Below are 230,686 nucleotides of genomic sequence, written 5' to 3'. Positions count from 1 at the left end.
ATCGGTACTGCAAGCCTTGATCAAGATACCATTTACACAGTCTTTATTGATATTCACCACCACAATAAGGGAATTGGTAGAGTTCTGATTGATTTTATTGAACGAATAGCTCTTGATTCCGGGACTACATCACTTAAGCTTCCTAGTAGCATTACGGCACAAGGATTTTATGAGAAGCTTGGATACCATGCATTAGAAATAATAGAGTCTGAAGATTTTGGTAGAGATATAATAATGACAAAGAATTTAATCAAGGAATAAGGTCTCGAAGAACGATTTTAAGAGATATCAAATAAGGATAGTGTTTTGATTTTAGGATTTTGAAAGTAAATTCGGTGAATTAAGTGACTTTGTATAACAACGTATTCCCGCTGTGAATGACTACGCCGAACCTTGGTCTGCCCGAGGTTTTCCAGTGAAGTGGAGTCAGGCAGACAACTCTGCGAGGCTAAGTGGCGGAGCCACCCGGTCCTGACGGACCTTAAGCCTCTCGGGTTCAGGAATACAACAACGTTATACGACAGAATCCAAATGAAAAAGAGCCAGAAGGCTCTCAATTTAAAGATATATGTAATTCGTTATGCAGGTGAAGAGCGTCCTTAAAACCTTGCAAATAAATTTCACGTTCTAAAATAGCTTGAACAGAAAGCTCAGCATCATCTAAAGAAATAGGGTCTTCTGTATATTCTCCGGTACTCCTTCATGTAACTGCTTGAAGTAGAGATTCCGTTCGGATGAGAACTGGTTATAGCTGGGATTGTTTTTGATAAGCTTGCCATATAAAGATTCAATTCGAGTCTGAATCAGTGAATCAAGTAAGACTTCTAAAGAATTATGCATTTTGAACACCATCCAATGTATTTGATTTTATGAATAAAAGTTCAACTTATTAAATATAATTTTATCATGTCAAATAATTAAGTCAATACATGTTGAAGATGTTTTTGATAAAGAAAATATACTTTCATATAATTAAAGAAAAATTCACTTGATGTATGAAAGGAATATCAGATGATTAGTTATAAGCCTTTTCAAAAATTATTGATCGACAGGGAGATTAAGAAGCAGGATTTATTGAAAATGACGGGTATTTCGTCTGCTACAATGGCGAAACTCAATACAAACGAATATGTATCGTTAGAAGTGATTGATAAATTATGTGCGGCTTTAGGTTGTCAGCCAGGAGATTTATTGGAACATATAGCAGAACAATGACAGATTAGAATCAAGAATGAATGTTGGTTAATCGTAGAAGTGATTCCATCGTATAACATAATATTCAAGCAGCGGCTCCTTTGGAGCCTTGGTCTGCGGGAAGGATTTCGGAGAGGCATTTCAGCAGACAACCCCTACGGGGTTCATGAATACAGAAACGTTATGTGAAATCAGCTTAAATAAGAGAGAAAGAGTGAGATAGATGATTCAAAGCAGATATTTATTTGTATCTCGTGCAGGCAAAGTTATAAAGATCGCCCGACCTAAAGATCATAAGCATAAATCTGTTCCTCAATTAGCAGGTGAGGAAGTACTTGAAGTGATCTTATATTACAGGAATAAAGACAGGAAGCCGCATAAACTACTTATGGTGGAATTTGATAGATTCCATTTAGATTCAGACGGAAATTATAAACAGACAGAAGAAGATAGAAAAAGAGCTATTCATAATTTTCTTTCTTTTGGGATGGCTGATTTGCATGAAGGAATAGAAGTAGAAGATAAGCCACTACCTATACCTGTTGCGCCGATAATTCCGACGACTGCTGAGAAAAAATCATTATACGATTACATAAATGAGAAACTACCCAGTTTTTCAGATGATGCTCCTTATGTAGTGGAAAGTAAAATTAAAGCTGCTAAAGAGAAATATGAAGAGTTTAAAAGCATGGCAAAGAAATCAAACAAGCTGTCTAAGTAGTTCGAAGAAGAAGCAGACATCACATAACATAATATTCACGCTGCGGACATTCGTCCTTGGCCCGGCATGCGCCGGACACCCAGCATATGCTGGGTCGTGAATACAGAAACGTTAGGCGAAACTCTTGAAAAACTATAAAAATGAGAAGATGGCTGGTATAAAAGCTGTGAGATTTGTTAGATAGATTTTAGAAGACCAAAACGTTATATAAGGAGACAGGTAAATGAAAGAAGAACTTACATATATACAAAGTGGGAAATTCAATTATTTGGATAGAACTAATATCACCAATATGGTTTATTTGTGCTCATGTTCTGCACTTTCATTTCATAAAAGTCTTATTGGTTTATCAGAATTAAGGGCACTTGAATCAGTTAAAGATGTAGAGAGTGCTGGGGGATTAAGAATTAGTAGGGCAGTTTTGACTTACTACTCGGTGTATCATTTATTTATTTCGTTAATGTTATTAGATGAGCGTTTTAACTTAAAAGTTCCCAAAAGGTTATGCTCGAACGGTATTGTAAATCTTGGAGTCAATTTTAATGATTTATCAGATCCCTCCGAATTACCAAATGTATGGAATGAGTTTAAATTACTTGAACAAGACCTTTCAACACTGATAACACATACTGACGTTAAAGAATATTGTGATTGTTTAAGAGAAGAAAGTGAAAAATTGGATGAGGTATTTAGAATACTTTATAACAACTTTATATTTGCTGATGAAAATAAACCAAATGAAAGTATTAAAGGGCTTTATGAAAAGCTTTGTTATGTAAGAGACAGAGCTATATACCGACCTTCTAATGTAATTGATGTAGAGGGTGGATATATTCAAACTTCGAAGTATGTCAGAAAAGAAATAGATGAGTTACCTGATTCGGCATATATATTCGACGCAATCAGGAAAATTTACAGAGAAATATTAATAAAATCCAATATCAAAGGGAGGAGTATGTATAAATCGTTCTATTCCCTGCTTTGGGTTAGTCATGTTTTCGAAACGGTAGAAGAAGTCAAAAAACTCGGTATTACTGATAGCGAAATAGATAAATTGAGATTTATGAAGTCCTTCAATGCAGATGAACTGAGCTTTAGTAGTTATATTTCACAATTGATTGAATTAGTAAACACAAACCGTCTATTTAGTGATTTGGAAGATTTTTGGAATGAATTAATTAGAATGTCCATGGAACATTATGGGACGTCAGAATGGCATTATTAGTACCGCACTCGCTCGAGTCCGTGTTGTTAAAGAGCGTTAGGAGAAATTGTTGAAGGTTTTTATAGAAACGATCAAAAAACAAATAAAAGGCTATTCTCCGCAAGCTAACTGAAATTATCATCGGATTTGAATCAAGGTACTTGTGAATTTTGTCAAAGAAAGAATAAAAAGACTTACGAAGAACTGGTAAATTTATTCGAAGATGCCGTTAGCATCGCCTAACATAGTATTCAAGCAGCGGCTCCTTTGGAGCCTTGGTTTGCGAGAAAGGATTTCAGGGAAGCATTTCAGCAGACAACCCTTCGGGGTTCATGAATACAGGAATGTTAGGCGAAACTCTCAAAAATATTAACTGAAAGAGTGAATTACATGGAAGTTATTGATAACTATCTACAGAATGTATTGTTCCCACGATTTGAACAATATGAAATGAATAAAGACATCATTGAAAGAGTAGGACTTGATATAAAGACCCGGCTCTTGTCTTTATTTAATAACTGGAATAATTGTGATAATAGAAGAGCGTTGTTAGTTACGAGTGTTGAGGAAGCACATTATTATCAGCCTCCTGAAGACATAGAAATTCGATGTCTTGTTGTATTGACTATTAGAAATAGTCTAATAGAGGATCTTGCGAGCACTAATGAAGCCGCAAAGTTAATGGGGCTGCAGAAGACAATTATTGCTGAACGAGATATCAGAAAGTTTACCTCTGATGCAATAAAGTATTTCTGTTGTATTGATATTAGTACAGTCTCAAAAAGTGTTATTACTGATAATGATGTTTACGGTAAGCTAATGTCTTCATATCCACTAGCATGGGGCATTATAAAAGAATTAGGAAAAATCGTTTTTCAAAATAAGAAATATTCGATTATTGATGACAAGACTAACAAAAGCATAGTTAAGAATTCGAAACAGAAATCTGATAATTTATTAAGAATTGACCAATATTTTAAGGAGAATACAGTAGTCTTGAGTGGTATGGATCCTAATATTGACCCTTATTTGTCAAATGTGCTTAAAGCAATAAGCGAAGGTTATCCAATCTTCTTTACTGATTCTTTTAAAACAATAACAAGGAATCCTGAAAAATTGTTAAAGATAATTGATTATGTTCTAGCGAATAATGCAAGTATTGTAACATGTAATTTTTATATTAGTGGAGACTATGTGAGCGCTAGAAGTGAGCTTCAAAGACCGATGCATAGTGAGAGTGAGACAATTGAAAAACTAAAGAACAAAAACGGTTTATCAAAAACACATTTGAAGGCACTGAATTATATAATTAACAATATAAATTGAAGGTATTTTGAAGAAGTCGAGAGCATCGCCTAACATCGCATTCAACGCTGCGGGCCGAGACAAGCTCGACCCATGGTCCGGAAGGGGCATTTCAGGGAGGTCAATTCACCGGACATATTCAACCAGCTAAGTGGCAGAGCCACCCGGACCTACGGTCCTTAAGCTGCTTGAACGTCGTGAATGCGGGAACGTTAATTGAAATTCCGGCAAGTTCATGATTGAAGGAAATATCAAAGGAGGAATTAATTTGCCTTGGCCTATGGTACACTTTGCAATCTCAGAAAACCTTTCTATTAATGACCCCTCACCCAATTTTTTATTAGGCAGTATTGCTCCGGATGCGATTCATATGAGAGGGAAGGTATCCAGGGAAGAAAAAGGTGTGACTCATCTCGTACATAACGATAAATTACCAGCCAAGGAATTGATCATGGAGAAGTGCAAGGAATATTTACTGAAGCAAGCGGGGCCAGAATGGAAGGACTTTGTTATAGGTTACTTTTCACATATTTATACAGATTTAAGGTGGACAGATACCGTCTATTTCGATTTTGAGAAAAACTACAAAGGCGAAAAGAATGATATTAGAAAGACATATAACCTTGAAGTTAGCCAAGTAGAATTTGATCTCTTAAGATCAATGGAAAGTACTGAAAAACTGTTTACAAAACTCTTAAAAGCCAAGGGCTATACAATAAATCCTTACATTACGCAGCTTGAAGTCAATCAGTATAGGGATAGTAAGGTGAGATGGCTGCAAGATCTAAAGAATGAACCTCATATAGCACCTATCTATTTTAAAGCAGAAATTATTAAGATCTTTATTAGTGAAACATCAAGGGAATTGAAAGAACTATTTAAAGACCAGAGTATTGATTATTTCGAAGGAGGCCGCAACATCAGTTAACATCGTATATACGCTGCGGCCTGACGGCCTTGGTCTGCAAGAGGGATTTCGAGGAAGCCTATTCACCAGACAACCCTGCACCACCTAACCGCATCGCGGCCGGACCTACGGTCCTTAAGGTGGTGAGGGTTCGTAGATACACAAACGTTATCTGAAAGATCGGCCCCAAAAACTTTGAAAGTAATTCGTTTGCAACGTCCTGTTGCCTGATGTACAAAATTATTTAGAGGATTTTCTTTTTGTACAACTCAAACATGTTTTGTAGAAAAATAGGAACAAGGAATTCAAATTTAAATGAATAGGGGTTAATAAATGATAAAGATTCGAAATATGTCAGAAAAGGAATTTGAACAATTTAAAGAGTGGTCTGTTAATGACTATGCAAAAGATTTAATCAAATCTAAAATGAGTAGCGATAAAGATGCTTATAAATGTGCTGAAAAAGAATTCAATGAACTACTTCCGATGGGTTTATCAACAAAAAATAATTTCTTATATGTAATGATAAATCATAGTTTAGAAAAAATTGGTTTTATTTGGTGTGAAAAAGAGAATACATCAGGATTCATTTGTGATTTTTTGGTTATGCAAAATTACAGAAATAAGGGATATGGATTTAAAACTATGAAATTGATTGAGAAGAATGCCAAAGATAAAGGAATTAGAAAACTCAGACTTAGTGTATTTAAATTCAATGAACCAGCCTACAATCTATATAATAAACTAAAATATAAAGTAGTTGAGGACAATGATGGAAATGTGATAATGGAAAAAATACTTGAGAACTAATATATGGGAAAATTCAAACCACCCTTGTGTACTGAATCAGTAAATGATCGGTGGGTAAATCGGAAATTAGATAAATATCATGTGGGCCGAGGTCCTGTCTCTATTTGAAGAAGTGGGACCGGTCAATCAGATAACAAAGTATTCACGCTGTGGGTCGGCTGCGCCGCCCCTTGGTTGCCCGAAGTCATTGAAGCAATTTCACTATGTAGATAATTCAGTGGCAAAGAAGTGAATCTATGCGACAACCCAGCACTACCTTAAGGCAGTGCTGGGTTCGTGAATACAGGAACGTTATACGCAACCCTTGCTAGAGTAAATAAAAGGAAAGAGGTACAAAATGAAGCGATCCCATGATGCCTCAGGAATTATCATTATTGATGAGCATAATAGAGTGCTATTGGTTCATCAAACATATGGAAAGAAACAATGGTCTGTACCAGGCGGAGTAGTAGAAGAAGGGGAATCAGTATGGGATGGTGCAAGAAGAGAACTGAAGGAAGAAGTCAATATTGAAGCCAATGAAATGGATTTATCAGGTATCTATTTTATGTCTCATCGGAATGGATACATTTATACTTTTAAGTCAGATGGATATGTTGGTCGCATAGAAGTTGATAATAAAGAAATAGATGAATATGGATTTTTTGATATTGATAATTTACCAAGACCGATTTCAAATTTTACAGTAGAAAGATTGATAGATGCAGTAACGAACAATAAAACCGTATTTAAAGATCAACACATTGATAATTACCTCGTAATAGAATGAATAAAGAACAATATGATAGTCACTTAAGAGGGCAAGGGCAGCGTATAACACCATATTCAAGCTTCGGTCCATCCGGCCCTCGGTCCGGCAGAAGTACGATGTTATTCGCAGAGGCATCTCAGTAGCGGGAAGCATATTCGGCCCGACACATCCGGACCACCTAACCGCATCGCGGCCGCCCTTCGGGCTTAAGGTGGTGGGACGTCGTGAATACAAGAACGTTACGCGTAATTACTACAATTCTAAAGAAGAAAGGAGAAATGCAATGGATCAAATCAAATATCCGATTGGTCAATTTCAACCCAAAAACAATCTTTCAAATGATGAAATAATAAATCTTATTAAACAAATTCCTGAACTAATTAAGCGATTAAATACATTGCTGAGTGGTCTCGAACAATACCAATTGGAGACTCCGTATCGGCCGAATGGTTGGACAGTAAGGCAGGTCATACATCACTTAGCTGATAATGATATGAATGCGTACCTAAGATTTAAAAGAGGATTAACTGAAAATAATCCATTAGCAAATACATATAGAGAAGATCTGTGGGGAGAATTAATTGATTACAAGAAGTTGCCCGTAGAGAATTCGCTATCACTTATTGAAGTATTGCATCATCGCTTTTGGTGTTGCTGAATGAACTTAGTATAGAAGACTATAAACGGACTATACAGACTGAAGTATTAGGAATAATTACATTAGAGACAGCTATACAAAGATTTATTTGGCACAACAAACACCATGCATCCCAAATCGAAAACCTAATAAGAAGAGAGAAATAGAAAGACATATAAGAAAGAGGGTAATTGTAAGGAGTTCAAAGATGGCAGTAACAACGCATAACATAATATTCAAGCTGCGGCTCCTTTGGAGCCTGGGTCTGTGAGAAGGGTTTCGGAGAGGAATTTCAGCAGACAACCCCTTTAGGGTTCATGAATACAGAAACGTTATAAGAAAATGGCGCAAAACGTTAAAAAACCAAAGGAGAGATGACACATTGAAGAAACACTTTAAAGATGAAAAACTTCAAGAAACTCTTCGTATTTTCATTCAGGATATACGAGCTATATTCGGGGATAAATTAACTAGTGTTTACATATATGGTTCATCGTTACATAACGATTTGAGTCCTGGTTATGGAGATTTGGATTTTTTAGTTTTGCTTTCTGAGAATATTACTATGGAAGAGATCACGAGATTGAATGAACAGAGGGTCATATATAGAAATGTATTGGTAGATCTATATACCGATATGTTGGAAGGTGCATTTTTACCATATAAGTTGATTTTCGGCGAACAGGGACGAGCATTGTGGTGGGGAACGAGAGGAGAACGGATGTGGGAGAAGAATCAACTCGATACATTCACAATGTATTCAATTAAGAAACAAGGACTTTTAATATACGGGGATTTACAGGAACATATTTTTCCTGAGATCACAAAGGAAGAAATAAAAGGATTTCTTATAGAATTTTCTCTATGTATGAAGGAACATGGCAAGGGTGGAAGTTTACATTCAATAGATTGGTTGCTATTAGCTGCAAAATTCATAGGTTGGTTACGTGAGGAAATAATATTTTCAAAAAGCCAAGCTGCTGATTGGGGACTAAGACATATTACCTCTGATTGGAAGGAACATTATTGAAATGTAAGGAATTGAGAAAGGAACCTATGGAAGCAGACTCTCAAGAATACACCGAGTGGTTGAATAAATTAGACTCAGTAATAATTGAAGCATCAAAGGATCTAGATAGAGAAATCGAAGAAGGCGCCAACATCTTATAACATTGCATTCAACGCAGCGGGTCGAGACAAGCTCGACCCTTGGTCCGGGAGAGGGATTTCGGAGTCACCGGACACATTTACCGGCTAAGTGGCAGAGCCACCCGGCACTACGTGCCTTAAGCCGCTTGAACGTCGTGAATGCGAGAACGTTATCTGCAATTTCTCAAATACATTTAGGGAGGGAGAAGTAATGAAAAATCATGATGATGAAAAATCTGCCTTAGAAGAAGCTGCCATTAGCAACTTTGTAGATTTATATAATTTAAATCGCGAAGATCACTTAGAAGTAATAGAGAGACGTGAGCGTCCAGATTATATCTTAAAGAGCATAAAAGATGGATTAGTAGGTCTAGAAGTAACTCACCTATTCTACGATGCCGCCGAAGCTAAAATGTTATTTGGAAGATCGGCTGAGGAAATGCATGGATTAGAAAATTCAGCAAGCTATATGCAGGTTCTTAATGAACTACTGAAACAGAAGGAAAAAAAGATAGAGAAGTATGATGCTGCATATCCAATAGCGCTTTTAATTAGGAACGCTTCTCCTATATTCGGAATGAGTGATTTTCTTAGAAATAAAAATGCAATATACAAGCCAGAAAAATACACTCATATTTGGTTTGTTTCAAAAGACGGAAATGATAATGAATGGTCGTTAAAAGACTTGCTTACTGTTTAGTCAAAGAAGAGAGAAACAGCAGATAACATAATATTCATGCATCGGACATTCGTCCTCGGTCCGGCAGTCGCCGGACATCCAGCATGCGCTGGGTCATGAATACAAGAACGTTATCTGAAATCAGCTAAATCATAGACACTTAAGTAATGAGGTGAACACCTTTGGATGGACACCAGATAATGTTACAACTAATTTTATTCTTTCATTTATTGCTGCTTACTTTATTTCAGATAAATTAACTAAACCTAATAAATGACTAATAGGTAAACACCTGAGCAGCGAACAAAATTTATATTAGAGGAGGTCACAGGATGAACAAGCATAGTGTTTATGAAACAAACAGCTTCTATTGGGATACAAAAGGAAATGACTTTTTAGGAGCAATCGTACTTCCTTTTTATGGAGCATTTGTCTCAGAAGAAAAATGCCAACTTTTTGGCGATGTCTCAGGAAAAAAGATGTTAGAGATAGGCTGTGGAAATGGTCAATCCTTGCAATATCAGGGGGATCGAAAAGCATCTGAACTATGGGGGATGGATATATCAGAAAAACAAATTGAGAAGGCAAAACAACATTTGACGGCGTGTGGTCTTTCGGCAAAATTGATCTGTTCTCCCATGGAAGAAGAATGTGACATACCTGTAGATTATTTTGACTTTGTTTATTCGATTTACACCATAGGCTGGACAACCGACCTAGAAGGCACTTTTTGTCGAATTGCTTCTTATTTAAAAAAAGACTGCGTTTTTATTTTCAGTTGGTCTCATCCTATACACAAATGTGTTGTTGAAGAAAATAATAGATTTGCTTTTAACAAGTGTTATTTCGATGAATCTTGGTATTCGGTATCTCCTGATTTTTGTCAAGGCGCGCTAACCTTATCTGACCGTAAACTATCAACCTATATAAATGCGTTGGCGAAAGCAGGGTTTGTTATTGAACAAATGATTGAAGAAACCGAGAATGAAATCATACAATTGCACGATAAAAATAATGATTTCGTAAAAAGAGCGAAGATGTTTCCTGTAACCTTTGTTATCAAAGCAAGAAAACTTTAAAATTACTGAAGAAGCCCAAAATAAGTGAGTTAGTGGCTCTAAGGAGGGCTGACATCAGATAACATTATATTCACGCATCGGGCATACGCCCTCGGTCCGGCAGGAGGATTTCGGGGAAGCGGGGACAGCCGGACACACCCAGCATTCGCTGGGCGTCGTGAATACGGGAACGTTAAACGACAGAATCAAACAACAGAAAAGAGGATCATATGATCCTCTCAGGCTGTCGAGAAAGTCTCGACAGCTTTTTTTATGTTCATTTTATTTAAGACGACACCGCGTTAATGTTATATAATATAGGTAACTATTGTAGAACGGACGGTGTTGATATGCTGCGACCTCATCAAGACAAACAACAATCTTTTGAATTGGTTTCTCTGGAAGAACTGGTACCACAAGATCATCTGCTTCGTAAAGTGGATACATATATAGACTTCTCCTTTATTCATGAGAAGGTAAGCCCGCTGTATTGTGCGGACAACGGGCGTCCTGCCATTGATCCTACCGTGTTGTTTAAAATGATCTTTCTCGGTTATTTCTATGGCATTCGCTCAGAACGGCAACTCGAGCGTGAAATTCAGACGAACCTGGCTTATCGCTGGTTCCTGGGGCTGGGTTTAACGGATAAAGTTCCAGACCATACGACGATTAGCTGGAATCGTCGCACTCGCTTTAAAGACACCACGATCTTTCAAGATATCTTCGATGAAATTGTGCTGCAGGCGATCTCTCACCGAATGGTGGGTGGGCGTGTTCTCGTTACCGATTCCACACACGTCAAAGCCAATGCTAACAGGCACCAGTACACCAAAGAACAAGTGTTGCAGAATACCAAAGACTATATGGACGAGCTTAACGAAGCAGTGAAGGAGGACCGGAAAAACCACGAAAAAAAGCCTTGAAATCCCGAGAGGAAGTGAACGAAGAAAAAGAAATTAAAGTGAGCAAAACAGACCCGGACAGCGGCTATATGATCCGTGATGGCAAGCCTGAAGGCTTCTTCTATCTGGACCACCGCACAGTGGATATGAAGTACAATCTGATTACGGATGTGCATGTGACGCCGGGGAATGTACATGATTCTGTCCCCTATTTGTCCCGTTTGGATCGACAAAGAGAACGCTTTGGTTTTCAAGTAGAAGCTGTTGCGCTAGATTCAGGTTATTTAACGACGCCGATTTGCCGAGGTTTGCAAAACCGAAAGATTTTTGCCGTGATTGCTCACCGAAGATTCCATCCCAGACAAGGGCTGTTTCCGAAATGGAAGTTTGAATACGATGCCAAACGCAATGTGTATAGATGCCCAGCCCAACAGGAACTGCCCTACCGAACGACGGACCGTAAGGGATACCGGCAGTATGCCTCTGACCCAGCTCAGTGCCAGCATTGCCCACTGCTAGACCAGTGTACCCAGTCTCGAAACCACCGCAAAGTGGTGACTCGGCATGTCTGGGAAGACAGCAAAGAGTGGGTACGGAGCAACCGGCTAAGCCCATCCGGGAAACGGCTGTACCGCAAACGAAAAGAGACGATTGAGCGAAGCTTCGCGGATGCCAAAGAGCTCCATGGGTTTCGCTATTGCCGTTTGCGCGGTCTACCAAACGTCAGGGAACAAGCCCTTATGACGGCAGCCGTGCAGAACATGAAGAAGATGGCGATCCACCTGGATCGCCTGGAGAAACAGGGGTAACCCCCTATTTCTCCAGAGACCAGAGCCTTATGATGTAAAGAAAAAGAAACCCACGTCTCAAAAGACGGGGTTTCTCGACAATCTGAGAGGATCATATGATCCTCTAGATGTTAGAATTTTTCAATTCGCTAAAGAGTTGTAGAGCGTCTTTGAAACCTTGTATGTAGATGCTTCTTTCTAAGATGGATTGGAGAGAAATTTGAGCATCTTCGTACAGAAAAACCGTATGTTGAAGTTGATCGGGTAACGCTTCACTAAGTGTTCTAAAGTATCGATCTGTCTCCGAAGAAAGCTGATTGTACTCCGTATGGTACTCCAGAAGCTCAGCAAAGAGTAATTCTAAACGTATTCTTATAAGTGGCTCTGTCAATGATTCTAATGTATTAATCATATGTTTTTCCTCCTTTAATTAATTTCATAGAGTTATTACATAACCTTATAGAGTTAATTACAAGGTGAATATTTGACTTTGTAGAGTTAAATCTTTGCTTTTCGTTGATGATTACTGATATGGGAGATAAGATAGAATTATGGAGGGGAAAAGATGACCGTAATCAAGTGCAATATAAGGGAACTCATGGCAGAACATCGAATAGATGATATAACAGAACTGATGGCGAAATCGGGATTGAGTCGGAATTCAATCAATAAGCTATATAGGGAAATAAATATAGAAACAACAAAGCTGGAAACTTTATTCAAGCTTTGCGATACATTTAACTGTAAATTATCTGATTTGATTGAATATCTACCTGGAGACCATCAATAGTGAGGGCAGACTCAAGAAGTGAATCCGTCGTATAACGTCAAATTCTAGCAGTGGCTCCTAACGGAGCCTTGGTCTGTTGGAGGATCTCAAAGGGGCGTGAAGATATTGAATTACATAAGAGAATTAAGAGAGTTAGTAGGTACCCGACCTATAATTATGGCAGGAGCATGTGTGATTCTCATAGATGATGAGGGACGATTATTATTGCAACAGAGAACTGACAATGGTCTATGGGGATTACCAGGAGGTTCAATGGAGCCTGGTGAGAATATGAAGGAGGTTGCAAGCCGGGAACTTTTTGAAGAGGTAGGCTTAGAAGCTGAAGAGTTAGAATTACTTGATATATTTTCAGGCCCGGAACTTTACTATCGATATCCTCATGGAGATGAAGTATATAACGTAGTTGCAGCTTATATATGTAAAGAATACAGTGGAATAATGAAAGGTGATGAAGCTGAAGTACAAGATATACGATTTTTTGATTTAAACAAGATACCTAATCAAATAAGTCCTCCCGACCTACCGATAATAACAAGATTTTTAAATGAAGTAAGATCATGAAAACATTTTTTTAGTAAATCGAGGATGTCCCTGACATCACCTAACAAAGGGCTGTTTGAACTTCGGGAATTCCCTACATTATGTGAAATCAACGTAATTATTTAAGAGGTAAACATGGGTGTGACCGCTTGGCGCTTTTTCTTACTTCACGAGCAAGTTACAATAAAATGAACATGAAGTAGACGGAGCTGAGTGTCTACTTCATGTTCGCTTAAACTTTTGAAAATTGAATCACAGGTGGATCAATGAATCTTTGGAGGTTCAGAGTTCATCGTATCGTTAAGCTGGGTCACAAAAACACCTTCGTTCGGGCCAGGGTTATTTCGAAACATTTTCGCTTCTTCCACCAGAACTTCGTCTGTATCCGTGCCAAGTATCTTTATTGTTGCATCAATGAATGAAGTAAGTGGCATCGCACGTGGTTCATCGTTGTTGCTTTGAACCCATGGGGGCACAATTTCTATTACTTTGACCGATGTGTCTTTAAGCATGTACCTTTGGGACAGCGTATAGGTATGAAGTGCTGCCTTCGTCGCGGAGTATACAGCAGTTGTCGCTAACGGTACAAATCCAAGTATTGAAGTCGTGTTGATGACAACCGCTTCCTCTTTGGACTTCAAATGCTCGATGAATGCAGAAGTCAACCGAATGGGACCTAGCAAGTTTGTAGTGACAGTCGAAATCAAAACATCCTCATCGATCACGCCCGCCGCGTCATCGGACTGTATGATGCCGGCGTTGTTAACCAAGACATTAACATCCGGGTATTCTTCGATTAACCGCTTGGCGGCCGCCTCTATGCTGGCAGGATCTTGTACATTCAATTCCACTGCGGACATGCCGGGATTCGCTTTGATCGTCTCCTCCAGACGCTCTTTACGTCGACCGGAGATAATAACTTTATTTCCAAGATTGTGGAGAGCTTCTGCTAACGCACGTCCAATTCCCGAACCGCCGCCTGTAATAAAAATCGTGTTTCCTGTAAGTTTCAATTTTTAAACCCTCCTAATTCATGTGAATTAAATTATCCAAAGATTGTAAAGCAATAGCTTTCATGAGTATGGCTCCTCTAAAATTGAACATATGTTGAATCATCAACATAAATTTTATAAAGTGAATGTATCAGAGCGGTATATGGGGTTCAATGGTTAAAACAAGCGTGGTTGTTGATTTTTCAACAGAGGACTTCGAAGTGTTCATTTTTTTGGATAGTACAAAGGGGAGAAGGATATGGACAGGCGTATTCAAAAATCGAGGCAAGCCATTATTGATGCTTTTATGAGGCTGATGTCAGAAAAGGAATTCGAGAGAATTACGATCAATCAAATTGCGGAGGAAGCGAATGTTAATCGTGGAACGGTTTATTTGCATTTCGCTGACAAGTACGATCTGCGCGATCAATGCATGGAAGCTCAAATTAACGAGTTACTACGCAATTGTATGTCTGAAGATAATTTCTTTCATGTCCCTTCCAAAACCGCACTACTGCGCACGTTTGAATATTTGGAGCAGCATGCTTCATTCTACTCTAGAATGCTAACGAACAAGGGAAGTACGGTTTTTCGGAACCAAATGGAGACAATGTTTCAGCAAAGTCTGAGCGAGCATCTGGATTCGATCAACCTCGATCAGGAAATGAACAGGGACATTACGGTGCAATTTTTAATTTCAGCAGCGGTGGGGGTAGTGGAATGGTGGATTACCCGTTCGATGCCATATCCGGCATCGGTTATGGTTGAACAATTTTGGAATTTGCTGAACTGTGGTGTCGAGGGACACGAACGAACATCGTCCATATGAGCCTCTAATTTAGAGGCTTTATACACAAACGTTATCAGAAATTCTTGAATTACTAAAACATAATAATAAGATCTCAAAAGTACTAAAAACTATAGTATAAAGAACGCAAAAGATCTGGAGGTCATTTTATGGATATACTCTTTGCCAAGTATGGGATTAATATAATCCGAAGAGATGGGGGAATATTCATTAGTTTTGATGCTGGTGGAATAGTGGTTCAAATGATAGAAATAGAAATAACAGAAGAAGAGTCACTAAAAGCTCAGAAAAGTGAAAGAGATGCATATGAACTAATAATCAAATTACAAAATGAAAAAAGACCATATAAGAAAATTCGCTGATAAAAAAATTTGCAGATTAATTTTGAATGCATAGTGAAGAAGTTCGGTAACTTCTGATAACATAATATTCAAGCATCGAATCCTCACGGAGCTTTGGCCTGCTGGGATGGAATTCGGGGAGGCATTTTACCAAACAACCCCTTTGGGGTTCATGAATACGGGAAGGTTAGACGAAACCTGTCCGTGGAAAAAATTCAAAAAAAGACAATGGAGGTATGTTTGGTGCTGACATTAGAAAAAGCTAGAAAAAATGATGCACAAAAACTTGCTGAAATACAAAAGGCCAGTTTTGAGGATGAATCAAAGCATTTTAAGAATAACGAAACCGTTGGGCCAATAGGATATGACTCCATAAGCTGGCAAGAAGAGATGATGCAAAATTGCGAATATTTCAAGGTACTCTTTAATGGAGAAATAATTGGGGGAGCTATGATATTTGTAGAATGTAATCAAGTGCATAATCTAGGAAGAGTCTTTATTGATCCAAATTTTAAAAATCAAGGAATCGGAACGAAGGTGATGGAGAAAATTGAAAGTGAATTTCCAGACAGCACTGAATGGTGGCTGAATACTCCTAGCTGGAGTGTCAAGAATCATCACTTCTATTCAAAGTGTGGGTTTACCAAAGTTAGAGAAGAAGGTGACTTATACATTTTTAAAAAGACTTTATAAACTTATGTAATGTACAAACGTTATGAGACATCAGTGCTAAGTGTTACCAAGAAGATATTCAATGAGAAGAGTGAAAGGGAGGATTTACAATGAAGATTGATTTTGCGATTGAATCAGATTATGAGTATATCTCGTTAAGAGACAAGCACATACATAAGACACTGATAAGACCAAAAATAAAAGAAAATGAAATTCTAATAATTAGAGAATCCAATCAAGAAATAGGTTGGATGAGATATGGATTTTTTTGGGACAACACACCATTTATGAATATGATATGGATAGATGAGGAGTATAGAGGAACAGGTATTGGTAAAAAAGTTGTCCACTATTGGGAGGAATTAATGAAACAAAAAGGATTTGAAATGGTTATGACCTCAACACTTTCAAATGAAGAAGCTCAACATTTTTATAGGAAGCTTGGATATAGAGATGCTGGATGTTTAATGTTTGAGAATGAACCTCTGGAAATAATACTGACAAAGGTTTTAAACAAAAATTGACGTTGAGGAAATCAAGGCAGGTACTGACATCTGACAACATAATATTCAAGCTCCGTCCACAATGGAGCCTAGGTCTGGGAGTTGAATTTCGAAGAGGGTTTTTGCAGACAATCCCTTTGGGTTCAGGAATACAGAAACGTTATGTGCAATAATTACAAAAGAAAAGGGGAGAATACTTTTGAATATTCAATCAATAATAGAATATTTAAATGATAGCAATACACAATGGAGCAGTAGGAGTAATGCGTCTGTGGAATTACCGTTTGAAGTCACGCCTTCTGAGTACCTTTCCTTTGCGGAGAAAGATTTGGAATTAAATGATGTGCGTGGTCATATAAACGCATTATCTAACACCAAAAGAGCATTAGATTGTCAAATAGACTCAATATTATTCACATTTGGTTTATATGGTTTGGCAAAAAGGAAAAATTTAAACATACCTAGGAAATTCAATTTGATTAAAGAACTTGGAATAATTGCTCCAAGGATTCTATCCAAAATTAATAGTGTTAGAAACTTGGTAGAACATGAGTATGTCAGACCAAGCCAAGAACAAGTTGAGGATTTTTATGATATAATACAACTCTTCTTACTAAGTACAGAGAAATATATCCTATATTATCCTGATTTTTGTCAAATCGAGAACGATAAAAAAAATGAGTGGTTGGACTTTAATTATGACAGGGAAGCCGGGTACATTGAATTTGTTATTCATCAAGGTGGTTCGGAAGAAATCCAAACTATTAAAGTAGAGTCTTTTGATGAAAATTATATTGGTGTGTACGCATCTTATATAAAAGTTGCGTTAAGTTATGATTAGCATATTTAGGAAGGTCATTAAGGTATATAACACAGCATTCACGCATTTTAACAAGAGAGTTATTCTCGAAGGAGTGGAACTGTAGTTAATCGCCACCGGCTAAGCTAAGGGTTATTTAAGCTGGTGGCGGTTTGTGAATGCCAAAACGTTAAGCGAAATCATTGTTGGCTATAGGGAGGGAAAAGCATACATATCAAAGGAGTAATTCTTGAGGGATTTTCTAATGCTGGTAAGACATCGGTATTGAGGGCTATTAAGCAGTACCAATCACAAGATGAATCGGCAGAGAGAAGTGTAGTTATTCTTGGTGAACATTACACACAAATATTGAATAACAAGCATGGGAAGTTTTTAAGATTATCTCAAGAAGAGCATTTAACCTTACTGAAGGAAAGAACAGAAATGATAACAAAGCTCAATGAATGGGCTGTACAGTTAGGGCCTGCATCAAGAAGGGCCAGAGGACTATTTTACGTTTTAGAAAGATTCCACCTTAATCACAGGGTAGCTTTCTCCAACTCAGACCACATTGAAGTCATGACAATTGAAGAAAAACTCGTATCTCTAGGTGTAGAGTGCATATTGCTAACAATTTCTCCTGAAATGGCTGAAGAAAGAATTATAAGCAGAAATCCAAGTGAATGGATAAACAAGCCTGAAGCAGTAAAAATGTGTCAGTAAACGAATTATTGGAAACACAAAATATGTTAAGAGAACAAGCCAAACAATCGAAAGTGCCTACAAGAGAAATCAATACAGATGATAAAGACTGGAACAGATGTGTCAGAATAATCATGGAAGGCAATGACATTGCTTAACATCATATTCAAGCAGCAGCTACTGACGGAGCCTTGGTCTGATAGGTCGATTTCGAAGAGGAATTTCAGCAGACACCCCCTTTGGGGTTCATGAATACAGGAACGTTATGCGAAATCTCAGTAAATTAAATACGGTATGGAAGTGAATTGATGGAGGGACCAATCATAACTTGTATAAGTATAGGCGTTTATGCTCATGCACTTACACGAGGCAATAAATACATCGTAAAAAAAGAAGATAGGGAAAAGTATAGAATTATTGGAAACCATGGAAAAGCAGTTTGGATATCAAAAGCTCATTTTATTGAAGGAAATATAGAAGTGCCTTATTTAGAAAGATGGAAGTTTGATGATGATCCAAAGGAATTTGATTTGGTGGAGGTGACCCTTACTTTTTCGGATGGAAGTGAACGATGGAGTTTGGTGACAACCCCTCAAAAATTAGTAAATTACTTTAAAAAAGAAATGGAACCACCAGGATTTAATATTAAACATCTTATTATAACGAAAACAATGGACCACGATGATATTGAAAAAATATTAAAATATTTAGAGGCCAATGATGAATTAACAGAAGCAAGCCAAGCTTTGGAATGTTGATTTGGAGAGGATGGAGGAATTGCATAACATAATATTCAAGCTACGGCTCTTATGGAAAATATAGAAACGTTAGGGAAACCTTTGAGAATCTAGAAATGAGGTAACTTCAATGATGCAATACAGAATCCGACCAATAATAGAAGATGATGTGTTTTTTTTATGGGAGATGTTATATGAATCATTATTTGTCCCAGAAGGTCAAGAGCCATTCGATAAAGCGATAATAAAAGATCCTTATATATCAAAGTATATTGAAGGTTGGGGAAGGGATGGTGATTTTGGATTTATAGCAATGAACCATGAGGGTGAACCCGTCGGATCAATAACAGTTAGATATTTTAACGAGGATAATAAGGGATTTGGATTTATTGATAATGATGTACCCGAACTAGGAATGGCTTTGTTAAAAGAATACAGGGGAAGAAAAATCGGAATGGCCTTAATGGATGAATTATTTAAAGAAGCTAGGAAGAGGAATATAAAAAAAATATCCCTCAGTGTTGATCCGAGCAATGCAGCGGCAATGAAACTCTACGAGAGATTCGGATTTAAAGAAGTTGGGAAAGTTGATTCATCAATCACGATGGTTGTTGATTTGAGAAGTTAAAATACAGTAGTAATAGGGATTATTTTAAGGAACTCAAAAGAGATCAAGGGTATCGCCTAACATCATATTCAAGCAGCGGCTCCTTACGGAGTCTGGGTCTGCGAGGTGGATTTCGGAGAGGAATTTCAGCAGACACCCCCTTAGGGGTTCATGAATACAAGAACGTTAGCTGAAATATGACTAAAAAACAAAAAGGGGCCAAAACAATGAGTGAATTGACTTCAGGAAGCTTATCACTATTGAAATATAAAGAAGCAATTCTTGAGCATGATCCTATATACGCGGAGGATTTAAATGACAAATGGTTTGTTTTCGTAACCAAAGATACAGAAGAAAGTGAAGAAATTCCAGAAAGTCTATTTCAAATTTCAGAAAAAATCCCAGTGTTATATTTTTATAATTTTGAAGATCACTGTTGGGGATACCGTGTGGTTTACAATTCACAAGAGATAGCAAGTCTTCATATATCATATGTGTTATTAGATACTTCAATTATTAAGCTTGCAGAAGAAAGATATCCAGAGGAAGATCACATTGAATTTTTATATGTCGACCCTAGAGGGGACAAAATCAGAATTGAATTAATTGAAGAAGTTCTGAGATCTAATGAATACAATGAGAAAATAGCAAAACAGTTTACAAATTGCAATCTAAAAACATTTAGATTTTTTGAACTAGATAATGAGCGAATAAAACAATTAGACGATATTTTGAATAATAATTACTATACACAACTGGAATCTGAGCATCAGTTAGTAGAAGAGTTTAAAGAATTATTAAACATTGAGGAAATGAGCTGGATACGAGCAGATAGAATGAATGAAGAAGGGTTTAAATGATCGGTAAAAGTAATTCAAGCAAAGGCTAAATAAACGTATCAGAGGTGATAATTATTAAGAGAAAACAATAAAATGATAGGACACATTTACTTTAATCAAAACGTATCCTTTGAGTTTTTAACATGGGAAATAGGATACATATTCAACCCAAGATACTATGGAAATGGATATGCTACGGAGGCAAGTAGAAGAGTATTGCAATATGGATTTGAAGAGTTAAAGGCTCATCGAATTATTGCGATGTGTAATCCAGAAAACGCTTCATCGTTTGGAGCGCTTGTTGATGCGAAAAGAAGGTCACCATATCAAGAAAGCATTTTTCTATAAAACGGAAGAAGGACAACCCATTTGGCATAATGCATATCAATATGCGATTTTGGCAGATGAATGGCAAAGGAACAATGAATAATTTGAAAAAAGGAGCGTGATACCATGAATGAGAAGTCGAGGTTACTAGAGGAGTTCAAGGAATGGATCGTTTTGTTTCTGAGATTCGTGAAATGGATTGGCAAATAACGATTGCTGAAGGTAAATGGTCAGTTCAGAATATCGTAAGTCATATACTGCTGTGGGATAAATACTTTTTTGAAGCAGCAATAAGTCCGATATTAAACAATAAACCTCTGACATTAATACATATGGATTTTGAACAATTTAATCAAGATGCTATTGAATATGGAAAAACAAAAACGAAAGAAGAATTAATTAAAATGACTATTCAGTATCGTAACATGATATTGGAGAGTATAGAGAGTTTTGAAGACGATAAGTTTACTAAAGAATATGCTGACGGGAACTTTACTGTAATATCATATTAAAGAGATTTTATCTGGCATGATCAACATCATATCAGACAGATTGATGAGCTTAAAAGAAGAGCTATGTGAGTATATAGGTGGGGGATTATTGGAACAAAAGATTTACTGAAGAAGGAATGATTTTGAATATATTAGAAACGGGTTCCATAAGAGAGACTCTGATATATGCAGAAAAACAACAGAAAAAATATGAATTAAGATATATATTTATTCAAAAGATTTGATAGCTATTCTAAGAAGCAAACGATTTCAGCTAGCATTTGGTCCTTAAAGCGCTGGGACATCGTGAATACAGAAACGTTATACGATATTGGGACTGAAGGGAATAAAGAGAAATGAGAATGCAAGATAAACCGATAGTAAGTATTATAGGTTTGGGATTATTTAGTCTGACATTAGTAGTGCACATTTGTTTTAAAACGATAAGAACAATGGATGTAGGGATGGGTATATTATTGTCTCTAGTAAATGCCGTATTTTTAGTTTTTACATTGCTATGGGGAGTATTAGGTGCAGTAGAATTCTCAAGATTAATGAGTTGGAACGAGAAAATAAAGAAAAGAGAAGTGAACGAAGAAGTAGATTTACATAAATACAAGAAAAAAATTAAAATATATCTATGTATAAACGTAATTTATTTATTACTAGTTATATGTCAATTGGGTTATGTTATTTATAGATGGGATGAGGTGAACGTATAGTACATAGAAAAATGTGATGCTATTCGAAGGCGATATAAGTTACAGTTAATCTATTCCTTTCCTCTTTGCTGATTAATGGTAATTAGAGAAACATTTTGCGAGTGTTTCCAGTCAAGTGTAGATAGATTTTAGGCATATACTTAAGTGTACGCAGGCAAATTAGAATCAAATACAATGATGTCATTTTTGCACAATAATCGTCTATTCACGTATTTGAAGTAAAACACAGGGATATGTAACTGTTTTACCCTTCTCTTGTTGACTCTTTTTTGACTTTGACACTTATTAGCCAGTGTACAGATCATACAGGCCATACTTACAGAAAAGTCTGCAACAGTCAAAAAGCCCGCGTTCTTCGCGGGCCCAGGCTGTCGAGAAAGTCTCGATAGCTTTTTTTATGTTCATTTTATTTAAGACGACACCGCGTTAATGTTGTATAATATAGGTAACTATTGTAGAACGGACGGTGTTGATATGCTGCGACCTCATCGAGACAAACAGCAATCTTTTGAATTGGTTTCTCTGGAAGAACTGGTACCGCAAGATCATCTGCTTCGTAAAGTGGATACATATATAGACTTCTCCTTTATTCATGAGAAGGTAAGCCCGCTGTATTGTGCGGACAACGGGCGTCCTGCCATTGATCCTACCGTGTTGTTTAAAATGATCTTTCTCGGTTATTTCTATGGCATTCGCTCAGAACGGCAACTCGAGCGTGAAATTCAGACGAACCTGGCTTATCGCTGGTTCCTGGGGCTGGGCTTAACGGATAAGGTTCCAGACCATACGACGATTAGCTGGAATCGTCGCACTCGCTTTAAAGACACCACGATCTTTCAAGATATCTTCGATGAAATTGTGCTGCAGGCGATCTCTCACCGAATGGTGGGTGGGCGTGTTCTCGTCACCGATTCCACACACGTCAAAGCCAATGCTAACAGGCACCAGTACACCAAAGAACAAGTGTTGCAGAATACCAAAAACTATATGGACGAGCTTAACGAAGCGGTGAAGGAGGACCGGAAAAACCACGGAAAAAAGCCTTAAAATCCCGAGAGGAAGTGAACGAAGAAAAAGAAATTAAAGTGAGCAAAACCGACCCGGACAGCGGCTATATGATCCGTGATGGCAAGCCCGAAGGCTTCTTCTATCTGGACCACCGCACAGTGGATATGAAGTACAATTTGATTACGGATGTGCATGTGACGCCGGGGAATGTACATGATTCTGTCCCCTATTTGTCCCGTTTGGATCGACAAAGAGAACGCTTTGGTTTTCAAGTAGAAGCTGTTGCGCTAGATTCAGGTTATTTAACGACGCCGATTTGCCGAGGTTTGCAAAACCGAAAGATTTTTGCCGTGATTGCTCACCGAAGATTCCATCCCAGACAAGGGCTGTTTCCGAAATGGAAGTTTGAATACGATGCCAAACGCAATGTGTATAGATGCCCAGCCCAACAGGAACTGCCCTACCGAACGACGGACCGTAAGGGATACCGGCAGTATACCTCTGACCCAGCTCAGTGCCAGCATTGCCCACTGCTAGACCAGTGTACCCAGTCTCGAAACCACCGCAAAGTGGTGACTCGGCATGTCTGGGAAGACAGCAAAGAGTGGGTACGGAGCAACCGGCTAAGCCCATCTGGGAAACGGCTGTACCGCAAACGAAAAGAGACGATTGAGCGAAGCTTCGCGGATGCCAAAGAGCTCCATGGGTTTCGCTATTGCCGTTTGCGCGGTCTGCCAAACGTCAGGGAACAAGCCCTTATGACGGCAGCCGTGCAGAACATGAAGAAGATGGCGATCCACCTGGATCGCCTGAAGAAACAGGGGTAACCCCCTGTTTCTCCAGAGACCAGAGCCTTATGATGTAAAGAAAAAGAAACCCACGTCTCAAAAGACGGGGTTTCTCGACAATCTGAGCCCGCGTTCTTCGCGGGCCTTTGCTTTTTCTAGGGCAGTCTATTCCTCTCCGGTCGCCACCGGATTCTCCTCATAACTGATCCAGTCGCTCCAGCTTCCCGGATATAAACGGACCTTGCTAAATCCAGCTTCATTCAGGGCGAGTACATTGGGACAGGCGGATACGCCAGAACCGCAATACACGATAATTTCTGCGTTTGGATCAAGGTCGGCAAAGTGCTGCTGCAATTGTTCCGCATTTTTAAAGCTACCTTGTTCGTCCAATACTTCTTTCCAAAAGAAATTCACCGCACCTGGGATATGCCCCGCTGCTTGATCTATGGGCTCCTCCAGCCCCAGGTAGCGAGGCCGCTCTCTCGAATCAATCAATATGGAAGAGCCATGAGGAAGCGAACCTTCGGATACACGTTGCACCTCTTGCATACTTGTGAGCATTTGCGGCTGTACATTCGGTGTGAATGTACTTGGAATGCGAATTGGCTGGTCTGACGTAACGGGGAACTTCGCTTCTTTCCAAGCGCTGTAGCCTTCTTCCAGCACATATACCTGCTCATGCCCGAGATAGCGCAGGAGCCACCAGAAGCGGGAAGCCATCATACCGCCTTGGTCATCATAAGCGACGATGCGTGAAGATGCGTTGATCCCGGCACGACTTAGACGTGCGGCAAGTGTATTCACATCAGGTAAGGGATGGCGACCACCATGCTCACCAAGAGGAGCGGTAAGGTCTTCTTCCAAATCGAAGTGGATCGCCCCTGGAATATGGTCTTCATTAAATTGAGTCCGTCCAGCCCCGGCTTGTCCGAGCAGGGAACGGCAGTCGGCAATGATCATGTCCGGCTCATACAATCGGGCCAGCAGCCAGCGTTTGGATACGATGGATTTCATAGAGGATTCCGCCTTCCTTTATTTAACAGTAAATTTAATTCATTGAGTATGGTTTATGAAAATGGGGTAAATAAGTTAAGAGCTGGCCTTCAAGGGGTGCTCAGTGTCGGGCAACTCACTTTGATGGATGACTTTCTTTTTAAAATCCGCTCCGTATCGGATAAAAATCCATACCCCGAATAGGATAAAAAAGCCTGCACCAAATTGTAAGGCAGACAGCCTTTCACCGAGCAGCACCCAAGCTAGCAGGGAAGAAATAACAGGTTCGCCGAGAACCGCCATCGATACCGCAGTGGCGTTAATGTATTTGAGCAGCCAGTTAAACAGGTAATGTCCGAACAGCGTAGGCACAATGGCAAGCAGCAGGAACAGTCCCCATTCCCGTGGAGCGTATCCGGTAAAAGGAATGGCATTGACCATATTATACAGCGCAAGTGATGTGGCTGCGATGGCGAAAACCCAAAAATTATACACAAACGCGCTCAAATGCTCGCGTAGATGCTTACCCATCAGCATATGGATGGACACGGCTACCATACCCAAGAAGGACAGTGCGTCCCCGAGCAGGGCTTGTCCCGAGACATGAAAGTCTCCAGCTCCGATGGCCAGTGAGCCGATAAAAGCCATACCCATTCCGATGAGCATAGCGCGATTCGTGCCCGTCCGGAAAAACAAAAAAGAACCGAGCATGACAAGGATCGGCTCCAATGTCATAATAACGGTAGAGCTTGCAACGGTGGTCAGTCGCAGTGAGCCCATCCAGAGCAAGAAATGCAGCCCCAGCGCTATACCGGACCAGAGGATCAGCATCCACTGCTTGCGGGTCAGGCTAAACAGCTCGGTGCGGTATTTCCAGACCAAAGGCAGCATGATCAGATTGGTTAGGTACAAACGGTACATAGCGATGACGGACACCTCGGCTTCAGACCATCTTACGAAGATCGAGGAGAACGAAATAGCGATAATACCTATGATGTACAATAATTCAAAGGAAAACGACGGTTTATGTGCTTGATTCATGTGGCAGCTCCATCCGTATGGAGGAAAATAAATACGTTTATGTTCCTTCCAAGCGGTATCTCGAAAATTGGGTTTAATACAGCCCATTATACCGTACCTGACATTCCCGTGGTATTAGGATTTTGCAAAATCCTGAGAATATAATAAACGGGAGCAGGAGGTAGGGTTTTAAGTGAGATGCTGCGTAGAACTTTTGCTGCACAAGCTCGTCTATCATAGTGGAGGTGGATTTTATGAAAAAACAAAACACATTTTCAATCATACTACTGACTGTAGTGGCAGTGCTGGCTCTGTCAGCCTGTGGAACGAAACCGCAAACCAATAACACCGCACCTCAAGGGTCAGACCAACCGCAAACGCAACAGCAGCCGCAAGTTAAACCGGAGCCAATCGCTGAGCCGGAGGTTAAAAAAGGCACAGGTGTATACAATGGAGCTGCTGACCCGCATACGGTAGAGATTGAAACCAATGGCGAAGCCCAATCCTTCCAATTGGGGGAGGGACTGGACACGGTAATAGCTGGACTTAAAGAAGGCGATACAGTAGCGTTTGAATACAACGAAAAAGCAGTAGAGGGCGACGCGACGGCGAAGCAACTGACTTTAACGAAAATACAAAAAACAGAAGCTGCAACAGATGGCAATCAAAACGGAAGTTCTGGTCAAGCAGTAGGCGGAGAACGCTCGAAAACTCAAGCTTTTGAGCTTACCCTTGAAGGAAAAAAGGAAAAGCAGACAGCAACATTGGCAAAAGGAGAGGGATATTCACTGTATGTGTTTGATCCGATGTCCCTGTTTCCCGATCAAAACCGTGTTGCCTTGGCTGTAGATGATAACTATTATGCTGAAATTACGAAGCTGCCCTCCGACTTTAATCTGGATGAGCTTCAAAAAGAAGGCGAAAAGGATCTAGCTTCCATCGGCAAGGTTCAAAAGCTGGACAAAGCAGCCATACCTGAAGCGTTGTCCAGTAGCCGTCTGTTCTTACAAGCGAGCGGTTCGAAGATGACACAGCAATATATTGTTGTAGAAAATAAAACAGGCGGTTTCATCGTGAAAGTGAACATTCCACAAGGTGAACCTGCTGAAGGATTCGAATCCTTCATTTATACATCGCTGGAGAGCCTGCAAGCTAATAAATAACCCTACTTTGATGTGGGATGGTCGGCGGCTTACAATCATGAATTTAAGGCAGTTATGCCGCTGGAAATTGTTATTTTAAGGGTTAGGTTAGAGCTATAAGGGTCTAATCTATAATTGCGAGACCTGCACTTTTGTGCTATAAAGGATGAGAGAATAAGATCATTCCGGCTTGCGAAGTCGTATGAAGCGATGAAGGAGTTGTTAGATTTACTATGTCCATCGAAATGAATACACAAGAAGTCATCAACGTGATTAAAAACAGCAAGAAAAAGACGCCTGTTAAAGTATATGTAAAAGGAGCTTTGGCTTCCGCATCTTTTGGCGAGAATGTTCAAGCTTTTATTTCTGGAGACAGTGGTGTTGTATTTGGGGATTGGGCTGATATCAAGCCTGTACTGGATAGCGCAAACGCTAAAGAAGAAGACTATGTGGTGGAAAATGACCGCCGTAACTCTGCTGTTCCTATGCTCGATCTGAAAGGCATCAATGCCCGCATTGAGCCAGGCGCATATATTCGTGATATGGTTGGCATCGGTAACAACGCAGTCATCATGATGGGTGCAGTGATTAACATCGGCGTTACGATTGGTGAAGGCACGATGATTGATATGAATGCTGTGCTGGGCGGTCGTGTTAAAGTAGGTAACATGTGTCACATCGGTGCAGGCGTTGTCCTGGCGGGTGTCATTGAACCACCATCTGCACAGCCAGTTGTAGTAGAAGACGATGTATTGATCGGTGCAAACTCGGTTGTATTGGAAGGCGTGCGAATTGGTAAAGGTGCAGTTGTTGCAGCCGGAGCTGTCGTAACTGAAGATGTGCCTGAATACTCCGTAGTGGCGGGTACACCTGCACGTGTGATCAAACAGGTTGACGATAAGACCAAATCTAAAACTGAGATTTTGAAAGAACTGCGCGTTCTGTAAGAAGGCAAAAGTTTTTTAATGTACCAAAGGTGAACGATTCCTTGTCAGAAGCATGATGCACTGACAGCATAACTTAGGGACGAAGCACAACGGACAAGGCTCGGCGGCTGCGCCGGGCTTTTGTCCTTTTGTTCTTTTGCCCGATAAGAGCTGATGAGCTATAAAGAGGAGGCGTAGTAGCAATGAGTACGGTCGACTATCGTTCTTTTGTCCAAATACGAAGGGATTTACACCAAATTCCCGAACCGGGTTTTGAGGAATACAAAACACAACAATATTTGCTGGATTATTTGGAAACGCTCCCTCAGGAGCGGTTGGACATTCGTACATGGCGTACGGGCGTGTTAGTGTTCATTCATGGAACAGCTCCTGAACGCCGCTATGGATATCGTTGTGATATGGATGGTTTGCCGATTGAAGAAGAGACAGGGTACGATTTTCGTTCGACCCATCCCGGCTATATGCATGCTTGTGGACACGATTTACATATGACGATTGGATTGGGAATTGTTACTCACTTTGCAAGCCATCCGATTAAGGATGACCTGGTTGTGCTGTTTCAACCTGCTGAGGAAGGGCCGGGCGGAGCCTTGCCTATGCGGGACAGTACGGAGCTGGCAGACTGGATACCCGATGAAATTGTCGCACTGCATGTTGCGCCCGAATATCCTGTTGGCACAATTGCGACTCGCCCGGGCATCCTATTTGCCAATACGTCGGAGCTTTTCATCGACCTGAAGGGTATGGGTGGGCATGCTGCGTATCCACACAAGGCGAATGATATGGTAGTGGCTGCTTGTCAGCTGGTGGGACAATTACAGACGGTTGTAGCCCGTAATGTGAATCCACTCGATGCAGCGGTCATTACCGTGGGTAAGGTTAGCGGAGGCACGAAGCAAAATATTATCGCGGAAACCGCCCGTTTGGAGGGTACGATCCGAACGTTGTCAGCCGATACGATGAAGCTGGTTAAATCACGGATTGAAGCACTAGTGCGCGGTGTGGAGGCTGGATTTGAATGTCATGCCGAGATTCATTATGGCTCCAATTATTTGCAAGTGTACAATGAAGCTCAGGTAACCCAGGAATTCATGAACTGGGTCCGTAATCGGCAAGATGTGCAGCTTATTGAATGCGGAGAAGCGATGACCGGAGAAGACTTCGGGTATTTTCTGGAGCGAATTCCCGGTCTGATGTTCTGGCTTGGTGTTGATACGCCTTATGGTTTGCATCATGCCAAGCTGGAGCCTGCGGAGGAAGCGATTGGTGTAGCCATTCGTGTGCTGACAGACTATTTTACCTGGAAGTCTCAAGGGTAAATGATACGCCCTGAATAAATAGGTTTAATGAAAAGAATGAAATGGAATGAAGTCGAATTTTTTGAAGGAGGGTGTTATGGGAGAGCAAACCATCATCCGATTTGAACGGGTGACCAAGCAATATGACAACGATCCCCCAGTGCTGGCGGACGTCAGCTTTGAGATTGAGCGTGGTAAATTTTATACACTGCTGGGGCCTTCCGGCTGTGGTAAAACGACGATTCTGCGTATGATTGCAGGTTTTGCGGAGCCGACAGAAGGCTCTATTTATTTAAATGGAAAACTCATTAATCGTGTTCCAGCCAATGAGCGGCAGGTCAATACGGTTTTTCAAGATTATGCGCTATTTCCGCATCTGAATGTGTTTGAAAATGTAGCTTTCGGCCTGCGAATCAAAAAGATGAACAAAAAGGACATTCAGGAGAAGGTGACACAGGCGTTGTCCTTTGTCAATCTGGAAGGTTACGGTGAGCGGGAAATTTCTGAGATGTCCGGTGGACAGCGTCAGCGTGTAGCCATCGCACGGGCTATCGTCAATGAACCTGATGTTCTCTTGTTGGATGAACCATTGTCTGCACTGGATTTAAAGCTGCGTACAGAAATGCAGTACATTTTGCGCGAAATGCAGCAGCGCCTTGGAATTACTTTTATTTTCGTTACGCATGATCAGGAGGAAGCACTGGCCATGTCGGACGAAATTTTTGTTATGAACAAAGGTAAGATTGAGCAGAGTGGTACGCCTAATGATATTTATGATGAGCCGATCAATCGGTTTGTTGCTGATTTCATCGGCGAATCCAACATTGTCCCAGGACGGATGATTGCAGATTATCAAGTGGAATTTAACGGTCGACAGTTTGAATGTGTCGACGGAGGATTACGTCCGAACGAACCCATTGAAATTGTGATCCGGCCAGAGGACTTGGAGATTACGAATGTTGCTGAAGGCAAGCTGCGTGTGAAGGTAGATACCCAATTGTTCCGTGGTGTTCACTATGAAATAAGCTGCTATGATGATTCGGGTCAGGAGTGGCTTGTGCATTCTACCAAAAAGGCGGAGCTGGGCAGTGAAATCGGTCTGCGATTTGACCCGGAAGCGATCCATGTGATGCGGTTTGGGGAAACAGAAGAAGAATTTGATCGGCGTCTGGAAGCCTATGAAGAGGTGGATCAGCATGTCCGGTAATACAAGAGCAGCGTATCTGCTGCCTTACTATTTATGGATTGTGCTGTTCGTGGCAGCTCCGGTTGTACTTGTGTTTTACTATTCACTATTTGATGTGGATGGTCATCTCACATTCAACAACTATGCTCAGTTTCTGACACCCGTTTATTTGAGCATGACGCTCAGCTCGTTTTGGTATGCATTTCTGATCACTGTATTTTCACTGTTAGTTGCTTACCCGGCAGCATATTTGCTTACACGTACCAAACATAAGCAACTGTGGCTGCTGCTCATTATTTTGCCGACCTGGATTAACTTGCTGCTCAAAACGTATGCTTTTATCGGGATATTTGGTACCTATGGCCCGGTGAATGCGGTGTTAGGTATGGTTGGGTTGGGAGGTCAGCAATTATTGTTTACCAGCTCCAGCTTTGTGTTTGTATCGGTTTATATTTTTGTGCCTTTTATGATTTTGCCCATCTATAACGCGCTGGAAGGGTTAAACCCTTCATTGCTGGACGCTGCCCGAGATTTGGGAGCCTCCAAGTGGACCGCGTTTCGTAGGGTTATTTTCCCGTTAACGCTTGCGGGTGTGCGATCCGGTTGCATGGCTGTGTTTATTCCAGCGTTGTCGCTGTTTATGATTACCCGCCTGATTGCAGGTAACCGTGTGATTACACTGGGGACGGCGATAGAGCAGCATTTTCTGGTTACTCAGGATTGGGGGATGGGCTCTACGGTTGCCGTGTTCCTGATTTTGGCGATGGGGATCATTATGCTGCTCACCTCGGGAACGAAACGGAGGGTGCGGCATGGTAAATAAAAACCGATTCGGGAATATTTATTTGGTGATTGTTTTTCTCGTGTTATACGCACCTATTTTGTATTTGATGTACTATTCCTTCAACAGTGGCGGGACGATGCATGAGTTTGAAGGTTTTACACTCCAATATTACAAAGAGGTGTTTGCAGACACTCGCTTGATCATTATTGTCATTAACACCTTGGTGGTTGCTCTGCTGTCGTCTGCGTTGGCTACGATTATTGGCATCATGGGAGCGCTGGCTATTCATCAGATGCAGAACCGTCGAGTCAAAAATACGCTGCTATCGCTCAATAATGTATTGATCGTGAACCCGGACGTCATTATTGGCGCTTCCTTCCTCATTTTGTTCACGATGGTCGGGATTAAGCTGGGTTTCTACTCCGTTTTATTATCCCACATTGCATTTAGTGTGCCGATTGCAGTCATTATGATTTTGCCGCGGTTGCAGGAAATGAGTCCATCTCTGGTCGATGCCGCGCGTGATTTGGGTGCCAGCCGAATGGATGTGCTGACCAAGGTAATTCTACCCTTTATCAAGCCAGGGATTTATGCGGGCTTCTTTATGGCGTTAACGTACTCGCTGGATGATTTTGCGGTGACCTTTTTTGTGACAGGCAGTGGCTATTCGACCTTATCGGTGGAAATATACTCACGTGCCCGGCAAGGGGTTTCCCTGTCCATCAATGCGCTATCCACGCTCATTTTCCTATTTACTGTGCTGCTGGTGGTGGGTTACTACTTTATTATGCGCAAGGCGAATCGTAATGGTAAAAAAGAGCCTGCGGCAGAAATGGGGGTGCCTAGATGAAGTCACTTGTGCGCGTGTTTCTGTCGATTTTCATCATCTCGTTTGGGCTGATGGGGGTGGCCGCATGGTTGAATTCCAGTCAAGGCTACTCCGGTGGTAACACACTGACGGTGTACAACTGGGGAGACTACATTGACCCTGAGCTGCTGGAACGGTTTCAGAAGGAGACGGGGATTACTGTCATTTATCAGACATTTGATTCCAATGAGGCGATGCTGACGAAAATCGAGCAGGGAGGAACTTCGTTTGATGTAGCTGTTCCCTCGGAATATGCTTTGGCTAAAATGAAGCAGGAGCACTTGTTGCTCCCGTTGGACCACAGCAAGCTGCCGAATTTGAAGCATGTGGATTCTCATTTTCTAAACCTTTCGTTCGACCCGAATAATGAATACTCGGTGCCGTATTTTTGGGGTACAGTCGGGATTGTGTTTAACCCGGAGCTGACGAAAGGCATTGATTTTCATAGCTGGAACGGTCTGTGGAATCCAAAGCTGCGTAATAATCTACTGTTGGTTGATGGTGCGAGGGAAGTCGTAGGGATGTCACTGAACAGCCTTCACTATTCCTTGAACGATACGAATGAGGCACATTTGCAGCAGGCTTTGACGAAGTTGGAGATATTAGCGCCCAATGTCAAAGCGGTTGTCGGTGACGAGATTAAAATGCTGCTGGCAAACGAGGAAGCCGCTGCCGGGGTGGTATGGTCCGGTGATGCGTCTGAAATCATGGATGAGAACGAGAAGCTCGATTACATCGTGCCAGATGAAGGCTCCAACTTGTGGTTTGATAATATGGTTATTCCAAAAACCGCTACCCATGTGGATGCGGCCCATAAGTTCATCAATTTCATGATGCAGCCCGATGTAGCCGCTCAAAATGCCGAATTTGTAGGATACTCCACACCTAATGAGGATGGAAAGAAGTTGTTGCCTGAAGATATCTCTGGTGACGAGCGTTTTTACCCTCCGTCCGAAATTACAGACAAGCTGGAAGTATACAACAATCTAGGCAAGCGCATGCTCGCTCATTACAATGAATTGTTCCTGCAATTCAAAATGCATTTAAAGTAGGGGAGTGGCGTTGGGATTAGGGGTTGGTGCTTTAAAGGTCGCTGCGGTGGCGGAATGGTGCTTACCATCGCTGTTAAATTCCGATTTTTATGATTTGAAGTATAAAGGTTAAAATTGGAATTTAAAGGCGACCGCTTCGCTTGTCCAGCACCATTCCGCCCCCTCCGCTGCGCCGTGCTTAAAGCTAGTCACCCATGAATCCCACACCCAGGTGAGGGAGTAGAGGAAGAACGAACAGGCCCTTGAACCACCCGTGTAGGTGGTTCAAGGGCCTGTTTTGTTTATTCACCGTGTAAAGCAGTGAGTATTGTACTTCTTTTCCCCATACTACACACATGTTAGAGAATTGTGGGACTTTAAGGCGGGCAGTGAGCGAAGCGGGCCATTTGAATCTGGAGAAGCGGTAGCGTTCGCCTTTGCTGAGGGATTCTTACCTATAAATGTTTTATCCAATCCAAGAATCCCCCAGCAACAGCGATCGGAAGATCAAATGGACTGTGTAGCGCCTCTCCCACCTTAACTCCTCACAATTCCCCTAACAAACCTCTCTATTTTATCCAACCCTTGCTCCAGCACATCCTGTCCGTAAGCATAGGACAAGCGAATGTATCCTTCGCCATAGGAAGAAAAGGCATCTCCAGGTACGACAGCCACTCCATGCTCTTCCAGCAGCTTCAAGGTAAAATCCATCGAGCTTAATCCAAAATGGGCGATGGAAGGGAAAAGGTAAAAGGCTCCCTCGGGTTTCTCCAGCGGGATACCCATGTCTGTCAGCCTACCATGTACATAATCACGACGCTTGCGGTATTCCTCACGCATTGGGAGTGCATCATCGACACCAACAGTCAAGGCTTCCAGGGCAGCATATTGGCTAATCGAGCTAGCACAGGTTACGTTGTACTGATGGACTTTGACCATGTGCTGTGTAATTTCAGCGGGTGCAAGTGTAAAACCAATGCGCCATCCCGTCATGGAATGTGATTTGGACAGACCGTTAATGACGATGGTGCGCTCCCGCATACCTGGTAGAGCTGCAATGGACACGTGGGGTGTTTCGTAAATAAGTTCACTGTATATTTCATCCGAAATGATAAACAGATCGCGCTCCTTCAGTAAATCTGCGACCGCTTCCAGTTCTTCGCGGCTCATCACTCGTCCGGTTGGATTCGAAGGATATCCGAGAATGACTGCTTTTGTCCGTTCGGTCAGATAAGGCTCCAGCACCTCGGCCGTGAGCTTGAAGCCGCTGTTGCGGGTGTCAGCAAACACTGGAATGCCGCCTGACAAGCGGATCAATGGCTCGTACCCTGGGTAGATCGGCACTGGCAGAATGACTTCATCGCCGGGTGACATAATCGTGCGTAAGGTAATATCCAGCGCTTCACTGGCTCCGTTTGTTACGATCACCTCATCCTGTCCACGGTAATTCAGGCCGTATTTACGAGCTACAAACGCCGCTGCGGCTTCTCGTAATTCCGGCAGTCCCGGATTAGGTGTATAGGAGGTGCGTCCTTCGTTAATCGCCCGATGGGCAGCTTCCATAATATGCGCAGGGGTAGGGAAATCCGGTTGTCCGATCGTTAATGACAGGGTTCCGGGTAATGCGGCAACTTTGTTGGCGATTTTGCGGATGCCGCTGATTTGAATGTTTTTAACCTGATCGTTAAGCAAATGCTCCATAGCGTATGTGCCACCTTTTTCTGTATTAGAACAAGTTTACAATAATTTGATCTGAATATGCTACGGCAAGAAGAATTCATTTTACATAATTCAGGTACTAACTTGACTAATTTATGGTATCTTAAAAGATGAATATATTTGTAAGCGTAATCATAGTAAAAATGGGGAGGGGAGTATCTTTTGATGAAACAAGAATACATAGAAAAAATATTACCTACGAAATTAAAAAGGTTCGGGATCACATGGCTCAGTGCTATACTGCTGCTTTCAGCTGGAGGGCCGGCAGGGTTGTCCAGTGGAAAAGCTTCGGCAGAGCCTGCATCTTTTGCAGGAAAAGAGGTGCAACCTTCACCCGTAACTGTAGGGGCAAGTGTATATGCAGATGTCTATTTTCCTAAAAAGCTTTGCATCCACGATGTACAGGGGGCAGCACACCGTTCTCCATATGAAGGACAAAAAGTAGCGGATATTGAAGGCGTTGTCACGATGGTGAAGGGGAGCAGTTTCTATATCCAAGAGTTGGATGCTCAAGTGGATCAGGATGAAAAAACATCCGAGGCCATTTTAGTGTACAAGCCTAGTCACGGTGCACAGGTAGGGGATGAGGTAAGGGTTAGCGGTTCGGTAAAGGAATACACGGAAAGAACATATGCAAGCAAGCCAATCGACTTGACGACCACAGAAATTGTGGCTTCTTCGGTTAAGGTAATTGCCAATGACCGTCCATTGCCAGCTCCAATTTTGCTAGGTGAACAGGGACGTGTGATGCCGACATCTGTTGTGGATCATGACGGAATGACGGTGTTTGATCCACAGGAGGATGGCTTGGACTTTTTCGAAAGCCTGGAAGGCATGCGTGTAGAGTTGAAGGATGCCACTGTGATTGGTCCCTATGGCTATGAAATTCCAGTCCGAATTGTTAACGGTCCAAACACAGGTGAGGTTGTAACGGAGGCAGGCGGACTCATGCTGACAGAAAGAAGTCTGAACCCGCAACGGATTCTGATTGATGCGAAGCCTTCGACACCGTTGAAAACAGGCGATCGTTTTGCGGGTTCTATCACAGGTGTGGTGAGCTATAGCTTTAGCAATTATAAGCTGCTGCCAGAGCGTATGCCGGATGTTGTACCTGGCGGCCTCCAGCCAGCCAATACGCGTTTGATAGGGGATGATCGTAAGCTGACAGTAGCTTCTTTTAATGTGGAAAACTTCGATCCCGGTGATGGAAAACGGATAGATCAGCTGGGGCAGGCTATCGCTGTAAATTTGAATCATCCGGATATCATAGGATTGCTGGAAGTACAGGATAATAACGGTGAGAAAGATGATGGCACCACAGACGCTTCCGAAAGCTTCCGTGTGCTCATAGAGGCGATTCGTGCTCATGGAGGCCCGGAATACAATTTTACAGATATTGGCCCTGAAAATAATAAGGATGGCGGTGCCCCCGGTGGCAACATCCGTGTTGGCTTCTTGTACAATCCGCAACGTGTTACGCTGACCGACAAGCCCAAGGGGGATTCAGTTACGTCTGTCACTTATGGAGTGCAGGGACTTTCCCTCAACCCGGGTCGGATTGATCCCCTGAATGCGTCATTTGAAGACTCGCGCAAGCCGTTGGCGGCTGAATTTGAGTTTGAAGGCCAGCAGGTGATTGTGGTCGCTAACCATTTTAATTCCAAAGGGGGCGATCAAGCGCCATTTGGAGGAATCCAGCCACCTGTGCGAAGCAGCGAAATACAGCGTGTGAAGATTGCAACGATTGTGAATGGCTTTGTAAAGTCGGTACTGCAAGTAAACCCTAAGGCCAATATGGTGGTGCTCGGTGACCTGAATGATTTTCAATTTTCGGAAACGCTGGCTTTGCTACGGGGGCAGGAATTGACTAATCTGATTGACCATTTGGATGAAAAGGAACGGTACTCTTATATTTATGAAGGTAACTCGCAAACATTGGATCATATGCTGGTCAGCCCGTCACTGAGCAAAACATCCGTGCTGGATATCGTTCATATGAATGCAGACTTTAGTGCGGCGGACGGGCGGGTCAGTGATCATGATCCGTTGGTTGCGCAAATAGATTTGTCGCGCAAAACGGAAGAACCACCGACAGAGGGTGGGAGTGGCCGAAATGACGATGATGATGAGGATCAGCAGGATAACGAGGGAAACGCCAACGCTGGAAATGGCAGTAGCGGTAACGCGAATGGAACGATAAATGGGCAGGGTCAGACCGCCAGTGGTGAACCCAATGGAAGCAGCCTGTCTGGTACAAATGTGGTGCAAGTCAGGTCTGTAGTGACCGGAGTGGAGCAAAATGGCTTGAAAAAGGCAGTCGCTCAAGTAACGACTGCTGAAATACAAAAGGCCATTCAAAATGGTGCGAAGGGTACGCTTGTGATTCGTGCAGGGGAGCAAGTAGAAGCGGGGACGTACGAGGTTCATTTAAACGGGGAAGCTTTGGGAGCCGTCTTGAACGACCGTATTCGTACCCTTCGAGTGGAAACGCCACAGGGTGGATATGAGGTAGCAACAAGTCGTTTGTCTCTTCAGAAACTGGCTGATACCTGGCAGGTGCCTGTAAAACAAATTTCCTTGAATTTTTCCATCGCTTCGAACGAAGAACTGGCTAAACGCTTGGATGTTCCGGCAGGGCGCAAACTGTTACAGCTTTTGGATATCGCCGCTGAGCTGAGAAGCGAGGATGGACGGAAACAGCTTTTGGCAGGTAACGGAGACTCTGGTAGAGGGTACGAACGTTATCTGTTACGTGTTCCTGCAATGGTCGATACAGACCAGCTTGCTGTAGTGAAGGTATCATCGACCAACCAAGTCGGACAGCTGTCCTATCAACCCGTTCCTTTTCACACTTCGAGTGAGGAAATAACCGTGTATGGACGTTCGGGAGGGACTTACGCTGTGCTTGATGGCGGGTCTTCTGGTGAAGTCAGATCGTTCATGGATATATCCTGCCATTGGGCGCAGCAGGACATTACACGGCTGGCGACTCGCCTGCTTGTGACGGGGACCCATTCAACAGCGTCTACAGCTAGTACGACTCGTGAAAGGGACTTAGCGAACGTGCATTTTGAGCCTGAAGGCCAGGTACGACGCTCTGAACTGGCAGCGATGCTGGTTCGTGTGCTTGGACTGGAGCGTACTGATCGCACGCTGACGAGCTTTGACGACGTTCAACCCGAATCGTGGTATGCGGATTCCGTACGTACCGCAGCAGCAGCTGGGCTGATCAACGGCTATACTGACGGAAGCTTCCGTCCTGATACCCCGGTATCGAGGGAGGAACTGGCTGTGATCATAGAGAGAGCCTTGCGCTTCGCTGGGAACACAGAAGAAAATACAAGAGAAGTGAGTAAAAGTATATCCGTATCATTGTCGGATGCGCAGGAGATTTCTACATGGGCAGCTCCGGCTGTGAAGATTTTGTCTGGACTGGGTATTCTGAGGGGAGACGAGAAAGGCCGTTTTGGCCCGGCTACATCCGTGACGAGGGCAGAAGCTGCGGCTGTATTATCTCGCACGCTGGATAAGCTACATTGGGAATAGGAGATTTCCCTATACGAATGTCAGATTGATTGACTTTATACGATAGTTAAGTTATCTTTTGTGGAGAGGTAGTATGATAAAGTAGAATGAATGACAAATGAAGAGGTGAAATGTCGTGGGAGTAAAAGCTAAACAAATTTTTGTGAATTTGCCAGTTAAAAATCTGCAACAGTCCATTGATTTTTTCACTACCATCGGATTTGAATTCAGTGCTCAGTTCACTGATGAACATGCAACCTGTATGGTTGTTAGTGAGCATATTTTTGTCATGTTATTGGTTGAAGAACGTTTTAAAGCGTTCACGACAAAGGAAATTTCAGATGCCACAAAAAGCACAGAAGCAATTGTTGCCTTATCGGTGGAGAGTCGAGAAAAGGTAGACGAGATCGTCCACAAGGCTTTGGAAGCGGGCGGCAAGCCCTCAAACGAACCTCAAGATCATGGTTTTATGTATGGATGGAGCTTTCAGGATTTGGATGGTCATCTGTGGGAGTTCTTTTATATGGCAGAGCAGTAATGGAAATGAGAATGATGAAGTAAGCGAAGTATTATGGAAAGTAAACTATCCTAAAAAGATAGTTTGCTTTCTTTATTGTATATTATCGAACTCATCGGGAGGAATCACAATGTCTAACGAAATGAGAGTCTACCCTGTTCAGGCTTTGGATGAAGCCCTGGTAGATTCGCTAAGTCGACTGCTAATCGACGTGGTTGCAGACGGTGCATCTATAGGTTTCTTACCCCCATTAGGTTATCAGGAAGCAGCAACTTATTGGAACAATGTACTTGAGGACGGCGTAGTTCTGTGGATTGCCGAGAAGGACGGAGTACCTGTAGGGACGGTCCAGCTTCATTTGGCTCAAAAAGCTAACGCTATTCATCGTGCGGAAATTGCAAAGCTTATGGTACATCCGTCCGGTCGCAGACTGGGGATCGCACGACAGTTAATGAAGGCAGCGGAAGAAGAGGCACTAAGTCAGGATAGAACGTTACTGGTGCTAGATACGCGGGTGGGTGATCCCTCCAATGGACTATACGAGTCGATCGGGTTTGTAGAAGCTGGTGTTATTCCGGGTTATGCTCAATCAGCCGATGGTCAGCTTCATGCCACTCGATATTATTATAAGTCATTAAATCCGTATTCAAGTCATAGCTGAGCATTTACCGAATAAGTGTGGTATATACGGGTAATCATAACTTGTCATAGGATTACATAGCTTTTTCCGCGTTTATTCAACTGGAAAAGCACGGGAATAGAAACGTATAATGAAGAGGGGGATCAGTGAAGGTCTTTTTATGTCAATTTGGCTGTACTGAACTGAAGAAACGTAGCAAACACAGCGGAGGAATCAGAGAATATGAGGTTGGAACATGATTTTTTAGGTACCAAGGAAGTGCCATCAGATGCCTATTATGGTGTACAAACGCTGAGGGCAAAAGAAAATTTTCCAATTACAGGCCAAAGACTGCACCCTGAGTTGATTAAAGCCATGGCGATCGTGAAAAAGGGAGCAGCGACGGTAAATATGGAACTAACCCGTTTACACCGCCCCAAAGCAGAGGCCATTATTCAGGCTGCTGATGAGATTATACAAGGACAGTTGCATGATCATTTCATCGTCGATCCGATTCAGGGCGGCGCAGGCACGTCCATTAATATGAATACAAATGAAGTGATTGCGAACCGCGCGTTGGAGCTGATTGGCAAGCAACGCGGAGATTATCAGGAGATCAGTCCTAATAATCATGTTAATATGGCGCAATCGACGAACGATGCTTTTCCTACAGCCGTACACTTGGCTGTATTAAGTATGATCGATAAGCTGTTAGCTACCATGAGTGAGCTTCAAGAAGCATTTTCCCGCAAGGCAAATGAGTTTGATAGTGTGATTAAAATGGGCCGGACTCACTTGCAGGATGCAGTCCCGATCCGATTAGGACAGGAGTTTCAGGCTTATGCGCGTGTGCTGGGTCGTGATATCGGACGCGTCCGTGCGACCAAGCAGCACCTGCTAACGATTAATATGGGTGCAACTGCGGTGGGTACTGGCCTGAACGCAGACCGTCGTTATATTCAGCGTGTCGCAGAGGTACTGGCAGACGTCAGTGGCTTTCCTGTGGAAGCTGACGAAAATCTTGTAGATGCTACACAAAATACGGATGCTTATACTGAAGTGTCTGCCGCCTTGAAAATTTGTATGATGAATATGTCTAAGGTGGCAAATGACATCCGTTTGATGGCTTCCGGACCACGTGCGGGTCTCGGGGAACTGAGTCTGCCTGCCCGCCAGCCAGGGTCATCCATTATGCCGGGCAAGGTAAATCCGGTGATGTGTGAGGTCATTAACCAAATTGCTTTTCAGGTCATTGGTAATGATCATACAATCTGCTTGGCTTCAGAGGCTGGTCAGCTCGAGCTGAATGTAATGGAGCCCGTACTGGTGTACAACCTACTGCAATCGCTGGAAATTATGAAGCAGGGCTTCCACGTCTTCCGCATTCATTGTGTGGAAGGAATTGAAGCAAATGTGGAGCGGTGTCGTGAATATGTGGAGAACAGTGTAGGCATTATTACAGCGCTTAATCCGCACCTTGGATATGAGGTGGTATCACGCATTGCTCGCGAAGCAATTACGACTGGGAAATCGGTGCGCGAGCTGTGCTTGCTGTACAATGTACTGACCGAGGAGGAGCTGGACATTATATTGGACCCGTACCAAATGACTCAGCCTGGTATTGCCGGAGAATCTTTGCTGAATCGCGAATAATGATGCGGAGTATGGAGCTTAGACAGCTTTGAGGCAAGACGAGATAGCCCCGTCGAATCTGGCGGGGCTATTGTTATGTGATAAAGAGAGATGTAATACGGGAGCCAGCCTGCATAGGGGAGTTCCCTGTTAAAGATGATACGGCTATGCTTACGGTAGAAGAGGGAGAGTTGGATGTTGCTAGAAAAGTTATTGGCATACAAGGAATTAGGAATAGGACTCATTGTACTTTTAGTGTTGTTTGCGCTCATCATCAGAGGACTGATACGTGGTCGCAGAAATCGGATTTTACGTGATCTGGACCCACGCAAAATTGGAATTCAGGATATAGATCGTATGGAGGATGGCTCGGAATTTGAGCTTTATTTGCAGCGGTTATTATCCGCGCTTGGCTATAAGGACATCTATAAAACAACCAGTAGCCGGGATTTTGGAGCGGATCTGGTTTTTACAGACCGTGAAGGCGTCAGAGTTGTCATACAGGCCAAACGTTATGGGGTACAACATCCGGTAGGTTTGGGAGCAGTGCAGGAGATCTATACCTCTATGCGTTATTATGCAGCTGACAAGTCCCTCGTCATCACCTCCGGCCGTTATACGGAATCCTGTAAAACACTTGCTGCTGTCAACGGGGTTAAATTATTAGACCGCAACGACTTGATCGACATGATTAATTTATTCAAGACGAAACGCCGCGAGGAAGTCATGGATCTCATAGAAAGTAAAACCGAAGTGATTGCTTCCAAATGGAGTGAAAGTAAATAAGATTGGGGACTGATTGTTAGGCGATGTTATTCAAGCCTGGTGGTCAGTCCCTTCTATTTTTTCATAATAAATATAGAAGAACTGAGCTTACAGAAATTATTATGAAAAAATATGCTTTTATAACCGATATAAAGATGTTGGGGATTTCCAAATTATGCTGAGGTGATATGTCATGAAGAAGCGAGCTGTATTATTAAATTTTAGGTGGATTCCCATTGTCACAATCCTTGCATTATTGCTAAGTGCATGTGGGCAATCGGCAGCACAAACCAAGGCTCAGCCCATTAAGGTGGGAATCGTACTGTCAGATATTGGTCTGGGTGACCAATCTTACAGCGACGCTGCTTTCCGAGGTTTGGTCCAAGCACGGGATGAGGGGAAAATTGTTTTTGAATACCGAGAAATAACGGAGACCAAGACGTATGATGCGGCTTTTGAACAGCTTGCTCAGGAAAAGGCTGATTTAATCATTGGGCTGGGTTACATGGTGAAGGACAGTTTGGAATCCATTGCTAAAAAATATCCAGACCGTAAATTTTTAATCGTGGATGAGAAATCAGATTTACCGAATGTGGCCTCTATTAGCTTCAAAGCAGAAGAGGGCAGTTTTATGGCTGGAGTCGTTGCGGGTTTGACGAGTCGCACCGAACAGGTGGGTTTTCTCGGAGGTGCGGAATCTCCTCTGTTGAAAAAATTTGAAATTGGGTATCGCGCAGGGGTGCAATCAGTCAAGCCTAATGCCAAAGTTACTGCAACGTATGCAGGAGATTTTGGAAAGCCGGAACTGGGTACGGAAATTGCAGATGACATGATTAATCAGGATCAGATTGATGTCATCTTTGCAGCCGCAGGTCTTACGGGTGTGGGTGCGCTGCAAGAAGCGCAAAAGCAGCATAAATTCGCCATCGGGGTCGATAGCGACCAGTTTTTTATTGCTGAAAAAGCGGTAGTGACCTCGATGTTTAAAAATGTAGACATTGCAATTTATACAGCAGTCAAAGGATTTGCAGATCATCAAAGAAAATTTACGGAGAAGGATATGGTGTTTGGTCTTGCGGAAGATGGTGTAGGTTTGGCGCCTATTCGTGTCGTGACACTGAGTCCGGATCAGCAAAAGTTGTTGGATGATTTAAAGGAAAAAATCAAATCCGGCACACTGACTGTTCCCACCCAATAAATTTTCGCAAACGGAGGATGAAAGCTGATGAAACTGCAAGGTAAACTGGTGCTGAACGCGATGATTTCCTTGATTGCTTGCCTAGCTTTAGTGGCTTATATCATTTTTGAATTAATTCGTATTAACTCGCAAAGTAGTAATCTGGTTCCGGCTATGTTGAATGTACAGCAGCTCAATGCCTATTTGATTCAGTCAGGGCAGGCACTGCAAAATTATTCAGCTTCCATGACGGAGAGCAACAAAGCCGATGTGCAAAATCAACTGACTCAGTCTGAAAAGACGATTGCATTGCTTTCACAGGGCATGATGCAAACCGAAGCGCAGCAAAAGCGACTGAATACGATTAAAACAAAATTCAGCCAATTGAAAGTAGCAACGGAGAAAGCCATGAGTACCCAAAACAGCCCGGAGTCCAAGCGGGAGGCCATGCGTGCCCAAGGGATTCAGAACGATGTATTTATGCTGGATCTGCTGACCAAGGCACGTTATGACCAATACACAGAAGATTTGACCAAGAGCATTCGTTTTACATGGCAATTGGCCTTGGCAGGTGCAGTTATACTTCTGGTGGCAGTTGGGCTATATAATACATACACATCCAGGCAGCTTGCCCTTAGAACACGCAAATTAACGGATGCCGCAAAGCAAATTGCTGAGGGGAATCTGACAGTGCAGCTTGCCCAAACCAAGGGACGCGATGAGCTAGACGAGCTCAATGAATCTTTCCGGGTGATGATCGGGAACTTGCGCAGCATTGTACTCTCCATTGATCAGGCGGGTAATCGTGTCGATCTGATGGCTCGGGATATTGATCAGCATAATGAGGCCATGAAGGAAATTGTGACACAAGTCAGCACGTCAACAGAGGAACTGGCAATAGGCAGTCAGAAAATTGCTGAGGATCTGTCGTCGACAGTTGGCGTTGTGGACGAGATGCAGCAGAAGTTTGAATCGAATCTACTGGAGACCACACAATCGACCGCGTATAGTGAGGATGCTTTGCGTGTCATTGAGCAGGGTACGCGGGTCATGAGTGATCAACTGCGTATTGTTGCAGAAAATCGTTCAGCCATGTCCGAAGTGGAGCAGACGGTCAAGGAGCTGGAGGCTAATGCAGCCGAGATTACAACCATGACTGGATACGTATCCGAAATTGCCAGCCAAACATCGCTGTTGTCTTTGAATGCTTCTATTGAGGCTGCACGTGCAGGTGAAGCAGGAAAAGGTTTTGCTGTTGTTGCCAATGAAGTGAAAAAGCTGGCGAATCAATCAGAGTCTGCTGTAAAGAAAATTTATACTGCTGTTGACAGTATCACGCAGGCTATGGATAAGGTGAAGACTTCTGTGGCGCAAAGTCAGGAGCTGTTCCGTGAGCAGGAGAAGGCAACCTCCTCGACTGGAGAATCGTTTACAGAGATTAGTGGTAAAGTGCAGCAAATTGCCAGCCAAGTCAGCAAGTTATCAACGGACATGAATGTATCGCGAGAACTGAGCGTACAGGTGCAGCAAGCTATTGAAAATATCAGCGCAATCACTCAGCAGTCCGCCGCAGGCAGTGAAGAGATTACGGCTTCCACGGTGGAGCAGAAGCGTTCATTTGAGGAATCGGCTGAGAAGGTAAAAGAGCTTCGTCAGATTCGCGAAGAGATGCAGCGGGAGCTGGATCGTTTTCAGGTGGAATAGACAAGCTAAAACCTGTGCAGCGAGTATCTGTTTTTGCTGAATAATGATACAAGCAGTGTCAAAGAAGGAGTTCTACCTTGTACAGTACAGGGAGGCTTCTTCTTTTTTATATGAATCCTTATATTAAGTTTGATATACATAGGCAGGGAATTCCAACTCTTACGTCAAATAGATTTAGGGAGAATATGTCACCACGTATATTGGCAAGAGGAAGATGGACAACGAAGTCCGGAAGGATGAAGTTACGGGAATGTTGCGACTTAAGCTTCGATTGATACTGAAAAATAAACAGACAAGATTGATTCTACTGCTCACTTTGTGCGTGTCGCTTGTAATTAGCGTGATCGGCTTGCTATCGTATTCACGATACCGTGAAGGTTTGGATACCGAGCTGAACACACCCAATATAGAATTGTTGCAAATCAATCTGGATGTGACCAATCGGGCTTTTCGTGAGTCTGATAACAAGGCGCTGGACGCAGCATATCATCCAGACGTAGAGGCCTTTGTACGTGTCCAAACGGATGGGGAATCGCTGTCAGACAAGGCCTCCGTCATAGATCGGCTTCACAAATACTTGAAAACCCTTTCTTCGCACGAAGAAATTTACTCGGTTGAAGTTATTTCTTTGGACAATCATGCTCTCGTATCCAGCAATTATGGTTACAGGCCTGATTGGAAGCAGGCACCGGATACCACATGGGTTCCCTGGATTCAGGATATTGAAAAAAAGCCGCTGTTGATTAAGCGGCGATGGTACGGCACCGATCGTGAGCAGGGGGCGGTAGAGCTGCTTTCGCTGGCCAGGCCCATAGTAGAGAATGGTCAGGTCATGGGTGCGGTGCTAATCAATCTGGATTATGACCGTTTTTTCTCCAAACTCTATATTCATTTATCCAACTCGCAATACGTGTATGATCTGGAGGGCGAGTTGATCTATCCCAAGCTGAGATCGTCCTTACCCTTAAATGATATGGGCAGGATTTTAAAAGAACTGGATGTGAGTCCCTATGCTTATGTGGAGATAGGGGACATGGAATATATGGCGAACCAAACCTTTTCTGATGTAACGGGCTGGCGTCTAGTATCGCTCGTTCCGATGGACAAGCTGCTGAAAAATGTAAAACTGGCGCGCAATATGATGCTGTGGCTGGCCTTTATCTCCATACTGGCTGGGTGCTCAGCAGTTTACTATTATAATTATGCAGCTTTTCGTCCCATGAAAAAAATTAATAGCCTATTGAATTCGAGCAATAAGGGAACGCGCCAAGGAGGATTGTATGACCTGGAACCTGTGATTAGCAAACTGGTTGGAGAGTTTCGCCGCAAATCATTGGTGGTAGAGCGAAGCCTGCCGGAGCTGCGTTCCAAATATATGGAAGATGTCATCCAGCGTAGAATGGGCATACAGGAAATGCGTATGAAATGGGAACAGTATTTTTCCGATTGGGACGGCCATTCTTTGTTTGTCATGATCGTGTCCATTGACCGGTATTCTGCGTGGGCCGCAAGCTTTCCAGAAGAAGATAAAATGCTGCTCAAGTATGCGCTGAACAATATTTTGCTAGAGATGCTCGAACCTCACTGGAAAGCAGTATGCTCGCCGGAGGAGGAAAGTGGTTTTATTGTGCTGTTACAGTTCAGCGAGAGTTCGAATGAAGTTGGTACAGAGACTGACCTCCAAGAGAGCATTTTGCTTCAAAAAAGCGTGGATAGGCTGATTCAGGTTGTCGGTGAGTATCTTCCTTTGACTATTTCTATAGGGATTGGTCATATGGTCACGGATATTCGAGAGGCACGGGCGTCTTTTATAAAAGGAAAAGAGGCCCTTAATTTGCGTTTGTATGAGGGGTATGGACGTTCATATACGAATATAGACAGCAGTATAAGTGTGAAAAAGGATAATACGGTGGATGAACACTCAAAGGAGCAGATTCAGGATTCAACATTGCTGGACAATCGGCGTGTGGAAATGATTCGTGCCCTGGAGTCACAGGAACCTGGTGCAAGTGTAAAGCTAATCAGCCACTGGGTAGAAGAACTTCGACTCCACAGAACATCCCCAGCTCAGGTCTACTTGTTTGTTCATGAATTGCTGGAAGATTTGCTAAAATGGTGTGCCACTCAGAGTGTGACGCCGCCGGATCAGCTTGCTGATTACCACTGGAATCAGATTCTGACGCTAGACCTTCAAGACATGGAGGTATTGCTGGTCATTATGTTGACTGATATTGAAGAAAAATGGAATGGACGCATACAGTCCAAAGATTTTGTGCGTGTACAAGAGATGATCGAGTATATGGAACATCATTTACATTTGAACATCGGGCTTCAGGAAATTGCGGATCATGTTCACATGAGCGTTTCCTCAGTGAGCAGCATGTTCAAGGAAGAAACGGGGACCACTGTTTACGATTATTTGACTGGATTACGCGTAAAAAAGGCATGCACATTACTAAGTGAAACCCATTTGAAAATCGGTGAAATTGCAGAACAGGTCGGATACCGAAATGAGAACAGCTTTATCCGGGTATTCCGCAAGCACAAACAAGTGACCCCAGGGAAATTCAGACAAATCAGCAAATCTTCCAATGAATATGCAGATCGGTCAAAAGGTCGATACTTTGGCGAAATAGAAGATAAATACGAAGATTAAGCGATAGCTGTAGCCCTCCACGTTGCGGTACATTGACTTCATGTAAACGCAAACAACAAGACCGAAAACGTTGGAGGTGAAAACGGGCGCATGACGGGCCCAGTTCATTTTTGGAGAAGAGGAAACGTAATGAAGAAAAAGCCATGGCAAAAATATGTGCTGGTTGCGGCGGGAGTAGCTATGCTTTCTGCCTTGAGTATCAGTGAATATGTGGATCACCACACCTTGCAGGATCACAGCCGTATATTTCCTACGAAGCCAATAACACTCGTCGTTCCTTATGCAGCCGGAGGCGGTACAGATATTACCGCGAGAGCGTTGGCGAAAGCCGCCGAAAAGCATCTCGGTCAGCCGATTATCGTCGTTAATCGAACGGGAGGAGGCGGTTCTGTCGGGCTGATGGAAGGGGCTGAGGCGCAGGCGGACGGTTATACCGTAACGTATCTGGTCGCTGAGCTGACTACGTTGCCTCATTTGGGACTGCTACCGCTCACCTATGAGCGATTTAAGCCGCTGCTTCAAACCAATATGGACCCTTCCGCCATTACGGTCCGGGCGGATGCACCATGGAAGACAGCGGAGGCATTTCTGGAGGATGCTGGGGCCCATCCCGGTAAGCTCAAAATGGGGAATGCAGGCACAGGGAGCATATGGCACCTTGCTGCCGCGATGCTGGAGCAGAAAAGCGGAGTTCGCTTTACCCATATCCCTTATGAGGGAGCAGGCCCAGCCGTCTCCGCTTTAATGAGCGGATTTGTGGATGCTGTACCCGTCAGTCCCGCAGAAGTGAAGAAATACGTGGACGAAGGGAAACTTCGCATACTGGCGATCCAGGCAGACACTATTTCGGAAGCGTTTCCAAAAGTGCCGACACTACAGCAATCCACTGGGCTGTGTGTACATTTTATCGGCACTTGGAGAGGGCTGGCTGTACCCAAGGATACACCGGATGAAGTTGCTCAAACGCTGACGGATGCACTGATCAAGGGGACGAAAGACGAGGAATTCAGGGAGGAAATGCGTAAGCATGGGTTGGGATTGCGTGTACAGGATGCAGAGGCATTCGCGCGGCAACTGAAAGAGAGTCACGATACCTTCGCGAGACTGATTCCCGAGCTCGGCTTGAGCCGCAAGTAACACGGCCTTGTTTTTGCATTGGCAAAAACGAAAGGGTTGAACGAAGTTATGAAAATCAAACAAAACATTGATAAAATTCCAGGGGGCATTATGCTGGTGCCGCTGTTTATTGGCGCGCTTTTTCATACATTTACTCCATGGGCAGGCGACTATTTTGGATCTTTTACCAAGGGGCTGATGACAGGTACGGTACCCATCTTGGCAGTGTGGTTTTTTTGTATGGGTGCTTCTATAGATGTGCGAGCGACGGGTACTGTATTGCGTAAATCAGGAACGCTCGTATTGACTAAAATCGCGGTCGCGTGGGTAGTGGCGATCATTGCATCCAGATTGCTGCCTGTTGGTGGTATAGAAAGTGGGCTATTTGCAGGTTTGTCGGTGCTGGCGTTGATCTCGGCTATGGATATGACGAACGGCGGGTTATACGCCTCTATTATGCAGCAGTATGGCTCCAAGGAAGAGGCAGGAGCATTTGTACTGATGTCACTGGAATCGGGTCCGTTGGTGACCATGATTATTTTGGGTAGCACCGGGCTGGCCGTTTTTGAACCGCAGACCTTTGTGGGGGCGGTATTACCATTTTTGGTCGGATTTATGTTGGGCAATCTGGATCATGATTTCCGAAAATATTTTGGGAACGCAACGCAAGCTTTGATTCCATTTTTCGGTTTTGCACTTGGTTGTTCCATTGACCTGAGTGTCATTGTCCAGACAGGTATGCTTGGTATTTTATTAGGTATTTTTGTCATTATCGTTACAGGTATTCCGCTGATTTTGGCTGATAAATATATCGGTGGTGGCAACGGTACAGCAGGGATTGCAGCCTCCAGTACAGCAGGTGCAGCAGTAGCCAATCCAGTCATTGTGGCCAACATCAAGCCTGAGTTTCTGCCTGTAGCGCAATCTGCAACGGCCTTAGTTGCTGCTTCGGTCATTGTGACCTCGATTTTAGTACCTATTCTGACGGCATACTGGGCCAATTATATGAAACGTAAGGGGAAATCCCAAGGAACAGGGCCTGTAAATCCAGGGGCGAATGTACCTAAATAAAGTTTGGATGATGATGGCTCAACTTATGGACCTTTCCATTACCCGGGAAATGCTTTTACAGCTATACCTTCAATCCTAACATCACAAAACTTGTCCTAAAATGCTTCTGCAAACATACATATGTAAGCAGAGGAGCGTGATGGGATTGGAAAACAAGGTGCGTCGCTACTACCAGTTAAAGCAAAAGCAAAAAGAAATTGAAGGTGAACTGACTGATTTGCGTAATGACATTACCGCACATTGTGCACAGCAGGAAGTATCAGATTGTGAAATTGGCAACTACCGAGTCAAGATTATACAGCAGCACCGCAAGGAATACGATCATACAAAGCTGTATGATTCACTGCCTGATCCGCAGCTATGGCGCTTGTTTTCCAAGCCGGATACGTCGAAGATTGCCAGTTTGCTTAAGCTCAAGGTCATCGCAGAGGAGCAAATAAAAGATGCCGTTTCTCTTAAAACGGTGACGCTATTGCAGGTGGATAAAAAATAAATAAAAAGAGCTGTCCCCGTTTTCGGAGCCAGCTCTTTTTATTGTCTGTTGTTACTAGTCTTCCACCTTCACGCTCAATGAGCTATTTATCAGACAAACTTTTCCCCACTCCTTTGAGAAAATGAATGCCAAATCCCATTGCCCGGTTTACATCTGGATCATTCATCGCCTTCATAAGATCGCGCAGACGAGTCTTTTTATTCTGCTTTAGATGTTCTTCGGCTTCGTTCAGGCCATTAGTAACGCTGTTTGCCAGCTTTTTCATCAGCTCGGGGTCTACCTCAGACAGCATCCCTGCTGCTCCCATGAGATTATTGATGATGTTCGTCACAGGCTTACGCGTCGCTTGTCCTACAGCGATTTTGGCGATGCTTTCTTTAGCCTTTAGCATAGACTGAGCTGCTTCGAGAAGACCACTATCGTGCAGCTCACGTACGATTTCAAGTGTCTTCTGCAATGCCGCCCCATTGTCCGCCAGATCAGCAGTAAGCTGATCCAGCGATTGTTTTTGCCGTTCTTCTTCTGTCAAAATGCGTTTTCTCACAATTAAAATAGGCTTAGCCACGGCTTGACCTCCTTATTTTTGATCCACTAAATCGACGTAACCGGGACGATTCCACTTACGGTCCACTTCAACCCCATTTTGCGGATGACGCTTTTTGTAACGCGGATTGATACGTGGTAGTGGATTTTGACCGTCTACCTCCAAAATTTGCATCCGTACTTTGGCTTGTTTATAGGCCGGTGTACGGGTGACCACATCGAACGCTCCACCAGTTAACAGATTGACCGCACCATCATGGCTGGTAGAGTGCATCGGCACATAAATTTCAGTTCCCTGCACCCGGTCTGTAACCAGAACGCGTAGCTTGACCGCACCATAAGGGGATTCCAATCGAACCAGCGATCCATTATGGATTCCGCGCTCTTCAGCCAATTCAGGGGACACTTCTACAAATACTTTTGGAAGTTTCAGCTGAATGCCTGCCGATTTGGTCGTCATATTTCCTTCATGAAACTGTTCGAGCAGTCGACCATTATTTAAGGTCAGATCGAATTCAACGGGGTACTCTTTAGGTGGCACATATTCGAAAAGTCCCAAACGCGCTTTTTTATCCGGAAAGTTAAAGCCGTTGGTGTGCAGTAGCGGTGTATTGCTACCATCCGGCGATCCCCAGTGGAAGCTGTTCCAGCCTTCCAATACGTCATAATTACATTGGGAGAAAAATGGAGTGAGCGACGCCATTTCCTCAAAAATTTCACTTGGATGGCTGTAATCCCAATCAAATCCCATGTGCTTGGCAAATTGGCTGAAAATCCACCAATCCGGTTTACTGTCTCCCATAGGGCGGAGTGCTTCATATAAACGCTGGACACGACGTTCGGTGTTCGTAAAGGTTCCGTCTTTTTCAAGTGAAGGTACGGCTGGCAAAATAACGTCAGCGAATTCAGCTGTTTTGCTCAGAAATACATCCTGAACGACAAGGAAATCCAAGTTCGCCAGCATTTCTTGGGTATGGTTGGAGTCGGCATCCACCCATGCCATCTCTTCTCCAGCGATATACATCGCTTTGAGCTTACCTGTTTCAATGGCTTCCAGCATCTGAATGTTGTCTAGTCCGCGTTGACCTGGAATTTGTACGCCGTAGGCCGCTTCGAACTTGGCACGAACGACATCGTTCGTCACGGGCTGATAGCCCGGGAAAATATCCGGCATTGTACCCATATCGGCAGCACCCTGAACATTGTTATGTCCGCGAAGCGGATATGCGCCTGCACCCGGACGCATAAAGTTTCCAGTCACCAGCAGTAGGTTGGCAATTGCAATCGAAGTGTAAGAGCCTGCGATGTTTTGCGTCACACCCATGCCCCAGCAAATGGCAGTGCCGTCGGCTTCGTGAATCATAGTCGCTACCTGAATCAGTGTCTTTTTGGAAATACCAGTTTCCTGTTCGGCAAATTCCAGGGTGAAACGATCTAGCAACTTCAAATATTCAGGATAGAAGTTTACATGCTCTTCAATGAATTTTGCATCATGCCAGTTTTGCTCAATGATGTATTTGGCTACAGCGGATAACCATACATAATCCGTACCTTGCTTCGGACGAATGAACAGATCTGCGCGTTCTGCCATTTCATGCTTGCGCAGGTCGACCGAGATCAACTTTTGACCGTGTAGCTTATGCGCACGTTTGATACGAGTAGCCAGCACGGGATGTCCTTCTCCCGGCGCGCAACCGACCAGCATGACCAAACCTGCTTTGGCAATGTCTTTAATCGTACCGCTGTCCCCACCGATGCCTCCGGTGTATTGCAGCCCCCATGACGCAGGAGATTGGCAATACCGTGAGCAATTATCGACGTTATTCGTTTGGAAGACCTGACGAGCCAACTTTTGCATCAAATAGTTTTCTTCATTGGTAAATTTGGACGAAGAAATAAAGCCGAGTGCCTCACCGCCGTAAGTTTCTTGAATAGCTCCCATTTTGCTGGCCATCAGGCTCAAGGCTTCTTCCCAGGTAGCTTCCACAAATTCGTCACCTTGACGAATTAAAGGGGAGGTCAAACGCTGATCGCTGTTCACAAAATCCCAGCCAAATTTCCCTTTTACGCATGTTGAGATACCGTTAACAGGTCCCTCAGAGGTAGGTTGTACCTTCAAAATTTTGCGGCCTTTGGTCCAAACCTCAAAGCTGCAACCTACACCGCAAAACGTACAGACGGTTTTCGTTTTTTTCGTACGGGTTTCACGCATTGCTGCTTCGACTTCGGAAATAGCAAAAATCCCACTATAGCCCGGCTCCACTTCCTTTATTAAATCCACCATCGGATTTAATAAATCCTTGTTCATGCCACTCATGAAGCCTGCTTCTCCCAGCATAGATTTCTCCATCAAGGCATTGCATGGGCAGACGGTTACACACTGACCGCAGCTGACGCAGGAGGAATCGTTAATTGCAACCCTGTCATCCCATATGACGCGAGGGCGTTCAGCTTCCCAGTCGAGGGACAGCGTTTCATTGACCTGAAGGTTTTGGCATACCTCTACGCATTGGCCGCATGCAATACATTGATTGGGGTCATATCGATAGAAGGGATGAGACATATCTACTTCTGTCGGGTCAACTTTCGGTTGATACGGATATTTTTGATGTTCAATCTCCATAAGCTCTGCTGTATTATGCAAAGTACAATTACCGTTGTTGTTATCGCACACTGTGCAGTAGAGGAGATGATTTTCTAGCAATCGGTCCATAGCCTCGGTTTGAGCTGCTTTCGCGCGATCCGAGTGTAAATGAATATTCATTCCATCCGAAGCCAGTGTTGAGCAGGAACGCATAAGTTTTCCGTCCACTTCCACGATACATGTGTCACAGGTGCGGATCGGATCGACTTCGGGAACGTAACACAGCTGGGGATGGGCGATGTTGTTTTCGTTAATCACTTCAAGAATCGTTGCGCTGTTCTTCGTTTTCAGTTCCTGTCCGTTTAGTGTAATTTTGATCGTACTATCAGTCACGGTTCAGGCTCCTTTCAGATTTTAAATTTAAAAATTAGGAATAAAAAAACTCCACCATAAACACAAGTGCTGGAACACGAGCACTTGTGTTTATGGTGGAGTAGTGACCAAGCTCTAGGTCCTGGAGGCCAATCCGCCATTTGAATATGTATTAATAACAAACAGTACGCACCGTCTGTATATCAATAACTTCTGAATAACTTAGATATGTCATTTTCTGCATGTCATCTCGTGTAACTATAACGTAAAATTTAAGATAGTTCAACGGTACATTATTAATTTTTTAATTGATAATGATTATCGTTTGAGAAATCGAAAAATCATTGACAAACGTTCCAGGATTGCTAACAATAGGAATGTAATCTATTTCAGAGCAATCGTAAATGGAGTGTGCGTGGGAACCGCGTATATTTTATTTGTCGCAGCGCTTGTTAGTTTGATTTTTCTATATCACATGAAGTGGGATTCGTAAAATCCTGATGTAGATAAATTAACCGGCATTTAGCAGATTCTTCGATATTCATAAGCGAAGAAGTTGTTGTGATGCCGGTTTTTTGGTTCAGTATAAAATGAATGGAAATGCCGTTCCAATTTAGAGTGTAAAGAGTTTTATTAGAGTTTTATTAATGAAGACGGATTGAGGTGAACAGGATGGCGAACCGGAGCGACGATCAATGGAATCGTCCGTTACGGGACTTAAGAATATCCGTCATAGACCGATGTAATTTTCGGTGCCGATATTGTATGCCGGAAGAAATATTTGGCCATGACTATCCGTTTTTGCCAAAAGAAAAAATATTGACCTTTGAGGAAATTACGCGCCTTTCCCGTATTTTTGTCTCGCTGGGCGTTACGAAGTTGCGTATTACTGGTGGTGAGCCGTTGCTGAGGAAAAATTTGTCCTTGCTTATTCATTCGTTAACTCAACTCGATGGCGTTGAAGATATTGCAATGACGACAAACGGCGTATTTTTGCCTAAATATGCTGTAGCACTGCGAGAGGCGGGACTGAAAAGAGTGACGGTTAGTCTGGATTCGCTCGATGATGATCGGTTCCGCCAAATGAACGGGGGCAGAAGCAGTGTAAAGGCGGTGCTGGATGGTATTGAGGCTGCCGCTCAAGCAGGGATGCAGGTGAAAATAAATATGGTTGTGCAAAAGGGCTTTAACGATCAGGATATTGTTCCCATGGCTGACTATTTCCAAAAGAAAAAGCATATTTTACGTTTTGTTGAGTTTATGGATGTAGGCAACACCAATGGCTGGAAATTGGATCAGGTCGTTTCCAAGCAGCAGATCATCGAAGCCATTCATGAGCATATGCCGTTAGAGCCTGTTCCACCCCAGTACAAAGGTGAGGTGGCGACGCGCTACAGGTATCAGGACAGAGAAGGGGAAATCGGCATTATTTCGTCTGTTACGGACGCCTTCTGCTCCACATGTACACGAGCGAGAATTTCTGCTGAAGGCTCCTTGTACACGTGCCTGTTTGCCTCTCAAGGGTACAAGCTTCGCGCGATGCTGCGTTCCGAACAGTCTGATGACGAGATTAGGGCTTACATTGAGCGTGTTTGGAGAGAACGTACCGACCGCTATTCAGAGGAACGGCTGAATCATACACAGCAAGCAACGTCTAAAATTGAAATGTCACACATCGGCGGGTGAGCCGAAGAGCCCGCCTGTCAGAAACAAGGGAGTGGAGCACATGGAAAAGCCAGCTGAGGTAAAACGTGAGATTCTACGTTATCGTGACGGTCAGATCAAGCGTTTTGAAGACACTGTGGTGACGGAGCATCCGGTGACCATCAAAATCAATCAGCAGGAATTTGCTACCATGGTTTGTACACCAGAGTATGTGGAGGATATGGCAGTAGGTTTTTTGGCCTCTGAAGGCGTCATTCAACGGTACGATGATATTGAAGATATTTGGGTTCAGGAAAAAGAAGGTTTTGTTCATATTAAAACCCGTCGAATGAATGAGTTTTATCAAAACTTTCATTCCAAACGGTACATTACCTCCTGCTGCGGAAAAAGCAGACAGGGCTTTTATTTTATGAATGATGCCAAAGTGGCAAAAAGAATGAATGACACCCATGTTACGCTGTCTTTTGATGATTGTTTCCGCTTGATGAATTTAATGCAAAGCTCGGCACTTACGTTCCAAGAGACCGGTGGTGTTCATAATGCAGCGTTGTGCGATAAAGACGGGATGATTCTGTCCAGAATAGATATCGGCCGACACAATGCGCTGGATAAAATCTATGGGCATTGCCTAAAACATGATATTGTATTACAAGACAAAATCATAGTTTTCAGCGGGCGCATTTCGTCTGAAATTTTGTTGAAGGTTGCAAAGATTGGCTGTGAAGTTGTGTTGTCCAAGTCAGCTCCCACAGAGCTTGCACTTGAGTTGGCTGAGGATCTGGGAATTACAACCGTCGGCTTTATACGCAGTCATTCTCTGAATGTATATACGCATACCGAGCGGATTGATGAACTGGTTGAATCTAAAATATAATATACAAATCCTCATTGTACACCGTCATAGTTAACCAGCATGGAAAAAACCTTTCGGGGTATTCATTCATGTTGGTTTTTCTTGGTACATATGTGGTGGACAGTCACTGTACTGAAAAGGAGGGGATGTTAAATGAACTATCATATTCAAGTATTTGCCGGACTTGCGGAACAGATGGGAGGGCCTATAATCACGGTGCCTACTGATCAAGAAACGATGAGCGTTGCCGCGTTAAAAGACTTGCTATCCGAGTGTTTCCCTGAAGCAGCAGCCCAGTTGCAGGGTTCTTTTGTTGCCAGAAATCAAGCCTACGCCGCTCCTGAGGACCTCGTAAGTATCCATGATGAGATTGCGATTATTCCTCCGGTTTCAGGAGGGTAAATTCTATTAATAGAATAAATGAATTCGATAGAATAGGTGCAAGGGGGCAGATCATATGCAATACCGTATTCAGCTATTCGCAGGTATGGCGGAGCAACTTGGTGATGTGATCACGGTAGAACTTTCACAGGAAGCGGTGACCATTGCAGACATTCGAAAAAGGCTGAATGAGCTGTACCCGGAAGTGACTTTACAACTGCCAGGTTCTTTTTTTACCCATCATAAAAAGTTGGCTTCTCCAGATGAACTTGTGCTTCCGTCAGATGCAATTGCTCTTCATCAGTCAGCACCCGGGATGGAGACGGTCGTTTCAAAATGTGGCTTATTTGCCATTACGTACGACCTGATTGATGCCGATGAAGTAACCTCAAAGGTGCTCGACCCTTCTCATGGCGCCTCGCTGACCTTCAATGGTACGACTCGGGAATTTACGCAAGGTCAGCGAACGGTGCTGCTTGAATATGAGGCGTATGTCCCGATGGCCATGAACACGATGAAGCAGATTGGTGACGAAATTGCAGAGCGTTGGCCTTCTACACGTACTGCGATTACACATCGGCTTGGTACGGTAAGAATTGGAGAGACGAGTGTGGTGATTGCTGTCTCTGCTGCACACCGCGATACTTGCTACGAAGCCAGCCGCCATGCCATTGAACGGTTAAAGCAAATCGTACCGATTTGGAAAAAGGAAGTGTGGGAGGACGGCTCAGAATGGAAGGGGCATCAGCTGGGTGGCTGGAACCCTCAAAATACTCCAAAGCTTTCGCATAAGGGCGAGGACATTTGAACTTTTAGCTTGTCTGATCAACTTGTAGCTATCAATGGATAAGTATGGAGGCGTAAATCAACGATGTCAGAAATGGACAACAATCAGAAAAAAGAAGTTGATGCACAAGCAAATGCGCATACGTCTCATGCCCGTTATTCTAGACAGGAATTATTCTCGAAAATTGGACCGACAGGCCAGCAAAATATCCGTAGTAAGCATGTGCTGATGGTGGGGGCTGGCGCACTGGGCACTGCCAATGCTGACATGCTGGTGCGAGCGGGCATCGGACGGCTGACGTTGGTAGACCGTGATTATGTAGATTGGAGCAATTTGCAGCGCCAACAGCTCTATGACGAAGCGGATGCCCGTGATCAGATCCCCAAGGCAGTGGCCGCGCAGAAGCGATTGCAGCAAATCAATTCGGACGTGGACATTCGTGCGCTAGTCCGGGACGTCTCGCTGGAGGAAATCGACGATATCGCAGCAGGGGTGGATCTTATCGTAGATGCCACCGATAATTTCGATACACGTCTGCTTATGAACGATTATGCGGTCAAGCACCGAATTCCTTGGATTTACGGGGCATGTGTGGGCAGCTATGGGACAACCTTTACCATCGTGCCAGGGCAGACACCGTGCTTGCATTGCCTACTCGGGACCGTACCGCTTGGCGGTGCAACCTGTGATACGGTCGGTGTGATTAGCCCGGCTGTACAGATGGTGGCCGCTTATCAAAGCGCCGAAGCATTGAAGCTGCTCACCGGGGACGATTCGGCTTTGCAAAATAAGCTGATTTCTTTCGATCTGTGGAACAATCAGCATCAGGCGATTCAAATCAGCGCCATGAAGAAAGCCGATTGCCCAACGTGTGGTGAGCACCCAGTGTATCCTTTTTTACAATCGGAGCATCAGGCTAAAACGGCTGTCTTGTGCGGACGAGATACGGTTCAAATCCGCCCTGCCCCGGGTACTGTACGTGATCTGAATGAAGCGGCACGTTTGTTATCCCGTCAGGGGGGCAAGGTGGAGCATAATCCATACCTGGTATCCGTTGTTATCGGAACGCATCGAATCGTTCTTTTTCAGGATGGACGCGTCTTAATTCATGGCACGAAGGACATCGCCGAGGCGAGATCGATTTATCACAAATATTTGGGTTGACCCAAAAGATTCGACCGGTTATGAGATGTACAATGTTTCCTTATTTTCGCTATCACATTTCGTCATCTCATTTTGGAATTTATAGGATAGGGGAAAAACAAGTTGAAAAAGAAATTTGGGTACATATTTACGTTCGTTGGATTGTTGGCATGGGTTCTGGCGGGCTGCTCGTCTCCGGCTGCTGTACAATCGGCAAAGTCCGCACCCAAGACAGAACTAGTTGTATCTGCCGCTGCAAGTCTTCAAGATAGTCTGAATACGCTCAAAGTCCAGTATGAGAAACAGCACCCAGATATCAAACTTACCTTTAACTACGCTTCATCTGGTACATTACAAAAACAGATTGAGCAAGGCGCACCCGCTGACGTATTTATTTCGGCAGGCATGAAGCAAATGAAGGCATTAACCGATGCTTCATTGGTGGAAAAGGATAACGTGCTGCTTCAAAATAAACTGGTTGTGGTTATTCCGCAAGATAAGGCGAAAAGCACAGATAACAAAAGCATTACGCTCAATGACTTGATGGGTCCTTCTTTCCTGAAAGTGGCTGTTGGGGAGCCTACTACCGTTCCCGCTGGACAGTATTCCAAAGAATCGTTAACGAAGGCTGGACTATGGGACAAGCTGGAACATAAGATGGTATTCGCCAAGGACGTAAGACAGGTATTAAATTATGTTGAAACAGGCAACGCCGATGCAGGACTCGTCTATTTAACGGATGCCAAATCATCCGATAAAACGGTCATAGCACTGGAAGTGCCCGAGGAATTGCATGCACCCATCCTGTATCCTGAAGGCATTGTAAAAGCAACCAAACATAGCCAGGAAGCAGGCGAGTTTCTTGATTTTCTACGGACAGAGGAAGCTATGAGTGTGTTCAGTAAAGATGGATTTTCAGCCCCCACAGAAATGACGGGAAAATAGAATTCACAGATAAAGGAGGGGGTCCCGTTGGATTGGTCAGCTTTTCTTCCTCCGGTTATCGTATCTGTTAAAGTCGCTGTCGTCGCCAGCATCATCGTCTTTTTATTAGCTACTGTGGTAGCGCGAATGATGGCGAACTGCACGCCGCGGAGGGGAACCAGCGTGATCGAGACTGTCCTACTTCTTCCGCTCGTCTTGCCTCCCACTGTTGTCGGCTTTATTTTGCTCATCTTGCTGGGAAGGAAAAGCTGGATTGGCACTGCCTTCGAAAACCTGTTCCAGCAGACGATTGTATTTACGTGGGGAGCTGCAGTGGTGGCGGCCGTAGTTGTTGCTTTTCCACTGGCTTACCGTACGATTAAAGCAGGATTTGAAGCTGTAGACTCGGAGGTAGAGCAGGCTGCACGTGCGCAAGGTGCCAACGAATGGCAAGTGTTTCGCCACATTACGATGCCCCTTGCCTATCGACCGCTCATTTCAGGATACATTCTCGGATTTGCCCGAGGCTTAGGGGAATTTGGCGCTACGCTGATGCTTGCAGGTAATATTCCTGAACAGACCCAAACTCTGCCTACAGCAATTTACACTGCGTCCGAGGTCGGAAATATGACACTCTCCTGGAGCTGGGTAGCCGTCATCATTTTATTCTCTTTTATCATGTTGATGCTTTCTAATCGACTGGTAAAGGATTAGTCCGTCTGGAGTAAGAACATGCGCAGTCTGACGATAGGGCAGCTGCGGCAACGTTATAGAGCAGCTTAGATCACCAAGAAACCCTGCGATTACTAAAACGCAGGGTTTCTTGTTCCTTTCGACAGCGATTACGGTGACCTCCCGTTCCTTGGTATCGCGCATTAGGTTGCACTAATGGCTGATGCCATAGAACAGATTTAGTAGAATTATGGTACAATTTACAAGAAAAACAAAGGGGGATGAGGAACATGAAGAAATTCGGGCAAATGTTTCTGGTAGGTTTAGCCATGGCTTTCGGACTTGGTCTGGTGGCCGGAAATGTGCAACCTCCCGCCGCTTCCGCGGCCGGTACAGAATATTATGTGGCCACGAGCGGCAGCGATTCTAATGCCGGAACGAACGATGCGCCGTGGAAGACGTTGCAGCACGCGGCCGACGTGGCTCCTGCGGGCAGCACGGTTTACGTCCGAGGCGGCGTGTACAAGCAGAAATTAAAGATTACCCGCTCTGGCTCCGCTTCCCAGGGTCCCATTGTGTTCACCAACTATGGGACAGAGACCGTCATTATTGATGGCAGCGGACTTTCGGTTAGCGGGAACGAAGGGCTGATCGAACTGGCCGATGTCAATTACGTTACTGTTCAGGGGTTTGAAATCCGCAATTTTACCACTGCTTCCAAGAACGTGGTGCCTATAGGTATTTATGTCCACGGTTCGGGCGGCTTCATTAATCTGTCCAACAACAAAATCCATGACATCAAAAACACGGTCACCCCGACCGACAAAGATCGGCTGGGTCGGGATGCTCACGGTATCGCTGTTTACGGCACGAAAGCTCCAGCTTCGATTCACGACCTTACGATCAGCGGCAATGAGCTGTACAATCTCGTGCTGGGCTCCAGCGAATCGCTCGTTTTAAACGGCAACGTGGATGGCTTTGTGGTGACCAACAACCTCATTCACGATAATGACAATATCGGGATTGATTTGATCGGCTTTGAGGGAACTGCGCCGAATACCGCTTACGATCAGGCGCGGAACGGGTTGGTGAAGGGCAATCGGGTGTATAATAATTCAGTTCAAAATAACCCATCTTACAAGAGCGATGACAACTCGGCCGGCGGCATTTATGTAGATGGAGGCAAGGACAGCATTATTGAGCAGAACTACAGCTACAACAACGATATCGGCGTCGAAATTGCCTCCGAGCACGCCGGTAAAGCAACCAGTAATATTACGGTCCGCAGCAACGCGATATATAACAACCGACTGACCGGCATTGCCATGGGCGGTTACAATGAGGAGCGTGGCTCCACGGTAAACTGCAAGATCGTGAACAATACACTATACAAGAACGATACGTTTGACGATGGAAGCGGTCAGCTTTTGGTTCAATATGATACGCGAAACAACGTGATCAAAAACAATATTTTCGTGGCCAGCTCTACGGATATGCTGATCTCCAATGGATACACCAAAAATTCAGGCAATGTTGTGGATTATAATTTATATTTTGCTCCAGGCGGCAGCTCAGAGGCCAATTGGACTTGGAAAAATAAAGAGTATACGGGATTCTCCGCATATAAATCAGGAACCGGCAACGATACGCATTCTCTATTTGCCGATCCTAAATTCGTGAATGCCGCGAACAGCGACTTCCATTTGCAGTCTTCGTCACCTGCGATCGATGCCGGGAACACGGACCGTGCCATCATTGGAACACTGGATATCGACGGGAAGCCAAGAGTACAGGGAGCCGCTGTGAACATCGGTGCCTACGAGTAAGTCCTATATTTTATGACAAACAGTGCATGGTGAAACTATTTGGGGCCACTGTTTGTACATTTTTACAATGTTCCTTGTAATTAAAACACCTTCAAAGTGAAACACCATGTCGTAAGATATGGAGATAACCTTGAAGGTGTTTTTGCGTTGGCAACAAGATTAAGCTATCCTCGGAAAGTAAAAATGGAAGTCATACAAATGAGATTAGAAAGTTGTTCCTGTTCGATAGGCTCCGATTAACATAGTTGTTGCACACCTTTTAACCATACAGATTTGATCGACAAAGTATCCGAGATGTTGGTTGTCGGATCACCGTTTACTAGTATAAGGTCAGCGAGCAAACCTTCGGCAATACAGCCGCGATCGTTAAGCCCAAAGCAACGGGCCGGTTTCGCGGTAGCCGACTGAAGCGCTTCTATGGGAGTAAATCCGGCCTCAACCAGCAATTGCATTTCATGATGAACGCTGGCTCCATGAGCAAGGCCGCCAAGATTGGGAACAGGAACGGGGGCGACATCCGTCCCGACCAGAATATCCACACCGGCACGGTGAAGATCCATCACATTTTTAAAGCTATTCTCCAAATTGCCTTGCGGGAAAGTATGGAAGCTTGAGTTCAAAATATCGATCCATTCCGGACTTATTTTGGAATAAACACGTGAATCATTCGCCAATTCTGATGCCGGATTCCCCAGAATGGATGAGTTCAATACCAAGCACGGTATAACAAATGCGTCTGAATCCGCTATGGATTTCACCAACTCAGATGTGAATTCGGGCCTGTCGAGAAATAAGTGACCCAATCCGTCGACTCCCATATCGATGGCGGTTTGCGAAGAATGAGCCGTCAAGACGTGAGCTATGACTATTTTATCGAATTTATGGGCTTCTGCCACGGCTGCTTTTAAAATCTCGTCGCTTAAAATAGGCAGTCCAGGGGCACCCAAGACCGTCCCTTCTTCAATCATGATTTTAATATAGTCGGCGCCACTCTCCACCTGGGTATGCACATGTTTGATCGCTTCTTCCACTGTCGTCACTTGGGGCACTTTTTCGTGATCGTGAGCGTAGGCGGCTAGCATAGCTTCCCGGTCTTCGTTGGGTAACTTCTCCAATTCCTTTAATACGAACTCAGGAATTTCATCCTCATCCTGCAATAATTCATCCGGATGACCACCTGGAGCAGTGATCGCTGTGCCGGCGGAACGGACTTCAGCGGCGTCATTCACGTTTTTCAACTGGATCTTGCGCCCTCTTTCTGTAAAACTGCCGTTCATTTCGAGTTCTGTCGTGACGCCGAATTTTAAAGCATCTCGTAACCCACCGATTGAAGTGTGGACATGCGCATCAATCAGGCCAGGCAATAATGTCGCATTTTCCCCATCGATGATCGTTGCATGCGTCGGAAGGTCTCCGCCTACCGAAATAATGGTTTCCCCATGGATGACAACATTTCTGGGCTCAATAACTTTTTCTCCATCGAAAATACGTACATTCGTAATCGCTGTAACTTTTTCTACTGTAGAGCTGCTTTGAGTTACATTCTTCATGTCGTTCCTCCTTAGTGTTCAGTTTTAAACACTTAGAATTCTAACTATTAGTTTTATAACTGTCAATAAACTAATTTTCGTTTGACAAACAGTTTAGAGATTTATATAGTTTATTTACTGACAATTAGACTTCTAATAATTTGAGGAGGTACGATTATGAAAACCCAAAAGGATACGGTTTATCTGGATTTGTTTCAGATTATTGGTCTTAAGTTAAAGAAAAGAGCGGACGAGAGCATAAAAGAGTTGGGATTAAATGCTCAACAAGGAAAAATGATTAGATATATCTACGAGAATCAAGAAAATAATTTAATTCAGAAGGATCTGGCCGATCGGTTTCATCTGCGCGGAGCCAGCATTACAAGCATACTTCAAGGTCTTGAGCAAAAAGGATTCATCGAGCGCAAAATCCCGGCCAATAATGAACGGCAAAAAAATATTTATGTTTTACCAAAAGCCATTGAATTGATTGAAGCTTTTAGTGACTCTTTTCAAAAGGTGGAGGACGAAATTGTTCAAGCCCTGACCGAAGAGGAGAAGCAAATCTTAGAGGAAATGTTAAATAAAATTAATGAACGTTTATAATTTTAGATAAAATCATGTTCCAAAAATCACTTTCGCTAGTCTCTGTTTTATAGGAGAGGAATCGGTTATGATGGATATAGTAATAGGGATATTAGTAGATTTTAGGAGAGCGGTGCGATATGAGAAGGGAAACGGGTTTTAACGAAATTATTCGAAAAGTACGTAAAGAGCTGTTTGGGAAAGGCCCGGAGCGCATACATACAACCTTTGTAGATAATATGGCCATCACGATGCTGTATGGAAATTTAACCCCATCTGAAAAGTTTCTGGCACAAGAAGAATCTGGGAAAGAGATGGTGCATGCAGCTCGAACCAAAATGGTTCAAAAAATATATCCTACACACTTCAATAAAGAACTGGAGGATTACATGGATTCCCGGCTGCTGCACCTCTTTTCAGATATTAAAGTGGAGGAAGATATAGCCATCTCCGTTTTTGTATTTGAAGATAATATTACCGCAAAATAAAAAGAAGGCGGAACCGATATAGCATCCATATTGTTGGAGAGTTCGGCTACACCCTCGATTTAATTAACGATGTCCTAATTGAAATGAATGAATAGAGAGTTTTTTCTGTTTACACGTTTTTTCTTCTTCGATATTGATATTGGGACCATTGGTAGAGAACAAAACATCCTATGCAAAAACCAAGGATAGCCACCAAGGCCGCCACCAGGACCATGGCCGAAAATACATAAGCGACAATACTCCACTGGAGCATAAATCCTACCCAAGCGACCAGCAGAAAAAAGACGGCAAGAAGCTGATTAAACCTTTGCTGTTCTCGGTCCTCTTGCACATATGAGGAGGGGCTTTTCTTCAAGAAAAGCTTGGCTATCCGCATTACTGGATTGAAGTTAAAAAGGACGCCGAGCAACCCCGCGATAAGAGGAATAACTAGCACCCCATATCCCCCTGTAATCCAAGTAAAAACTACAGATAAAACAATTACCCATTGATTAGCCCTGACTAACGGGCGCGGAATGGATGGATTTTGGCTCAAATATATCATCCTTTTCATATCGGAATAAATTCAAAGATGGAAATATTATAGCCTAACATTTGGGGAATAGATACCAAAAAACCAAAGACTCTGCAAGCCCATCTGCTAAGGTTTTTTGTCTTGCTTAATTCCTAGCAATGCATAATCCAATTTGTTACAATTCTTATATACGCCTATTGGGGAAGATAGACATTGTTGTACTCTATGCGCAAATCACGGATCAGGAAAGGGACCTACATAGTTTATGAAAAAAAATGATTTTGGAAATAGGATGAAGGAATATGAAAATGCCTATAGATTAAGCCTACCACGCCGTTTACCCGTAATTATCAGAATTGATGGTGCGCATTTTCATACCTTTACACGTGGGATGACGAAACCTTTTGATGAGAAACTAATTTTTGCATTATGGGAGACGTGTAAATATTTGGCCTATAACATTATGGGGTGTAAATTGGTGTATCATCAGAGCGATGAAATCTCACTGCTTCTTACGAATTATGATAAATTAACGACGCAATCCTGGTTTGAAAATAATCTTCAAAAGATGGTGTCCATATCTGCTTCTCTGGCTACAGCCAAATTTAATGAGGAAATCCAAAAGGCTTACCCAGGTCAGCCTTTAGCCACTTTTGATGCGAGAGCATGGGTCTTGCCCCAGGATGAGGTTACAAACTACTTTCTATGGAGACAACAAGATGCTACTAAAAATAGTATTTCTATGGTAGCTCAAGCCCATTTCAGGCATTCAGAATTAGAAGGATTGAACGGAAATCAGCTCCAAGACAAGCTTTTTGTGGAAAAAGAGCTAAACTGGAACGATCTTCCGGTCTGGCAAAAGCGGGGAATTTGCATTACCAAACAACAGTACAACAAAGGCGAAGCCGTCAGAAGCAAGTGGGATGTTGATCATGAGACACCGATTTTTTCACAGAATAGAGATTATATTAACCAATATGTATACTTGGACAAGGATGTGTAGATTTGGAGTGTGTCATTTTTATAGGAATTCAGGCTTCGGGCAAGTCGACATTTTATAAAGAACATTTCTTCAAAACACATATGCGAATAAACCTTGATATGCTTAAAACACGGAATAGGGAAAATATTTATCTACAAGCTTCCATCGAAACGATGCAGCGCTTTGTTGTAGACAATACAAATGCTACCGTTATAGAACGGAAGAAATATATAGATGCTTGTAAAAATAAGGGATTTAAAATTATTGGCTACTATTTTGAGCCCGATTTTGCAGAATCTATTAAGCGTAATGAGCAGCGTACAGGAAAAGAGTATATTCCTGAGATCGGTATTAAAAGTGTAATGAGTAAACTAGAGGTTCCAAGCTACGAAGAAGGATTTGATGAACTCTACAGCGTGATTTCCATTGAAGGAACGTTTCAGATCAGAAGACTGCCGGAAAACCATACAATATAGGGGGACTACCATGAACATACCTGAGAGATTCATCAAACGTTTTCCAGCATACGAAGATGTATTTGCCAGCGATCTTGAACATCATCGCAAGCACTTTCTGCCGATTTGCTCGATTAATCTTCAGTTTTTATTCCCGGAGCAGGACGAGTGGCTGCATTTTGTTTCCGTAAAAGAAATCTACGAAGGCTGTGTGGGTGAAAATACTCAGCAATTTCATACCTCATATACCAAGGAAGATATGCTGGGGTTCGATGTAATTGACGGCAAATACAAATTCGAAGCAGACTGGAATTATTTTAGTCTCCATCAGAAAGAGCAATTGGAAGCTACCTATGAAGCGCTGAAATCTACCGGGGATAAAGCGTACCTACGTATGAAAAGAGAAGTCATGGCGTTGGACGGACTGGAACAGGTGTACATGGCTAATGAACAAGACTACCAAGCTCGCAAAGCATTTTTCCTGGAGAACAATAAAATTTATCCATATTCCTCCTTTGGAGAGGCCAAAAAGTCTGTGGAAGAACTCATCCGTGATTTTGAGGAAAAGCAATCCAGCGGTTGGGGGCTGAGTTTCCCTGAAGTTAACGGTATTTTAGAGGATATCGCATTTCAGTCTGACAAGGCTCAAAGTTTTATCAAGGAATATGACGAATCTCTGGAAGAGATGCTCCAGTTCGAGCAAACCAATCTGCTTCATGTGCCTAAGCGTCCCAATGGTGAGACTTTTACCTATATCGGTTCCATTACCGGATATTATTTTCAAGCATGCGGGGCGGATACCGTCTATTTATTTTACGATAGAGAATTGAGTAAAGCGGTAATTTGCTTCGAATATTCATAAGTATATAAAAAAACTCCCATCAAGGGAGTTTTAATATTTATTTCTTATTCATCTCCACATCATGCTCTTTGGCAAGTGTGTTGACCTGTTCACCAAAATCTCTGAATAGCTTTCTACCTTCGCTGAGCTTAGTGTTACTTTCATTGATTAAGTTCAGATCCTGTTTATCCAATGCATCGAGCATCTTAATGAAGGCTTCCTTTTGAGTACTAGCGGCCTTGATGTAGGTTTCGTGGACGGCTCTTACCTCAGGAGTTTCCGTCTTTACAGCTTCTAACTTATCAACAAATTTAGTGTATCCCGGGATGATATCATCTTTTAAAGCATTATATAGTGTTACATCATCTGTAAAGTTATCTCCAGTCACAGCTTCATACTTTTCAGTAACTGCTTTTTCATCTTGTGCCAAAGGAAGCATTCCATCATTGACATACGTAATTAAATCTTTTTTAACCGGATCGGTAGAGCAAGCTGCCAAAATAGAGAAGCAACAAAATACTAACATAAACACGCTAAGTTTTTTCATCTGTATTCCCCTTTTTTATGTGTGTTATGGGTAATTCGATTCATTCAATAGTCTGAAAGAACTATCCATATTATTTAATTATATCGTATAAATAAGAGAATGGTAGGATTTTTATGGTAAAATAGTGTCAAAATTAAGTTGATTAACCTAAACCTATTCATTCGTATTACAAATAAGAATATTTTAAGAAGTATATTCCATTTGAACCAATAATGTATTATGATAGAGCCATACAGCCTAGAAATCGCCCTGGTTTATCCGGGGATAGCGGGAATTCCTTAAACCATTTGAGAGGGGATTTCAGTATGAAGAGGTTCAAAAAGGCTATTGCAGTAATGTTAAGCATGATGCTCCTGTTTGCTTTCGGAATGACTGCGAATGCGAGTGAAAACACGGAGGCTGCATCGGATCAAGCGATTAAAGCGGAATCTGAGATTCAGCTAACAACTGTCAATGAAGACGTAATTAAGCGTTTAACACGGGCAGACAAGCCAGACAGCGTTACGTCTTCGGTTTATGTCATGCAAGAAAATCTCAACTTCAAGACACCAGAGACAACCTCATTGAAAAGGGAATCCATTTCTTCGCTGAAAGCAAGTCCAATGGCTGCTTTAGCCACAGCTTCTTCTGCTACGTATTCCGGTACGATTACGCAGGAGGGAGGCACACAATTTTTATATCCGATTTATTTGCAGCCTGGTGAATTGTTGCAGTCCCAGTTGGATGGTCCATTTTCAGCCCAGCTTGACTATGACTTATACTTATATGAGTTTGATATGACGACAGGTGACATTAATTCTAATGCCATTGACGCATCCACCTATGGTACTTATTTTAACAATTATGAACAGGGTGCTGCCTCACTTCCTGAAAACGTAGGAACCCGTAACACTGCCGGATATGAAAAGGCATATGCGATTGCTGTCCATGCCAAAAAGGGTTCCAGCATCAATGATCCTTTCTATCTAACGGTCGATACAAGTTCCAGCTACGATGCATATGAACCAGATGAGAGTGCTTTCCATGCCTATAATTTTACCTTTAGTACGGGGGGGTCGTCGCTTAATTCACGCTCCATTCATTCAGGCATTGATAACGACTGGTACCAAGTTACGATCCCTGCCAGCCGCAATTATGATGCTTTGAACGTAAAGCTTGACAGTGTATCGGACGGCTACGGCTACAAAGCGGAAGTCTACGGAGCCCTTACCGGAAACCAAATGGTACTTTTGCCACAAACGAATCACAATGTTAGCCTAAATACAGGAACCTACTATGTGCGAGTGTACACAACAAATCAGTTTTCAGCTGACCATTCATATGCACTCACACTTAAACCGGTGCTTCGGGCTGGGAAAGTTGTAATTACCGGTTATGATTCTTCTAAAAATGGGCCTAATGACTACCCAACCTATTCTTATGGGCGCCATTATCGAGTTAATGGAAGTAGTAGTTTTACTGTGAAGGGTGTGGTTACTACAACTGACAATTATCCAGTTGCAAATGCTCCTGTTGACGTAACATGGTTGAATCAAAACTGGAGCGAAAGCAGCGGAAATCGCACTCGCACAGGTACTGCATATACGGATCAGAATGGAGTTTTTAGTGTTACTGTTTCCCTGCCACCTTCAACTGGAAGTATTGCAGAATATCTGTCTGGAGCTATCAGTTTCACACACTATTTTGATCTTTCAGGGGTAGCTGCTCAGGTGAGAGGTACTTCGAATATAGCCACAGATGTTGTATATCACTTTGCTTACAGTATTTATGGAGGGTGATAGATGGGGTTATAAAGCAATCACTTAAGGTGAATTGTTGCTTGAATGAAATAAAAGTAGTTTGTTTCAATATTTGTTCATTATTGGGACAAAGCGTATATTCATTCCATATATGCTTTGTCCGATATATATAGAAACAGGGTCACATTACACTATACATACGCCTTAGATTGCCTGTTACAAACATGACAGGAGGAAATAGGATGAATTTTGGACCTCTTAGAGCACAGCAAGCGATTCTTAATGCAAGTAGTTTACGGATCAATCCGACAAGCAAGCAAGCTCCACCACCCCAGCTTCATGAAGAACAGGTCTCCAGAGTGGTAGTTCAAGACTCCGTGGAGATCAGTGAAGCTGGTAGACAGTTGGCCGAAGGGGCTATTGTATCACAGGCTGCCAAGTATTTCGGTACAACACAGATTAATGATTCATTAAACCGGGTTTTGGAAGGTCAGCCAGAAGAAGTGTCTAATGCAGTGTACAGTATGATTCAATCTAATTTTATCGTCGACGGAACAGTAACGGATGAGAGTCAGCGAGCTGTGCTGCTGGAGATGGGAGTTACTCAATCCAAGTATATTGCTGATCATTACATGGAAGGCGACAAGGCCAAAGAATTTCTCGAAACCATGAACCAGATCGCTGGTATTGCTTTAACACGATCCACTGATCCAGAGACCGGAGATATTAGCTACACGACTCCAATAGATCGTCCGTCAGGTGCTCCTGAGGATTATGTCAAGCTATCAGAAGTGATGAAGCAGGTCGATCCTCAAAAATATACGGCGTACATGAATGATATTAAAGGTGGAGGAAATGGGCTGAGCCAACTGTTAAATTTTGCGCAAAAGGTTCCTCAACATCCCGATTGGATTGAGAAATACAAGGAACGCACGGGACAGAACGCAGAGTTGCTAAATAACACACCGTTAAACAATCGGTTTGACAAAGCTGATACGACATCAGCTTCTGCTTTTATGAACAGTATGCAAAATCTTCTTAAGGAATCTTCCGCTACTCAGGATTCTTACATGCAAAATATACGAGATTTTTTTCGGAACTTGGGCGTTCAGATTCATTAATATCCTCAAATAATTTGTCAGTTCTGTTTACATCCTGCTAGGAACGAAGTATAATAGCTTCAAAACATACTCGTGATATAGAGGAAGCACCTCAAACCTAGGCATTAACGCCTTCGTTTGAGGTGCTTTTTCTATTTTACCCGAAGCGAGTTTGTAAAACTCTTTGAAAATAAAATAAAGTAAGGAGAAGTGTATGTATCGAAAAAATAAGCGAAAGGTAAGGAAGTATAGGAAATGGGTGTATGGATTTTTGGCTGTATTCCTACTATTAACGATGATTCCCATATTTCCGGAAAGGGTATCAGCTGCTGCTCAGGAGATCATGGGGGGCCCTTTTTGCCAAAACAATTTGCCGGGTGGAGGCGATAGTTGGGGTTCTTGGTCAGGAAATGGGATAGGAGCAACGGAAGTATATACTGGCATGGGTTCGGCTAGGTATAAATGTGATGGTACTACGCAGCCGACAAATCGTTTTATTGATATTGGAAGATCCATTAAGACTTCGGATTACAGGATTTTTGTTTACATTGAAGGGTCTTATCATACTGATATATATGCATCTAATAATGCAGCAGGCGACAGTTGGAGGCCTAATGGAACGAACTTATATACATGGACTAATGTAACGAAATTCTATGCGGATAGATATTATCAGGGAAAATGGTTAGATATCACCGACTCTATTACATTAAGAGATGTTCGATATTTCAGAGCGGTGGGAGATAGCCAACAGACAAGTGCTGAAATATCCAAGTTTGGAATCCGTGTTATTCCCAAATCGGACCTAATGCCTAAACCACCTCAGATCCATGCAGGTACAGAGGGACAAGCGATCACAGGATGGACCAAAGAACCTGTAACCGTGTGGATAAATGGGGACGTGGCTCCTGAAGGACTAAAATACTATGAATATAGCCTGAATGGAGGAGCATTTCAGCAATACACCGGGCCTTTCACTGTCTATGAACATGGTGTAAATACAATTTATGCCCGGACGGTGGACGTAAATAATCAGTATAGTGGTCTTTCTTCTGGGAATGTCCGAATAGACAAGATGCCTCCAACTCCACCCACCCTAAGCGCAACGGGAAATAGTAATGACTACACCATTTCATTACAGCCGGGAACAGACGATTATTCTGGACTAGCCCATACTCAATTTCGTTTGACAGGCGTTGTGAATCAAGATTGGCAGGGCTATGTTGGAGTGTTTCATGTGAATAAAGATGGCAAAAGCACGGTTTATGCACGCTCCATTGACAGCGTCGGTAATGTGAGCCAAGAAGTAAGCAAAGAAATCACGATTGATAAAAAGGGACCGACTGCTCCTGTCATCCGGGCTAGTGAAACAGGTCCAACGAACCGTGATGTGAATGTTACCATTGATTCAGGAAGTGACTCTACAAATGGAATTAAGATGACACAGTATCGCTTGGGTCCATTAGGGGAGTGGCGGACATACAATGGCACTTTTACATTAAACGCAGAAGGGACTTACGAATTAGCAGCACGGACGATCAATAATCTCGACGTGTCTAGTCCAATCGTGACTCAATCGGTTATGATTGATCGAACCCAGCCAACGCCTCCAAAAGTTACGTTTTCCGAGGTGACGACACCTACTCGATATACCAATAAGCCAGTGGAGTTTGCTCTATCGGGTGCGACGGATACTACAGCAGTACATTATGAATATCAATTGGGTTCTGGCACCTATGTGCCTGGTTCGTTGGGAATATTAAAGGATTCGGGGATCATACAAGTGACTGCACAAGCTGTGGATGCTGCTGGAAATCGAAGCGATCCGGTGTCCGCAATGTCTTATATTGATTTGGAACCACCGACGATCCAACTGACGCCGGATTCGCGTGAATGGAAAGATACCCCTATTCATGTGAGGATACGATATGCCGATCAGCATTCGGGGGTTGAGTTATCCACAATGCAGTATAAAATCACGAACAGCCCTGATTCACCCGAAAACTGGGATACTGCAGCCGATACAACAATCCAGATGGATCTTTCAGATGAAGGTGAATGGTATGTTCATGCCAAGGTCAAAGACAGGGTGGGTAACATTTATGAAACGGTCAGCAGTGCACTTCGCATTCAAAAGCAGCCCCAGTCGGTTGTGCTCTCTGCGACATCCGTACGAAATACAGAAGCTGATTTGCAGTGGACTCTCCCGTCTGGTCTTGATGAGGGTTACGTTTATACAGTCCGAAATCTAACAACTAATGAGGTTTGGGATGTTACGCATCCAACAAATTCTTTTACAGTTAGGGGGCTACAAGGAGGACGGCAATACGAATATGAAGTGCGTTCCAGTAACCATGTAGGAGGCAATGCATATTCCAATCGAGTCCATGTATTAACGTTACCTGATGCTCCTGATCATATCCAGTTACGACCTGTTTCTCGTCATTCTACAGAAATCTTGGCTGATTTTACGCCAGTTTTCTCAGCTAACAAATATAATATTACAGCAGCAGACGTAAGTACGGGAGAAACCATATTTAGGAATACCGTTACACAGGATGTGTATAATCCAATTACGGGAATAAAGCCTGGTCAATATTACGATGTTTCTGTATCAGCTATTAATGACACTGGAGAGGGTACAGCAAAGCATGTATCTTTTCTAAGCCTACCAGACAGCCCGAACGGATTCCGGAATGTAACTGTAAGAGAAGATGGAATCGATTTGAAGTGGAATTCTGTAATCACTGCCACCTACTACGCCCTAGAACGTGACGAAGTCTCGGTTTATAACGATGTGTATACAGAATTTACCGATAGTGATCTTCAGGCAGGAACAGAGTATAGTTATAACGTTTCCGCTGAAAATGCAACAGGATTCGGAGACTATGCCCATCTAGGAGTCATCACTTTACCTGATCGAGTAACTACAATATCGAGTGTGACGAAGGATGTGTATGCTATCGGTGTTGCGTGGCAGGATGTGCAGGGGGCTGAAGGATACATCTTGAATGTTAACGATGAACCGAAGGTGCGGGTTGCGCGTGGTATCCATTCTTATACTTTTGAGGGCTTGCCTGCAGGTAGATCTGCCAATATTAAAATACGAGCCTACAATCGAAGTGGTACAGGTAAAGATACATCTATCAACGCATTAACACTACCTGATTCGGCTGTGCAACTTGCAGCTGAAGATGTTCGTGAGCACGATGCCACATTGATATGGGCCCCGGTTGATGGGGCAACTCAATATAAGGTAACGATCGACGGTCAAGATTATTATAGTACGGAACCACATGTAGTTGTATCTGGTTTAACAGGTGGGAGAAACTATGATTTTCAAGTGAGCAGTGGGAACAGTAGTGGTTTCAGCCAGCCAGCGTTGGGTAAGCTGCTGACACTTCCTCCTCAAGTACAAAATGTTAATGTTACAGAACTTGAGGATGGACAGATTTTACTGAGCTGGGATGAAATCAAGAGCGCTTATCAATATACTGTATTCCGCAGAGATACGGGGGAAGTTTTTGACACCAGAGATGCCCATATTAAGCTTTCAAATATCCAGCCTGGTATGATTTACTCGTTTGGTATACAGGCCGTGAATACAAAGGGGGTAGGTAATATAACTCCCTTTACGCATCGCGCTTTGCCAGGTCAAATACCAGACAATAGATTGACTGTGAAAGAAGTAACAGATACCGATTTGGTTGTTATGTGGAAAGAAGCTCCGGGTGCAGATGCCTACAATGTCTACCAAAACGGGGGGCTTATCGGTCATACGACCTCCCATGAATTTAAAGTAGATGGATTGGATAGTTCTACATTGTATCGTATTACCGTCAAGCCATTGAACACAGGTGGTGAAGGTAAGCAGACAGAAGGTCAGGTCGAGACGCTGCCGTCTCCAGCGTTTGCGTTTTCGAAGACAGAAACAACAAATAGTGAGTTTATCATCCATTGGGAATCAGGCCATGAGAATGATATTTTCGTCCTCGCCAGTGAAGGAGTAGAACTATATCGTGGTAAGGAACGAAGCTATATCTGGAGACAACTTAAAGAGAAGCAATTGTATAAAGTTCAACTATGGGCAGAAAATAGTCAAGGAAAACGCACAGAGGTAAAACAAGCGAACGGAAAAACAACGGGTAATACTGTGGTCGCAGGGGGTGGAGTAGGAGGGGCGGAGAGTGTAAAACCGATTCAACCTGTTGTAAAGGAGCCGATAGAAACAGAGCACATTCAAGATTCAACCGTTAAGACGAAGGCAAATCATTTTAGTGACATTGAACGGGTATTTAATAAAGAAAAAATAAATGTGCTTGCCGATTTGGGTGTAGTAAAGGGAACAACTCACATGCTATTTGAGCCGAACAGACCTGTGACGCGTATGGAGTTCACTTCTATGCTGGTCCGTTCCTTGAAATTACCGCTCGAAACGGATGTGACTTTAGGCTTCGAGGATATCAATCCATCGGCGTGGTACGTTGATCTGCTCAAAACGGCGATTAAAGATCAGGTCGCTCGTGGGTTTAGTAGTAGAGAATTTGGCCCAGATCGGGTCATTAACCGTGAGCAGGCGGCTAAAATGGTGAATAACATTATTAAGGCTACACCACAGCAAGAAAGCAGTGCATACTCAGATTCCTCTCAAATTGTAGAGTGGGCCAGAAAGGATGTACTTGGTCTAACCGAGATTAATTTAGTACAAGGATATCCAGATGGTAGCTTCCGTGCCAAACAGGAGGTCACACGGGCGGAAGCGGCTGAGATGATTTATAACATGCTACAAATGAAATAGAATGAATCAAGGGGCGGCGTTGGCCAGCCCCTTTTTTATGTGTAGTAACTTATTCCGCAATAGCGGGGTTTATATTGGATGCTCTGTAGGCAGGAACGCCATTAATGAGTGCGGTTCTTAGCTGAATATATCGTATACCATAATAGGAGGTTGTACTACTCATCCCGGAGGAAAGTACAGTTATTTTATAATATGAAAAAGGAATCTCATTACTAAATTGATAAGTTGTTTTTGCAGTGGTTGGCAAAGTTTCGACTTCACCTAACCTAAACCAATTTTCTCCGTCATTAGAGCCGTGAAAAGAAAATGAAAGTATAAAAGCTCGAGAAGATGGCTGAGCTAAAAGAATATCATTGATCGTCTTGCCTGTATCTAATTTGAAGATGATTTCTCCACCTTTACCGCTTAAACTGCTCTCCCAATAGAGATTATTATCGACTAAAACATTTTTCGGAAAAGTATTTTTAGAATCCCCGTTGGTTGAAACATTTTCCTCTACTATAACAACAGAATTTACGGAAAAAGTATAGTTATCTGGATTTTGACTGAATTTTGCCATGTTGAAATTCCTCCTTAAGTTTAATTTTTGAATGTGGTGAAAAGGTTGATTTATATCATTTATATGGAACTCTCTATGAATATATTCCTTGATGATAGAATGCATACTAGTGTTTAAGCGGTCCAACATCATAATAGCAAGCTCATTTGCGGGCGGGGAGTTGCATGTTTAGAATATAAATAACTAATTGAGGTGCGAGAATGGAAATGGATAGAATATGAAAATATACACTTATTATTTGGGAGATGGCTATATGGAGTGCGTTGATTTGTGTCGAAGAGATCTCTACGTTTCGAATTTAGTATCGGAGGTTGCTCCAGAAAGGTATCTGGCAAATTGTTACGGAGCAGTTTTCGGAGTACAGGCACGGATGGGCACCTGCCTACATACAATAAACAGACCGCAAGCCCGGTAAGTAACAAAGGCCGGTAAGTTCGCAACTACCTCAGGAGGTGTCATCCGTGCCCGGACTATTTAGCGCTATCGCTCTGTTCATCAAGGAATTGACGCTGCTCGTTTCCTACGTGAAAAACAACGCCTTTCCGCAGCCATTGACTGAGAAAGAGGAAGCTCGACACCTAAAGCTGTTTGCCGAAGGCAACGCACACTCCCGTAACACACTCATTGAACATAACCTACGGCTGGTGGCCCATATTGTGAAAAAATTCGATAACACCGGCGAAGATTTGGAGGATCTTATATCCATCGGTACCATCGGACTGATCAAGGCCATTGAAAGCTTTCAGACTGGGAAAGGCACCAAGCTGGCAACATTTGCAGCCCGTTGTATAGAAAATGAAATTCTTATGCATTTACGATCCCTAAAAAAAACACGCAAAGACGTATCTCTCCACGATCCTATAGGGACTGATAAGGAAGGCAACGAGATTACTTTGATTGATATCCTCGGCACCGAGGCGGATGATATTGTAGATAAAGTACAGCTCAAAATTGAGAAAAGTAAAATCTATCGCAACCTGGATATTTTAGATGAGCGTGAAAAAGAAGTGGTGATTGGCCGCTTCGGCCTGGAAGCCGGAGGAGAAGAACGAACACAGCGGGAAATTGCACGAGAGCTGGGAATTTCGCGCTCGTACGTGTCACGAATCGAAAAGCGCGCGCTGATGAAATTGTACCATGAGTTTTACAAGCAGAAGGGGTAATGGATAAGGAGATATATGAAGCCGCTTGAGGCCCTTAACAGGGCCTTTTTAGGCCTTTTCCATAATTCAATTACTTGCTTCTTTTCAGAGACGTGTTTAAATTGCATCCCCCTCTACCCATCTAATATTCTTATCTAAGGCTATCTTATAAAAACAACTGCTCCTTTTCGCTTAAATAATAACTATTTTGCTATGTGTTTTCATTTAAAACGCAAATAAAAGCCTGTAGTGGTTTTCTACACTACAGGCTAAAAATGCTTGATATTATTGGGTGTTTATACTTCGTCAGGACAAGCTCCTTCGCTAGTTGGCTCTCTTGAATTGAATTTATTTTCCTACATACTCATCCAAAAAGCGATCTACTCTTTTGAAATACTCAGTGGGGTAATGGTTGATGGCATCGATGTGCTCCGTATTTTGCGGGTACCATACTTCTGCTTTTGGGTTATCTTTTAAGGACTCGTAAATAATTTCTGTATTTTTATAACTAATTTGCTGATCTCCAGTACCATGAATGAGCATAACTGGCTTGTCTTGCATCTTTTTTACCGCATCCATAGGAGATATGGAATCAAGATCAACCTTAAAGGCCCAATTTGCCATCCATGTCGATGTATAACTAAATGGAAACGCAGGTAAACCTGAAAAGAAGGGCAAACCCTCTCTCAGAAATAGACCAGCATTACGAAAAGGACTATCCGCAATTACGGCTTTGATGTCATCACTTTCACTTGCGGCTAGCAAAGAAGTAGCAGCACCCATCGAAAAGCCGATAACTCCAATCTTATCACCCGTATGGTCTCTGGATTTTAAATAGCTTACAGCTCCTAGCAAATCGTATTTTTCATTGAAGCCCAGTGTAATCAAATCACCATCGGATTTACCTTGTGAGCTGAGGTCAAATGCCAATACATTGTAGCCTTTCGGAACGAAATGCTCTACTAACTTTTCGGTCCGCCCTTTGACTAAACGATTGCTCGTATATCCATGGACGACAATAATTGTCTTATTACTTGCTTTACCAGAAAGACCACTTGCAGGAAAGAAGGAACCTCTAATCGTATTATCATTTTTCAAACTCTTGAACTCGACCTCTTCGTAGGGAGTTTTATCGATATTCAATCCGTAGCTGACATTAGTATCTCTAGGATGGTGCAACAAGGTGTCTACTACTTTATAAGATATAAAAAATACAAGAGCCATTACAAGCAAAAGCACGATCCCTAGGCTCCATAAAATTTTCTTTCGTTTTTTCACACGAACGTTAAATGTCAGCTCGGGTTGTAATGATGCCTGACTCATTCAGACTCCTCCAGTTTTTCTTTAGGTTGTATGGGGGCGAACAAATAAAAGGCATGCCCCTTCAGATTTTCCCACTCGGGATGATGAATAATACTTTCTCCAAGGGTTAAGCCCACTCCATTTAAGAAAGAGATATAGGCACGAGAGATCATTGCTGGAGAAAAGCTTTTGTTGAATTCTCCCATTAACTGTCCCTTGGCATAGACGCATTCGATCGCATCTGTCATTACCTTTATACTTTCAAGGACCTTCTGTGTAAGTTCAGGGAATCTTATTCGTTGTCCTAAGACAGATTGAACAAGCCGCAATTCATTTATATAGAAGTAGATATGGTTGAATTGTTCTGCCACCATGTTCTTAATCAATACGCCCGGCGTCCCCTCTTGTTGTAGACAAGCAAGCGATTTCACCTGAATATCAGCAAGCGGCTCAAGGACAGCGGCGTAGTATAAAGCTTCTTTGCTGGGGAAATATTGAAAAATGGTTCCAGGAGTCACTCCCACACTCTGCGCAATGATAGCCGTTGTGGTATTAGAATATCCACTTTCTGCGAACAGGACAACAGCTTCTTCTAGGATACGTTTACGCCGCTCCAGTCTTTTTTCTTCATTGATGGGTCTTGCCAAATGTATTCCCCTCTCTTTAAACTAAACTTTTATTAATTAAATGATTGATTATTTAATTAATAATATATCTTAAATTATGACTTATAGCAAGAGTGAATTTATCTTACTACGAGCAGGATGAACCTTAACAAATAAAAAACCAATATGCGCCTCCGGCTTGTTTTTATCAGGTTATTTTGGATGAATACATTGAAAGCTTTCGGACCGGGAAAGGCACCAAGCTGGCAACATTTGCAGCCCGTTGTATAGAAAATGAGATCCTGATGCATTTACGTTCCCTGAAAAAAACACGCAAAGACGTATCTCTCCGCGATCCTATAGGGACTGATAAGGAAGTCACGAATTGAAAAGCGCGATCATGATTACGATTATGTCATCAGCTGGAAGAATATCCTTACGGAATGCGGACGTAGTGGTGAGTCAAAATTTTCGTACGATGACTCTATTAGAAAATTTGTTTATACTTTAACTACTTAATAGTGAATGCAATGGATATGAGGTGGAACTAATGATTCTGGTAAGTTCGTGTTTAGCGGGCATGAAGGTACGATATAACGGGACGGATAGCCTGGATGTACATATTCAGAAGTTGGTAGAGGAAAAGAAAGCTGTGACGATCTGTCCTGAGCTTTTGGGGGGCTTTGTGACTCCGAGAGAGCCTGCTGAGATTGTTGGAGGGACAGGCGAGGATGTGCTGAACAGCACAGCCAAGGTGGTCGAGTTCTCAGGCAACGATGTTAGCGATATGTACATTAAAGGTGCGTACGAAGCCTTGAATATAGCCAGAGAGGTTAACGCAACACTTGTTGTTTTAAAAGAAAACAGCCCGTCCTGCGGATCAGCAGCAATATATAATGGGTCATTCGAAAATCGTAAAATAGCAGGTAACGGGGTAACTTCGGCTTTGTTAAAAAAGGAAGGCTTTAAGGTCATATCGGAAGAACAAATATCAGATATTTTCTTGGATTAGAATATGTAAGGGTAGATCAAGCGCCTTGCTAGCTTACAGGCTTATACCTGCGAGCGCAAGACGCTTGTTTGTGCTATGTGCCGCTATACGATTAGACATCACATTATTTAAGCTTTAATGCAAGAATTCCTAGGTATTCCTTGAGGGCTGTTCCGGTTGTAGACATGGCCCCAGCAGACGGCGAGAGCTTGCCAGCATACAGTGACAGCTTTTCACTTGCTAGATAGTCGGTAGGATAAGCTATGATCTGCATGCCTGCACGCTGAAATTCCAGTGCAGCACGTGGCATATGGAAAGCGGAGGTCACCAGAACAGGTCTAGTGAGTTGATGTTTTCCCAAAATTTGCGATGTATATACGGCATTTTGCTGTGTGTTCAAAGAACGGTTTTCGATCAGGATATCCTTTGCCGGAATACCGAGTCCTAGCAGCTGCCTTTGCGCAATATTCGCTTCATTTCCACTGTCTCCAAACACTTGCCCGCCGGAGAAAAGAATGGGTAAGCCTGTTGCTTCGTGCAATCTGGCCGCAGTGAGCAGTCGATTGGCTGCAGATCCTAGCAGATTGCCTTGTCCATTGATGTCGGGGGTTCCCTGTGTGGCCCCGCCCCCAAGCACGACAATGACATCGCCTTGAACGGTACGGGGTTGTGGGTACTGTTTTTCCAGGCTACTGATTAACAAATCTCCAGCCAGATTGGTCGAGGAAACATACAGAAGCAATGTGACAAGAAGCAGCACGACCGCAGGTATACGTGCCCTTTTCCATAGCCAGATCACGAGCCCTGCCATCACGAGGATGAACAAACCGGGAGGGAGCACAAAGCTGTACAAAAATTTGATGATATAAATCAAGTGCAGACAACCTCCTATCCTTATAAGCTTTATAAGTCTTTTTGGTATATTGTAACATAGGCAAATGACTGGATTCCTCTGTCCGAAGACATACCTCAATGAACAAGCGGGCATGAAAGGTGGAGCTTTCCAATACATATTTTTTGTTTGATAAAGTTGTTCTGCAGGCGTAGTATATAAAGTCTAGTGATTTTTTTCATAGAGGAGCGATAGCGTCATGGGAGAGTTAACGACAGCCAAGCGGATGATGATGATCGCGCTACTGGTTGTGTTGTGGGGCATTTCTTGGCCCATTTATAAAGTGGCATTGGAATTCACACCTCCATTGTTGTTTGCAGGGCTACGTACACTGCTAGGCGGTCTGCTATTGGGAGCAATTTTAGTACCGAGATGGAATCGCATTCGTTGGAAAGAGAATTGGCGAGTGTATGCTATTTCAGGTATTTTTAACGTGGTACTGTTTTATGGTCTGCAAACAGTGGGACTGATGTACGTCCCCTCCGGCTTGTTTTCTGTGCTGGTATATCTCCAGCCTGTGCTGGTCGGTATTTTTGCATGGATGTGGCTGGGAGAAGCGATGTCCAGACTCAAGGTGATTGGATTGATCATCGGATTTTTGGGCGTTGCAGCTGTCAGTGTGGGCGGATTTTCAGGGCATGTGGCTGTGGCAGGTGTAATCATCGCCATTATTACTGCCGTGAGCTGGGCATTGGGAACGGTATATGTGAAAAAGGTAAACCAGCGTGTCGATTCGCTGTGGCTGGTTGCATTTCAATGTACACTGGGAGGCATCGTGCTGACGGGAGCTGGAACGGTGACGGAAAGCTGGTCAGATATCGTATGGAATGTCCCGTATGTGTCAGGGCTGATTTTCGGCACGGTGCTGGGAATTTCACTTTCCTGGTTGCTGTATTTCACACTTGTTAATTCAGGGGATGCGAGTAAGGTTGCGTCCTATACGTTTTTGGTGCCTGTGATCTCGGTGTTTGTCAGCTCGTTGGTGCTGGGCGAAGCGATTACGGCTTTCCTGCTTATCGGGTTAATCTTAATCGGGCTTAGCATTTATTTGGTTAATCGCAGAGCGAGAGTAGTACGACAAGCTTGAGCGTAGTAGTTGAAACAAAGAAATTGAAAGATAGAACTTGAAACAAAGTAACAACAAGGGACTCTTGCACAGTAGCAGGGTCCCTTTTTATATGCCGACAAGAGACACAGCTGAGTGGGATATTACCTGCTGAATTCGAGAGTGTAAGGGGTTTCCTTCCTGGGGAGTTGGTTAAGATTATGATATGGATGACAGCATACAACCAAGCAAAGAAGGGAAATGCGGACGATGGCACGAAAATTATTGATTACAGGTGCGGCGGGTACAATTGGGAAAGTATTATATGAAGGGCTAAAAGCAGAAGGTAAATATGAAATAACCGCCACTGATGTGAAGAGGGATGATGAGGCAGGGATTGTGGAATTGGATATACATGATACTGCAAGACTGGCTGAGCTGACGCGCGGAGTGGATACGGTACTGCATTTTGCATGGATCAAGGATGAAGGGGATTTCCTCGGCAAAGTGCTGTCTGGCAATGTTAGCGGAGCCTACAAGCTGTATGAAGATGCGGTGAAAAATGGAGTAAAGCGCATTATTTTTGCCAGTTCCAATCATGCCACAGGGTTTTATAAAGTAGGCGAAACCATAGATGTAGAAGATCCCTACCGACCAGACAGTTTTTATGGATTGAGTAAGTGCTACATTGAACTGTTGGGACGGCTGTATGCCGATCAGGGCAAAATATCTTCAATGAATATCCGGATCGGAAATTTTCCTGGGGATGATCGGCCCCATTCGGAGCGCGCCGCTCATATTTGGATCTCTGAGCGCGATATGATCCATCTGACCATCTGCTGTATCGAGGCCCCTTCGGAGATGAGTTATCTTAATTTGTACGGTACGTCAGCCAATACGGATAATTATTATGACATTGGCTACTTGGAAGAACTAATCGGATATAAGCCGCAGGATAACGCTGCCGAGCTGCTGGAGCAGGCAAAGAAAATCGGATTTCGGGTAAAACAGGATGAAACCACATTCCAGGGTGGGCAAAAGGAATAGAGTAGATTTTGTGAATAGGCTCAAGGCGTCGATTAGACGCCTCTATTACATAAAACTTCACAAATATCCGAATAGTTCACTCCTCCGGACACTCCTTTGTTCATGAAGCATGAGAGGCTTCACTTTTTATTTTGAATGCGCTTACATAAAATACAGTTATACGGCGGCGGTGCTACAAACCTTGCTGTCGGCAACGTATACAGAGGGGAGTGACTCACATTGAATCAGCCTATGCCCAAAAATTCTGCAATGCTTGCAACGGATTCCCGCCTGAACGGTAAGAGGCTGGGAACGGGTAGAAAACACGGTTTTTTCTATGAACTGTTCCGCAATCGGGTATTATTTCTGATGTTGTTGCCCACTTTAATTTTTTTCTTCATTAATTCCTACATTCCTATGGTGGGTATTTATTATGCATTTACCCAGTTCGACTTTAATACCAGCCTGTTTGATGCCAAGTTCGTCGGACTCCAAAATTTTCGCTTTTTATGGCAATCCGGCACACTGACAAAACTGACATTGAATACGGTCGGATACAACGCAGCGTTTATTTTACTCGGCAACGTATTAGCGATTGTTCTCGCTATTTTGCTGAATGAGCTGCGAGGCCGCTACTTTAAAAAGATCGCTCAATCCGTGATGTTCCTGCCTTATTTTGTTTCTTTCGTTATTCTAAGTGTCATCGTGTATAACATATTTAATTATGATAATGGTTTTCTGAATACGCTGTTGCTGCAATTTGGTGGTGAACGCGTGGATGTATACAACAAACCGTGGGTATGGATTTTCCTGATTATCCTGTTCTATTTATGGAAAAATCTCGGCTACAGTATGGTGATCTATCTGGCAGCAATTACAGGGATCAGTGACGAATATTATGAGGCAGCTAAAATGGATGGAGCCAACATTTTTCAACGAATCTGGTACATTACCGTTCCGATGCTTAAATCGACATTCGTTGTGCTGCTGTTGTTTGCGCTTGGTAGTATTATGAAAGGACAATTTGATCTTTTCTATCAATTAATCGGCAACAATGGGGTGCTGTACAATACGACGGATATTTTAGACACTTATGTGTACCGTTCCTTGAAAGTGACTTTTGATGTGGGTATGGCTTCGGCAGCAGGCGTGTACCAATCCTTGTTCGGTTTTGTACTGATCATGACCGTGAACTACATCATCCGCAAGTTGAACGACGAATATGCCTTATTCTAGAAAGGAGGACCCAAACGGATGGCGATCAAAGAGGATGTATACACTCGAATTTTTAAAATCATCTCTTATGTGATTATCATTATTGCTTCCATTGCTTGTTTACTCCCGTTCCTACTTATTATTTCGGCTTCACTGACCAGTAATGAATCGATTATCAGGGATGGATATCACTTTATACCACAGCAATTCTCACTGGAAGGTTACCGGACGGTGTTCACCTTTCCTGAAGAGGTGTTAAGGGCGTACGGGGTGACGATTTTTACCACGCTTGTAGGCACGACGTTGGGCCTGTTCCTGATGACGATGGCAGGATATGTGCTGGCACGCAAAGATTTTAAATACCGCAATGCGTTTTCATTCTATATTTACTTTACGACGTTGTTCGGAGGCGGGTTGGTACCTTGGTACATTATGCTGACGAAGTATTTAGGATTGCTTGATACGTATACAGTGCTTATTTTCCCGGGATTGATGACTCCGTTTCTGATCATTTTGATGAAAAACTTCATTCGTTCTTCCATGCCGGAAGAACTGTTCGAGTCCGCTAAAATTGACGGTGCGGGTGATTTTAAAATTTACTATCGAATTGTGCTGCCTTTATCTACACCGGGTATTGCCACTGTGGGGCTGTTTCTGGCCTTGGCTTACTGGAATGACTGGTTCTCCTCCTCACTCTTTATTAACGATCCGCATAAATACCAGTTGCAATATTATTTGTATAATGTAATTAACTCCATGCAATTTATCGCTCAAATGGGTGCAGGTACTGGTGTGTCTCTTTCCAATGATATGCCGACAGAATCGACCAAAATGGCAATGGCGATCGTGGTTACTGGACCCATTTTGCTGCTGTACCCGTTCATTCAGCGTTACTTTGTCAAGGGACTGACCATAGGCGCGGTAAAAGGCTGAAGCGGCACTAAAGGGCTTTGATGGCATAACGTGCTGACGGTATGCCATCAAAGCAGTACTTTTTGTAAGCGTTTTAATAAACAGACTACCATTTCAAAGGGAGGATTCACATGACATTCACAAAGAAAAGAAAACAACGCATGTCCATCCTGATTGCAGTAATGGTCATCATGGCGCTATTAGCCGGATGTGGAGGCGGTAGCGGAAACAGCGCACAAAAAGCAAATGGAGAGGATGATAAATCCCTAAAAGTTCAGCTGCAATTTTATATGCTGGGGGATGCTCCTAAGGATCTGTCTACCATTGAGGCAGAGATTAATAAATTGGCGGAAAAGGATCTGAATGCCACCGTCAAATTTAACTATACGACGTGGACAGACTGGGATCAAAAATATAAGCTGTTATTGTCTTCGGGTCAGCCTATCGACCTGATATTCACTGCAGATTGGACGCAGTATCAGGCCTATGCTAAGAAGGGCGCATTCCTACCGCTAGACGATCTGCTGCCTAAGGCTGCACCTGCTTTGCAAAAATTTGTACCTCAGGACATGTGGGATGGAGTTAAAATCGGAGGCAAAATTTATACCGTGCCTGGCACGTATAAAGAGTATGTCACTAACGGTTTTGTATGGCGTGAGGATTTACGAGAGAAGTACAATTTGCCTAAACCGACAGATATCAAAAGTTACGAGGCTTATATGGATGGGATACGTCAGCATGAGCCAAATATGAAAACCGTATCTCTGAACAGCGATATCAAGGGAAATCTGCATGACCGATATACCGAATTAGTAACGAAGAGTGTAGGTGCCTTGCCTTATGGCATTGGCATTAAATATGAAAAACCAACAGAGGTTTATAAATATTGGGGCTCGGATGAACAAAAGGAAGAGCTGAACACTTACAAACGCTGGGCCGATAAAGGATTCATTCCCAAAAACGTATTAAACGTAAAAGATACGCTTCAGGATCAAGTGACTTCTGGCAAAGCAGCGAGTATTTTCGGTGACAATCCAACCCGGTTTAATGATATGGTCATTAAGCTCAAAGCATCTCACCCGGACTGGAAGCTCGAGTATTACCCATTCCCTTTGACGACAGGTTATGCAACTCCAGTGCATCCGATTCATAACGGCTTTGCAATTCCAAAAAGCAGCCCAAATCCGGCGCGCGCATTAGCTTTTTATGAAAAGCTTGTGACGGACAAACGCTATAACTTGCTCACGCAATATGGTATTGAAGGCAAAAACTATGAAGTCAAAGATGGTTACTATCATATGATTGGTAGCGGCAGTTCTAATGGATTTTCACGCGAAGGTATGAACAGTTGGGCTTGGCGTAACCCGGAATATATGCTGTTTGATTCAGGCTTTGACCGTGTGAAGAAGATATTTGCTGAGCTGGATAAAATCCAGAAGCCTGACCTGTTTACCGGTTTTGCAGAGGACTACACAACCTACCAAGCTGAAAAAGCGGCTCTAGAACAGGTGGAGAAGCAATATCTGTATCCGCTCCAAGCTGGGCTGATCGACAATGTAGATCAAGGCTTGCAGACCTTCTTGCAAAAGGCAAATCAAGCTGGTTTGGAGAAAATCCAAACTGAATATACAAAACAATGGGAAGCTTACGTAAAGGAGAAGGGTATTAAATAAAACATAAAGATTTATGATAAAGAAGAAAAGCAAGTCTCCAGAAAGTTGGAGGCTTGCTTTATTAATGTCAGTTTATGTTTTTGGGAGCAATGTTCCGTTCTCGGAGCGGTCGTGTAGAGCAGTCTACTTATTGCGCATTTGCTTTAGAACGACGAAAATCTGTCGGTGTTACGCCCAAGCTACGCTTGAACATGCGATGGAAATAAGAGCTACTCGCAAATCCGGTTTGTTCTGCTACGTCAGCTACAGACCAGTCGGTCTGTTCCAGCAGCTCACAGGCCTTGCGAATACGGAGTTGTTGGATGACGTCCACGATGGTAGACATGGTCTGCTGCTTATATAGCCTGCTGACATAGATCGGCGACATATCCAGCTCTTCCGCAATCTGATTGAGACAAAAATTGGGATTCGTATAGGCTTGCTCTATTCGTTCATTAATTTGCCGCACCAATCGTTCCTGCTTCGTGTTTCGTTTTTCCGATAGACTGGAGCGAATATGTTCAAAGACCAATTGATAATGATCAATAAGATCCCCAGCGGTCTCTAACCGATCTGCGGATGGTAATTCAGGTTTAGTTTCTATAGCAAATCCATTGAGCTCACTGATATGCCGAACAGCATTATTCACACTCATGATGAGCCGGGATATTGCCACTTGAACGGAGGAAAATGGATATTTTTCCATATGCATCAACAATTCTTTGAACATACTGTGTGCATCCTCCGTATGACCAGACAGCAACGTATCCAGCATTTTTTTCTCTTTATCGGCTGGATATACGTAAGTATTTTGGATATCCTCGTCTGTAGTGTTTTGCGCATTAATAATGCAGCCATGCCCCTGAAAAAATCGGTGCATAGATGCGTCTTGTACCTGGCGGTACAGCAAATGCAGCCGTTCTGGTTGACTCGTGATGGCACTGTAAGTCAGTGAAACGCTCAGCTTCAAATATTCAAAGCAAGCTTCACGTATTTGGCGTAATAAGGTTTCTAGCAGTACAGTGTCTGTATGCTCTGCGGGATCGAGAATGTTAAGCATCAGCAGTACACTGTCCTCATCCATATCAACGGTCTCCACCCGGTACGTTTGTCCGCATATTTCAGAAGCAATGTTCATGATTGCAAACTTATAGGGTAGCAGATCAGGTCCACGTTCGCTTTGCCATCGGGTATATTCATCTATGCGCAGCAGCACAAGGCGGTAGTCTTTGTCGAACTGGAACGTAATCCCAAGCTCGCGTAATCGTTCCGGTTCTTCACCAGCAGGAAGATTTCGGATTCCTCGGATCACATTTCGTAAAATGTTTTGCCGGATCGTGTACATGCTGTTTCGTTTCTCCGATTCCAGTGAATTCATATGCACAACAATTTGGCCAATAGGCGTATACAGCATTTTGGATAGCAGCCACGAAGCCACGAATCCTGCCAATGCAATGATGGCGGCTATCAGTAACATCGCATTACGAATAACACTCGCCATTTTGATAACGCTTTCATATGGTGTGACACTAATATACTGCCAACCTAGTCCGTCCGGGGAGGTGTAGGAAATGAGTGATCTTTTACCATGAAAGTCTTCTACAAAATAGCCTGTTTCTTGTTTTTTGACTCTCGTGTGCAACCATAGCTGCTCTTTTTCGTTCAAAGTTTCGTCTGTCAATGTTGTACCAGACAACAGTCTGCTCTGATCGTCTAAAATATAAGCGGTCCCGCCTGAGATTGGATTCGCCGCCATTTCCTTGTTCATCCAGGCCGCCGACACATTCACAATCACAGCCGAATTTATCGCTTCGTTCGAGTTAATTGCGTCATAACATAAATACGTATAGGCTGCGATATCTGGGCTTGCTTGCTCTACTCCAGCTCCAGAGTCTGAGGCCGACAGCAGCGGATACGTGCGTGGAATAGGCGTAAAGGGTTTATAGTCCTGATAATGATCCAGCACGCGAATGATATCTGTATCAGCAAGTTCATGTTTGCTGAACAACCCGTTTTGACCTTGTGATGACGCAATGTAGAAGGTGCCGCTTTTAGGGTTAAACACGTAGATGGATTCGATATACGGCATGGAGTTAAGATAATTGTTCAATTCGGTCATGGCAGCGGTTACATCATATACATTAGGTTTTGGATAATACAACAACTTGGACAGGGTACTGCTGCGATACATTTGAAATGCCAAAGATTGAGCAATAGATGTCATGTTAATAACTTCTTTGCTTCTCAACGTCAAGCTGTTGTGATTGGCCTCGAATGCCTGCTCCTTTTCCACGCGAATATAGTAAAAATAATACACAGTGGTGGATACCAGCAACGTTAGCGTAATACATAACGTAATGCTGACCAGCAATTTGCTGTGAAGCTTGTGATGCTTTTTGAAATTGCTCATATGAACAGGCCTCCTGTCTGTGTGCACGTAGCTGTAAAGTACACCCTATTTATGTATTCATTATACGTGTGATCTTGTGAACAGGACAGTGAACAAACCGATTCTTTGTGAAAAATAATGATTTTTTCGTAAAAAGGCCAGGAACACTTATACGCATTGGATTGCGTCGGTTCCCGGCCGGGTTTGTGTATTCAAATAAAAGAAGGAAAGATGACGGTACTGCAACTAGTCAGGAAATTGAACGTTACCATTAACGATATAGGCTCCGCCTGTACCATTTTCCGCTAGAGCTGGGATTGTATCGTTTAGCACGACACCACGAATGTCCGTAATCCGTATTTTCAGAGGTTGTTTTCCTAAGTTAGTACCTAGAAAGTGGTTGTAATCCTGTTTTTCGAGATTGAGCCATTGTCCGTTTTGTTGGACTTCCATCTTCAAGACCGGATATTTATGATTGCGTACTTGAATGGCTGCCCACCATTGGCTGCTGCCTTCTTTAATGCGGTAGGAGACATTGCCGTTAACCGGAGCTTTGACAACTTTCCACGAAATATTAATTTTTCCGTCTATTTGATTGCCAATCAGGTTGAAAGCGTTTGGGGACAGATCGAGCGCGCCACTTGGACCTTCAGGGTAAAGATCAGTTACATATACGGTTGTTTTCCCTTTGGGACCTTGAACTTCCAAATAGGCTCCAGCTAATGCAGCTTTGATTCCGTTATAATTCAGTTGTGTGCGATTAAGCGCTGTAATTTTGGCATCCGAAGGGATGGGATCAAGCAGTAATGCCCCTCCAGAGTAACCTGATCCTGTATATGTGGCGTACCCCGTGTATGTATCATTCCAAGCAGCTGAAGCGGGAAGGGCGAATAATACAAGACTTAGCAACGATGTTAATGTTAGACCGATGGTTTTGAACTTTCGGAACGTCGATATTTTTTGCATAACATTTCCTCCTTATTCATTTAATAGATTCATATAGTAAATATAAACACTATATTACCTAATATTTCAAATTGTACAATAGGACTTTGAGGCAAAAAGAAATTATTGAAGATGTTTGTCAACATACTCATAGGCCATATGGCGTGTTTTTTAAGAAATGGTTGTACAGATAAAGAATAAGGGGAGGATTAAGTAATGAGGACGAAACTAGGACTTTTGGATGAAGTCTTTTAAATAGAATAAGCGAACTATTGTTCTCCTTTTGTTTGTCGTATACAATCGAATCATGCTGATTCAAATGGAGTGATGTTGAACTCTGTTGTATGCTGCAACGAAAGGATGTTTTGCACCATGATGGGAAGAGCCCATTTGATTATTGGAACCGGGGTCTCCCTGTCGGTATTAGCTTTAAGTGGATACGAAGTGACCCCGGCTGCCGTGGCAGCTGCTGTGGTCGGTTCACTGTTGCCGGATATTGACGAGCCTAACTCCATGCTCGTGAGCCGTGCGCTGCCAACCAAAATGCTTAGGCTTATACAGCTTCTAATGATTGGGGCTGCTGGTTGGGTATTTTTCACCCGTTTGGCTCCACCGCCATGGAATCTTGTTTTGGCTTTGCTGATGATCAGTGCTTCTTTTATGCCTTCACGATCCATGCGCAAGGTTATTATCTTTCTAATTGGTATCGGCCTAGCCTGGTATGGAGAATCATATGCACCGTGGAATTATATCGCCGGGTGTCTGATGATCATTTGTACGTTAGTCCCACACCGGGGGTTGACACATACGGTATACGGGACAGTCGCATGGACTGCGCTGCTTTATGGTACGACACGTTTGCACGGTGACAGCATATGGCTGGCTGGAGGTATGGCATATTTGCTGCATTTACTGGCAGATTCCTTGACGAATAATGGAATCAAACCTTTGCCACCGTTCAAATGGAAGCTGCGATTTAAATTGATGAGTACCGGAACCCGGAAGGGAGCTAAGATAGAAAACGTCTGTATTGCTTTAACTACTGTACTTGTAGTGATTGCTTTGCTTCGTTATAAGCATTTGATTTGATATATTCTATCTTTTGTTTCTATTAAATTAAAAAACAGTCAATCCACGTTGTACGTGTCTTGACTGTTTTTTTATAGATTGCGATTCTCTGTTACAACTTAGGCTCGTTCAATAATGGTATTCAACGTTGTACGATCCAGATTTTGAACTAGCTTGATGATCAGCTCTTTGGCTGCATCATAATCATCAGTGTGAATAATGGACGAGGAAGTATGGATGTATCGTCCACAGATGCCTATGACAGTGGATGGCACGCCAATTCCGCTCAAGTGCACTTGACCTGCATCGGTTCCCCCTGTGGAGATGAAATATTGATACTTGATTTTGTGAGTTTCCGCCATGTCTTGCACGTACTCCACAATCCCGCGATGTGTAATCATACCTGGATCAAATACCCGCAGCAGTGCGCCTTTACCGAGGTGCCCGTAAGCATTCGGGTCGCCGCCCATATCGTTGGCTGCACTGCAATCCAGTGCAAAGAATATATCCGGCTGAATCAGATTGGCCGCTGTGCGTGCACCACGCAGTCCCACTTCTTCTTGAACAGTGGCCCCTGCATACAATGTATTGGGAAGCTTGTCTTTTTCTTTATGTAATGCTTCAAGCAGTTCAATAGCCAAGCCTACACCGTAGCGGTTATCCCATGCTTTAGCCATGATTTTTTTAGGATTTGCCAGTGGAGTGAAATCACAGATCGGCGCAATGGCCGTTCCTGGTACGATCCCCAGATCTTGCGCTTCTTGTCTGCTGTCTACGCCGATATCCAGATACATATGCTTGATGTCCATAGGTTTGCTGCGTTGCGATTCATCCAGCAAATGAGGCGAGACAGAGCCAACTACACCAATAACTGGGCCTTTTGGGGTCAATACTTGAAGACGTTGTGACATAATGGCTTGGCTCCACCAGCCTCCAACCGGCTGAAAACGAATCATTCCAGTTTCCGTAATACCATTCACGATAAAACCGACTTCATCCAGATGGCCTGCCACCATTACACGTGGTCCACTCTCTTGACCGCGTAGCACCCCAAAAAGACTGCCCAGTCGATCTTGCACGATTTCATCGGTATAGCCGGATATCCGTTCTTTCACCCATGCCCGCAACTCACGCTCATGTCCAGGAATGGAAGGAAACTCCGTTAAGGTTTTAAACAATTCCAATGTTTTTGATTCCATGATGTATACCTCACTCCTTATTAATTAACCAGTGGTCGTCATGTATTCAGTATGAATGGATTTGTATCGAATGTCCACGATATCATTTTCCTGACATAACATTTCTCCAAAAAGCTCATAATGAAAAAGACCCAAGCAATTCGAACCGCCAAGCGCGAAAACTTACAGATAAGGGGTGGTGAATGATGCCAGCTAAATCCGGGCAGCGCGGTTTTCGTACCAATACGTCGCCGCTGTCCATAAATGAGAAGGACTATCAGAATATTTCACAAAAGCATGAACCCTCGAGAAAAGTATTTGCCAATTGTGTGCGCGCTTTTCTGGTTGGAGGCGGGATATGTGTGATTGGACAGGCGATTCAAGAGGCTTTTATGGCAGGAATGCACATATCAGCCAAGGAGGCCGCCCCGCCGACCTCATCGATGATGATCTTGCTGGCGGTCATATTAACCTGTATCGGGGTTTACGATAAGGTTGCTCAATGGGCAGGAGCAGGAACCGCTGTGCCCATTACAGGCTTTGCTAACTCGATGTGTTCGGCTGCATTGGAATATCGTTCTGAGGGACTGGTGCTCGGAGTAGGCGCCAATATGTTCAAACTTGCAGGCTCGGTTGTCGTATTCGGGGTGGTGGCTGCATTTATCGTAGGCGTTATATATGCCATCCTTGGTGTGGGAGGCAATCACTTATGAGAAGACAGGGCGGACAAACCTGGAAGTTTGAATCGAGACCGCGCATTATTGGAAGTGCCACTGTTGTGGGCCCGGATGAAGGAGAAGGGCCGTTGTCCACAGATTTTGATTATATTTATGACAATATAGAAATCAACGAGAAAACGTGGGAAAAAGCAGAACGTAGATTGATTGAGCATTCTACAGAGCTGGCGCTAATTAATGCCAATTTGAACAAAGAAGAAGTGCAGTTTTTTATTAGTGGTGATCTGATGAATCAGATTATCAGTAGCTCCTTTTCGGCTAGCAAGCTGGCTATTCCCTATTTGGGTGTTTTTGGAGCCTGTTCAACATCAATGGAAAGCTTAGCCTTAGCCGCACTTATTGTGGACTCAGAGGCCGGTGACTACGTGATGGCGGGTACGACCAGTCATAACTGTACTGTAGAAAAACAATTCCGCTATCCTAATGAATACGGATCACAGAAGCCCCCTACGGCTCAGTATACTGTTACCGGTTCCGGCGCCGCAATTGTAGGACATGCCAAGTCAGGGACGGTGGTGGATTGTGCTACCATTGGACGTGTAATGGACATGGGCATTAAAGACCCTTTTAATATGGGTGGAGCCATGGCTCCCGCGGCTGCGGATACGCTGTTGTCTCATTTTAGAGACACTGGCCGTGACCCTGGTTACTATGATCTCATTGTAACGGGCGATTTAGCCTCAGTGGGGCTACCGATTGCCAAGGAGTTGCTCAAAAAAGATGGGTTCGATATGAATCAGACGGAATTTAATGATTGCGGTTTGCTGATTTACGACATCAATAAGCAAAAGAAAGTCATTGCAGGAGGCAGTGGTTGTGGCTGCTCGGCTGTTGTAACCTATGGGCATTTGTTGAAGAGGATTGAAAAAGGAGAGCTGCAAAAGGTACTGGTCGTGGCGACCGGAGCGTTATTATCTCCTTTGACTACACAGCAGGGTGAAAGCATTCCTTGTGTTGCACATGCTGTAGCTTTTGAAGCGGGAGGAACAGTATGATATTTCTATGGGCTTTTTTAGTGGGTGGTGCCATTTGTGTCGTGGGCCAGTTGATGATGGATGTGTTCAAAATGACGCCGGCACATACGATGAGTACGTTGGTGGTTGCAGGTGCAATTGCTGATGCTGTTGGGGTATACGATCCGCTTATTAAATTTGCAGGAGCGGGTGCGACCATTCCAATTACCAGTTTTGGTAACTCACTTGTACACGGCGCATTAACCGAATTGGAGAAGGACGGATGGCTGGGTGTCATTACAGGGATCTTTAGTCTGACAAGTGCAGGAATTTCCTCTGCGATTATTTTCTCTTTTCTGGCATGCTTGTTTGTTCGTCCAAAAGGAAGCATATAAAAGCAGCGTACTTTAGATTTGACATAAAAATAAATGATTATATATATGTGCCCTTCGGATCTAATGACCGAAGGGTTTTTAATTGTTCTGCACATGAAAGATCGAAAGAAGGATGGAGTTTGAATAATACGGGCAGGGGGTTAAGTGTACTCTGTGCCCACCTTCATGTACAATAATAGGAAACATGTTGCTATCTAGGAGGTTTACAGAGCTATGCCCGTACGTCAAGAATCTGTGCAGATTGTATCTGCAATCCGTTCTAATCTGGAATCATGTATATTAGGTAAATCCTTTGAAATAAAATTACTGCTTACGGCTATGCTGGCGGGTGGACACATTCTGATCGAGGACGTTCCGGGTACGGGAAAAACGCAAATGATCAAGGCTCTTGCCAAATCCATGCGCGGTGATTACCGCCGTGTTCAATGTAATCCTGATATTCTCCCGAGTGATATTACAGGGGTATCCATATTTCATCCACGGGACGAGCGTTTTTATTTCCGTCCGGGTCCTGTGATGACTAATATTTTGCTGGCGGACGAAATTAACCGAGCGACGACGAAAACCCAGTCGGCTCTGCTGGAGGTTATGGAGGAACGCAGTGTGACAGTGGATGGGGACACTCATATGTTGCCTCATCCTTTTATGCTGTGTGCGACACAAAATCCGATTGATTTTGAAGGCACTTATATGCTGCCGGAAGCACAGTTAGATCGTTTTATGCTCAAAATCAGCTTGGGTTATCCTGACATGGAGACGGAGCGAAACATGCTGCTTCATCATCAGGCAGGCCAGCCAGCAGACCGCCTGGAGGCTGTAGCTCATATGGAGCAGATTGCTGACATCCAGCAGGAAATTAGAGGGATTTATATGGACGAAGCAGTGACGTCCTATTTACTTGATATCGTTCGTGCGACAAGAGAACATCCATCCGTGCTGCTGGGAGCTAGCCCTCGGGCGGCGCTTGCTTTTGTAATGGCTGCGAAGGCATACGCTTTTCTGGACAACCGTGACTATGTGCTGCCTGATGATGTGAAGGCGCTGGCACCTTATGTGCTAACGCATCGTTTGTTGCTGCGTCCCGAGGCGCGTCTGGACATTTCCAGTGCCCAGTCCGTGCTGCAGGCTGTCCTTCGGCAGGTTCATGTACCCGTACGAATGGAGCGTCCTTAGGGAATGAATATGGTCAAAAGGAAGCGCAGGCTTCCACGGCTGTCAGGCCGCATCTGGCTTCTGGTGGTCATATGGGTGGTGTGCCTGCTTTATTTGTTGTTTCAGGGCGGCAAGACGTCGGTCATGCTATTGTCTATGGTTACGCTGTTAATCGTTTATTTATGGATCGTTGGTCTGAGCGGAGTTCGCCGTGTGCAAGGCTCCCGGCAGCTTTCGCAAGGCTCGCAGTTTGGAGAACTGCTGCATGCGGGAGATCAGGTGCATGTAAAGCTGAGCCTCAGTATACCTGGTTTTCTTCCGTTACCCTATGTCATTGTCCGTGAGGTCCTCAAGCGACATACAGGTGAATCCTGGTCGTTTGAGGACAGTGTCATTCCCAGTCTAAAAGGGGGCGGTCAGCTTACATTTCAGACTCCTGCTTTAGAGCGAGGAAGCTATCACTTTGAGGATACGGAATGTGTGAGTGAGGACATCTTCGGCCTGTTGGAGCACAAAGGCAGCTTGAACGCACGCGGTGAATTTCGAGTGCTGCCCCGAACGGTATTCATTCCGTATTGGCAGATGAATGACCGTCGCTCAAGGATGTCTGGACCGCAGACCGTTCAAACTCGAACGCGGCGTGAAACGACACAAATTAACGGTGTACGGGATTATGTATATGGAGATCGGTTTTCGCGCATCCACTGGAATGCGACGGCGCGTACAGGTAGCTGGAAATCCAAGGAATTTGAGCATGAGACCGTTCCTAAAACGATGCTTGTGCTGGACGTACACATGAAGCATTATGTAAACGCCGAACAGTTTGAGCTAGCTGTATCCTCTACCGCTTCATTGCTGGAATATGGTGGACGAGAGCGAATGGGGGTTGGATTGTGCACAGCTGGAGAGAAAGGTATCGTCTTTCAGCCAAGTGAGCAGACAATGGAACGACAACGAATGATGCATCACTTGGTAGACATACACACAACTTCACAAGGTAGCTTGAAATCCGCTGTAGAAAGCAGTGTACGCCAGTTTCCGCAAGGCTGTTATTTTATACTGATTAGTCCGCTGAAGGATTATCAGGCGATGGAGCTTCTTCGCTGGGCCGATACCCGGGGGATGACTCCGTGCCACGTCTATATCGGAGAAGGTTCTGCTGAGGGAGAAGCTGAAGAATGGATGAGCATGCTTCGTGCAAGAGGAATCAAGGGCTACGATGTTGAGAGCCTTGAGGAACTCCCGGCTGTAATGGGGGGAGGGACACTATGAAGAGCTGGTTACAATCGTTAAAGGGTTCCTGGGCCCCCGCTTTTACATTTTTATGGATTATTATTATTGCCATGCAATGGGTTTCTTTTGCTTCCGAATTATGGCTGGAAGAGACAAGAGCACTTGTACTGATGACCATTACGATGCTGGCTCTGGTGAAGATTGTATTACCATTTCGTCCTTGGATTGAATTTATTGTTAAGGCGGCGGCGCTGTTTTTTATTTTGTATCGGACATTGGTGTCTTACTCCATCATTATCCCCTTCGGAGGGGTAGCCAATCGCCTGGACCAATTTATATCCAATATGTCTCCTTATATTTGGTTTTCCCTTATCGCTTGGCTAGTTATTGAAATGGTGCCGCTCATCGTTACAACGAAGCAACGGATTCTTGTTTTTGTGGGTATTAATATTGCCGCGCTGGCAGTGCTTGATTCCTTCACGCCAACTGTGCTGTGGGAGGAGGTTGCTTGGATCGTCTTTGCTGGTATGGGTTGGCTGGTGACACAGCATCTGCAGTTTTTTCGGCAGCATTATCCTCAAGGGTGGAAGCATATTCGGCGCTATCCATATAAAATAGCAGCCAATATTGCGGTCATTTTTGCGCTCATTATTATGGCTGGTGTCAATATGCCCGAGGTACAGCCAGCTTTGACGGATCCCTATACAGCGTGGACCCAGAGAGATAGCTCAACCACCGCTGGGATCAGCAATGGATCTGGGGCACTGAATCAGCGGATGAACACCGCATCGGGTTATAGTCGCCAGGATAATCGGTTGGGTGGAGGTTTTAATTTTGATTATTCTCCTGTCATGACCATCACGACCACTCAGCGAAGCTATTGGCGGGGGGAAACGAAACGAACCTATTCTGGTAAAGGCTGGAGTGACGGGGGCAACGATGATCAAACGCTAAATGATGTGCCAATGACCGCAGAGCTTGAAAACACACAAGAAACGCGGCATTCGACTGAGCAGGTCGTTCAGACCATTACCATGCAAAACGACCAGAGCTATCCTGTTCTGTTTGGCGCCTATTCGGTGCAACGTGTTCAATCGGTGGACAGAGATTCGCGGGCAGATGGGTTACGTTGGAACCCGGAACAGGCGGAGCTGCTTTGGAATCCATCCTCCCGAAGAACTGCTTATCCTAAAACGTATACTCTGGTATCGCATGTCCCTGTGATCCCTGAGAAAGAGCTACGCACAAAAACTTTTAATGAGTTGTACGGAAAAAACAAACAGGAAGCCTATCTACAAATTCCAAATGAGTTGCCACAGCGGGTTCGTGATTTGGCTCAGAACGTAACGTCAACGGCGAAAACGCCGTATGAAAAAGTCGGATTACTACAGCAGTATTTGCAGCAAAATTATGCATATACGAACAATCCGGACCTCTCACGGAAAAGAAGCAGAGATTTTGTGGATGCCTTTCTGTTTGAGATTCGGGAGGGCTATTGCGATTATTATTCCACCTCATTAGTCATGATGGCTCGCTCTGTTGGGGTTCCAGCCCGCTGGGTTAAAGGGTATGCACCTGGTCAGCAGACGTTTTCAGATGATGCAACAACGGGCGAAAGTGACGAAAATATGTCCTCTTACTCCGTGACAAATGCGGATGCTCATTCCTGGGCGGAAGTATATTTAGGTGAATACGGTTGGGTCCCTGTAGAAGCTACGCCTGGCTTTGATATGCCGCTGCTTACGGAACAGGAGGATTCAAAGACTCCAGAAGTCCCTGAGGTTAAAGATCAGCCTGAACCAGAACAGCCTGAACAAACCCCGCAGACTAATCCAGAAGTAGGTTCAAAGATTCATCCTGTAATCATAGGTTCTGCTGCTGCAATTCTGCTGCTGTGGGCTGCTTATATCGTCTGGCGTAATCGCGCAGACATTCACTTTTACCTGCTGCGGTTACGCAGAGGTAAGCCGCTGACTCCGGATGAAAAGGTGGTCGTCGAAACTGAGCACTGGTTAAGGTACATGCGAAGAAAGGGATTTGTCCGCGCCAGTCACGAGACGCTGAGGGAATCAGTTAATAGATGGTCGCTAGAAGTACCGGAACACGCTTCAATTTTACATCAGCTGCTTGGCCGATTTGAACAAGCGCGTTATAGTCCCTCATCTGTAACCGCAGAAGATTGGCATATGGTTCGCCAGCAGGCATCTCTGTTACACAAAGAAGGATGGATAAAACGATGGGCTGGACGAAAAGCTGCGACGGATCAGAAGGATCAAGACTAGTCTATTTTTGATTAGGTCCAAACGCCGTCTAATTTAATCTTAAGCTATATATTTAGTGAAAAAGCTGTCCGTTTGTTGCGGATAGCTTTTTACTAAGCCATAGTAATATGGTATAGTTTGTCGTATGAAACTGAGGTGACCGACGTTGTTTGAAATGCTGATGCCCAAATTACGGGTGAATACCGTCTTTGATATTGATCTTGAAGGCTTGTATGCTCAAGGATATCGCGGCATTATTACGGATCTAGATAACACGCTGGTCGGTGCAAAAGCGCCGAATGCGACTCCCGAGCTGGTGGCCTGGTTTGAGAAGGTCAAACAGGCGGGTTTTAAGCTTGTCATCGTGTCTAACAACAATATGGACCGTGTATCCGTGTTTGCTACGCCTTTGGACATTGAATTTATACATGCCGCACGGAAACCCTCCAACTCGTCTTTTCGTAGAGCCATCCGTATGATGGGGCTGACTCCGGAAGAGACTATTATGGTCGGGGACCAAATGTTGACGGACGTATTGGGAGGCAACCGACTGGGATTGCATACGGTGTTGGTGCTACCGATATCCATTCATGATGAAGGAGTCATGACCCGATTTAATCGGCGGTTGGAGCGAATCGCGCTCACAAGGTTACGTAAGAAAGGCTTATGGCTTGAGGAGGAAAAGAAGAATGACTGAAAGACCTGACGGCGGCACTGCCGTCAAATGTAGTGGTTGCGGTATCACCGTGCAGACCACTAGCCCGGAGCTTCCGGGATATATTCCTGAAAAATTGCTTACTCGCGAACCTGTCATCTGTCAGCGTTGCTTCCGGATCAAAAACTATAATGAGACGTCTTCAGTTACGGTGGATCAAGATGAGTTCTTGAAGCTGCTCAGCCAGATTGGCGACAAGGATGCGCTCGTCATCCACATTGTAGATATTTTTGATTTTGAAGGTAGCTTGATTTCCGGTTTGCAACGCTTTGTAGGCTCCAATCCAGTTATACTGGCTGTGAACAAGACCGATTTGCTGCCTAAGGTAACGAATTGGAACAAGGTACGTAACTGGGTACAAAAGCAAGCGAAGGAGCAAGGACTTCGCACGGAAGAAATCGTACTGTGCTCAGCTAAAAAAAATCAGGGCTTTGACCGTCTGTTGGATGTGGTATCTGAGCTTCGTGGTAACCGCGATGTATATGTAGTCGGAGCGACAAATGTGGGTAAATCCACGCTTATTAATCGCTTGATTCGTGATTATAGCGATATGGAGCAGGAACTCACAACGTCCCGTTACCCGGGAACTACACTCGATATGGTGAATATTCCGCTCGACGACGGCAAGCACATTATTGATACTCCGGGTATTGTATACCCTTGGCGATTCAGTGAAATCGTCTCCCGCCAGGACTTGAGCGCTATTATGCCAGACAAGCCGCTGAAGCCTGCTGCATATCAGCTTGATGCTGGACAAACATTGTTTTTCGGCGGTATGGCCCGATTTGATTTTGTGGAGGGTCAGCACCAATCATTTACCTGCTACATTAACGGTGGTCTTAAGATACATCGCACGAAGCTGGAGCGAGCTGATCAGTTGTTCGCTGATCATGCCGGGGAATTGTTATCTCCGCCAACACGCGATCAATTGGCAGAGATGCCGGAATGGACAAGACATGAGTTCCGCGTTCCACGCAAATCTCCATCGGACATCTACATTTCCGGTTTGGGATGGATCAGGGTAAATAGCGAGAACGGAGCTCTGATTGCGGTTCATGCTCCTCGGGGAGTCCGTGTGCTTTTGCGGCCTGCGTTGATATAACGTTGCTGTAACCATGTTATAGGGCGGCAAGGAACAGGTACTGGTTCCTGCCGCCATTCATGTATTTGTGCGGCCTAATATTTTGCAATATGGGGGAGAGCAACGATGAACAGCGGGGAGTCTGAAGCGACCGAACAAGGTCTTGTACTATTGGGCGTATTGGGTGATCCGATCAAGCACTCCAAATCGCCTCTTATGCATAAAATAGCTTTACAGGCAGCGGGGATTGAAGGAGATTTTGTACCTCTTCAAGTCAAACCGGATCAGCTGGAAGATGCCATGAAGGGGATTCGCGCTTTGCATTTCCGCGGAGTCAATGTGACGATTCCCCATAAAGTTGAGGTTATGAAATATCTGGATGAGATTGATGAAGGGGCCAGACTCATTGGCGCTGTCAATACGATAGTGAATGACAATGGACGTCTTAAGGGCTATAACACGGACGGAATTGGCTACGTACGTTCCCTCAAAGAAGAGACTTCTGTCGAGTTGAAGGGCGCAAGAATTGCTGTTCTTGGAGCCGGAGGGGCTGCTCGTGGTGTGATTCATGCTCTGTTAAAGGAGCAACCGGAATCGGTTATTATTTTGAACCGAACACGTGACAAAGCTGAGCAACTGGCATTAGAGTGGACGACGGAAGCGATCCCAGTGAGGGGTTATTCCAACGAAGATGCCAAGAGCGTGCTCGCCACAGTGAATGTGTTGATTAACACAACCTCGGTGGGAATGTCTCCTTTATCGGATGAGCTTCCACTGGAAACGAGCTTGATTCCGGAGGGAATCATTGTGAGTGATTTGATCTACAACCCGCTGGAAACGAGACTTTTACAGGAAAGCCGTGAACAGCGCGGCTGCACTGTACATGGGGGTTTGGGCATGTTCGTGTACCAGGGGGCTGTGGCTTTTGAGTATTTTACAGGGGTTGTCCCTGCTGTAGAGCAAATGAGAGCGGCTGTGCTGAGTAGCCTGTCGTAAGTAAGATTGTACATTAAAATTATGGAAATGCTGCATTGTATATGTGGCGACGAAGGGGTTAAATATACATGTTAACAGGTAAACAAAAAAGATATTTGCGTTCAATGGCGCATCATTTGGACCCGGTTTTTCAAGTAGGTAAAAACGGTACGAATGAGCATCTTATGCGTCACATCAACGATGCGATTGAAAAGCGTGAGTTGATGAAAGTGCAAATTTTGAACAACTGTTTGGACGACAAGCATGAAATTGCGGAAGAACTGGCCGCGGAGACAGGTTCTGAGCTTGTTCAGATCATCGGGAGCACTATTATTTTGTACAAAGAATCCCGTGATCATAAGGAAATTGAGTTGCCTAGAGGATAACACGCGGGGAGAAAATTATGAAAATCGGTATTATGGGTGGTACATTTGACCCGATTCATATTGGACATCTGCTGGCTGGAGAAGCGGCAAGAGATGCCTATGGGCTGGATCAAGTATGGTTTATGCCTTCTCATATTCCTCCGCACAAGCATCAGGCGGGGGCGAGCGGTAAGGAGCGTCTGGAGATGACGAGTGAAGCGGTAGCGGGTCATCCTGCTTTTGAAGTGCTGGATATTGAAGTGCTTCGCGGGGGAGTATCCTATACCATTGACACGATCAAGGAGCTTCAAGAGTTGCACTCTGCTGTGGATTTTTATTTTATTATTGGTGCGGATATGGTGAACTACTTGCCTCATTGGCAGGGAATTGAGGAGCTGGCGCAGCGAATTTGTTTTATTGGTGTTCGGCGCCCAGGGTTCCAGCTTGCGTTGGATGAGTTGCCGCATTATTTGAAGGACAAGGTACTGCTGGCGGATATGCCGGTGGTGGATATTTCGTCGACGGATATTCGAGAGCGTGCTGCGGAAGGGCGCACTATCCGTTATCTTGTGCCAGATCGTGTGCATGACTATATTACAAGGGGCTGTTTGTATGAAGTACAGCCGTGAGCAATTAATGGAAGCCGTATCTGGTCAAATGCCTGAAAAGCGCTGGAAGCACACACTAGGTGTTATGCATACCTCAGTGGAGCTTGCGAAGCGCTATGGAGCAGATCCGGATAAGGCAGAACTGGCGGCTATTTTGCATGATGTAGCAAAATATTGGCCTGTTCAGCAGATGGAAGAGGTGATTCGCAGTCATCCCGAATGTGATCAGGAGCTTTTGGAACATGACAAGCAGCTCTGGCATTCAGAGGTAGGATACTGCGTTGCAGCAAGAGATTACGGAGTGGATGATCCGGAAATAAGGAATGCGATTCGCTGGCATACGTCAGGACGCGTAGGTATGAGCCTGCTGGATAAAGTCGTGTGTCTCGCTGATTACATCGAACCGGGACGGGATTTTCCGGGGGTTGAGCATATCCGTAAACAGGCAAAGAAAAGCTTGGAGCAGGGCCTTATCGCTGGATTCGACTCCACGATTTCATTGTTGCTGGAAAAGAAAAAGGTTATTTTTCCACTAACAGTCTTGTCGCGTAATGACTTGATTCAACAACTAAAACAGAGAAAAACGGAGGTTCATGAATGACCCTAACTAATGAGCAATTAATGCAAACAGCGGTTGATGCTGCAAATGATAAAAAGGCAATGAATGTTGTCGCACTGGATTTGCGGGGAGTATCACTAGTAGCTGATTATTTTGTCATCTGCCACGGTAATTCGGATACACAGGTACAGGCGATTGCAACAGAAATTCGCAAACGCGCTCATGATGAAGGTGTAACCATCAAAGGAATCGAAGGAATGGATTCCGCCCGTTGGGTTCTAATGGATTTGGGGGATGTCGTAGTGCATGTCTTCCATCGCGACGAGCGCGAATACTATAACATTGAACGACTCTGGTCGGATGCTAAGGTTGTGGAAAAGGTATGAGTTTGATCGCTGGTACTTATGTCACCATTATGGTGGATCGTGAGGTATCTCCTTTCGGCTACTTTCTCACTGTTGGTGAGCAGGATGTGCTGCTGCATTATACGGAGCTGACACGTGAAATTGAAGTTGGTGAACGGTTGGAGGTATTTATTTTTCACGATACAGAGGACCGCTTGGCCGCAACTATGAAAAAGCCGTTCTTGTCGTTGGGCGAAATGGCAAAGCTTGAGGTGGCCGATGTGCATCCGCGTTTGGGTTGTTTCCTAGAGATGGGATTGGGTCGTCAGCTTTTGCTGCCGATTCGTGAGTTGCCAGAAAACCGAGATTTACATCCGCAGGTGGGCGACTACGTATATGCCATTATGGAGCATGACAAGCAAGGTAGACTGCGGGCTAAGCTGGCAGGGGAACAGGAGCTTGCTCCGTTGTGCTTTCACGCCCCTGATTCGTGGCTGAATACGTGGGTGCAGGCGACGGTGTACAAGCCGCTTCAAATGGGCACGTTCGTTCTGGTGGACGGAGGTGTGCTTGGTTTTGGTGCGATTGGGATGATTCACTCCTCGGAACGCAACCGGATGCTTCGCTTGGGCGAAGAGGTCAAGGTACGGGTCACACTTGTTCGCGAAGACGGTCGGGTCAATCTGGCGATGTCGCCACGCAAGGAAGTAGGCCGTGATGAGGATGCAGATCGATTGATTGCTTTTCTGAAAGAGCGTCCGGGTGGCGGCATGCCTTACTCCGACGCAACGCCGCCGGATATTATCAAGCAACGGTTTGGTATTAGTAAATCCGCCTTCAAGCGTGCGATGGGCAAGCTGATGAAGGAAGGAATGGTTACACAAAAGGAAAACTGGACCTACCTGGTGGAGAAAATGCCGAAACCGAAGGACGGGAATGGGGAATAAAAATGGCTTCTTACCGGAAGTTTGCCTATGTGTATGATGAGCTGATGCAGGACATGCCGTACCCGGACTGGTTACGCTTTGCACGGCAGGCTTGGGATCAGTACGGTATGCCGCATACGGTGGCTGAGCTGGGCTGTGGAACGGGTTCGATTACGATTCCCCTAGTTAACTCGGGCTTCGAAGTGTCTGGAATCGACTTATCCTCTGACATGCTGGCAGTAGCCCGTCGCAAAATGGAAACCACTCCCCAGGGACAGCGATTGTTTCGTGAGGGAAGCGTTCGCTGGATACAGCAAGATATGAGAGAATGGGTTTTACCCGAGCCTGTGGATTCTGTAATTTCTTTTTGCGATTGTCTGAATTACTTGTTGGAGGAAGAAGATATAATTTCTACTTTTCGTAGAACTCATGCTGGTCTGAAGCCTGGCGGAACCTTCTTGTTCGATGTACATCATCCGCAGACGTTTTTACGTTATGATGAAGAGCAGCCATTCGTACTGGATGATCGCTCTATCTCATATATCTGGACATGTGCGTTGGACACTCCACGTTGTGAAATTGAGCATCATCTTAGTATCTTTGCAAAAGCAGAACATGAAGGACGCGATCTGTATCAGCGTTTCGAGGAAATTCATGTACAGCGTGCCTATGATCCAGATTGGATGAAGGCAGAATTGTCCAAAGCAGGTTTTCGTGATGTGAAGGTATATGCGGATTTTGAATGGGTAGAAGCAGAAGGTGACGCGGCGAGACTGTTTTATGTTGCTGTAAAATAGTGAAGACTCATTGAGCAAATTTAGGAAAAGAAAGACGCTTTTCATGATGACATGAAGGGCGTCTTTTTGCACTTATATATTCACTTTATAGTTCAACTGAAGCTCATCACCCGGTACACCCCGAATACCCCAGTTCTGTTTAGGCGTTTCAAATATAGTAATCTCAAGATCCTGTGGAGCAATGCCAAAATGGTCCGTAATTCGTTGGAATAACAGCTGGATGAGCTGCTTCTTAGCTTCTGTCGTTCTGCCTTCAAAGATACTGATTTCAATAATGGTGTACGCCTCAGAGCGACCATCGGCATATATAAAGTCTTCCTGATCCATAGGAAAAAAACGATGAAACCTCTTGTCTGGAGGATATTTGAACGCATCCACCACAGCAGAATGAATCACCTCTGAAAGCTGCTTTTTGATTGGATTTAAAGCTTCTTTTATTCCGAAAATTTTAATCTGTGCCATGTCTCAGCTCACCTTTCTTATCTCAACTCAACTCAATTGCATCAATTTAATTCGAAGTTATTATAAAACATTCGTATGCATGTGTCATGAACAATTAGTATGAAGAGGGTCTTTAACACCAAAGCTAGTCCTTATTTGACTTTTTTCGCGGTTTTCAATATAATAGTGCCATTATTAACGGTTAAACAATCGCTGATGAGGAATAGTAGCTTTGTCTGGACATATAGAGAGCCGGCGGGTGGTGCAAGCCGGTTGACAGCGCAAAGTGAACTCGCCTCGGAGATATGCGTCCAACGCAGGAACGCCTTTACAGGTGCTTGTATCCTGTTATTAACCCGCATCGGATCACCTCCGTTATCAGGTGCAAAGGGAGTAGAACGCGAAGAACGCTTTCTGCTAACTAGGGTGGTACCACGGGAATATAACCTCTCGTCCCTAGCGCTGACACGCTACGGGATGCAGAGGTTTTTTTGTTGCATACCGTTTGAGGAGGAAAAGACAATGACAGACACACAGCCGAAGCACGGCTATCAACCGCAAAGTATTGAACCAAAATGGCAGAAATATTGGGATGAGAACAAGACGTTCCGCACCGGGGAAGAGCCGGGCAAACCGAAGTTTTATGCTTTGGATATGTTTCCGTACCCATCTGGAGCCGGCCTGCATGTAGGCCACCCAGAGGGCTACACAGCTACGGATATTGTTTCACGTTATAAAAGAATGCGCGGCTACAACGTACTGCATCCGATGGGTTGGGACGCCTTCGGTCTGCCTGCCGAGCAGCATGCGCTGGATACAGGGGAGCACCCACGCGAAATTACGGTGAAAAACGTAAATAACTTCCGCCGTCAAATCAAATCGCTCGGCTTCTCCTACGACTGGGATCGTGAAATCAGCACGACGGACCCTGATTACTACAAATGGACACAGTGGATCTTCATCCAGCTGTACAAGCGCGGCCTTGCATATGTAGCTGAAGTACCCGTGAACTGGTGCCCAGCGCTGGGAACAGTGCTGGCGAATGAAGAAGTTATTGACGGCAAGAGTGAGCGTGGCGGTCATCCGGTCGTCCGTAAACCAATGCGTCAATGGATGCTGAAAATTACGGAATACGCGGATCGTCTGCTGGATGATCTGGAGGAACTGGATTGGTCTGAGAGTATTAAGGATATGCAGCGGAACTGGATCGGTAAGTCTACCGGGGCAGAGGTTCGTTTTCCAATTGAAGGCTATGACGAGCAACTCACAGTATTTACAACCCGCCCAGATACACTGTTCGGCGCAAGCTACTGTGTGCTGGCACCAGAGCAGGAATTAGTGGATATTATCACTACGCCTGAGCAAAAGGATGCTGTACAACAGTACCGTGAACAAGCTGCTCGTAAAAGCGATCTGGAGCGTACGGATCTGGCCAAGGATAAAACAGGCGTATTTACAGGAGCTTATGCAGTGAACCCGGTGAACGGCGAAAAGTTGCCGATCTGGATTGCTGACTATGTACTGGCAGGCTACGGAACTGGAGCGATTATGGCTGTACCTGCTCACGATACGCGTGACTGGGAATTTGCCAAGCAATTCGGATTGAATATCATTGAGGTTGTCCAAGGTGGAGATGTGGCTAATGAGCCATATACTGAGGATGGACCGCACGTCAATTCAGGCCCGCTGAATGGACTTACCAACGAGGAAGCGATTCCGAAGATGATTGAATGGCTGGAAGCCGAGGGCAAAGGACACGGCAAAGTCACCTACCGCCTGCGTGACTGGCTGTTCAGCCGTCAACGCTATTGGGGCGAGCCGATTCCGGTAATTCATCTGGAGGATGGAACGATCAAAACGGTTCCTGAGGACCAACTTCCGCTCGTACTGCCGGAGATGGACAATATCAAGCCTTCAGGTACAGGTGAATCCCCGCTGGCGAACGCAACAGATTGGGTGGAAACCATTGATCCTGAGACAGGTATGAAAGCACGTCGCGAGACGAATACAATGCCGCAATGGGCAGGAAGTTGCTGGTATTACCTGCGCTTTATTGATCCGAAAAATGACAAAGAGCTTGTATCCAAAGAGAAACAACGTGAATGGATGCCTGTTGATTTGTATATTGGCGGAGCGGAACATGCGGTTCTTCACTTGCTGTATGCCCGTTTCTGGCATAAGGTACTGTATGATATCGGCGTAGTGGAAACGAAAGAGCCTTTTTATAAGCTGGTCAACCAGGGTATGATTTTGGGCAACAACAATGAAAAAATGAGTAAATCACGCGGTAATGTCATTAATCCTGATGATATTGTCAATACATTTGGCGCCGATACGCTGCGTATTTATGAGATGTTTATGGGGCCGCTGGAAGCGACCAAGCCATGGAATGAGAATGGGGTAGAGGGAGCACATCGTTTTCTGTCCCGCGTATGGCGCCTGTTTGTTTCCGAGGATGGTAGCCTGAACGATAAAATTACAAATGACGGCGGTAGCGATGAGTTCAATCGTACTTGGCATAAGACGCTGAAAAAAGTAACCGAAGATCTGGATGCGCTGCGCTTCAATACAGCGATCAGCCAGCTGATGATCTTCACCAACGATGCATACAAAGCAGACCTTCTGCCGCGTGCAGCAATGGAAAACTTCGTGCAAATGCTGTCGCCGCTTGCACCCCATCTGGCTGAGGAATTGTGGCAGCTGCTGGGGCACAATGATAGCATTACCTACGCGGCTTGGCCTGCTTATGATGAAGCATGGACGGTGGACGCCGAAGTGGAAATTGTTGTGCAAGTGAATGGTAAAATTGTGCAGCGTGCAACGATTGCCAAGGATCTTGATGCTAAAGCGATGGAGGCATTCGCTGTGTCGTTGGACAATGTTCAGCAGGCACTGGCCGGCAAAACGATCCGCAAGGTAATTGCTGTTCCAGGTAAGCTGGTTAATATTGTTGCCGGTTAATCGGCTTTAAGCCGAAGGAGACATCTACCTTTTGCATGTCCTCTTCATACTTGTTGTGCGTGGCCTGTATCAGCTCGGGAAAGACGCTATGCAGGCTGATGTCCAACAATGCGAGAGCTTCGGCGGTAATACCTCCGGGAACCGCCACTCTGGCCTGTAACTCGGCTGGTGTCATCCCGCCTTCCGTGAGCAGCTTTCCAGTGCCGATGATCATTTCACCGGCCAGGGCGCATAGCTCCGTACGGTCTATACCTGTAGCTTGAACTGCGGCTTGAATCCACTGGTCCATAAAAAAGGCCAAGAAAGCAGGACCACAACTCGAAAAATCCGACGTGATCCGAGTATAAGATTCTTTAACCCGAATCGGCCTGCTGATGTGGGACATAAGCTCTTCCAGAAGGGTACGATCCTCCTCTGTAATCCGGCTTCCATGGATGCAGAGCGAGGCTCCGCTGCCCACTTGGTGGGTGATACTTGGAATAATTTTGGACACTTTGGCTTTCAGTGCATGTTCCAAAATACGAATCTGCACCGGGCTTGTGATAGATACGACGATTTGCTCTTCTGTAATGACGTTGCGTATTTCATCCGTTACGGCTTTTGATTCCAGCGGCTTCACACAGATAAACAGAACATCGCTTTCCGCTGCCGTTTCACGGTTGCTTTGGGCTGCATGCAAACCTGGATAGCGACGGGCTAGCTCGGTTACCTTGGAATGCGTTCGATTGCTTGCTGATATTTGCTGCGGCTTGAGTGCGTTAGAATTAATAAAAGACTCAATTAGCAGGCTTCCCATGCTGCCAGTCCCGATAAATCCAACTTTCATTGTTCAACGTCCTCCTTTCATACTTTGCGGTATAGACGCTGTGCTGTCAGCTGTCATTCTTCTTAGTGTATGCGCCTGGTCTTGGCCGACATGACGAATTTTATGTCTGAGCATGTTAGATCGTCCCCGGGGTCGTACCACTTTTTTGTGAAAATGCTCACAGCGAGACCGTATGGAGGTTGTTTGCACCCTCCGGTTTAACGGGAATTGGACAGACTTGCTCTGTTTGATTGAGACGGTGTTTTCAGTCGGCTCAATTTCCCGAAATCCATGTGGAGTAGGGGACGATACGGAAATGAAACGTGTATGGACAGGAACAGCGATAACGCTTGCTGTAATCGGGAGTGGACTTATTTTATTTGCCGGAGGACAGCGCTCTGAGCCGCAAGAAGAGTGGACTTTACTTAACCATAAGGTGGAGCAGGCTGTGGCGATGGAGGCAGAGCCAAATGAGTCGCAGCGCAGCAGTGACTACGCCCAGAAAAAGCCTGGTGTAAAAGAACCTTCAGACAAAGCTGAGCGCAGTAGGAATGCCGAAGCCGCTGACAATGTGAAACGTGATACTGTGCAGATTTCTACTGGTGTATCTGCTGCTGTGAGCGAAAACTCTATTGCGGGAAATTCAAGTACCGTAAAGCAGTCAGGTGTTGCGAATCCGAGCTCAGACACAGGTATTGTCAGTTCGAGTGGTGCAACGACGAGTAGGACCAATAGGGTAAGTGATTCGGTTACTACACCCGATTCCGGCGAAAAAAAGGTAAACATCAACACGGCGACTGCTGCTGAGTTAATGGAATTACCAGGGGTTGGGGCTAAAAAAGCCGAGGCTATACTGAACTACCGTAATCAGCACGGGGCGTTCAAACGTGTGAACGATTTGGATCATGTAAAGGGAATCGGAGCTAAAATGTTGGCTAAAATGAAGCCGTATGTCAGTTTGTAACTTATGTAAGATTATAATGTACAGGTCCTGAGAACGGCGGTAGCGGATATGGTTTACGTTTTAACTTGTTTATACGGGAGAGATGGAAATGAGTGCAGATGTACGCAAGGACTGGGACACCTATTTCATGGATATCGCTTATATGGTATCCACCCGTTCGCGCTGTGCGCGGCGTCATGTTGGAGCCGTACTTGTACAAGGTAAAAAGCTTTTGGGGACGGCCTATAATGGAGCACCATCCGGGGTACCTGACTGTTCTGAGGCAGGCTGCATGATCTCAGAGGAGTATGAGGTCGTTCACCGTGATGGGCGCGAGGAAATGGTTAAGAAGCAGCGTTGTATTCGCACTATTCATGCGGAGCAGAACCTGCTGCTGTTTACTGACCGAATTGATCGTGAAGGCTCTTCAGTATATGTCACCGACCAGCCATGCTGGACGTGTGCCAATATGTTGGCGAACAGCGGTATTGTGGAGATTGTATACCACCGACCTTATCCCAAAGATGCCGACAAGGTTCGTGCTATGATGGAGGAAAAGGGAATCGCCTTTCGTATGCTGAAAACCTATCATCCACCAAAAGAAACGCTGATGGATGTAATGAATTAAAAAAGTAAACGAGGAAGAACCTCTGACGAATGCTATTTTGTCAGAGGTTCTTTTTGTTTTGTGTTTTTTGGACAGAAAGCAATGTTTGCTACCGGAAGGTGATTGTATTCAAGCTAAGCTTGTGTTAACTAGACCTATATTGACCCTTACTGTTTGTTGGATTACCGGAAGTGCGGGAGCATGTCTGTATTCTGGACATATGCTTTTGTTACTCTGGGCGGGGGTTACTCTGATCTTTCCGCTTATAGCTTTATGGATGAAAATCCCCATCCGGCATATGGTATTACTTTGGCTTGCATTCAGCGGTGGTGGATTTCATTGGTTTTGGCATGATACGCATAATGTTAGCAGTATTCCCGATGCTCTTCATGTATCGTCTTCTATGGTGGAAGACATGCCTGTTCAAGTAGCAGGGCTTATCGCTTCTAAAATACAGGTAGATGGTGATCGAACACAGTTTGAGATGAGAGTCACCTCAATCAATCACTACGGAAGTCATTCGAAAAAGGACGAGAATCGTACACCAATTTCTGAACAGGTCATTGTTCATATCAAGTTGGCTGCCAAGCAGGAACAGCAACTTGCAGCAGCGTGGCAACGTGGAGATGCAGTCGTACTGCGTGGCACCTTAAAGGCTCCTACAAAAGCGGGGAACTTTGGTAGCTTTGATTACAGTGAATACCTGCACACACAGGAGATCCACTGGCTTTTCAAAGGCGATGGGGCAGCCTCGTTACAGAAGCAGGAGGCTTCACTGTGGAACCGCTACACTTTGTTCAGATGGAATGATCAGCTAAGGGAGCAACTAGGGCAGAGAATGGAATCGGCATTTACATCTCTTCATCACGCAGGATATATGAAAGGACTGGTGCTTGGGGTAACAGATGAGTTGGACCCAGCAACGTATAACGAGTTTACGAAGCTTGGTTTAACGCATATTTTAGCAATATCGGGCATGCATGTGGCGGTATATGCAGCTACACTATTATATTTACTCAAGCTACTAAGAGTTAGCCGCGAGACATCTCTTACAGTCGTTTTGATACTCATTCCGGCTTATGTCCTGCTGACAGGTGCTTCTCCCTCTGTTGTGAGGGCGGGAATTATGGCGATGATCGGCTTGTTTGCAGCCCGACGAGGTGTGCTCAAAGACGGACTTAATATTTTAAGTATATCCGCGTTGCTCATGCTGATTTGGAATCCATATTATCTACTTAGCGTCAGCTTTCAGCTTTCCTTTTTGGTGACAGGTGGGTTGCTCATTTATATGCCGCTTATGAAGCCGTTTTTCGCCAAATGGCCTTTCCTAATCGGAGGTGAGGTTGCGATTACAATTACGGCACAGCTTGTTTCGTTTCCAATGACGGTATTCTACTTTAATCAATCTTCGCTGTTATCACTTGCGGCCAATTTTGTGCTTGTACCCCTTATTACATATATCGTGCTTCCGATAGGTACGGTGGCGATGGGGCTTTCCTTTTTGTGGGGGGATGGGGCTCGTATTCTTGCGTGGCCGGCAGAGCAATTGAACGATTTGACCTTTTTACTAGTGAAATGGCTGAATGTGGATGATGCTTATGTGAGTATTTGGCCGTCTTCCTCCATCCTGTGGGTCATGGCGTATTACGCAGCTCTGTATAGTGTTCTGTACTGGCTTAAAACGTGGCTGACATCTCGCAGGCAAACAGATGATAATTCTGTTTTGAATTCCACTCCCATATCATCACCCGTGTATACGGGATTAGCGGCTTCTGCTGAATGGGCTGCTGTTTTGAATACAGCTCATGAACCTGAGGGAGCAGGGAAATTTGCGCGTCGACAGTGGAATGGTTATCGTCATTTGGCACTGGCTCTAAGTGTTATCGCTTGGCTTGGGATATTGTATACAGGTTATCAATCTCCTGGTGGAGGAAATACGGGAACTGTTCAATATCTGGATGTGGGCCAAGGTGACAGCATTTTAATTACCACGCCGGGCGGGAAACATATTTTGGTGGATGGCGGGGGTACAATGGACTTTGCTACAGGGAAAAATGCTTGGCGCAAACGCGCAGATCCCTATGAGGTAGGTGAAGATACGATTGTACCCTTGCTAAAGCAACGAGGTGTACATCGGCTGGACGCTGTCATTTTAACACACGGAGATCATGATCATGCAGGAGGACTACAGGCTGTGCTTGACCAGATTCCCGTATCTACCTTGTTTTTTAATGGTACCCTGACAGATAAAGCCCCATTCCGTAAGCTGTTGAACACGGCTTTAGACAAGCAGATTAAGCTGTACGGTGCACATCATAGTATGGAATGGGAGCCAGACCAGGCTACGAAAATCCGCTTTCTCTATCCGTTTACGCTACCGGAGGACGAATCTGAGCAGTTGCCTGTTATGAAGGAGCAAAATCATTACTCTGTTGCCATGATATTGGAGATGGAGGGAGCCTCTTTTTTGTTCACAGGAGATATGGATGATGCAGCAGAGTCGTCGTTGCTCTCTGAATTAACTCGTTTTTCATCAAGTGTGAAAGATAAGGGAGCAACGGGGGGTGTCGGGAAAGCTGTAGATGTCATGAAAATAGCACATCACGGTAGCAAGTATTCCACCTCGGAAGAGTGGTTATCCTACTGGCGACCGAAAGTATCCGTTATTTCGGTCGGTGCGACCAATACTTACGGACATCCGAATGAAGCGGTATTGGAACGTTTATCGGCAGTTGATTCTGCTATATATCGAACAGATACGATGGGAGAGATACAGATTCGAGCACAGCAAGGAAAACTGAGTGTGCGCTACCAACGCAAACAGTACAAAACAGATACTAATACAACAACATACTAAAACGGGTGCTCACTCTCAGGAGTGGGCTGTTTGCTTTGAATCCAATCTGCATGGACAGTAGCTGTAAGCGTTGATAGAATCATATAAGTAATGAAAATGAGAATCATTATTAACGGGAGGAATATTGTGAGTTATTTTAAATTTAGAGCATCAGCTTGTTTGTTCATCATTTCGTTAATGCTGGTATTGAGTGCATGCGCTACAAGTGGAGGTGGGACTGTAACAGAAAGCGGTCAATCGACTGCTTCCAAGACCACATCAATTGGAGATGAGGCTGCCACACGTACATATGAAAGTGATAAAGGTACAATTACTCTTCCTGAGCATCCCCAGCGTGTCGTAGTAGCAGTCGGTGATTATGTAGGTGATGTGCTAGCACTTGGTATTACACCTGTAGGGGCTCCAGATACCGTATTTAATGCTCCATATTATAAAAAATACTTGAATGGTGTTGAAAATATCGGTGACAGCTCCGCATTGTCCCTTGAAAAGGTAATCACCCTAAAGCCGGATCTGATCATTACCTATGATGAGAAAGCATATGAAAATCTGAAAAAAATAGCGCCTACAGTGTTTATCCCATATGGTAAATATCAATATAAGGACCGTCTGATGGAGCTGGGCAAAGTGTTAAACAAGGAGCAGGAAGCGAAGAATTGCCTGGCTGATTTTGCAACCAAGATTGCTGAGAAGAAACAGGCTTTGTCTGACGTCATTGATTCGGGTAAAAAAATCGCTATTTTTGAGATTACAGGAAAAGAATTATATCTATATGGAAAATCTTATGGACGTGGAGGAGCCATACTTTATGATGAGCTGGGACTTCATGCTCCTGAGAAGGTAGAAAAGGCAGCGTTCGAGAAGGGGTGGGCCAGCATTTCAATAGAGGCTTTACCGGAGATGCTGGGCGATGCCGATTTTTTAATGTTGGGTATTCGAGGCGACGGAGCAGACCAAGGAAAAGATATTTTATCTAAAAGTGTGTGGAAGAACCTTTCTGCCGTTAAATCAGGTAAAGTATATCAATACTCAATCGACGATTTTTATTTTCAAGATCCGATTGCTCTGACTTATCAATTAGAACTCATATCTGATTTTTTGGTTTCCAAGAAGTAACAATATGATCTTGCAGCTCGAAGGCTAGCATTTAGATGTATGTAGGAGCTAGGGGAAGGTGACTACCTTCCCTTTTTCTGTTATTCTAAGGGAGGATATGCTGGGGATTCTGGGCTTTTTGGTATAATTTTTTTTGTTAAAAAAATAAAATTAGTGTCAGACGTCTATCCTGCAACAATTTGCAAAATGGATACGTCTGTAATATTGCAGGGAGAGGGGGATCCTTTGTGGTAGAGCAGGGACTCATTCGAGCCGCTCAATCGGGCGATCGCGACGCTCTCATTACCCTATTAAGAGAGATAGAACAGCATGTGTACCGTACGGCATATTACATTCTAAACAATGAGCAGGACGCCATGGATGCTTCGCAAGAAGCCCTCATACGGATCTATTCCAAAATTAACTCTTATGAGGAAAAAGCGCAGTTTAAAACCTGGGTCCAACGTATTGTAACGAATATATGCATCGACAAATTCAGAAGAACGAAACCCTCGGTTTCCATTGACGAGCACGACATGATATTCAACGATCCCCAAAATGTGGAGGTCGAGGTGTTGACCTCTTACATGGCACAGGATGTTCGTGAGGCTATACAACAGCTTCCGGAGCACCACCGGACGGTAATTGTCTTAAGATATCTGCAGGATTTTTCCTATAACGAGATTGCAGATTCTCTGGATTTGCCGCTAAATACGGTCAAGTCATACTTATATCGTGCAAGACAGCAATTGCAAGGGCTACTTCAGGAATATCAGAAAGGTGGTGTATCAGGATGAAGTGTGGGGAAGAGGTGATGGATTGGATGCAGCGTTATGTGGATCATGAGCTGGGCGAAGAAGAAACGTCCCAATTAATGAACCATATTGCGACTTGCCCGGACTGTGCGGAAAAATTTCTTATTCTTCAGACACTCTCTCGCGAGCTGGAGGAATTGCCTGCGGTTTCCCCGGCGTTCAGCCTGGTGGATTCCATCATGCCTCAGCTTGATGCCATTGACCGCGCACGTGAAGAGCAGGGAAGTGCGCTTCAGGAAATGCAGCCTGTGGCTGTAGAGCCTGGACCAGTGCCTAGACAGCGTACCCAGCCTACACCTTGGTGGAATCGAATGGCTGGGCGCGCTGCTATGGGCGTGGCTGCCGCTGCTGTTGTGCTGGGTATTGTAGTATTTAACTTCGAGCCTAAAACAGTGCAGGATGCGGAAGGCATACTTACAACCCAGTCGCCCGAAGTGACGAATCCGCAAAATCAGACGGAAATTACAGATACAGCCAATGGCAGTGGAGGCCGTGATGCAGCCATTGGTTCGGATTCTACACAGCAGCCATCAGAGCAGGGGCAAGGAACGGATGCATCTCAGCCACCTGCGGATAAAGAACCTGACCTGAGCAAACAAGGTGCGACCAATGCAGACGATGAAAAGAACTCTTCCAAACGGGATGCTGGGAAACGTGACGATCAGCGAGCTGGGGAGGAAGATTCGACGAAGTCTGCACCAGCTGAACGTTCTTCTCGTCAGGAGGAAGGGCAGGGACAGCTACGTACGGATCGTCAGATGACAAAGGAAAATCCGTCTGCTGCAGATGCTTCTAAATCTGAGGACAAACAGTTAAGTCAGGAAAAATCTGATCAACCTACGATTGCATCTGATGAACAGTTAGAACCGAAAATGGAAAAAGCGCCCCTAGCGGGTACGGGTACGGCTCAGGACGGTAATAACGATAGCACGAGTACGAATGATTCATCTTCGTCGCTTAGTCAGGAATTGAAGGTGCAGGAGCGGATTGCGTCAAACGAAACGTCGAAAGACACGACTTCCAAAAGCATCACTAAGGATTCGGGGAATACCTTGGGAACGGATAGCAGCAATGCAGCTTCTAATGATCAGCAATCATCCGTGTCACAAGACCCCGTTCGTAAAGAAGGCTTTGTATCTAATTCACTGGTCTCTCCAGACAACGATAATGCTTCCAGCTATAGTGCCCAATCCGCATCTACAGATCAGCTCAACTCGCCTGATGGTAGCTATGCGGTGGCTATTGAGGGCAAAAAGCTGAAAGTGTATAAGCTTTCCGATAACGGTGTAGACCGAACAACCCTGGAAGTCCGTACTTTAAAAGGTGCCTGGGTCAAAGGCAGCTGGTCAGAAGACAGCCAGACCTTTATGTATGAGACGGAGCAGGATGGGACAGCAAGTAAATATACGTACACCGTCCCGCGCAGCACTGGAAAATAGTTTCCGTAAGTTGACACACTTTTAAAAACAGAGAATAAACTATATGAACCGACGTCGTATCCCGACGGCCGAAAGTTTCTAGAGCTTTCTGCTGCCGTGTTGATATAGATGGTGGTGAAGGGATCCTGCCTATAGGCAGGGTCCCTTCGTTTGTATCATGACTTGCCTTCCGGTCGGATGTCGGGTACCATCATTGGGTGGGGGGAGAACGGAAAATGGATGTAAAAACAGCCTCTAAGGCTATTCGCAAAGGCGACATTTCGCCAGTGTATTTGCTATACGGCAGTGAAAAATATCAAATGAAGCAGTTTGTTGAGATGCTTAAAGAGAAAGTGGTGGAAGAGGAGCACCGTGACTTCGCCATCATTCCTTATGATTTAACCGAAACGCCCATTGAGGTGGTCGTGGAGGAGGCGGAAACAGCGCCTTTTCTGGTACCAAAGAAGCTGATTATTGTACGGGATACCAGTGTATTTGCAGCAGGCAAAGATAGCGGTAAGATAGAGCACCGGCTTGAGACGCTGTTGACTTATATGGATAACCCGACTGACTATAGCGTCATCGTTTTTACGGTTCAGGCTGAAAAGTTGGATGAACGGAAAAAGATTGTCAAAAAACTGAAAAGTGATGCTTCGGTTATTGCTTTTGCTCCAATGGGTGGAGATGATCTTGTGGCTTGGATTCATAAGCGTGCAGGAGAAAGAGAAGTGCAATTGGCTGCAGGAGCTGCTGAAAGCCTCATTCAATTCACAGGTACTGGGCTGCAATCCTTGGCTGCTGAGATAGACAAGCTCTGCTTGTACGCAGGAGCACAGGGAACCATCTCATCCGCTGATATAGAATCCCTGGTGCCTCGTAACACAGAGCAAAACGTATTTGCGATGGTTGAGGATCTGGCTAATTTGCGGCTGGATAAGGCACTCAGTATTTTCTATGAGTTGCTTAAGCAAAAAGAGGAACCGATCAAGATTGCCGCTTTGATCACGCGCCAGTTCCGTATTATGTTGCAGGTCAAAGAGCTGGCAGGCCAAAGCTATTCCCAGCAACAAATTGCGAGTCAGCTTAGTTTGCATCCTTATGGGGTGAAAGTTGCAGGAGACCAAGCGCGGAGGTTTCGCCCTGAGCAGCTGCGTCAGCTTCTCTACGAATTGGGCGAGCTGGATTATCATATGAAAACAGGTGTCGTTGACAAGGTACTGGGACTGGAACTATTTTTGATGAAAATGGGTGCGGGGGCTTCAATCTAATTCCCCCCATGTGCTGTTATAGAGTCAGCTAATGTATCGTGAAAAGCTGACTCTATAAATTAATAAAAGTTATAAACTAAAAAAACCTGATCAGCCAAGGCTGGTCAGGTTTTTTTCATTAACGTATGAAAGTAGCTCTGCTTACGCTTGAGCTGTAAGAGCGTTAAGTTTTTTCGCCAAGCGGGATTTCTTGCGAGCAGCTGCATTTTTGTGGATCAGACCTTTAGTTACAGCCTTGTCCAGCTTTTGGGAAGCTACTTTGAAAGCAGCAGCAGCAGTTTCAGCTTCGTTACCTACCAACGCTGTATCGGCAGCTTTTACTGCTGTACGAAGCGCAGATTTTTGGGAAGCGTTCAACGCACGGCGTTTGTCGCTAGTTTTAACGCGTTTGATAGCGGATTTGATGTTTGGCATTACATTCACCTCCTGTAAAGGCATTACTTATGAACACAAACGTTTCACAACTTAAAATATTTTAGCATGCCACACCTCAAATTGCAATAAGAAAACATTCTGAGGCGATGCGAATTACAGGATGAAAATGGATGTGCATAAACCTGTTGGGTGTCTCGCACACTATAGTCAAAGATGGTATCCAAGGAGGCTTAAAAGATGGATCTGGATTTGCAGAAGTATGCGGTACGCACGGATTTGGCATTAGAGGCAAGAGAACTGGCCGAACGGGATCAGCCTGTACCTCTGGCGGGCATAAGTGAGAACGTGGAGGAAGATAACGGAATCAAAATCACACGGCTGGATGTACTAAATGAAGAAGGAGCCAACCGTATTGGGCGGGTACAAGGGCATTACGTCACGCTGGAAGTGCCCGGTTTGCGTGAAGGCGACACGGGGCTCCAGCAACGTGTCGCTATTGCATTTGCAAAAGAAATGGAGCATTTTATACAAAAAATAGGAATCTCTAATACGGCAAAGGTACTGGTGGTAGGTCTGGGCAACTGGAACGTCACTCCCGATTCGCTGGGTCCGCTTGTAGTTGAAAATTTAATGGTGACTCGTCAATTTTTTGAACTGACACCTGATCAAATCAACCCGGGCTATCGAGATGTGAGCGCAATTGCACCGGGCGTCCTGGGTATTACGGGAATCGAGTCCAGTGAAATTGTTCAAGGCATCGTGGATCGCACAAAGCCAGAACTGATTATTGCCATTGACGCTCTGGCGTCACGTTCACTGGAGCGCGTCAACACGACCATTCAGGTGGCCGATATCGGGATACATCCAGGTTCAGGTATTGGCAACAAGCGGCGCGGTATCACCAAGGATATTATGGGCGTTCCGTGTATCGCTATCGGCGTACCAACCGTATGCTACGCTTCGACCATTGTCAATAACGTAATTGAACTGATGAAAACACATTTTACCAAAGAAAAGGCTTCTACAAAAGCAATCCTGGGGATGTTGGACGATATTTCAGAACCTGAGAGACTTGGGCTGGTGAGAGAGGTCCTACAACCGCTGGGGCATGATCTGATTGTGACTCCTAAAGAGATCGATGAATTTATTGAAGATATCGCGAACATCATTGCTACTGGATTGAACGCTGCTCTGCACGAAGCTGTTGATCCTGGCAATGTCGCCGCCTATACGCATTAATCAAGGGTTGGTAAAATCGTATTTCATACACAAAAGTCTCTATTTAACAGGATTCTAATCTCTTTCAAAAAGGGAGGTGATATACCTGTAGTAGAGATTTTTTGTGTTCTAGCAATTGTTCTCCGTTCATAGAGTTGAAGTATAAGAGATTTCCGTAGCAGATAGGAACCCTATGTTCCTAAATAAAGCGGGTTTCGACGGGACGAAGGAGGACAAGGCTCACATGAAAAAAATTCAGACCTGGAACGTCGGAAGATGGAGAAGAAAAGGTATCGAAATTTTGGCGATGGGACACACGCTTGTGCTGCTGATCATGGGCTCGGCGCTTTTATTTGTCGTTTTGGGGCTAGGGGGATTGGCAGAAAATCGTCTACAAACCTCTCCTGTTTCTTCCATGAAAGGATTGGCAGGATCGGTGTCCAGCGGTTTTTTCGCGGATATGCTAGGTATGGAAGTACCTCATTTGGCACAAAAGAAGCAGCAATCTTCGTTGTCGGGTGAACAATGGTCGCCTTTTGTTTTTCAGATGCTTACAGGTATTAATCCGCAGGATCCCAAAAGTCTCATTTCTCGTGAGATTCCTGGCATGTCTGCAGGAGCACCTGTCTTGCTGCGCAAGGGTTCGGGGAACACCAAGGTAGAGGGTCCTACGGACTATCAGCCTGATCAGGGGACGACGGATGCCCCTGGTGGCTCAGATACATCTGAGAATCCACCGACTACTACGCCGGATATTCCGACAACACCGGAAACAGACCCGGTACGTGAGGATCATCCAGGTGATACAGCCAAAGGGGACAAGCGTATATTAATCTACCATTCTCATCCCAGAGAAGCATATAACCCACTACTCAGCAAAACCAGTTCCAATCCTAATTCAGGTTCTAAATCAGCTAATGTGTCAAGGGTAGGGGACTTTGTAAAGAAGAGACTGGAAAAGCAAGGGATATCCACACTGCATGTAAACAAGGATTATGCCACTACAGTTCAAAATTACAATTGGAACTACTCCTATAAATATTCACGCGAAACAGTCAAGGAAGCTTTAGCTGGAAATAAAGGTTTAACTTATCTGCTTGATATCCATCGAGATTCACAACGTCACGGAAAAACAACAGCAACCATTAATGGGCTTTCATATGCCAAGGTATATTTTATTATCGGGCATGACAACAAAAATTGGCGCGAGAATGAAGCTTTTGCTGCTCGTATTCATGAAAAGCTGGAAAAATCGTATCACGGCGTATCACGTGGTGTATGGGGGAAAGATGGTGGCAAAGGCAATAACGGTGAGTACAATCAAAGCTTGTCTTCCCACAGTATTTTGATCGAAATCGGGGGTATTGACAACACCGAGGAGGAGTTAAAACGTACCTCGGACGTTTTGGCAGACATGATCGGTGAAGTGTATTGGGAAGATCAGAAAGCTCAGAAAGCGGGCACTAACGTATCGGATACAAAAAAGAGCAACAGCGGCAATTAAATGAGGTATCGGTAAGGGGGAAAGGTAATGTCTGGACATTTTCGTAAGAAAGCACTTGGATTTGTACTGCTCATGGGGGCAGGTATTCTACTCGGTATGCAACTGGCAGGATCTGGCCTGCGTTCAGTGTATGGACCGGAATGGAACGGGGATACGATTCAATCGGTAAATCAACAGAAAGTCGGATATGAACAGACGGTTATTGAGGATACACCCGCAGCTAACACTCGTGAATATAGCGGTATGTATAGCACAAGTGGAAATGTTAATGTTGAGCCGACAACGGGAGTAGGTATAAACGAAGCTAGTGGAAGGGAAGAAAATGAGGAAGAGACGGAGCGCGGGGCATCCAGGTGGTATTCGACGACTGCGCAGCATGTCAATACTCAGGGCCTGGATACACCGCGTGAACTGCTAGCCGTCAAGGAACAGCAAGCCTCGGTGGATAGCATGGCGGACAAAACAGCTGGGTTGCTTCAAAACCTGTCGAGACAGGGCATTCGATGGGTCGTATCTGTATTTGATGGAGTAACAGAATAGAAATATTGCTGACCCCCCTTACAACTGCTATAATAAGCTGATTGACACTAGGCATTGTGTGGGGGTAAGGCATGACTGACATTTTGGCAAGACAACGTAAAATTCGGAACTTTAGTATCATTGCACATATAGACCATGGTAAATCCACGCTGGCTGACCGGATTTTAGAATATACCGGTGCACTCACTTCTCGTGAAATGCAGGAGCAAGTGCTTGACCAGATGGAACTGGAACGGGAGCGCGGAATTACGATCAAGCTCCAGGCAGTGCGACTCACTTACAAGGCCGATGACGGCGAAGAGTACATTTTGAATTTGATTGATACACCGGGACACGTCGATTTTACGTATGAGGTATCCCGTAGTTTGGCAGCCTGTGAAGGTGCTTTGCTGGTAGTAGACGCCGCGCAGGGAATCGAGGCACAGACGTTGGCTAACGTATATTTGGCGTTAGATAACAATCTGGAGATTTTGCCGGTGCTTAACAAGATTGATTTGCCAAGTGCTGATCCTGAACGGGTAAAACAGGAAATCGAGGATGTTATCGGCTTGGATACAAGCGAGACCGTGCATGCTTCAGCCAAAGCTGGAATCGGTATCAAGGAAATTTTGGAGCAGGTAGTCAGAAGTGTGCCTGCTCCGCAAGGTAATCCGGATAATCCGCTCAAGGCACTCATTTTCGATTCGCACTATGATCCTTATAAAGGCGTTATCGTATATGTTCGCGTCGTGGATGGTAGTATTCGAGCCGGTTCGAAAATTAAAATGATGGCGACTGACAAAACGTTTGAGGTTATTGAAGTTGGTGCTTTTATGCCGCGTATGAACATTGTGGACGAGCTGAATATCGGTGATGTTGGCTTTATCGTTGCCGGAATTAAGCATGTAGGCGATACGCGTGTCGGGGATACCGTGACAGATGCAAAAAATCCAACATTAGAACCGATGCCAGGTTATCGCAAAATAAATCCGATGGTTTATTGTGGTCTGTATCCAATCGAAACATCGGAGTATAACGATCTGCGTGAGGCGCTTGAAAAGCTACAGTTGAACGATGCTTCGCTCAGTTTTGAGCCGGAAACATCAAGCGCGTTGGGCTTTGGCTTCCGTTGCGGATTCCTTGGTCTGCTTCATATGGACGTTATCCAGGAGCGGATTGAACGTGAATTTAACATTCCGCTGATTACAACAGCACCAAGCGTTATTTACCGCATAAAGTTGACGAATGGGGAAACGATCCAGATCGACAACCCATCGAATTATCCGGAAATCGGACGGATTGAACATGTGGAAGAGCCCTATGTAAAAGCAGGTATTATCGTCCCTAATGATTACGTAGGTACGGTGATGGAGCTTTGTCAAACCAAGCGTGGAGAATACGTAAATATGGAATACCTGGATACGACACGGGTAACCATTACGTATCAAATTCCGCTGTCTGAAATCGTATATGATTTCTTCGATCAGCTTAAATCAAGTACCAAAGGCTATGCTTCCTTTGATTATGAGATTTCAGGCTATCGCCAGTCCAACCTGGTGAAAATGGATATTTTGTTGAATGGCGAGCAGGTCGATGCGCTGTCGTTCATCGTGCATAGAGATCGGGCTTATCATCGCGGACGTATTATCTGTGAGAAGCTGCGCGAGCTAATCCCGCGTCAAATGTTCGAGGTGCCGATCCAGGCATCTGTGGGAACAAAGGTTGTGGCGCGTGAAACCGTTAAGGCGATGCGTAAAAACGTCTTGGCCAAATGCTACGGCGGCGATATTTCTCGTAAACGGAAGCTGCTTGAAAAGCAAAAAGAGGGCAAGAAGCGTATGAAGCAGGTCGGTAACGTAGAAGTACCACAGGAAGCATTTATGGCGGTACTGAAAATAGATGAGTAAAGCTGCTTGAATTAGCAGCATCGTATTGAATTCGATACATCAGAATTGTGTATATGAATTGAATACACATAAGCAACAACAGCATGATTCTGTAGTAGCTTAGGTACAATCACTCTGTGAGTACCCTAAGGTATTACGATCCGCTTGATTCCAAGCGGTATTCGTCCATTCTTTCATGGGGCATTTGCCGTGCATGGAGAATGGACGTTATTTATTTGAGCAAGCTATCCAGAGATGGAGTGTTTGTTATCTCAGTTGCAAAAATAGTATAACAACAGCATCTTTAGCGTATTTCTAAAGATGCTTTACTCTTACTGCAACACCTACACCACAAAAAAATGACCGATGGTGGTAGGCAGCAGCGGAGTGGTCCATTTGAATCTGGAGAAGCGTAGTGTTCGCCTTTACTCCCCGATTTTAACTGTAAGAGTGCTTATATAATAGAAAATTGGGGAGTAACAGCGATCAGAAGAACAAATGGAACACGAAGCGGTTGATCTCGACCTCGGCGCATTTTTTCACTATTCCCTGAATTGACAAGGAGGATCGGTATGACCGCATCCATACAAAAACATGAACATTCATCCGCCCCTCAAGCGGTTTACCTGCATATACCTTTTTGCACGAATAAATGCTTTTACTGTGATTTCAACTCTTATGTGCTCAAGGATCAACCTGTTATGGAATATCTGTATGCACTGGAACGAGAAATGGAACATACAGTCAAGCTTCACCCGCCAGGAGAGATTAAAACCATTTTTGTCGGGGGGGGAACACCAACAACCCTAAACCCGAAGGAAATGGAATATTTTCTGAAGAGCGTTCGAACCTATTTCCCACATTGGGCGGAAGATATTGAATTTTCCATGGAAGCCAATCCAGGCACCACTGATTTTGAAAAACTCTCTGTGATGAAAGAAGGCGGCGTCAATCGACTGAGCTTTGGTGTACAGGCTTTTCAGAATGAGCTACTCACAGGCATAGGACGCATTCACAGTACAGATGACGTATATCGTAGTTTGGAAAACGCCCGTAAGGTCGGCTTGGACAACCTGTCGATTGACCTGATGTTTGGTTTGCCGAATCAAACGGTGGACATGCTGCATGAAAGCGTGAGTAGAGCACTAGAGCTGGAGCTTCCTCATTACTCTATCTACAGCTTGAAGGTTGAAGAAAACACGCTCTTCCACACGCTGTATCAGAAAAATCAGCTACCGCTTCCACACGAGGATGATGAACTGGAAATGTATTTACTTCTCATGCGTCGCATGAAAGAAGCGGGTTATGAGCAGTATGAGATTAGCAATTTCGCAAAACCAGGTTTGGGGAGCAAGCACAACATGACCTATTGGCGAAATGAAGACTATTACGGTCTCGGCGCAGGGGCACATGGATATGTTGGCAGAGAGCGTCATATGAACATTAAGGGTATTAACCCTTATGTGGAGGCTAGTCGTAATGGTTTGCCACGTCTGGATAGCTTTGAGGTACCGGCGGCGGAAGCCATGGAGGATTTTCTTATGGTCGGTTTGAGAATGCTAGAGGGCGTGTCTAAGTCCCGCTTTGAAGCTCAATTCGGTCAGGCGTTGGAGGATACATTTACTGCTCCTCTCGGAAAAATGCTCAATGCCGGGTTAATCGAATCCATTGAGGACGGTTATCGTTTGAGTGAACGCGGCATTTTATTCGGAAATGATGTATTTGCAGAGTTCATCGGTTCTATCACGGTAAATTCATAAGTCGTAGGCTTCAGTACAGTACGTTTCAACTTTATAAGCTGGGACGATCATTTTATAACACCATTCTGTCATAGCAGGGTAAATGGAGTATTGCGATTCTATGCGTTATGTTGTATATTTATTCATTATATGCGGCAAGCGGCAGGAGGAGAGCAAGATGGCTTCAGTGTGTAAAGATGTATTGTGCAGAAGTGCGGTTCCTGAGGATGTGGAGCCTTTATATCAAATGATTAGCGGCTATGCAGAGCGGGGGATTATGCTGCCACGTTCGAGGGAAGTGCTTACGCGCCAACTGGAGCTGTTTATTGTTGCAGAGGTGGACGGCGAAGTTGTTGGTTGTGGTTCTTTATGCAAATTGGGCGCTGATCTGGTAGAGATTCGCTCCCTTGGCATCTCTGAAGGACACAAAGGTATGGGTATAGGCTCTAAGCTCGTGGAGGGCCTTATTATAGAAGCTCGGCGACAACGTATTCCTAAAATTATGGCATTGACCTACGAGGTCTCCTTTTTTATAAAAAACGGTTTTGATGTAGTAAGCAAAGAGATTTTCCCTGAAAAGGTATGGACCGACTGCATACACTGTAGTAAACAAAACAATTGTGATGAAATCGCAGTGTTGAAAGTACTGAACTGACCTGTCAATAATGAGGTCAGTTCTTTTTTCCTCAGGACCTAATTATGCGTATATTATACAGCCTACATTGTTTAATCCTGATTCATTTCTCATATGTTTTGAGCAACCACCAAATGAATTGATGATGAGGCTCCAGTTCGGAAGGTATTCCATTCAGGCTTCTTATGGGATGGTCCTTATGATAATCAGTATCATTATAAAAGTATGCAGTGCCGTCTAATGGAACTCGGTGTTTATATTTATACAAGGCGACAACATATCTTTCGGACTCTCCGCTTCTGCTTGGACTATATGTATATCCTTCCCAATCGGCTAGTGTTAAATCATCGTAATGTTGTATTGCCGATATACTGTATTTTATTTGCTTGGGAATACTTGGGCTGAATTCTTGAGGGTAAAACAAAATGGTATTCCATATGCTTAAAAGTATCGTAGGAACCAAGATTAAGGCACAACACAGGGGGCTTAATTTACGAATTAAATGGATGACTGAAATAATAAGGGCTGCATTCAGGATGAATACCAATGGCAAAGCAACTATTCTTCCTAGTCCTGTATACGGAAACAACTCGATTAAAATTTGAAACATACAAATTGTAGGTAAAAGTGCGATCGATGCGTATAAAAGATTGCGGCGATTAGTTCTCAAATTTAATTCCTCCTCAAGGACAAAGAAGCTATAATGCTATGGAGACATAGTCTCGAATTTTTCTATTTTCTGTGTCACTATACATAATTACGGTTTTTATACGCTGGATATTGAGATTTTTCGTGAAAAAGTGTAAACGTTCTGGATTCATTCCAGTAAACTAAACTGTTGTGATAAATCTTGTTTATTGAAAATACTGATCTGACTTGACAATGATCAGGTCGGTTTGGTATTTTTGTATTATCGGTTAGCACTCATCGCGAACGAGTGCTAATGATTCCATTTAACAATCATGCTATTATGGATAAACAACAAGGGGGGATTCGCTTGTTAACCGAACGTCAGAGACTCATTCTGAATGCGATTATTGATGACTACATTCGTTCGGCTGAGCCAGTGGGTTCCCGCAGCATATCCAAAAGGCAGGATGTCGGATTCAGCCCGGCCACGATCCGTAATGAAATGTCGGATTTGGAGGAACAGGGCTATCTGGAGCAACCCCATACTTCTGCGGGACGCATCCCGTCTCATAAAGGTTATCGTTATTATGTGGACCATCTGGTGCCACTGAATACGCTGAAGCCTATGGAAATGCGGGAACTGAAAGCCTTTTACGCCGAAAAGCTGAATGTAATGGAACAAGTGATCCAGCATGCGTCAGGCATTTTGTCCCATATGACCAATTATACTTCCATCCTGCTTGGGCCGGAGGTTTTTCATACTTCATTGCGTCATTTTCAGCTGCTGCCGCTCAACGATACGACGGCTGTGGCGATAATCGTGACCAATACCGGTCAGGTGGAGAATAAAACGGTAGATATTCCACCGGGAATTTCGATTTCCGAGATGGAGAAGGTTGTGAATTTACTGAACAGCAAGCTGGTCGGTGTGCCGATTTATCAGCTTAAATCACGCCTTTACACCGCACTTGGTCAGGAGATGGAGAAGCATGTGTCTCATTTTGAGGACGCTATGAAGGTGCTGGATAAAGCACTGGATAATGAATCGGATCAGCGCTTGTATTTGAGCGGTGCGACGAACATGCTCAATCAACCTGAATTTAAAGATGTAGAAAAGGTTAAACATATTCTCGATCTGCTGGAGGAAACACCAACGCTACTTAAACTAATGACACCTGTTGCCGGGGCACCTGAAATTCAAGTCCGCATCGGCACTGAAAATGATCATGAAGCGTTTGCCAATTGTAGCCTGATTACTGCCACGTATGCAGTAGACGGAGAAGCGTTGGGCACTATAGGTATACTGGGTCCGACACGGATGGAATATGCGAGAGTTATTAATATTTTGGGTATCCTGTCTAAGGATTTGACCGCAATGCTAACGCAGCGGTTTAAATAGAACAAGACCGCATAGGTTGCGGTACTACATGTTCCGCGCCGGGATACGGTTTGTATCCTGCGCGGGTGCATTGTCGCGTGTTTTTGTAAAGGTAGTTATGACTTGAAGGAGGTGAAACATTTTGAAGGAAGAACAAGCGTTCCAAGAAGAAAAACAACAAAATGTAAGCACAGAGGAAGCCGCCGAAACGAGCCAGCAGGAAGAGCCGGTTAATGAAGCGGCGGCACTGGAAGACCAAGAAAGCGAAACAGAGCTGACTAAGCTTCGCGCTCAGGCGGAAGAGCATCAGCAACGGTTTTTACGCGCTCAGGCGGATTTTGATAATTTTCGCCGTCGTACGCTGAAAGAAAAAGAAGACCTTGCCAAATATGCATCTATGAAGCTGGTTACCGAGTTGGTGCCTGTTTTGGATAACTTCGAGCGTGCGCTGGCAACAGCACCGCAAGGAGCGGAGTCTGAGTCATTCAGCAAAGGCGTGGAAATGATTTTCCGCCAGTTTGAGAGTGTGCTTCAGGCAGAGGGAGTAACGGCCATGAATTCAGTGGGACAACCGTTTAATCCTGATTTCCATCAGGCTATTATGCAGGTAGAGAGCGAAGAGCATGAGGAAGGCATCGTCGTTGAAGAGGTACAAAAAGGATACATGCTGAAGGACAAGGTGCTTCGTCCAGCGATGGTAAAAGTGAGCATGTAGCTTTTTCAATATACATTAGAAATACATCATTTTGATTCAACCATTCTGGCCTGCGGGCCTCGTATATACAGAAGGAGGAATTGTCCGATGAGCAAAGTAATCGGTATTGACTTAGGTACAACCAACTCTTGTGTGGCTGTTATGGAGGGCGGCGAAGCGGTCGTTATTCCAAATCCGGAAGGCGCACGCACAACCCCTTCCGTTGTTGGTTTCAAAAAAGATGGAGAACGTACTGTAGGGGAAACGGCAAAACGCCAAGCAATTACGAACCCAGATCGTACAATCATGTCCATCAAGCGTCACATGGGTACAAATCATAAAGAAAGCATTGACGGCAAGGAATATTCCGCACAGGAAATTTCCGCTATGATTTTGCAAAAGCTGAAATCCGATGCTGAAGCTTACCTGGGACAAACGGTTTCTCAAGCTGTTATCACTGTTCCAGCTTACTTCAATGACGGTCAACGTCAAGCAACCAAGGATGCAGGTAAAATTGCCGGTCTGGAAGTTCTGCGGATTGTCAATGAGCCAACAGCAGCTGCATTGGCATACGGTATGGAAAAATCCGAAGACCAAACGATCCTCGTGTATGACCTGGGTGGTGGTACATTCGACGTATCCATTCTGGAACTGGGCGACGGTTTCTTCGAAGTTAAAGCAACAAGCGGCGATAACAAGCTGGGTGGCGATGACTTTGACCAAGTGATTATTGATTACCTCGTAAATGAGTTCAAAAAAGATCAAGGCATTGACCTGAGCAAAGATAAAGCTGCTGTACAACGTCTGAAAGATGCAGCGGAAAAAGCGAAAAAAGAACTGTCTGGCGTACTGACAACGACAATTTCTTTGCCGTTTATCACAGTAGCTGATGGCGTTCCACAGCATTTGGAGTTGAACCTGACTCGTGCGAAATTTGAAGAATTGTCTGAAGGTCTGGTAGAACGTACTTTGGGACCTACTCGTCAAGCGATGAAAGATGCAGGCATGAGTGCCAGCGACATCGACAAAATCGTTCTGGTCGGCGGTTCCACACGTATTCCGGCTGTACAAGAAGCAATCAAAAAGCTGACAGGTAAAGAGCCTCACAAAGGCGTAAACCCTGATGAAGTGGTAGCTTTGGGCGCGGCAGTTCAAGCGGGTGTACTGACTGGTGATGTGAAAGACGTCGTTCTCCTTGACGTAACTCCACTGTCCCTCGGTATTGAAACCGCAGGTGGCGTATTTACTAAAATGATTGATCGTAACACGACGATCCCTACGAGCAAATCGCAGGTGTTCTCGACGTATGCCGACAATCAGCCTAGCGTAGAAATTCACGTGTTGCAAGGTGAACGTGAAATGGCAGCAGGCAACAAAACGTTGGGTCGTTTCCAATTAGGAGATATCCCTCCAGCACCACGTGGTGTACCACAAATCGAAGTTACCTTTGATCTGGATGCGAACGGTATCGTGAACGTATCCGCTACAGATAAAGGCACAGGTAAAAGCCAAAAAATTACGATCACATCTTCGAGCGGCTTGAGCGATGAGGAAGTAGAACGTATGATGAAGGATGCCGAGTTGCATGCGGAAGAAGATAAAAAACGCAAAGATTTGGTAGAAGCGAAAAACGCTGCGGATCAACTGATCTACTCCGTAGACAAAACGATTAAAGATCTGGGTGAAAAAGCGGATGCAGGCGAAGTCGAAAAAGCAAATGCAGCTAAAGAAAATCTGCAAAAAACGCTGGAAACCGACAACCTGGAAGACATCAAAAAAGCTACTGAAGAACTGACTGAAATCGTTCAGCAATTGTCTGTGAAGCTGTATGAGCAAGCTGCTCAAGAAGCACAGGCTCAACAAGCTCAAGATGGCGCAGCAGACAGCAAAGGCCGCGACAATGTGGTTGACGCGGACTATGAAGTTGTTGACGAAGACCAGAAGAAAGACTAAGTTACGGATCGGGTAGTGGTAGCTTTACGGTACACCGATGCATTATGATATACTGAATAGTAATTGCAGCGTAGCTGCCTTGATAAATAACAATTAGCCGAAGGGTAACAGTTATTTCCAAGATAAATAAGCATATTACGGGTTGTACTGCCTTGAAATGATGGGAAGGTCAAAGCCGGGTCATCCCGTGCCTTTGGCTTTCCTTTTATATGTAGTGCAGACACGTTGTAGGCATGGGGGTGGAACATTGGCTGATAAGCGTGATTATTATGAGGTGCTGGGCGTCGCGAAGGGCGCTTCGGATGAAGAAGTCAAAAAGGCTTACCGTAAGCTTGCGCGTCAGTATCATCCGGACGTGAACAAGGCTGCGGACGCGGAAACTAAATTTAAAGAAGTGAAAGAAGCTTACGATGTTCTCAGCGATGGTCAGAAGCGGGCAAGATACGACCAGTATGGTCATGTAGACCCGAACCAGGGCATGGGAGGCGGCTTTGGTGGTGGTGCCGACTTCGGTGGCGGGTTTGGCGATATTTTTGATATGTTCTTTGGTGGCGGCGGCAACGGTCGACGTGATCCGAATGCACCGCAGCGTGGGAACGATCTTCAATATACGATGACGATTGAATTCAAGGAAGCGGTGTTCGGTAAAGAAACCGACATTCATATTGAACGTACGGAAACATGTGATACGTGTCACGGTACGGGAGCCAAAGCGGGTACTCAACCACAAACCTGCTCCGTCTGCCACGGTAGCGGACAGGAAGAAGTGGTGCAGAATACACCGTTTGGTCGTATGGTTAATCGACGCGCCTGCTCCAATTGCAGCGGTTCCGGTAAAATCATTAAAGAAAAATGTACGACTTGTAGCGGTTCGGGTCGGGTACGCAAGCAACGTAAAATTCATATCCGTATTCCAGCGGGTGTGGATGACGGCGCACAAATGCGTATTAACGGTGAAGGCGAAGGCGGTGTCAACGGAGGACCGGCAGGTGACTTGTACGTCGTGTTCCGCGTGAAATCGCACGACTTCTTTGAGCGTGAGGGAGACGATATCTACTGTGAAATTCCGCTGACGTTCTCGCAGGCAGCATTGGGAGATGAAGTCGAGATCCCAACGTTGACCGAGAAAGTGAAGCTGAAAGTTCCAGCAGGTACACAAACAGGTACTTACTTCCGTCTTAAAGGAAAAGGTGTGCCAAAACTGCGCGGCGTAGGTCAGGGTGACCAGCATATTAAGGTCGTTGTGGTAACGCCTAGTAAACTGAGTGAGGAACAAAAGGATTTGCTGCGTCAGTTCTCTTCGCTTAGCGGAGAGCAGACACATGAGAATGAGCAGTCTTTTTTTGACCGTGTGAAGCGCGCCTTCCGAGGCGACTAAGCCCAATTAGGAATCGCGGAGCTTCAACCATGAATCAAAGGAAACTATTCCGCAATTGCGGGATAGTTCCTTTTTTTATATTCACGTAAACACATACATAACCATTTTTGTATAGGCATGTTGAACTGTTGAGACTTAATATCAAGTAGAAAGGGGTGAGTTCCATCGGAAATGTACAGCTCAAGCCACGTCGGGGTAAACCGCTATTAAAGCTCAGAGGCCTAATTACACTGCTAGTATGTCTAGTTATGGCACTTGTGCTTCTGCCTGTAACCCTGTTATTTGCTGAGAGAGTGGAGCATGAAACTGAGAAGGGACTAGAAGAAAAGGCAATGTCCATCGCGCGTACACTCGCCCATACGCCGCTTATTGTCGAGCAATTGCAAGGGACGGGTTCGTCTCCCTCCATGCAGGAATATGTGAAGAGGGTTTCAGCAGCAAATCACATCCAGTTTATCGTGGCAATGGATATGAAGGGAATTCGTAAAACGCACCCGGATGCTAGGATGATCGGCAAAGCCTTTGTCGGCGGAGACGAATATACCGCACTTCATGGCCATGAGAGCGTGTCCGTTGCGAAGGGAACATTGGGCTTGTCCATGCGAGCCTTTTCCCCCGTGTTCAGTTTAACGGGGAAGCAGGTAGGGGCGATTGTTGTGGGTATATCCATGCAAGATGTACAGATGGCTCAGGAAGGCAACAACCGTCTTATTGCAATAGCCATTGGCACTGGAATGTTGATTGGCACTGGAGGTGCGGTTGTGCTGGCTCGTAAAATCAAAAATATGCTAGTCGGTCTCGAGCCGCCGGAAATCGCACGCTTGCTGGAGGAACGCAGCGCTATGTTGCAATCCATCAAGGAAGGAGTTATTGCGGTAGATGAATTCGGTTGCGTCATGCTGATGAATGCAGAAGCGATACGTCTGCTTAGACAAGCGGGGATTGAAGATTTCTCATTCTCCGGACAGGAGATTACCGTTTATCTATCCGCTTTTCGATTGCAAGAGGTCTTGGAAGCGAGTACTCCACAAATGGATGAGGAAATGGAGCTGGGTGGAATAACTTTGCTGACCACTAGTGTTCCGATACGGGTCAAGGGGGAAATTGTGGGGGCAATTGTAACCTTTCGGGATAAAACGGAGATGAACCAGCTTGCGGAACGTTTGACAGGAGTGTCCCTGTACACAGAAGCACTACGTGCGCAGGCTCATGAATTTATGAACAAGCTGCATGTCATTATGGGGATGGTACACTTACGAATGTATGATAAACTGGAGCATTACATTATGGATGCCGTCGAGCATCATCAAGTGGAGATTGGCTCCATCACCCGGCAGATCAGGGACCCAGTTATGGCAGGGTTTGTGTTGGGGAAATTAAGCCGGGCCAGAGAAGTAGGGGCGAATTTTGAACTGACTCCAGGTAGTTACTTGCCCGAATCCAGTCAAACTCAAACGACGCATGAACTGATTACTATTCTTGGCAATCTGTTTGATAATGCGGTGGAGGCGATGGAATCTTTGGAGCACAAGCGGATTACCCTTTCACTTTATTATGAGGAAAGTCAGAAGAACGGTTATCTGACCTGTATCATGTGCGATAATGGTCCGGGTATACCAGAAGGGCTTGTAAAGGCTATATTTGAAAAAGGTTTTTCGACCAAGGGAGAGTCACGAGGAATGGGCCTTTATCTGGTGACGCAAAGCGTGAAAAGATTACAGGGAAGTATAAAGTTGATCCCAGCCGAGCAAGGGTGCTGTTTTCAGATTACGATTCCATACATTATAGCGGGGAATGATGAACATGATTAATGTCCTGATTGTAGAAGATGATCCGATGGTTGCGGAATTTAACCGCAAATATATGGAGCAGGTGGAAGGTTTTCGATGTGGGGGCTGGGCTTCTTCTGTGGAAGAGGCGAAGAAATATATAGCTGAACAGGCCATTGATCTGATACTGCTAGATGTGTATATGCAGGAAAGCAATGGCCTCGATTTACTGTCATTCATACGGGAGACAGGTGTAAATATAGATGTCATTGTCATCTCGGCTGCAAGTGACATGAACAGTGTCAAAAAAGCGATGAACTTCGGCGCGGTGGATTACTTGATTAAGCCGTTTCACTTTAACCGTTTTTTGGAGGCCCTCACGGGGTACCGAGAGCACATTAGCATCGTGCGTGAGCACAATCTACTTTCTCAGGAGGAACTGGACCGACTGATTTATCATAAAAGCTTGACTAAAGACTTGGCACGGTTGCCCAAAGGCATAACTAAATCCACGCTGGCTATGATATGGAATTGTATCCAGCGGCATAATAAGGTACTATTTTCCACCGAGGATATTGCGGAGAGCGCAGGGATATCCAGGGTGTCTATGCGCAAGTACCTGGCTTTTATGACAGAGATTGAGGCTCTTTCCATGGAAACCATATACGGTACCATAGGACGCCCTGTTTACCAATACCGAATATTGCCACAGGCAGAAGGCATCATGAACAGTTTTATTTAAATCTTCTTTCTGATTACTTTAATTACAAAAGTGAATGATTAGTTATAAAACCAAATAAAGCGTTTTCCAAGGTGTAGAATGGAAACATGATCATCATTCTTCACTTTATGGAGGGAGATTTATGGAAAATGCTACGAATCAGCCTGTCATTCAAAAGGGGCAAAGGTGGAGTAAAAATTTTGTGGATGGCATCAGAATGCTGGGTAGGGTAAAGTTGGGGGTTATTCCTCTTCCACTCTATGCCGTGATTGCGCTGATTGTTTATGCAGCTGCAGTTACTGAAAGACTTCCAAACGATCTGTTGGGCGGGTTTGCCGTCATCATGATTTTAGGTATACTGCTCAGTGATCTAGGGGCCAAACTTCCGTTGCTTAAGCATATTGGCGGGCCGGCCATTTTATCACTTATGGTTCCATCGTTAATGGTATTTGGGAATATGTTTAGTCCATCTGCGATGGGTGCGGTACACACGCTTATGAAAACCTCGAATTTTCTTTACTTCTACATCGCATGTCTAGTAACGGGAAGTATTCTTGGCATGGATCGCAAAATGCTGATGAACGGAATTGTTAAAATTTTTGCCCCCATTATTATAGGATCTATTGCAGCTGTTGGCGTGGGAATGGTGGTGGGTATGGCTTTTGGCTATAGCGCCTATCATACATTTTTTTTCATCATCATTCCGATTATCTCCGGTGGGATTGGGGAAGGCATTTTACCGTTGTCCATTTCTTATGGATTAGTGCTGGGCAAGGATTCGGCAATATTCGTATCCCAGTTTATCCCGGCTGCAATTATTGGGAACATTGTTGCAATCATAGGTGCGGGTGTTCTGAAGAGATTAGCAGAGAAGAATCCAAAAACTTCAGGTAACGGAAGGTTACTAAAACTAGATAAAGATGCAGACAAGTTAGCCCCGGCAAGTCTGGAACAATCGATTTCTTTTCCATTGATGGGAGGAGGTCTGCTGTTGGCCTGTACTTTCTTTATTGTGGGTAAGCTGCTGGAGCCGTATCTCCATATTCCAGGTCCGATCCTCATGATTCTGGCGGCGGCATTAATTAAGTGTATTCAGATCATGCCGAACACATTGGAGCAGGGAGCTTTTCACTTGTACAAATGTATAACGGCAAGTCTGACGTGGCCCTTGATGGTGGGATTGGGTATTTTGTATGTACCTTTGGATAGTGTAGTTGGGATTTTAACGGTTCCTTATGCCATTACCTGCGCATCTGTTGTAGTTGCATTGATTGTTACCGGATACTTCACAGGAAAATGGATTCATATGTATCCCGTAGAAGCTGCTTTGGTGACTAGCTGTCGCGGTGGATTAGGGGGCACGGGAGATGTAGCCATTCTGTCTGCGTCCAATCGGATGGAACTGATGCCTTTTGCACAAATTGCAACACGTATTGGCGGGGCAGGCACGGTCATTTTAGCAACTTTGTTACTCCAATTTTGGAGCTGATGAGTTTTATACACAGGACTGAGTTTCATATCCAAATAGAGACATGAAAGGACGGAGAAAAATATGAGCAGTTTAATAGACGAAATTAGAGAATTACATGCAGGTGGCAAAATGGAGACCTTACCAAAGAAGCGAATTGAAACGATGGAGGGGTTATCCAAAGTGTATACGCCGGGTGTAGCTGAAATTTGTATGGAAATCGCCAATGACCCAGCCAAAGCGTATCAATTAACGATCAAAAAGAATACAGTAGCAGTCGTTTCAGACGGAACAGCAGTACTTGGATTAGGAGATATCGGACCGGAGGCCGCTATGCCTGTAATGGAGGGTAAAGCAGTGTTGTTCAAACAATTTGCAGGTGTCGACGCCTTCCCAATCTGTCTCAACACGAAGGACGCTGATGAAATTGTTCAAATTGTCAAAATGATTGCTCCTGCCTTTGGCGGCATTAATTTGGAAGATATATCTTCGCCACGCTGTTTTGAAATCGAGAGACGGTTGAAGCAGGAACTAGACATTCCAGTATTTCATGATGATCAGCATGGTACGGCAGTTGTTGTATTAGCGGGTCTGGTCAATGCATTAAAGGTATGTGGCAAAAAAATGGAGGATGTCAAAGTTGTATTTGCAGGGATTGGTGCGGCGGGTATGGCCTGCTCCCGTATGCTGCTTAAGGCAGGTGTGCGCAATCTGATTGGCGTTGATCGACAGGGAGCTATTCATCGTGACGTGGAGTACAGTAACCCGCATTGGACAGAGTATGCGAACATGACTAATCCGCACAATTTAAGTGGAAGTTTATCCGATGTGATTGTGGGAGCTGATGTATTCATCGGTGTTTCAGGCCCGAATATACTGACTGTAGAGGATATACAGAGCATGGCAACTGATCCTATTGTGTTCGCCATGGCGAATCCGAAGCCGGAAATTGATCCAGCTGTAGCCGCACCTCATGTACGTGTACTTGCTACCGGTCGCTCCGATTTTCCAAATCAGATTAACAATGTGCTGTGCTTCCCGGGAATTTTTCGGGGTGCTCTAGATTGCCATGCTACGACGATTAATGAGGAAATGAAACTAGCTGCCGGACTTGCCATCGCTGATGCGATCTGTCCTGAAGAGCTAAGTGAAACTTATATCATACCGAATGTTTTTAATCCGAAGGTGGTTCAAAAGGTACGGGATGCTGTTATTCGTGCTGCATGGGAGACAGGAGTAGCCAAGTCAGGTGAAGCTCCGGCAGCTACTTTACACCCGTAAAAGTTATAGTCTTCACAAACTATAGTTCACTGTCTAGGCCCACTGTTTCCATTATCGTCTGCATTCGTCTAGTCTTCGTAGGGAATATAAAATCGTGCCGATGAGCAGGATATAACAAAGCGTAACGCTCTATGCTTTTGAAGAGCAGTTACGCTCAATACTACACAGGGAGATTTTGAGATGGGCGAAAAAAATATTTTGGCGTATTTCAAAAGTCCTGAGGAAGCACAGGGAGCCGCTAGAAAACTGGAAGCTCTCCGGGTAGCCGATGTGTCGATAGACCGATTTAGCCGGTATCCGCGGCAGTCTACTGGCAACGCCGGATTGCCTGTATTTTCAGGACAGATTAGCAGCTTGTCCTCACTGACACAGGGCGTGGACTTTACAGATGCAACTCCAGCAATACTGGCTGCGGCTGATCCGTCCGCCAGTGGCATGAGTGATGGAGGACAAGGCGGACCGACAGGCCGCGATATTTTGTTGACCGCTGTGGTGGATGAATCCATACATCATCAGGCGATGTCCATCGTGGAACAGGCGGGTGGAATGCTGTGAAAAGTTTGGAAGGAGCAGTGACCGATGTCCAAAAACAAACGGTTTGATAAAGTGCTGACCAAAACCGAAAAAATCAAACGCATGCAATCTGCTAAAAATGAAGATGTGGAGTTCTCGGCAGATCAGGCAGATGCTGAGGATCTAGAAGCGATCCGGCGTAGCGAAGTAGCTGACCGTCGTCAGCAGCGTATCATAAACGACAATGAGTAGAATTTAATAAAACGGGTTATCCCCATCAACAATGATGATTTTGGGATAGCCCGTCTTATTTGTGTTCTTTCCTCTTCCTATTCATTATCCGCTATATGCTGTTGCACTAAAAACAAGAGGACCGGAGACAAATGCAGTCGTCGCAGGCGTCTGATTTTCAATAATCAGTTGGTAGTTTTGCACGCCCAGAGGTGCAACGTCTACCGTTTCGACATTAAGAATAATATTGTTATCGAAGACATTGGATTCCAGTCCGTAATAAATTTCTTTGCCAGCTCTCCAAATCCGTACAAGCACTCTAATGTTGCCAGCACCGACAAAACGTAGTCCAATCGAGGCTTTTAACTCTACTCGGTTGTTGACAGCTCCAGGAATAGCAGGATCAATAAATACAGACGTCGTAGCAATTCCAAGTCCGGCTGGAGAAATCGGAACAGGAAGATTTATACCATTCGTGATAGGTGTAATAACACGGGCATTATAATCTAACACCGTCTTTGCCATACTAAATCACTCCTTTTCTAGTATATTGTATTGTATGTACTAGAGTTAAGGGTGCTTGGACTAAAAGAGAGGACAACAAATACAAGCTCTACAAAAAATATTTTGAGCACCGATAATATTAGCTTTTTTGAACTCCTGTGCATGTATATAGTACAATGTAATGTATGCATGTGAAATGAGGAGGAAATGAAAACCATGTTGTGGAATGAAATTACAATACATACAACCGAAGAAGCCATCGAAATGATTTCGAATTTTCTGCACGAAGCAGGTGCAGGAGGGGTTTCCATTGAAGAATCTGGTTCGCTCAACAAGCCACGGGATACGTCCTATGGACAATGGTATGATCGGCCTTTGAACGACATACCTGAAGGACAAGCGATCATCAAAGGCTATTTTGCCGAAGAAGTGGACATGGATAGTATTCGTTCGCAGATTGAGCCGCGCGTCGAAGAATTGAGAACTTTCGATATTGACCCAGGTGAGGTTCAGTATGAGCTGAAAACAGTTGATGAGGATGACTGGGCAAATGCTTGGAAGCAATATTTCAAGCCTTTGCGTGTATCGGACCGTCTGACGATTAAACCCACTTGGGAGGAATATGAGCCTGCGAGTGAAGAGGAAAAAATCATTGAGCTGGACCCTGGTATGGCCTTTGGGACCGGAACGCATCCTACGACATCCCTTTGTCTGAGAACGCTGGAATCTGTGATTAAGGGTGGAGAAGAAGTTATTGATGTCGGCACGGGTTCCGGTATTTTGGCCATTGGAGCTGTAAAGCTGGGAGCGAAGCATGTACTTGCCTTGGATTTGGACCCGGTGGCAGTATCCAGTGCGCGGGAAAATACACGTTTGAACGGACTGGAGGAACGCATCACCATTAAAGAAAGTGATTTGCTGTCTGTGCTTAATGCAAGCGATCCAACGCTGGGTATCCAGTTACCGGTCAAGCTGGTGGTAGCTAATATATTGGCAGAGATTATTCTGCTGTTCATTGATGATGTATATAAAGCCCTGGAACCAGGTGGTATTTATATTGCTTCAGGGATTTGGAAGAACAAAGAAGAAGTTGTCGAAACTGCTTTGAAAGCAGCTGGCTTTGAGATTGCCGAAATAAGCCGGGATGAAGATTGGCTGGCGTTTGTGGCGAGAAAGAGGTAAGTATGGATTTTCTACAAAATATTTTTCGTGTAAATTTAAATGTTCTTCCCTTTTATTTACTGGCTGTGATCATATCGTTCACGGTTCATGAGTTTGCACATGCGTATTATGCCAATAAATTTGGTGACCCTACGGCCAAGCTACTTGGGCGCGTGACTTTAAATCCGGCAGTGCATATTGACCTGCTGGGTACGCTGCTGCTGTTGATCGGAGGCTTTGGCTGGGCCAAGCCAGTTCCGGTTAATCGTGACAATTTTAGCCGTCCGCGCCTCATGGGCATTATCGTATCGGCTGCGGGTCCGCTGAGCAATCTGCTGCTTGCATTTGTTACTACTTTGATCTATGCCGTGCTCCTTCATTTTCAAGTATTGCCGGGGATGGAGAACCAACGGGTGGCTCAAGCAATCTATTTGTTTATCAATGCTCTGATCAATTTAAATCTATTTTTGTTTATCTTTAATTTGATCCCACTGCCTCCACTGGATGGATACCGGATTGTGGAAGATGTGGCCCCCACTCCTGTGCGCCGCAAACTCCAGCAGTTTGAACAGTGGTCGATCTTTATTTTTCTGCTTATCCTGGTCATTCCGCAGGTTCGAGCTGTAACGATTGAACCTCTTTACACGCTGGCCCAGATGATTTATATACAGTTTTTGCAGTTCTCTTTTTATATCACTGGATTGTTTGGAGCCTAAGGGCTCCTTTTTTTACGAGAATAGGTAGGTATAACCTGAATAGAAGAGGGAACAGACTGGTCATACAGGCGCAAAAGATGATATGATGTTGCTTGGTGATTTATTCGGATTTTGTACGGAACGTTAGTGGACAACAGTTATTTTTAGAATGAGGATTTTGCAAAATCCAGGAATAGGTGTGAGAGAGAATGCAGCGTTATTTTATTCCGGCAGAGCAATTTCTAGAAGATCACGTGATTGTCGCGGGTGAGGACGCGCGGCATATCGCTAAAGTCATGCGGGGCCGTAGTGGTGACAAAATTATAGTTAGTGACGGGGTATCTAAAGAAGCGCTGGTTGCTTTGGATACGATTGAGCAGGATCATATTACGGCGACGATTATTGAGCCGCTGAAGATGACCTCAGAACCACATGTGCAGGTCACCATCGCTCAGAGTCTTCCTAAAGGAGACAAGATGGAGACGGTGATGCAAAAATGTACAGAAATCGGAGCAACCGGGTTTGTACCGTTTTTGTCCGAGCGTACGGTCGTGCAGTATGATGCCAAAAAAGAAGGCAAGCGACTGGAGCGTTGGCGCAAGATTGTGAAGGAAGCGGCTGAACAAAGCCACCGTAACCGGATTCCAGAAATTAGCGCGCCCATGACGTGGAAAGAACTTCTGGCTTCTTTTGCTGGGTATGATTTGATATGTTATTGTTATGAAAAAGAGCAGGGTAAACTGCTACGGGATGTAATCCAGCCTTTGGCAGGACAATGGGCGTCGACGGACATGCCGCGTGTTCTGCTGGTGGTAGGCCCGGAAGGCGGCTTTACTGAAGCGGAAAGCCTGGAGGCCGAACAGGCCGGGGCACAGTCTACAGGACTGGGAAGACGTATTTTGCGTGCGGAGACCGCAGGAATGGCTGCATTGGCATGCATTTTATATGAGACAGGAGAAATGGGAGGGGTTTAATATGCCGTCAGTGGCATTTTACACATTGGGCTGTAAGGTAAACTTTTATGATACAGAAGCGATCTGGCAGCTGTTTAAAAATGAAGGTTATGAACAGGTGGACTTTGATGAGCAGACTGCTGATGTCTATCTTATTAATACATGTACCGTTACGAATACCGGCGATAAAAAGAGTCGTCAGATTATTCGCCGCGCGATTCGCCGGAATCCAGATGCCATTGTGGCAGTGACGGGCTGTTACGCTCAAACTTCTCCTGCCGAAATTATGGATATTCCTGGCGTTGATCTCGTTATCGGGACTCAGGATCGGGACAAAATCATTCCGTTCGTGCAGGAAATTCAAGGGACGCGTCAACCGGTTAACGCCGTGCGCAATATTATGAAAACGCGTGTATTTGAGGAAATGGATGTGCCTGATTTTGCTAATCATACTCGGGCATTTTTGAAAATTCAGGATGGTTGCAATAACTTCTGTACCTTCTGCATCATTCCGTGGTCGCGGGGTCTATCCCGCAGTCGCGATGCCGCCAGCATTATTGCACAGGCGTGTCAATTGGTACACGCGGGCTACAAGGAAATTGTGCTCACAGGTATCCACACTGGCGGTTATGGTGACGACATGGAAAACTATGACCTGTCTGATCTGCTGTGGGATCTGGAGAAGGTGGAAGGGCTGGAGCGTATCCGTATCAGTTCGATTGAAGCCAGCCAGATTGATGAAAAAATGCTTGATGTGCTGAACCGTTCCACCAAGCTGGTTCGTCATTTTCACATACCGCTTCAGGCGGGGGATGACACTGTATTGAAACGGATGCGTCGCAAGTACACGACAGAAGAGTTTTATAACAAAATGCTTATGATTCGCAAAGCAATGCCAGATGTAGCGATTACAACGGACGTGATTGTCGGCTTCCCTGGGGAGACGGATGAAATGTTCCGCAATGGCTATGAGCTGATGAAAAAAATCGGTTTTTCGGAAATGCACGTGTTCCCGTACTCCAAGCGCAGTGGAACTCCTGCGGCGCGTATGGAGGATCAGGTGGACGAAGACGTGAAAAATGCACGAGTGCATGAGCTGATACAACTGTCAGAGCAAATGCAACTGGCGTATGCTGAGAAGTTTGTAGGTCAGGTGCTGGAGGTCATTCCGGAAGTTGCGCCGAAAGGGACCGAAGATAGCGGCATACTCCATGGATATAGTGACAATTATATTCAACTGGCGTTTGAAGGTACTGAGGATCTGGTTGGCAAGGTATGCCGCGTGAAGCTGACGAAGGCAGGCATTAATGAAAGTGAAGGCCAATTGGTCCGCGTACTAGAGAATGGGCTGCAAACAGCTCTGTAAGAACAAAAAAAGCCTGAACAGGCAATAGAGATGGCAGACAAGGATTTCGCCTTTCCTTACAGAGAGGACGGAATCCTTGTTGCGCAAGGAAGGGAGATTACAGGATGGCAGCAAAAAAGGAAATTTCCGCAGGCGGCGTTGTGTTTCGCAAACAGGGGGAGCAGCTTGAAATTCAGCTCATTACTGACCGATATGGCAAGGTATCCTTGGCTAAAGGGAAAATGGAGTTGGGAGAAACAATCGAACAGACGGCTTTACGTGAAATTCGCGAGGAAACAGGGTTGAACGGGCGGATTATCCAGCATGTAGATATGATTGCTTATACGTATCAGCATCCAGAATTTGGGGAAGTAGATAAAGAAGTACATTATTATCTCGTAGAGGCACTGGATGGGGATTTACAGGCACAGATCGAAGAAATTAAAGGAGTTGCGTGGCATACGCCTGAGGAAGCATGGCGTCTCCAGCGCCAGGGTGGATATGACAATAATGATGTCATTTTAAGCAAGGCGCTGTCCATGCTAGGAATTAATGTTTGATTCTGTGGGGAGATATACGATCCTCTAAACGCGTCCACACAGGTAGATAGCAGAGAGGCAAGACCAGCAGAGAGCTAATAACGTTAAACAGAGTTTGGGCATGGGCTACCTTGGCTCCGGGCTCGGTAGATATCCAGGCAGCGGCCATCTCCAGACCAGGGATCAACGGCATAAAGAGCAAGGCTCCGCCGACGTTCAGCAGCACGTGGGACCAGGCTACAAATTTGCCGGACACGCTGCCGCCAACAGCGGCAATCAGGGCGGTTACGCAGGTGCCTACATTGGAGCCGATGACGATGGCGATCCCCACATCGGCTGGCAAGGCTCCAGCAGCGGCAAGGCTAATCGCCATGCCAATGACGGCTGCGCTACTGTGAACCAGCGCGGTCAGGCAGGCTCCAGCAGCGAAGGCCCACCACATGTTGGCTGCAGCGTGATCAAGAAACCAACGGAATAGTCCGGCCTGCTCAATCCAGGGTCCGACCGACTGCATCACGCGAATACCCGCCAGAATCAGCGAAAATCCAGCAAAGACGAGGCTGATATATTGTACAGCCTGCGGACGGCTGAGCCCATTGGAGCCGGATGAAGCTCCGGCAGACTCATACTGGCGGCTGGGGACAGCTTCACCCCATAGGACGGCAGTGCTCCAGCAGAGCAGTGAGCCGCAGAGCAGCGGAACAGCCAGCTTGCCGAGCTGGAGCCCCATCAGCTCGGTGGTCAGGCAGGTGCCGATATTGGTGCCGAGAATGATGCCGAGCGTGCGGCCGTAGGTCAACAGCCCGGCGTTGACCAGTCCGATCGTTAGCACCGTTACGGCGGTGCTGCTTTGCAGCAGGGCGGTAATGCCTGAGCTGAACAGCATGCCCCGCCAAGGGGAAACGGTGGCACGGTTCAACCAGCGGGTGAGGAAGGGGCCGGCCAAATGCCGGAGGGCTGCTTCCATCAGCTTCATCCCGCCCAAAAAAATAAACAGCCCGCCGCACAACGGGAGTATAACATGTATAAACACGGGCATAGCCCCCTTTTCTAGGTGAAAATACTTATGTAACAGCCTATGATCTACCGAGGACAGCCATGACAAGCATGGCCGAGCTGTTTTTTTATAGAACGATAATTTTTGTAGTATCTTCACAAGCTTTACAAGCGTGACGTCGATATCCAGGCGGGCAGTAGCGAAGCGGATCATTTGAATCTGGAAAAGCAACAGCGATCGTAAGATCAAATGATCCGCGGAGCCGCGCCCCTATCGAACAACGTTTTAACACTTTGAGTAATCCAAGAATGGGAGTGAAGGATTTTGCCTTCAGTAATATTAGAACGCAGCCGTAAAAAAAGGCTGGAGCACGCACACCCTTGGGTGTTTAAAAACGAAATAGCCAAGATCGAAGGGAACCCAGAGGCAGGCGATTTGGTCAGCATCGTTAATCATCAGGGGCGTTATTTGGCGACAGGTTACTATAATCCGGCTTCACAAATTACAGTACGTGTGATGTCCTACGAGCCGCTGGAAGCAATGAATCAAAACTTTTTTGCCCAACGCTTTCGCAAATGTCTGGAGCACCGCCAACGTTTTGTGACCGGGGGAGACGCTTATCGGTTGGTGTACGGCGAGGCTGATTTTTTGCCTGGACTGATTGTAGATCGATTTGGTGATGTGTTGGTCGTGCAGTTGTTAACGCTTGGCATGGATCGGCGCAGGGAAGAAATCAGGGATGCGCTCGTTGAAGTATTGGGTCCTGTTGGTATATATGAGCGCAGTGATGTATCCATCCGAGAGCTGGAAGGATTGGAACAAACAAAGGGTCCTTTGTACGGTGATTGCCCGCGTCATGTGGTGGTGACGGAAAATGGGCTGCACATCAAGGTTGATATTGTAGAGGGCCAGAAGACGGGTTATTTTTTTGACCAGCGTGAAAATAGAGCGGCCATAGCACCGTTGATGACAGGTTGGGGAGCACGTAGTGGAATTACGCTACAAGAAGTAGCTGCAGACTCAGGAGATGCGGGCACGACGGTCTTGAAGCCAGTGAATAAAAGTGGTAAGGTTGTTGAATTCCCATTCTGGGATGGCGCAACCGTATTGGAATGTTTTTCACATACGGGAAGCTTTACGCTCAATGCATGTAAACATGGTGCTAAAAAAGTAACTTGTCTTGATATTTCTGAGCATGCGATTGAAAGTGCGCGGGATAATGTCAAGCTGAACGGTTTTGAGGAACGCGTCGAGTTTGTCGTCGACGATGCTTTTCAATATTTGCGCAATCAAGTGAAAGGTGTAGAGGAACGCAATGCACGAGCCGGGGGCAAAGGAGATACATCCAAGCCGCTGACAGCAGGTGGCGGACGCACCTTTGATGTGGTCATTCTCGATCCGCCAGCCTTTGCCAAAACAAAGAACGCTGTCAAAGGAGCTACACGTGGATACAAAGATATCAACCTGCATGGGATGAAGCTTGTCAATGAGGGCGGCTATCTGGTGACAGCGAGCTGTTCGTTCCATATGCGGCCAGATCTGTTTTTGGACACCATTAAGGAAGCGGCGGCAGATGCCGGCAAAATCCTTCGTCTGGTAGACTGGAGAGCGGCTGGTAAGGACCATCCTCAAATTTTGGGTGTGGAGGAAGGCCATTACTTGAAATTCGCCATCTTTGAGGTGCGCAGCCGGACACAGCTTTAGGTTTCATACAAAGTCAAAGTCAATCGCCTTTTTGGTGATTAAATAGGTAAAATAGACTCATTTTAGGTATAAATCAGTCCTGTAGAGAAGGCATGCACCAAGCCAACCTGCGGGACTGATTTATTTTTAGGGGGAGGATGAATTGCTACAACATGGCAAACGTACGTTCTTTTCTCCCTTGCCTGATATGCTATACTGTTTAATAGAATGTTGTTCGTTGGAAAGGAGGCCGCATCATGTCGGTCCGCTTGTTGATTGGCCGCTCTGGCAGTGGTAAAAGTACGTTAATCCGCAATGAAATGACGTCTATGTTACGCGAGGAGCCGCTAGGTAAGCCTATGCTGTTACTTGTACCGGAGCAATCGTCATTTGCTTCTGAGCATGCGTTACTTACAGAAGCCGGAAACGGTATTCAGGGGTCGGTGCGCGCCCAAGTGATGGGATTTCATCGTCTTGCCTATTTAGTTATGCAGGAAACCGGGGGTTCAGCACTGGTGCCTGTAACGGAAGAAGGCAAGAAGATGCTTTTATATAAAATTATTCGTCGTCGCAAGGATGAACTGAGCTTGTTTAAGGATTCGGGAGACCAGCTCGGCTTTGTGGATCGGTTGAATACATTGTTTACGGAGCTAAAGCAGTATGGAAATGATACTCGGTCTGTACCCGAGCAACTGGAGCGAATGAACGCTGTGGGAGAGTCAACTCCGATTTTGCGCGGCAAGCTCAAAGATATCAGTCTAATCTACGAGGATTTTGAACGAGAGCTGACGCTTAAATATATAGACGGTGAAGATACGTTGCGTATGCTGGCAGAACAGATTGCGGAGTCTTCCCTTGTGCGTGGAGCAGACATTTGGATGGATGGCTACCGTAGATTTACACCACATGAATTCAAGGTGGTGGAGCAACTTATGCTGCATGCCTCTTCGTTGACGGTGGCGCTGACTTGCAACCGTAGCTACGAGAGCGGACAGCTTCCGCATGAGTTGGATTTGTTTCATCCTTCGGCGGCTACGTATGTAAAGCTCAAAGGAATGGCAGACGAGCTGATGATAGAGACGCAGACACAATTACTGCGTCCTGATCCGTTGCCGAGATTTAAGGAGCGTCCGGCATTGGCGTATTTGGAGGCTAACTTTGAACATCGCACAGGGTTACGGAATCAGGAACAACGGATGCGGCTGCAGCAGCTACGAGAGCAGTGGACAGAAGAACAGCCGGAGGGCATAAAACTGTACACTGCGGCGAATCGCCGTGCAGAGCTGGAAGGGGCTGTACGCGAAATGCGCCGTCTGGCCCGAGATGAAGGCGCGCGTTACCGGGAGATGGCTCTGTTTGTACGTCATATTGAAGATTATGAGCCATGGGTGGAACCGATATTCAAACAGTATGAGGTTCCAGTATTTCTGGATCAGCGAAGAAGTGTATTACATCATCCTTTGGTGGAATTGATTCGGGCTTCGCTGGATATCGTGCAGCGGCGTTGGCGATATGAGGATGTATTCCGTGCGGTCAAAACAGACCTTCTACTGCCGCTGGACGGTCGGGTGAGCCGCGAGGAGATGGACCGTTTGGAAAACTATGTTCTGGCCTGCGGAATACAAGGCAGCCGTTGGACAGATGGTCGGCCGTGGCAGGCTGTGCCCAGCTTGTCATTGGAGCTGGAGGAGCAGGAACGGAACCGTAGGCGGGATGAAACGTTGGATTTGATGGAGCTGTGCCGGGATGTGATCGTTACGCCTTTACGTGCGTTTGAGAAACGTGTGGGCAAGGCACGAACTGCACTTGAGAAGTGTGAAGCGGTATATCTGTTACTGCAAGATGCAGAAATCGGCCACAAGCTGGACGCCTTCATTCATCAGGCAGAGGAAGCAGGAAAACCTGAGCAGGCGAAGGAGCATCGTCAGGTATGGGATGCAGTGCTTGAACTACTGGATCAAATCGTCGAAATGATGGGTGATGAGAGGCTGGATACCTCTTTGTTTGCGGGTGTGCTGGAAACGGGATTGGCCGAGTTCCGTATGGGACTTGTTCCGCCGGCTCTGGATCAGGTTCTGGTCGGAAACACGGACCGTACGCGTGTATCCGGTATTCAACATGCCTTTGTGCTAGGTATGAACGAAGGTGTGATGCCGGCTGTGTTCCATGAGGACGGTGTGCTGAATGAGCAGGAGCGTATGGCACTAAACGAACAAGGCGTAGAGCTGGCGCCGGATATGATAAGACGTCTGTTGGACGAACGTTTTCTTGCTTATACGGCCCTTACCTCAGCCGGTAAAAGCCTGTGGATGAGCTATGCAGTGACTGATGAAGAAGGCAAGTCATTGTTGCCGTCTGAGTTAGTACGACATGTGCGACACCTGTTTCCTAGTCTGGACGAACGTCCGTTGGCTGGATACCCTTTGCCTGGGGATGCTTGGACGACGCAATGGGAGTATGCTTCTCATCCGTCCGAGGCTTTGCCGCAGCTCATTGCGCAATTACGGCATTGGCGACGTGGCGGTGACATTTTATCTCCTTGGTGGGAGGTATATAACTGGTATGCAAGCCAGCAAGGGCGTGAGAAGGACAAGCTGCGTCAGCTGTTGACCTCACTTTTTTATGAGAACCATGCCGAAATGCAGAAGGAAACGAGCCGCCGTCTGTACGGTAGCAAGCTGCGTACCAGCGTATCTCGTATGGAACGTTTTGTGGCATGTCCATTTTCGCACTTTGCCTCTCACGGTCTTCGTTTGAAGGAACGTCAAATGTATCGCCTGAAGGCCCCGGATATCGGACAATTATTCCATGCAGCGCTTGGAGAGATGGCGATCAATCTGCGTAAACGCAATGTCAGCTGGGGCAGTCTCAGCACCGAGGAATGCCGACAAGAGGCGGAAAGTACAGTGGAGCGTTTGGCTCCTCGTCTGCAAGGCGAGATTTTAATGAGCTCCAAGCGGTATGGCTACATTTTGCGCAAATTGAAAGACATCGTGAGCCGTGCTTCGTTGATTTTAGGTGAACATGCGCGAAGAGGTAGTTTTGAGCCGATTGGGCTGGAGTTGGACTTTGGACCGGGTCAGCAGCTTCCTCCGTTAAGCTTCCGGTTAGATAACGGCGTTGTGATGGAAATTGTCGGACGGATTGACCGTGTAGATGTGGCAGAGGGAGAAAAAGGGTTACTTTTGCGTGTCATCGATTACAAATCTAGCCAAAAGGATCTCAAGCTGCATGAAGTGTACTATGGCCTATCCTTGCAAATGCTCACCTACCTGGATGTGCTGCTGAATGCGGCGGAGGAATGGTTGGGCGAGACAGCTTATCCAGCGGGTACCCTGTATTTTCACGTCCACAATCCGATGTTGCAGTCGCCTAACGGTCTTAGCGCAGAACAGGCCCGTCAGGAGCTTTTGAAACGTTTTAAGATGAAAGGATTATTGCTTGCAGATCGGGATGTAGTTGGACAAATGGATACAGCATTGGACAAAGGATATTCCTCTATTTTACCTGTTGCGGTGAAAGCAGACGGCAGTTTTTATAGCAGTGCTTCGGTTGCTTCGCCGGAACAGTGGGACAGCTTGTTAGCCTCGGTGCGTAATAATATTCGGACGATTGGCACACGGATGACAGAGGGCGATGTAGCCATTGAACCTTATCGAATCCAGCAAGAGACGGCTTGTACCTTCTGTTCTTTTAAGCCTGTTTGTCAATTTGACGACAGTCTGGAGGGCAGTGGCTACAATCAATGGGGTAAACCCGGTAAGGATCAAATCTGGAATCTGCTGGGTCATACACAGGAAGGGAAAGGAGGAATGGACCAATGATAGGCACGTCAAACACTAAAGACATGCCGAAGCCGGAAGGCAGTATGTGGAGCGATGACCAGTGGCGTGCCATTTCGGAATCGGGTAACAACATGCTGGTCGCGGCAGCGGCAGGGTCAGGTAAAACAGCGGTGCTCGTAGAGCGTATTATTCGTAAAATTGTCGATCCCCAGCTTGGCTTCAGCGTGGATCGGTTGCTGGTAGCAACCTTTACGAAGGCTGCAGCCGCCGAAATGCGTCAACGGATACGCGAAGCGTTGGAACGTGTGTTGGAACAGGAACCGGAAAGTGAGCATGTACGCCGCCAGCTGTCGTTGCTGAATCGGGCCTCGATTACAACGCTTCACTCATTTTGTATGGAGGTCATCCGCAGGCATTATCAGGCCATTCCTCTTGATCCTGGTTTTCGGATTATGAATGAGCATGAGACAGAATTGCTGCGTCAGGAGCTTCTAGAAGAACTGTTTGAGGAGAAATATGAGGCTCATGATGAAGGCAGTACATTCCGCAGACTGGTCGACTGGTTTAGTGGAGAACGCACCGATGATGCAATGTACGTGCTTGTTCAGCGGTTGTATGATTTTTCTCAAAGTCATCCTTGGCCAGAACATTGGCTGCGGGAGACAGCGGCAGCATTTCGTGTACAGGATGTAGCCGCTTTGGGAGAGACTCCCTGGGTTCGCAGCATTTTGGCGGATGCCGTACTTTCTTTGCGCGGAGCAGCGAGCTTGCTTGAACAGGCGCATGAAACAGCTATGCAGCCCGGCGGTCCTGCACCTTATGCCGTAACGCTGCAAGAGGATGCGACGATGGTGAAGGGATTGCTGCAAGAGCTGGAGACACAGCCGTGGGCATCTCTATATGATCATTTTCAGGCAGCTGCCTTCGGTAAGCTCAAGCCGGTCAAAAAAGATCAGACTGAGCCTGCATTGCAGGAACGGGTTAAGACGCTACGCGAAGCAGCCAAAAAAATGATTACAGATATGAAGGCTTCCCTGTTTGGCAGGAGAGCAGAAGCCTATTGGGAGGAGCTACACGCCGCGGCTCCGCTGATGGACGAATTGGTAGAAACCGTGATTGTATTCGGGGAACGATTTCAACAGCACAAGCAGTCAAAAGGGTTAGTGGATTTCGGGGATTTGGAACATTATTGTCTGAAAATATTACGACATCCCGATTCTACTCCGTACAAGCTACTACCTTCCAACGCTGCACTCGAATACAAGGCACAATTTGACGAAGTGCTGTTGGATGAGTATCAGGACACGAATACCGTACAGGAAGATATCGTTAGGCTGGTATCACGGGAGGAACCGGGTAACCGTTTTATGGTGGGCGATGTGAAACAGAGTATTTATCGGTTTCGGCTGGCGGAGCCGGGTCTGTTTTTGAATAAGTATCAACGGTACGGCATGCAGGAGCAGGAAGATGGCTTTTTAATTGATCTGGCGCGTAATTTCCGCAGTCGGGAGGAAGTTGTCGATGCGGTCAATTTGGTGTTCCGCCAGATTATGAGTGTGGATGTGGCGGAAATTGAGTACGATGAACGAGCCTGGCTGGTACACGGCGCATCCTATCCCGACCCGTCGGATCAAGACACCGCATCTGTATACGCACCTGAGCTGCTCTTAGTTGATAAGGGTGGACAGGGTCTTTCCGAGGCTTCGGAGCTGTCCGAAACGGGGGACGAATCTGCTCTACAGGAAAGTGAGCTGGCTGAGCTTGCGGAGCTAGAAACGGCACAGTTAGAGGCTCGTGCGATCGCGAAACGGATTAAAGAACTGACCGGAGACACTGGACAACCACTGTTGATTTACGACAGAGGATTAAAAGCGATGCGCCCGGCAGTCTACGGCGATATCGTCATTTTGCTTCGTTCGGCAAGCGTGTGGGCCCCCCTAATTGTGGAGGAACTGCGGCTTGAGGGCATTCCGGCTTCAGGGGAGCAGACGACAGGCTTTTTTAAAGCAACGGAAGTTGAGGTGATGTTGTCTCTGCTGCACATTATTGATAATCCGCAGCAGGACATCCCGCTTGCATCCGTGCTTCGTTCGCCGATTGTTGGCTTGACCGAAGATGAACTTGCACAAATTCGGTTGGAGAAGCCGGATGGATTATTTTATGACGCATTGCTGGCGGCGGCAGAAGCTGACCCACTGGAAGAAAGTGAAAAAGGGATCTCAGCTGACATCATGGAGTTGGATCTTTTCCCTAAGGACTCTTTATCTTCACCTGACTTTGGTAATAGAAATGACGGGAATACGTTATCTGCCCGACTACGTTCATTTTTGCGTAATTTGAAAGCCTGGCGGCAGGAAGCCCGACAAGGAAGCTTAAGTGCATTGATTTGGAATGTGCTGGAGGAAACAGGATATCTGGATTGGGTCGGTGGACTGCCTGGCGGCTCACAGCGTCAAAGCAATTTGCGGGCGCTATATGACCGAGCCAGACAGTATGAGACTTCTACGTCCAACCGAGGATTATTCCGATTTCTGACCTTTATTTCTCGTCTACGGGAGCGAGGCGGTGATTTAGGATCCATTAGCGGGGGGACTGAACCCGATCAGGCTGTCCGTATTATGACCATTCATAAAAGTAAAGGACTTGAATTCCCTATCGTGTTTATTGCTGGGACAGCAAAAATGTTCAATCAGCAGGACCTCAATGCGCCGTTTCTTATGCACAAGGAGTTGGGGTTTGGTCCTAAATATGTGGAGGAACAAAATCGTGTCAGCTACCCTACGCTGCCTAATTTAGCGATCCGCCGACGCTCACAGCTGGAGCTATTGGCTGAGGAAATGCGGGTGTTATACGTGGCGCTTACGCGTCCGCGTGAAAAGCTGATTATGACCGGAACCGTGAAGGATCTCGCTTCGCGCGCAGCGGGTTGGGCACGTGCCAAAGAACATACGGAAACGGTCTTACCAGACTATATGCTGGCGGCAGGCCGCAGCTATCTGGACTGGGTAGGTCCTGCTTTGATTCGGCATCCTTCTGCTACTTTGTTGAGGGAAGCGGCAGGCGATCAGGATGGGTACTATCACAGGCTGGAACATATGCCGGGAACAGACTGGTTATTTAAAATCGTCGCCTCGGAAACACTTTCCGGCTCTCGTGTGAACTCAGATCATGAGGAAGAGGTGTCGGGCGAAGAGCGCCAAAAGAAGACAGAAGCACTGAGAAATGTGGAGCTAATCGACTTAAACGAAGAGAGTGAAACGGATATTGAAGCTGCTCTTTCCTGGATCTATCCATATGAACGGGCTGGCAAAACGGCAGCCAATACATCGGTTACTGAGATGAAAAGATGGCTGGAAATGCAGGAGATGGGTTCGGACGATTGGCTGAATCTATCTACCTCCCTACTAGCAGAGTCACCGGAGGATCGGGAGGATTCTCACACTGGGGGTAGTCAATTACACTTGCGCAGACCTAAGTTTATGGGGAATCAGCGACTGACTCCAACGGAACGCGGAACAGTCTATCATACGTTGATGCTGCATTTGCCATTAGATGGGGGGATGAGCGCCGAAGTTATTGAGGAAACCAAGGCTCGTTTGCTCAATCAGCGTATGTTACTGGATGTTCATGCAAAGGCGCTAGATACGGATAAAATATTACGCTTTTTCACTAGTGAGCTGGGTAGCAGAATGCTGGGGGCATCCCATGTTCAAAGAGAGCTTCCGTTTACTTATACCATGCGGGCAACCGATTACTGGAACCACAGCTTACCATCAATGTCACCAGGACAAGAAACAGATTCGGAAGGTGGACAGGACGGAGATAAGGTGCTGATGAACGGGATTATTGACTGTCTATTTGAAACTCCCGAAGGACTCGTGCTGGTGGATTATAAAACAGATCGGATATCTGAATATCGTACACTGTCCCATTTAACAGACCAATATCGTTTTCAATTGGAGCTGTATGCCCGTGTGATCGAAGAGATTACAAGCAAAAAGGTTGCTGAGAAGTGGCTGTATTTTTTAGAAGCTGGAGAGAGTGTACAGCTGTAGTTATATAGCTAGGGAGAGGAGGAATAGCATGCGGATTTTGCATACAGGTGATTGGCATTTGGGCCGCACGTTGGAAGGACGCAGCCGTTTGAAGGAGCAGGAGGCGTTTTTAGAAGAGTTGGCGAAAATGGCTGACGATCAGCAGGCCGATTTGATTATGATGGCTGGAGACGTATATGACTCAGTCAATCCTTCGGCCGCAGCCGAGCAATTGTTTTATGAAACGTCTGCCCGTCTTACGGCTGGAGGAAGACCACTAGTCGTCATTGCGGGCAATCATGATCAGCCGGAAAGGGTATCCTCGGTCACACCTCTGGTGAGCGGGCGTGGAATTACATTGTTGGGACTGCCCCATGGGGAAGCGGTACGCATTCGTACACCGCGAACGGGTGAAATGGCATGCATTGCAGCCTTGCCATATCCATCCGAGTCTCGTCTGAACGAGCTATTGTCTGAAGACGGAGATGAAACAGTCTTGCGCGAGGCATACAGTCGCCGTGTGGGCTTGCTGATGTCACAACTGGGTACAGCATTTCGGCCTGACACCGTTAATTTGTCGATGAGCCATATTTATGTGCTCGGCGGGCTGGAGTCGGATTCGGAACGTCCGATTCAGGTCGGCGGGGCGTATACCGTAGATCCGTCTGCTTTGAGCATTGGGGCACAGTATACAGCTCTAGGACATTTGCATCGTCCCCAATATGTGAAAGGAGACGGGCTGATGCGTTACAGTGGCTCGCCGCTGGCTTATAGCTTTTCCGAAGCCGGACAAGCCAAATCGGTTACGTTAATTGACGTGGTTGCTGGCAAGCCTGCTCTGGTCGAGGAACTGTATATCACCAGTGGACGCCCATTAGTGAGGTGGCGCGCACGGGGAGGTCTGGAGGAAGTATATCGCTGGCTGGACGAAGGACTGGATGCTGATGCCTTTATTGATCTGGAAATTACGCTGGATGAAGCGATGTCGATGGGAGATATCCAGCGGCTGCGCAAAAGCCGTGAAGGCATCATTCATATTCGTCCCATGTATCCAGAAATGGCTGCCGCACAGCTGGAGCACCAACGATCAGAACTGCCAGTGCATGAGTTGTTCCGGGCATTCTATCAGCGGCAGACAGGTGGAGCACAGCCAGATGACGGATTAGTACAGTTGTTTCTGGAACTGGTGGAACAGGATGATGCAAGAGACCACGCTGAGGAGGATGACGCATGAAACCAATCCTTCTAAAACTGGCGGGGTTGCAAAGCTACCGGGAGTCACAGGAAATTCACTTTGACGATTTGACCGAAACTGGGCTCTTCGGAATTTTTGGCCCAACAGGTAGTGGAAAATCAACGCTGCTGGATGCCATTACGTTGGCTATGTACGGTAAAGTGGAGCGGGCAGTGAATGGTACACAAGGCATTATGAATCATGCTGAGGATACATTGTCTGTTGCATTTACGTTTGAATTAATGTCAGCTCAAGGACCTCGTCGTTACCGTGTAGAACGACGTTTCAAACGTGCTGGAGGCGTATCGGTTAATAATACGCTTAGCCGTTTTATTGCGTTAACAGAGGATGGCGAGGAAGTGCTTGCCGATAAGGTGCAGGATGTGACGCGCTGTGTGGAGGAGTATATCGGCCTGAAAATGGACGATTTTACACGAGCTGTCGTATTGCCGCAGGGAAAGTTTGCGGAATTCTTGTCCTTAAAGGGCAGTGAACGCAGACAGATGCTACAGCGTTTGTTCCATCTGGAGAAGTATGGAGACCAACTTGCACAGAAGCTAAGCCGTCGTGTGAAAGATAACGATACCGCACTGAAAGCGTTAGAGGCAGAGCAGCAAGGGCTGGGGGATGCCAGTGCTGAAGCGCTTGAACATGTAGAGTTGCGTCTCAAAGAGGCGATTGCCAATGCAGAAGCTTCGCGTCGTGAGCTAGAGCGTGTCTCACGTGAATGGGAGGCGCTAAACAAAACCCGCGAGCTAGTTGTCGAGCTCAGCCAAAGATCGAACGAGCTGGAGCAGTTGGCAGCACAGGAGCCAGGCATTGCTTTGCTGGAGCACAAGCTTCGACAAGCATCTGCAGCCGAGGCATTGTTGCCTGCGCTGACGGATTGGAAGGAAGCCATTGCTGAAGCGGAAAAACGGCAAAAGAGTGCCGAAGAAATGGAAGTCTTGGCCACTACCGCGCAGGAGGCTGCGCTTGTGTCTGCGCAAGCAGATGAGCAGGCCCGGCAAGCACTCAGTGCCGAAGAACCGAAGCTATTGCTTCGGATCGACCAACTAGAGCAGGCGCTTCAACTGGAGCATGATACGGAAGCGTTGCGGACCGAACGGGAACGTCTGGCGGCCGAGCTTGTGCAAAGCGAACAAACCCTTGCTGAACATGCAGAAGGACTCGCAAAGGAACAAGAGCTACAGACGCGAGGCTTGAAGCGACAGCAGGAGCTTCAACAAGAGCTAAAGCAAAATGAAGTGCGGGCAGATGAGCGGCGTATGCTGCAAGAGGCTGTGCAACGGTTGCAACAGCTGGAAATCGCGAATGAGCAATTGCGTGAAGCTGAACTGGAGTACACCGCTCAGGAGAAACGGCTTGCGCAAGCTGACGAACGTTTAAAGCTGACGGACCAGGAGACACAGGAGACAGAGGCACGGCGTTCTGCCTTTGCTGCACAGGCAGCTGATGGCATTGAGGCATTGCTGACGTTGGAGGCAGAGATCACCGCTGATATGTCGTCACTGGCCTCCGAGGAAGAACAACTGCGCCACGAGTTCCGTGCCGAGGAGCTGGGGCGTCTCGCTCAGCATCTCGTTGCCGAGTTGCGCGAAGGCGAGCCGTGCGCAGTGTGCGGCTCGCTGCATCACCCCGCGCCTGCCGTCGTTGCGGCGCATAGCGCGGATGCCGCTGCGCCAGATGAGCTGCACCGCCTGCGGCTTGGTTTGCAGGAGCTGCGCCTCACACTGCGCCAGCAGTTGCACGAGCAGCGCAGCTTGCTGGCGCAGCCCGCCACCGCAGACAGCGGCGCTGCCGCCACGGGCGAGCCTTTCACGCCTGCGGCAGCGCCAGCAGAGCCGCGCGGTATTGCCGCTTGGGTGGAGCGCTGCACGGCGCTGGAGCGTGCTGCGGCAGAGCTAGCTGCACGTGCGCATGCACTGCCTGCCGAGGCACAGGCGCTACGCGAGGCAGACGCCGCCGGACAGCAGCGGCGTATCCGTGCTGCCGCCGAGCAGGAGGCAGCAGCTGCAGCGCTGACGCAGGCACGCAGCAAGCGCGAGGCATGCACCACGCGCAGCGAGGGGCTGCGCGGCGAATGGGCGGCGCAGCTGCCGGATGTCGCTCCGAGCGAAGCTGCGGAGCGTTACCGTGCCATGCAGGAGCGCGACGGGCGTGCGGAAGAGCTGCGGTCCCGGCTGGAGACGAGTGTGACCTTCCTCGAAGGAAAGGCGGCGCGTGTTCAACAGATACAGCAGAGTATCATCGAGGAGGACAAAATCATTATTGCCCGTCGTACAGGGCTCCAAAGCAAAGATGATTCGCTTCGTGAAAAGCTAGCACAGCTCCGAAAGTGGGTTGGAGATGGCCAAGCGGCTTCATTGCTGGAAGAAGCGACCTCGCGACTGTTGGGGCTGAAAAACGGAGCCGAAGCCGCGGCACGCCGCCGTACCGAAGCGGAAGAACGCAAGCAGCAAGCCGTTCATGCTTCACTGATTGCCCGGCAGGCCTCCGACTCGGCAGAAGAAAGACGTCAGATGGCAGAGTCCCGTTGGGGCAGCCGTCTGGAAGCCTCCTCCTTCGCTACGGAAGCAGAAGTCATGGAATGTTGCCTGGGACCGGAAGAAGCCGCACGCTATGAGCGTGAAGCGAGTTTGCATCGAGAACGGGAAAAAGAGCTGTCTTCCCGCTTAAAACATGTCGAAGAGCAGCTGAATGGAGCAACGGTAACAGAGGAACAGTGGGAAACGGCCACTGCACAGCTACGTGATTGCCGTGCACGCGACGAAGAGGCGCTTCAGAATCGCGCCAAGGCTGAGCGTGATTTAGAGGACTTGCAGCATCGACACGTCCGCTGGATGAAGCTGGAGTCCAATCGTATACATTTGCGTAGCGAAGCGGAAAAAATGTCCAAGCTCCAGTCTGTTTTTCGTGGCAATGCCTTTGTTGAATATATTGCCGAGGAGCAGCTCATGCAGGTCAGCCAGTCGGCTTCACGCCGCCTGCGTTTTCTGACCAAGCAACGTTACGCGCTAGAGGTAGATTCCAGTGGTGGTTTTGTCATTAGTGACGATGCCAACGGTGGGGCCAAACGTCCAGTATCGACTTTGTCCGGTGGTGAAACGTTCCTGACCTCCTTGTCGCTTGCGCTTGCGCTGTCGGCTCAAATTCAATTGCGGGGCCAATACCCTCTGCAATTTTTCTTTCTGGATGAAGGCTTTGGAACGTTGGACCCTGAGCTGCTTGACACAGTGATCACTTCACTGGAAAAGCTGCACCACGATCAATTGTCTGTTGGTGTGATTAGTCATGTGCCTGAACTACGGGCCCGTCTGCCCCGCAAGCTAGTTGTTCTTCCGGCAGAGCAGGCTGGAGGCGGCTCACGTGTGGTTATGGAAACTTTTTGAAGTAATGTGATACAGGTCACAGATACAGTTTCAAACTATTGTTATAATACAGCCAAGCCGACAAGTTAATCATACAGCACCCCGGCGGACGTATGCTGCGGAAGAAATCTTCCCGTCATACGTCCGTTCAGAGGAGCTCTGCCAAGAGCTCCCGGGGTGCTTCTTTTTTTTGCAAGCCGGAATTCGCCCAATTTGATGTAGCAAATAGCCCGTTTTTGAATAACATACGGTATACATGCAAGAGCCTAGGAGGAAACAACCATGGAAAAAAGCATGACAACCGAAAAAGTTACAGCACCGGAACAGACGGATGTTAAAACACTATGTCAAAAACATATGCATCGTTATGTATGCGTATGGGTGAAGGACGGGACAATGTATGATGGCATTGTAGAGCATGTGGATGATGAAAAGATATACTTAGCCGTTCCTATGGGTGGAGACGAGATGGAGAAAGTCAATGTTAATCTCCCATATCCACCTAACAATTGTGGCTGCGGCTCCCGTGCTTATGGTGGTTATGCGTCTTATCCTCCGTATCCGTATCCGTACCCGTACCCAGTACCCGCTTATGCATATGGGTTCCCATACGGACGCCGTCGCTTTAATCGTTTGATTCTGCCACTTGCAGCGTTGACAGCGATTAGCTTGCTGCCTTATTACTAATCCTAATTCCTTAGTCGCCAGATATAGTGAATTCTCTGCTCTCTCCCGCCTACAGTTCTTGTACAGTACAAGTGACTTTAAGGCGCATCCATACATCATCACCATGCAAGGCTGTTTCTTCCATTATGAAGAAACAGCCTCTTTTTCACGTAAACCATCCCAAATATGATCCAATAATTGAAACTGTATCAGTACAGTTCAATGAAATGAGGTATCCTGTTTATCCATAAACCATGGTAACATTTAGCGTGTAAAGAAACATAAGACGGAATAAGCATGTAATGAAATGAGCATGTAATGAGTATGTAAAGAGTATGTAAAGAGCAGGTGGGAGGATATTGTGAAAAAATACGTTTCAATTTTATTGGATATAGAACTTAAAATTCGCGAGGGACAATATAAATCAGGTTACAAGCTGCCGTCGGTCCGTGAGGCTTCTGAATTATACAGGTGCAGCAAAAGCACGATTTTGCGGGCATATGCTGAACTTGAAAAGAAACACGCCATCTATTCCATACCGCAAAGTGGATACTATGTAGTGGAGAATTTGGGCGATTTACACCATAGCCATATGCAAGACTCCGTTGATTTTGCTTCGGCCTCCCCCGATTTGAATGTATTCCCTTATCTGGATTTCCAACATTGTTTGAATCAGGCTATTGACACCTACAAATATCATCTGTTCACTTATGGCGATTCGCAAGGACTGGAAACACTGCGTCATACGTTGGTTTCCCATTTAGCTGATACTCAGGTGTTTGCAAAAATGGATCGGATTATCGTTACTTCGGGTGTTCAGCAGGCATTGGAGATACTCGCTAAAATGCCGTTTCCCAATGGCAAAGAAAAGGTTTTGGTCGAGCAGCCAAGTTACGATATATATTTGCGTTTTCTGGAGGAAGAGAACATACCCGTCAGTACCATCGTCCGGACAGCGGAAGGTATGGATTTTCACGAATTGGAGAATCAATTTAAGAACGAGAGCATCAAGTTTTTTTATACCATGTCAAGATATCATAATCCATTAGGAGTCTCTTACAACACAGAGGAGCGAAAAGCGATAGCTGCCTTAGCCGCCAAATATGATGTGTACATCGTAGAAGATGACTATATGGCAGATTTAGGGGCCGATCATCTGTTTGATCCCATTTATGCATACGACCAGACGGACCATGTTATTTATTTGAAAAGCTTCTCGAAAATCATTTTCCCCGGCTTGCGATTAGGAGTTGCGGTATTGCCAGAAGCCCTATTGAAGACGTTTAATACCTATAAAAGATATGTCGACACATCTATTTTGTCTCAGGCGGCGCTTGATATTTATATTAAAAATGGAATGTATGAACGCCACAAGCACACGATATGTAACCTGTATTCGGAGCGCGTTCGTGCTCTTAACAAGGCTGTGGAACGATACAATCAGGCTGGATACGTTCAGACTTCAGCTGTAACCTCAGGGGTTTATATGCAGTTTAAACTGCCTCGGACGGTGAATTTGGGACGTTTGGTACAGTGTCTTTCCGCGAGGAACATCCAGGTTGTAGCTGGCAAAGGCTTTTATTTATCAGGCTATAGGGAACAAGAGAAGTTTTTGCGCATAAGTATTTCGCGCGCGCATTTGGATCAAATTGATGCAGGGGTGAAAGCTATTATAGAGGAAGTTAGTAAGGGAAACTGGTATTAAGACCCTTTTTCCGTTATGATACATATAGAAACATAAGTATAACCAAACATGGCTGTATATGTTTCTATTCAGTGTGGGAAATACATAACTTTGAATGCCGAGAGCAAGGGCTGTTTATGCCTATTTACTTATGATCGGCTCACTGCCAAAGGAGGGTTTTGAATGGACGATCTGTTTTTGAAAATTGTGGATGGAACCATCCCCAGCAAAAAGGTGTTGGAAACCGACAATGTGCTCGCATTTCATGACATCCAGCCTGCGGCGCCAGTACACGTGCTCATTATTCCCAAAAAATATATTCCTTCGATGAACGCTGTGACGGAGGAGGATCTTCCTCTTATCGCGGAGATTCATCGTGTTGCGGTTGAGGTTGCGAAAAAGTTAGGAATCGCTGAGTCTGGCTATCGGTTGATTAACAACTGTGGCCCGGATAGTGGACAAGCGGTGGGGCATCTGCATTATCACTTACTGGGCGGCGCCAAATTGGGTGCCTTGACAGGTATTTCGGACTCACATTCTTAAAAAATGACAGAGCTTGCCTTTTCAGTAATACGGAAGTGAATGGAGAAAAATGGCCCTTTATGTATTCATTTTTTCTTATAGGTTGACACCTGGTTTCCGTTTCACCTATAATAAAATTTGATGAACCGTGTTATTGCTCTTGGACGGTCTGGTCGGAGGGAGGGAAAACTGGTGTCTGAAACTAAAGTTCGCAAAAACGAGACAATTGATGCTGCACTTCGTCGCTTTAAACGTTCCATTGCTAAGGATGGCGTATTGGCTGAGGTGAAGAAACGCAAGCATTATGAAAAGCCAAGCGTAAAGCGCAAGAAAAAGTCCGAGGCTGCTCGTAAGAGAAAGTTCTAGGAGGATCTAAGCAATCATGAATTTGAGCGAACGATTGAACGAAGATATGAAGCAAGCAATGAAGAGTAAGGACAAGTTCAAACTCTCCACCATTCGAATGGTTCGTTCTACGATTAAAAATCTTGAAATAGATTTGAAACGGGATTTGGACGACAACGAAGTGCTTGATATTCTGAGTCGTGAGATCAAACAGCGAAAAGATGCCCTCCATGAATTTGAAAAAGCCGGTCGTGATGAACTTGCGACAAGCACTAAAGCAGAAATAGAGATCATCGCTCAGTACCTTCCCGAACAACTTTCTGAGGAAGAAATTAAAGTTATTGTACAGCAGACCATCCAGGAAACCGGTGCTTCTTCGAAAGCCGAGATGGGGAAAGTAATGACGGCCTTGATGCCTAAGGTAAAAGGCCGCGCTGACGGTAAGCTCGTGAACCAAGCGGTTCAGCAATTTCTGCAATAAACCTGCGACAAACAGGAAAACACAACACCCTCTGTTTACAGAGGGTGTTATTTCTATATAAGCGATGCCTACCATAGAATGTAATGATGAAAGATTCTTATATGTAAGCGTTATCGTTAATTGTGTGAAACGTGATGTCCATTGGGTGCGTAAAGTATCTGACAGCCGTCAGGATTAGCAATATACCCAATAATTTCACATTAAATCCTGAAAACTGTATAGTTTGTCTAACAAAGTTTGGTATGCTGTAACATAGAAAGATCGAAAGGGGGGAGAGAAATGCATAGAGAACATCACCACTCCAGTCGCAAATTGATCTTTTTAACGTTGTGGATTATGGTATCCGTTTTGCTGTTACCCTTAGTTCATTCCGAATCAGCGGCGGCCCAAACTAAAGGTGGAGCTGTGTTTGTTATACCCGTTGATCAGGAAATTGAGCGAGGTCTGGGCAAATTTATGGAACGTGGATTTGCAGAAGCAGCAGATTTCAAAGCAGGTCTGATTTTACTGGATATTAACACTCCCGGTGGACGGGTAGATACAGCGGAGAAGCTGGGCAAACTGATTAAAGACAGTCCAATTCCGACCGTAGCCTATATAAGGGGCGAAGCGGCCTCAGCGGGTAGCTATATTGCGTTGAGCGCAAACAAGATTGTTATGAAACCGGGGAGTATTATCGGAGCAGCAGCGTTAGTAGACGGCAGGGGGCAGGCTATCACAGATCCAAAAACGATAGCTTGGTGGAAGAGTAGCATGGCATCTGCCGCAGAAGCTGGAGGACGTAATCCGGATATTGCCAGAGGTATGGTTGACTCTAAAACGACCATATCTATTCCAGAGATGAACTTTAATAAGGAAAATGGTCAGATCATTTCTTTAACCAGTGAGGAAGCGCTGAAGTTGGGTTATGCGGATCACATCGCGTCTTCCGAACAAGAAGTTATCCAGTGGATGGGTTACAGCACGGATGATGTAATTCATGTGGAGCGAACATGGGCTGAAAAAGCAGCCGAGATATTGACCAACCCAATTGTGCAGACGTTGCTTTTATTTATCGGTATCGCGGGTGTCGTTATTGAGCTGCTCGTACCCGGTTTTGGTGTACCTGGAATTTTGGGCATACTCGGATTTGGGTTGTATTTTTTCGGCAATTATATCGCTGGTTTTGCAGGTTCGGAGACGTGGTTGTTGTTTATTATCGGTCTGGCTCTGCTTATCCTTGAAATGTTCATCCCAAGCTTTGGTATTTTGGGCATTTTGGGTTCCGTCAGCCTTGTCGCCGGAGTTGTTCGCGCAGCATACAACATGCAGCACGCGTTTATATCTTTGGGCATTGCCTTTGCAGCTGCGGTTGCCGTGGTGGCGATCATCGCGGTTGTATTCAAGGACCGAGGGATATGGAACCGTTTTATACTTAAAGAAAGTTTAACGGCTGACCAAGGTTTTTCTTCAGTTGTGAACCGGGAAATGCTATTAGGTCAACGGGGTGTCAGTCTGACACCACTTCGTCCAGCCGGAACGGTGCGGATCGCTGATGAGCGAGTCGATGTTGTAACGAACGGCGAGTTTATTGCTACAGATATGCCGATTATAGTATCCAAAGTAGAAGGTGGGCGAATTGTGGTCAAGGCAGACACTAGCGTCTAAACAAGTAAACAACAAAGAATTAGATTAATGGAGGATGATGCGAGTGTTCGAATCAGGTATTGTCAGCGTTTTGCTGATTGCCGTTGTAGTGATTATTGTATTGAGCGTATTCTTCAGTTTCTTCCCGGTGATGCTGTGGATTTCAGCATTGGCTTCGGGTGTGCGTATTGGCATCATTACGCTGGTAGCTATGCGGTTACGGCGCGTCACGCCAAGCCGAATTGTCAATCCGCTCATTAAGGCAACCAAGGCGGGTCTGGGCTTGAACATCAACCAGCTGGAAAGCCATTTTCTCGCAGGAGGGAATGTAGACCGAGTGATCAATGCATTGATTGCTGCGCAGCGAGCTAACATTCCGCTTGAGTTTGAACGTGCGGCAGCGATTGACCTTGCGGGAAGGGATGTTCTGCAAGCGGTCCAAATGAGCGTTAATCCGCGTGTTATTGAGACACCTATTGTGGCTGCGGTCGCCAAGGATGGTATCGAAGTAAAGGTTAAAGCTCGTGTTACGGTGCGTGCCAACATTGATCGACTTGTTGGGGGTGCCGGAGAAGAAACGATTATTGCACGGGTCGGTGAAGGTATTGTTACAACCGTAGGTTCCAGTAACTCGCATAAGGACGTATTGGAGAATCCAGATTCAATTTCAAGAACTGTATTGTCCAAAGGTTTGGATGCCGGGACAGCATTTGAAATCCTGTCCATTGATATTGCGGACGTTGATGTAGGTAAAAATATCGGTGCTTTTCTACAAACAGAGCAGGCGGAAGCGGACAAACGTATTGCGCAGGCAAAAGCGGAAGAGCGGCGTGCGATGGCTGTAGCGCAGGAGCAGGAAATGAAGGCACGTGTTGTAGAAATGAGAGCACGCGTGGTGGAATCCGAGTCCGAAGTGCCGCTGGCAATGGCTGAAGCGCTGCGTGGCGGGAAGCTTGGCGTCATGGACTATATGAATTTGAAAAATATTGAGGCAGATACGCAAATGCGTAGCTCCTTAGGCAAACCGAATGAGAACTCGGGGAATGACAACAAGAACCGGGATTAATAACGGGACATAGCCGATGAATTACGGCAGCTAGGTGGTGAGTAATGAACTTTATCAGCTGGATCTTTGAACATTTGTATATCCTGATCGTGGTTGGCTTTGCTTTGGTGTCCTTCTTGGGGAAAAGCATCCAAGGTACAGGGCGGAAATCACCGCCGCGAAAAGGTATGCCTACCTTTGGGGGTGATCATGGTTCTCGCGGGCCCTCGACGTCATCCAGACCCTTCACAACGGAACATGGGCAAGAGCAGCGCCAGCAGGATGTTGCTGGTGAGTTGCAACGTCAATTTCCTAATGAACGACGGGCGGTTATGGAAGCTCGTCGTATAGAAGAAGTGGGCGATCGGTCGGAAACGGAAGAACGGATGGACCGGGATTCATTAGATAACGGTTCGACTCTAGAGGATCGGATCCGTGCTATGGAAGAAGAACGCAGATTGGTTTTAGCCCGTCTCGATCGTATATCCAACGCGAGGGAGTCAGGGGAAATTACAGATGCGCCAGAGATAGCTTCGCAAGACCGTAATACGGTGGATACGGCTGATCTGCGCAGAGGTGTGATTTGGGCAGAAATATTAGGTCCTCCGCGTTCCAAGCGCTACATGGGTGGAGGAAGACGTTAAAATGATAGTGGATCCGTCACGGCTTTGGCTGTGGCGGATCTTTTTTGTGATGCTTTAGGAATACATAACCATGCTCAGAATAAAAAGTGAATTAACGACAAATGCTCTAATTACCTGACAACGAATGTGATAATCTCTTGTGTGCCCTAGGTTTCTCACATTTGCTGTCATCTAAAATGGTGGCATTTTGTCTAATTTAGGGTCTCATTTATGAAAATATATTCGTGAAAAATGATCAAATGTAACAATATGAATGAGGCTTTCCGAAAGCAGTTTTCATTTTTTCTTTTTTATATATAATGTTCTCAATGATAGATACTTATGAAATTAACTCCATATTTAGCTAAAATTTGATTTAAATTGAGGTGATAAAACGAGGTTATAAAAATGAAAATTAATTTTTAGGAGGATGGAATGGATGGGGAATAGCTTGTTCAGAAAGAAGAGCATTGATCAGTTGATTGCTGCTACTCGGGGGGAAAAAACACTCAAAAGGGAACTGGGTGCGTTTGATTTAACGATGCTTGGAATTGGAGCCATTATTGGAACGGGGATTTTTGTGTTGACAGGTACGGGAGCAGTTACAGCTGGTCCAAGCTTGGTTCTTTCTTTTGTGATTGCGGGACTCGCCTGTTTATTCGCAGCATTGGCTTATGCGGAGTTTGCATCCACCGTTCCAGTATCCGGTTCTGTTTACACTTTTACATATGCAACGATGGGGGAACTATTGGCCTTTATTATTGGATGGGATTTGATTTTGGAATACATGCTGGCAGCCAGCGCCGTTTCCGCAGGTTGGTCGGGTTACTTTGTATCATTTTTGAATGGAATTGGCCTTCACATTCCGCTTGAATTCACTGCTGCACCTGGGGCTTTAAAAGACCAAACGACTTATTTTAATCTCCCAGCTTTTTTAATTTTGATGGGTATCACGTTCTTACTTTATTTTGGGATAAAAGAATCAAAACGGATAAACAACATCATGGTAGTCGTAAAAATTGTTGTTATTTTATTGTTTATTATCGTTGCTTTTAAATATGTGAAGCCAGATAACTGGACACCGTTTATACCGTTTGGGTTCAGTGGGGTGTTTGGAGCCGCAGCTCTTGTGTTTTTTGCTTTTATTGGTTTTGATGCTGTTTCATCAGCAGCTGAAGAAACCAAAAATCCCGCTCGTGATTTACCGCGAGGCATTATTTTCTCACTTGTTGTTTGTACATTTTTGTATGTCGTTGTTAGCGCGATTATGACTGGTATAGTACCGTTTATGCAATTTGAAGGTATCTCTCACCCTGTGTCATTGGTATTGCAGGTTGCGGGTCAGAACTGGGTTGCAGGTATTATAGATATAGGAGCTATCTTAGGAATGACAACGGTCATGCTGGTTATGCTCTATGGTCAAACTCGCATTATGTTTGCTATGTCACGTGACGGCTTAGTCCCCAAAGTATTATCCAAGGTTCATTCCAAATATAAAACGCCCTACATTAACACGTTGTTTTTCGGTACTTTATCTGCATTAATGGGTGGGCTGATCCCGCTAGATGAGTTAGCTAGTTTGGTGAACATTGGAACCCTGTCAGCATTTATTCTGATTTCGATCGCCGTCATCGTTATGAGAAAAACACAACCTGATTTGCCAAGGGCCTTCCGATGTCCTGGAGTTCCGTATATTCCAATCCTGGCTATCGTTTCATGTGGGGTGCTCATTCTTAATTTGAATGGTCAGACATTTATTCGCTTTATGATTTGGCTTGTCATTGGTATGGCTGTTTACTTCTTATACTCTAGAAAAAACTCTCTTTTGAATCGAGATACCGAGAAATAACCGTGTCATATAATGAAAATCAAAAAAGCCGACCTTGTTTTCGATATGAAAACGAGGTTGGCTTTTTTGATTGTGAATTTTGAAAGAACCCATCTTTTGCCTCTGCAATATAGTAGCAGCTACGAATTGTAAGTTTAGCCTCATAAATGCGGGGACTGGATCATAAAATGTACAGAACAGATATCTGTGGCGCTGGTGTAATGGTGTTCACTGATAATAAGAATATACGATGAAAAGCCAGCAGCGTAGCTGCCATGAAACATCTATGAGTCCGAATGGCAATAACAGAAGATGAAAAAATAGCAGCGTGCTGTCATCAAAACAACTATGAGCCGATGGATAACAGATGTTTTGATGACGGGAAAGGAGATTTCGCCGTATGAGCAGGATGAGCCGCAAACTGCGAAAGTGGGCCAGCGAGACGCTGGAGCTTCCGCAGGACATTCTATTTGACTTGCCGCGGTTAACCCTCATCGGCAGCCGCCAGCTTTATGTGGAGAATCACCGGGGCGTGGTGGATTTCACGCCGGATCAGCTCGTACTTGCACTTGCGCAAGGCAGGCTGAGGGTGTCCGGCCATGATCTAGTCATTACGTCTATTCTGCCAGAGCAGGTAAGTGTGGAGGGACATATAACGGATATCCAAATGGAAGGAACGGAGGAAGGCTCGTGAAACATCCTGCTTTAGCAAAGCTGCATGGCACGGTTACCCTTGCTGTCAAGGGCGAAAGTGTGGAAGCTTTCATTAATTTACTCACCGATCAACATATACCTGTTTGGAACGTGCGGCCGATGGGTACTAGACATGCAGAAATGAACCTTCTGCTGCCGCACGTCTTCCTCCTACGCCCGCTTTTGAGAAGGACAGGCTGTAAAATGCATGTTCTGAAGCGGCAAGGGCTTCCCTTTACTGTTATACGACTTGCCAAACGTAAATTTTTTCTGGCTGGATTGGCTTTGTTCTGGATAGGTCTCCTGCTGATGTCTTCGCTTATCTGGGACATTGAAGTGAAGGGGAATGATAAGCTCTCGACGGAATCCGTTCTCAAAGCCGCCCGACAGGAGGGGCTGTATCCGTTTCAATGGAGCTTTCGTCTTTCCAGTCAAGACAAGCTTTCCCGTGCGCTCATGCAGAAGCTTCCAGAGGCATCCTGGATCGGTGTGGAAAAACAGGGTACTTTGGTGACGATTCAGGTTGTTGAAGCTTCACAGCCTACCCCTGCGCCGCTCTACAGCCCACGTCATATCATCAGTAAGGCAGACGCGGTAGTCACTGAAATTTTTGCCGAGCAGGGTCGTCCTGTCGTGCATAAAAATACGCGTGTCAAAAAAGGAGCCATCCTCATCTCGGGAACGCTTGGAGATGAGGAGAATCAGCAGCAGGTCGTAGCCAAAGGAGAGGTTAAGGGTCTTGTATGGCATGAATACGAAATTAGCAGTCCCACGGTGCAACGCAGCAGCACGTATACAGGTACCAGTCACGACCGCTTGTATCTGGTGTTAGGCAACCGTGCAATACAATTGTGGGGATATGGGAAAATACCTTATTCTACACATAAAACAACAGTTGAACATGATCCGCTAACATGGCGTTCCTACAAACTTCCGATGGGTTGGATGACCGAAAGTGTGAGGGAGACAAAGATACAAGAGCAGAAGCTTACGGAAGCAGAAGCGAAAATGTCAGGAATAGAAGGCGCGCGAGCTGATATTTTAGCTAAATACGGCAAAGGAACGAAAATAATAAGCCAAAAAATTTTGCATGAGAAGAGAGAGAATGGTAAAGTTTATATGAAAGTGCTTTTTGAAGTGGAGCAGGATATTGCGGAAGAACTTCCGTTAGTTCATAACCAAGGAGAATGAGGCTATTTGGCAGAACAACAACGCAGCATACAAATTGCATTGAACAATGCGGGAGAAGGACAGGCGTTATTTGGCCCGCAGGATTCCTTTTTAAAATTAATCGAAGCCGCTATTCCAGCAAAAATAGCATCTCGTGAGGCAGAAGTTAATGTTTTTGGTAATGCACACGAGGTGGAAGTGCTCGAACAATTGTTCGATGTATTACTCCAGTTAATTCGCAATGGGTATATACTGACCGAAAGGGACGTCCATTATGCGATTGAATTGGCCAAAGATTTGCGCGCTGATCAGCTGCTCGATTTGTTCAAGGGTGAAATTACGACGACGTTCCGGGGTAAACCGATTCGCGTCAAAACGATTGGACAAAAGCACTATGTAACCACGATTAAGAAACGCGATATTGTATTTGGAATTGGCCCGGCGGGTACTGGTAAAACCTATCTGGCTGTAGTGCTGGCCGTAGCTGCCCTGAAGGAAGGTTCAGTCAAGCGTATTGTACTGACTCGCCCTGCGGTGGAAGCAGGTGAAAATTTAGGTTTTTTACCAGGGGATTTACAGGAAAAGGTTGATCCGTATTTACGCCCATTGTATGATGCCCTATACGATGTGATGGGCCCAGAGCAGACTGCAAAGGCACTGGAGCGCGGGTTAATAGAAATTGCACCTTTGGCTTATATGCGGGGACGTACGCTGGATGATTCATTTATTATTTTGGACGAAGCGCAAAACACCACACCCGAGCAAATGAAAATGTTTTTGACTCGACTTGGCTTCGGCTCCAAAATGGTCATTACCGGCGATGTCACGCAAATTGATTTGCCTCGTGGCAAAAAATCCGGTCTGATTGAAGCGAATGCGATTTTACAAGGGATTGAGGAAATAGGCTTTGTCCAGTTTGCAGAAGAGGATGTTGTCCGTCATTCCCTCGTTCAAAAAATCATTGTTGCTTATGACCGTGTTGCCGAGAATCAAGGATAGCCATTCAAGTACGAGTATGGTGTGTACGATCAGAAAAAGTAATAAAATAAGCAGTGTAGCTGCCTTGAAAAAGATGATGGAGAGGGATTGTTTTAGATGACCTCGAAGGAATTATCTAAAGGGAAAACGTTCCAGCATAGAATGAATGGATGGAAGTATAGCGTGGCGACACGCTATCTTCTGTTTTTATTTTTGGTGGTTCTTTTTTATGTAGGCTTTGCGTCTAAGCTCCTTCCCGAGCGTTATGATATTCGGGTAAATCAACCGAGTGAAAAGGAAATTGTCGCCCCGATGCAGCTTCCTAACAGTAAGGCGACTTTGAAGGCTCAAGAGGAATCAGCTGAACGTGTGCAGCCCATGTATACCATTGTGCCCGTTCGCAACGATAACCTGATTACTGGTATTTTGGATCGAATTGAACGGCTCAATCAGGATGATCAGGTTTCCAGAGCAGATAAGATTTCGATTTATAAGGATGAGATTCCGCAACGTGCACGGGAATTTGTGCAAAATTTTGTGAATAACAGCCGTAATGCGGATGCCTACCCAGATAAGCTGCTGGATGAAGTGCTGGAAAAAACGAAAGAGCAAACGTACCGAATTCCAGAGGAGACATTCATTAAAATTCCGCGCCTTACATCTGAGGATATTGCTGAAATGCGGCCTGTTGCCCGTGAGATTGTGACAGGGTTGATGAATGATCAAATTACGGATGCTCAGACAGCCCGAGCGAAAGTAGCTGAGCGGGTTAGTACAAGCTCGCTTACTAAGCGTACTTCACGGGAGGTTGTTCAGGAACTTGCAAGGCTTGTGATTACCGCCAACAAGTTTTATGATGATACAGCTACGAAGGACGCCAAGGTACAGGCTCGTGAAGATACACCGACAGTTTACATTAAACAGGGTGAAGTACTCGTCAAGAAGGGTGAGATTATTACCCAGGAAATCTATACACTGCTTGATGAAAATGAATTGCTCAAGGATAAAATCAATTATTGGCCACAATTTGGCCTACTGATGTTGTCTATGATGCTGGCATTGGGCCTGTTTATGTATATTCGTCAATTTCAATCACGAACACGAAACTTCAAGTATAATAATGCGCAGTTGCTAATGCTAGTATTAATCTTTGTGATTACAGTAGGAGCAATGATGTTAATTTCCATACTGCAAAACAGTGAACGTTCCTATCTCGGCTATCTGGCGCCTATCGCGCTTGGAGCTATGCTCGTAACGCTGTTGCTTGATATGTCGTTGGCTTTTGTATGTGCCGTTATATTCAGTATATTGGCAAGTGTTATTTTGAATGTCCGTCAGGGACAAATTTTTGACTTTAATTTTGGTTTTTTTGCTATTGTGGTCTGTCTGGCAGCGATTTTCTCTACCCATCGAGCCAGCCAGCGTTCAACACTGTTCAAAGGGGCGATTATGGTATGCCTGTTCGGTGCCCTGTCTGTTTTTTCTTTGGCACTGATTGACCAAGGAAATTGGACTCAAACGACGACGCTCTATGGGGTAGCTTTTGCTTTTGCAGGCGGTCTGATAACAGCAATACTTGTTATTGGGCTAATGCCATTTTTTGAGTCTACTTTTGGTATCTTGTCGGCACTGAAGCTTGTTGAGCTGTCGAATCCCAACCATCCATTGCTCCGCAAGCTGCTTACGGAGACACCGGGAACGTATCATCATAGTGTAATGGTGGGTAATCTGTCAGAGGCCGCAGCGGAGGCTATAGGAGCAAACGGCTTGTTGTGCCGGGTTGGTTCGTATTATCATGATATTGGTAAAACCAAGAGGCCTTCGTACTTCATTGAAAATCAAAATGGGTTGGAAAATCCACATGATTCAATAGAGCCCAAGCTTAGCAAATCCATCATTATCGCCCATGCTCGTGACGGCGTGGAAATGCAATTGGATTACAAGCTACCCAAGCCAATTCGCGATATTGCCGAGCAGCACCACGGAACGACATTCTTACACTATTTTTATCACAAGGCGTTGCGTGAGGCTGAAGAGCGGGGGGTGGAGCCTGACTTCACGGAGGATGATTTCCGTTATCCGGGACCGAAGGCTCAGTCTAAAGAGTCTGCTGTGGTGGGAATTGCTGATAGTGTGGAGGCAGCAGTTCGTTCCTTACGGAAGCCGACGGTGGAACAGGTTGAATCCATGATTGAGAAAATTATTAAGAGCCGTCTTGATGATCACCAATTTAACGACTGCGAGCTGACCATGCGGGAGCTTGATATCGTGGCTCAAACCCTCAAGGAAACAGTAATGGGGATTTTCCATTCCCGTATTGAGTATCCAGAGGAAAGGCCCAAGTCTGAAAACGGAAAAGCTTAATATAACTTGTGCATGAAGCACGGGTAGAGCACTAGAATTAAAAGGAGCGGTTGGCATGGGCCTTCAATTAGCTTGGAATAATGAACAAAACGATATGGTAATTAACGAATCTTTAATTACGCTGCTGAACACCTTATTAGAGGAGGCAGGCAGAGTGGAAGGAGTCACAGACGGTGAGGTAGCCCTTACCTTCGTTAATGATGAGCAAATTCATGAGTTGAACAGGGACTATCGGGGAATTGATCGTCCCACCGATGTGTTGTCTTTTGCTATGAAGGAGACACTGGATGAAGAGCTTGAAATTATTTACGAACCGAATGAAGAAAATTCATTGAATGATGTACCGGATGTTCTGGGGGATATTATAATCTCTGTACAGACAGCGCAAGCTCAGAGCGAAGAATACGGACATTCCATTGAGCGTGAAATCGGTTTTTTGTTTGTTCACGGCTTTCTGCATCTGTTAGGCTATGATCATCAGGATGATGTGAGTGAAGCTGAAATGATGGGCAAACAGGAAGCTGTACTGGCTCAAGCGGGGTTGACAAGGTAATGAGACGTCAGCCTTGGAGAATGACCTTTCGCTATGCTGCAGAAGGCGTGATGTATGCTCTGCGTACGCAAGTAAATATGCGGATACATGTGGCCGTGGCGCTCCTTGTCATTGTAGCAGGCTTAACTCTGCACATCTCCCGGCTCGACTGGTTATTCGTCTGCGTGGCTATCGCTATAGTCATTGTAGCCGAACTGTTCAACACCGCTGTTGAAGCAGCGGTGGATCTCATCTCACCTGATATTCATCCGCTGGCCAAAGCGGCTAAAGACACCGCCGCCGGAGCCGTGCTCCTGGCAGCGGTTTTTGCTGTAATTATTGGTATATTTGTGTTTTATAGGCCTATGTTGACGTTAATTAGTTCGCTGTTTTAATGGAAAAACCAAAATAAAATAGGTGCTTAATCGCGCTGGAGGAAATGAAATGGCTAAGAAACACTTTAAATCAGGCTTTGTCGCAATTGTTGGCAGACCCAATGTCGGAAAATCAACACTGATGAACCACGTCATTGGGCAGAAGATCGCCATTATGTCAGACAAGCCGCAAACTACACGCAACAAAATTCACGGCGTATTTACTACGGAGGACACGCAAATTGTATTTTTGGATACACCCGGGATTCATAAGCGCCAGTCAAAATTAGGCGATTACATGAATCAGACTGCTTTTAATACGTTGGGTGAAGTAGAAGCGGTACTTTTTCTTATTGACGCTGCTGAAGGTCTAGGCGGTGGCGACCGTTTTATTGCGGAACAGCTTAAACAAGTAAAAACGCCAGTTATCTTGGTGCTGAATAAAATTGATCGCATTGAGCCGGAAGCGTTGTTGCCCCTGATTGAGCAGTATCGCAAGTTGTACGACTTTGCTGAAATCGTACCGATCTCGGCCAAAATGGGCAACAATGTAAACACCCTGCTGCAGCAGGTGCAAAAATACTTGCCAGAAGGTCCGCAATATTATCCGGATGATCAAATTACCGATCATCCAGAACAGTTTGTTATTGCCGAGCTGGTTCGGGAAAAAATTCTGCATATGACACGTGAGGAAGTACCCCATTCTATTGCCGTTATGATTGAAGACATGAAAGTGCAGGATAATGGGGTAGTGCATATTATGGCTGTTATTTTTGTAGAGCGTGACTCCCAGAAGGGGATCATTATCGGCAAACAGGGAGCCATGCTCAAAGAAGTGGGCAAACAGGCCCGCCAGGATATCCAAAACCTGCTAGGCTCCAAGATTTTCCTGGAACTTTGGGTTAAGGTAAAAAAAGACTGGCGCAACCAGGAACGCGTTCTTCGTGACCTTGGCTTCCATCGCGACGCTTAAAAACAGAATTCGATACTACGTCACTTTAGTTCAAGGATTTATTGGGGCTAAAAAAATGGATATTAAATAAATATGTATAGTTGTTGTAAGCATCATAAAAAAGCCGTCCCGATCTCTATGACTGAGATAAGTAACAGTCTTCTGGTCATTCAAAGCGCCGCACATATGCGGCGCTTAACTCTTGCTCTTTTTTACCCTTTTCTTCCAGTGATGAAATAACGAACGTTTTAAAAAAAGGTTATCTGTCTGCACGTTGTAGCGGAGCGAAGGATTTGAATCTGAAGAAGCGATAGCGTTCGCCTTTACCCCCGAATTTAACCCTTTGTATGTTTGTACATTCAAATAAATTCGGGGGTAATAGCGATCGTAAGATCAAATCATTTGCGAAGCGGCATTCCAATCTACATACAGCAGCCTTTTTTAACGCAATCCATTTATTTCATCGCATACTTCTCCCCTCTTCGCATCATCCTATTTTTGAGATGCAAACGTCATTTCCGAAGAAAGGATGAATACAATTGCGAGATTTTTCGTGGAAGTATTTTGCGATGACTGGAGATGTCGGTGCGTATCTGTTATATCGGGAGAGCGCCGTGACAAGGGAGCAAGACACGGATGAGGGAGAGTCGGACGAGCATGAAGAAGCCCGTGAATAGTACAAGCCACTGGCTTCTTCGCGAATGTTTGGGGGAAGAGGCATGCTTTACAGGGTGGAAGGAATCGTCATCCGCAGCATGGATTACGGTGAGGGGAACAAAATTATTACGCTTTGCACCGAAAGCGGAGGCAAAGCAGGCGTGCTGGTCAGAGGTGCAAAAAAGTCCAAAAGCCGTCACGCTGCTTTAACGCAGCCGTTTACGTACGGTGAATTCGTTTTTTTTCGAAACACAGGCTTAGGCACGTTGAATGCCGGTGAAATCATCCAATCCCACCATACATTGCGCGAGGATATTACTAAGGCTGCTTACGCATCTTATGCTTGTGAATTACTCGATCGGGTGTTACAGGATGAGGAAACAGGTGCGTTCTGGTTTAAGCAGCTAAAAGCATGTTTGGAGGCGCTGGAGAGTGGCAAAGATCCGCTGATCGTCATGAGTATTTATGAATTTAAAATATTGCAGGCGGCCGGATATGCTCCTCAGCTTGATGCATGTATTTCAAGTGGTCAACAATGTGCTGATGAAGATATGTTTGTCAGTCCGAGGCTAGGCGGAGTTTTGTGCCGAAGCTACAAGCATTTTGATCCAGCTGCATTGAGCGTGACTCCACGTACATTGAAGTTGCTGCGCTTGTTCGCCAGAATGGATTTGAATCGGCTCGGCAACATTGACGTGAAGGACTCCACTAAGCTGGAGATCAAACATGTCATGCGTCAGTTCATGGATATGCAGTTGGAGGTCAAGCTGAAATCCCGCAATTTCTTGGATCAGCTCGACAAGTACGATATGTGAAACGCCCTATTCTCTTGACTGTATTGCTGAAAACGTGTAATATCCTACTATATATCTCCTTCGGGAGCAGATGCATTGAACGAGAAAGTAGCGGGATGTATTCTCTGTAATTAGCGAGTTGGGGACGGTGTAAGCCCAGCGGGAATTCTTCGTGAACAAGGCACTCGGGAGCATCTGAATGGACACGGAAAAGAGGATTACGATCTGATTGGTGATGTAGGATCGCAATCAAGTAGGGTGGAACCGCGGGAGTCAGCTCTCGTCCCTACGTCTGTACAGGCGTAGAGGCGGGGGCTTTTTGCTGTCTCTAGCAAGGCTTTTGGGATAAAATAGCCCTGTACATACGAGCTTAATGAGAAGAAATCACCAACATTTGAGGGAAGTAGAAAGGGAGCGTGTACCAATGAATTTTCAGCAGATGATTTTAACGCTGCAACAATTTTGGGCTGAACACAACTGTATTATTGTACAGCCGTATGACACGGAAAAAGGGGCAGGCACGATGAACCCAATGACGTATTTACGTTCTATCGGACCTGAGCCGTGGAATGTAGCTTATGTTGAGCCTTCTCGTCGTCCGTCAGACGGACGTTATGGTGAGAACCCGAATCGCCTGTATCAGCATCATCAGTTCCAAGTAGTTTTGAAGCCTTCACCGGATAACATTCAGGAATTGTATTTGGAGAGTTTGAGCCGTTTGGGCATTAACCCTCTGGAGCATGATATTCGTTTCGTTGAAGACAACTGGGAAGCACCGACGCTGGGAGCGTGGGGCTTGGGTTGGGAAGTATGGCTGGACGGTATGGAAATTACTCAATTCACGTATTTCCAGCAAGTGGGCGGTATTGATGCCAGTCCGGTTGCCGTAGAAATCACGTACGGTATGGAGCGTCTTGCTTCCTACATCCAGGACAAGGAGAATGTGTTCGATTTAGAGTGGGTCAATGGAATCACGTACGGTGATGTTTTCCACCAGCCTGAATTTGAGCATTCCAAGTATACGTTCGAAGTATCTGACGTCAAAATGCTCTTTACTCTTTTTAATATGTACGAAGAAGAGGCAAATAAAGCGATGGCGCAGCATCTTGTATTTCCAGCCTATGATTATGTGCTGAAATGTTCTCATGCGTTCAACTTGCTGGACGCTCGCGGAGCGATCAGCGTGACGGAACGGACTGGGTTTATTATACGAGTACGTAATTTGGCACGTCAGGTGGCTGCGACCTATCTGGAGGAGCGCGAGAAGCTGGGCTTCCCGCTGTTGAAGAAAGGAGGTGCGGCAAATGTCTAAGGATTTATTGTTTGAGATCGGGTTGGAAGAAGTCCCTGCACGTTTTATCCCGAATGCGATTCAGCAGTTGAAGCAGCGTATGACGGCGTGGCTTGACAGCTCGCGTATTGCTTATGGTGCTGTAGAGGCTTATGCTACACCTCGCCGTTTGGCGGTACTTGTCAAGGAAGTAGCGGAGAAGCAAGAAGATATTAACGAAGAAGTTAAAGGTCCTTCCCGCAAAATCGCACTCGACGAAGCTGGTAACTGGAGCAAGGCTGCACTAGGCTTTGCTCGCAGCCAAGGTGTTGATCCTGAACAGTTCACATTCAAGGAGCTTGGAGGCGTGGAATATATTTACGCCACTAAGAGCAGCATAGGTGTACCAACAGCGGATGTACTGTCCGAAGGTTTATTGCACATTTTACATGCCATGACATTCCCTAAATTCATGCGCTGGGCAAGTTATGACTTTAAATTTGTTCGTCCGATCCGCTGGTTGATTGCCTTGTTTGGTAACGATATTGTTAATTTGGAGATTGCCGGCGTGCAGTCAGGAAATGTGACAAGAGGGCATCGTTTCCTGGGACAGGATGCCGTTGTAGCAAGTCCAGCTGACTATGTTGAAGTACTTCGCAAGCAGCATGTCATTGTGGACATTGAGGAACGTCAAACGCTTATTGTAAAGCAAATTGAAGCGCTGGCTGCCGAAAAAGATTGGACGATTGCGGTCAAGGATGATCTGCTGGAAGAAGTGCTGTATTTGGTGGAAACCCCAACAGTACTGTTCGGAGGTTTTGATCCTGCGTTCCTGAACATTCCGAAGGATGTACTCATTACTTCCATGCGTGAACATCAACGCTATTTCCCAGTGCTGGATCGCACAGGAGAGCTGCTGCCATACTTTGTTACGGTACGTAACGGAGGAAGTCAATCGCTGGAAGTCATTGCTAAAGGGAATGAAAAAGTATTGCGTGCGCGGCTGTCTGATGCCAAATTCTTTTATGAAGAAGATCAGAAGCTGGAAATTAAAGATGCACTCTCCAAACTGGAAAGTATCGTTTTCCACGAAGAGCTGGGAACGGTTGGAGACAAAGTGCGCCGGATTCGCCGTATTGCTGATGCTCTGGCAGAGAAACTTCACGTTTCCTCAGATACACAGGAATCGGTTAGTCGAGCAGCGGATATTTGTAAATTTGACCTGGTAACACAAATGGTATATGAGTTCCCTGAACTGCAAGGTGTGATGGGTGAGGATTATGCTCGTAAGGCTGGAGAGAAGGAAGAAGTGGCGAGAGCGGTGTTTGAGCATTACCAACCGCGTTATGCAGGAGAAACGGTTCCTTCAACGAATGCTGGAGCGATTGTAAGTATCGCAGACAAGATAGATACCATTACAGGATGCTTCTCCATCGGTATTATTCCAACAGGTTCACAGGACCCTTACGCGCTTCGTCGTCAGGCAGCAGGTATTGTGCAAATCTTGTTGGATCGTAAGCTTTCGGCTACGTTGTCTGATGTGTTCAATATCGCGCTCGATGTGCACGGCAACCTTGGAAATATGAAACGTTCCGCGGATGAAATACGTAAAGAATTACATGAGTTTTTCGGATTACGGGTGAAGAAACTATTGTCTGAGACACTTCGCTATGACGTTGTGGATGCTGTGCTTGCAGCTGGATATGACGATGTTGCTTCCGTTGTTAACCGCGGAACTGCATTAATGACTGCCGTACAAACAGGTGAGGTATTCAAAGCAACAGTTGAATCCTTTAATCGTGTAGGCAATCTGGCTGCTAAAGCAGTGCATAAGTTAGTTAATACGAGTGAGTTTACGGAGCAAGGCGAAAAAACGCTTTACGAAGCATGGTCTAGCGCTTATGAATCTTATAGCGTAGCTTTACAGGAAGGTGATGCGACACGAGCGTTAGCGCTTGCTTCATCCATTACCCCTGCGGTGACGGCATTCTTTGATTCCGTTATGGTTATGGCTGAGGATGATGCTGTTCGTAATAATCGTTTGGCATTGCTGGCTGCTATTGACTCAGAACTGAAGCGTTTTGCCGATTTTTCCAAGCTTGTAGTTTAAACGTCAGTTGTGGTAGTATGAACAACTTGAAAAAATGGGTATAAATATACGGAACGGTGTAAGAGTAATCTTGCAGCCGTTCCGTATTTTACTCGAATGCGGATGGAGATGGGAGATGCTCATGGAGGGAACCGGAACTTTACTGGATGTGCGGATCGTTGTTGACGGGGACGCTTGTCCTGTTAAAAGTGAAATTGCGGAGATAGCTTCCCGTTTTCATATTGAGGTTATTATGGTATCTTCATATGATCATCTCATTCAGGGCAGCGAAGGCGTAAGCGTCGTTAAAGTAGACCGAAGCGACCAAAGTGCCGATCTCTATATTGCCAATCATATCCGCCGCGGAGATATTGTAACCACCAATGATTATGGTCTTGCTGCACTTGCCTTGGCAAAAGGTTGTGAAGTGATGTCTTTTCGCGGAGCTATGTATCGAAACGATTCGATAGATTTCATGCTTGACCGACGCCATACTTCTGCCAAAGAACGGAAAAAAGGACGTTATGGAAAAGGCCCTAAACCGTTTACATTAGAGGATCGTGAAGTTTTTCAACATAAACTGACAAAACTTTTACTTCGCTTGCAGGAGAATGAGTAACGGTATCGAATTATATTTACGTGCTAAAGAGATGAAGGTGGTTAATATGAGTGCCGGACAAGGTAACATACCGGACGATATCATTGAGTCTGTTTTACAACATCATGATATTGTAGATACGGTAAGCAAGTACGTGCATTTGACCAAGCAGGGGAAATATATGAAAGGCCTCTGTCCTTTTCATTCCGAAAAAACCCCTTCATTCACCGTGACACCGGATCGTCAGATTTTTTACTGCTACGGCTGCGGCGCGGGAGGCAATGCCATCAAATTTATGATGGAAATCGAAGGACTATCCTTTCCCGAAGCTGTCAGGACAATGGCAGAAGAAAGTCATATCCCGCTCGGCGAATGGCAGGGACGTGATTCATCGCATCAGCATCCTGAGTTGGACAGGCTGTTGCAAGCGTATGAGTTAACTTCTAAGATGTACCATTTTTTGCTAAAAAATACGGAGCACGGCAAACCAGCCATGGAATACTTGCGCTCACGGGGATTCAGTGACAAGATCATTGATCAATTTCAAATTGGCTATGCACCCAACCGATGGGATACGATCGTTCAGTTTCTGGAGAAGCGTTCTTTTGATCCCGTGGAGATGGAAAAGGGAGGGCTTATTTCTCCCCGGCATGAGGGTGATGGATATGTGGATCGATTCAGAGATCGTATCATGTTCCCCATTTGGAATCGCAACGGAAAAGTTATTGCCTTTGCAGGCCGTATACTTGGTGAGGGACAGCCGAAGTATTTGAATTCACCGGAGACCAAGCTTTTCAACAAGAGCCGAACGCTGTACAATCTCCATCATGCTAAAACCTCAATTCGCAAGCTACGCCAAAGTGTTCTTTTTGAAGGCTATGGTGATGTTATTTCGGCGTGGGAAGCTGGCGTACAAAATGGGGTGGCCGCCATGGGCACTGCTCTAACGGAGCACCATGCTACGATGTTAAAAGGACTGTGCGACGAGGTTATTATTTGTTATGATGGTGACCGGGCAGGACAAGCTGCTGCGCTTAAAAATTTTCCGCTGTTGGAAAATGCGGGGCTTCACGTGAAAGTAGCGCTGGTCAGTGACGGTATGGACCCGGATGATTTTATCCGGCAATACGGCGGCGAACGATTCCAGCGCCAAATTATCGAAAGTGCTGTTTCAACGGTGAAATTTAAGCTTATATATCTGAAAAAAAACCATATACTGCAAGAGGAAGAAGGAAGAATCGCGTATTCCCGCGAAGCATTAAATGTCATTGCACCTCTGTCATCCCCGACCGAGCGGGAAGTGTATCTGCGCGAAGTATCATCCGAAGTCAAGGTGGATTTTGAAACCTTGAAGCAAGAATGCAATTTACTCCGTCAATCCCTGCAAAAAAAACAGAACTTTGGGGATAATAACGAAAATGGGTGGAATAATGGTAGGCATAAAAAAGGGCAGGTCTCCACACCTAATCTGTTGCCAGCTTACCATGTGGCTGAACGCAGGCTGCTTCACTGGATGATGCAGGATTTAGAAGCTGCAGAGTATGTAGAAAAGCATCTGGGCGACGCCTTTAATATTGAGGATCATGCAGCAATTGCTGCTTATCTATATGCCTATTACGCGCAAGGGAAGTTACCGGATACAAGCCGTTTTATTTCATCTTTGCAAGACGACCGACTGGAGAAGAACGTAAGTTCGATCATGATGATGGATGCTCCAGGCGTATGGGCACCGCACATTTTGGATGATTATATTCATCAAGTGCGAAAATTTCCATTGCAGGAGCAACTGGATTTGAAAAGGGAAGAAATGAGAGCCGCTGAGCGCTTAGGTGACTTTTTGCGCGCAGCACAAATTGCAAGTGAGATTATAGCCCTAGAGAGACAATGAACACACAGAGGTCGGATGTTTCTAGGGAGGAGGGAGTCGAAAGATGGCGAATGATCAGCATACTGAACTGGAGACGGAACTAACACTGGATCAGGTTAAAGATCAACTGATTGAGTTGGGTAAAAAAAGTTCTTCTCTGAACTACAAAGATATCATGGAAAAACTGTCGCCGTTTGATCAGGACCCCGAGCAAATGGATGAGTTTTATGAGCAGCTGGGTGACTTGGGGATTGAGGTTGTGAATGACAACGACGAAGAAGTTACCAGATTGCGTCAAAATGACGACCCTGAAAACAATGATGGGGATGATTTTAATTTCGATGACGATCTGAGCCTGCCTCCCGGTATTAAAATTAATGACCCGGTCCGGATGTACTTGAAGGAAATCGGTCGTGTACCGTTGCTTTCTGCTGATGATGAGGTGGAGCTTGCCAAACGGATCAATAACGGCGATGAAGAAGCTAAGCGTCGGTTGGCAGAAGCGAACTTGCGTCTGGTTGTAAGTATTGCCAAACGTTATGTTGGTCGCGGAATGCTTTTCCTGGATCTGATTCAGGAAGGTAATATGGGTTTGATTAAGGCAGTAGAAAAATTTGATTACGAAAAAGGCTTTAAATTCAGTACGTATGCAACCTGGTGGATTCGTCAGGCCATTACGCGCGCAATAGCCGATCAGGCGAGAACGATCCGTATTCCGGTGCATATGGTGGAAACGATCAATAAGCTGATTCGCGTATCGCGTCAACTGTTGCAAGAGCTGGGGCGCGAACCTACGCCGGAAGAAGTGGCTGCCGAGATGGAGCTGAGCGTGGAAAAAGTACGGGAGATTATGAAAATTGCCCAAGAACCGGTTTCATTGGAAACACCAATTGGTGAAGAGGATGACTCACATCTGGGGGATTTCATTGAGGATCAGGAAGCATTGGCGCCTGCAGATGCGGCTGCCTATGAACTTCTGAAGGAACAGCTTGAGGATGTACTGGATACGTTGACCGAACGGGAAGAGAATGTTTTGCGTCTCCGCTTTGGTTTGGACGACGGAAGAACCAGAACTCTTGAAGAAGTTGGTAAAGTGTTCGGTGTTACACGTGAACGTATTCGTCAGATTGAGGCCAAAGCGCTGCGTAAGTTGCGCCATCCAAGCCGCAGTAAGCGACTGAAGGATTTCCTCGAATAGAAGCGTAACATTGCGGACCTTCTGCGGCTTGAAGCGCGCAGGGGGTCTTTTTTTATCTCATGGCAGCCTTGGTGGAGGGGAAGAAGCTTGGACCAGGAGAAAAAACGGGCAATACTGTTACATGAAATTGAGCATTGGCGGCGAAGTCGGCTGCTCCCTGAGCAATATTGCGATTTTTTGTCTAACCTGTATCGGGAGGACGAAGATCCGTCGCAGAGCCAGAACCGTAACAACACCGGGCTGCTTACATATCTTAGACACGGGCATGGGATCGCCTGGCTTCTTGGTTTTGTCATTATTTCCTGCATTTGTTTGATCGGTTTTTATTTTACCGCTTTTCCGTTGGCAATGCAAATATTCTCGGCAAGTGCAGTTACTACGATTTGCTATGGAGTGGCCGCATTTTGGCGGTCTTCCGAAAAGAGTATGAGTGCGATGTTGAGCACTTTAGGCAGTGCGATTATGCTGGGTTCGGGTGTGTGGATCACTCAGCTCCATCAAGGTGAAGCTAAGGTTTGGTTTCTTTTTCTCGTAGGCCTATGCGGTGTAGTATGGTGTCTTGTGGGATTAACTTTGCGGATCAGCTTACTTCATTACTGTGGTCTTGCTGGGCTGCTTTTAGTGTACGCGGTCCTTATAGGCCGCTACTGGCCTACAGCAACTTTAATGATGCTTGAGGCATTTTGGATTTTGCACGCAGTATTGTTGATCTGGTTAAGCTGGTGGGTACATCGCCGCTTTCCGCGTCTCGCTTTGGTTTATTTCGCTATAGGCATGACACTAGCATTCATGGCTGAAGCAGACATGATTATCCTGCGCCATCAAGCAGCGGGAGATGTGGTGTTTTACAGCATACTGAAGTTGGCATTTGTTGTAGGGATTTTATTTTGGACTCGAAAAAAATGGATTACGTGGGTGACGTCATGAAACTTTCTCAACGATTACAATATATTATGGAACAAATTCCTGCCGGGAGCAGACTTGCGGATATTGGCTCGGATCATGGATTGCTCCCTGTGGCTGCAGTGCGTAGTGGCAGAGTACCGCAAGCCGTGGCGGGTGAAGTCAACGATGGGCCGTTGCGTGCGGCTCAAAAGCAGGTGGCCGAAGCAGGTCTTACTAATCGCATTGCGGTTAGAAAGGGAGATGGCTTGGCTGTAATTAAGGCCAATGAGGTTGATGTTATTACAATAGCCGGCATGGGTGGTGCCTTGATCGCTTCCATTCTAGAGCAAGGGAAAGACAAGCTTGTTTCAGTAAAACAACTTGTTCTACAGCCTAACGTAGGCGAGGATATTTTACGCCGATGGCTCATCGAACATCAATGGGTACTAACAAGTGAACATATTATGGAAGAAGACGGAAAAATATATGAGATTCTGACGGCAGTACCTGATTCGGTAAGCCCACTGAAACAGGATGAGCTGTATCAACCATGGAAACTTCCCGATAGTTCGCTGGTACTGACACAGGATTTGTTAATGCAACTCGGGCCGCTATTGGTTAAAGCACCGAATGAAATCTTTTTTTATAAATGGAAATTGGAGATTCGCAAGCTTCAGGATGTGCTGGCACAAGTGGCACGGTCAGATCAGGAATCCGCACAGCATAAGCGGGAACAATTGCGCAAGCAAATTGAACAGCTAGAGGAGGTACTTGCATGTTTGCCAAAGGACAGACAGTAATTAGCTACATGGAGCAGCTGGCTCCAAAATACTTGGCAGTTCCAGACGATAGAATCGGGCTTCAGCTGGGTAGTCTGCAAAAGGAAATCAAAAGCATATTAGTAGCCCTGGATGTTAATGATGAGGTTGTCGAAGAGGCAATCCGCATAAAAGCAGACCTCATTATTGCGCATCATGCGATTATATTCCGCCCACTTAAAGCTTTGAACACGGATCAGCCTGCGGGCAGATTGTATGAAAAGCTGATCAAGAATGATATTGCTGTCTACATCAGTCATACGAATCTGGATACGGCTGAGAACGGCATGAATGACTGGATGGCGGAAGCACTGGGTATTCAAAGTGAAGGTACGCTGGAGGATGTTCACACCGAGCAATTGTTCAAGCTTGTCGTTTTCGTACCCAAAACACATCATCAACGGGTACTGGATGCCGTACTGGGAGCGGGAGCTGGACATATTGGCAACTACAGCCATTGCAGCTTTAACATTGATGGCTACGGAACTTTTGTGCCGGGTGAAGGCACACAGCCGTTTTTGGGTGAGCAGGGTAAAATGGAACGTAGTGAAGAGGTTCGTATTGAGACCATTGTACCGCAGGGTGTACGTAATAAAGTTGTTCAAGCGATGCTGAAGGCTCATCCTTATGAAGAGGTGGCTTATGACCTGTACCATATGGATTTGCAAGGCCGTAGCTTTGGTTTGGGGCGGGTCGGCAAGCTTAAGGAAGCCTGCACGTTACGTGAGTTTGTCGATGTTGTGAAAAACGGTTTCAACGTCGAGCATGTACGTGTGGTGGGCGACTTAGATCGTACGATCAAAAAGGCAGCCGTGCTTGGGGGTTCTGGCAGCCGTTATGTGAACAAGTCGCTTTTTAAGGGGGCTGATGTATTAGTCACGGGGGATATTGACTATCACACGGCTCAGGATGCCCTTATGGCGGGGATTGCCATTATTGACCCTGGACATAACGCTGAAAAGATTATGAAGCCTAAAACTGCAGAGTGGATGCGTAAACGCTTGGCAGAAGGTCGATACTCAACGGAAGTACATGTATCTCAGGTGGAAACTGAACCTTTTCAATTTTTGTAAAACCTCAACGTCTATGAGAAAATAAAGGTGCTTTCTACTTTTTACAATATTTTCAGGGTTGTAACGTGCGCGCGTTCCCTGTATACTATGTAATGTTGTTCGGAAAGTTTGACAGACAATCGCTGGCGGCGTAAGCCGCGAGAGGAAAGTCCGGGCTCCATAGGGCAGGATGCTGGATAACGTCCAGTCAGCGCGAGTTGAAGGATAGTGCCACAGAAATGGACCGCCGATGGCCGCTTGCGGCACAGGCAAGGATGGAACCGAGGTGTAAGAGACCCCGAGGAACGCTGGTGACTTCGTTCCTGGTAAACCCCATCTGGAGCAAGACCTAATGGGACACAGCTTCTTCGCGAAGCAGCCTTAGCCCGAGGCGTGTCTAGGTTGGTCGCTGGAGCTGGATAGCAATGTTCGGCCTAGATAGATGATTGTCGCTTGTAGTGGGAGGGTAGTTCCCGTCTGTACCACGAATAGCACAGAACCCGGCTTACGGAAAACTTTCCCCACTGCAACACCTTAAAATGTATGAATTTAACTTTTGTAAATGACCTGTTTGCATGAAAGCTTTTAATCCAAATGTATTTATTGAATTAAAAAGGGTGTGTCATATTCCTGTGGGAATCATGACACACCCTTTTTAACATACCGTATTTGCGCAGAAATAGTGCATTTTTAGAATGAAGCCCCCAAGCATAATTACTGGAGGCTTTCATTTTAATTTTTACTCCCTCTATCGTAAAAACGTGCGAGGAAGAGGCACGTAGTCAGCGTAGCAACGCATTTGAATCTATAGAAGCGAGGTGTGCGGCTTTTGTCCCAGATTCCACCACTATTCAAAATCCAAACGAATCAGGGATAGCAGCGATCGTAAAAACAACGTGAAGCGGGCCTCACGTACGTGTTCTGCCAACTCCATCAGCGTACGCTTTTTACCACACTTTCCTCTGTGTACATCTTCAGTGCTCGATCCAATCGGTCAACTGCTTTTGGAAGCAGGGAAGGATCGGTATGCGTGAAGTTGATTCGCATATGGTTGCTGCCGCTCAGGTCAGCATAGAAGACTTGTCCAGGCACAAATGCGACTCCTTCCTGAATTGCGAGTTGCAGCAACCGGTCAGAACGGAAGCCCTCAGGTAGGGTAACCCACATAAACATACCGCCAAGTGCATCATTCCAGGTAATTCCTTCCCATTGGCGTTCTTTCATTAGCGACGTGAGACGTAGCATACGAGAATGGTACTCAGCGGACACGGTACGAATATGTCCGTCCAAGTCAAAAAAGTCCAATAACTCATTCAAAGCACGTTGATCAATACTGCTGGAGTGCAGATCGGCAGATTGTTTGGCATTCGCGACTTTAACGACGATAGCTTGATCGGCTACCAACCATCCAGAGCGAACACCTGGAGCGACAGTTTTAGAGAATGTAGAAGTGTACATTACATGACTGTCTCCACCTAACTGTTGATCAATTGAGAAAAGGGATGGAAAGTTAAGGTTTTCGTCAAATTTAAGACGTCCGTAAGGATCATCTTCAAAAATCAAAGTGCCGTATTTACGGCATAGTTCAACAACGCCTGTTCTGCGTTCCATACTCCAAACACTTCCTGCCGGGTTGGAGAAGGTGGGGATGACATACACGAATTTAGGCTGATGTTTTTTGATCTTGGCTTCAAGATCATCTAATTGCATACCGTTAGAGTCTGTATCTACACTTACAATGTTGGCACCATAGGAATTAAATACCTGAAGAGCGGCCAAATAAGTAGGGGACTCCACCAATACAGTATCCTGCGGATCGAGCAACACACGCGAAACCAGATCAATGGTCTGCTGTGAGCCCGTCGTCATAATGATATTATCTCTGGTAACGGAGATGCCTTGGGATGACATGATTGCTGCAAGACGTTCCCGTAGAGGAATGTAGCCCTCGGTTAGGCCGTATTGAAGAGCGGTAGTACCGCCGAGGCGAAATACCCGCTCATAGGCTTTAGCAACAGCTTCGATGGGGAAAAAGGCATCGGCAGGAAGGCCGCCTGCCAGAGATAACACATCTGTTCCCTGTGTCAGCTTTAAAATGTCCCTTACCATGGACGAGCCCTGAGTACGAGCCATACCCGAAAATTTGTGTTCCAATCCAATCATCTCCTGTGTTCTATACTGTACTATGAAATTTGTTGTATTATATCGATAATGAAGTATAACAGTAAACGTCTAAATGTAACAGTTGATTTTTTGGGGGGACAGTTCCGATGCATATTGATCTCAGCCGCAATAGCAGTGTCAAATTATATTTACAGATTGCCAAAACATTAGCAGATCGCATCCAGTCTGGATTGCTGCCTCAGGGCACAAAGCTTCCGTCTGTCCGTCATCTGTCCAGCCTACTTGCGGTAAGTCCCGTAACTGTAAGCAAGGCGTATGCTGAGCTGGAGTCTATTCATTTGGTTACCTGTACACAGGGAAAAGGTTGCTATGTAGCAGAGCCTTCGGTAGCTGTTCAACGAGAGGGAGCGCAGGATTTGTCATGGCAAATGTCGCTGATCGATTATTTGCCGCGCGCACAGCTATGGAGAAACTTTAACCATAGCAGACAGGTTCCCTATTCTTTTCATATAGCAGCAATTCAACCGGAGCTTCTTCCTACACGCGAAATCATTGCTGATACTCAACGTCTATCCTCTGGAAATCCCGATGCAATGGCAGCATATGGGACTTTTGAAGGTGATTTAGCGCTGAGGGAAGTGTTTGTAGATCACTTGAACGAACGCAGTATATGCACAGTGGCAGAACAGCTACTCGTGACCAGTGGTGCCCAACAAGGGATTGACTTGGTGGCACGTACTTTTGTTGGTTCTGGAGATGTTGTCTACATGGAGGCTCCTACATATACGGGGGCCATTGATGTGTTTACCAGTCGTGGTGCCAAAGTAATTATGATTCCGATGGATGAGCAGGGCATGCGGATCGATATCCTCACACGTCTTTGCGATACTCATCCCCCAAAACTGATCTACACGATACCCACTTTTCATAATCCTACCGGAGTAACTTTAACGATGGCCAGACGCACACAATTACTGGATCTAGCTCAAAGTTATCATTGTCTCATTGTTGAAGATGATCCATTTTCCGACCTTTATTATAAAACAAAGCCGCCACTCTCTATCAAGGCGCATGATCAGTCCGGACATGTGATATATATCAAAAGCTTTAGCAAAACCGTTGCTCCCGGCTGCCGTATAGCTTGTGTAGCGGCCACGGGCAGTGTAATGGATCGTTTGGTGGCTGCCAAGTCTACTACAGATTTAGGGAGCCCTCTATTAACGCAAAAAGCGCTACTGCCCTTTATCAAGAACCGACTTGATCAGCATCTTGTTTGGTTGCGGGAACAAATGCGGGATCGGTTGACAGTCGCATTGCACACGCTCCAGCGCTATGCTCCGCTAGAGGTCAGCTGGTATGCTCCCGAAGGCGGCCTAAATGTGTGGATTAAGCTTCCTCCTAATGTTGATATTCCAGAATTGGAGCGGCTGGCTGACCGAGAAGGCGTTTCCTTTTTACCTGGGGCAGTATGCTATGCAGGTGGTATGGACAGTAATCATATCCGTATTTCTTTTTCGTATGCGGACAAGGAAACACTTAAAACAGGTCTTCACAAACTGTGCCGTTTGTTGGGCGAACTGCTTGATCGTTCGGTCATTGTTGAACGGAAGCCTATTTTATAAGGGATATTTGTATTAGGGGGTAAACATCCAAGCACAGCACCTGCCTTCTTAATATGCTGTACTAATTCACCGAAAGGAGTTGCACATTATGAGTCATTGCCCTTACGACCCGATCGTGTGCCCACCGATCCAATTTGTAAATCATCAATTTTTCCCACAAGTCGTGCCTGTGGTTCATCCGATTGAAATTGTAAATCAGACGCACATTGTACCTGTGCCTCATCACGTATTTCCGGTGAGTATAAAGGATCCTGGAGAACCTTGCTGTCATACTCGCAGCCATGGCAAGCGTTCTGTTCGCAGCAGTTCCAAGCGTTAATAAAGCCCAAAAAAGCAGCCATGGAGCAACATGGCTGCTTTTTTCCAATAAGGAATCTTACGTTTCCAGTTTCTTTAAAATTGATTTTAACTTGTCACTTAAATGCTGTGGATAGAATTGCAAAGGAACATATGGACGTTGTGCTGCTTTCAACGCTTTATACACGTCAATTTGACCATACCCGAAATATTTGTCATGCCCTGGTGTGCCCAAGTCAATTACGCTGCTTCTCATTAATTCCATTACCTCTTTGTTGGTCAGATCGGGGTTAATGGATCGAATCAGTGCAGCAAGCGCTGATACATGGGGACTGGCCATTGAAGTGCCTGACAGTGCAGCATATTGATTTCCTGGGTACGTACTGGCGATACTTGCACCTGGAGCCATGACGTCTACATAATCTCCATAGTTAGAAAAGGATGCACGGTGCATAGAAGAATCTGTAGCGGAAACGGCAAATACTTCTGGATACGCTGCTGGATAGCCAGGTCGTTCCGTATTGTCATTACCTGTGGCTGCAACTAATACGACATCTTTATCATAGGCGTATTTGATCGCATCATGCAAAAATTCAGCTTGTGCGTAATTGCCCAGACTCAAATTGATGACCTTGGCCCCATGATCAGCTGCCCATATAATACCTTCTGCAACCGAGTAAGTCGTACCGGAGCCGGATTGGTCAAGAACCTTAATCGGCATGACTTTGTTGTACCATGTCATGCCAGCGACCCCCTCACCATTATTCACGAGGGCAGAAATGATGCCAGCGACGTGCGTTCCGTGACCGACGTCATCATAAGGTTTTTCAGACGGGTTTACCACGTTATGACCTGAAAGGATTTGACCTTTTAGGTCGGGGTGATCCAAATCTACTCCCGTATCTACGACAGCGACAATTACGTCCTTGCTGCCTTTGCTTAATTTCCAACCCCGGTTGGTTTCAGTAGCCGGCAGATTCCATTGATAGCGGGAAAAGAGCAAATCATTGGGGATAGAGTTGTCCGCTTGGATAGGTGTTTTCTCATTGGTTAGATACATATAGTGAGGCTCAGTATAAAGCGGGTTCCATTTTCTTGAAAAATATTGCTTTAGCTCCTTGAAGTTCATCTTATCCGAATGAAATACATAGGTATAACCAAGCTTGCGGCCTGGCGCACAGTGTAAATCTGCTGCAATTTCCTGCAGTTGTCGTGAATCAGGATTGTGACGGAAGCGAACGACAATTTCGTTTTCAAAATAATGACTTGCATTTTCGTTGTCGTGGCCCGTCTTGACAGTAATATCGTGCAATGTGTCGGGATGTACGGATTCGATTTTGTAGCTGCCTTCTTTTGGATAGGGAATCAACCGCAAATTCTTACGCTGATGCTTCTCCACGTCACGCAATACTTGCTGACTAACCAGGGCAGCAACACCACATGTTCCGTCAGCCGATGGTTCTGCCATGACAAAATATTTACCGCCTTCAGCCTGAAATGCAGCAGATTCGTAGGATTTATTTTGCATGACGGAACGGCGAGCGGCGGCCAAGCTGCTTTTAATTTGAGGATGACTCAGCAGACGAGTTTGTGATTTACTGCCCGTATAGGTGCTCGTGTTCCCGTCGCGTGTGTGAATCCACTGTAACGTATGAAGATGACTGTGTGATTGCTGGAGCGTGCGGGTAAACTGCCTTTTCTGATCAGCAGTTTTACCATCAAGCTCCCGCATCACGTATTGAATATCCTGCCTTGCATCCATGCGTGTGAGGGTATCCGTAGCGGACAGGTCCAAAGCCAACATTCCTTTTTTGAGCTGCTTCTCTTGCTGTGGCACCATCTTGGCCGTATATTCGGGCTGCGGTGTATGGCGGTGATCACGGGAAGGCAGCATCAGTGTGATGAGAAGCACCCCGGCAGCTGCTCCGAGCAGGGGTTTTAACCATTTTCGCCGAGACATGGGACCGTCCTCCTTGAGTATTCATAAATTTATGGTTTAGCGTGAGGAGGTTGGCATGTTTTTATACCTTTCAATGCTCATTTGTGGTAGGATAAATACTGAAAATTACAGCTCTTTCGGTTAGAAGGGACTATTTTCGGGTAATCAAATTGATGAACAAGCAACAAATAAGGGGGAGCTGCCTTGATGTCAGCAGTCAACGTACAAAAATTATGTGAGTCGGCGCAGGAGAGACTGAAAACTGCCGTGAAACGGGTGGAAACATTCCTCAATGAGCATGCTCTGCCACAACTTGCTGCAGATGGCAATGAGGAGTCCGTGCTTTTTTACAAAGGCCTTTTGTCGGATCTCCGTCATGTCCTTGTTTTTTCCGAAGTATCTTATGAAAAGCTGGGTGTGGCTTTACGCCGTGCCAATTTTGACGTCGATTTTGCGGAAAAGGCATTGTATAACGTTTACCATGACTGCGTGAACAGCTTTTTTTATCCCAAAAATGAATCTTACGCAGAGGATGGACGCTATGCGTATACGGGACAAGATGCTATTCGCTTCCGTAAAACGCCAGTGCCAGCCGCTCGCGAAGTGATCATGGACATTACGAAAAATTTTGAAGAATTGCGTGATGACCTGACTTATTATGAAAGTGACTATTTGACTCAGCGCCGGATGCAGACTCGACGTACTCATGCCTAAAGCATTCAACGGGGAAGATCATTTCTAATCAAAAACTAAAACAAGACAAGCAAGCCGTTTTCTACTTGCTTCCTGCCATTTTGGAGGAGGTGAAGGAAGCGGCTTTTTTCGTATGTCACCAACTGCCATATACCATGAACGCATAGGTGCAGGGTAGCGGGGGGACAATGAATCCGAGGTGATAATCATGAGCCAAGAGGCCAAGCCAATCGTTAAGTGTAGCGTAGCCAATTGCCATTATTGGGGAGAAAACAACTTTTGCAAGGCAGATTTGATCATGATTGAAGTTGATGGTCATGCCGGTAAGAAATTTAAAGAAGAATATGCGGGAGAAAGCTTCAGTTCAGAAGAACGTGATAAGGCTGCCACGTCAGCCGCAACCTGTTGCCACACTTTTAAGCCGAAGTCCGTGTAAATTTTATTGCGCGATTCATTTCGCATTTGGAGGTGCAGTTTATTATGGAAGATCATGAAAATGACAAGCATCAGAGTAAAGAGCATGTAAGCCGCGAACGTGTAGATTACCCCCGTCACATTCATGAACGATCTGCCAAGCGCCGTAATGATCGTGAGGAATATGCAGCAGAGGTTGCTCCCGGCTCGGCTGTGACTCGACATGAGGTTAAGGGTCAAGAGCAGGTTATAAACAATAGTGGCCGTATTTCTGGCTATATTGGTCTGGCTGCAGGAATTGCCTCATTGTTTATGTGGTCAATTGTGCTGGGACCTATTGCTGCAGTTTTAGGTTTTTTTGCTTATGTGAATGGCAGCAAAACGACCGGTATTTGGTCGATTGGTCTGGGGGCGCTAGCGACATTGAGTTATTTTGCTTTTATCCCGTTCGTTCGTTGACCCTACTGGAGAACAAGCTCAGTTTTCTTTTGTATATCCGAGAAAAATCATCTTAGTGATATAATTACATTAAAGCTGATCTATAAAGCTCCGCTGTCTTTTCGACAGAAACGGAGCTTTTTTTCATTAAAAGGTATGGAAGTACATAGTAAAAAGTTGTATCATAGCAGTAATGACAAGCTATTTGGGATATAACAACTATAGAAAGTTGGGAACACCACATGCAAATTGATCCGCGCGTGTCCAAGTCCATGTTAGACATGCAGCTGTTAAATAATATGAGTGCTACAACCCAGACGGGTACAACGGACGCTTTTTCCGGATTACTGGAACAAGTAGGTCAGTTGGAAACAGATGGTGCTGTGACACGAGAAAATTCAAGTGATGTTACCAGAGACGAAAACGGTTTGCTATGGCTTCAATTGGGACCTTCGAGGGGGACGGCTTCGTCATTGTACCCCCCTCCTTCCAACACAGCAACAGACGGACCCACAACACCTACAGCATATGATGATTTGATTAACGAGGCTAGCCAGAAATACGGCGTTCCAGTAGCGTTGATTAAAGCGGTTATTGATACGGAATCTTCGTTTAATCCGTCGGTCACTTCTTCGGCCGGAGCCAAAGGGCTTATGCAGCTTATGGATGCTACGGCTCAAGGCCTGGGGGTCAGCGACCCATACGATCCTGTTCAAAATATTGATGCCGGTGTTCGTTATTTGTCCTACCAGATTAAACGATTTAACGGACAAGAAAATATGGCGCTGGCTGCATATAATGCAGGTCCCGGACGGGTGCAGCGGCTTGGTGTAAATAGTGATGAACAGTTAATGGCTGTACTGGACAAGCTTCCGGTGGAAACGCAAAGATATATTACCAAAATTCAAAATGCACGTGAAAAATATACGATCTAAGCCCTATAGCTTACAACGAAAAAAGTGCGTAATTTCAATTAGATTAGGTCCGCAGACAGGATCAATATGGGGAAAGGGTGTCGCTATAATGTAGCGGCCTTTCCCTGTTTTGGTCTTTTTTTGTTGCAGCAGTTATAGAGCGGAAAAGGGGAGTGCAATGAAATATTTTGATTATGCCGCGACAACTCCGCCTTTTGAAGAGGTGATTACAACAGTTGCCGAGGTCATGAGACGCCACTACGGGAATCCATCCTCGATGCATCGATATGGAGAGGATGCAGATAAGTTGCTTAAGCGTTCGCGCGAAGTATGTGCTGCGGCTTTGGGAGTGTATCCATCAGAGATTGTCTTCACATCTGGGGCAACGGAAAGCAACAATCTTGCTATCAAGGGAGCAGCTTTGCAGTATCAGACCAGAGGCAAGCATATTGTTACTGTATCGACAGAGCACCCGTCTGTGTATGAAGCTTGCAGACAACTGACAAATCTGGGCTTTGAGGTTACATTTTTACCTGTCGATGCAGAAGGGCATGTGAGCGCCGAACAGGTTTGTGCCGCTGTCCGTAAAGATACGATTTTAGTCAGTATCATGCATGTCAATAATGAGACGGGAAGGGTGCAACCGTTGCATGATATCGGAGTTGCGCTGAAGAAAAAGTTCCCTCGTGTACTATTTCATATTGACGGTGTACAGGGGTTTGGAAAGCTACAGGTTGATATCCGGGGATGGCAGGCTGATCTGTACAGCCTCTCTGCGCATAAGTTGCGTGGACCCAAAGGTGCTGGACTACTATTCGTTCGGGAAGGTGTAGAGCTTTTCCCACTGCATAGTGGCGGCTCTCAAGAGCAGGGTTTTCGTGCAGGTACGGAAAATGTACCGCTGCTTGTCGGTATGTCTAAGGCGATACGGTTGGCGGGCGAACGGCAAGTAGAGACAGCACGCCGTATGACCGAGTGGAGAGAACGGGTGGTCGCAGAAGTGAAGACACTCCCTCAACTGCGGCTGAACAGCGGGGAAGAAGCGCCGCATATTATCCACTTTTCGTATCCAGGCATGAAAGCCGAGGTAATGCTGCATACGCTGGAGCAACTGGGTGTGGTAGTATCCACCAAATCAGCTTGCTCTTCGAAATTGGCTGAACCCAGTCGGGTGCTGCTGGCGATGGGATGCAATGAAGCGGAAGCGTCTGGCGGCATTCGTATTAGCTTCGGTGATGAACATACGGAACAGGATATCGATGAGCTTATACTTGCACTGCGAAAGGCTGTAGCCAAGCTGGAATCCCTTGAAAGGTGGAAACGTTAAAATGCACTATGATATGCTGTTACTTCGCTTCGGTGAATTTACATTAAAAGGGAAGAATCGGACTCGTTTTGAAAAGGCAGTACTGAATCACGTGAAGCTGCTGCTCAAACCCTTTCCCGGTGCTTCTTTGCGGAAGGAATTTGGACGGATTTATGTGGTTCTCGGAGGAGAGCCTTATGAACAGATCATTCAGGTGTTACAAAAAGTGTTTGGCATCACGACAATAAGTCCTGTCAAAATGGCTCCTGTTGAGCTGGGTGCTATCATTGAGACCGCTGCAGCTTTGATGCGTGAGCTGAATGTGACCGAGGGAACGACGTTCAAGGTAAATGCCCGCAGAGTATGGAAGGAGTTTGCTCATTCCTCACAAGAGATGAATCATTTAATTGGTTCTCCTATATTGCGAGAGTTTCAAGCGTTAAGGGTCGATGTACATCAACCAGATATTGAGTTACGTGTGGAGGTTAGAGAGCAGGCGGCCTATATATTCAGCGATGTTATTATGGCTGTAGGGGGCTTTCCGTTAGGAACGAACGGTAAAGCTATGCTGCTGCTGTCTGGTGGAATTGACAGCCCGGTAGCAGGATGGTCTTCCATGCGTAGAGGATTGGAAATCGAATGTGTACATTTTTATAGCTATCCATTTACAAGTGAACGTGCGAAAGAAAAGGTTATTGATTTGGCAAGGGTATTAGCAGGCTATGCGGGTCGGATCAAAATCCACCTTGTACCGTTTACAGAGGTGCAGACGGCCTTTACGCGCACTGGACAGGATAATCTGATTATTACGCTAATGAGACGGTCTATGCTGCGAATTGCCACGATGCTGGCTGAGCGTGAAGGAGCACTGGCACTCGTGACAGGCGACAGTCTGGGGCAAGTCGCTAGTCAAACGTTATCCAGCATGAATGTGATTGGCCGTTCGACAGAATTACCATTGCTGCGACCTCTCGTAATGATGGATAAACAGGAGATCACGGAAATCGCAAAGCAGATTGGCACCTACGATCTATCGATCCTCCCCTATGAGGATTGCTGCACATTGTTTGTTCCTAAATCCCCAACGACCAATCCAAATTTGTGGGTTGTTCAAAAGATTGAAGCCTCTATTCGGGATTTAAATGTGTTGATTGAACAGGCTGTGGCTACAACAGAGACGCTTGTCCTGGAGGCCGGCGGAGCTATAGAGGGGCGCAAAGAGGAAGTTATACAGGAAGATTGGTTTTAAACAAAAAGGCAGACCCGCCAGCTATTTTGGGTCTGCCTTTTTATTTTAATTAAAACAGTTTTTGAATCATTTTAGACGGCTTTTTCTCGACTGGACACTGCTCTGCGATTTTGAAGATATCCTGTGAGCAAAATACCTGCCATGACTGCGGCAATAAACAAGATACGCAGCGCAGGGTGCTCAGTAAAGTAGGGTTCCAGCTTACGTTCTTCAGTAATCATATTAGAGGCTGTATAACCAAGCACAGCCGATCCTAAATAGATAATCCAAGGGAATTTATTGATCAACTTGATAAAAAGAGTGCTTCCCCATACAACGATCGGTACGCTGATTAATAGTCCCAGCACTACAAGGAGCAAATGCTGCTGGGCCGCGCCAGCAACAGCAATCACGTTGTCCAGACCCATAGCCGCATCGGCTACAACAATCGTGCGGATAGCACCCCATAACGTTGTTCCCGCTTTGACTTCGGTATGATCCTCCTGGTCTACGAGCAACTTATACGCGATCCAGACTAACATGACACCTCCGATGAGTAACAACCATGGTACTTGAAGCAACCAGAGTACCACAATGGTGGCTGCTATGCGAATGAGCAGGGCACCACCGGTACCGTACAGTATCGCTTTTTTTTGCGTTGCAGGAGGCAGCTTTCTGGCGGCAAGTCCAATTACAATCGCATTATCTCCTGCGAGCAGAAGGTCAATAAATATCACATTAAGCAGTAGCCAAAAGAACTGAAGTCCAGACATATCAATCGTTCTCATCTCCCTGATTAAACATCCTAAAATCATTGTATGTTGTTTATTTTAATACCCGTTTTTCGGAAATACGATTCATTATATTGCTGTTTGTTATTGATTTCAAGGTCTTTGCTCAACAAATTTGACATCAATTTTTAATAAATGATGACTTATTTGACAAGGCTTATAAGCATAGCCTCGTCCTATTTCGCATACAAGTAGGATGGGGGTGTTTGTACACATGGAGCATATCATTTTGCTGTTGAAAATATTAATGATTAATTTGGTGTTAAGCGGTGATAATGCAGTTGTTATAGCCATGGCGAGCAAAAACTTGCCTGCAAGGCAGCGGAGTCAAGCTATATGGTGGGGGGCAGTCGGTGCAGTCCTCCTGCGCTGTGTTTTGACTTTTGTAGCTGTCATTTTGCTGGGCATACCCTTTATTCAGGCGGCAGGCGGTCTACTTCTGTTATGGATTGCGTTTAAGCTGCTTTATGAGAATGAGGATCATGTGGGAGTAAGAGCAGAAACAACCATATGGAAGGCTATACAGGTGATTCTGGTAGCGGACTTTGTGATGAGTCTAGATAATGTATTAGCTATTGCAGCCCTAGCAGATGGGGATATCGCCATTATTGTCATTGGTATTGCGATTAGCATTCCAATTGTCGTCTGGGGCAGCAACGTGATTGCGATCTGGCTTCACCGGTTCCCTGTACTTGTTTTGCTCGGATCTGCAATCCTGGCTTTTACGGCAGGAGAAATGCTACTGCGTGATCCCCGATTGGGTGTATGGTTAGCAGGTACGGGAGAGCTTATACATGCATGGTTACCGGGACTCTTGGCAACAGCAGTTGTCGTTGCAGGTATATATCGTCAGTTACGAGCTCGCCATATTTGAACGTAGTTTTTTTGGAAAACATCGGCTAAAATAGACATAGAGTTTTTGCGAGTGCCAGGTTTACTCGGTTTTTGTAAAGACTCTATATTCACAAAAATATACTTAAAAACAATCACATTAAGAGACCTAAAAACAAATTCAGCAAACAAAGGAGACCACGATGAATTCCGGAAAAGAGCGTATGATCGGAGTGGGCATTGTTGCCGTAGGACTGATTATTTTGTTGGGGAAACTGGGGGCGTTCTCCTTTTTGGGACGAAACTTTTGGCCTTTGCTGTTTTTAATACCTGGAATCGTACTGCATGCAATGTACATAAAGCGTAAAGTTTCACCCTTTATGTTGCTGCCGGCAGGGATTTTGTCGGTTTATGGCTTCTTATTTTTGCTCTGCAATATTTGGGGCTGGCATTTAATGGCCTATTTATGGCCTTTGTTACTTCTAGGTGTGGCGATTGGATTATGGGAGTACGCCATTAATGATATTTCGCTTTCTCGCAATGTATATACAGGGGGCGTAATATTGGGCTTGGTATCGGTGCTTTTATTGGTTATTACCTCCCTAAGAACGGGTATCATATATGTTATTGCAGTTTTACTGATTGGCGCTGGAATCTGGTTGGTCTTAGACAACCGTGGCAAACGCAAAAGGTAAACGACAAGCTGTGAGATTTTATGGCGGTAAATTACGGAACAGGCAATAATGTCTTGCTTTATGACATATTTCAACTATAATATAATGGATATGATAAGAGCGTCGGAATGATTTCTGACGCTTATTTTAAGGTTTTCACGCGAATCGGAGAGAGAAGCTGTCTGTACAAAGCCTGAAACATATAGAAGGCTGGCAGGGAGTGGGCCTAAAGAACGATTGTTAGCCTTGAATCAGCACTGCTTCAGGATAGAGACACTATTTTGATATACGGAAAGGATATGGATACAAACCATGCATGCTAGAGAAAACATTCGCAATATTGCGATTATTGCCCACGTCGACCACGGAAAAACGACGCTTGTCGACAAGCTGCTTCAACAGTCCGGAACATTTAGAGAACACGAGGCTGTTCAGGAGCGCGCCATGGACTCCAACGATCTGGAGCGTGAACGCGGTATTACGATTTTGGCTAAAAATACAGCTATCACTTACAAAGATTATCTGATTAACATTGTAGATACACCGGGGCACGCCGACTTTGGTGGCGAAGTGGAACGGATTATGAAAATGGTTGACGGTGTTTTGCTCGTCGTTGATGCTTACGAAGGTTGCATGCCGCAAACGAAATTCGTACTGCGTAAAGCGTTGGAGCAAAATCTGACGCCAATCGTTGTAGTAAACAAAATTGACCGTCCGGCAGCTCGTCCGGCAGAAGTTATTGACGAAGTACTGGATCTGTTCATCGAGCTGGGTGCGAATGATGAGCAATTGGAATTCCCTGTTGTGTACGCTTCGGCGCTGAACGGAACATCCAGCATGGATGCTGAAAAGCAAGACGATAACATGCAAGCATTGTACGAAACAGTTGTAGAGCACATTCCGGCTCCAACTGAGAAAGTAGATGAGCCTCTTCAATTCCTCGTAACACTGATGGACTATAACGAATACCTTGGCCGAATTGCAGTAGGTCGTGTAAACCGCGGTATCATCAAGCAGGGGCAAGCAGTCACAGTTATGCAGCGTGATGGTAGCAGTAAATCAGCGCGTATTGAGAAACTGTTCGGCTTCCAAGGTCTCAAACGTATTGAAACTGACCAAGCGGGCGCTGGTGACATTGTGGCGATTGCGGGAATTAAAGATATCAACATTGGTGAAACCATTGCTGATCCAAATCATCCTGAAGCATTGCCTGTACTGAAGATTGATGAACCAACTCTGCAAATGACCTTCCTGGTTAACAACAGCCCATTCGCAGGTCGTGATGGTAAGTGGGTAACATCCCGTAAATTGCGTGAGCGTCTTCTGAAAGAACTCGAAACGGATGTCAGCTTACGTGTTGATGAAACAGATAGCCCGGACGCCTTTATTGTATCCGGACGTGGTGAGTTGCATCTGGGTATCCTGATTGAAAACATGCGTCGTGAAGGTTACGAACTGCAAGTGTCCAAACCGGAAGTTATCGTCAAGGAAATTGACGGTAAGAAAATGGAGCCAATCGAACGCCTCCTTATTGATATTCCGGAAGAAAGCATGGGCGCGGTAATGGAAAGTTTGGGCTCCCGTAAAGCCGAAATGGTTAACATGATTAATAACGGAACCGGACAGGTTCGCTTGGAATTCTTGATCCCTGCACGTGGTCTGATCGGCTACACTACAAACTTCCTGACTTTGACTCGTGGTTATGGCGTAATGAACCATGCGTTTGACAGCTATGGACCATTTGTTGGCGGTCAAGTAGGTGGACGTCATCAGGGTGTACTCGTGTCAACGGAAAACGGCAGCTCTACATTTTATGGTATGCTGGGCGTGGAAGACCGCGGTATTTTGTTCCTGGAGCCAGGTACTGAAATCTATGAGGGTATGATCGTTGGGGAGCACACACGTGATAACGACATTGTCGTTAACATTTGTAAAGAAAAACAACTGACAAACGTTCGTTCAGCAACAAAAGACGATACAGTTAAACTGAAAACACCTGTTATTTTCTCTTTGGAGCAGGCGCTCGAATATCTGAATGATGATGAGTATTGCGAAATTACACCTAACGCTATCCGTTTGCGTAAAAAGATCTTGAACAAAGGTGAACGCGAGCGTGCGGAGAAACAACGTAAAACAGCACAAGCAAATATGTAATTGATTGGATTGGTCTTTGGCCACAGCGGCGACGCCCGGGAACGGGATGCGCCGCTGTGTGTGTTTTAGGATTGTAAACTTGGAGAAAGCTATATTTCTCAAAACGCAGGAAAAGGTGTTGAAGCATGAGTAATCTTTCGAACGGATTGCCTCCCCGGACACAAAGCGGGAAAAAATCCGCCAAACCGAAAAAAACGAAAAAGAAAAAAAGCTTTTTCAGATCGTTTATGAAGTTTGTCTTGTTTCTGCTTATTATAGGTATTTTGGCAGCAGGTGGTTATACCTACTATCTTTACAATCAGGTAGAGGAAGTTTTGGATACGGGGATCAACAAGGAAGTACCCAAAACACAATTGGCAGAAGCTAAGCCTTTGACTATCTTATTGCTAGGAACCGATTACCGCCCTGATCATCCGACTTATTTGTCCGACGTTATTATGGTAGCTACATTGAACCCCAATACTAAATCGTCTACCATCGTGTCCTTACCGCGCGATACGCGTCTAGAAATGGATGGATATAAACCTCGCAAGTTGAATGAGTATTATCCGGTGTTTAAGGCTAGAGAGAAAGAATCTGGCGAAGTTGCTGAAGAACAAATGAAGAAGATGATTGGCAAATATTTAAACATTGATATTGATTATGTGACGGTTATTAACTTCCAGGGCTTTAGAGATGTAGTAGATAATTTGGGTGGCGTAGATGTGACGGTTGATAAAAACATGTGTTATCGTGACCGTGCAGATGGTACCGATATTAACCTGACAGTTGGAGCCAAGCATTTGAACGGTGATCAGGCTCTTGATTTTGTTCGCTACCGCAAATCGAATTGCCGTCCGAGAACAGCTGAATCTGACGATTTTGATCGTAATCGTCGACAAAATCAGGTGCTTCATTCCCTAATTGACCAAATGCAATCCTTTAACGCTTTGACCAAGTTTAGTGCAATTATTAAATCGGTTGATAAGAATATGATGACAGATATCGAGTCACAGCAAATGAAAAATATCGTACAAACCTATTGGAATATTTCCAAGCAAAATGTGAAATACAATCCGGTAGCAGGAACGTGGCGTAGCCCGTATGTGTACATTGATGAGCAACAGCTCGATTTGGCCAAGCAAGCGCTACAAGAGGAATTAGCTAAAAAAGCAAGCGACAATACCGCAGCTTCTTCCAATTCCTGAGTATGTATCTTTCTTCCCACTTATGTTATACTCGCAGCGAGTAAAGCTCTTATATAACATAAGGGGGTTGAGGTATGTCTAAAGTTATAGTGAACCAAGTCTAGGTCCAGTGAGCAATCACTGGGCCTTTTGTGTCTAATTTCAAAAATGGACAGGCTCAGAGGCTATCTTCACTTACAACTTTTCGTTGTTTTATGCTGCTTTGGGGTTCTTTTTTCAGGGAATCAGCAAGTATTAGGTACCCGGTGAATAGGTATAGGTATGAAACACGAGATTGTCCACGCCGCTTTGGAGGGGATTTAATGAAGAAAATTTTTGTGCTGGATACGAATGTGCTGCTGCATGATCCGAAAGCCATATTTACCTTCAAAGAACATGAAGTTGTTATTCCAGCTGTAGTTCTGGAAGAAATCGACTCCAAAAAACGCAACGCGGATGAGATTGGACGGAATGCCCGCAATGTATCGCGATTGTTGGACGGGTTGAGAGAAGTGGGTCATCTGCATAGTGGCGTTCCACTTCCCCAAGGTGGAAGGCTTAAGGTTGAGTTAAACCACCGAAGTTTTTTGAAAGTTCAGGAGATGTTCGGGGAGGTTTCGAACGATAACCGGATTTTGGCGGTTGCCTTAAATTATCATCTGGAAGAGCAGGAGCAGCCTGAACCACGTTCGGTCGTTTTGGTCAGTAAAGATGTGCTGGTCAGGATCAAGGCAGATGTATTGGGACTGCTGACCGAAGACTACCTATCCGATAGAACAGGCGATCTAAGTGAGCTATATCCCGGATACTCGGCAATACAGGTGCACCCGTCCATCATAGATGAATTTTACTCTAACCGTTTTTTACCAATCAAGCCACTGGAACTACCTTATACGCTGTATCCACATGAATTTGTCATTCTGAAAGATGAAATGGGAACTGGAAAATCAGCTTTGCTGAAAGTAAATCAGGAGGCAGAGCGATTAGAGCCGCTGTACTTAAGTAACGAATCGGTATGGGGAATCAGCGCGCGTAATGCTCAACAGCGGATGGCATTGGAGCTTTTGCTTAATGACGATATCCCCCTCGTGACCATTACAGGAAAAGCGGGTACGGGCAAAACGCTGCTGGCGCTGGCGGCAGGTTTGCTTAAGGTAGAGGATGAACATCGCTTCAAGAAACTGCTGATTGCTCGGCCTGTTGTTCCTATGGGTAAGGATATTGGTTATTTACCGGGAGAAAAGGATGAAAAACTTCGCCCGTGGATGCAACCAATCTACGACAATCTAGAGTATCTGTTTGATGCCAAAAAATCAGGTGATATCGACAAAATTTTGATGGGCTTGGGCAGTATTCAGGTGGAGGCACTTACTTATATTCGCGGGCGTTCGATACCTGGGCAATTTATTATAGTCGATGAGGCGCAAAACTTATCCCGACATGAGATCAAAACGATTGTGTCCCGGGTGGGTGAGGGAAGCAAGATTATTTTGATGGGAGACCCGGAGCAGATTGATCACCCTTATCTGGATGCAGCCAGTAACGGTCTAACCTATGTGGTGGAGCGGTTTAAGCAAGAAGGGATTAGTGGGCATATCATGTTGGAAAAAGGAGAACGCTCCAAGCTTGCGCAGTTGGCAGCCGATCTGCTATAAAATCCCTATCGTTATGACAATAATAAAGACCTCGGGAATATCCCGGGGTCTCTTGTTTTGTACACGTAAAAATTCAGAACAATGAACGGTGAGCAAAAGTCTACTTAAAGTTTAATTCGAGCTTAACTTCAAGCATTCCTGCTAAAGTGCGTACTTCTGTGGCTTTGACATAGGAAATAAGCTGCTGTGGGTAGAAACCTAGATCAAAATCTTTTTCCAGCTTGTTGCGGGTCGTATCAGGTAGTTCCAGACCATTAAATACCAATCGATCTACATGAAATAAAATTGCATTTTTCGGTTCATTTTCTACCGTGTAGTGACCTTCTACTCTTAATTTCATCGTTCCCTGCTGACCTTCTACCATAATTCGATCCTGTGCAAATGTAAAGTTGAAGTGATTAAACAATTCATTTTCTGACTTTAAAAAACGGTTAAAGTCCTCTTCGCGAATGCTTATCGTAATCACTTTTCCATTTGTAACCATGGCACCTTGTTGTTGTTGAATGAATTGCGGTAAATCCTGCATAGCTTGAGCTAATGCTTTAAAGTGCTTATTTACCTCGTAGACACCTACATTCTCCCAATAAGCTGTCATTTCGCCAATAAGCTTGCGTAGGGTATCCGGGTCATTACTGGCGTTAACGCCGTCATTTACACGCGACTGAAGCAGGATAATGCGTTTACGTTGTGCCAGTAAGTTTGTTCTGACTGTCTCTAATTCCATTGAGGCTTGGGTGACTTGTTGTTCTGTTTTTCGCATAGATTGATAATTGGATTCGTATTCTTGAAGCACATCCTGATCGTGACTAATCAATAATAAGTAGTAATCGTACAGAGAGAGAAGCTGCCTTATACTTTTCGCCCCTAGCACTACACTCAACAGCTTGTCCCTTTCTCCCATATAATACGATCGCAGCACAGAACCTGCACGCTTCCGTTGTACGGTCATTTGCTCTTGCTGAACGGTGAGATTACTTCGCAATTCCCGCTGACGCTGCAAAAGAGTCTGCTGCTCTTGACTGATTCGCTCAATTTCATGGTCTATCTCTACAATCGACAGGCTATCTTGTAAAATCTGATTTTCTTCATGAGAGGGAGCGGCCAGAGTAGGACGTACATATATGAAAGTTAGCATCATGATAGTGGTCAGCAGGGTGCTGATTGTGATTTTTATTCGTTTGTTCATTTGGTTTCCCCTTTTATGTATTCCCGAAAAAACTAATGGTAATGTATATGATCCTTTCTGTTTCTTTAACCATTCATTTTATTGTACAGCAGTCTGAGCATGCTTGAAACCCGAAACTGTTTACGTTCACGTATGAGTTCTTGCAGAAATGGAAATACAATTTAGTATCAAATAGATTCTATGAACTCTACGAGAGGCATAGGAATGAATAAACAGCTTTTATACCCTATTCAAATACCGGCAAGATCGGTTCATGAAGACGGTTATTTCAGGATGTTGTTAGGAGGGCTAGAGGCATGACTGCAATAAGACAAGATGCATGGAGTGTGGAAGATGACTTGATATTGGCGGAGGTGACATTGCGGCATATCCGTGAAGGTGGGACGCAGCTCGCTGCGTTTGAGGAGGTTGGACAAAAAATCGGAAGAACCTCTGCAGCATGCGGCTTTCGTTGGAACAGCTGCGTGCGCAAACGTTATGATGAAGCGATTAGCATTGCCAAAGCACAGCGCCAGAAGCGCAGTTATATCCGTAAGCAGAACCCGGTAGGTGTATCACAGGTTGCGGCTTTTGCCTCGCTTGATGCAGTCGAAGGTGGGTACAGAACGGATGGTACGAGTGAGGATACGTTATCTATTGATGCAGTAATTCGCTTCTTGCGTCAATGGAAGGGATCCGTCCAGGAAACGAATCGGCAGATTAAGATGCTGGAGAAAGATTTACGGGAAAAGGAAGAAGAATTGAATCAGCTTCGCTCCATTAATGACCGGCTGTCCAAAGAAGTGAATGAGGTGCAAACCGACTATCGTGTTGTGAATGATGATTATAAAGCTCTGATTCAGATTATGGACCGGGCTCGGCGCTTGGCTTTAATCACTGATGATGAGGAAGAGCTTAAATCCAGATTCAAAATGGACGCCAATGGGAATCTGGAGCGCATTGAGTAACAAGATTACTTTTGCAATATTGAAATAAAACGTCAACTAGCGCTTTGCTGTAGTTGACGTTTTTTGTATTTCTCTAGAGTGCATATGATATAGTAGAAAAAAAGATGGAAGCGAGACGATACAAAGGTGATTGATATTATTGGAGCGGGTTCGCTGGGTTTGTTGTTTGCCGGGAGGTTGTCTGCCTCAGGTACAAAAGTAAGGCTGTGGACGCGTACACTTGAGCAGGCACGCATCATTGCTCGTGAAGGGATTACTGTGTTTGATAAGGAGGGACAGACGGCAGTACATGTGTCCGGGAATAAATTGAAGGTAGCGCCATTGGCAGATTGGCAACTGTTAAATTCACAGGCTCCGGCACGATGGATAATGCTTATGACCAAACAGGGGGCGATTGAAGAAGTATTAGAACAGATCCAGCCTGCAGCTCAAATGGATAGAGATACAGGAATTGTTTGCTTCCAGAATGGAATCGGCCATATAGAACGCATTAGAAAGGCTTGGCCTAAGGCTGTAGTATACCCTGCTGTGACGACTGAAGGAGCCAAGAGGCAGGGAGTAGCATCTATTGTACATGCAGGATCGGGTGTTACTGAAATAGGATGTTCGGAGGAAGAGGAGGAGTCGAAGAACAATAATTTTAATCAATGTGTGCTAAATCGGCTGGTTGCAGCAGGATTTGACGCTTGCTTGTCGAAAGAAATCGAGAACGGTATGTATCGCAAGTTGTTGATCAATGCTGTGATCAATCCGCTGACGGCGTTATGGCGAGTTCGTAATGGCGAGCTGCTTTCGGACCCTATTCGAATACATATGATGCGCAGGCTGTACGATGAAGGCATTCAAGTGTATGAAGCTCATGGTATCCACTGGGAAAACGCATGGTGGGAGCAAATTATGAATGTATGCCGGGCAACGGCAGAGAATCACTCGTCCATGCTAGCTGATGTACTTGCACAGTCCATGACGGAAGTTGCTTCGATTAACGGACAACTGGTGCAGATGGCAGATCGGGCTGGAGTTACTGCACCAACTCATGAGTTATTGTGGCAATTAATTGAAGGCATGCGGCTAAAAGAGGGGTGATCAGTTGAGTCTTATACAAGGTACTATTATCACTTTCAGTATTCTTCCCTTTTTTCCGTTTTTGATCGTGTTTGCGGTTTGTCGCTACATTCTTAAAATGGAAAAAAAGAAATCGTTACTTACTTCTATGGATATTACCACGTTTTTTCTGATATTTTCCGTCGCAGCACTCTTTAACGTCATTTTTACATCTCGATTCGGTTTTTATTTGATTCTACTGATCCTATTACTGGCTTTGGGTTTAATTGGAGGAGCTCAAAATCGAATAAAAGGGAAGGTTGATGGTAAAAGATTATGTAGAGCGGTCTGGAGATTAACTTTTATGGCGATGACATTGGCGTATATTTTGTTGACTGTAGTTGGTATATTTAAGAATATATTCAACGCCATGTGATATAAGGTGACATGAAAAGGTGAAAAAATATGAATTAATCATGTTTTTTTGAAAAAAAAGCTCAATTTGAAGAAATGTAATGTAGATTTTTTTGACCGCTGGTTGTATAATCTATAAACATATACCACTTTAGAACTAGGGGGAAAACGCTAGATGAAAAGGAAAAGCTTTTTAGTCCTTTTGACACTCATTCTTGCAGTTGGCGCACTGCTCGCAGGTTGCGGCGGCAAGAACGATACCAATGGTAAGGGCGCACAAGAAAACACCTCGACTACGCCGGCTGCGGCCGACAAGCAAATTTTGCGCATTAACCTTGCATCCGAGCCGCCAACGTTCGATCCGGCACAGGCTCAAGATACTCAAGCAAACACTGTTTTAAAAACAATGTATGAAGGTCTTGTTCGCATGGGCCCTGATGGTAAAGAAATTCCTGGCGTAGCTGAATCTTGGAAAATTTCCGATGACGGCAAAACCTATACGTTCAAGCTTCGCGATACTGCAAAATGGAGTAATGGCGACCCAGTCAAAGCAAGCGACTTCGTATTTGCTTGGCAACGGGTATTGGATCCTTCCACGGCTCCTGCACCTCCATATGCTTACCAATTGTACTATATCAAAAATGCTGAGGGTTACAACCTGAGCACTTCCAAATCTTTTAAAGGTACTAAAGTTACGGACTTCAAAGATGTAGGTGTCAAAGCAGTTGACGACCATACATTGCAGGTAGAACTGGAACATGCAACACCTTACTTCCTGGGATTGACTTCTTTCTACACCTATTACCCGGTGCATCCGTCTGTTCAAGGAAATGATAAATGGGCGACTAAAAAAGAAAGCATGATCACTAACGGGCCTTTCACATTGTCGACTTGGGAGACAGGTCAAAAGATCGAGGTTTCCAAAAGCGAGAATTATTGGGGTAAGGACGAAATTAAACTGAAGAAAATTACAATGTCCCTTGTAAACAGCGGTGCAACAGAACTCGCTTCTTACAGAAGTGGACAACTTGATTATGCAGGTAAACCTAATGGCGAAATTCCTGCAGACCAAATGATGGCTGTGAAAAATGAAATGCCTAACGAATTCCAGGCTAAAGGTATAGCAAGCACCTATTACTATTTGTTTAACGTCACCGAAAAACCGTTCAATAATCTTAAAATTCGTAAAGCATTTGCAATGTCGATTCAACGTCAGCCGATTGTTGATAGAGTAACGATGGGTGGAGAAATCCCTGCTTACGGCTTTGTACCTCCGGGTATTAAAGGTTTATCTCAGGAATACCGTAATGAACATAAAGATGATTATTTCAAAGAAGATGTAGCTGAAGCGAAGAAATTGCTTCAAGAAGGTATGAAGGAAGAAGGAGTAACTTCACTCCCTCCAATCACTCTACTCTACAATTCTACTGAAGGACACCAAAAAATTGCTTTGGCAGTTGCAGATATGTGGAAGAAAAGCCTGGGAATCGACGTGAAAACGCAAAACCAGGAGTGGGGCGTATTTATCCAAACACGTAACAAGTTGAATTTCCAAATTGCACGTGGTGGATGGTCTGCTGACTTTAATGATCCGATGACTTTCCTGGATATCTGGACAACTGGTAATGGCAACAATAATTCTGGATATTCTAATCCTGAATATGATGGTTTGATTAAAGCGGCTAAAACAGAAACTGATCCAGGAAAACGCATGGAAATATTTGCGAAAGCAGAGAAGCTTCTTGTTCAGGATGATATGGTTTTACTGCCGATTTATTACTACTCTAATACTTCTTTGACGAAACCAAATGTAAAAGGCGTTGCCTTGGATTTTAGTGGTGCAATTGATTTTACAAGAGCTTATATAACACAGTAAGTAGCTGATACTTGATTCTGAAGTTGAGGAGTTACTTCGGGATATATATGTGGGTACTGCCATATATATCCCGTTTTTTTTGTGTGTGAGGGTTCTTCTTAAAATGATTAAATTAACCATGCATATAAGTAGATTGGACAACCCAACTCTATTTCTATAGAATCGAATGGTGTCGAAAAATATGGGAGGTGTAAACGGGCGATGGCGCGTTATTTGATCAGTAAATTTATATTTATGCTTATTTCTTTGCTCATTCTGATCTCTGCGACGTTCTTTCTGATGAAGGCAATTCCAGGTAACCCTTTCATGAGCGAAAGAGCGACGTCTCCTGAGATTCAAGCCCGATTAATGGAACAGTATGGGTTGGATAAGCCTGTATATGTACAATATTTTAAATACTTAGGTGATATTGTTACGGGTGATTTTGGTATTTCTATGAAAAAATTGAATCAAAGTGTGAGCGACATTATTGGACAGACCTTCATGGTATCACTAAAATTAGGTCTGGTCGCAATTATTGTTTCCATTATTGTCGGTATTTTACTAGGTATGCTGGCGGCTTTATACCATCGTAGACTCATTGATACCGTAGCGATGATATTGGCAATTCTGGGTATTGCGGTTCCCAGCTTCGTTCTGGCATCATTAATTCAGTTCTTTTTTGCCCAAAAGTTGGAATTGTTTAATGTTATGGGCTTCGAGGGCCCAATGGACTACGTTCTGCCTGTGGCGGCTTTGTCCGCTCAACCAATTGCATTTATTGCACGATTGACGCGTTCCAGTATGATAGAAGTACTGCATGCAGATTATATCAAAACGGCCAAAGCTAAAGGCTTGAAATCCATTACGATCATGTTCAAACACGTTGTGCGGAATGCTATTTTGCCAGTTGTTACCTACGTAGGTCCAATGACAGCGAATATTATTACCGGATCTGTGGTTATTGAACGGATTTTCGGGATTGGCGGTATTGGTAAAGTGTTTGTGGAAAGTATCACAAGCCGTGATTACACCATGATTATGGGCATAACGATTTTTTACGGTGTTTTGCTTATGTTAGCGCGTTTTATTACAGATGTCGCGTATGGGTTTATTGATCCTCGGATTAAGCTGTCCGGCGGGAAGGAGGGGTAACTTTATGTCTGTGAAAGACAATGCTGTGAATTTGGATAAACTTCAGGTAAAACCGGAAGATTTCCAAAAAATAGGGGTCGATGAAAAGCAGTCTGAAGTTATTCAGCGAGAAAGCTTATCTGCTTGGCGCGATGCCTGGGAACGACTTCGTAAAAACAAGGTTGCAATGACTAGCTTGATTGTTTTAGTTCTGATTGTGCTTTTTTCTTTAATCGGTCCGATATTGTCACCCTATAATTATTACTCTAATGATTTACTGAGCACGAATCTGCCACCTTCTGCGGAGCATTGGTTCGGTACGGATGATCTTGGACGTGATATGTTTGTCCGTACATGGATGGGAGCACGGATTTCCTTGACGATAGGCCTGGCTGCAGCTTTGATTGATTTGCTGATTGGTGTTATTTATGGTGGAATTATGGGTTACTTTGGTGGCCGCGTTGATGAAATCATGAATAAATTTTCTGAAATCTTGTACTCCATTCCTTACTTGCTTGTTACGATCCTGTTGCTGGTTGTACTGGAGCCAAGTATCACTACAATTATTATTGCGCTCTGTGTAACGGGGTGGATTAACATGTCGTGGATTGTACGTGGTGAAATGATGCAACTCAAAAACAGAGAGTTTGTACTTGCTTCCCGTTCCATGGGTGCTGGAGCAGGTCGTTTGCTTTTCCGCCACCTCTTGCCTAATGCAGTAGGTCCGATCATCGTTACATTGACATTGAGCGTTCCGACCGCTATTTTTTCCGAAGCTTTCCTGAGCTTCCTCGGTTTAGGGGTACCGAATCCGGAGGCATCGCTTGGTTCAATGATTGAATCAGCTCTGACCGGGTGGATGTATTACCCGTGGCGGATGCTTTTCCCAGCAGGTTTGATCAGTTTGATTATGCTTGCGTTCAACCTTTTTGGCGACGGCTTGCGTGATGCGCTTGATCCGAAGTTGAAGAAATAGGAGGTGAGATCATGGTGAGTAGCAACAATTTAATTGAGGTTGAAGGTCTTAAAAAGTATTTTAATGTTGGCAAAAACCGTGTGCTCAAAGCGGTGGACAACCTGAATTTCTATATTCGCGAGGGTGAAACGCTGGGTATGGTTGGCGAATCCGGCTGTGGTAAGTCTACAGCGGGTCGTACGATTTTGCGCTTGTATGAGCCTACAGCAGGTAGCGTACGTTTTAACGGTACGGATATTTACAAATTATCACCAAGTAAAATGAAAGCAATGCGCCGTGATATGCAGATGATCTTTCAAGATCCGTATGCATCATTGAACCCGCGTTTTACCGTTTCTGATATTATTGGTGAGGCACTGGATATTCACAATATGGCGGGTAGCCGTGCAGAACGTAAGAAACGGATTGAGGAGTTACTTGATCTGGTTGGTTTGAACCCTGACCATGCAACACGCTATCCGCATGAGTTTTCTGGTGGTCAACGTCAACGGATCGGTATTGCACGTGCACTGGCTGTTAATCCTAAATTCATCATTTGTGATGAGCCGATTTCAGCTCTTGACGTATCTATTCAGGCTCAGGTTGTCAACCTGTTAAAAGAGCTTCAAGAACGTTTGGGTCTGACATACCTGTTTATTGCGCATGATCTGTCGATGGTCAAGCACATCAGTGATCGGGTAGCTGTAATGTATATGGGTAGAATGGTTGAGCTTGCAGAAAGTGCTGAGTTGTATGCAAATCCGATCCATCCTTATACGAAAATGCTTTTGTCGGCGATCCCACTTCCTGATCCAGAAGTAGAAGCCAACAAAAAACGGATTATTATGCCAGGCGACCAAGCAGGCCCGATTCATGATGCATCTGGCAGTAAGACAGGGGCTTATAACCTGGAAAATGCCACGCTCATCGAAGTGTCTAAAGGACATTTTGTAGCTGAGCCTTACGCCTGATCTTGTTTTATGCACCAACCGCCGAGTTATTCGGCGGTTTTTTTTGTAGGAAGCTTTGACGTGGACATGGGCTTTCGGTACAATCAAGCAGTAAGGTTTTGGTGGAGACAGGAGGCAGACCCATGAAAATAATTCCGGAAACGCTTCGCGGAGGGTCGGCTTTGGCAGAAGATTATATACAGGGTACAGGACGCGCAAGCGACTTGTATGAATATAATGTGCTGCACGCCGATGCTTATGCCCAACGGGCGAAGTGGCTGGATAAGACGGAGCATCTGCGATTAAACCGTAAGGATGTCGTAGCATGTCTTCGTATATACAATGAGAAATACAATTCGTATGAGGCGGTTCGTGCTTCATTGGACCGTCTGGAAAGTCCAGATGCCTTAGTAGTAGCTGGCGGGCAGCAAAGCGGACTGTTCACAGGTCCGATGCTGGTCATTTACAAAGCTGCTACCCTAATTAAGGCGGCGAGAGAAGCTGAGGAACGTCTTGGACGTCCGGTTATTCCCATCTTCTGGATTGCTGGCGAAGATCATGACTGGGACGAGGTCAATCATACATACGTAATGGCAAATGACCCACAAGCCGTCAAAATCAAGCTGAATAAGCAACCTGAACGCCGTTCTTCGGTTAGTGCCATTAAAGTTGACGCTTTTGAATGGAAGCAAGCGATAGCGGATATAGAGCAAAGCTTGCCAGATTCAGAACATAAGGCTGATATAATGCGCATGATTGAGAACGGGATAACGGATTCATATGGACTGAGTGAAGCCTTTGCCAAGTTGCTGGGCCTTTTGTTCGGCACCTATGGATTAGTACTCTTGGATTCAGCAGATCCTTCGCTACGCAAGCTGGAAGCATCCGTTTTTAAGCGGCTGGTTCAGCACAATGATGAGTTGGAGCAGGCTTATCGGACGGCTGCCACACGGATCGTAGATTATGGATATCATTTACAAGCCGATGTGCATGAAGGTGGCGCGAATCTCTTTTATATCCATGAAGATGAACGCTTGCTGCTTTTCAAAAAAGCTGGACTATTCGCGGATCGACACGGTCTGGTGGCGTTTACTGTGGATGAACTGCTTGAAGAGACAGATAGACATCCCGAACGTTTTAGTAACAATGTGCTAACTCGTCCTCTAATGCAGGATTCACTGTTTCCGGTGCTGGCATCTGTGCTGGGTCTAGGAGAGATTGCTTACTGGGCGATTACACGGGATGCTTTCGGGGTGTTGGATATGCAGATGCCGATACTGCTGCCACGAATGTCTTTTACGTTGGTAGAGCCAGGTGTGGAGAAGCATATGCTTAAGTATGAATTAAGTTTTGGTGAAGTTAGAGACGGACTTGAGAAACGGAAAAAGCAATGGATTGCCACTCAAGATCAGCTTGGAATGCAGGATCAGTTTTCCGGGGCTAAGGAAGCTTTTGTCCGCATGTACGAACCACTTGTGCAGCAGACAGGTTTGATTGAAAAAGGTTTGCTACGGCTCGGAGAAACCAACCGCGAGAAGATTCTGGCACAGATCGCCTATCTGGAGGCAAAAGTTCAGGAAGCGTTGCTTCGGCAAAATGAAACAGCACTTCGCCAGTGGGATCGTATTGAATGGTCGCTTTTTCCATTTGGACAGCCGCAGGAGCGGGCGTATACGATCTATCATTTTCTAAACCGTCATGGTCTCAGCTTGATTGATACGATTATGAATGTACCATTGGATCTGACGGGTACGCATCGTGTTATTTATGTATGATTGTTATTTTATATAGGATTTATCATGGTGCAAATTTAACCAATATGAAGGAGGAAACAAAGTATGACTTCCCATTCTCTGCAAAATAGCATAGTTCACGATCTTAAATTGGCCCCTGAAGGTCATTTGAAAATTGATTGGGTAGAAGCCCATATGCCGGTATTGAACCGTATACGTCAACAATTTGAGCAAGAGCAGCCTTTTGCTGGTCTGAAGGTAACCATCTGTCTACATTTGGAGGCCAAAACGGCTTACCTGGCTAAAGTGGTACAAGCAGGTGGAGCGCAGGTAACTATTACGGGGAGTAATCCATTGTCTACACAAGATGATGTTTGTGCCGCATTAGTTGAAGATGGCGTTACGGTATTAGCTAAATACAATCCAGACCCAGAAGAATTCAAGAATTTGCAAATTAAGGCACTGGAAACAAAGCCGGATCTCATTATAGATGATGGTGGTGACTTGGTTACTCTGTTGCAATCCGAACGGCCTGATCTGATTTCTACGATCCGTGGGGGAGCAGAGGAGACAACTACTGGCATTATTCGTTTGAAGGCTTTGGAAAAAGAAGGGCAACTTCACTTTCCGATGGTGGCTGTTAATGATGCTTACTGCAAATATTTGTTTGATAACCGCTATGGTACAGGACAGTCAGCTTTCGACGGCATTATTCGTACGACTAATCTGGTTGTAGCAGGAAGTACAGTGGTTGTGGTAGGTTATGGCTGGTGTGGCAAAGGAGTTGCAATGCGTGCGAAAGGGCTGGGAGCCAACGTTGTTGTAACCGAAGTTGATCCGATCAAGGCAGTAGAAGCCCATATGGATGGTTTCCATGTCTTGCCGATGGTAGAGGCTGCCAAACTGGGCGACTTCTTTATTACAGTAACTGGAAACAAGGCTGTAATTACAGGAGAACACTTTGATGTGATGAAGGATGGAGCTGTGCTGTGTAACGCAGGGCATTTTGATGTGGAGGTTAGTAAGCCTGAGCTTGCTAAACGTTCCGAATCCATTCGTACGGTGCGTCGCAATATCGAGGAATATCGTTTTAAAGATGGACGTAAAATGTATTTGCTGGCAGAAGGACGCCTCGTGAATCTGGCTGCTGCTGATGGACATCCTGCGGAAATTATGGATACGACATTTGCGCTTCAGGCGCTTGGCTTGAAATATGTGAATGATCGTTACAATGAACTAGGCAAAGCCGTTATTAATGTACCTTATGAAATTGATGAGCAGGTAGCTCGATTCAAGCTTGATAGTCTGGGAATCCAAATTGACACGTTAACTAAAGACCAAAAGATCTATTTGGACAGCTGGAACGCGTAATCGGATTTTCCATCACGATTTTCGCTGCAAAGTGTTGCGTTTTTAATGCAAGTATTTGTTTAGGTTGACATAATGGACAGAGAGTAAGCCCTTTATTCCGTGTTGTTTCGAAACCTGATGCATATTGTCGGGGGCCGGCTTCATGGGATAAGGGGCTTTTTTGCATCTTGTGACGCGGGGCTACAATAACAGACATAATGGTATGGATCCGGCTTCTATCACTTTTTGGTAATGAAAAAGAGGTCTTTGATTTTTTAAAGCGAATCTATTATGCTTAGGTGGTGGAAAGTGGGCCAAAGTGGGAGAATGGGGTAAGGGGTGACGAAACCAATGTTTATGGGGGAGTTCCAACATAGCATTGATGAGAAGGGTCGGCTTACTGTACCGGCCAAGTTTCGTGAACTTCTCGGTGCCTCGTTCGTGGTTACCCGCGGGTTGGACCAATGCCTCTTCGTGTATCCCATGGATGAGTGGGCTGTCATGGAGAAAAAACTTAAAGCACTGCCTCTGATGAAGGCCGATGCGCGGGCGTTTACCCGTTTTTTTTTCTCGGGGGCGACTGAATGCGAATTGGACAAACAGGGCAGGGTAAATTTACCGGGGAATTTGTGCGAATACGCCAAGCTCACTAAAGAGTGCGTCGTATTGGGAGTGTCCACCCGTGTAGAGATTTGGAGCAAGCACACTTGGGAGCAATATTTCAACCAATCAGAAGAAGCATTTAACGACATTGCTGAGAAATTGGTTGATTTCAACTTTGAATTGTAATTTAGGAGGTCAGCCGTTTGTTTCACCACATTACCGTACTCAAAGAAGAAGCAACACAGGCACTAAACATCAGGCAGGACGGGATTTATGTGGACTGCACGTTGGGAGGGGCAGGACACAGTTCCGTCATTGCATCACAGCTTGGCCCTGAGGGAAGGCTCATTGCCTTTGATCAGGACGACTGGGCATTGAACAATGCGCGAGAGAAGCTGTCAGCCTATGAAGGCAAGATTTCATTAGTGAAATCCAACTTCCGCCACTTGCAGGACAAGCTGACCGAATTGGGATTGCCCGAGAAAGACGGCGTCCCGCAGGTCCAGGGTATTTTGTTCGATCTGGGTGTGTCCTCGCCCCAGTTCGATGAGGGGGAACGGGGATTTAGCTACAATCATGATGCGCCGCTTGATATGCGGATGGATCAGAGTAGCTCGCTTACGGCTTACGAAATTGTCAATAAATGGTCGGAAGCAGAGATTGCGCGTATTTTGTTTCATTACGGAGAAGAGAAGTTTTCACGGCGGATCGCAAAGATCATGATTGAACGTCGATTGAACAAGCCTATTCACACAACTGGGGAACTTGTCGATATTATCAAAGAAGGAATTCCGGCTGCGGCACGCAGAACCGGGGGACATCCGGCTAAACGCAGTTTCCAGGCTTTGCGGATTGCTGTGAATGATGAGTTGGGTGCACTGGAAGATACTTTGCATCAGGCAGTAAGATGTCTGGCTCCAGGAGGCAGAATTTCGGTCATTACATTCCATTCTCTGGAGGATCGGATATGCAAGCATATTTTCAAGGAGTATTTGGCGAAAAGCATCTATCCATCTGATTTGCCTATTTTGGAAGACAAAATGGAAGGCGATCTGAAGCTGGTGAACCGTAAGCCGATTGTGGCGTCAGAGCAGGAACTGGAGCTTAATCCTCGGTCCCGGTCAGCGAAGCTGAGAGTTGCCGAGAAATTGTAAATTTAATGGAGAAGGAGAGGCGACATGGCTTATACACGCGGTAATTTGGCTGTAAAAGAAAGAGCCCGTCAGGAACAGGTTCAGCAACAACGGTATCGTGAGACCACCAAAGTCGTTACACGCCGCAGAGAGCTGCCGATTCGAGAAAAGCTGCTGTATCTATTGACACTTGTAGCGTGCATTGTCATTGCTGGTATGTTGATTAGCAGGTACGCTCACATTTATCAAATCAATTATTCGATTAATACGGCAAGCAAGGACATTTCCAAATTACAGACCAATATCGCCCAACTGAAGATGCAAAAGGAGCGTCTGGAAAATCAGATCGTGCCGACTGCAAAGCAACAGGGATATATCGAACCAACAAGAGAGCCCATTCGTGTGGAAAAGCAGGCTGCCAAATAGTTAAGGGCATAGCATCAAGCTATGCTCTGACGTACATTTTTTTGCAGAGAGGTTTGAGCTATGGTCAAAAGAATAAAGCTTCGCACACTGCTAATAGGGGGATGTATTACCCTCTTTTTTCTTGTTCTGCTACTTAAGGTATTTTGGATTCAAGTTGTGAGCGGGGGGTACTGGCATAACCTGGTAGTTAATCAAGTGGAAAGAGATCAGGTCATTCAGCCCAAGCGTGGAACCATTACGGACCGTAAAGGAAACGTATTGGCTACGGATGCACCGGCTTATACGGTAGTTGTCAATCCTAGCATCATTCAGGAGTATGATTTGGAGAATGAGGTTGTAGCTAAGCTGCACCAGTTACTCAAAACGCCTGAGGATGAGCTGAGAGGACATCTTTCTGCAAAGGATAAAAAGGGGAACTACTTAAAAAATCGCGAGATTCGTAATGGGGGCTGGAAGGTAGACCCTGAGATCAAGGCACAAGTGGATACGTTCAAAGAGTATTTGAAGGATAAGTATGAAGTAATTGGAGCTGTGGACACTGTTCAAGAATCCAAACGCTATTATCCGGAAAATAAGCTGGCTTCCCATGTTCTTGGCTATCAAAGAAAAGATGGCACAGCAGGTATGGGGTTGGAAGCTTATTATAATAAAGAGCTCTCGGGGACGGCTGGAAAGCTTCTGTATCAGCGGGATCGGAAGGGAGTTCCTCTTCAAGGATCGGAAAGTGTCTATGAGCCGGCACAAAATGGTAAAAATTTAAAGCTGACGATTGACGATACGATTCAGTATTATATAGAGGATGCCATGCAGGAAGCTATTGCAAAATACAACCCGAAAACGATGACTGTAGTAGCTGCTGATCCCCAGACGATGGATGTTCTTGGTATGGCAACTTATCCAAATTTTAATCCCAATACATATGGGAGTACACCCTTGGAATATTTCCGTAATAATGCTACTCAATCTATCTACGAGCCTGGCTCCACGTTTAAGATTGTAACCTTGGCAGCTGCGGTTCAAGAAAAGGTGTTCAATCCAAATGAATCTTACCAATCTGGTATGATTCGGGTCGGAGGCTGGGATATTCGTGATGTAAGCCGCAACTGGGGAACGTTAACCTATCTTCAGGGAGTCAAGCGCTCAAGTAACGTTGGTTTCGTCCATCTGGGTTTGGATAAGTTGGGTGGCGAGAGACTGAAGAAATATATTAATAACTTTGGATTCGGCGTGAAAACGGGCATTGATCTTCCAAGTGAGTCTACCGGGGCTATTACGTTCCATACCCAGTACAAATCCGAGGTCGCAACCGCTTCATATGGACACGGACGTGTTCAGGTGACGCCAATCCAGCAGGTAGCTGCCATCTCGGCAATTGCTAACGGGGGGAAGCTGATGCAGCCTCATCTGGTGAAGGAAATCATCAACCCAGATACAGGCGAAGTTCAGACGATTCAACCGAAGGAAGTCCGTCAAGTGATTACTCGGGAATCGGCAGTCCAGACAAGCAGCTATCTAGAGCAGGTCGTATCTGACCAAGAAATTGGTACGGGACGCCTTGCTTATATTGACGGATATCGTGTAGCTGGTAAAACAGGTACAGCGACGAAGGTCGTCGGAAAAGTATATGACCATTCGAAGGATGTCGTGTCCTTTATAGGTTTTGCACCGGTAAATGATCCGAAAATAGCTGTTTTGGTTGTTATGGACGAACCTAACAAATCGGTAGGCGGCGGTACAGCAGCAGCACCTGTATTTAAAAAAATTGTATCCCAATCGTTGCAATATATGGGGGTTCCAAAAACGGGAACTAAAACGAATAAATCAGGTGCCACTGTTGTAAAAACAGTGAATTTGCCAACGGTACCAACATTAACTGGTCAGGTGAAGAAGGATGCGCAAAATGCATTGCTCAAACAGGGAATTGCCTATGAAACGGTAGGCAAAGGCTCCAAAATTGTTCGCCAGTATCCTGAAGCAGGCGTCAAAATGAAACCCGGACAACGCATTTACTTGCTGACTGAGGATAGTGCCAACATGACTATTCCTGATTTTACAGGTGTTTCGTTGCGTGACACACTTCAAGTTCTGACCCTTATGAAGGTTGGTGTGCAGGTAAGTGGCGAAGGTTATGTTGTCTCTCAAAAGGCGCAAATGGTAAATGGAAAGCGGATCGTCAGCGTGACGCTTCAGCCGGCCAAAGAAACGGTGACCGGAGTGAAACCGGAGGAAACACAGGACTCGACCAATGGAGTTGCAGCTAACCAGACCGGCAGCGCAACAAAAACGGAGGTCGATACTAAAACCGATTCCGGTACTACTGCTGATGCTGGAACAGACTCGGAAGCTCCTAAGGGAGGAATATCTGCTGTTGCAGATGAGGAAAGTGCTGCTGCGATTAAAGGCGAGGATAACTGATAGCTTGTTCTAATGTCCGTTCTTTTGAATATTCATGAGGTAAGACATGTCATGAGTATTTGAGGAACGGAGGGAGCGCGTTTGAAAAAATCTAACGTGACCATGCGGCGGAGGCTAGTATGGGGGCTAATGGGATTATTTGTACTGTTTGCAGCCTTGTCGATCCGGCTCGCCTATGTTCAATTGGGTAAAGGAGGCGAGCTCTCGGCCAAGGCTGAGGATTCGTGGCGCCGCAATATTCCATTTGCCGCCAAGCGTGGCGAAATTTTGGATAGGCAGGGTACGGCGCTCACCTATAATGTCAGTTCGCCGACAGTCATGGCGATACCAGTACAAATTAAGAAGCCGGAAGAAACGGCACGCAGGCTAGCGCCCTTGCTGGATATGAGTGAGGATAAAGTACTCAAGCTGATTACCAAACGAACAGCAAGCCAAAAACTTCAGCCCGGCGGACGAAAAATTACGATGGAGAAAGCGCAGCAAATTCGTGATTTGAAGCTGCCGGGTATCGTTGTTGCTGAAGACAACAAACGTTATTATCCTTATGGTGATCTAGCGGCTCATATTCTTGGGTTTACAGGAATTGATAATCAAGGGCTGACAGGCGTAGAGAAGCAGCAAAACAGTAAGCTTCGGGGAATCGACGGAAGCATTGCGTATTTATCGGATGCAGGTGGTCGTCTAATGCCTGGTTCTTCTGAAAAATACATTGAACCGAAGGATGGACTAAATTTACAATTAACCATTGATAAGTCTGTGCAGTCCATTATGGAACGGGAGCTTGACCAAGCCATGGTCAAATTTCAGGCGAAGTCCGCATTGTCTATAGCTATGAACCCTAAGACGGGTGAAATATTAGGCATGGCTGGACGACCAAGCTATGAGCCAGCGCAATACAAGCAATATGCGCCTGAAATCTATAATCGAAATCTGCCTATCTGGATGACATATGAACCTGGGTCTACTTTTAAAATTATTACACTGGCGGCTGCCTTGGAAGAAAAGAAGGTCAATCTCAAAAATGACCGTTTTTTTGATCCGGGATATATTGAAGTCGGTGGAGCACGCCTGCGTTGCTGGAAGAAAGGCGGACATGGAAGCCAAACTTTCCTTCAAGTGGTGGAGAATTCTTGCAACCCCGGTTTTGTAACATTAGGGCAGCGATTAGGTAAAGAAACACTGTTCAAATACATTCGCAATTTTGGCTTCGGCAGCAAAACGGGGATCGACATGATTGGTGAGGGCAACGGTATTTTGTTCAAGCTTCCTCAGGTCGGTCCTGTAGAGCTGGCGACAACCGCTTTTGGTCAAGGGGTGTCTGTTACTCCGATCCAGCAGGTTACGGCTGTATCAGCGGCAATCAATGGCGGTAATCTTTATAAGCCTCACATTACAAAAGGTTGGGTTCAGCCGGGAACCGGAAAAGTGCTGGAAAAAGTAGAGCCAGAACTGGTACGTAGGGTTATTTCAGAGGAAACCTCCCTACAGGTAAGGGAAGCGCTGGAAAGCGTCGTTGCTAAAGGTACAGGTCGTCCTGCTTTCATTGAAGGCTACCGGGTGGGAGGTAAAACGGGGACAGCACAAAAGGTGATTAACGGGCGTTATTCTTCCTCGGAGCATATTGTATCCTTTATTGGTTTTGCACCGGCGGATGATCCGCAAATCGTCGTTTATACCGCTGTCGATAACCCGAAGGGCATTCAATTCGGCGGGGTGGTTGCTGCGCCAATCGTGCAAAATATTTTAAAGGACGCGCTGATTGCCTTGAAAATACCGCCTCGCACCAATCAAATTGCCAAAGAGTACAAGTATGGAGAAAATCCGATCGAAACGGTACCTGATCTGGTAGGTGCTACTGCAGCTGATTTGTACGAAGATATGAATATGAACTTTATGCTCGTGAAATCTGGGTCAGGCAAGACGGTCGTGAGTCAGGCGCCGAAGCCGGGCTCCAGATTGGAGCGGGGATCAACGATCCGTATTTACATGGGGGATTGATAGGTTCATTTTATACCATACTATGAATAACGAGAGAGCAATGGAGGAATGAAAGATGCAGCTTCAACAATTGGCTTCACTGCTGGCCGTCTCCCGTGTTGTGGGTGACGGTACAGTGGATTGCCGAGGAATCGGGGCGGATTCACGTCGAGTGCAACAGGGAGATTTATTTCTATGTTTGCCAGGTTTTACAGTGGACGGACATGACTATGCTGAGCAGGCAATTGCGTCCGGGGCGGCAGCTTTGGTCGTTGAACGGGAACTGGATGTACCTGTTCCGCAGCTTGTAGTTAAGGATGCACGACATGCCATGGCGGTTTTGGCGGATTATATGTTTGATTCACCGAGCCGACGCATGCGCATGATCGGCATAACCGGAACCAACGGTAAAACAACGATAACTTATCTGATTGAAAAGATCATGAAGGATGCCGGGGTGAACACCGGACTGATTGGTACGATTCAAATGCGTTACGGAGGTCAGTCTTACCCAATGTCTGGCACTACGCCCGAAGCGGTGGAACTGCAACGTTATCTCGGAAATATGGCAGAGCAGGGGGTTCAATGCTGTGTCATGGAAGTATCCTCACATGCGTTGGAGCAGGGCCGCGTCAAAGGAACTGATTTTCGCACCGCTATATTTACAAACCTGACGCAGGACCACCTGGACTATCACAACACAATGGAGGAGTACCGTGCTGCAAAAGGACTTTTGTTCTCTAGGTTGGGAAATGCTTTCTCGCGGGATGCATCAGATAGCAAATATGCTGTTCTGAATGCAGACGATCCGGCTTCTTCCTATTTGCAGGCTCAAACTGCGGCCCAAGTGATTACATACGGCGTAGAAAAGGAGTCTGATGTGCAGGCATCTCGTATCACTATAGGTTCCAAGGGAACCTCCTTCCATGTGTCTACTTTTAAAGGAGATACCGATATTGAGCTTCGAATGGTGGGCAAGTTCAATGTGTACAACGCACTGGCGGCCATTACCGCTGCTTTGCTGGAAGGAATCTCGCTAGTGGATATCAAGCGCAGTCTAGAGTCTATCGCAGGCGTAGATGGGCGGGTAGAGCCTGTAGATGCGGGTCAGCCCTTTGCTGTTATTGTAGATTATGCCCATACACCGGACGGATTGGAAAATGTCCTTCGCACCGTAAAGGAATTTGCGGTCGGTAAAGTATGGTGTGTATTTGGATGCGGCGGTGACCGAGATCGTACAAAACGTCCGTTGATGGGGAAAATTGCTGCGCGTTACAGTGATCATTCGTTTATTACTTCCGATAATCCGCGAACAGAGGACCCGAAAGTGATTTTGAAAGACATCGAACAAGGGTTGATTGACGAAGGTGTACCCGCAGAACGATACGAATTGATCGTGGATCGCAGAACTGCAATTCATAAAGCTGTTGAAATGGCAAGCCCTGACGATGTAGTATTGATTGCGGGAAAAGGTCATGAGACTTACCAGTTGATCGGAAAAACGGTGCATGAATTTGATGACCGCATCGTAGCCAAAGAAGCGATAAGGGGTTTATCCAAGTGATGAAAAGAACAATCGGTCAGATTGCATCTATGTGTGGAGGAACACTTCATGGAGAAGCGGACGCCAAACAGATGGTCGAAGGCGTTTTTACAGATTCTCGCAGGCCGCAGAGCCAAGGGTTGTTTGTTCCACTCGTGGGCGAACGGTTTGATGGACATAATTATGTGCAGCAGATCGTAAGCGAGGCAGGTGCAGCTGCATTTTTATGGCAAAAGGATCATGGAGCACCTCCGGCTGAGAACGCTATTGAGGTAGAGGATACGCTAGAAGCCCTTCAGCATCTAGCAGCTGCATACTTACGCGAAATTGGCGTTTCTGTCGTTGGGATCACGGGAAGCAACGGCAAGACGACAACGAAAGACATCGTAAACGCTCTGCTGGGCACGACTTTTAAAGTACACAAAACCGAAGGAAATTATAACAATCATATCGGTTTGCCTTTAACTGTACTTTCCATGCCGCAGGATACAGATATTCTCATTCTGGAGATGGGCATGAGTGGGCGCGGAGAGATTCGTCTGCTGGCTAATATCGCCCAACCAGATGTAGCTATCATAACGAACATAGGCGAATCGCACTTGCTGCAGCTTGGTTCTCGAACGGAAATCGCTCGTGCAAAGTTGGAGATCACAAGTGGCCTTAAGCCTGGTGGTTTGCTGATCTACAACGGGGATGAACCACTGCTTTCACAAGTGTTGGCGGAGTCTGAAACGGTCAAGCCTGAAGGTTTAAAATTGTTTACGTTCGGGCTAGCTACAGGCAACGATGACTATCCGACTGAAATCACTTCGGATGAAGAAGGTAGCTTATTCATAACAGCCCAATCTGGCAAAGAGGCTTTCCGGCTTCCCTTGCTTGGACAGCACAATGTTGTAAATGGTTTGGCAGCACTGGCGGTAGCGCGTCATTTCAATGTCGATGCAGACCATATACGTAAAGGGTTGTCGTCTTTAAAACTGACGGGCATGCGCATTGAGGTCGTGAACTGTCCTAATGGACTTACCGTACTAAACGACGCTTATAATGCCAGCCCGGCTTCAATGAAGGCTGCCATTCAGACGTTGTCTGCGTATAAAACGGACGGACGTAAAGTCGCCGTGCTTGGTGACATGCTGGAGCTGGGACCTGAGGAAAAGCAATTCCATGAGGAGATTGGAATTTTCGCGGCAAAGCACGACGTAGAGGTACTGTATACCTACGGTGCGTTAGGCACTTCGATTGCGCAGGGTGCGCAAGGGTTGATGCCAACTGCTAACGTGCACGCTTATACAGATAAGCAAGAGCTGATCCAGCATTTGCAGGTTCATCTCCACGCCAATGATATTGTGCTGGTTAAGGCATCCAGAGGGATGCGACTAGAAGAAATTGTGGATGCGCTGAAAAACGGTCCGCTACAGAACTGATGTTGACGAGAGGGAGACTCCCATGGATATTCAATTATTACTGCTGACGATCGTCGTATCGTTTATACTGGCGGTCATTGCCGCTCCACTGCTCATTCCGCTGCTGCGGCGAATGAAATTCGGCCAGCAGGTCCGGGATGACGGGCCACAAAGCCATCTTAAAAAGATAGGTACACCTACAATGGGCGGTATCGTGATTCTGGTGGCTTTTACGCTGACCTTTCTTAAGTTTTCAGCTATCAAAAATACGGACTTTTACGTTCTGTTGGTTGCTACGCTCGGTTTTGGGCTGATCGGCTTTTTGGACGACTATATCAAAATTGTATTCAAACGCTCGTTAGGTCTGACGGCGCGTCAAAAGCTGTTTGGGCAATTATTGTTTGGCGCAATTATGTGCTGGCTTCTGCTTAGCAATGATCATAGTACTGCGATCGGCATCCCTGGAACGTCATGGTCATTTGATTGGGGCGGCTGGTTTTATTATCCGTTCATCATTATCATGATGCTGGCGATTAGCAATGCTGTCAATTTCACGGATGGGCTGGACGGGCTGCTGTCCGGTACAAGTGCCATTGCCTTTGCTGCTTATGCCATTGTCGCGATTCAGGCAACCTCGCTTCCGGCAGCAGTATGCTCAGCGGCTATGATTGGCGCTGTACTCGGATTTCTCGTATATAATGCTCATCCAGCCAAGGTGTTTATGGGTGATACAGGCTCGCTGGGAATCGGCGGCGCCATAGGTGCCATTGCCATCGTTACGAAAAGCGAAATTTTGTTCCTCATTATCGGTGGTGTATTCGTAATTGAAATGCTGTCCGTAGTCTTGCAAGTAGCTTCCTTTAAAACACGTGGCAAGCGTATTTTCAAAATGAGCCCGATTCATCATCATTTCGAGCTGTCCGGCTGGTCCGAATGGCGCGTAGTTATTACATTCTGGGCTGTAGGACTGCTGTTGGCAGGACTTGGACTTTATCTCAACAAGGGGTTGTAGACAAATGAACCATCCAGACGCATACAGAGATCAGGAAGTCGTCATTATCGGTCTGGCTAAAAGCGGCGTGCAAGTTGCCAAGGTGCTGCACCAGGCTGGAGCCAAGCTGACAGTCAATGATAAAAAGGATAGGGAACAATGTCCCGAAGCTTCTGAATTAGAGGCTTTGGGAATTTCCGTTTTATGTGGGGGTCACCCAGAGGGGCTAATTCATCCTGGAGTGAAGCTGGTTGTCAAAAATCCAGGGATTCCTTATACGGCCCCTCCCGTACAGAAAGCTGTCGAGCTCGGCATTGAGGTCGTGACCGAGGTTGAGGTCGCCTACCATCTATGTAAAGCTCCGATCATCGGAATTACTGGCTCCAACGGAAAGACGACCACGACCACTTGGGTAGGCAAGCTGTTGGAAGGATCCGGCATGAATCCAATCGTGGCTGGTAATATCGGTACGCCCCTATGTGAGGCGGCTGTGGATGCCAAGTCGGACGAGTGGATGGTTGTGGAGCTGAGCAGCTTTCAGTTAAAAGGAACAAAAGATTTCAAGCCCACTGTGGCCTGCCTGCTCAATGTAGCTGAGACCCATTTGGACTACCACGGAGGCATGGAGGACTACGTTGCATCCAAGGCGCGTCTATTTGCCAATCAAACGGCAGCGGATACCGCGGTGGTGAACTGGGATGACCCCGTCTGCCGGGAGCTCGTACCCTATATAAAAGCGAAGCTGCTTCCGTTCTCTATGACAGAACGTTTGCAGGAAGGGTTGTTCGCTGACCCGCCATACATACCGGATGTGACGGATGATATTGAACGTAGCATCGTATACCGCGATGGAAATGGTGTGCTGCATCCCATTATAGGCGTAGCTGAGATTGGACTTCCGGGTCGTTTTAACGTAGAAAATGCTCTTGCTGCTTGCGCAATCGCCATTGCTGCAGGCGCAGAACCAGCAAATTTGGCGGAACCATTAAGTATTTTTCGCGGCGTCGAACATCGGCTTGAATATGTTTTAGAACACGCTGGTGTAGCTTATTACAATAACTCCAAAGCAACCAATTCGAAAGCAACAATGATGGCCTTATCTTCCTTTAAGCAACCGATTGTACTCATTGCCGGAGGATTGGATCGCGGCTCTGATTATACAGAGCTCGTACCTTCCTTGCAGGAAGGTGTGAAAGCCGTTGTGCTCTTGGGTGAGACACGGCATAAGCTGGCTCAGCGGGCCCATCAGGCTGGAATAGAGCATGTCAAGGTCGTCGATAATGGGGAGGATGCCGCCGCTACGCTCGTGGAGGCTGTGAACAAGGCTGCTGAATTTGCTGAGACGGGAGATGTAGTATTACTCTCACCCGCCTGTGCAAGCTGGGATATGTTCCGATCCTATGAAGAGCGTGGACGTATTTTTAAAGAGGCGGCGCATAAATTGTAAGTAGGGGGGTTGGATAAGCCCCTACTTTTATGCAAGGGGTGGCCTCCTGATGAAGCAATCTCGTCCAGCGCCGGATCTATGGCTTTTCGTTTGTATTGTAAGCTTATTAGCCATCGGCATGGTTATGGTATACAGTGCGGGCGCCGTCCTCGCTTTTCACGAGTACGGGGACTCCTACTATTTTGTAAAGCGGCAATTGCTGTTTGCAGGGCTCGGCCTTGTAGCGATGTACTTTACTGCCAGAACGGACTACCGGATCTGGCAGAAATATGCCAAGGTCGTGTTGTTGATCTGTCTAGCGCTGCTGGTTGCCGTATTAATTCCCGGCATTGGTGTAGTAAGAGGAGGGGCACGAAGCTGGCTCGGTATTAGCTCTTTCGGCATTCAGCCTTCCGAGTTTATGAAGCTGGGTATGATTCTTTTTCTCGCTCGTTGGCTCAGTCGTCCTGACTATGATATTAGCTCTTTTACGCGCGGCCTGTTGCCCCCGCTTGGACTTATGGGACTGGCTTTTGGGCTTATTATGCTCCAGCCCGATTTGGGCACAGGCACGGTAATGATGGGAGCGTCCATGCTCATCGTATTTACGGCAGGCGCGCGTATGAAGCATCTCGGTCTGCTGGCTCTGTCGGGAGCAGCAGGGTTTGCTGCACTGATTGCAGCCGCGCCTTATCGACTCCAGCGCATCACCGCTTTTCTGGACCCTTGGTCCGATCCGCTTGGCGCAGGCTATCAAATTATTCAATCGCTATATGCGATTGGTCCTGGCGGGCTGGCGGGCTTGGGACTCGGCATGAGTCGACAAAAATATAGCTACGTTCCTGAGCCGCAAACTGATTTTATTTTTTCCATTTTGGCGGAGGAGCTTGGCTTTATCGGTGGAATGACGGTGCTGGGGCTCTTTTTGGTTCTCGTATGGAGAGGAATGCGTGTCGCTATAACTATTCCGGATACCTATGGCAGTTTGCTTGCGGTCGGTATTGTCGCAATGGTCGCCGTACAGGTCGTCATTAATATTGGTGTCGTTATCGGTTTAATGCCGGTGACAGGAATAACACTGCCCTTAATCAGCTATGGAGGTTCTTCTCTGACCTTAATGCTAACAGCTCTGGGCATTTTACTAAATTTATCACGTTATGCGAGGTGAACGTTTATGCGCGTCGTGTTGAGCGGCGGCGGCACCGGAGGGCATATTTATCCGGCGCTAGCCGTAGCCAGACAGTGCGAAGAGATTGATCCGGACGCTGAATTTTTATATATTGGCGGTCAACGAGGACTCGAAAGCAAGTTGGTTCCTCAGGAAAAAATTCCATTTGAGGCTATTGATATCACAGGATTTCGCCGCAGCTTGTCTGTGGAAAATATAAAAACGATCATGCGCTTTTTCAAAGGGGTTCGCAGATCCAAAGCATTATTAAAGAAATTTAAGCCAGATGTCGTTATTGGCACTGGGGGATATGTATGCGGACCCGTCGTTTATGCAGCTTCCAAGTTGGGAATTCCCAGCATTATTCATGAGCAAAATGCAATTCCAGGGTTGACTAATACATTTCTGAGTCGCTATGTGGATACAGTGGCTGTTAGCTTTGAAGGCTCAGAAGGAGCTTTCCCCAAAGCTAAAAATGTACTGTACACTGGGAACCCGCGTGCTACAACAGTTCGTTTGGCTAACCGGGATCGGGGATTTGCTACAATTGGGGTTCCGATGAACAGTTCGGTCGTCCTTGTGGTCGGTGGCAGCAGGGGAGCGAAGGCCATTAATGACGCCATGATTGCAATGGCTCCGCAACTTTCGCAACTGAAAGACGTCCATTTTGTATATGTAACCGGTGAATCTTATTATGAGCAAACGCTGGATAGCATACGGAATCAGATCGGCTCATTGCCCAATCATCTACATGTGCTTCCCTATATTCACAATATGCCAGAGGTGCTGGCTTGTACCTCATTAATTGTTAATCGCGCAGGTGCTTCCTTCTTGGCAGAGATCACATCGTTGGGCATTCCGTCTATTCTGATCCCATCACCTAATGTGACGAATAACCATCAGGAGGCTAATGCTCGTACACTTGAAAAGGCAGGCGCATCCGTCATGATTGTAGAAAAGGAACTGAGTGGTCCGGCTCTGTTTCAATCTATAGCGGGAATTATGAAGGATGAGGCACGGCGAAGTCGCATGGCAGAGTCGGCGTCTGCGCTCGGCAAGCCTGACTCAGCAGATATTTTAGTAAAAGAAATGGAACGTCTTGCCCATAAAAGGTAGTCTGCAGCGCAGAATTGGGCGGTTGTCACACACCGGATGGTATTTACATAGGATACCCTATAGATTGTGACCATCACTCAGGCTGCCGGTTGTCAGGTGAGAGCCTTATAACCATGCGGGGCAAGCAACAAGGAGGTTTCAGTACAATGCAGCAATGGATGCCATTATTAGCGGAGCATGATATCGGAAAAGTGCTGGAGCATGAGCCGCTGTCCAAATATACGACATGGAAGATTGGAGGCCCTGCGGATGCACTTGTCATCCCGGATACCAAAGAGCAGCTGGCAAGAGTTTTGAAGCTGGCTAGCGAGCACGGAATTCCCTGGATGCAGTTGGGGCGGGGCTCCAACATGCTCGTCTCTGACAAAGGGATACGGGGACTTGTGATCAAGCTGGGGCCAGGCTTTGATTATGTTCATTTTGAGGATGAACAGATCGTTGCTGGAGGAGGCGTTTCACTGGTCAAACTGTGCGTTATGGCCAGCAAGCAGGGCCTGTCCGGTCTTGAATTTGCTGGTGGTATCCCAGGATCAGTCGGTGGGGCTGTCTACATGAACGCCGGTGCCCATGGGTCTGATGTGTCACAAATATTCCAGTCCGCTGAGATTGTGCTGGATACAGGGGAATTGGCTGTGTACGATGCTGACAATATGCATTTCAGCTATCGTCACTCCGTGTTGCATGAGCAACGTGGAATGGTGACAGAGGCAGTGTTTCGGATGAAGCGGGGCGATCGGGAGGAAATTTCATCAGCGCTTGCGGCTTTTAAAGACC

Annotated in this window: 206 protein-coding genes, 1 other RNA gene, 3 pseudogenes and 1 other annotated feature (2 of these 211 cut by a window edge); of the genes and pseudogenes, 182 read left to right on the top strand and 28 right to left on the bottom strand. The window is 45.4% G+C overall.

The features are described from left to right. Positions 1–261 carry the 3' portion of a GNAT family N-acetyltransferase gene (locus tag ACWGXJ_RS17455; protein WP_452567254.1) on the top strand. The gene continues 207 nt to the left of window position 1, outside the view, so only the last 261 of its 468 coding nucleotides appear in the window; its start codon lies beyond the left edge, outside the window; it ends in the stop codon at positions 259–261. A gap of 292 nt (positions 262–553) precedes the next feature. Here ACWGXJ_RS17455 and ACWGXJ_RS17450 read toward each other — a convergent pair. Continuing rightward, positions 554–840: pseudogene (locus ACWGXJ_RS17450) on the bottom strand (hypothetical protein). A gap of 171 nt (positions 841–1,011) precedes the next feature. Between ACWGXJ_RS17450 and ACWGXJ_RS17445 the strand changes: the two are divergent. The 12 genes from ACWGXJ_RS17445 (at position 1,012) to ACWGXJ_RS17390 (ending at position 12,126) form a co-directional block, all read left to right on the top strand. After that, the gene (locus ACWGXJ_RS17445; RefSeq protein ID WP_010345194.1) at positions 1,012–1,215 is read left to right on the top strand and encodes a helix-turn-helix domain-containing protein; all 204 of its coding nucleotides are present in this window, start codon (positions 1,012–1,014) and stop codon (positions 1,213–1,215) included. A gap of 202 nt (positions 1,216–1,417) precedes the next feature. After that, positions 1,418–1,915, top strand: a complete 498-nt coding sequence (locus tag ACWGXJ_RS17440) for a hypothetical protein (protein ID WP_061829663.1) — start codon at positions 1,418–1,420, stop codon at positions 1,913–1,915. 223 nt (positions 1,916–2,138) lie between these two features. Then, entirely contained in the window at positions 2,139–3,140 is a 1,002-nt protein-coding gene (locus tag ACWGXJ_RS17435; RefSeq protein ID WP_061829664.1) for a hypothetical protein, read from the top strand. Between the two features lie 369 nt (positions 3,141–3,509). Next, positions 3,510–4,445 (top strand): hypothetical protein, encoded by a 936-nt coding sequence (locus tag ACWGXJ_RS17430; RefSeq protein ID WP_452567253.1) that lies wholly within the window; start codon positions 3,510–3,512, stop codon positions 4,443–4,445. A 247-nt stretch (positions 4,446–4,692) separates the two neighbouring features. Then, positions 4,693–5,352, top strand: coding sequence for a hypothetical protein (locus tag ACWGXJ_RS17425; protein ID WP_061829666.1), 660 nt, complete (start codon positions 4,693–4,695; stop codon positions 5,350–5,352). Between the two features lie 312 nt (positions 5,353–5,664). Beyond that, positions 5,665–6,141 (top strand): GNAT family N-acetyltransferase, encoded by a 477-nt coding sequence (locus tag ACWGXJ_RS17420; protein WP_452567252.1) that lies wholly within the window; start codon positions 5,665–5,667, stop codon positions 6,139–6,141. Between the two features lie 337 nt (positions 6,142–6,478). After that, positions 6,479–6,910, top strand: coding sequence for an NUDIX domain-containing protein (locus ACWGXJ_RS17415; protein ID WP_452567251.1), 432 nt, complete (start codon positions 6,479–6,481; stop codon positions 6,908–6,910). 265 nt (positions 6,911–7,175) lie between these two features. Then, on the top strand, positions 7,176–7,550 hold the full coding sequence (locus ACWGXJ_RS17410) for a DinB family protein (protein WP_452567250.1): 375 nt from the start codon (positions 7,176–7,178) through the stop codon (positions 7,548–7,550). Positions 7,551–7,911: 361 nt separating this feature from the next. Then, a complete protein-coding gene (locus tag ACWGXJ_RS17405) occupies positions 7,912–8,559 on the top strand; it encodes a hypothetical protein (protein WP_452567249.1) in 648 nt (215 codons plus the stop codon). A 330-nt stretch (positions 8,560–8,889) separates the two neighbouring features. Further along, positions 8,890–9,378, top strand: a complete 489-nt coding sequence (locus ACWGXJ_RS17400) for a hypothetical protein (protein WP_452567248.1) — start codon at positions 8,890–8,892, stop codon at positions 9,376–9,378. A gap of 311 nt (positions 9,379–9,689) precedes the next feature. Continuing rightward, on the top strand, positions 9,690–10,436 hold the full coding sequence (locus ACWGXJ_RS17395; protein ID WP_061829672.1) for a class I SAM-dependent methyltransferase: 747 nt from the start codon (positions 9,690–9,692) through the stop codon (positions 10,434–10,436). 329 nt (positions 10,437–10,765) lie between these two features. Next, positions 10,766–12,126 (top strand): IS1182 family transposase gene (locus tag ACWGXJ_RS17390; protein WP_452567247.1). Its coding sequence is split into 2 segments (ribosomal slippage): positions 10,766–11,324 and positions 11,324–12,126, totalling 1,362 coding nucleotides; the frame shifts between segments, so codons are not numbered across the junction. Positions 12,127–12,229: 103 nt separating this feature from the next. On the opposite strand, the gene ACWGXJ_RS17385 is transcribed toward ACWGXJ_RS17390, so the two are convergent. Beyond that, a complete protein-coding gene (locus ACWGXJ_RS17385; RefSeq protein WP_341163552.1) occupies positions 12,230–12,517 on the bottom strand; it encodes a DUF6809 family protein in 288 nt (95 codons plus the stop codon). A 153-nt stretch (positions 12,518–12,670) separates the two neighbouring features. On the opposite strand from ACWGXJ_RS17385, the gene ACWGXJ_RS17380 reads away from it, so the two are divergent. Then, positions 12,671–12,895, top strand: a complete 225-nt coding sequence (locus ACWGXJ_RS17380) for a helix-turn-helix domain-containing protein (protein WP_061829674.1) — start codon at positions 12,671–12,673, stop codon at positions 12,893–12,895. Between the two features lie 105 nt (positions 12,896–13,000). Beyond that, positions 13,001–13,456 (top strand): NUDIX hydrolase, encoded by a 456-nt coding sequence (locus tag ACWGXJ_RS17375; RefSeq protein WP_069292004.1) that lies wholly within the window; start codon positions 13,001–13,003, stop codon positions 13,454–13,456. Positions 13,457–13,698: 242 nt separating this feature from the next. Here ACWGXJ_RS17375 and ACWGXJ_RS17370 read toward each other — a convergent pair whose 3' ends face one another. Continuing rightward, complete coding sequence (locus ACWGXJ_RS17370; protein WP_452567246.1) at positions 13,699–14,448, bottom strand: SDR family oxidoreductase; 750 nt, start codon at positions 14,446–14,448, stop codon at positions 13,699–13,701. Between the two features lie 238 nt (positions 14,449–14,686). On the opposite strand from ACWGXJ_RS17370, the gene ACWGXJ_RS17365 reads away from it, so the two are divergent. From ACWGXJ_RS17365 to ACWGXJ_RS17300, 14 genes and pseudogenes are all read left to right on the top strand, one after another. Beyond that, positions 14,687–15,256 carry a TetR/AcrR family transcriptional regulator gene (locus ACWGXJ_RS17365; protein ID WP_452567245.1) on the top strand — a complete coding sequence of 190 codons (570 nt, stop codon included), beginning with the start codon at positions 14,687–14,689 and terminating at the stop codon, positions 15,254–15,256. A gap of 128 nt (positions 15,257–15,384) precedes the next feature. Continuing rightward, positions 15,385–15,597, top strand: coding sequence for a hypothetical protein (locus tag ACWGXJ_RS17360; protein ID WP_104497136.1), 213 nt, complete (start codon positions 15,385–15,387; stop codon positions 15,595–15,597). Positions 15,598–15,819: 222 nt separating this feature from the next. Beyond that, complete coding sequence (locus ACWGXJ_RS17355; protein ID WP_452567244.1) at positions 15,820–16,269, top strand: GNAT family N-acetyltransferase; 450 nt, start codon at positions 15,820–15,822, stop codon at positions 16,267–16,269. An 89-nt stretch (positions 16,270–16,358) separates the two neighbouring features. Continuing rightward, a complete protein-coding gene (locus ACWGXJ_RS17350) occupies positions 16,359–16,772 on the top strand; it encodes a GNAT family N-acetyltransferase (protein ID WP_452567243.1) in 414 nt (137 codons plus the stop codon). Positions 16,773–16,950: 178 nt separating this feature from the next. Then, on the top strand, positions 16,951–17,592 hold the full coding sequence (locus ACWGXJ_RS17345; RefSeq protein WP_452567242.1) for a hypothetical protein: 642 nt from the start codon (positions 16,951–16,953) through the stop codon (positions 17,590–17,592). Between the two features lie 243 nt (positions 17,593–17,835). Further along, complete coding sequence (locus ACWGXJ_RS17340; protein WP_452567241.1) at positions 17,836–18,273, top strand: hypothetical protein; 438 nt, start codon at positions 17,836–17,838, stop codon at positions 18,271–18,273. A gap of 287 nt (positions 18,274–18,560) precedes the next feature. Beyond that, entirely contained in the window at positions 18,561–19,010 is a 450-nt protein-coding gene (locus ACWGXJ_RS17335) for a hypothetical protein (RefSeq protein ID WP_452567240.1), read from the top strand. Between the two features lie 109 nt (positions 19,011–19,119). Further along, the gene (locus ACWGXJ_RS17330) at positions 19,120–19,617 is read left to right on the top strand and encodes an N-acetyltransferase family protein (RefSeq protein ID WP_452567239.1); all 498 of its coding nucleotides are present in this window, start codon (positions 19,120–19,122) and stop codon (positions 19,615–19,617) included. A gap of 206 nt (positions 19,618–19,823) precedes the next feature. Next, the gene (locus ACWGXJ_RS17325; RefSeq protein WP_452567238.1) at positions 19,824–20,456 is read left to right on the top strand and encodes a hypothetical protein; all 633 of its coding nucleotides are present in this window, start codon (positions 19,824–19,826) and stop codon (positions 20,454–20,456) included. A 69-nt stretch (positions 20,457–20,525) separates the two neighbouring features. Continuing rightward, positions 20,526–20,783 (top strand): annotated as a pseudogene (locus ACWGXJ_RS17320) (GNAT family N-acetyltransferase); the annotation flags it as partial. Beyond that, the gene (locus ACWGXJ_RS17315; RefSeq protein ID WP_452567237.1) at positions 20,740–20,865 is read left to right on the top strand and encodes a hypothetical protein; all 126 of its coding nucleotides are present in this window, start codon (positions 20,740–20,742) and stop codon (positions 20,863–20,865) included. The pseudogene ACWGXJ_RS17320 and the gene ACWGXJ_RS17315, both read left to right, overlap by 44 nt. Positions 20,866–20,926: 61 nt before the next feature. Beyond that, the gene (locus ACWGXJ_RS17310; RefSeq protein ID WP_452567236.1) at positions 20,927–21,274 is read left to right on the top strand and encodes a DinB family protein; all 348 of its coding nucleotides are present in this window, start codon (positions 20,927–20,929) and stop codon (positions 21,272–21,274) included. A 341-nt stretch (positions 21,275–21,615) separates the two neighbouring features. Beyond that, positions 21,616–21,975: a hypothetical protein gene (locus ACWGXJ_RS17305; RefSeq protein ID WP_452567235.1), complete on the top strand. Its 360-nt coding sequence runs from the start codon at positions 21,616–21,618 to the stop codon at positions 21,973–21,975. A 474-nt stretch (positions 21,976–22,449) separates the two neighbouring features. Continuing rightward, positions 22,450–23,810, top strand: a protein-coding gene (locus ACWGXJ_RS17300) for an IS1182 family transposase (protein ID WP_452567234.1) whose coding sequence is annotated in 2 segments (ribosomal slippage) — positions 22,450–23,017 and positions 23,017–23,810 — 1,362 coding nt in all. Because the reading frame shifts where the segments join, the coding sequence is not laid out codon by codon here. A gap of 126 nt (positions 23,811–23,936) precedes the next feature. On the opposite strand, the gene ACWGXJ_RS17295 is transcribed toward ACWGXJ_RS17300, so the two are convergent. After that, a complete protein-coding gene (locus ACWGXJ_RS17295) occupies positions 23,937–24,785 on the bottom strand; it encodes a sulfurtransferase (RefSeq protein ID WP_452567233.1) in 849 nt (282 codons plus the stop codon). Positions 24,786–24,860: 75 nt separating this feature from the next. Continuing rightward, on the bottom strand, positions 24,861–25,805 hold the full coding sequence (locus tag ACWGXJ_RS17290; protein WP_235309207.1) for a DMT family transporter: 945 nt from the start codon (positions 25,803–25,805) through the stop codon (positions 24,861–24,863). Between the two features lie 233 nt (positions 25,806–26,038). On the opposite strand from ACWGXJ_RS17290, the gene ACWGXJ_RS17285 reads away from it, so the two are divergent. The 7 genes from ACWGXJ_RS17285 (at position 26,039) to ACWGXJ_RS17255 (ending at position 33,061) form a co-directional block, all read left to right on the top strand. Beyond that, positions 26,039–26,947 carry a hypothetical protein gene (locus ACWGXJ_RS17285; protein ID WP_452567232.1) on the top strand — a complete coding sequence of 303 codons (909 nt, stop codon included), beginning with the start codon at positions 26,039–26,041 and terminating at the stop codon, positions 26,945–26,947. A 212-nt stretch (positions 26,948–27,159) separates the two neighbouring features. Further along, positions 27,160–27,873 carry a 2,3,4,5-tetrahydropyridine-2,6-dicarboxylate N-acetyltransferase gene (gene dapD, locus ACWGXJ_RS17280; protein WP_013311259.1) on the top strand — a complete coding sequence of 238 codons (714 nt, stop codon included), beginning with the start codon at positions 27,160–27,162 and terminating at the stop codon, positions 27,871–27,873. Positions 27,874–28,055: 182 nt separating this feature from the next. Next, positions 28,056–29,192 carry an N-acetyldiaminopimelate deacetylase gene (locus ACWGXJ_RS17275; protein ID WP_250260836.1) on the top strand — a complete coding sequence of 379 codons (1,137 nt, stop codon included), beginning with the start codon at positions 28,056–28,058 and terminating at the stop codon, positions 29,190–29,192. Between the two features lie 76 nt (positions 29,193–29,268). Further along, complete coding sequence (locus ACWGXJ_RS17270; protein WP_025720927.1) at positions 29,269–30,378, top strand: ABC transporter ATP-binding protein; 1,110 nt, start codon at positions 29,269–29,271, stop codon at positions 30,376–30,378. Further along, positions 30,368–31,180, top strand: a complete 813-nt coding sequence (locus ACWGXJ_RS17265; RefSeq protein ID WP_023989586.1) for an ABC transporter permease — start codon at positions 30,368–30,370, stop codon at positions 31,178–31,180. Before ACWGXJ_RS17270 ends, ACWGXJ_RS17265 begins: the two co-directional genes overlap by 11 nt. Next, complete coding sequence (locus ACWGXJ_RS17260; RefSeq protein ID WP_250260837.1) at positions 31,170–31,991, top strand: ABC transporter permease; 822 nt, start codon at positions 31,170–31,172, stop codon at positions 31,989–31,991. The genes ACWGXJ_RS17265 and ACWGXJ_RS17260 overlap by 11 nt, the downstream gene beginning before the upstream one ends. Continuing rightward, positions 31,988–33,061 (top strand): ABC transporter substrate-binding protein, encoded by a 1,074-nt coding sequence (locus ACWGXJ_RS17255; RefSeq protein ID WP_103049535.1) that lies wholly within the window; start codon positions 31,988–31,990, stop codon positions 33,059–33,061. Before ACWGXJ_RS17260 ends, ACWGXJ_RS17255 begins: the two co-directional genes overlap by 4 nt. 516 nt (positions 33,062–33,577) lie before the next feature. Here ACWGXJ_RS17255 and ACWGXJ_RS17250 read toward each other — a convergent pair. Continuing rightward, entirely contained in the window at positions 33,578–34,741 is a 1,164-nt protein-coding gene (locus ACWGXJ_RS17250) for an aminotransferase A (protein ID WP_452567231.1), read from the bottom strand. A 183-nt stretch (positions 34,742–34,924) separates the two neighbouring features. Between ACWGXJ_RS17250 and ACWGXJ_RS17245 the strand changes: the two genes are divergently transcribed. From ACWGXJ_RS17245 to ACWGXJ_RS17195, 11 genes are all read left to right on the top strand, one after another. Further along, positions 34,925–38,305: an S-layer homology domain-containing protein gene (locus tag ACWGXJ_RS17245; RefSeq protein WP_452567919.1), complete on the top strand. Its 3,381-nt coding sequence runs from the start codon at positions 34,925–34,927 to the stop codon at positions 38,303–38,305. Between the two features lie 115 nt (positions 38,306–38,420). Then, a complete protein-coding gene (locus tag ACWGXJ_RS17240) occupies positions 38,421–38,822 on the top strand; it encodes a VOC family protein (protein WP_061829696.1) in 402 nt (133 codons plus the stop codon). A 109-nt stretch (positions 38,823–38,931) separates the two neighbouring features. Further along, positions 38,932–39,462: a GNAT family N-acetyltransferase gene (locus ACWGXJ_RS17235; protein ID WP_235309222.1), complete on the top strand. Its 531-nt coding sequence runs from the start codon at positions 38,932–38,934 to the stop codon at positions 39,460–39,462. A gap of 201 nt (positions 39,463–39,663) precedes the next feature. Further along, positions 39,664–41,073, top strand: coding sequence for an aspartate ammonia-lyase (gene aspA / locus ACWGXJ_RS17230; RefSeq protein ID WP_254350347.1), 1,410 nt, complete (start codon positions 39,664–39,666; stop codon positions 41,071–41,073). Positions 41,074–41,247: 174 nt separating this feature from the next. Further along, complete coding sequence (locus ACWGXJ_RS17225) at positions 41,248–41,838, top strand: restriction endonuclease (RefSeq protein WP_452567230.1); 591 nt, start codon at positions 41,248–41,250, stop codon at positions 41,836–41,838. Positions 41,839–42,010: 172 nt separating this feature from the next. Further along, entirely contained in the window at positions 42,011–43,015 is a 1,005-nt protein-coding gene (locus ACWGXJ_RS17220) for a BMP family lipoprotein (protein ID WP_452567229.1), read from the top strand. 27 nt (positions 43,016–43,042) lie between these two features. Then, on the top strand, positions 43,043–44,698 hold the full coding sequence (locus ACWGXJ_RS17215) for a methyl-accepting chemotaxis protein (protein WP_061829704.1): 1,656 nt from the start codon (positions 43,043–43,045) through the stop codon (positions 44,696–44,698). A 214-nt stretch (positions 44,699–44,912) separates the two neighbouring features. Next, complete coding sequence (locus ACWGXJ_RS17210; protein WP_452567228.1) at positions 44,913–47,354, top strand: AraC family transcriptional regulator; 2,442 nt, start codon at positions 44,913–44,915, stop codon at positions 47,352–47,354. A gap of 129 nt (positions 47,355–47,483) precedes the next feature. After that, complete coding sequence (locus ACWGXJ_RS17205; protein WP_452567227.1) at positions 47,484–48,491, top strand: tripartite tricarboxylate transporter substrate binding protein; 1,008 nt, start codon at positions 47,484–47,486, stop codon at positions 48,489–48,491. 48 nt (positions 48,492–48,539) lie between these two features. Then, entirely contained in the window at positions 48,540–49,541 is a 1,002-nt protein-coding gene (kdgT, locus tag ACWGXJ_RS17200) for a 2-keto-3-deoxygluconate transporter (RefSeq protein WP_452567226.1), read from the top strand. A 139-nt stretch (positions 49,542–49,680) separates the two neighbouring features. Next, the gene (locus ACWGXJ_RS17195) at positions 49,681–50,034 is read left to right on the top strand and encodes a hypothetical protein (RefSeq protein ID WP_452567225.1); all 354 of its coding nucleotides are present in this window, start codon (positions 49,681–49,683) and stop codon (positions 50,032–50,034) included. Positions 50,035–50,116: 82 nt separating this feature from the next. Here ACWGXJ_RS17195 and ACWGXJ_RS17190 read toward each other — a convergent pair whose 3' ends face one another. Next, positions 50,117–50,599, bottom strand: coding sequence for a DUF1641 domain-containing protein (locus tag ACWGXJ_RS17190; protein ID WP_452567224.1), 483 nt, complete (start codon positions 50,597–50,599; stop codon positions 50,117–50,119). 12 nt (positions 50,600–50,611) lie between these two features. Next, positions 50,612–53,554 carry a formate dehydrogenase subunit alpha gene (gene fdhF / locus ACWGXJ_RS17185; RefSeq protein ID WP_250266343.1) on the bottom strand — a complete coding sequence of 981 codons (2,943 nt, stop codon included), beginning with the start codon at positions 53,552–53,554 and terminating at the stop codon, positions 50,612–50,614. A gap of 651 nt (positions 53,555–54,205) precedes the next feature. On the opposite strand from fdhF, the gene moaA reads away from it, so the two are divergent. From moaA to ACWGXJ_RS17145, 8 genes are all read left to right on the top strand, one after another. Further along, entirely contained in the window at positions 54,206–55,219 is a 1,014-nt protein-coding gene (gene moaA, locus ACWGXJ_RS17180) for a GTP 3',8-cyclase MoaA (protein WP_452567223.1), read from the top strand. A 40-nt stretch (positions 55,220–55,259) separates the two neighbouring features. Further along, positions 55,260–56,072 (top strand): formate dehydrogenase accessory sulfurtransferase FdhD, encoded by an 813-nt coding sequence (fdhD, locus tag ACWGXJ_RS17175; protein WP_165178516.1) that lies wholly within the window; start codon positions 55,260–55,262, stop codon positions 56,070–56,072. A 132-nt stretch (positions 56,073–56,204) separates the two neighbouring features. Next, positions 56,205–56,453, top strand: a complete 249-nt coding sequence (locus ACWGXJ_RS17170; protein ID WP_061829719.1) for a MoaD/ThiS family protein — start codon at positions 56,205–56,207, stop codon at positions 56,451–56,453. Positions 56,454–56,508: 55 nt separating this feature from the next. Further along, positions 56,509–57,240, top strand: a complete 732-nt coding sequence (locus ACWGXJ_RS17165; protein ID WP_452567222.1) for a molybdenum cofactor biosynthesis protein — start codon at positions 56,509–56,511, stop codon at positions 57,238–57,240. A gap of 63 nt (positions 57,241–57,303) precedes the next feature. After that, entirely contained in the window at positions 57,304–58,383 is a 1,080-nt protein-coding gene (locus tag ACWGXJ_RS17160; RefSeq protein WP_452567221.1) for a thiazole biosynthesis adenylyltransferase ThiF, read from the top strand. Positions 58,384–58,485: 102 nt separating this feature from the next. After that, entirely contained in the window at positions 58,486–59,307 is an 822-nt protein-coding gene (gene modA / locus ACWGXJ_RS17155) for a molybdate ABC transporter substrate-binding protein (protein ID WP_452567220.1), read from the top strand. Positions 59,308–59,334: 27 nt separating this feature from the next. Beyond that, the gene (gene modB / locus ACWGXJ_RS17150) at positions 59,335–60,000 is read left to right on the top strand and encodes a molybdate ABC transporter permease subunit (protein WP_452567219.1); all 666 of its coding nucleotides are present in this window, start codon (positions 59,335–59,337) and stop codon (positions 59,998–60,000) included. Positions 60,001–60,248: 248 nt separating this feature from the next. After that, positions 60,249–61,784, top strand: coding sequence for a right-handed parallel beta-helix repeat-containing protein (locus tag ACWGXJ_RS17145; RefSeq protein WP_452567218.1), 1,536 nt, complete (start codon positions 60,249–60,251; stop codon positions 61,782–61,784). A 236-nt stretch (positions 61,785–62,020) separates the two neighbouring features. Here the strand turns inward: ACWGXJ_RS17145 and ACWGXJ_RS17140 are convergent, their stop codons facing one another. After that, positions 62,021–63,334, bottom strand: coding sequence for an amidohydrolase family protein (locus ACWGXJ_RS17140; RefSeq protein ID WP_452567217.1), 1,314 nt, complete (start codon positions 63,332–63,334; stop codon positions 62,021–62,023). A gap of 156 nt (positions 63,335–63,490) precedes the next feature. On the opposite strand from ACWGXJ_RS17140, the gene ACWGXJ_RS17135 reads away from it, so the two are divergent. Continuing rightward, positions 63,491–63,919, top strand: coding sequence for a MarR family winged helix-turn-helix transcriptional regulator (locus ACWGXJ_RS17135; protein WP_250260857.1), 429 nt, complete (start codon positions 63,491–63,493; stop codon positions 63,917–63,919). A gap of 119 nt (positions 63,920–64,038) precedes the next feature. After that, positions 64,039–64,386 (top strand): DUF2294 domain-containing protein, encoded by a 348-nt coding sequence (locus tag ACWGXJ_RS17130; RefSeq protein ID WP_013311231.1) that lies wholly within the window; start codon positions 64,039–64,041, stop codon positions 64,384–64,386. 109 nt (positions 64,387–64,495) lie between these two features. Here the strand turns inward: ACWGXJ_RS17130 and ACWGXJ_RS17125 are convergent, their stop codons facing one another. Then, on the bottom strand, positions 64,496–64,930 hold the full coding sequence (locus tag ACWGXJ_RS17125) for a DUF4395 domain-containing protein (RefSeq protein WP_155729733.1): 435 nt from the start codon (positions 64,928–64,930) through the stop codon (positions 64,496–64,498). A gap of 235 nt (positions 64,931–65,165) precedes the next feature. Here ACWGXJ_RS17125 and ACWGXJ_RS17120 point away from each other — a divergent pair, with 235 nt between their 5' ends. From ACWGXJ_RS17120 to ACWGXJ_RS17110, 3 genes are read left to right on the top strand one after another with little or no spacing between them, the layout of a single operon-like run. Beyond that, complete coding sequence (locus ACWGXJ_RS17120; protein WP_322160728.1) at positions 65,166–65,903, top strand: tRNA(His) guanylyltransferase Thg1 family protein; 738 nt, start codon at positions 65,166–65,168, stop codon at positions 65,901–65,903. A gap of 2 nt (positions 65,904–65,905) precedes the next feature. Continuing rightward, the gene (locus ACWGXJ_RS17115; protein WP_250260860.1) at positions 65,906–66,358 is read left to right on the top strand and encodes an AAA family ATPase; all 453 of its coding nucleotides are present in this window, start codon (positions 65,906–65,908) and stop codon (positions 66,356–66,358) included. Between the two features lie 10 nt (positions 66,359–66,368). Then, complete coding sequence (locus ACWGXJ_RS17110) at positions 66,369–67,199, top strand: siderophore biosynthesis protein (protein ID WP_452567216.1); 831 nt, start codon at positions 66,369–66,371, stop codon at positions 67,197–67,199. A gap of 37 nt (positions 67,200–67,236) precedes the next feature. On the opposite strand, the gene ACWGXJ_RS17105 is transcribed toward ACWGXJ_RS17110, so the two are convergent. Further along, positions 67,237–67,725, bottom strand: a complete 489-nt coding sequence (locus ACWGXJ_RS17105) for a hypothetical protein (RefSeq protein WP_452567215.1) — start codon at positions 67,723–67,725, stop codon at positions 67,237–67,239. Between the two features lie 305 nt (positions 67,726–68,030). On the opposite strand from ACWGXJ_RS17105, the gene ACWGXJ_RS17100 reads away from it, so the two are divergent. The 3 genes from ACWGXJ_RS17100 (at position 68,031) to ACWGXJ_RS17090 (ending at position 75,362) form a co-directional block, all read left to right on the top strand. Next, the gene (locus ACWGXJ_RS17100; RefSeq protein WP_250268876.1) at positions 68,031–69,503 is read left to right on the top strand and encodes an Ig-like domain-containing protein; all 1,473 of its coding nucleotides are present in this window, start codon (positions 68,031–68,033) and stop codon (positions 69,501–69,503) included. A 203-nt stretch (positions 69,504–69,706) separates the two neighbouring features. After that, positions 69,707–70,585 (top strand): hypothetical protein, encoded by an 879-nt coding sequence (locus tag ACWGXJ_RS17095; protein WP_061830398.1) that lies wholly within the window; start codon positions 69,707–69,709, stop codon positions 70,583–70,585. Between the two features lie 193 nt (positions 70,586–70,778). Then, positions 70,779–75,362 (top strand): fibronectin type III domain-containing protein, encoded by a 4,584-nt coding sequence (locus tag ACWGXJ_RS17090; protein ID WP_452567214.1) that lies wholly within the window; start codon positions 70,779–70,781, stop codon positions 75,360–75,362. A gap of 49 nt (positions 75,363–75,411) precedes the next feature. On the opposite strand, the gene ACWGXJ_RS17085 is transcribed toward ACWGXJ_RS17090, so the two are convergent. Then, complete coding sequence (locus ACWGXJ_RS17085) at positions 75,412–75,921, bottom strand: discoidin domain-containing protein (RefSeq protein WP_452567213.1); 510 nt, start codon at positions 75,919–75,921, stop codon at positions 75,412–75,414. A gap of 461 nt (positions 75,922–76,382) precedes the next feature. Here ACWGXJ_RS17085 and sigK point away from each other — a divergent pair, with 461 nt between their 5' ends. Continuing rightward, positions 76,383–77,084: an RNA polymerase sporulation sigma factor SigK gene (gene sigK / locus ACWGXJ_RS17080; protein WP_013311218.1), complete on the top strand. Its 702-nt coding sequence runs from the start codon at positions 76,383–76,385 to the stop codon at positions 77,082–77,084. 327 nt (positions 77,085–77,411) lie between these two features. On the opposite strand, the gene ACWGXJ_RS17075 is transcribed toward sigK, so the two are convergent. Beyond that, a complete protein-coding gene (locus ACWGXJ_RS17075; protein ID WP_452567212.1) occupies positions 77,412–78,386 on the bottom strand; it encodes an alpha/beta hydrolase in 975 nt (324 codons plus the stop codon). Continuing rightward, entirely contained in the window at positions 78,383–79,012 is a 630-nt protein-coding gene (locus tag ACWGXJ_RS17070) for a TetR/AcrR family transcriptional regulator (RefSeq protein ID WP_061830394.1), read from the bottom strand. The genes ACWGXJ_RS17075 and ACWGXJ_RS17070 overlap by 4 nt, the downstream gene beginning before the upstream one ends. Positions 79,013–79,200: 188 nt before the next feature. Here ACWGXJ_RS17070 and ACWGXJ_RS17065 point away from each other — a divergent pair. Continuing rightward, a pseudogene (locus tag ACWGXJ_RS17065) lies at positions 79,201–79,347 on the top strand (sigma factor); the annotation flags it as partial. Positions 79,348–79,520: 173 nt separating this feature from the next. Then, positions 79,521–79,982, top strand: coding sequence for a DUF523 domain-containing protein (locus ACWGXJ_RS17060; protein ID WP_452567211.1), 462 nt, complete (start codon positions 79,521–79,523; stop codon positions 79,980–79,982). 103 nt (positions 79,983–80,085) lie between these two features. On the opposite strand, the gene ACWGXJ_RS17055 is transcribed toward ACWGXJ_RS17060, so the two are convergent. Continuing rightward, positions 80,086–80,835 carry a YdcF family protein gene (locus ACWGXJ_RS17055; protein WP_446675771.1) on the bottom strand — a complete coding sequence of 250 codons (750 nt, stop codon included), beginning with the start codon at positions 80,833–80,835 and terminating at the stop codon, positions 80,086–80,088. 217 nt (positions 80,836–81,052) lie between these two features. Between ACWGXJ_RS17055 and ACWGXJ_RS17050 the strand changes: the two genes are divergently transcribed. The 5 genes from ACWGXJ_RS17050 to ACWGXJ_RS17030 all read left to right on the top strand — a co-directional run bounded on the left by ACWGXJ_RS17050 (position 81,053) and on the right by ACWGXJ_RS17030 (position 86,724). Continuing rightward, positions 81,053–81,940: a DMT family transporter gene (locus ACWGXJ_RS17050; protein ID WP_104497103.1), complete on the top strand. Its 888-nt coding sequence runs from the start codon at positions 81,053–81,055 to the stop codon at positions 81,938–81,940. Positions 81,941–82,168: 228 nt separating this feature from the next. Next, positions 82,169–82,945 (top strand): NAD-dependent epimerase/dehydratase family protein, encoded by a 777-nt coding sequence (locus tag ACWGXJ_RS17045; protein ID WP_452567210.1) that lies wholly within the window; start codon positions 82,169–82,171, stop codon positions 82,943–82,945. A 219-nt stretch (positions 82,946–83,164) separates the two neighbouring features. Beyond that, positions 83,165–84,160, top strand: a complete 996-nt coding sequence (locus ACWGXJ_RS17040) for an ABC transporter permease (RefSeq protein ID WP_061830390.1) — start codon at positions 83,165–83,167, stop codon at positions 84,158–84,160. An 18-nt stretch (positions 84,161–84,178) separates the two neighbouring features. Beyond that, positions 84,179–85,072, top strand: coding sequence for a carbohydrate ABC transporter permease (locus ACWGXJ_RS17035; RefSeq protein ID WP_254350327.1), 894 nt, complete (start codon positions 84,179–84,181; stop codon positions 85,070–85,072). 110 nt (positions 85,073–85,182) lie between these two features. After that, positions 85,183–86,724 (top strand): extracellular solute-binding protein, encoded by a 1,542-nt coding sequence (locus ACWGXJ_RS17030; RefSeq protein ID WP_452567209.1) that lies wholly within the window; start codon positions 85,183–85,185, stop codon positions 86,722–86,724. Between the two features lie 127 nt (positions 86,725–86,851). Here the strand turns inward: ACWGXJ_RS17030 and ACWGXJ_RS17025 are convergent, their stop codons facing one another. Together ACWGXJ_RS17025 and ACWGXJ_RS17020 are read right to left on the bottom strand one after the other, a co-directional pair. Further along, positions 86,852–89,113 carry an AraC family transcriptional regulator gene (locus tag ACWGXJ_RS17025; RefSeq protein ID WP_452567208.1) on the bottom strand — a complete coding sequence of 754 codons (2,262 nt, stop codon included), beginning with the start codon at positions 89,111–89,113 and terminating at the stop codon, positions 86,852–86,854. 225 nt (positions 89,114–89,338) lie between these two features. Next, positions 89,339–90,058: an expansin EXLX1 family cellulose-binding protein gene (locus ACWGXJ_RS17020; protein ID WP_452567207.1), complete on the bottom strand. Its 720-nt coding sequence runs from the start codon at positions 90,056–90,058 to the stop codon at positions 89,339–89,341. A gap of 351 nt (positions 90,059–90,409) precedes the next feature. On the opposite strand from ACWGXJ_RS17020, the gene ACWGXJ_RS17015 reads away from it, so the two are divergent. Next, complete coding sequence (locus ACWGXJ_RS17015) at positions 90,410–91,126, top strand: metal-dependent hydrolase (RefSeq protein WP_452567206.1); 717 nt, start codon at positions 90,410–90,412, stop codon at positions 91,124–91,126. A gap of 98 nt (positions 91,127–91,224) precedes the next feature. Here ACWGXJ_RS17015 and ACWGXJ_RS17010 read toward each other — a convergent pair whose 3' ends face one another. Further along, the gene (locus ACWGXJ_RS17010; RefSeq protein WP_061830384.1) at positions 91,225–92,304 is read right to left on the bottom strand and encodes a M42 family metallopeptidase; all 1,080 of its coding nucleotides are present in this window, start codon (positions 92,302–92,304) and stop codon (positions 91,225–91,227) included. A 185-nt stretch (positions 92,305–92,489) separates the two neighbouring features. Between ACWGXJ_RS17010 and spoVAC the strand changes: the two genes are divergently transcribed. From spoVAC to ACWGXJ_RS16935, 15 genes are all read left to right on the top strand, one after another. Continuing rightward, the gene (gene spoVAC / locus ACWGXJ_RS17005) at positions 92,490–92,996 is read left to right on the top strand and encodes a stage V sporulation protein AC (protein WP_025723396.1); all 507 of its coding nucleotides are present in this window, start codon (positions 92,490–92,492) and stop codon (positions 92,994–92,996) included. Continuing rightward, positions 92,993–94,015, top strand: a complete 1,023-nt coding sequence (spoVAD, locus tag ACWGXJ_RS17000) for a stage V sporulation protein AD (RefSeq protein ID WP_023989537.1) — start codon at positions 92,993–92,995, stop codon at positions 94,013–94,015. The genes spoVAC and spoVAD overlap by 4 nt, the downstream gene beginning before the upstream one ends. After that, positions 94,012–94,368: a stage V sporulation protein AE gene (spoVAE, locus tag ACWGXJ_RS16995; protein WP_452567205.1), complete on the top strand. Its 357-nt coding sequence runs from the start codon at positions 94,012–94,014 to the stop codon at positions 94,366–94,368. The genes spoVAD and spoVAE overlap by 4 nt, the downstream gene beginning before the upstream one ends. Positions 94,369–94,581: 213 nt before the next feature. Continuing rightward, positions 94,582–95,541, top strand: a complete 960-nt coding sequence (locus tag ACWGXJ_RS16990) for an AAA family ATPase (RefSeq protein ID WP_254325225.1) — start codon at positions 94,582–94,584, stop codon at positions 95,539–95,541. 3 nt (positions 95,542–95,544) lie between these two features. Then, entirely contained in the window at positions 95,545–96,792 is a 1,248-nt protein-coding gene (locus tag ACWGXJ_RS16985) for a DUF58 domain-containing protein (protein ID WP_452567204.1), read from the top strand. Then, entirely contained in the window at positions 96,789–99,035 is a 2,247-nt protein-coding gene (locus ACWGXJ_RS16980) for a transglutaminase TgpA family protein (protein ID WP_452567203.1), read from the top strand. The genes ACWGXJ_RS16985 and ACWGXJ_RS16980 overlap by 4 nt, the downstream gene beginning before the upstream one ends. Positions 99,036–99,180: 145 nt before the next feature. Further along, positions 99,181–99,711 (top strand): YqeG family HAD IIIA-type phosphatase, encoded by a 531-nt coding sequence (locus ACWGXJ_RS16975; RefSeq protein ID WP_013311200.1) that lies wholly within the window; start codon positions 99,181–99,183, stop codon positions 99,709–99,711. Beyond that, the gene (gene yqeH / locus ACWGXJ_RS16970) at positions 99,704–100,831 is read left to right on the top strand and encodes a ribosome biogenesis GTPase YqeH (protein WP_039272319.1); all 1,128 of its coding nucleotides are present in this window, start codon (positions 99,704–99,706) and stop codon (positions 100,829–100,831) included. The genes ACWGXJ_RS16975 and yqeH overlap by 8 nt, the downstream gene beginning before the upstream one ends. A 105-nt stretch (positions 100,832–100,936) precedes the next feature. Further along, a complete protein-coding gene (gene aroE, locus ACWGXJ_RS16965; RefSeq protein WP_452567202.1) occupies positions 100,937–101,806 on the top strand; it encodes a shikimate dehydrogenase in 870 nt (289 codons plus the stop codon). A gap of 68 nt (positions 101,807–101,874) precedes the next feature. Then, positions 101,875–102,171, top strand: a complete 297-nt coding sequence (gene yhbY / locus ACWGXJ_RS16960) for a ribosome assembly RNA-binding protein YhbY (RefSeq protein ID WP_013311197.1) — start codon at positions 101,875–101,877, stop codon at positions 102,169–102,171. A gap of 17 nt (positions 102,172–102,188) precedes the next feature. Beyond that, entirely contained in the window at positions 102,189–102,779 is a 591-nt protein-coding gene (nadD, locus tag ACWGXJ_RS16955; RefSeq protein WP_039272317.1) for a nicotinate-nucleotide adenylyltransferase, read from the top strand. Then, complete coding sequence (gene yqeK, locus ACWGXJ_RS16950; protein ID WP_039272316.1) at positions 102,763–103,359, top strand: bis(5'-nucleosyl)-tetraphosphatase (symmetrical) YqeK; 597 nt, start codon at positions 102,763–102,765, stop codon at positions 103,357–103,359. The genes nadD and yqeK overlap by 17 nt, the downstream gene beginning before the upstream one ends. After that, complete coding sequence (gene rsfS / locus ACWGXJ_RS16945) at positions 103,356–103,703, top strand: ribosome silencing factor (protein WP_452567201.1); 348 nt, start codon at positions 103,356–103,358, stop codon at positions 103,701–103,703. Before yqeK ends, rsfS begins: the two co-directional genes overlap by 4 nt. Next, a complete protein-coding gene (locus ACWGXJ_RS16940) occupies positions 103,700–104,608 on the top strand; it encodes a CvfB family protein (protein WP_322160762.1) in 909 nt (302 codons plus the stop codon). Before rsfS ends, ACWGXJ_RS16940 begins: the two co-directional genes overlap by 4 nt. Before the next feature lie 2 nt (positions 104,609–104,610). Beyond that, positions 104,611–105,384 carry a class I SAM-dependent DNA methyltransferase gene (locus ACWGXJ_RS16935; protein WP_250268861.1) on the top strand — a complete coding sequence of 258 codons (774 nt, stop codon included), beginning with the start codon at positions 104,611–104,613 and terminating at the stop codon, positions 105,382–105,384. A 72-nt stretch (positions 105,385–105,456) separates the two neighbouring features. Here the strand turns inward: ACWGXJ_RS16935 and ACWGXJ_RS16930 are convergent, their stop codons facing one another. Beyond that, the gene (locus ACWGXJ_RS16930; protein ID WP_069290032.1) at positions 105,457–105,846 is read right to left on the bottom strand and encodes a tautomerase family protein; all 390 of its coding nucleotides are present in this window, start codon (positions 105,844–105,846) and stop codon (positions 105,457–105,459) included. A 183-nt stretch (positions 105,847–106,029) separates the two neighbouring features. Next, positions 106,030–106,286, top strand: a binding site (T-box leader). A 61-nt stretch (positions 106,287–106,347) separates the two neighbouring features. Here ACWGXJ_RS16930 and leuS point away from each other — a divergent pair. Beyond that, positions 106,348–108,786, top strand: coding sequence for a leucine--tRNA ligase (gene leuS, locus ACWGXJ_RS16925; protein ID WP_250260885.1), 2,439 nt, complete (start codon positions 106,348–106,350; stop codon positions 108,784–108,786). Here the strand turns inward: leuS and comER are convergent. Further along, on the bottom strand, positions 108,767–109,612 hold the full coding sequence (gene comER / locus ACWGXJ_RS16920) for a late competence protein ComER (protein WP_028540440.1): 846 nt from the start codon (positions 109,610–109,612) through the stop codon (positions 108,767–108,769). The genes leuS and comER overlap by 20 nt on opposite strands. 295 nt (positions 109,613–109,907) lie before the next feature. On the opposite strand from comER, the gene ACWGXJ_RS16915 reads away from it, so the two are divergent. The 7 genes from ACWGXJ_RS16915 to holA all read left to right on the top strand — a co-directional run bounded on the left by ACWGXJ_RS16915 (position 109,908) and on the right by holA (position 118,594). After that, on the top strand, positions 109,908–110,555 hold the full coding sequence (locus ACWGXJ_RS16915; protein WP_452567200.1) for a ComEA family DNA-binding protein: 648 nt from the start codon (positions 109,908–109,910) through the stop codon (positions 110,553–110,555). A gap of 88 nt (positions 110,556–110,643) precedes the next feature. Further along, a complete protein-coding gene (locus tag ACWGXJ_RS16910) occupies positions 110,644–111,162 on the top strand; it encodes a deoxycytidylate deaminase (protein WP_025723414.1) in 519 nt (172 codons plus the stop codon). Positions 111,163–111,367: 205 nt separating this feature from the next. Beyond that, positions 111,368–113,998 (top strand): ComEC/Rec2 family competence protein, encoded by a 2,631-nt coding sequence (locus ACWGXJ_RS16905; RefSeq protein WP_452567199.1) that lies wholly within the window; start codon positions 111,368–111,370, stop codon positions 113,996–113,998. Positions 113,999–114,124: 126 nt separating this feature from the next. Next, positions 114,125–115,114 (top strand): iron-hydroxamate ABC transporter substrate-binding protein, encoded by a 990-nt coding sequence (locus ACWGXJ_RS16900; RefSeq protein WP_061830380.1) that lies wholly within the window; start codon positions 114,125–114,127, stop codon positions 115,112–115,114. Between the two features lie 227 nt (positions 115,115–115,341). Further along, on the top strand, positions 115,342–115,890 hold the full coding sequence (locus tag ACWGXJ_RS16895; RefSeq protein WP_013311184.1) for an RNA polymerase sigma factor: 549 nt from the start codon (positions 115,342–115,344) through the stop codon (positions 115,888–115,890). Beyond that, positions 115,887–117,347, top strand: a complete 1,461-nt coding sequence (locus ACWGXJ_RS16890) for a zf-HC2 domain-containing protein (protein WP_254350316.1) — start codon at positions 115,887–115,889, stop codon at positions 117,345–117,347. Before ACWGXJ_RS16895 ends, ACWGXJ_RS16890 begins: the two co-directional genes overlap by 4 nt. A 215-nt stretch (positions 117,348–117,562) precedes the next feature. Further along, positions 117,563–118,594: a DNA polymerase III subunit delta gene (holA, locus tag ACWGXJ_RS16885; RefSeq protein WP_029515366.1), complete on the top strand. Its 1,032-nt coding sequence runs from the start codon at positions 117,563–117,565 to the stop codon at positions 118,592–118,594. Positions 118,595–118,735: 141 nt separating this feature from the next. Here holA and rpsT read toward each other — a convergent pair whose 3' ends face one another. Then, positions 118,736–119,008, bottom strand: a complete 273-nt coding sequence (gene rpsT / locus ACWGXJ_RS16880; RefSeq protein WP_013311181.1) for a 30S ribosomal protein S20 — start codon at positions 119,006–119,008, stop codon at positions 118,736–118,738. A 198-nt stretch (positions 119,009–119,206) separates the two neighbouring features. On the opposite strand from rpsT, the gene gpr reads away from it, so the two are divergent. The 6 genes from gpr (at position 119,207) to ACWGXJ_RS16850 (ending at position 126,490) form a co-directional block, all read left to right on the top strand. After that, positions 119,207–120,208, top strand: coding sequence for a GPR endopeptidase (gpr, locus tag ACWGXJ_RS16875; RefSeq protein ID WP_039272306.1), 1,002 nt, complete (start codon positions 119,207–119,209; stop codon positions 120,206–120,208). 223 nt (positions 120,209–120,431) lie between these two features. After that, positions 120,432–121,691 carry a stage II sporulation protein P gene (locus ACWGXJ_RS16870; protein ID WP_069290028.1) on the top strand — a complete coding sequence of 420 codons (1,260 nt, stop codon included), beginning with the start codon at positions 120,432–120,434 and terminating at the stop codon, positions 121,689–121,691. 27 nt (positions 121,692–121,718) lie between these two features. Next, positions 121,719–122,231 (top strand): hypothetical protein, encoded by a 513-nt coding sequence (locus ACWGXJ_RS16865; RefSeq protein ID WP_452567198.1) that lies wholly within the window; start codon positions 121,719–121,721, stop codon positions 122,229–122,231. Positions 122,232–122,302: 71 nt separating this feature from the next. After that, complete coding sequence (lepA, locus tag ACWGXJ_RS16860) at positions 122,303–124,117, top strand: translation elongation factor 4 (protein ID WP_029515362.1); 1,815 nt, start codon at positions 122,303–122,305, stop codon at positions 124,115–124,117. 551 nt (positions 124,118–124,668) lie between these two features. Further along, entirely contained in the window at positions 124,669–125,856 is a 1,188-nt protein-coding gene (hemW, locus tag ACWGXJ_RS16855; RefSeq protein ID WP_039272303.1) for a radical SAM family heme chaperone HemW, read from the top strand. Between the two features lie 157 nt (positions 125,857–126,013). After that, a complete protein-coding gene (locus tag ACWGXJ_RS16850; protein WP_013311174.1) occupies positions 126,014–126,490 on the top strand; it encodes an N-acetyltransferase in 477 nt (158 codons plus the stop codon). 82 nt (positions 126,491–126,572) lie between these two features. Here ACWGXJ_RS16850 and ACWGXJ_RS16845 read toward each other — a convergent pair whose 3' ends face one another. Next, positions 126,573–127,139, bottom strand: a complete 567-nt coding sequence (locus ACWGXJ_RS16845) for a hypothetical protein (protein ID WP_237166270.1) — start codon at positions 127,137–127,139, stop codon at positions 126,573–126,575. A gap of 327 nt (positions 127,140–127,466) precedes the next feature. On the opposite strand from ACWGXJ_RS16845, the gene hrcA reads away from it, so the two are divergent. The 10 genes from hrcA to ACWGXJ_RS16795 all read left to right on the top strand — a co-directional run bounded on the left by hrcA (position 127,467) and on the right by ACWGXJ_RS16795 (position 138,506). Then, positions 127,467–128,498 carry a heat-inducible transcriptional repressor HrcA gene (gene hrcA, locus ACWGXJ_RS16840; protein WP_452567197.1) on the top strand — a complete coding sequence of 344 codons (1,032 nt, stop codon included), beginning with the start codon at positions 127,467–127,469 and terminating at the stop codon, positions 128,496–128,498. A gap of 121 nt (positions 128,499–128,619) precedes the next feature. Further along, the gene (gene grpE / locus ACWGXJ_RS16835) at positions 128,620–129,192 is read left to right on the top strand and encodes a nucleotide exchange factor GrpE (protein WP_013311172.1); all 573 of its coding nucleotides are present in this window, start codon (positions 128,620–128,622) and stop codon (positions 129,190–129,192) included. Positions 129,193–129,279: 87 nt separating this feature from the next. After that, complete coding sequence (gene dnaK / locus ACWGXJ_RS16830; protein ID WP_013311171.1) at positions 129,280–131,124, top strand: molecular chaperone DnaK; 1,845 nt, start codon at positions 129,280–129,282, stop codon at positions 131,122–131,124. A gap of 247 nt (positions 131,125–131,371) precedes the next feature. After that, the gene (dnaJ, locus tag ACWGXJ_RS16825) at positions 131,372–132,502 is read left to right on the top strand and encodes a molecular chaperone DnaJ (RefSeq protein ID WP_069290025.1); all 1,131 of its coding nucleotides are present in this window, start codon (positions 131,372–131,374) and stop codon (positions 132,500–132,502) included. Positions 132,503–132,657: 155 nt separating this feature from the next. Next, positions 132,658–134,313: a DcuS/MalK family sensor histidine kinase gene (gene dcuS / locus ACWGXJ_RS16820; RefSeq protein WP_452567196.1), complete on the top strand. Its 1,656-nt coding sequence runs from the start codon at positions 132,658–132,660 to the stop codon at positions 134,311–134,313. After that, positions 134,306–135,013, top strand: a complete 708-nt coding sequence (dcuR, locus tag ACWGXJ_RS16815) for a two-component system response regulator DcuR (RefSeq protein ID WP_446675784.1) — start codon at positions 134,306–134,308, stop codon at positions 135,011–135,013. The genes dcuS and dcuR overlap by 8 nt, the downstream gene beginning before the upstream one ends. A gap of 121 nt (positions 135,014–135,134) precedes the next feature. After that, positions 135,135–136,481, top strand: a complete 1,347-nt coding sequence (locus tag ACWGXJ_RS16810; RefSeq protein ID WP_452567195.1) for a 2-hydroxycarboxylate transporter family protein — start codon at positions 135,135–135,137, stop codon at positions 136,479–136,481. A gap of 63 nt (positions 136,482–136,544) precedes the next feature. Further along, entirely contained in the window at positions 136,545–137,741 is a 1,197-nt protein-coding gene (locus tag ACWGXJ_RS16805) for an NAD(P)-dependent malic enzyme (RefSeq protein WP_235309324.1), read from the top strand. A gap of 180 nt (positions 137,742–137,921) precedes the next feature. Further along, a complete protein-coding gene (locus ACWGXJ_RS16800) occupies positions 137,922–138,296 on the top strand; it encodes a hypothetical protein (RefSeq protein ID WP_013311164.1) in 375 nt (124 codons plus the stop codon). Between the two features lie 24 nt (positions 138,297–138,320). After that, the gene (locus tag ACWGXJ_RS16795) at positions 138,321–138,506 is read left to right on the top strand and encodes a YfhD family protein (RefSeq protein WP_069290020.1); all 186 of its coding nucleotides are present in this window, start codon (positions 138,321–138,323) and stop codon (positions 138,504–138,506) included. Between the two features lie 84 nt (positions 138,507–138,590). Here ACWGXJ_RS16795 and ACWGXJ_RS16790 read toward each other — a convergent pair whose 3' ends face one another. Beyond that, the gene (locus ACWGXJ_RS16790) at positions 138,591–139,010 is read right to left on the bottom strand and encodes a hypothetical protein (RefSeq protein ID WP_452567194.1); all 420 of its coding nucleotides are present in this window, start codon (positions 139,008–139,010) and stop codon (positions 138,591–138,593) included. A gap of 195 nt (positions 139,011–139,205) precedes the next feature. Between ACWGXJ_RS16790 and prmA the strand changes: the two genes are divergently transcribed. The 5 genes from prmA (at position 139,206) to ACWGXJ_RS16765 (ending at position 143,703) form a co-directional block, all read left to right on the top strand. Then, positions 139,206–140,171 (top strand): 50S ribosomal protein L11 methyltransferase, encoded by a 966-nt coding sequence (gene prmA / locus ACWGXJ_RS16785; protein WP_069290019.1) that lies wholly within the window; start codon positions 139,206–139,208, stop codon positions 140,169–140,171. A 2-nt stretch (positions 140,172–140,173) separates the two neighbouring features. Beyond that, positions 140,174–140,866, top strand: coding sequence for a site-2 protease family protein (locus tag ACWGXJ_RS16780; RefSeq protein WP_023989504.1), 693 nt, complete (start codon positions 140,174–140,176; stop codon positions 140,864–140,866). 188 nt (positions 140,867–141,054) lie between these two features. Next, the gene (locus ACWGXJ_RS16775; RefSeq protein WP_452567193.1) at positions 141,055–141,819 is read left to right on the top strand and encodes a 16S rRNA (uracil(1498)-N(3))-methyltransferase; all 765 of its coding nucleotides are present in this window, start codon (positions 141,055–141,057) and stop codon (positions 141,817–141,819) included. A gap of 1 nt (position 141,820) precedes the next feature. Further along, entirely contained in the window at positions 141,821–143,164 is a 1,344-nt protein-coding gene (gene mtaB, locus ACWGXJ_RS16770) for a tRNA (N(6)-L-threonylcarbamoyladenosine(37)-C(2))-methylthiotransferase MtaB (protein WP_452567192.1), read from the top strand. Between the two features lie 104 nt (positions 143,165–143,268). Continuing rightward, on the top strand, positions 143,269–143,703 hold the full coding sequence (locus ACWGXJ_RS16765) for an NUDIX hydrolase (RefSeq protein WP_013311157.1): 435 nt from the start codon (positions 143,269–143,271) through the stop codon (positions 143,701–143,703). Here the strand turns inward: ACWGXJ_RS16765 and ACWGXJ_RS16760 are convergent. Further along, a complete protein-coding gene (locus tag ACWGXJ_RS16760) occupies positions 143,693–144,715 on the bottom strand; it encodes a Na/Pi cotransporter family protein (protein WP_452567918.1) in 1,023 nt (340 codons plus the stop codon). The genes ACWGXJ_RS16765 and ACWGXJ_RS16760 overlap by 11 nt on opposite strands. 288 nt (positions 144,716–145,003) lie before the next feature. On the opposite strand from ACWGXJ_RS16760, the gene ACWGXJ_RS16755 reads away from it, so the two are divergent. From ACWGXJ_RS16755 to rnpB, 32 genes are all read left to right on the top strand, one after another. Beyond that, on the top strand, positions 145,004–146,383 hold the full coding sequence (locus ACWGXJ_RS16755) for a class I SAM-dependent rRNA methyltransferase (protein WP_452567191.1): 1,380 nt from the start codon (positions 145,004–145,006) through the stop codon (positions 146,381–146,383). Positions 146,384–146,619: 236 nt separating this feature from the next. Further along, positions 146,620–150,186, top strand: a complete 3,567-nt coding sequence (gene addB / locus ACWGXJ_RS16750) for a helicase-exonuclease AddAB subunit AddB (RefSeq protein WP_452567190.1) — start codon at positions 146,620–146,622, stop codon at positions 150,184–150,186. Then, positions 150,183–154,202: a helicase-exonuclease AddAB subunit AddA gene (gene addA, locus ACWGXJ_RS16745; RefSeq protein WP_452567189.1), complete on the top strand. Its 4,020-nt coding sequence runs from the start codon at positions 150,183–150,185 to the stop codon at positions 154,200–154,202. Before addB ends, addA begins: the two co-directional genes overlap by 4 nt. Before the next feature lie 28 nt (positions 154,203–154,230). Continuing rightward, positions 154,231–155,415: an exonuclease SbcCD subunit D gene (locus ACWGXJ_RS16740; protein WP_452567188.1), complete on the top strand. Its 1,185-nt coding sequence runs from the start codon at positions 154,231–154,233 to the stop codon at positions 155,413–155,415. Continuing rightward, positions 155,412–158,807, top strand: coding sequence for an AAA family ATPase (locus tag ACWGXJ_RS16735; protein ID WP_452567187.1), 3,396 nt, complete (start codon positions 155,412–155,414; stop codon positions 158,805–158,807). Before ACWGXJ_RS16740 ends, ACWGXJ_RS16735 begins: the two co-directional genes overlap by 4 nt. Positions 158,808–159,068: 261 nt before the next feature. Continuing rightward, positions 159,069–159,473, top strand: coding sequence for a hypothetical protein (locus ACWGXJ_RS16730; protein WP_254350301.1), 405 nt, complete (start codon positions 159,069–159,071; stop codon positions 159,471–159,473). Between the two features lie 340 nt (positions 159,474–159,813). After that, positions 159,814–161,157, top strand: coding sequence for an aminotransferase-like domain-containing protein (locus ACWGXJ_RS16725; protein WP_452567186.1), 1,344 nt, complete (start codon positions 159,814–159,816; stop codon positions 161,155–161,157). Between the two features lie 162 nt (positions 161,158–161,319). Beyond that, on the top strand, positions 161,320–161,679 hold the full coding sequence (locus ACWGXJ_RS16720) for a histidine triad nucleotide-binding protein (protein WP_025722131.1): 360 nt from the start codon (positions 161,320–161,322) through the stop codon (positions 161,677–161,679). A gap of 171 nt (positions 161,680–161,850) precedes the next feature. Further along, positions 161,851–162,024 carry a 30S ribosomal protein S21 gene (gene rpsU / locus ACWGXJ_RS16715; RefSeq protein WP_005547957.1) on the top strand — a complete coding sequence of 58 codons (174 nt, stop codon included), beginning with the start codon at positions 161,851–161,853 and terminating at the stop codon, positions 162,022–162,024. 16 nt (positions 162,025–162,040) lie between these two features. Then, a complete protein-coding gene (locus ACWGXJ_RS16710; RefSeq protein ID WP_013311146.1) occupies positions 162,041–162,484 on the top strand; it encodes a GatB/YqeY domain-containing protein in 444 nt (147 codons plus the stop codon). Positions 162,485–162,763: 279 nt separating this feature from the next. Continuing rightward, positions 162,764–164,131 (top strand): NfeD family protein, encoded by a 1,368-nt coding sequence (locus ACWGXJ_RS16705; protein ID WP_452567185.1) that lies wholly within the window; start codon positions 162,764–162,766, stop codon positions 164,129–164,131. A 43-nt stretch (positions 164,132–164,174) separates the two neighbouring features. Beyond that, a complete protein-coding gene (gene floA, locus ACWGXJ_RS16700; protein ID WP_039272282.1) occupies positions 164,175–165,176 on the top strand; it encodes a flotillin-like protein FloA in 1,002 nt (333 codons plus the stop codon). Between the two features lie 44 nt (positions 165,177–165,220). Then, on the top strand, positions 165,221–165,799 hold the full coding sequence (locus ACWGXJ_RS16695; RefSeq protein ID WP_061828546.1) for a hypothetical protein: 579 nt from the start codon (positions 165,221–165,223) through the stop codon (positions 165,797–165,799). Positions 165,800–166,217: 418 nt separating this feature from the next. Next, positions 166,218–167,627, top strand: coding sequence for an amino acid permease (locus ACWGXJ_RS16690; protein ID WP_452567184.1), 1,410 nt, complete (start codon positions 166,218–166,220; stop codon positions 167,625–167,627). A 379-nt stretch (positions 167,628–168,006) separates the two neighbouring features. After that, positions 168,007–168,300 (top strand): sporulation protein YqfC, encoded by a 294-nt coding sequence (gene yqfC / locus ACWGXJ_RS16685; RefSeq protein ID WP_029517796.1) that lies wholly within the window; start codon positions 168,007–168,009, stop codon positions 168,298–168,300. Then, positions 168,297–169,490, top strand: coding sequence for a sporulation protein YqfD (yqfD, locus tag ACWGXJ_RS16680; RefSeq protein ID WP_440722685.1), 1,194 nt, complete (start codon positions 168,297–168,299; stop codon positions 169,488–169,490). Before yqfC ends, yqfD begins: the two co-directional genes overlap by 4 nt. Before the next feature lie 6 nt (positions 169,491–169,496). After that, positions 169,497–170,468, top strand: coding sequence for a PhoH family protein (locus ACWGXJ_RS16675; RefSeq protein WP_029517794.1), 972 nt, complete (start codon positions 169,497–169,499; stop codon positions 170,466–170,468). Between the two features lie 96 nt (positions 170,469–170,564). Next, entirely contained in the window at positions 170,565–172,811 is a 2,247-nt protein-coding gene (locus ACWGXJ_RS16670) for an HD family phosphohydrolase (protein WP_039272278.1), read from the top strand. A gap of 55 nt (positions 172,812–172,866) precedes the next feature. Continuing rightward, positions 172,867–173,364: an rRNA maturation RNase YbeY gene (ybeY, locus tag ACWGXJ_RS16665; RefSeq protein WP_025722123.1), complete on the top strand. Its 498-nt coding sequence runs from the start codon at positions 172,867–172,869 to the stop codon at positions 173,362–173,364. Next, positions 173,364–173,738: a diacylglycerol kinase family protein gene (locus ACWGXJ_RS16660; RefSeq protein ID WP_025722122.1), complete on the top strand. Its 375-nt coding sequence runs from the start codon at positions 173,364–173,366 to the stop codon at positions 173,736–173,738. Before ybeY ends, ACWGXJ_RS16660 begins: the two co-directional genes overlap by 1 nt. A 49-nt stretch (positions 173,739–173,787) precedes the next feature. Next, positions 173,788–174,690: a GTPase Era gene (gene era, locus ACWGXJ_RS16655; RefSeq protein WP_452567183.1), complete on the top strand. Its 903-nt coding sequence runs from the start codon at positions 173,788–173,790 to the stop codon at positions 174,688–174,690. A 518-nt stretch (positions 174,691–175,208) separates the two neighbouring features. After that, positions 175,209–175,346, top strand: coding sequence for a YqzL family protein (locus tag ACWGXJ_RS16650; RefSeq protein WP_013372137.1), 138 nt, complete (start codon positions 175,209–175,211; stop codon positions 175,344–175,346). A 42-nt stretch (positions 175,347–175,388) separates the two neighbouring features. Further along, positions 175,389–176,141, top strand: coding sequence for a DNA repair protein RecO (gene recO / locus ACWGXJ_RS16645; protein WP_013311133.1), 753 nt, complete (start codon positions 175,389–175,391; stop codon positions 176,139–176,141). Positions 176,142–176,544: 403 nt separating this feature from the next. Further along, on the top strand, positions 176,545–177,432 hold the full coding sequence (gene glyQ, locus ACWGXJ_RS16640) for a glycine--tRNA ligase subunit alpha (RefSeq protein WP_023989480.1): 888 nt from the start codon (positions 176,545–176,547) through the stop codon (positions 177,430–177,432). Next, positions 177,425–179,500: a glycine--tRNA ligase subunit beta gene (glyS, locus tag ACWGXJ_RS16635; RefSeq protein ID WP_069290002.1), complete on the top strand. Its 2,076-nt coding sequence runs from the start codon at positions 177,425–177,427 to the stop codon at positions 179,498–179,500. Before glyQ ends, glyS begins: the two co-directional genes overlap by 8 nt. A gap of 121 nt (positions 179,501–179,621) precedes the next feature. Beyond that, positions 179,622–180,098, top strand: a complete 477-nt coding sequence (locus ACWGXJ_RS16630) for a YaiI/YqxD family protein (protein WP_254325260.1) — start codon at positions 179,622–179,624, stop codon at positions 180,096–180,098. Beyond that, the gene (gene dnaG / locus ACWGXJ_RS16625) at positions 180,091–181,965 is read left to right on the top strand and encodes a DNA primase (protein WP_180984627.1); all 1,875 of its coding nucleotides are present in this window, start codon (positions 180,091–180,093) and stop codon (positions 181,963–181,965) included. The genes ACWGXJ_RS16630 and dnaG overlap by 8 nt, the downstream gene beginning before the upstream one ends. Positions 181,966–182,008: 43 nt before the next feature. Further along, positions 182,009–183,142: an RNA polymerase sigma factor RpoD gene (rpoD, locus tag ACWGXJ_RS16620; RefSeq protein ID WP_007431230.1), complete on the top strand. Its 1,134-nt coding sequence runs from the start codon at positions 182,009–182,011 to the stop codon at positions 183,140–183,142. 87 nt (positions 183,143–183,229) lie between these two features. Continuing rightward, the gene (locus ACWGXJ_RS16615) at positions 183,230–184,069 is read left to right on the top strand and encodes a hypothetical protein (RefSeq protein WP_452567182.1); all 840 of its coding nucleotides are present in this window, start codon (positions 183,230–183,232) and stop codon (positions 184,067–184,069) included. Continuing rightward, positions 184,066–184,827: a tRNA (adenine(22)-N(1))-methyltransferase gene (locus tag ACWGXJ_RS16610; RefSeq protein WP_341163611.1), complete on the top strand. Its 762-nt coding sequence runs from the start codon at positions 184,066–184,068 to the stop codon at positions 184,825–184,827. The genes ACWGXJ_RS16615 and ACWGXJ_RS16610 overlap by 4 nt, the downstream gene beginning before the upstream one ends. Further along, positions 184,803–185,918: a Nif3-like dinuclear metal center hexameric protein gene (locus ACWGXJ_RS16605; protein WP_452567181.1), complete on the top strand. Its 1,116-nt coding sequence runs from the start codon at positions 184,803–184,805 to the stop codon at positions 185,916–185,918. The genes ACWGXJ_RS16610 and ACWGXJ_RS16605 overlap by 25 nt, the downstream gene beginning before the upstream one ends. A 103-nt stretch (positions 185,919–186,021) precedes the next feature. Continuing rightward, positions 186,022–186,420, top strand: an RNA gene (gene rnpB, locus ACWGXJ_RS16600) — RNase P RNA component class A. A gap of 410 nt (positions 186,421–186,830) precedes the next feature. Here rnpB and ACWGXJ_RS16595 read toward each other — a convergent pair. Then, the gene (locus tag ACWGXJ_RS16595) at positions 186,831–188,051 is read right to left on the bottom strand and encodes an aminotransferase-like domain-containing protein (protein WP_452567180.1); all 1,221 of its coding nucleotides are present in this window, start codon (positions 188,049–188,051) and stop codon (positions 186,831–186,833) included. A 116-nt stretch (positions 188,052–188,167) separates the two neighbouring features. On the opposite strand from ACWGXJ_RS16595, the gene pdxR reads away from it, so the two are divergent. Both pdxR and ACWGXJ_RS16585 read left to right on the top strand, forming a co-directional pair. Next, positions 188,168–189,643, top strand: a complete 1,476-nt coding sequence (gene pdxR / locus ACWGXJ_RS16590) for a MocR-like pyridoxine biosynthesis transcription factor PdxR (protein ID WP_452567179.1) — start codon at positions 188,168–188,170, stop codon at positions 189,641–189,643. Between the two features lie 88 nt (positions 189,644–189,731). Continuing rightward, positions 189,732–189,962: a hypothetical protein gene (locus ACWGXJ_RS16585; protein ID WP_081112406.1), complete on the top strand. Its 231-nt coding sequence runs from the start codon at positions 189,732–189,734 to the stop codon at positions 189,960–189,962. A gap of 57 nt (positions 189,963–190,019) precedes the next feature. Here ACWGXJ_RS16585 and ACWGXJ_RS16580 read toward each other — a convergent pair whose 3' ends face one another. After that, positions 190,020–191,900, bottom strand: a complete 1,881-nt coding sequence (locus tag ACWGXJ_RS16580; protein ID WP_452567178.1) for a S8 family peptidase — start codon at positions 191,898–191,900, stop codon at positions 190,020–190,022. 186 nt (positions 191,901–192,086) lie between these two features. Between ACWGXJ_RS16580 and ACWGXJ_RS16575 the strand changes: the two genes are divergently transcribed. The 6 genes from ACWGXJ_RS16575 to thiI all read left to right on the top strand — a co-directional run bounded on the left by ACWGXJ_RS16575 (position 192,087) and on the right by thiI (position 196,893). Then, entirely contained in the window at positions 192,087–192,593 is a 507-nt protein-coding gene (locus ACWGXJ_RS16575) for a YpuI family protein (protein WP_061828537.1), read from the top strand. 187 nt (positions 192,594–192,780) lie between these two features. Next, positions 192,781–193,008, top strand: a complete 228-nt coding sequence (locus ACWGXJ_RS16570; RefSeq protein WP_061828536.1) for a DUF1540 domain-containing protein — start codon at positions 192,781–192,783, stop codon at positions 193,006–193,008. 44 nt (positions 193,009–193,052) lie between these two features. Next, positions 193,053–193,445, top strand: a complete 393-nt coding sequence (locus ACWGXJ_RS16565; protein ID WP_235309366.1) for a hypothetical protein — start codon at positions 193,053–193,055, stop codon at positions 193,443–193,445. Between the two features lie 221 nt (positions 193,446–193,666). After that, positions 193,667–194,359 (top strand): lytic transglycosylase domain-containing protein, encoded by a 693-nt coding sequence (locus ACWGXJ_RS16560; RefSeq protein ID WP_452567177.1) that lies wholly within the window; start codon positions 193,667–193,669, stop codon positions 194,357–194,359. 157 nt (positions 194,360–194,516) lie between these two features. After that, on the top strand, positions 194,517–195,665 hold the full coding sequence (locus ACWGXJ_RS16555) for a cysteine desulfurase family protein (protein WP_452567176.1): 1,149 nt from the start codon (positions 194,517–194,519) through the stop codon (positions 195,663–195,665). Position 195,666: 1 nt separating this feature from the next. Further along, positions 195,667–196,893 (top strand): tRNA uracil 4-sulfurtransferase ThiI, encoded by a 1,227-nt coding sequence (gene thiI, locus ACWGXJ_RS16550; RefSeq protein WP_254325268.1) that lies wholly within the window; start codon positions 195,667–195,669, stop codon positions 196,891–196,893. 71 nt (positions 196,894–196,964) lie between these two features. Here thiI and ACWGXJ_RS16545 read toward each other — a convergent pair whose 3' ends face one another. Next, positions 196,965–197,660, bottom strand: a complete 696-nt coding sequence (locus ACWGXJ_RS16545) for a TerC family protein (RefSeq protein ID WP_025722107.1) — start codon at positions 197,658–197,660, stop codon at positions 196,965–196,967. Between the two features lie 217 nt (positions 197,661–197,877). Between ACWGXJ_RS16545 and ACWGXJ_RS16540 the strand changes: the two genes are divergently transcribed. The 5 genes from ACWGXJ_RS16540 to ACWGXJ_RS16520 all read left to right on the top strand — a co-directional run bounded on the left by ACWGXJ_RS16540 (position 197,878) and on the right by ACWGXJ_RS16520 (position 204,143). Further along, on the top strand, positions 197,878–198,537 hold the full coding sequence (locus ACWGXJ_RS16540) for a TerC family protein (protein WP_013311114.1): 660 nt from the start codon (positions 197,878–197,880) through the stop codon (positions 198,535–198,537). Positions 198,538–198,697: 160 nt separating this feature from the next. After that, a complete protein-coding gene (locus tag ACWGXJ_RS16535; protein ID WP_446674591.1) occupies positions 198,698–199,189 on the top strand; it encodes a hypothetical protein in 492 nt (163 codons plus the stop codon). 291 nt (positions 199,190–199,480) lie between these two features. Next, positions 199,481–201,322: a translational GTPase TypA gene (typA, locus tag ACWGXJ_RS16530; RefSeq protein WP_061828529.1), complete on the top strand. Its 1,842-nt coding sequence runs from the start codon at positions 199,481–199,483 to the stop codon at positions 201,320–201,322. Between the two features lie 125 nt (positions 201,323–201,447). Beyond that, a complete protein-coding gene (locus ACWGXJ_RS16525) occupies positions 201,448–202,509 on the top strand; it encodes an LCP family protein (protein WP_235309373.1) in 1,062 nt (353 codons plus the stop codon). Between the two features lie 302 nt (positions 202,510–202,811). Further along, positions 202,812–204,143: a PhoH family protein gene (locus ACWGXJ_RS16520; protein ID WP_023989462.1), complete on the top strand. Its 1,332-nt coding sequence runs from the start codon at positions 202,812–202,814 to the stop codon at positions 204,141–204,143. Positions 204,144–204,243: 100 nt separating this feature from the next. Here ACWGXJ_RS16520 and ACWGXJ_RS16515 read toward each other — a convergent pair whose 3' ends face one another. Then, positions 204,244–205,329 carry a coiled-coil domain-containing protein gene (locus tag ACWGXJ_RS16515; protein ID WP_452567175.1) on the bottom strand — a complete coding sequence of 362 codons (1,086 nt, stop codon included), beginning with the start codon at positions 205,327–205,329 and terminating at the stop codon, positions 204,244–204,246. Between the two features lie 296 nt (positions 205,330–205,625). On the opposite strand from ACWGXJ_RS16515, the gene ACWGXJ_RS16510 reads away from it, so the two are divergent. The 21 genes from ACWGXJ_RS16510 to murB form a co-directional block, all read left to right on the top strand. Beyond that, on the top strand, positions 205,626–206,276 hold the full coding sequence (locus ACWGXJ_RS16510; protein ID WP_165178391.1) for an RsfA family transcriptional regulator: 651 nt from the start codon (positions 205,626–205,628) through the stop codon (positions 206,274–206,276). 126 nt (positions 206,277–206,402) lie between these two features. Continuing rightward, positions 206,403–207,362: a ketopantoate reductase family protein gene (locus ACWGXJ_RS16505; protein ID WP_165178390.1), complete on the top strand. Its 960-nt coding sequence runs from the start codon at positions 206,403–206,405 to the stop codon at positions 207,360–207,362. A 4-nt stretch (positions 207,363–207,366) separates the two neighbouring features. Beyond that, positions 207,367–207,756, top strand: coding sequence for a DUF3397 domain-containing protein (locus tag ACWGXJ_RS16500; protein ID WP_452567174.1), 390 nt, complete (start codon positions 207,367–207,369; stop codon positions 207,754–207,756). A 153-nt stretch (positions 207,757–207,909) separates the two neighbouring features. Continuing rightward, a complete protein-coding gene (locus ACWGXJ_RS16495; protein WP_322161228.1) occupies positions 207,910–209,610 on the top strand; it encodes a peptide ABC transporter substrate-binding protein in 1,701 nt (566 codons plus the stop codon). Between the two features lie 201 nt (positions 209,611–209,811). After that, positions 209,812–210,744, top strand: a complete 933-nt coding sequence (locus tag ACWGXJ_RS16490; RefSeq protein WP_254350279.1) for an ABC transporter permease — start codon at positions 209,812–209,814, stop codon at positions 210,742–210,744. 4 nt (positions 210,745–210,748) lie between these two features. Next, positions 210,749–211,699, top strand: a complete 951-nt coding sequence (locus ACWGXJ_RS16485) for an ABC transporter permease (RefSeq protein WP_029517762.1) — start codon at positions 210,749–210,751, stop codon at positions 211,697–211,699. A gap of 11 nt (positions 211,700–211,710) precedes the next feature. Further along, positions 211,711–212,649 (top strand): ABC transporter ATP-binding protein, encoded by a 939-nt coding sequence (locus tag ACWGXJ_RS16480; protein ID WP_013311102.1) that lies wholly within the window; start codon positions 211,711–211,713, stop codon positions 212,647–212,649. 122 nt (positions 212,650–212,771) lie between these two features. Next, the gene (gene bshC, locus ACWGXJ_RS16475; protein WP_452567173.1) at positions 212,772–214,403 is read left to right on the top strand and encodes a bacillithiol biosynthesis cysteine-adding enzyme BshC; all 1,632 of its coding nucleotides are present in this window, start codon (positions 212,772–212,774) and stop codon (positions 214,401–214,403) included. Positions 214,404–214,466: 63 nt separating this feature from the next. Next, positions 214,467–215,732 (top strand): adenosylhomocysteinase, encoded by a 1,266-nt coding sequence (locus ACWGXJ_RS16470; RefSeq protein WP_452567172.1) that lies wholly within the window; start codon positions 214,467–214,469, stop codon positions 215,730–215,732. A gap of 330 nt (positions 215,733–216,062) precedes the next feature. Continuing rightward, complete coding sequence (gene mraZ, locus ACWGXJ_RS16465) at positions 216,063–216,500, top strand: division/cell wall cluster transcriptional repressor MraZ (RefSeq protein WP_013311099.1); 438 nt, start codon at positions 216,063–216,065, stop codon at positions 216,498–216,500. Positions 216,501–216,517: 17 nt separating this feature from the next. Further along, positions 216,518–217,468 (top strand): 16S rRNA (cytosine(1402)-N(4))-methyltransferase RsmH, encoded by a 951-nt coding sequence (gene rsmH / locus ACWGXJ_RS16460; RefSeq protein WP_254350277.1) that lies wholly within the window; start codon positions 216,518–216,520, stop codon positions 217,466–217,468. Positions 217,469–217,492: 24 nt separating this feature from the next. Then, the gene (locus tag ACWGXJ_RS16455) at positions 217,493–217,873 is read left to right on the top strand and encodes a hypothetical protein (protein WP_061828519.1); all 381 of its coding nucleotides are present in this window, start codon (positions 217,493–217,495) and stop codon (positions 217,871–217,873) included. 60 nt (positions 217,874–217,933) lie between these two features. Next, positions 217,934–220,288 carry a penicillin-binding transpeptidase domain-containing protein gene (locus ACWGXJ_RS16450; RefSeq protein ID WP_452567171.1) on the top strand — a complete coding sequence of 785 codons (2,355 nt, stop codon included), beginning with the start codon at positions 217,934–217,936 and terminating at the stop codon, positions 220,286–220,288. Between the two features lie 81 nt (positions 220,289–220,369). Further along, the gene (locus tag ACWGXJ_RS16445; protein WP_235309381.1) at positions 220,370–222,286 is read left to right on the top strand and encodes a stage V sporulation protein D; all 1,917 of its coding nucleotides are present in this window, start codon (positions 220,370–220,372) and stop codon (positions 222,284–222,286) included. Between the two features lie 55 nt (positions 222,287–222,341). After that, a complete protein-coding gene (locus ACWGXJ_RS16440; RefSeq protein WP_069289989.1) occupies positions 222,342–223,829 on the top strand; it encodes a UDP-N-acetylmuramoyl-L-alanyl-D-glutamate--2,6-diaminopimelate ligase in 1,488 nt (495 codons plus the stop codon). Continuing rightward, the gene (locus tag ACWGXJ_RS16435) at positions 223,829–225,232 is read left to right on the top strand and encodes a UDP-N-acetylmuramoyl-tripeptide--D-alanyl-D-alanine ligase (protein WP_452567917.1); all 1,404 of its coding nucleotides are present in this window, start codon (positions 223,829–223,831) and stop codon (positions 225,230–225,232) included. The genes ACWGXJ_RS16440 and ACWGXJ_RS16435 overlap by 1 nt, the downstream gene beginning before the upstream one ends. A 22-nt stretch (positions 225,233–225,254) precedes the next feature. Next, positions 225,255–226,223, top strand: a complete 969-nt coding sequence (gene mraY / locus ACWGXJ_RS16430) for a phospho-N-acetylmuramoyl-pentapeptide-transferase (protein WP_013311092.1) — start codon at positions 225,255–225,257, stop codon at positions 226,221–226,223. A 4-nt stretch (positions 226,224–226,227) separates the two neighbouring features. Further along, positions 226,228–227,649: a UDP-N-acetylmuramoyl-L-alanine--D-glutamate ligase gene (gene murD / locus ACWGXJ_RS16425; protein WP_452567170.1), complete on the top strand. Its 1,422-nt coding sequence runs from the start codon at positions 226,228–226,230 to the stop codon at positions 227,647–227,649. 49 nt (positions 227,650–227,698) lie between these two features. Continuing rightward, entirely contained in the window at positions 227,699–228,796 is a 1,098-nt protein-coding gene (gene spoVE, locus ACWGXJ_RS16420) for a stage V sporulation protein E (protein ID WP_061828513.1), read from the top strand. Between the two features lie 6 nt (positions 228,797–228,802). Beyond that, positions 228,803–229,912 (top strand): undecaprenyldiphospho-muramoylpentapeptide beta-N-acetylglucosaminyltransferase, encoded by a 1,110-nt coding sequence (gene murG, locus ACWGXJ_RS16415; RefSeq protein ID WP_061828512.1) that lies wholly within the window; start codon positions 228,803–228,805, stop codon positions 229,910–229,912. A 146-nt stretch (positions 229,913–230,058) separates the two neighbouring features. Beyond that, on the top strand, positions 230,059–230,686 hold the 5' portion of the coding sequence (murB, locus tag ACWGXJ_RS16410) for a UDP-N-acetylmuramate dehydrogenase (RefSeq protein WP_061828511.1). 278 nt of this gene lie beyond the right edge of the window; 628 of the gene's 906 nt are visible here — the first part of the coding sequence; its start codon is at positions 230,059–230,061; its stop codon lies off the right edge, out of view.

Source organism: Paenibacillus sp. S33 (assembly GCF_053615415.1).
This window is presented reverse-complemented; position numbering and strand designations above follow the sequence as displayed.

Bases quoted from the DNA above. Each gene is read 5' to 3' on its own strand.
- ACWGXJ_RS16555 (WP_452567176.1), top strand. From the start codon at position 194,517: ATGAAATATTTTGATTATGCCGCGACAACTCCGCCTTTTGAAGAGGTG.
- ACWGXJ_RS16940 (WP_322160762.1), top strand. From the start codon at position 103,700: ATGAGTTTGATCGCTGGTACTTATGTCACCATTATGGTGGATCGTGAG.
- ACWGXJ_RS17030 (WP_452567209.1), top strand. From the start codon at position 85,183: ATGACATTCACAAAGAAAAGAAAACAACGCATGTCCATCCTGATTGCA.
- ACWGXJ_RS17330 (WP_452567239.1), top strand. From the start codon at position 19,120: ATGATGCAATACAGAATCCGACCAATAATAGAAGATGATGTGTTTTTT.
- ACWGXJ_RS16565 (WP_235309366.1), top strand. From the start codon at position 193,053: ATGGAAGATCATGAAAATGACAAGCATCAGAGTAAAGAGCATGTAAGC.
- ACWGXJ_RS17415 (WP_452567251.1), top strand. From the start codon at position 6,479: ATGAAGCGATCCCATGATGCCTCAGGAATTATCATTATTGATGAGCAT.
- ACWGXJ_RS17245 (WP_452567919.1), top strand. From the start codon at position 34,925: ATGAAACAAGAATACATAGAAAAAATATTACCTACGAAATTAAAAAGG.
- yqeH (WP_039272319.1), top strand. From the start codon at position 99,704: ATGACTGAAAGACCTGACGGCGGCACTGCCGTCAAATGTAGTGGTTGC.
- ACWGXJ_RS16520 (WP_023989462.1), top strand. From the start codon at position 202,812: ATGAAGAAAATTTTTGTGCTGGATACGAATGTGCTGCTGCATGATCCG.
- era (WP_452567183.1), top strand. From the start codon at position 173,788: ATGGCTAAGAAACACTTTAAATCAGGCTTTGTCGCAATTGTTGGCAGA.
- ACWGXJ_RS16705 (WP_452567185.1), top strand. From the start codon at position 162,764: ATGCATAGAGAACATCACCACTCCAGTCGCAAATTGATCTTTTTAACG.
- addA (WP_452567189.1), top strand. From the start codon at position 150,183: ATGATAGGCACGTCAAACACTAAAGACATGCCGAAGCCGGAAGGCAGT.
- ACWGXJ_RS16515 (WP_452567175.1), bottom strand. From the start codon at position 205,329: ATGAACAAACGAATAAAAATCACAATCAGCACCCTGCTGACCACTATC.
- ybeY (WP_025722123.1), top strand. From the start codon at position 172,867: ATGGGCCTTCAATTAGCTTGGAATAATGAACAAAACGATATGGTAATT.
- ACWGXJ_RS17255 (WP_103049535.1), top strand. From the start codon at position 31,988: ATGAAGTCACTTGTGCGCGTGTTTCTGTCGATTTTCATCATCTCGTTT.
- ACWGXJ_RS16660 (WP_025722122.1), top strand. From the start codon at position 173,364: ATGAGACGTCAGCCTTGGAGAATGACCTTTCGCTATGCTGCAGAAGGC.
- ACWGXJ_RS17310 (WP_452567236.1), top strand. From the start codon at position 20,927: ATGGATCGTTTTGTTTCTGAGATTCGTGAAATGGATTGGCAAATAACG.
- ACWGXJ_RS16435 (WP_452567917.1), top strand. From the start codon at position 223,829: ATGAAAAGAACAATCGGTCAGATTGCATCTATGTGTGGAGGAACACTT.
- ACWGXJ_RS17265 (WP_023989586.1), top strand. From the start codon at position 30,368: ATGTCCGGTAATACAAGAGCAGCGTATCTGCTGCCTTACTATTTATGG.
- ACWGXJ_RS17035 (WP_254350327.1), top strand. From the start codon at position 84,179: ATGGCGATCAAAGAGGATGTATACACTCGAATTTTTAAAATCATCTCT.
- ACWGXJ_RS16545 (WP_025722107.1), bottom strand. From the start codon at position 197,660: ATGAGAACGATTGATATGTCTGGACTTCAGTTCTTTTGGCTACTGCTT.
- ACWGXJ_RS17085 (WP_452567213.1), bottom strand. From the start codon at position 75,921: ATGGCAAAATTCAGTCAAAATCCAGATAACTATACTTTTTCCGTAAAT.
- kdgT (WP_452567226.1), top strand. From the start codon at position 48,540: ATGAAAATCAAACAAAACATTGATAAAATTCCAGGGGGCATTATGCTG.
- yqfC (WP_029517796.1), top strand. From the start codon at position 168,007: ATGAGCAGGATGAGCCGCAAACTGCGAAAGTGGGCCAGCGAGACGCTG.
- ACWGXJ_RS16495 (WP_322161228.1), top strand. From the start codon at position 207,910: ATGAAAAGGAAAAGCTTTTTAGTCCTTTTGACACTCATTCTTGCAGTT.
- ACWGXJ_RS17400 (WP_452567248.1), top strand. From the start codon at position 8,890: ATGAAAAATCATGATGATGAAAAATCTGCCTTAGAAGAAGCTGCCATT.
- recO (WP_013311133.1), top strand. From the start codon at position 175,389: ATGCTTTACAGGGTGGAAGGAATCGTCATCCGCAGCATGGATTACGGT.
- ACWGXJ_RS16730 (WP_254350301.1), top strand. From the start codon at position 159,069: ATGGAAAAAAGCATGACAACCGAAAAAGTTACAGCACCGGAACAGACG.
- ACWGXJ_RS17380 (WP_061829674.1), top strand. From the start codon at position 12,671: ATGACCGTAATCAAGTGCAATATAAGGGAACTCATGGCAGAACATCGA.
- ACWGXJ_RS16980 (WP_452567203.1), top strand. From the start codon at position 96,789: ATGAAGAGCTGGTTACAATCGTTAAAGGGTTCCTGGGCCCCCGCTTTT.
- ACWGXJ_RS16690 (WP_452567184.1), top strand. From the start codon at position 166,218: ATGGGGAATAGCTTGTTCAGAAAGAAGAGCATTGATCAGTTGATTGCT.
- ACWGXJ_RS17020 (WP_452567207.1), bottom strand. From the start codon at position 90,058: ATGCAAAAAATATCGACGTTCCGAAAGTTCAAAACCATCGGTCTAACA.
- rpsT (WP_013311181.1), bottom strand. From the start codon at position 119,008: ATGCCAAACATCAAATCCGCTATCAAACGCGTTAAAACTAGCGACAAA.
- ACWGXJ_RS17290 (WP_235309207.1), bottom strand. From the start codon at position 25,805: ATGAATCAAGCACATAAACCGTCGTTTTCCTTTGAATTATTGTACATC.
- ACWGXJ_RS16710 (WP_013311146.1), top strand. From the start codon at position 162,041: ATGAATTTGAGCGAACGATTGAACGAAGATATGAAGCAAGCAATGAAG.
- ACWGXJ_RS16485 (WP_029517762.1), top strand. From the start codon at position 210,749: ATGTCTGTGAAAGACAATGCTGTGAATTTGGATAAACTTCAGGTAAAA.
- ACWGXJ_RS16525 (WP_235309373.1), top strand. From the start codon at position 201,448: ATGAGTAATCTTTCGAACGGATTGCCTCCCCGGACACAAAGCGGGAAA.
- ACWGXJ_RS17025 (WP_452567208.1), bottom strand. From the start codon at position 89,113: ATGAGCAATTTCAAAAAGCATCACAAGCTTCACAGCAAATTGCTGGTC.
- mtaB (WP_452567192.1), top strand. From the start codon at position 141,821: ATGCCGTCAGTGGCATTTTACACATTGGGCTGTAAGGTAAACTTTTAT.
- spoVAE (WP_452567205.1), top strand. From the start codon at position 94,012: ATGATATTTCTATGGGCTTTTTTAGTGGGTGGTGCCATTTGTGTCGTG.
- spoVAC (WP_025723396.1), top strand. From the start codon at position 92,490: ATGCCAGCTAAATCCGGGCAGCGCGGTTTTCGTACCAATACGTCGCCG.
- ACWGXJ_RS17335 (WP_452567240.1), top strand. From the start codon at position 18,561: ATGGAGGGACCAATCATAACTTGTATAAGTATAGGCGTTTATGCTCAT.
- ACWGXJ_RS16455 (WP_061828519.1), top strand. From the start codon at position 217,493: ATGGCTTATACACGCGGTAATTTGGCTGTAAAAGAAAGAGCCCGTCAG.
- ACWGXJ_RS16935 (WP_250268861.1), top strand. From the start codon at position 104,611: ATGGCTTCTTACCGGAAGTTTGCCTATGTGTATGATGAGCTGATGCAG.
- ACWGXJ_RS16800 (WP_013311164.1), top strand. From the start codon at position 137,922: ATGGGCGAAAAAAATATTTTGGCGTATTTCAAAAGTCCTGAGGAAGCA.
- ACWGXJ_RS16610 (WP_341163611.1), top strand. From the start codon at position 184,066: ATGAAACTTTCTCAACGATTACAATATATTATGGAACAAATTCCTGCC.
- moaA (WP_452567223.1), top strand. From the start codon at position 54,206: ATGGCGAACCGGAGCGACGATCAATGGAATCGTCCGTTACGGGACTTA.
- ACWGXJ_RS16560 (WP_452567177.1), top strand. From the start codon at position 193,667: ATGCAAATTGATCCGCGCGTGTCCAAGTCCATGTTAGACATGCAGCTG.
- comER (WP_028540440.1), bottom strand. From the start codon at position 109,612: ATGAAAGTTGGATTTATCGGGACTGGCAGCATGGGAAGCCTGCTAATT.
- ACWGXJ_RS16695 (WP_061828546.1), top strand. From the start codon at position 165,221: ATGAACTTTATCAGCTGGATCTTTGAACATTTGTATATCCTGATCGTG.
- ACWGXJ_RS17090 (WP_452567214.1), top strand. From the start codon at position 70,779: ATGTATCGAAAAAATAAGCGAAAGGTAAGGAAGTATAGGAAATGGGTG.
- ACWGXJ_RS16480 (WP_013311102.1), top strand. From the start codon at position 211,711: ATGGTGAGTAGCAACAATTTAATTGAGGTTGAAGGTCTTAAAAAGTAT.
- ACWGXJ_RS16630 (WP_254325260.1), top strand. From the start codon at position 179,622: ATGGAGGGAACCGGAACTTTACTGGATGTGCGGATCGTTGTTGACGGG.
- dnaK (WP_013311171.1), top strand. From the start codon at position 129,280: ATGAGCAAAGTAATCGGTATTGACTTAGGTACAACCAACTCTTGTGTG.
- ACWGXJ_RS16540 (WP_013311114.1), top strand. From the start codon at position 197,878: ATGGAGCATATCATTTTGCTGTTGAAAATATTAATGATTAATTTGGTG.
- ACWGXJ_RS16765 (WP_013311157.1), top strand. From the start codon at position 143,269: ATGGCAGCAAAAAAGGAAATTTCCGCAGGCGGCGTTGTGTTTCGCAAA.
- aspA (WP_254350347.1), top strand. From the start codon at position 39,664: ATGAGGTTGGAACATGATTTTTTAGGTACCAAGGAAGTGCCATCAGAT.
- ACWGXJ_RS17095 (WP_061830398.1), top strand. From the start codon at position 69,707: ATGAATTTTGGACCTCTTAGAGCACAGCAAGCGATTCTTAATGCAAGT.
- murG (WP_061828512.1), top strand. From the start codon at position 228,803: ATGCGCGTCGTGTTGAGCGGCGGCGGCACCGGAGGGCATATTTATCCG.
- ACWGXJ_RS17100 (WP_250268876.1), top strand. From the start codon at position 68,031: ATGAAGAGGTTCAAAAAGGCTATTGCAGTAATGTTAAGCATGATGCTC.
- ACWGXJ_RS17325 (WP_452567238.1), top strand. From the start codon at position 19,824: ATGAGTGAATTGACTTCAGGAAGCTTATCACTATTGAAATATAAAGAA.
- ACWGXJ_RS17215 (WP_061829704.1), top strand. From the start codon at position 43,043: ATGAAACTGCAAGGTAAACTGGTGCTGAACGCGATGATTTCCTTGATT.
- ACWGXJ_RS17075 (WP_452567212.1), bottom strand. From the start codon at position 78,386: ATGAGTCAGGCATCATTACAACCCGAGCTGACATTTAACGTTCGTGTG.
- ACWGXJ_RS17285 (WP_452567232.1), top strand. From the start codon at position 26,039: ATGAAAAAACAAAACACATTTTCAATCATACTACTGACTGTAGTGGCA.
- ACWGXJ_RS17060 (WP_452567211.1), top strand. From the start codon at position 79,521: ATGATTCTGGTAAGTTCGTGTTTAGCGGGCATGAAGGTACGATATAAC.
- ACWGXJ_RS17365 (WP_452567245.1), top strand. From the start codon at position 14,687: ATGGACAGGCGTATTCAAAAATCGAGGCAAGCCATTATTGATGCTTTT.
- ACWGXJ_RS17170 (WP_061829719.1), top strand. From the start codon at position 56,205: ATGAACTATCATATTCAAGTATTTGCCGGACTTGCGGAACAGATGGGA.
- ACWGXJ_RS16740 (WP_452567188.1), top strand. From the start codon at position 154,231: ATGCGGATTTTGCATACAGGTGATTGGCATTTGGGCCGCACGTTGGAA.
- ACWGXJ_RS17165 (WP_452567222.1), top strand. From the start codon at position 56,509: ATGCAATACCGTATTCAGCTATTCGCAGGTATGGCGGAGCAACTTGGT.
- aroE (WP_452567202.1), top strand. From the start codon at position 100,937: ATGAACAGCGGGGAGTCTGAAGCGACCGAACAAGGTCTTGTACTATTG.
- ACWGXJ_RS17160 (WP_452567221.1), top strand. From the start codon at position 57,304: ATGTCAGAAATGGACAACAATCAGAAAAAAGAAGTTGATGCACAAGCA.
- pdxR (WP_452567179.1), top strand. From the start codon at position 188,168: ATGCATATTGATCTCAGCCGCAATAGCAGTGTCAAATTATATTTACAG.
- hemW (WP_039272303.1), top strand. From the start codon at position 124,669: ATGACCGCATCCATACAAAAACATGAACATTCATCCGCCCCTCAAGCG.
- holA (WP_029515366.1), top strand. From the start codon at position 117,563: ATGGATGTAAAAACAGCCTCTAAGGCTATTCGCAAAGGCGACATTTCG.
- ACWGXJ_RS17050 (WP_104497103.1), top strand. From the start codon at position 81,053: ATGGGAGAGTTAACGACAGCCAAGCGGATGATGATGATCGCGCTACTG.
- yhbY (WP_013311197.1), top strand. From the start codon at position 101,875: ATGTTAACAGGTAAACAAAAAAGATATTTGCGTTCAATGGCGCATCAT.
- ACWGXJ_RS17395 (WP_061829672.1), top strand. From the start codon at position 9,690: ATGAACAAGCATAGTGTTTATGAAACAAACAGCTTCTATTGGGATACA.
- ACWGXJ_RS17275 (WP_250260836.1), top strand. From the start codon at position 28,056: ATGAGTACGGTCGACTATCGTTCTTTTGTCCAAATACGAAGGGATTTA.
- spoVE (WP_061828513.1), top strand. From the start codon at position 227,699: ATGAAGCAATCTCGTCCAGCGCCGGATCTATGGCTTTTCGTTTGTATT.
- nadD (WP_039272317.1), top strand. From the start codon at position 102,189: ATGAAAATCGGTATTATGGGTGGTACATTTGACCCGATTCATATTGGA.
- ACWGXJ_RS17420 (WP_452567252.1), top strand. From the start codon at position 5,665: ATGATAAAGATTCGAAATATGTCAGAAAAGGAATTTGAACAATTTAAA.
- ACWGXJ_RS16670 (WP_039272278.1), top strand. From the start codon at position 170,565: ATGACCTCGAAGGAATTATCTAAAGGGAAAACGTTCCAGCATAGAATG.
- ACWGXJ_RS16605 (WP_452567181.1), top strand. From the start codon at position 184,803: ATGTTTGCCAAAGGACAGACAGTAATTAGCTACATGGAGCAGCTGGCT.
- ACWGXJ_RS17135 (WP_250260857.1), top strand. From the start codon at position 63,491: ATGAAAACCCAAAAGGATACGGTTTATCTGGATTTGTTTCAGATTATT.
- thiI (WP_254325268.1), top strand. From the start codon at position 195,667: ATGCACTATGATATGCTGTTACTTCGCTTCGGTGAATTTACATTAAAA.
- ACWGXJ_RS16865 (WP_452567198.1), top strand. From the start codon at position 121,719: ATGTCTGGACATTTTCGTAAGAAAGCACTTGGATTTGTACTGCTCATG.
- ACWGXJ_RS17045 (WP_452567210.1), top strand. From the start codon at position 82,169: ATGGCACGAAAATTATTGATTACAGGTGCGGCGGGTACAATTGGGAAA.
- ACWGXJ_RS17435 (WP_061829664.1), top strand. From the start codon at position 2,139: ATGAAAGAAGAACTTACATATATACAAAGTGGGAAATTCAATTATTTG.
- ACWGXJ_RS16910 (WP_025723414.1), top strand. From the start codon at position 110,644: ATGAGTGCAGATGTACGCAAGGACTGGGACACCTATTTCATGGATATC.
- ACWGXJ_RS16585 (WP_081112406.1), top strand. From the start codon at position 189,732: ATGAGTCATTGCCCTTACGACCCGATCGTGTGCCCACCGATCCAATTT.
- gpr (WP_039272306.1), top strand. From the start codon at position 119,207: ATGGATCTGGATTTGCAGAAGTATGCGGTACGCACGGATTTGGCATTA.
- ACWGXJ_RS16790 (WP_452567194.1), bottom strand. From the start codon at position 139,010: ATGGCAAAGACGGTGTTAGATTATAATGCCCGTGTTATTACACCTATC.
- ACWGXJ_RS16915 (WP_452567200.1), top strand. From the start codon at position 109,908: ATGAAACGTGTATGGACAGGAACAGCGATAACGCTTGCTGTAATCGGG.
- yqeK (WP_039272316.1), top strand. From the start codon at position 102,763: ATGAAGTACAGCCGTGAGCAATTAATGGAAGCCGTATCTGGTCAAATG.
- ACWGXJ_RS17015 (WP_452567206.1), top strand. From the start codon at position 90,410: ATGATGGGAAGAGCCCATTTGATTATTGGAACCGGGGTCTCCCTGTCG.
- ACWGXJ_RS16775 (WP_452567193.1), top strand. From the start codon at position 141,055: ATGCAGCGTTATTTTATTCCGGCAGAGCAATTTCTAGAAGATCACGTG.
- rpoD (WP_007431230.1), top strand. From the start codon at position 182,009: ATGGCGAATGATCAGCATACTGAACTGGAGACGGAACTAACACTGGAT.
- ACWGXJ_RS17270 (WP_025720927.1), top strand. From the start codon at position 29,269: ATGGGAGAGCAAACCATCATCCGATTTGAACGGGTGACCAAGCAATAT.
- mraZ (WP_013311099.1), top strand. From the start codon at position 216,063: ATGTTTATGGGGGAGTTCCAACATAGCATTGATGAGAAGGGTCGGCTT.
- ACWGXJ_RS17105 (WP_452567215.1), bottom strand. From the start codon at position 67,725: ATGAAAAAACTTAGCGTGTTTATGTTAGTATTTTGTTGCTTCTCTATT.
- bshC (WP_452567173.1), top strand. From the start codon at position 212,772: ATGAAAATAATTCCGGAAACGCTTCGCGGAGGGTCGGCTTTGGCAGAA.
- ACWGXJ_RS16870 (WP_069290028.1), top strand. From the start codon at position 120,432: ATGAAAAAAATTCAGACCTGGAACGTCGGAAGATGGAGAAGAAAAGGT.
- ACWGXJ_RS16810 (WP_452567195.1), top strand. From the start codon at position 135,135: ATGGAAAATGCTACGAATCAGCCTGTCATTCAAAAGGGGCAAAGGTGG.
- ACWGXJ_RS16985 (WP_452567204.1), top strand. From the start codon at position 95,545: ATGAATATGGTCAAAAGGAAGCGCAGGCTTCCACGGCTGTCAGGCCGC.
- ACWGXJ_RS16440 (WP_069289989.1), top strand. From the start codon at position 222,342: ATGCAGCTTCAACAATTGGCTTCACTGCTGGCCGTCTCCCGTGTTGTG.
- ACWGXJ_RS16510 (WP_165178391.1), top strand. From the start codon at position 205,626: ATGACTGCAATAAGACAAGATGCATGGAGTGTGGAAGATGACTTGATA.
- ACWGXJ_RS17125 (WP_155729733.1), bottom strand. From the start codon at position 64,930: ATGATATATTTGAGCCAAAATCCATCCATTCCGCGCCCGTTAGTCAGG.
- prmA (WP_069290019.1), top strand. From the start codon at position 139,206: ATGTTGTGGAATGAAATTACAATACATACAACCGAAGAAGCCATCGAA.
- ACWGXJ_RS16570 (WP_061828536.1), top strand. From the start codon at position 192,781: ATGAGCCAAGAGGCCAAGCCAATCGTTAAGTGTAGCGTAGCCAATTGC.
- ACWGXJ_RS17130 (WP_013311231.1), top strand. From the start codon at position 64,039: ATGAGAAGGGAAACGGGTTTTAACGAAATTATTCGAAAAGTACGTAAA.
- ACWGXJ_RS17120 (WP_322160728.1), top strand. From the start codon at position 65,166: ATGAAAAAAAATGATTTTGGAAATAGGATGAAGGAATATGAAAATGCC.
- ACWGXJ_RS17235 (WP_235309222.1), top strand. From the start codon at position 38,932: ATGTCTAACGAAATGAGAGTCTACCCTGTTCAGGCTTTGGATGAAGCC.
- leuS (WP_250260885.1), top strand. From the start codon at position 106,348: ATGACAGACACACAGCCGAAGCACGGCTATCAACCGCAAAGTATTGAA.
- ACWGXJ_RS17195 (WP_452567225.1), top strand. From the start codon at position 49,681: ATGGGATTGGAAAACAAGGTGCGTCGCTACTACCAGTTAAAGCAAAAG.
- ACWGXJ_RS17110 (WP_452567216.1), top strand. From the start codon at position 66,369: ATGAACATACCTGAGAGATTCATCAAACGTTTTCCAGCATACGAAGAT.
- mraY (WP_013311092.1), top strand. From the start codon at position 225,255: ATGGATATTCAATTATTACTGCTGACGATCGTCGTATCGTTTATACTG.
- ACWGXJ_RS16575 (WP_061828537.1), top strand. From the start codon at position 192,087: ATGTCAGCAGTCAACGTACAAAAATTATGTGAGTCGGCGCAGGAGAGA.
- ACWGXJ_RS17360 (WP_104497136.1), top strand. From the start codon at position 15,385: ATGGATATACTCTTTGCCAAGTATGGGATTAATATAATCCGAAGAGAT.
- ACWGXJ_RS17140 (WP_452567217.1), bottom strand. From the start codon at position 63,334: ATGAAGAATGTAACTCAAAGCAGCTCTACAGTAGAAAAAGTTACAGCG.
- ACWGXJ_RS17315 (WP_452567237.1), top strand. From the start codon at position 20,740: ATGCGAAAAGAAGGTCACCATATCAAGAAAGCATTTTTCTATAAAACG.
- ACWGXJ_RS16805 (WP_235309324.1), top strand. From the start codon at position 136,545: ATGAGCAGTTTAATAGACGAAATTAGAGAATTACATGCAGGTGGCAAA.
- addB (WP_452567190.1), top strand. From the start codon at position 146,620: ATGTCGGTCCGCTTGTTGATTGGCCGCTCTGGCAGTGGTAAAAGTACG.
- ACWGXJ_RS16890 (WP_254350316.1), top strand. From the start codon at position 115,887: ATGAAGTGTGGGGAAGAGGTGATGGATTGGATGCAGCGTTATGTGGAT.
- ACWGXJ_RS16490 (WP_254350279.1), top strand. From the start codon at position 209,812: ATGGCGCGTTATTTGATCAGTAAATTTATATTTATGCTTATTTCTTTG.
- ACWGXJ_RS16930 (WP_069290032.1), bottom strand. From the start codon at position 105,846: ATGGCACAGATTAAAATTTTCGGAATAAAAGAAGCTTTAAATCCAATC.
- ACWGXJ_RS16795 (WP_069290020.1), top strand. From the start codon at position 138,321: ATGTCCAAAAACAAACGGTTTGATAAAGTGCTGACCAAAACCGAAAAA.
- dcuR (WP_446675784.1), top strand. From the start codon at position 134,306: ATGATTAATGTCCTGATTGTAGAAGATGATCCGATGGTTGCGGAATTT.
- ACWGXJ_RS17445 (WP_010345194.1), top strand. From the start codon at position 1,012: ATGATTAGTTATAAGCCTTTTCAAAAATTATTGATCGACAGGGAGATT.
- ACWGXJ_RS17295 (WP_452567233.1), bottom strand. From the start codon at position 24,785: ATGAAATCCATCGTATCCAAACGCTGGCTGCTGGCCCGATTGTATGAG.
- fdhD (WP_165178516.1), top strand. From the start codon at position 55,260: ATGGAAAAGCCAGCTGAGGTAAAACGTGAGATTCTACGTTATCGTGAC.
- ACWGXJ_RS16780 (WP_023989504.1), top strand. From the start codon at position 140,174: ATGGATTTTCTACAAAATATTTTTCGTGTAAATTTAAATGTTCTTCCC.
- ACWGXJ_RS16990 (WP_254325225.1), top strand. From the start codon at position 94,582: ATGCCCGTACGTCAAGAATCTGTGCAGATTGTATCTGCAATCCGTTCT.
- rsfS (WP_452567201.1), top strand. From the start codon at position 103,356: ATGACCCTAACTAATGAGCAATTAATGCAAACAGCGGTTGATGCTGCA.
- typA (WP_061828529.1), top strand. From the start codon at position 199,481: ATGCATGCTAGAGAAAACATTCGCAATATTGCGATTATTGCCCACGTC.
- ACWGXJ_RS16735 (WP_452567187.1), top strand. From the start codon at position 155,412: ATGAAACCAATCCTTCTAAAACTGGCGGGGTTGCAAAGCTACCGGGAG.
- ACWGXJ_RS16720 (WP_025722131.1), top strand. From the start codon at position 161,320: ATGGACGATCTGTTTTTGAAAATTGTGGATGGAACCATCCCCAGCAAA.
- ACWGXJ_RS17220 (WP_452567229.1), top strand. From the start codon at position 42,011: ATGAAGAAGCGAGCTGTATTATTAAATTTTAGGTGGATTCCCATTGTC.
- ACWGXJ_RS16450 (WP_452567171.1), top strand. From the start codon at position 217,934: ATGGTCAAAAGAATAAAGCTTCGCACACTGCTAATAGGGGGATGTATT.
- ACWGXJ_RS17440 (WP_061829663.1), top strand. From the start codon at position 1,418: ATGATTCAAAGCAGATATTTATTTGTATCTCGTGCAGGCAAAGTTATA.
- ACWGXJ_RS16850 (WP_013311174.1), top strand. From the start codon at position 126,014: ATGGCTTCAGTGTGTAAAGATGTATTGTGCAGAAGTGCGGTTCCTGAG.
- glyS (WP_069290002.1), top strand. From the start codon at position 177,425: ATGTCTAAGGATTTATTGTTTGAGATCGGGTTGGAAGAAGTCCCTGCA.
- spoVAD (WP_023989537.1), top strand. From the start codon at position 92,993: ATGAGAAGACAGGGCGGACAAACCTGGAAGTTTGAATCGAGACCGCGC.
- ACWGXJ_RS17225 (WP_452567230.1), top strand. From the start codon at position 41,248: ATGTTGCTAGAAAAGTTATTGGCATACAAGGAATTAGGAATAGGACTC.
- murD (WP_452567170.1), top strand. From the start codon at position 226,228: ATGAACCATCCAGACGCATACAGAGATCAGGAAGTCGTCATTATCGGT.
- ACWGXJ_RS17410 (WP_452567250.1), top strand. From the start codon at position 7,176: ATGGATCAAATCAAATATCCGATTGGTCAATTTCAACCCAAAAACAAT.
- ACWGXJ_RS17305 (WP_452567235.1), top strand. From the start codon at position 21,616: ATGCAAGATAAACCGATAGTAAGTATTATAGGTTTGGGATTATTTAGT.
- ACWGXJ_RS17145 (WP_452567218.1), top strand. From the start codon at position 60,249: ATGAAGAAATTCGGGCAAATGTTTCTGGTAGGTTTAGCCATGGCTTTC.
- glyQ (WP_023989480.1), top strand. From the start codon at position 176,545: ATGAATTTTCAGCAGATGATTTTAACGCTGCAACAATTTTGGGCTGAA.
- ACWGXJ_RS16580 (WP_452567178.1), bottom strand. From the start codon at position 191,900: ATGTCTCGGCGAAAATGGTTAAAACCCCTGCTCGGAGCAGCTGCCGGG.
- lepA (WP_029515362.1), top strand. From the start codon at position 122,303: ATGACTGACATTTTGGCAAGACAACGTAAAATTCGGAACTTTAGTATC.
- ACWGXJ_RS17010 (WP_061830384.1), bottom strand. From the start codon at position 92,304: ATGGAATCAAAAACATTGGAATTGTTTAAAACCTTAACGGAGTTTCCT.
- dnaG (WP_180984627.1), top strand. From the start codon at position 180,091: ATGAGTAACGGTATCGAATTATATTTACGTGCTAAAGAGATGAAGGTG.
- ACWGXJ_RS17430 (WP_452567253.1), top strand. From the start codon at position 3,510: ATGGAAGTTATTGATAACTATCTACAGAATGTATTGTTCCCACGATTT.
- ACWGXJ_RS16470 (WP_452567172.1), top strand. From the start codon at position 214,467: ATGACTTCCCATTCTCTGCAAAATAGCATAGTTCACGATCTTAAATTG.
- ACWGXJ_RS17210 (WP_452567228.1), top strand. From the start codon at position 44,913: ATGGACAACGAAGTCCGGAAGGATGAAGTTACGGGAATGTTGCGACTT.
- ACWGXJ_RS17250 (WP_452567231.1), bottom strand. From the start codon at position 34,741: ATGGAGCATTTGCTTAACGATCAGGTTAAAAACATTCAAATCAGCGGC.
- dapD (WP_013311259.1), top strand. From the start codon at position 27,160: ATGTCCATCGAAATGAATACACAAGAAGTCATCAACGTGATTAAAAAC.
- ACWGXJ_RS17205 (WP_452567227.1), top strand. From the start codon at position 47,484: ATGAAGAAAAAGCCATGGCAAAAATATGTGCTGGTTGCGGCGGGAGTA.
- ACWGXJ_RS17260 (WP_250260837.1), top strand. From the start codon at position 31,170: ATGGTAAATAAAAACCGATTCGGGAATATTTATTTGGTGATTGTTTTT.
- ACWGXJ_RS17350 (WP_452567243.1), top strand. From the start codon at position 16,359: ATGAAGATTGATTTTGCGATTGAATCAGATTATGAGTATATCTCGTTA.
- ACWGXJ_RS17385 (WP_341163552.1), bottom strand. From the start codon at position 12,517: ATGATTAATACATTAGAATCATTGACAGAGCCACTTATAAGAATACGT.
- ACWGXJ_RS16535 (WP_446674591.1), top strand. From the start codon at position 198,698: ATGAATTCCGGAAAAGAGCGTATGATCGGAGTGGGCATTGTTGCCGTA.